Source organism: Loktanella sp. D2R18, from assembly GCF_003318235.1.
GTDB lineage: Bacteria > Pseudomonadota > Alphaproteobacteria > Rhodobacterales > Rhodobacteraceae > Yoonia.
On record NZ_QOCG01000022.1, the window covers coordinates 56470 to 225223 of the forward strand.

Consider the following 168754-nt stretch of genomic DNA (forward strand, 5'->3'; position numbering starts at 1 on the left):
GCTCGTTCAACCCATGTGCGGTTGCAGAAGCTCTCGAAGACTATGAATTCGATGGCTTGGGCAACGGCAAGACACTTTATCGTGGCGACGACCACCAGTGCTTCAAAGACGTGCTGGTCGTGAAGGGTAAAGAAAACCCTGAAAACGAATTCGATTTGCTCGAGATCGTTGAAGTCACCCCTGCGGATCAGGTCACATATGACCCGAACCACCCGCAGTTCCAAGGCGGCGCATTGGGTACATGTAACCCAGGCGCGTAAACCACCAAAAAATTTCAGGTCACCACATCACGTGGTGGCCTGTCACATCGACAGGAAACTGCGCCCTTAGGGGCAGCGGTATGTCTTTTGGTATCCCGCCAACATTTAACCGATCAGAGGTCACCTCATGGACCAGTTCATACTGCAAATCCTTAACGGGCTCGATAAAGGGTCAGCTTATGCACTTATTGCGCTCGGGCTTACGCTTATTTTTGGGACGCTTGGCGTTGTAAACTTCGCGCATGGCGCGCTCTTCATGCTCGGCTCATTTTGTGCCGTTACTCTTAGTAAATTCTTAAGCCTCAGCCACAAAGTTGTGGATGAGACGCGGACTGACTTTTTGGGGAACCCCCTGCAAGTCGACGTTCCCTACGTCCATGATTGGTTCGGTGTCGCCACAGGCGATGCGATCATTGACTGGGCTGTGCCGCTGTCGCTTCTCTTTGCCACACCTGTGATGATCGGTATCGGCTTCATCATGGAACGCGGGCTGATCAAGCACTTCTATAAGCGCCCACATGCGGACCAGATCCTTGTGACCTTTGGCCTTGCCATCGTGATCCAAGAGGTCGTCAAATATTACTACGGTGCGAACCCAATCCCAACACCTGCGCCAAGCGCCTTTAAGGGCAGCTATGACTTCGGGTTGTTGCTTGGATTTGACGCGAACGCGATCATCTATCCTTACTGGCGCCTCGTGTACTTCTTCTTCTCACTCGTGATCATCGGCGCTGTCTTTGCCTTCTTGCGGTTCACCACCTTCGGGATGGTTGTGCGTGCGGGCATGGCTGACCGTGAAACAGTTGGGCTGTTGGGCATCGACATCGATAAGCGGTTTACCATCATGTTTGGTATTGCGGCGGCCGTCGCAGGCCTCGCGGGGGTCATGTACGTACCGATTAACCCACCAAACTACCACATGGGCATGGACTTCCTCGTGCTGAGTTTCGTGGTTGTTGTTGTGGGCGGTATGGGGTCGCTCCCCGGTGCGGTCGCGGCTGGGTTCCTTTTGGGTATCCTCGAAAGCTTCGCCTCAACTGCTTGGGCGGTCAGCAACCTGCCAGGAATCAACCAGGTTATCATCTACCTGGTCGCAATTATCATTCTATTAACACGTCCGCGTGGCCTGATGGGTCGCAAAGGCGTGATGGAGGAATAAGCCAATGCTTGGTCTCGAAAAGAAAGACTTTCGGCTGCTTCTTATTGTCATTGGCCTGACACTATTTGCACCCATCATCCTGAACCCGTTCCCTGCGGGGTCAGAGATGGCCCAGTTTAACGCGGGCTATCCTGATCTGATGCAACGCTTTGTGATCTTTGGTATCTTTGCGATCGGGTTTAACATCCTGTTCGGCCTGACCGGATACCTCTCATTTGGGCACGCTGCTTTCTTGGGTGTGGGTTCATACTCTGCGGTCTGGATGTTCAAGCTTCTCAGCATGAACGTGCTTCCAGCGATCGTCCTTAGCGTCATCATCGCGGGCCTGTTTTCATTCGTCATCGGATATATCTCGCTACGTCGCTCTGGGATTTACTTCTCGATCCTGACGTTGGCCTTTGCGCAGATGTCATTTGCGTTGGCCTATTCGGTTCTGACACCAATCACCGGTGGTGAAACGGGTCTGCAACTGGCGCTTGATGATCCGCGGATCTTGGGTGCAGCACAAACGGCCAGCGGGAACATCCCAGTCCCAGCCTTGTTCGGACTTGAAATGCGCGCATCCTATGAGATGACAGTCGGTGCTTGGGCATTCACATTCAACGTTGGCTACTATCTTGCCGCTTTGATCCTCGTGTTGTCTTTCTACATGGCGATCCGGATCTTCCGGTCACCGTTTGGGCTAATGCTGCGCGCGATTAAGTCAAACCAAACCCGGATGAGCTATACCGGGCTGAACTCACGGCCCTATACGCTTGCTGCCTTCGTGATCTCTGGCATGTATGCTGGGCTTGCGGGTGGTCTGATGGCCTCTATGGATCCGCTGGCTGGTGCGGAACGGATGCAGTGGACCGCGTCTGGTGAGGTTGTTTTGATGACAATCCTTGGCGGTGCGGGCACGTTGATTGGTCCAGTTCTTGGCGCAGGTATGATCAAATACTTTGAAAACATCTTCTCAAAGATCAACAGCCAAGTGCTGCACGAATGGTTCGGTTTCTTGCCAGATGGGCTGGAAAACTTTGTGGTCACCATCATTTACCCATTCGTGGGCAAAGGCTGGCACCTGACCCTTGGGATCGTGTTCATGCTTGTTGTGATCTTCCTGCCTGGTGGGCTTGTCCAAGGTGGACAGAAAATCGCCGCTGCCTTGAAGCGCAAGAAAACCGATGACGCCAATCCTGGCGCCAGCAAACCTGCCGAATAAGGAGAAACGGATATGGGAATCCTTGAAGTCAAAGGCATCAACAAACGGTTTGGTGGCCTGCAAGCGCTGGGTGACGTGAACCTAAGCGTTGAAGAAAACACGGTGCACGCAATCATCGGGCCAAACGGGGCGGGCAAGTCAACCTTGCTGAACGTCTTGGTCGGCAAACTGATCCCCGACAGTGGGTCAGTGATGTTTGACGGGCAGTCAGTCTTGGGGCGCAAGCCACACGAGATTAACCAGATGGGGATAAGCCGGGTGTTCCAAACACCCGAAATCTTCACCGATCTGACCGTGTTTGAAAACGTGATGATCCCCTGCTTTGCCAAACGAGATGGCGCATTCCGGATGCACGCGGTGGAAAGCATTTTTGCGGAAAAAGGCATTCGTGCCCAAGCCGAAGAAATGTTGGCAGACGTGAACATGTTAGAAAAACGCGACATGGTTACGTCTAGCCTGTCGCGCGGCGACAAACGGCGTCTGGAAATGGCAATGTGTCTGGTTCAAGACCCCAAGCTGTTGCTTCTTGATGAGCCAACAGCCGGGATGGCGCGGGCTGACACGGAAAACACGATCGCTTTGCTCAAAGAAATCCGGGCGAAACGTGGGATCACCATGGCCATTATTGAACACGATATGAACGTTGTGTTCTCTTTGGCCGAACGGATCACTGTTTTGGCGCAGGGCACCCCCCTTGTCGAAGACACGCCTGAAAACATCAAAGGCCACCCAAAAGTGCGCGAAGCCTATCTTGGCGAAGCTCAGGTCTAATCCTTCATCCAGCGGCCAATTTCGTTCACCGGAATTGGCCACAGGCTTTCACGAAAGCTTGGCACCCCGGAGAATACCATGAACAAACCTTTCAATAAACATGCGAACAACGCCGCGACGCACCCAGCATTCCTCAGCGTTTGGGAAATCGAAGCTTACTACGGTGAAAGTTACATCGTACAAAACGTCAGCTTCAACATCCACGAGGGTGAAATCCTCGCGCTGCTGGGACGTAACGGAGCTGGCAAGACATCAACGCTGCGCACCATCGCGCGGCTTGATGACCCTGCCCTCACCCACGGCGAAATCTGGCTTGACCATCAGCCGCTGCACGAAATGAAAAGCCACCAAGCAGCGGCAGCAGGCATTTCGCTCGTACCCGAAGATCGTCGCATCATTCCCGGCCTGACCGTGGAAGAAAACCTGCAACTTGCGCAAATCGCACCCCCGCACGGCTGGTCGTTGGAACGTCTTTACGAATTGTTCCCGCGTCTTGGTGAACGCCGCAAGCAAGAAGGCGTGACGCTTTCTGGTGGTGAACAGCAAATGCTGGCAATCGCCCGCGCCCTTGCCCGCGACATTAAGGTGTTGTTGCTTGACGAGCCATACGAGGGTCTGGCCCCCGTCATCGTGCAAGAAATTGCCAAGACATTGGGCATCATTCGTGATCAGGGCATCACAACCGTGATTGTTGAACAAAACGCTGTTGCTGCCCTGAAGCTCGCGGACCGCGCGGTGATCTTGGACACCGGTACCGTTGTGTTTGACGGCTCTGCCGAAGAAGTTCTTGAGAACGACGAATTGCGGGCACAATACCTCGCAATCTAAGAAAATTCGTCAGATGTTTGAACCAGTTTTCAAACATCTGACGCGCCTTTGTTAAGGCTTTGGTAATCTCCAAGCGCGATTCTATGCGCAAGCCGTTTTGGCAAATGCGAGGTCACCACTATGGAAATTACCCCACTCACCACTCCAAAAGCTGTCGCGACAGTTGCCCCTGTCACACCCATCCCGCAGACTGTCGACACGAAGGTGCCAACGATAGCGGCGCTTGATCGGTCGGCCACTGCGCTCGCTCAGAAACCGTTTATCGCACCAATTGTGAATGCCAAGTTAGCGGGTACCAGTTTTTCAGAAAAAGACTCTTCTATGCAGGCGCCAGAACGGGTTCTACGCCCTTACAGTGTCCCGATGCTCCCTTACGATGACGACGATGCGCCGACAAAGCCCGCATCCGAATTATCATCTTTGGAGACTGCCGCCAACGACAGCCCACAGACAGTTGAGGGCCTACCAAAAACGGCATAACGCAGCATTTTCATATTGCTGCGCTTCCCCCTCCGGCTGGCTTGCCCTATAAGAACTCTTACGCATTGTGACGTTACGTCGCAAAACCCAGCGAATTCAGGGCAACGGCCGAGGATATAATGAGCAAACAAACCTCTCACGACAGCGATGTCAGCTTTATTCAGGCTCTTGCAGAGCTATTACGCGACAACGATTTGACCGAATTGCAGGTCAAACGCGATTACGGCGAAAACGATAGTTTGAATGTGCGCGTCAGCCGTCAAACGCAGACAGTTGTACAAGCCGCTGTCGCCGCTCCTGCGGTTCCCGCAGCAGTACCGATGGCCCCTGCCGCCGCCGCAGCGGCCCCAGAAGCATCATCAGATCCGGCGAGCCACCCCGGCGCAGTCACATCACCTATGGTGGGCACGGTCTATATGGCCGCCGAACCCGGTGCGACCCCATTCGTGGCTGTTGGCGCAACCGTCAACGAAGGCGACACATTGCTCATCATCGAGGCGATGAAAACAATGAATCACATTCCCGCGCCACGGTCTGGCACGATCAAACGCATCTTGGTCGAAGACGGCGGCGCCGTTGAATTTGGCGCCCCTCTTGTGATCATCGAATAGGGGCTGCCCATGTTCGACAAAATTCTTATTGCCAACCGCGGTGAAATTGCGCTGCGCGTCGTACGTGCATGCCGCGAAATGGGTGTCAAATCTGTTGCGGTGCATTCCACAGCCGATTCCGACGCGATGCATGTGCGCATGGCGGATGAGGCCATCTGCATCGGCCCCCCATCATCAGCACAAAGCTATCTATCGTTCCCAGCGATCATTTCCGCCTGTGAAATCACGGGCGCACAAGCGATTCACCCCGGGTACGGATTTTTATCGGAAAACGCAGGCTTTGTGCAGGCGCTTGAAGACCACGGGTTGACGTTCATCGGCCCCACAGCCGAACACATCCGCACCATGGGTGACAAAATCACCGCCAAGGACACTATGAAAGCCCTTGGCGTGCCTTGTGTCCCCGGGTCGGACGGCGGCGTGCCGACGTTGAAAGACGCGCAGCGTATCGGTGCTGAAATTGGCTACCCTGTCATCATCAAGGCGACAGCAGGTGGCGGCGGACGCGGCATGAAAGTGGCGCAAACAGCCGCTGATATGGAACAAGCGTTTCATTCGGCACGTGCCGAAGGCAAAGCCGCCTTTGGCAATGATGAAGTCTACATTGAAAAATACCTGACCACACCGCGCCACATCGAAATCCAAGTTTTTGGTGATGGCAAAGGCAACGCTGTACATCTTGGCGAACGCGATTGTTCACTGCAACGGCGTCACCAAAAGGTGCTCGAAGAGGCACCCGGCCCCTGCATCACCCAAGAGCTACGCGACCGTATCGGTAAGGTCTGTGCGGATGCGGTTGCAAAAATCAACTATATCGGCGCGGGTACCATCGAATTCCTGTTTGAGAACGATGAATTCTATTTCATCGAAATGAACACGCGTTTGCAAGTCGAACACCCGGTCACAGAAGCCATCTTTGGCGTCGATTTGGTGCGCGAACAGCTGCGTGTGGCATCCGGCATGCCAATGTCGTTCACGCAAGATGATTTGCAAATCGGTGGGCATTCCATCGAGGTGCGGATCAACGCAGAAAAACTACCCAACTTTGCGCCCTGCCCCGGCACCATCACGCAATACCATGCCCCCGGTGGGCTTGGTGTGCGGATGGATAGTGCGCTTTATGACGGCTACCGTATCCCGCCATATTACGACAGTTTGATCGGGAAGTTAATTGTTCATGGTCGTGATCGCCCCGAGGCATTGGCGCGCCTTGCCCGTGCGTTGGACGAGCTAATCGTGGACGGGGTCGATACGACGATTCCACTGTTCCACGCGCTGCTGAACGAGAATGCCGTGCAAACTGGCGAATACAACATTCACTGGCTAGAGCATTGGCTCGAAGAAAACCTGAACGGCTAGACTAGAAACGCGGTCCGAAATTTCGGACCGCGTTTTTCTTGGTGCAACTTTATGCAAGATTTATCCGCAGAATTACTGCTATCAGCCTACGCGCAAGGGGTGTTCCCCATGTCCGAAGGCCGTGACGACCCGGCGCTGTTTTGGGTCGACCCAAAGATGCGCGGCGTACTGCCGCTCGATGGGTTTCGTATTTCACGCAGCCTCGCAAAGACCTTACGCCGCGGGCATTTTAAAATCAGCTTTAACACCGCATTTACCAAGGTTGTCCAAGGCTGCGCTGACCGCGATGAAACATGGATCAACGGCACCATTTTCGACCTTTATGCGACCCTGCACGCGCGGGGCGACGCGCATTCGGTCGAAGTCTGGGAGGACCGTCGTCTTGTAGGCGGCGCATATGGCGTCGCTCTTGGGGCTGCATTTTTTGGCGAAAGCATGTTCAGTCAGGCAACGGATGCGTCCAAGGTTGCATTGGCCTACTTGGTGGATCGTTTGCATATCGGTGGGTTCACGCTTTGCGACACCCAATTCATCACGGATCATCTTGCGAGCCTTGGCGCGATTGAAGTCACGCGCGCGACTTATCACATGCTGCTTGCTGATGCTTTGAAACGCCCTGCATCGTTCAACCTGTCGGGTGATGCCGTTCCGTCCGCTCAGGACGTGATACAGCGCAACGCCCAGACGTCGTAGCGTTGATGGTCCATCGCGTTCAGCGCCGGCGATGATGCAATCATCCAGCCTGAGAAAACGGGTTCCGCGTCACTGCGGTAGCGAATGACAAGACTGATATAGGCATCACCCGATGGGTTATCGACAGGATAGCGGCATTCATTCAAGGTAACTTGCAAAAACCCCAGACCGCCCATTTCACCAGACTGCAGTGTCAGATCGACATGATCGCCTGTTAGCTTGTCCAGCACACGGACAACGCCTGCGCTAGCGGTCACGGCGACTTCGCTGTTTTGGGATTGTACGGAGTCAAACCCTTGCGTATCGGCATCGTCATCTTGCAACAGCCCCGATAGATCGAGCCCATCATCCTGCGCAAGCGCAGCGATTGGTGCGTAAAATGCTGCCAATAAAACGAATGAAAAAGGCTTCAACATCACACAGTCCGCCCTATTCCGGCGTCCATGCCTCGTAATCGCTGCGAACAGCGGGGGGCGCCTTGCGGATGGAACCGGCAGGCGCGTAAGCCGCAGCAGTCCCCGTCAGGTTCTCCTGATGCGGTTGTTCCCAAGGCTTGTGCACAATCGCCACCTCTGTCGGGGCATCATCCCACGTGTGGTGCAGCCAGCCATGCCATTCGGGACCGACGCGCGATGCTTCGTTTTCGCCGTTATAAATCACCCAGCGGCGGCTATCGTCTGCGTTGCGATAAAAAATATTGCCTTGTGCATCTTCGCCGACTTTCGTGCCGTTGCGGCTGGTCCAAAGCTGCGTCCCAAAGGACTGGCCATCCCACCAGGTAAAAATGCGTTTGATGTTATGACCCAGGCTCATGTCACGTCTCCGATTGTGTTACCACTGCATGCCTCAAATCGGCAGAAAGGTCTAGTCTGCTTTGAGCGCTGCGCGATATGCGGTCAGCTCAATCTCAATCTTGTATTTCGGATCGACAAGCGCGCATGAAATCATCATTGCGGCCGGCGGGTTTGCACCAAATGTTTGGGCCAACACTGGCCAGCAGGCTTCGAATTCAGCTGGGTTGGGCACCACATAATTGACCCGCACCGCATCTGCGAAACTTGCCCCTGCGTTGGCCAAGGCATCTTCGATCACAGCAAGCGCCGCACGGCACTGATCCACGATATCGGGAGATACATCATCACCCGGCGCCACGGTACCAGCGACATGCACCCACCCATCGGCCACAACCGCGCGGCAATATCCGACCTTATCTTCGAAAATGCCGCCCGATTTGATCCGCTTCATCTTAGCTTGCCGAAGCCGTTTCTTTGGCTTTCTTACCTTCGTCGTGGATCATCAGTGGGGCCACATCGGATGTGACAGCCTCTTCATTCACCACAACCTCGGTCACGGTATCCATGCCCGGCAGGTCAAACATCGTATCAAGCAAGATATCTTCCATGATCGACCGCAAACCACGTGCACCTGTTTTGCGTTCAATCGCACGTGCAGCGATGGCCGATAGCGCGTCATCTGTGAACGTCAGCTTTGTGTCTTCGAGTTCGAACAGGCGTTGGTATTGCTTAACCAATGCGTTCTTTGGCTGTGTCAGAATGATAATCAACGCATCCGCGTCAAGATCAGTCAACGTTGCAATCACAGGCAAACGGCCCACAAATTCAGGGATCAGACCAAACTTTAGCAGATCTTCAGGTTCGAGATCTTGGAATACTTCGCCCACGCCACGCACATCAACGTCTTGCACATCGGCGCCAAAGCCCATGCTGGTGCCTTTGCCGCGCTGTGCGATAATCTTGTCGAGTCCGGCAAATGCACCGCCACAGATGAACAGGATGTTGGTCGTGTCGACCTGCAAGAATTCCTGCTGCGGATGCTTGCGGCCACCTTGCGGCGGTACAGAGGCAACGGTGCCTTCCATAATCTTCAGCAGTGCCTGCTGAACGCCTTCGCCCGACACATCACGCGTGATCGATGGATTGTCTGACTTACGGGTGATTTTATCGACCTCGTCAATATAGACGATGCCACGCTGTGCGCGCTCAACGTTGTATTCAGACGCTTGCAACAGCTTTAGGATAATGTTTTCAACGTCTTCACCAACATAGCCTGCTTCGGTCAATGTGGTAGCGTCGGCCATTGTAAACGGCACGTCCAAAATCCGCGCCAAAGTCTGTGCAAGCAAAGTCTTACCACAGCCCGTTGGGCCGATCAGCATGATGTTGGATTTCGCCAGCTCAATATCGGATTTATCGGCATGGTTCAGGCGCTTGTAGTGGTTATGCACCGCCACCGACAGCACGCGCTTGGCATGCATCTGGCCGATGACATAATCATCAAGAACCGTACAAATCTCAGTTGGGGTTGGAACACCGTCGCCAGCCTTCAGGCCCGCGGTTTTTGTTTCCTCGCGGATGATGTCCATGCACAATTCAACGCATTCATCACAGATAAACACGGTTGGTCCCGCAATCAGCTTGCGCACCTCATGTTGGCTTTTGCCACAGAAGCTACAGTAAAGCGTGTTTTTGCTGTCGTTTCCGGTCGTAGTCGCCATCTCAAACCCCTTGGCCTATTGGCCCGTCAAACATAAAGTCGGGCTGCCCTATCGCAAGTTTAGGGCAGCCCGGCAAGGTCCACAATGTCAAAATGCCCCGGAAAGGGTCACGTTTTCATCGTACTTAATCTTCAGCTTTTTCGCGGTTCTCGACGATTTCATCAATCAAGCCCCAATCTTTCGCCTCTTCGGGCGACATAAAGTTGTCGCGTTCAAGCGCCGCTTCGACTTTTTTCAGCGTGTTTCCGGTGTGTTTGACGTAGATTTCGTTCAAACGTGTTTTCAGCTTTTGGGTTTCAGCCGCGTGGATCATGATGTCCGTTGCTTGGCCCTGATACCCGCCTGACGGCTGGTGAACCATCACACGGCTGTTAGGCAAAGAGAATCGCATGCCCTGATGCCCGGCCGTCAGCAAGAGCGAGCCCATCGACGCCGCCTGCCCGATCACCAGCGTGCTAACCTTGGGTTTGATGTATTGCATCGTGTCATAAATCGACAGACCAGAGGTCACAACGCCACCAGGGCTGTTGATGTACATGCTGATTTCTTTTTTCGGGTTTTCTGATTCGAGGTGCAGCAGCTGCGCCACGATCAATTGGCTCATGCCATCATGCACGGGGCCATTCACAAAAATGATCCGTTCTTTCAGCAGGCGCGAAAAAATATCATAGGCGCGTTCACCCCGGGCGGTCTGTTCAACGACCATTGGGACAAGGTTCATGTAGGTCTCGACGGGGTCTTGCATATGTAGTGCCTCACTCTGGGACAGCTCTGTCCTAATTCAAAAGTCCTGACAGAGTCTTAGTGACACCCGGCAGGGGCTTCAAGGGTGGCACGAAACGTTTGACGAATCGTAAGCCGTGACTTACGGTAAGCCATGACATACCAACATGCAATCACCGCCCTCGCTGACCCCACCCGCCGCGTCATTATCGACCGCCTGCGCGAGGGCCCAATGGCGGTCGGCGCCATCGCAAATGGCATGAACATCAGCCGCCCCGCCGTCAGCCAACACCTGCGCGTGCTATCAGATGCAGGGTTATTGACGGTCACACCATCGGGGAACCGCAGGCTTTATGCGATCGCCCCCGACGGCGTCGACGCATTGCGTAAATATCTGGATAGCCTGTGGGATGATGCGCTCAGCGCTTTTGCCCGCGCGGCCCATGAAAAAGCAAAAGGACAATAGATGAACGATCCAATCCACAAAATCGTCAACGTACCATTGAAACCCGATGAAGCCTTTGCCCTTTTCACCGATGGAATCGACAGCTGGTGGCCCGGCGGGACCCATTCCGTATCGGCCAGCGACGGCAAAACCCCGCGTCAAATCTACATTGAACAGCACAAAGGCGGCAGGATTATTGAAACCAAAAAAGATGGCGAAACCTGCATCTGGGGCGAAATCATCGCCTATGACCCCGGCGCGTATCTGTCGTTCACGTGGCATCCGGGCAAAACCGAAGCCGAAGCCACAGTGGTGTCGGTCAGTTTCAAAAGCACCAATGGCGGCACGAAAGTCGACCTCACCCACGGCGGCTTCGACATCCTAGGCCCGCTCGCAGATGCGGTCAGCACAAGCTATGTGACGAGTTGGGACATGGTTTTGGGATGCTACTGCGGGGCGGTGAAAGTGACCGCGTGAGCGATACCATCCTCGCGCATAAGTGTGGAAGGCCATCTTTGAAATAGGATTAGATACATTCACCAACAGGAACAGCGCTTCGCAGGACACGGTTTTGGGGCGATAGCCCGCCACCGGGTTTCAATGCGGTTCCCGGACCTGAAACTACAATACGGTACTGGCAACCGACTGTTAGCAGGTCATACAACTCTTCCCTATTAGGGCCGAACCAAGGAACCCAAGTAGTCTCAGGCAGTTCAAAACTGCCGTGATCAGAGACAACGAGGCCGCAATAGTCGAGCCATGAAGACCCTGCCGACGGCCCGCTGGATCTATGACGCCTTGGCCCCAGAAATCTTCGATCAGATCTGCATGATCGCGCAACATCATTAGATAAGACCGTTACCGTTTCGGTTTGCCGTATCACCACATTTGGCAAAATCATCACGCCTGCAAGAAGAAGACCAAGAATCGCAAGACTACGCACCAAACGTTTTTGCCGGGTCAATTGCTCTTCATTTGGGATCATTACCTACCAAACCTAAATTCTACCGACACAATTGTTGCTGCCCATTTCCAAATTTTGCTTGTCCTACCGAGGTAAGTAAAGGCCACAACTTTACGACAGAAACGCTAAAGATTACCCCACATGAAACAATGTCCCGAACAGTTTCGGGTCAAGGCTTTCGCTGGCAAATGTCTCGCCTTCGGTCAGCACAGATACCGCGTCGTGGCTGTGCAGGCTTTCTTGGTGGCTGGCGATTACCCGAAAATCTGTAATCCGCGCGTCCGCTTGCATACTTTCGGTAAACAGGCGCACCGCATCTTCGACAAATATCGGATTGGCGGCGTTGAGTTCAGCAAAGGCTTGTTCGTCCTCGCGCTTGACCATCACTTGGGTCTCTGTCGGGACGGCGGCGCGCGCCGCCTCGATCAGGTCCTCAAACCAGAGGCAGTCGCTACCCGGCGCGAGCAACACCGAAATCCGCGCAACGGATCGCTGCGAATGCGGCGTGGCAAGCTGCCCGCGGAACTGGCGCGCGTGCTCTGACAATTCAAGCGAACAAGGACATGTCGATGAATACACATAGTCCAGATGCATGACCTTTTTGCGCACACCGTCGGTTTCAACCAGTTCCAGCGCAATGTCGTAATATTGATAGCCAGACAGCCCAGACCGCAGGCTTTCCACCTGTATTGGAAAGGAAAACCGCATTTGGATACGCGCGTCAAAACTATCCAGATCAGCCTTATAGGCGTCTAATGCCCGTTCAATCACCTCGAAGCTAAAAGTTTCTTGGGCGTGTTTATAGAAAGTACGCATGATCCGGGACATGTTGATACCCTTCTTTTCCGCGTCTAGCGATACGGTCCCTGTGACCGACGTTTCCAACGTCAGATCACCACCGTCGCGGACTTGGAACCGGATCGGCAAGCGAAAATTCGAAATTCCAACATGTTGGATCTGCTGCTTGGCCCCTTTGATCAGGCTAGATGGGCCGTTTTGCAGGTCCGGCATTGTCGCACGGTAACTTTCATCCACCTCAAACGCATCCGGGTAGGCGCGCGCGAGGGCCGGATAGTTTGACACCTCTTGCCCCGGGATCAGACGCGATACCAACGGATCAAGCGTAGCAACCTCTTCGGCGGTCACATCCGCGGCCCAACGGCGCAACACTGCCAGTGCCGCTTCGGCATCGTGGCGGGTTGGCATCTCAGCCATATCAGGCAGATGTACATTCATTTCAGACTCTCCTTGTGCGGATACCGCGCCGGGACGTGCCGGTGCGGCCTCGCTCTTGTTGACCATCTCTTGAAAGATACGCAGCACATCTAAATTCGGATCAGTCATGGGTTCGCCCTATTCGCATATCGCGTGTTCAGCCCCGACCATAACACAGCATTCGTGTGACAACAGCAGCTGTTCGCTCTGGCATGGTTCACGCCATATGCCAGCAAAGGGGCGCGACGGTCGTCGTGCGCCCCTATCCTTGTCTGCGGTCTCTGGTCAGCCTGCAATCGCCGTGCGCAGGTCCGTCAACAGATCATCTGCGTCTTCAAGACCGATGCTCAACCGGATCAGGCCTGGTGTGATGCCCAGATCGGCTTTGACCTCATCTGTGAGCCGCTGATGCGTCGTGGTCGCCGGATGAGTGCTGATTGATTTGGCATCGCCAAGATTGTTTGAGATCGTGAATATCTCAAGCTTATTCAACAGCGCAAAAGCCGCGTCTTTGCTGCCTGCGTCAATGGAAAGCACCGTGCTGCCAGACCCCATTTGCGCATGCGCCAGCGCGTTTTGTGCGTGGCTGGCCAGACCGGGGTAGATCACATTGGTCAAATTGCCGTCAGCCTCAAGCGCGGTTGCGATCTTTAGTGCCGCATCCGCTTGTGCACGCACACGCAGCTCCAAGGTTTCCAGCCCCTTAACCATCAGCCACGCCGTAAACGGCGACATGGAGCCGCCTGTATGCTTCATATAGGGTTCAAGCGTGCCGCGAATAAACTCTTTGGTACTGAGGATCACACCACCCAAGGCACGCCCCTGCCCGTCGATGTGTTTGGTCGCCGAATAGACCACCACATCAGCGCCTTGGGCAATCGCATCAGAGAACACAGGCGTCGCAAAGACGTTATCGATAACGACCTTAGCGCCGACGGCATGGGCCAGCGCGACGACGGCTTTGATATCAACGACTTCGAGCGTCGGGTTGGATACGCTTTCAAAAAACACAGCCTTTGTATCCGGACGGATCGCGCTTTCCCAAGCGGACAAATCGCAGCCGTCAACAAATGTGACCTCAACCCCGTAGCGTGTCAAAATTTCTTCGAGAATATAAAGGCATGACCCGAACAGTGCCTTGGCAGACACCACATGGTCGCCCGCGCGCAGCATCGACATGAGCGCGCCATTCACAGCTGCCATGCCTGACGCAGTTGCAAAAGCGTCTTCAGCCCCTTCAAGCGCCGCGATCCGCTCTTCGAACATTGCTACCGTCGGATTGCCGTAGCGGGCATAGATAAATTCATCATCCCCCAAGGCAACAAAGCGCGCTTCGGCGTCTTCTGCGGTGTCATAAACAAAGCCTTGGGTCATGAAAATGGCTTCGCTTACCTCGCCATATTGGCTGCGTCTTGTGCCTGCGTGCACTGCTTTGGTCCGTTTGCTCCAGGTCGTCATCATCATATCCTCGCGCATTTGCGCATTAAAAAACCCCGACACCGGCAAAGGTATCGGGGGCATAAACCCGCAATCCCCTTTTAGCAGAATATTTAACGTGGCCCGCAATCCGGTAACAAATCGCCACAGCGACTGCATAGGCCCCACACCCGCACAGGTCAAGAAGAGGATCGTTACACAATCGTATTCGCGCCGTCATATAGCTGTAAAAATTATACAGCAAAGCTAGACCTATGTAACATATGGGTTTGGGTCGAATGCATTTCGCAGTGACACAGGATCAACGACCAACTGACATTGCGGTCAAATCCGCACTTGACCGCCTATCAAAACATGGCCCCGTCGTAATTATGCTGCATGGCTACAAATACGACCCCGATTTGCCGGAAGCTGATCCGCACCGCCTGCTCTTCTCCTTTGCGCCCCAATCAACCGGTAAACGTACAACGTCTTTGCCGCGTCAGCTTGGCCTCTGTCATGAAGGGACACTGGCAATCGGATTCGCATGGCGCGCGCGCGGGTCTATTTGGCGTGCGCATCGCAATGCCGCCCGTGCTGCACACGACCTCGCTGCGTTGATCCGCCAAATCAGACAGCTTGCGCCGACACGGCCAATCCATATTGTCGCCCACTCACTTGGGGCGCGCGTGGCACTTTGTGCGCTGGAACACCTAAACAAGGGCGATGTTGGTCGGGTGATCTTGATTACCCCCGCAGCCTTCGAGTGCGAGCTACGCAAATCCCAGCAGACCCCGGCAGGTCAAACCGCCGAGATCGTCAATGTACGCTCAAAGGCCAACTTTCTTTACGATCTGTTGCTCTGGCTCGCGCTGCCGCACTGGGGACGTACGATGTCCTTTGGACGGCTACGTTATCAAAATTTGCTCGATATGGTCATCGACCACGATGCAACATTGACAGGACTGGAAACCGCCGGTTTTGAAATGACGCGCCCAAATGTGCGTATCTGCCATTGGTCAGGTTACCTGCGTCACGACATCTGCGCCGTCTATCAAGCACTTTTGCAGCGCCCTAACACGACGCCGCTACCCTATTTGCAAGCATTGATTGACGCAAAGCCGCAACGTCTGGAGCGCGACCATTTGGGCGAGGCAACAATTCCTTAAGTACAATCGGCTAGACTGAGAGGGTCTCTCTGTCTTAGGTGCCTCAATGCAACATCGCGCTCATCGTTACCGCACTGAATTTCCAGTCGAAATGCGCACGCCAGTTGGCACCGTGCAAGGTAGGATCGCAGATGTAAACAATGATGGCGCGCGTATCGAACGTGCACGGCCGATGCACCGCGGCAGCAAGGTATCGTTTAGCGTGCTGGGGCGCCCGGTGAATGCGGTCGTTGTCTGGGCCACAAGCAACCAGATTGGGATCATCTTTCGCCCAAGACTGCACGACGATATCGTGGATACGATGCGCTATCGCCGCGATGGGCGGGTTGGTGCGCAGCGCGGCACTGTCGGCTTTGTGGCAATGCGTTAGTCTTGCACGTCTTCGGGTTCAACAATCAGGTATTTTTGCAGCCCGATGATTTGTACCCAGATGAACAAAAATAGCACGATGGGGAAGGCAAATGTTTCCAATTTCACCCAAAGGTCGGTGGATTGGGTCCGCCAAATGATTTCGTTTGCAACGGCAAGCGCGATGAACATGCCTGTCACGCGCTTGGTGAAAATCATCCAACCTTCGCGCTCCATCGGCAAGAATTCTTCCATGACGTATTGTAAATAACTTTGGCCACGCAGCAAACCGACACCCAAAATCCCAGCCATAAATCCGTAAACAATGGTCGTTTTCATCTTAAAGAAACGTTCATCATTGAAATAGGCAGTCAACCCGCCAAAGAAAATCACCATGAAAGCAGTAAACACCTGCATGCGGCTGAGTTTTCCAGTTTGGTGCCAAAGAAGGGCCATCGCCACCAAGAGAATCGGAATGAACACCAACGCGGCAACGATAAACCCAGAATATTCAGTCCCGCCAAAAAGATAGGTCTCGTCCTTGATCCTTACGTAGATCAAAAAAAACGCAAGCGTCGGTCCAAGCTCAAGCACTTGCTTTAAGATTGGATTAATCTGTTTTTCGGCCATTGGTGTCTCCCTTAGGCTCCCACTTCTACGATCACGGCGCCCAGTGCAACCAGTGCCATCAAAAACAAGCGGCGCGGTCCGACTTTTTCACCCAAGATAAACCATCCGATCAGTGCCGCGAAAACCGTTGATGTTTCGCGCAGAACTGCGGCTTCGCCAACCTTATCCAGTCGCGTCGCCATCATCACCCCGCCAAAGCTGACCCAAGCAATAACCGCCCCCGCAAACCCGCGCCACATCAAGGGCGCTATATCAATGCGGTCTGTCATCTTGCGATATCGCAAGAGGGCAAGCACTGGCATATCCAGCGATGTGACCAGAAAAAACCACGCCAAAAATGTAAACGGATCCGGTGACTGGCGAATGCCGTAGGCGTCATAGGTGGTGTAAACAGCCACCAAAACCCCACATAAAACCGCCCAAGCCAACCCGGATTTCAGTGCAGCTAAGTCGATAGTTTCTTCGGATAGGTTGCGCAGGGCCAGCAATAGAATACCGCCCGACAGGCACGCGACACCCACCCATTGCAGCGCATTAAAATGCTCGCCAAAAAACAGTGTCGCGGCAAAGACTGTAACCAACGGCCCGGTGCCGCGCACGACCGGGTAGACCACAGTGTATGCGGCCTTTTGATAGGCTTTGGCCATCGTGACCTTATAAGCGAAATGAACAATCACTGCGCCCACAAGGATAATCGCCGTTTTCATATTAGGCAGCGGCACAAGGAAAAACGCAACCGGCGCAGAAAGAACCGCCAACCAGCCATCAATCGCGCCGCGTGTTAGCCAAGGGTCAAACCGCCCTTTTTGCAACGCGCCAAATACCGCATGCGCAAGCGCCGAAACCAGCGCAAGGATCGTCGCTAAACGCGCGCCCTCGGGCGTGCCAGCGATCGCGACCAACCATTCGGATAAAGGGTTCAAATGTCGCCCTGTTTCCATACAAGCGCAATCGACACACCCGACATTGCAATGCCCAGCGCCGATGCAAGGTCAGCATCTCCTGAAATGTCTAAGAAAGGCACAACCGCCTGTATCCAGCCAAACCCGCGTTCAGATGTGATATCGACCTGCAGTTCACCTTCACGGTCCGAAACCATCCGCAAAAACGCCTGCCGGGTCGCCGTATCAACCTGAAACCGCGATACATCACGCATGGCTTCACCCAAGCTAACCCGGTTCACTTCGGACAGATCGACATCAAAATCATCCAAAAGGGATTGATTGACCGCTGCCTGCCCGTGCAGTTCAGTCATACGCAGCCCTGCAAGGCTTGTCTGTAAACCCGCAACATCGCTAAAATACGCGCCTTGCAACACATAGCTAACGGAAATGCCGCTTCCATCCGCATGGCGCAGGGTCACATCTTCGACCACCAGCATGCCCGATTCAGACAAATGACGTACATGCGCCTCAGCATCATAGCGCCGCGCACCTAGCACTAAGTCTTCAAGCCGCAGTGCGATTGCTTCGGGGATACCTGAACCCTCTAGATATGCCTCTGCCCCCTCAATCTGAAATCCGACCCTAGACACATCGGTGCTGTCCCAGCCGTCGTCAGAGGTATCAATCGTGCACCAGCCGCCAGGCCCAACGCGCACATCGCTTGGTAATGGGGCTTCGCCGTTGACCTCGAATGGGGCCATTGTGCCAACAAACATATCCCAGCTGTCTTGGCAGGCCTGTGTCGTCATACGGTCATATGCCAATACAGGCGACGCGGTTAAGCAAACTGCGGTAATCAGATATTTCATAGTTCGGTCCCTACCAATGCAGATGAGAATTCTTGCGGATCAAATGGCGCAAGATCATCGATCTGTTCGCCAACGCCAATCGCGTGAATAGGCAGGCCAAACTGATCAGCCAGTGCAACCAGCACACCGCCTTTGGCGGTCCCGTCTAGTTTCGTCATGACCAAGCCGGACACATCTGCCAATTGCTGAAAGACTTTGACCTGCTGTACGGCGTTTTGCCCAGTCGTCGCATCCAAGACCAAAAGCGTATTATGCGGCGCATCGGGGTCTTTTTTCCGGATGACCCGGACAATTTTAGCCAGTTCTTCCATCAGGTCAGCGCGGTTCTGCAAACGCCCAGCCGTATCGATCATCAACAGATCCGCGCCATCGGCTTCGGCTTGCGTCATCGCGTCAAAGGCAAGGCTTGCCGGATCGGATCCTTCAGGTGCAGTCAGCACAGGCACCCCCGCGCGGTCGCCCCAAACTTGCAATTGCTCGACCGCAGCGGCGCGGAACGTATCCCCCGCCGCAATCACAACCTTCTTGCCCGCCGCCTGAAACTGGCTGGCGAGTTTGCCAATCGTCGTGGTCTTTCCAGCCCCATTCACACCAACAACCAGCACCACTTGCGGTTTTTTGGCATAAAGCGGCATTGGGCGCGCGACGGGTTCCATAATGCGGGTAATCTCATCCGCCATCAATTGCTTGATCTCTGGCACCGATAGTTTCTTACCCAACCGCCCCTCGGCCATGTTCGCTGTTACCCGCAAGGCGGTATCAACACCCATATCCGCTGTGATCAACAGCTCTTCCAGCTGTTCGAGCATGTCATCATCAAGCGTGCGCCGCGCGATGGTTTCTTCGGCCCCGAACATACGGCCCAGAATACCAGCCTTTTTAGGCTCATCGGTGACGGGCTCAGGCGGCGGCGTGACTGGCGCAGTTATGGTCGGCTCTGGTGTTTGTGTAGTGGTGGCTTCACTACCCTCGCTCACGATGGCATCTAAGCCTTCGTCAATCTTTGACGATGAACCCGTCAGTCGGTTTTTGAGCTTTTTGAAGAACGACATACGCCCGCGCCTTTGGTAACCTATTGTTATGACCTAATCGCTTGGCGGCTGATTGAAAAGGCCCGGTCAGATTTCGTCGCTAAAATGCTGCATCACCAGTTTGATCGGATTCGGGGCCGCTTGCCCCAATCCGCAGATCGACGCATCTGCCATTGTCGTGCAAAGCTCACCTAGCAATGTCTGATCCCACTGGTCCGCCTGCATCAATTTGACCGCCTTTTCGCAGCCCGCCCGACACGGCGTACATTGGCCGCAGCTTTCATCCTCAAAGAATCGCAGCATGTTCAGCGCCGCATCGCGTGCACTATCTTGGTCTGACAACACAACAACTGCGGCTGATCCGATGAACGTCCCGTGTGGTTGCAAAGTGTCGAAATCAAGTGGCACGTCATTTAATGACGCGGGCAAAAGACCCGATGACGGCCCGCCCGGTTGATAGGCTTTAAAGACATGGCCCTCAAGCATCCCCCCAGCCGCTTCGATCACATCCGTGATCGTTGATCCGGCGGGCAAAAGATGCACCCCCGGCGAAACCACACGGCCCGACACAGAATAGGACCGCAGCCCAATGCGCCCATTCTTTGAAACTGTGTTGAGTATCTGCGGCCCTTCGCGGCAGATACGTGCCACCCAATGCAATGTTTCTATATTATGTACCAGCGTTGGCCGCCCAAAGACGCCAACCTGTGCAACAAATGGGGGACGGTGGCGTGGAATGCCGCGTTTACCTTCGATGCTTTCGATCATCGCGCTTTCTTCGCCGCAGATATAGGCCCCCGCCCCGCGACGCAGATCGATATAGCCGGGCTCTACGATGCCGGCTTGTTCCAACGCCGCAATCTCACGGCGCAGAATTTCAAGCACCGCCGGATATTCATCTCGCATATAGATAAAGCAGGTGTCAGCCTCGACGGCCCATGCGGCGATCAGCATCCCTTCAAGCATCAGGTGCGGGGTCCGTTCCAGATGATACCGGTCTTTGAGCGTCCCCGGCTCACCCTCGTCACCGTTCACCGCCAAATAGCGTGGTCCCGGATTCGCCCGTACAAAGCCCCATTTTTTGCCAGACGGGAAACCCGCGCCACCCAATCCGCGCAAGCCCGAGGTTAGCACCTTTTCTTGCACGTCTTCCCAGTTCCCATTCACGCGCAATGCTTTCAGCGTGTCATATCCCCCCACAGACACATAATCGGCGTAGGTTTCGTACACGGGCATGTGGGCGTGGGTATTATCATCCGCAATCGCTTGGGTCGCCTTAGCGACGGTGGCGTGATCAATATGGTGGTGACCGATTTCCAACACAGGCGCCGTATCGCAGCGCCCCATGCAAGGCGCGCGCACCACACGCACTTGGGCGGGGTCCATCCCTTCTGTCAGGGCAGTTTGTAATTGCTGCGCACCTGCCATTTCACACGATAGGCTATCGCAAACACGAATAGTCAACGCAGGCGGCGGCACCTCACCTTCTTTGACCAGATCAAAATGCGCGTAAAAACTAGCGACCTCATAGACTTCGGCCTGCGCGATCCGCAGATCTTCGGCCAAGGCACGCATATGCGCGGCAGATAAGTGGCCATAGGCATCTTGGATCAAATGCAAAAATTCGATCAGCAGATCACGGCGGCGCGGGCGATCGCCAAGCAGGTCTTGCACCTGCGTCCATGCCAGATCATCCAACTGTCGGCCCTTGGGGGTGTGGCGCCCCTTGCCCTTGCCTGATTTCCAAACGCCGCTTTGCGTGGTCTGTGTCATGTCACTGCCCCTGATAGATGTCGCGACCATATCGGGCAGGCGCGCAAACGACCATGCAAAAGCGACGTTTCGAGGACAATTTCAGAGCCAATAGTTTTCAGCGTGACGCAATTCGCTCTGCGTGCTACCGATTGAAAATGACCCCGCAAATGCGCCAATTCACGATCATTTCTTTACTTCCTGCGGCGCTTACTGGGATCGCGCTGAGTTTCGGTGGTTTCTGGATACTCATCGCCCTGATCTACCTGACCGGATTTGCGCGGTTGGTTGATGCCACGATAAAATCTGAACGGGTCGCCAGCGAATTTCCGGCGGGCACGGGGCTTACTGTTACCCTTGCGGGGCTACACTTTCTGCTCTTGGCGGCGACTGTTCTTGTTCTTGCGAATGGCCTGCATAGCACCCTCGAAAATATCGGGTTGTTTATGGCAACCGGCCTGTTCATGGGACAAATCAGTAACGCGAACGCACATGAGCTGATCCACCGTAGCAGCCGCGCCCTGCACCATTTGGGTATGTGGGTCTATATCTCTATGCTGTTTGGGCATCATACCTCGGCGCATGTCTTGCTACATCACCGCTATGTGGCGACGATGGATGATCCCAATACATCCCGCCTTGGCGAAGATTTTTACCGCTTTGCGCGACGCGCATGGGCCGGGTCATTTATGTTGGGATACAAGGCCGAAGCAGCCCGCCCGCGTCCTGCATGGCGCAATCCATATGTCACTTACGTGCTCGGTGCATTTGGGTTTATGATACTCGCGCTCGCGATCAGCCCCAAAGCGCTGCTGCTTTATATCGGGCTTTGCGCCTATGCGCAGATGCAGCTGCTGATGTCGGACTATGTACAACACTACGGATTGATGCGCGCCACCCAAAACAATGGCAAACCAGAGCCCGTCGGACCACAGCACAGTTGGAACAGCCCGCGTTGGTTTACCTCTGCGATGATGTTGAACGCGCCCCATCATTCGGACCACCATGCGCACCCATCACGCCATTTTCCCGCATTAACCGTGCCAAAGGACGCTCCGATGCTTCCTAAGCCCCTGCCCATTATGGGTGCAATTGCCTTGGTGCCGCCGCTTTGGCGACGTATGATGGACCCGTTGGTTGAAAGATATGCAAATGCTTAGATTATTTCTTTTGTGCTGCATTTTTGGCAATGCCGCACAGGCACAAAGCACCATGGATGCCGCCCGATTTGGCGCACATGTCACTGGGCGGACGATTACCTATCTTTATGTCCATGATGGCAGCACCGGGATCGAACGCTATCTGTCAGGACGCCGCGTGATGTGGTCATCGACAGCGGGCATTTGCCAGCACGGTGTCTGGTATGAAAGCAAAGGCGATATTTGTTTCCGCTATGACCACGACCCTGAACCCAAGTGCTGGACGGTCTATGATGAACCCGGAGGGATGCGTGGGGTCTATACGACGCGCGCACCCTTTACTGTGATCCGCGAAATGGAAGACCGCGATGATCCGTTGATCTGCAACGATCTGTCGTCATGATACCCGCACCTGCGGTCATGACCCGCTTTGGCTTATGCGATGCGGTTCTTGTCGATCAAAGCAAAATCGCAACCGTCTGAAAGGTGAAGCGCGCGGGCACCGGCGCAGTCGATATCCTTGATCATGCCGATGTACCATGCTCGACATGCTTTTGCGTGCACGTCTACTTTGCGATGGTGCTGACGCGGCCATCGGTGAATTCGATCTCTAAGGGGCCCTTGGCACCCGCAGCGCGTGTGACGAGCCCATCCGCCCCATGCACAACCGCATAGCCCCGTGCCAAGGTTGCCTTATAGCCCAGCGTCTCATGCATCCGGTCAAGCGTTGACAGACGTGCGGCACGTTCAGTTTGTTGACGCGTCGCGCGGTCCGACAGGCGCGTCATCGTTACAGCAAGCCGCTCGGATTGCCGCGTGATCCGATCTTCGAGCAACCCAGGCGTAAGCCTTGTGCAAAGCGTTGACAGGCGGCGGCGATCCTCTGCGATGCGGCGGTTCAAAATTCCCGGGCGCAGCGACGCCTCGGACAATTGCAGTCGTTTTTTGGCCGCCGCCGTTTTAAGCGCGGCAGGCAATCTGTCAGCAAGATGGTCCAACCGTTGTGTCGGCACGTTCAGCAAGCTGTCCTTGCGCGGCAGTGCGCGCCCCAAATCGCGGACGCGCTGCTGGCGTTGCGAAACGCCAGTGGTCAGTGCCCGGTTCAACCGCGCGGCTTGTTGATCGGCCCATGCTAACAGCTCCATCCGCACAGGCACCGCTAATTCCGCTGCGGCTGTTGGGGTGGGTGCGCGCATATCTGAGACAAAATCAATCAGTGTCGTGTCTGTTTCATGGCCAACTGCAGAAATCAACGGAATGTCAGACGCCGCCGCCGCACGCGCGACGATTTCTTCGTTAAAGCCCCATAGATCCTCAAGCGATCCACCACCGCGCGCGACAATCAGTAAATCCGGGCGTGGCAATGCGCCCCCCGGTGTCAATCGATTGAACCCTTCAATCGCCGCTGCAACATCGGGTGCGCAACGTTGCCCCTGCACAGCGACAGGCCAAACAAGCACCTTACGCGGAAATCTGTCGCGCAAACGATGAAGAATATCGCGAATAACTGCGCCGGACGGTGACGTAATCACGCCAATGATGCCCGGAAGGTATGGCAATGGCTGCTTGCGGTCAGGCGCGAACAAACCTTCGGCAGCCAAGGCTGCTTTGCGTTTTTCCAGCATCGCCATCAACGCACCTGCGCCCGCAGGCGCAATGTCTTCGATGATCATCTGGTATTTCGATTGGCCGGGAAATGTGGTCAGCTTACCAGTGGCGACAACTTCCATGCCCTCTTCGGGGCGATGCGCCAAGCCCTGCGCGCGGCCTTTCCAAATCACCCCGGAAAGCACAGACCGGTCATCTTTGAGATCAAGGTAAATATGCCCCGAACCGGGGCGCGACACGCGGCCCACCTCGCCGCGCACGCGCACATGCGAAAACCCGCCCTCAATTGCCTTTTTAACGGCACCCGAAAGTTCGGACACCGAAAATTCAGGCGTATTATCCGCCGGGCCATCATCAAACAGATCCATTAGTCATCCTTGGAGGTTGGTAATTGCACAGGCAGCGACGAATATTTCCATTGTAAAAACCCACTGATTGAAATGACCATCGCACCAAAAAACGCAAACACATAGGATGAAAATATCATCGCCATAGCAAAGGCCGCAAACCCAATCACCCACATCAAGAACTGCGAGAAGCGCATCATTCTATCATCGGGATCGGGCCAGTACTGCACCTGCGCGCGGCCAAATTCTTGGGCGTAATAGTCAAGCGTGCGTTCATACGCCGGATCATCTGCAAACGGCGGAAGATCCTCGGGGCGGTGGATCGTGCGACCGATGATCCGCGGACAGAAATCACGAAAATACGCTTTTTCATCAGCGATATGCAGCTGCCAGACCTGATCCACAATTGGCGAAGGTGTCAGATCTTCGCCCGTAGATCCAATCAGGTACATAAAGCGCCGATATTCCTCTACGACGGTGTAGCACACATCAACATCATAGCTGGTTGCATCGCGCAGCTGTTCAATGAGAGACCGCGTCAGTGGGCGTTCATGAAAACTATAGCCCTCAAGCCGATGCCAAAGCTTGCGATCACGTTTTTCTCTGTTCATGTGTCGCCTTTCGCACGCCCTGCCGTCAAAAATAACGCGGATCAACGCAAAAGGCCAAGCCCAATTCGCTGCGCACTTGTGATCGGTCGCATGCAGCCCTAAAACCAGCACAAACATGGCATATGGGGCAGCAAATGAATATTCTGATCTTGGGCAGCGGTGGGCGCGAACATAGTTTAGCTTGGGCCGTGAAGCAAAACCCCAAATGTGATCGGTTGATCGTCGCCCCGGGCAACGCTGGGATCGCACAGATCGCCGAATGCGCCGATATCAACATTCTTGACGGCGGCGCTGTCGCGACATTTGCCGAAGAAAACGCCATCAGCTTTGTGATCGTCGGTCCCGAGGCCCCACTTGCCGCGGGTGTTGCCGACCGTCTGCGCACAGCCGGGATATTGGTGTTTGGCCCAAGCCAAGCGGCCGCGCAGCTTGAGGCGTCAAAATCATTTACCAAAGCCATCTGCGACGCGGCGGGCGCCCCCACGGCCGCTTATGCGCATTTCACTGATGGTGACGCCGCCCGCGCCTATATCCGCGCCCAAGGCGCCCCAATCGTGGTAAAGGCCGATGGTCTGGCCGCGGGCAAAGGTGTGATCGTCGCGATGACAGAGGCCGAAGCCCTCGCCGCAATCGACGACATGTTTGATGGGAGCTTTGGCGAAGCTGGCGCAGAAGTGGTGATCGAAGAATTCATGGAAGGCGAAGAAGCATCCTTCTTTGTACTTTGTGATGGCACCACTATTTTGCCCGTCGGCACCGCCCAAGACCACAAACGCGCCTTTGATGGTGACACAGGCCCGAACACTGGTGGGATGGGGGCCTATTCCCCTGCCCCTGTGATGACCGATGCGGTCACACAAAAGGCGCTTGATGAAATCATTCAGCCCACGATGGATGAAATGGCCAAACGCGGCACCCCGTTTCAAGGCGTGCTATTTGTCGGACTGATGATCCAAGACGGACAACCCCGGCTGGTCGAATATAACGTGCGTTTTGGTGATCCTGAATGCCAATGCCTAATGATGCGGTTGGGCGGGCAGATCCTTGATCTGCTGGAAGCCTGCGCACAAGAGCGGCTTTCTGAGGTCACAGCAAACTGGGCCGACGATCACGCGCTATCCGTCGTAATGGCGGCCCAAGGATACCCGGGATCCTACGAAAAAGGGACCGTTATCAAAGGGTTGGAAACACTGCCCGAAGATAGTTTCAACATGGTTTTTCACGCAGGTACCGCCGAACAAGATGGGCAAATCACCGCGATTGGTGGCCGGGTCCTGAACATCACAGCTCGTGGTACGACCTTAGCCGAGGCCCATAAAAACGCCTATGCGATGGCGCAATCGATTGATTGGGATCAGGGATTCTATCGTTCAGATATCGGCTGGCGCGCGCTTTAGTCACGCTTGGCCCCCGGTCACTGGGGGCCAAAGCCAAATATCAAAAATGAAATGACGCGCGCAACATTGCTGTGTTGAAGTCAACGTCAATGCCGCTTCCATCCATGTCTTCGAAGCTGTGCAACAAGAATTCACCGCCAATAGAGATCTTTTGCGTCACCATCATATCGGCGCCAAGGCCATAAAACGGGGCTGTATCTGTCACATCAATGGGCGGTCCAATGGGTTCTATGTACATTTCAGCATAGGCGAGCCCGGCGGTGCCATAAATGAACACATTGCCAGCCATCGTGCCTGCGCGCAATTTCAGATGTGCCAACGTGTCCATCTCAATCACGACATCGGTCCCGCTATCCTCAAGATCAACCGTCGTCGTGTTATAGTCAATCTCAGCACCCAGTGTAATTGACCCAAACGAGCGCTGAACGCCCGCATGCACCCCATAAATCGGGCCCTCAAGGTCTGTGCCGGGAAGAACGGTTGTTTGCGTATCGGGCGTGATCTCACCGGACACAACGCCCGCCTGAAGCCCGACATACCAGTCAAGCGGCACAGCAACAGGTGGTGGTGGTGTGAGCGGCACAGGTACGACCGGATCAGATAGCCCGCCGGCAGAAAGCTGGGCCGCAACAATACTACTCGTCAATAATACAGGTTTGAAAATATTCATTCCGAATCCCCTCAGGTTGTATGATTGATCTACACATCCCATGTTGGCATATATATTGTTTCGCCATCAACGACTATTGGACTCAGACAGGCGCACTGTTGCCTATACTGCTAAGACATTCATAAACAAGAAAAAACCACGCCCTGATGCAGGCGTGGCTAAGGTCACCAAGTCATTGGGAGACTTAGAAGTGGTAGGAGGCGCGCACCATCGCTGTGTTGAACTCAACATCGTAACCGGTGTCATCCATGTCTTCAAAGCTGTGGATCAAATACTCAGCGCCGATTGAGATGCTTTCGGACACCATCATATCAGCCCCAACACCGTAAAACGGGGCTGTATCAGCCATGTCAGTGGTCAGGCCAAAGGCGGTAATGCTCATATCTGCATAGGCCAAGCCAGCGGTACCATAGACAAATGCATTGCCAATGTTTGCGCCGGCGCGCAGCTTAAGATGCGCCAATGTGGACAACTCAGTTTCGACAAATTCTTCGTCGTCAGCAATATCGCGGCCAGACGTGTTATAGTCAATTTCAGCACCAAGCGTCATGCCACCAAACGCGCGCTGCACGCCTGCATGCACCCCGTAAATCGGGCCATTTACATCAAAACTGGGCGTGTTTGTTGTCACAAACTCATTCGCCAAGTCCCCTGATAGGTTCCCGGCTTGCACACCCGCATACCAATCAAGAGGCACCACGACGGGCGGCGCCGGTGGGGCGACAGGAATAATTGGGTCGGATAGCCCACCTGCAAAGGCGCTCTGCGCAACGAGTGAACTTGCTAATAATACTGGTATAAAAATCTTCATATCGTATCTCCATAATAAAATGTTGGTGATACATAGACACTGACACGGAAATTGTTTCGCAATCAAGGTCTATGACACGAAGATAGGCGCACTGTTGCCGGCAGTCACAAGCTCCTCATAACAAAGAAAAAAGCCGCGCCCGTTATATGGGTGCGGCTTAAAATACCTTGAAGCGGGGTTTGCTTAGGCCGCGCGGCCAACCAAGACAGATGTAATTTCGTCACCGGCAACAGATTCTTCGCTACCTGCAACAACCGCAAATTCGCGTGTCAGACGTTCAAGTGCAGCTTCATAAAGCTGGCGCTCGGAATAGCTTTGCTCGCGTTGGTCGTCTTGGCGGTGCAAGTCGCGCACAACCTCTGCAATCGCGATCAAATCGCCTGAGTTGATCTTTTGCTCATATTCTTGCGCGCGGCGGGACCACATTGCTTTTTTGACTTTGGCTTTGCCTTTTAGCGTCTTGATCGCTTGGGCCACGACATCAGGTGTCGCGAGCGCACGCATGCCAACGTCAGTGGCTTTATGCGTTGGCACGCGCAGTGTCATTTTGTCTTTTTCAAACGCAATTACAAACATCTCTAGCTCAAAACCCGCAACTTCTTGGGTTTCGACAGACACAATTTTGCCAACGCCGTGCGCCGGATAAACAACAAATTGCTCTGGGCTAAATTCGCTTTTCTTCTTACTCATGGTTGTCCTTTCAAGACGATCCAAAAAACCTATAGACGACAAAAAATCCGGCGGCGACAAAGGTCACCGTCGGGCATTGCCTGTTTCACTTTGGATCAACGTGTTCTTAGCATTGAGCCCACTATATCACAAAAACGCCAACTCTAAAAGCGCCGCAATGCAGCATATATTTCGCTTTTAAAAACAGGGACGTCGCGGCGCAATCGCGCCGAATCAGCCACCCTCGCCCGGGGCTTCGGACAGCAGCTCAAGCTTGCCAGATTTGCCGTCCATATCATCGGCTTCCGGCAGCGGATCTTTCTTGGTGATAATCACTGGCCACAGTTCTGCATATTTGCGGTTTAGTTCAACCCATTTTTCCATGTCCGGCTCTGTGTCGGGCCGGATCGCGTCAGCTGGGCATTCGGGTTCGCAGACCCCACAGTCGATGCATTCGTCGGGGTGAATCACCAACATATTTTCACCCTCGTAGAAACAATCTACGGGGCAGACTTCGACACAGTCTGTGTATTTGCAGGCGATACAATTGTCGTTGACGATGTAGGTCATAGTGGCATCCGATTATCTAACAAAGGTCTTGCTAGAATAGACTGCACAGTCATTCAAGGTCGAAAGATGCATCGGTAGCACGATGCGTCATCATATCCCTGCGTTGCTTCTTTGTTGGGCGACCTTTTCTGTCGCCGCCCGGATTATAGGGACGGCGTTCTACGACGGGCGACATATCTTCGTATAATGCCTGCGCTTCGGGTGCAGGCCCCCGACGCGTTCCTAGCCCAAGGATTCGCACAACCTTCGTGGCATCCGCTTGTGTGAAGGTCAGCACATCCCCTGCCCCAACGCCACGCGCGGGCTTGCTCACGGGGTTGCCGTCGATACGCACTTTGCCAGATGTGACCACCCCGGCAGCAAGGCTGCGCGATTTGAAAAACCGCGCCTGCCAGAGCCATTTATCCAGCCGGATCGTTTGCCGGGGCGCTTCGGTCAATCCTTTTTGAACCCAGCCAATGCGGCGGCAAACGGGTTATCGGGATCAATCTGCTTTTCGCGCTTGGGCTTGGCCGCAAATGTTTGTGGCTTGTTGCCACCGCCTTGCGGTTTGCCTTTGCCCTTTGGCTTTCCTTTTGGTTTGCCGCGCGGCCGATCACCTTGCGGGCGCGCAACCCGTGCGGCACGGCCACCCCAAGTGAAGGTATAAAACACTTCCATTTCAGGCGCTGCTTCTTCGGCAGGGGCCGCTTCTGCATCGGCAACCGGCTTTGCCTCTGGGGTTTCTGCCGGCGTTGCGTCAACTTTTGGCGCGTCATCTGTGGCAACCGGTGCCGCTTTGACTTTTTCGCGCTCACCTTTTTCAGCCTTATAGCCAAGCCCAGCCATCAAATCCGCGAATTGTTCAAGCGTCATACCCGTAATCGACAGCATATCGGGGTTGGCTTCGAAACCACCACGGCTGTCTTTGTCGCGCAGCATATCTGCCAGCCGTTCCAGCATATCGATCCGAATCGCACGTTCACCCGCTGCGCGGTAACCCGACATCGCATAGAACCCCGGCACGGCGTCTTTGGCCGCAGGCACAGTGACCAGGCCCGGTGGTGGGGATTCGGGGAATTCCTGTAGGCCCTTGGACAGCGACCAAAGCACCAAACGCAAACGCGTTGCGGCAGGTTTTAACAAAAGCGGCTGAAAGATCGTGAACTGACCAAAACGCACACCGTGTTTGCGCAATGCGCCACGGGCGTCTTGATCAAGCGCTTTGACTTCTTCCGCGACTTCGCCACGCGTGATGATGCCAAAACCTTCGGCCATCCGGTAAGCGAACCCTTTGGCCGCACCTGTCAGCGTCTCGTCGTTTTTCAGCGCAAGCAGGCCTTCGAAGCCAGCCGCGATCTTGCGGTCAATGAAATGCTGCAAGCGGCGCTGCACCTTTGCGGCCACGTCTTCGCCAGCTTCATCATCAACGAAAGCTGCGACACCCGGCTTAAACGGATCAGACCCGGCAACCAATTTCCCAACGGCCTGATCGCCCCACATCAACCCACCTTGTTCGGTGAAATCAATCTCAGGATCGGGCGCGTTGTAAAACCGATCTGCCAGCAGGTGGAACTGCGGCACCAACGCCTGCACAGATGCCTGACGCAATGTCTTGGCCTCATCGGGGCTTCCGGCCTTGTCCATACGGAACTGGAAACCTTCTAACCGTCCGACGAATTCGCCTTCGACGGTTACTTCACCTTTGTCGTTTACGTCAGCCAAAAGGCTCTCCTTCTGTTTGAGCCGCCGAAGCAAAATGCTTGTCCGCCGGTCCACAAATCTTTGTGTGAGCGCACTATGCAGCGCGTCTGATAGTCGGTCTTCTACAGCGCGCGTCTCGTCGCGCCAATGGTTTTCGTCACGCAACCATCCATTGCGCTGCGCAACATAGGTCCAAGTCCGAATGTAGGCGAGTCGTTTTGACAAAGTATCGATGTCACCGTCCACACGGTCAATGCGGCGCACCTGCAACCCGAACCAATTGGCCGAGACATGCCCAAGTTGGTGCAGGTCATTGTAGATGTGGGTCAAAAGGTTGGCGTGTTCACCTGCCGAAATGCCGCGAAAGTCGGGAACGCGGCAGACCTCCCACAGCAGTTTAACTGACGGGCCATCACTGGCGCGTGCAGCGACTTCGGTATCCCCGCTGAGCGCCTTCAACGCCTTAAGGTCATCGCTTTCGCGCACGCGGGTCAGCCAGCGGTCGTCGGTGCGTTCTTCCAGTGTCGCGATCAGGCGCTTGACGGACCCAAACTGCAACCGACTGTTTCGCCAATGTAATTTATTTACCGGTGCGAATTGGTGTTCGGTGATCGCTTCGGCAACTTCTTCGTCTAATGGCGGGGCTTCGCCCGTCACCCCAAATGTGCCGTTTTCAATATGCCGCCCTGCCCGGCCCGCAATTTGCGCCAGTTCTTGTGGCTGCAAATGCCGCATCCGGTGCCCGTCAAATTTGATCAGCGACGAAAACGCGACGTGCGAAATATCAAGGTTCAGCCCCATCCCGATGGCATCTGTCGCCACAAGATAATCAACATCCCCATTTTGGTACATTTCGACCTGCGCATTGCGTGTGCGCGGACTAAGCGCGCCCATCACGACTGCCGCCCCGCCTTTGGTGCGGCGCAGCAATTCTGCAATCGCATAGACATTTTCAACTGAAAAACCAACGATTGCAGCGCGTGCAGGCATACGACTTATCTTTTTCGAACCCGTATAGGTCAACTGCGACATGCGATCGCGGTACATAAACTGCGCCTCTGGCACCATCGCAGAAATCGCGCCGCGCATTGTATCGGCACCTAAAAACAAGGTTTCATGCAATCCCCGTGCATGTAGCAATCGGTCTGTAAACACATGGCCGCGTTCAGGGTCGGCGCAAAGCTGGATTTCGTCGATGGCCAGAAAATCTGCGCCCATACCTTCGGGCATCGCTTCGACGGTACAGACCCAATAGGCGGCACGTGGCGGCACGATTCGTTCTTCACCCGTAATCAGCGCGACGACACCGGGGCCGCGCACGGCAACGATTCGGTCATAAACCTCGCGTGCAAGCAAACGCAACGGCAGCCCAATAACCCCTGTGCGATGCGATAGCATCCGCTGGATCGCGTAATGGGTTTTGCCGGTGTTCGTCGGGCCTAAAACAGCCGTGATACGCGCGCTTGTCATGAGGGTCCTTAAATCGTGCTGAGCGCCTTACAGCGCCTCACCTTCAAGTTGCAATTGCAAGCGCGCGACCGCATCCATGGTCGGAACCGACTGCGGATTGATCGCAAGAATCATCTGATACAGCTCTAACGCATCCTCGGGGCGCTGAAGATCCTCCATAATCACGGCCAAGCCATCAATTGCGCGGAATTGGCGCGGATCGATTTGCAAAACCCGCGCAATATCGTTCAACGCAGGCCCGGTAAGTCCCAATATGTAATAGGCAGACGCGCGTCCAAAATAGCCACCTGCAAAATGCGGCGCATGATCGATCAACGCGGTATAATGCTCAACCGCAGCCTCAGGGTTACCGTCCAAAAGCGAATCTGCCCCGCGCTGCAAAAGCAAATCCATCGCCGGTGAGCGGCTTTTGTCCCAGGTCGCGAATATTTCATCCTCAATCGCTGCATATGCGCCTGCATCCGCGGCGAGCAGGTCTTGATATAATTCGTCCAGCGTCGTTTCTTGGGCCAGCGCAGGTAAGGAAAACCCGACTGCCAATGAAAGTGCCGTAACGATACGTTTGATGCGATGTGTCAGCGTAACCATAAAGACCAATGTAACGCAGAACGCGGCCAACACCAGAGGGAGGCCGCCACATCAACCAAGAAGGACGAAAAATATGAGCGATGTTGTGACCGAGGCCGTAGCCGCCCTGAACGCAAAAATGGACGGCGCGGGCTTTGATGGCGCTGCAAAGTTTGTGATCGAAGGCGAAGGTGCGATTGTCATCGACGCTGATGGCGCACGCGCTAGCGACGACGATGCAGATGTGTCACTGACCGCAGACACCGAAACATTTAAAGCGATCCTTGATGGTGAACTGAACCCAACAACCGCCTTTATGACAGGCAAGCTGACGGTTGATGGCGACATGGGTCAAGCAATGAAGCTCGCGAGCGTATTAGGATAAACATGGAAACGGCACCCCTTTTTGACGACATTGCACATGGACCCGCAGGTGGTGCCGCCCATTGGTTGAAAACTTCTGACGGGCTGCGCATTCGCGTGGGCCATTGGAACAAATCAAATGCGCAAGGAACGGTTCTTATCTTTCCGGGGCGCACAGAATTTATCGAAAAATACGGCGCAACCGCCAAAGCGCTGCATGATCGTGGCTTTGCCTCTGTTGTTGTCGATTGGCGCGGGCAAGGTATATCGGACCGGATGACCCCGAACCGCGCAATTGGCCATGTTGGCAGTTTTCGCGACTTTCAGTATGATGTCGCGGCGGTCGTTGCCTATGCGAAGGCGCAAAACATGCCGAAACCCTATTTCTTGATCGGCCATTCGATGGGCGGCTGCATTGGGTTGCGCGCCTTGAATGAAGGGCTTGATATCAAAGCGGCGATGTTTTCTGCGCCGATGTGGGGCATTCAGATGTCTGTCGCGCTGCGCCCCATTGCTTGGGGGCTTTCGGCCGTCAGCCGCCAGCTTGGCTTTGACGAAACACTGGCGCCGGGCCAGTTTGAACAACCCTACGTGCTGCGCGCCGCCTTTGAAGGCAATGCGCTGACCAATGATCGGGCAATGTTTGAAACATTGGGCGATCAACTACGCAGCCATCCTGATCTGGCGCTTGGCGGGCCGTCACTGCGCTGGCTGAATACGTCGCTGCGTGAAATGCACCGCCTGAATCAGCTGCAATCACCGCAGAACATCCCCTGCCTGACGTTCCTTGGCAGTAACGAAGCCATCGTTGACCCAACCCGGATTCGCGAACGTATGGGGCGTTGGCCAAACGGAGAACTACGGCTTATCGCGGGGGGGCAACATGAAATGCTCATGGATCGTGCCGTTCAAACAGAAATGATTGACGCAGCCGCCGCACATTTTGAAGCGGCAATACGCGCCAAAGTGATCGCCTAAATCGATACGCGCTGGGGGCTTTCAACTGCCCCCCAGCACACCTATGTTATGCCCAAACAACGAGGTATGACATGAATTTCCCAACACCTGTATTTGACGCGAACGCCCAAGGTGGCAAAAGTTTCGGCGACCTGCCCGAATGGGACCTGACCGACCTTTACGCCAGCCCTGATGCACCGGAATTGATCCGTGATTTGGCCTGGCTGGATACGGAATGCGCGGCATTTGCGGCGGATTACGCGGGCAAGCTTGCGACGCTTGAAGCGGCAGGGCTGCTGCAAGCGGTCCAGCGCTATGAACAAATTGACGTGATCGCAGGGCGGATCATGTCCTTTGCGGGGCTGCGCTATTACCAGATCACCACTGATAGCGACCGCGCTAAATTCATGGCCGATTGCCAAGACCAGATCACCAACGCAACCACCCCGCTTGTATTTTATGGTTTGGAATTCAACCGGATAAACGACGATCATCTCGCAGGCCTATTGGCAGACAACGTGGATTTGGCACGTTATAAACCCGTGTTTGACCGCATGCGTGCGATGAAGCCACACCAACTGTCAGACGAGCTGGAACAGTTTTTACATGACCAGTCCACCGTTGGGGCCGCAGCTTGGAACCGTCTGTTTGATGAAACAATGGCCGGGCTCGAATTTGATGTGGATGGTGAAACGTTGAACCTTGAAGCCACGCTAAACCTCTTAACCGAACAAGACCGCGCAAAACGCGAAGCCGCAACCCATGCGCTGGCCGCCGTGTTCCAAGACAACATCAAAACCTTTGCCCGCGTCCATAACACGCTAGCCAAAGAGAAAGAGATCGAAGACCGCTGGCGCAAAATGCCAAGCCCACAGGCCGGTCGGCACCTATCGAACCACGTAGAACCCGAAGTGGTCGAGGCCCTACGCAATGCCGTTGTTGCCGCCTACCCCCGCCTGTCGCACCGCTATTATGCACTTAAGGCAAAATGGCTTGGGCTAGAGCGGATGCAAACATGGGACCGCAACGCGCCGCTGCCGATGGAAACCACGCGCACCGTCGATTGGGACGAAGCCCGCGAGACCGTAATGACCGCCTACGCCGATTTTGACCCCAAAATGGCTGAAATCGCACAGCCGTTCTTTGACAAAGGCTGGATTGACGCCGCCGTCAAACCCGGCAAAGCCCCCGGCGCATTTGCCCACCCAACCGTCACGCCTGTCCACCCCTATGTGATGCTCAACTATTTGGGCAAACCACGCGACGTGATGACATTGGCGCATGAATTGGGCCACGGTGTGCACCAGGTGCTTGCCGCTGAGCAGGGTGAACTGCTGTCATCTACTCCGTTGACATTGGCCGAAACGGCCTCTGTCTTTGGCGAGATGCTGACATTCCAAAAACTACTGGACGGGGCCAAAACCAAAGAAGAACGCAAAGTCCTGCTCGCCGGTAAGGTCGAGGATATGATCAACACGGTCGTGCGCCAGATCGCGTTTTATGACTTCGAATGTAAACTACACGCGGCCCGCGCCGAAGGCGAACTCACACCCGACGACATCAATGCGCTGTGGATGTCGGTGCAGGCGGAATCACTGGGCGAGGTGTTCGATTTTGCACCCGGCTATGAAACCTTCTGGTCCTACATCCCGCATTTTGTGCATTCGCCCTTCTACGTCTACGCCTATGCGTTCGGCGACGGGCTGGTGAACGCGCTTTACGCGGTCTACGCCGAAGGCGACCCAGACTTTCAAACCAAATATTTCGACATGCTGCGCGCAGGTGGGTCCAAACACCACAAAGACCTGCTGGCCCCCTTCGGGCTAGACGCGTCAGACCCGAAATTCTGGGACAAAGGCCTATCCATGATCGAAGGCTTCATTGATGAACTCGAAGCAATGGAAGACTAAGTGTTTAGGCGGCGCTTCAAACCGCGCCGCCCACTGATCAACACCGGACATTCGCGACAAGTTGATGGAATGCCTTCGTTGCGGACAAAGCGCCGTTTCGCTGCGGCTGCGCCAACGACCGTTTTTGACGTTGATTTTCAAACTAGATAATGACCTCCGATTTACGGGTAGTTCCCGTCGAAGCACAATGGCTTCCTAAAAATTCGCAAAGGAAATCCACCAGCCGCCTTTTTCAACGCTATCCGGACTTTCTGACCTTCGCGTCGATCAGCCGATTAGCTGCTTGCAGCGCATTGAGTGCAGCCGTTTCTAACGCTTAAGCGTTTGTGTGCTTCAGCTTCCATTATAGAGAATTGGCGGCATGGTGCGGTGCTGCACAAAATCTTAGTGGAACTCTTCGGCTGCCAATTTGTTGATCCGACGAAGTCAACCTGAACAGAAAGGATCACAAAATGACGATGCAATCCCTTGAAGACGTGTACCACGATCAGTTACGGGATCTGTGGAGTGCCAACAAGCAATCTCTTGAAATCGTGACTGAACTGGGACGTGCTGCACAGGACAAAAGCCTGTCCGAAGCGTTGATTGCCGGCACCAACGGCATCCAAGATGGCATAGAAAAGATTGCCGAAGTCTGCCAGAAGCATGGCATCAAACCCAATGGTGAGCATTGCATGGGCATGGCAGGTCTGGTGAAAGAAGCCAAAGCGCATGCACTCAATGAATCCTTTGGTGATGATGATACGCGCGATGCAGTGATTATCACGCAATATCAGCGCATGGTGCATTACGGTCTGGCGGGGTACGGTTGTCTCGTCGCATTTGCCAACCGGTTGGGTCACGATGGCGACGGTGCGGTATTGCAGGAGTGCCTCGACAAGACATATGACGGCGATCGCACTATGACCGAGATAGCATCCGGAGGTATAAACGCAGCAGCCGCGTAGAATTGAATTTCGTAGATGTTAGGGGCCGCCGCCTGTCGTAGCGGCGGCCCGTTTCGTTATGTTCCGTCTGGTAGATCTGCCTGTCCGCGGTGTGCTATAGATAGACAAACCAAGAGGCCAAGGATGCACAACGTCAATTTATAGATGCAATGTGTTTATCTTATGCCTATCTTGAAAATATTTTGGCTAGACACTGCGTCAGGGTTAATCATGCGAAATTGAACCGCGGGATTGTGAAATATCCACCTTTAATGGCCCCAAGAGCACGGCAATAGTGCGACCCACAAGCTGTCGCTAAAGGGAGAAATTGTCTTGGGAGGGCATTGTTTGCTTTCCCAAACCGGACTTTCGCTGCTAGGCAGAAAGCTGGTAAAATGGGCTCGAAGCAGGCTTTCGCTGCGTTTCATTTTAACGTCAGCTATACCAGTTTTCTCGTTCTGGCCCCGCACGCACGATGAAAGTCAAAATCGATTGACCTTCATTTCATTTCCTCTACCGCACCTTCAGCGTCGCCAGCCCGATCATCGCAAGGATCAGTGATATGATCCAGAAGCGGATCACGATTTGCGGTTCGGCCCAGCCTTTTTTCTCGTAGTGGTGGTGAATTGGTGCCATGAGGAACACGCGTTTTCCGGTGCGCTTGAAATACAGCACTTGGATAATCACGCTGAGCGCTTCGGCGACGAACAAACCGCCGACAATGGCCAGAACGATCTCGTGTTTGGTGGCTACCGCAATCGCGCCAAGTGCGCCGCCCAAGGCCAATGACCCTGTATCGCCCATAAACACGGCGGCTGGCGGGGCGTTGTACCACAAGAACCCAAGCCCGCCCCCGATCAGCCCCGCAGAAAACACGAGGATTTCGCCGGTTTGCGGCACATAGTGGACATCAAGATATTCGGTAAAATCGGTCCGGCCTACAGCATAGGCGATGATCCCAAATGTCGCCGCGGCGATCATCACAGGCATAATTGCAAGCCCATCTAGCCCATCAGTCAGGTTCACTGCATTCGCGGCACCCACAATCACGACCACACAAAATGGCACGAACAGAATGCCCAAATTAATCAACGTGTCTTTAAAGACGGGCAAGGCAAGCTGATTGGTCAAATCGTCAGGGTGATAGGCCGCCGCCCAGTAACCCGCGATGGCGGCAATCAGAATACCCAACAAAATCCGCACCTTACCTGAAACACCGGCCGTATTCTGTTTGGACACTTTGGCATAGTCATCCGCAAACCCAATCGCCGCAAACGACAGGGTCACAAAAAGCACCATCCAGACAAACGGATTATCCAGCCGCGCCCATAGCAGGGTCGAAAAGGTCAATGCCCCCACAATGAGTAGCCCGCCCATGGTTGGCGTGCCCGCTTTGACAAAATGCCCTTCGGGGCCGTCGTCACGGATCGGTTGGCCTTTGCCCTGTTTACGCCGCAACACATTGATCAGCGGCGGCCCAAAGATGAACCCAAACAGCAAGGCCGTCATAAACGCGCCACCCGCCCGGAATGTAATATAACGGAACAAATTGAAAAAATCGCCGCCATCTGACAGTGACGTAAGCCAATAAAGCATAAAATATCCTATTCTTCTTGCGGGCGGCGATGCCCGAGTTTGCGGATGGCGTCAACGACCAGCGTCGTTTTACTACTCGCTGTGCCTTTTACCAAGACAACATCGCCCGCATCGACCAGCTTTGACACTTGCGGGGCAAGGTCTGATGCCGTTTGCGCCCATTGGCCGCGTTGATGCTGCGGCAATGCACGCCAAAGCGGGTAGATCTGCGGACCAATGCAGTGAACCTGATCTAGTTTTTGTAAATATTCATTTGCCGCCAAGTTGCGGTGTAGCACCGCAGACTGCGTATTGACGCCGCCCATGTCGCCTAGAAACGCGACCCGCCGTCCTTTAACAATGCGCCCGACGTTATCGTTGGGTTTGCTTGTCGCAATGACTTCGAACGCGGTGTCCATCGTAGCAGGGTGTGCATTGGCCGCGTCGTTAATAAGGCGGAGCGTTTCACCGTCGCGGGCCGGATCAAGCACGATGTTTTCGATACTGCCGCGCCCGGCGGGCGGCGCCCATCGCGCCAGATCAAGCGTAGCAGTCACCGGATCGGCGCCAATGGCCGTCACCGCAGCCAAAGCCCCAAGCGCATAAAGTGCGAATTGCCGCCCCGGCACACCAAGTTTGAACAGGTAATCCTGTCCCATGCCTTTGGCCATCACAACCGTGACATCCGCCCCGAGCCGAACCTGCCGCAATGTCCAATCATTACCCGCCGCGCCAAACCTGATCACCTGCCTTTGTGCGATACTGGCATCCAGTTCTTTGGTAGGGGTATCTTCACCGTGAAATATCACAAAACCATCAACGCTAAGCCCGGTCGCAATCAAAGCTATCTCGGCGGCGGTCACATCCGCCCCCATAACCAGCGCGACCTGTGGCTGTAGCAGTCGCACAAGCTGTGCAGTCTCTTTTGCACGACCCGCGCAACATTTTATCACGGCAAAATCTGCCTCTTGCGGCAACGTTGCGAGAGCAAGTGCTACATTCTGCCCTAGCGCAAGCGGCGCATGGCAGCGCCCCTGCCCTGCCAACATCTCATGCAACATCCCAACCGTCGCAGTTTTGCCGGCAGATCCGCTAACGGCCACAATTTTCGCGCGGCTACGAAACCGGGCGGCGCGGGCCAGATCAGCAAGCGCGGCGCGCGGATCAGCGACCTTAAGCTGCGGCTGGGTAATGTCTTTATCGATGTCGCTGACAATTGCCGCAACCGCCCCGTTCGCAAAGGCTGTTTTGACCGCACCGTTCACCGCGACAAACAGATCACCCGGTTTGGTGGTATCAGCATCAGTGCTGATGCCAAACGCATTCCAATCATCTGACCCTTGGCTGCCGATCGCTGCGATCACATCTTCGCCGGCCCAAAGCGCTGTCATATCCGGCCATCCAAAACGGCGACAGCCATGCTTGCCTGTTCGACATCATCAAATGGCAGCACCGTATCACCAATGGTCTGGCCCGTTTCGTGCCCCTTGCCCGCGATAAGTAGCGCATCGCCGGGACGCAGCATATCAACAGCACGCAAGATCGCCTCGGCTCGGTCCCCAACTTCGGATACCTCCGCCGCATCCTCGGCAACGGCCCCTCCCAATACAGCGGCACGGATCGCGGCCGGATCTTCGGAGCGGGGGTTATCGTCAGAAACGATCACGATATCCGCGTGCTGCGCCGCCGCAGCCCCCATCAATGGTCGCTTGCCCGTATCCCGGTCCCCGCCAGCGCCCACAATCGCGATGATCCGCCCCATCACATGGGGGCGCATCGCGGTCAGGGCGGTTTTCACGGCGTCCGGCGTATGGGCGTAATCCACAAACACGGCAGCCTCGTTTTCGCGGGTCGCGGCAAGCTCCATCCGGCCATGTACGGTGCCCAAATGCGGCAGCGCATCAAACACGTCCTGAGGCTCCGCCCCCGCCGCGATGACAAGCCCAGCAGCCAGCAACACGTTATCCGCCTGAAACCCGCCAATCAGCGCAAGCCGCAGATGATGTGGCTTGCCTTGCCATTCAAACAACACGTCTTGGCCTGTCGCGTCAAAACGCTGCCCCATCAGACGCAAACGCGCGGCGTCAACACGGCCGACGCCAATGACTTCTTGGCCGCGCTCCGCGCAGATCTGCGCAACCAGCGTGCCTCTTGGGTCATCAAGATTGACTACCGCCACACCATCATCGGCCAAAACGCGGGTAAACAGACCCATTTTCGCATCAAAATACGCATCAAAGGTTTCGTGATAGTCTAGATGATCTTGGGTGAAATTTGTGAATCCGGCCGCCGCCAAGACCACGCCATCAAGACGGCGCTGATCCAAACCGTGGCTGGAAGCCTCCATCGCGACATGGGTCACGCCGTTTTGCGTGGCCTGCGCCATAACACGGTGCAAGGTGATCGGTTCAGGTGTGGTATGGCGCAGCGGATGGGTCCACGCCCCTTCAACGCCAGTGGTCCCGATATTCACACCGGCGAGGTCCATTTCCTCCCAGATTTGGCGGCAGAATGTCGAAACGGACGTTTTCCCGTTCGTCCCGGTCACCGCAACAACAGTTTGCGGATGCGGGCCAAACCAAAGTGACGCGGTTTGCGCCAGCGTCTGGCGTGGGTCTTGTGCGACAATGACAGCAACGCCAGCATCTATCAGCACGTCAGCGGCAATCTGCGCGCCTTTTGCATCAGTCAAAATCGCGGCTGCACCCATATCTACCGCTTTTGCGATGAAATTGCCACCATGCACAGTGGCGCCGGGCAAAGCTGCAAAAAGATCACCGGGGGATACGTTGCGGCTGTCCACGGTCAGCCCTTTGATCTGGGCCTCGCGACCGCCTTGCGCCGTCAGCCCCAGTTCCGCCAGTGTTTTCATTGTATGCCTCGATCAATTTGAGGTGAGTGTTACACCCACGGGCTGTGCGCTGTCCACATGCGGGCGCAGGCCCAAAAGCGGTGCGACACGGCGGATCATTTCAGCAGCAACGGGCACAGCGGTCCAACCAGCGGTGCGGCGGTCCTCGCCTAGTGTGTAGATTGTCGGCTCGTCCAAGGTCACAATCAATACATATTGCGGATCGCTTGCAGGGAACACGGATGCAAAGGTCGCGATAACCTTGTCATCGTAGTAGCCGCCGCCGTTTTCGCGCGCTTTATCAGCGGTTCCGGTTTTCCCCGCGACCTCATAGCCTGCGACCTCTCCGAACGACGCGGTACCGCGTACAACAACTTGGCGCAGCATATGAACGGCAGACTGCGCGACAGCATCCGACATAACACGTGGGCCCGGCTCTGGGTTATCGACGCGCAGCAATGTCGGTTCGACCCGCAACCCGCCGTTTGCAATGGACGCATAGGCCGTCGCCAAATGCAGCGGCGAAGTTGACAGCCCGTGCCCATAAGAAATCGTCATCGCAGAAAGCTCTGACCAATTGGCGGGCAGCAAAGGTTTGCCCGTGGGGGCTTCGATCATCTCGACTGGCGTTGGCTGCAAGAAACCCAGCGTATTTAGGAATGCGCGCTGACGATCTGCACCAATTTGCATGGCAATACGGGCGGTCCCGACGTTCGAGGATTCGACGATCACATCCGTGGTCGACAGTTCTGGCCCGTAGTCATGAAAATCACGGATTCGAAAACGGCCCCACGTGAGCGGCCCTTGGGTGTCGATCATCGTGTTAGCATTGACCAAACCCAGCTCCATCGCCTGGGCAACAGCAAAAATCTTAAACGTTGATCCCAACTCGTAGACACCTTGCACCGCACGGTTAAACAGCGGGCTGTCGGATTGGTCGCCCGTGGTCAGCACGCGCGGGCGATTATTGGGATCAAAGTCAGGCAGCGACACCATCGAAATAATCTCGCCCGTGTGGACATCCATCAAGATAGACGTCGCACCCTTTGCGCTCATGATCGACATGCCACCCGCAAGCACTTCTTCGGATGCAGCTTGCACCGTTAGATCAATCGACAATTCCAGCGGCGCGCCTTCGTTCGCTGGATCACGCAGGAAGCCATCAAACTGACGCTCTACGCCTGCGACACCAATGACCTCAGCGCTGGCGACACCTTCGCGGCCATAGCTGGCCCCACCCAAGATATGCGCCGCAATCGGCCCATTGGGATAAAGCCGCATTTCGCGTGGCCCAAAGAGCAGGCCGGGGCTGCCGATGTCATGCACGGCTTGCATCTGCTCTGGGCTGATCTGGCGCCTGATCCACAAGAAGCGGCGCTCGCCTGTGAAATCCTCTAGCAATTCATCCGCATCTAGTTCCGGGAAAATTGCGGCAAGCCCAGTGGCGGCATGTTCGGGATCAATCATATCGCGCGGATGAGCATAAAGCGAATGGGTCGCAAGGTTCGTCGCCAGCATCCGCCCATTGCGATCCACGATATCGGAACGTTGGCCAATAATCGGGTTGCCTACCGTTGCTGCACGGGGCTCCATCGGAACGGATGACGCAAGCGTCCCCATCCGCGCGCCGATGGTCACAAAGGCACAAAAAAACGCGAGCCCCAGCACCAACAGCCGCCCCTCAGCGCGTTGACGGGCTTTATCGTGCATCTCCGCGTGACGCTTGGCGCGAATCTCGGCCTCGATTATGTCAGGGTTTTCACCGGACGCGCGAGCTTTAAGGATCCGTGCAAGTGGGCGCAGCGGCGTACGGGTCATAGCGCATCATCCTCTGGCACAAAAGCACCACTTGAAAGCGTCACCGAATTCGTGATCGGCGCGATTGGCGGCAGCGGATAGATGATCTGATCGACGCGGCCAAAGGCCTCTGGCATTATGGGCAGCAGTCCCAGACGGTCAAAATTCAGCTCGGCCAAATCCGCAAGCCGGTCTGGGCGGTTCAGATAAGCCCATTCCGCACGCAACATGCCCAAGCGTTCATGTGCGGCCCCAATCTGTGCGTGCAGATCACGGGTTTCGCGCATGGTGGCCTGCGTTTTATAGTTTTCCTGATAGGCCCAAAACGCCAGCCCCATCACTGCGAAAGCTGCCATAATAAAAAGGAATCCGCGCATCTACCGCCCCCCTCTTTGCTTCTTCATCGGCATGCCCAAATCAGCCGGATCGATATCTTGCGCTGGCGCATCCGTGCGAATTGCCACGCGCAGTTTGGCCGACCGCGACCTTGGATTTTCTTCTAGCTCTTGTGCATCAGGGCCGATCGCCTTGCGCTTTTCAATACGGAACGCGGGCGTGATCTGGGCGGTTTCGGGCGCGTAACGGTTAGCATTGGCCGTATTGCCGGACCGCGCCTGCAAGAACCGCTTGACCATGCGGTCTTCGACAGAATGAAAGGTCACGACAGCCAACTGGCCACCGGGTTTCAACGCGCGTTCCGCTGCCATCAACCCTTCGGCCAATTCGCCGTATTCGTTATTCACGGCAATCCGCAGCGCTTGAAACGTGCGGGTGGCGGGATGGGACTGGTTCGGCTTTGCGCGCGGCAAACAACCTTCAACAACCTTGGCTAGCTGCAAAGTCGACGTTAGCGGGCGCGCAGCAACAATCGCGCGCGCAATGCGGCGCGATGCGCGTTCTTCGCCGTAAAGGTAAATGATATCAGCAAGTTCAGCTTCGTCCGCTGTGTTGCACAGATCAGCCGCTGAAGGCCCATCTTGCGACATGCGCATATCAAGCGGGCCGTCACGCATGAACGAAAACCCGCGTTCAGCCAAATCAAGCTGCATCGAGCTGACCCCAAGATCCAGCACAACACCGTCAAGATCGGATGCATATTCATCAAGCTTGGAAAATGTGCCCAGCTGCATTTTGATCCGATCGCCATAAGCGCCCGCCCAGTCAGCAGCCAATTCAAACGCAAGCGGGTCGCGATCCACACCGATCACCTGATCCGCACCAGCGGCCAGCAATTCGCGGGTATACCCCCCCGCCCCAAATGTGCCGTCTAGCCAGCCGCCAGAAACGGGCGAAACCGCTGCGATGAGCGGTCGAATAAGGACAGGAATGTGCGGCTTGCCGTTTGCGGGATCAGACATCATACATCCCTATTCATCCAGCAAGCTCAGCGGATCAAAACCGTCGCCCTGCGCATCAAGCCAATCAGTCATATCATCCGCAATTTCGGCTGCGTATGTTTCGGCTTTCCAGATTTCAAAGTGATCGCCAAGACCGCTGAATTTCAATTCGCCATCTGTCAGGCCCAGCTTTTGACGCTGCTTGATCGGCATGACTGTGCGGCCGTCTTTATCAACGTCCAACTTAATGGATTGCCCAATGATCAAACGGGACAGCTTTTTCTTATTCGCGGACCCGCGCGGCAACGCATTGATTTGATCCACCAAGGCTGTGAATTCGGCAACCGTGTAGCCGTGTAACTGATTTTTCAGGTGATCGCCGTACAAAAGATACATGCGGGGGAACAGGCCTGTGATCCATTCAGGGTCGCCAGCTTCAAGCACACGACGAAAATCAGCCGGGATCGACATGCGCCCCTTGCTGTCCACCTTTTGGGTGTGTTCGCCTGTGAAACTTAGACCCACTGTCCCTTGGTCCTTTTAACCTGTTACGCGCGCCGCGATCTGCGGCCTTGGATGTAGAAACGGCGGATCGTGCAACTGCCACTGCGCGATCCGCCGTCCTCCCCTCGTTGGGGGAAAAGTCCGACTGCGCGTGCCACCTGGGGGATGTCTGCTCGCTCACGCGCCGGATCTGTTTTCGAAAAAGACGAAGCCTGTATGAAACCTGCTTGTGCCGGTTGGGGTTCTTTTGCCCCGATTAATTATGTGTTCGCCGTTTCCGTACACCTGTTTTGACAGGTCATTGCAATCCGATCAACAGTTTTCTGGGATTTTATGGAACCTTATGGGGAATTCCTCCTAGCGCCACGCATCACCACGCGAGCACAGACCTCAATTTTACGGAATTTGTAGCAGAACACCAAAATTTACACGCTACATATGGTAAGCCACACCCGAGCGAGAGCGGCGAAACAATTTTGATATTTTTTTAAGATTTTGCACAAAATTCGGATATATCCGAAAATATTGCGCGAATTTCATCCCTACTGGCGCGAATCAAACTTAGATTCCAGACATTCCCACACACCCCTATGAAATGACCGCCACCCTGTGGCTAGCCCGCCACAAGGAGCTAGCCACTGCTGTTTAGCAGAGTGACTTATACATGATATGCGCATCCACCATGCCCGCCTGCGGATGTGCAAAAGCATCCGGGATCGTGCCAAGCGTGGCAAACCCCATATCGCGCCAAAGCTTGAGCGCGTAGGTATTACTATCAAGGACAAAATTAAACTGCATCGCAGTATAGCCCATATCGAGGGCCGCATCTTGGCTATGCGCACACATCTTGCGCGCAAGCCCTTGCCCCCGCGCAGCCGTGCCGACGATATAACCACAATTGCAGATGTGCGCGCCGCCGCCCGGTTGGTTCGTCTTTATATAGTAGGTGCCGACGACCCCATCTTCGGTCGCGGCGACATAGACTGCGGCAGCGCCCATCCAATAGCTGCGCGCGGCCTCTTTAGTGATTTTTGGATCGACAGCATATGTCATTCCCTCGCGAAATACATCGCGCAGCAAAGGCCAGATTGCGTCCCAATCACTGGCCGTCGCTGCACGTAGCGTGATCAAGCCATACCGCCATCAATAAAGCGGCGCGCGAGGGTCCGGTAAGCATCCGCCATCGGCGTATCGCCCGCCGCAATCGGCGTACCCGCATCGCCAGCCAGCCGGGTATCTAGATCAATGGGCAGCGCACCCAGCAACGGCACGCCCATTTTATCGGCTTCGGCAGCAACACCACCGTGCCCGAAGATATGCGATTCATGGCCGCAATTCGGGCAATAAAATGTAGACATGTTTTCGATCAGCCCCAGAACAGGTGTCTTCAACGTGTTGAACATGTCAATCGCCTTACGCGCATCGATCAAAGCCACATCCTGCGGCGTCGATACAACAACGGCCCCCGTCAGGTTGGTCTTCTGGCACAGCGTCAACTGCACATCCCCAGTGCCGGGCGGAAGATCGACAATAAGCACATCCAATTCGCCCCACTCAACCTGTCCTAGCATTTGCTGCAACGCCCCCATCAACATCGGCCCACGCCAGACAACCGCTTTGTCAGGATCAACCATTAGGCCAATCGACATGACGGTGACGCCATGCGCCTGCAAAGGAATGATGGTTTTACCATCGGGACTGGCGGGGCGCTTATTCACGCCCATCATACGTGGCTGGCTGGGACCATAGATATCCGCATCCAGCAGACCGACACGGCGCCCTTCACGGGCCAAGGCGACCGCGAGGTTTGATGATACCGTTGATTTGCCAACGCCCCCCTTACCTGACCCAATCGCAAGAATACGGCTCACGCCTGGCACGGACGCAGGGCCCGCCTGCGGGGTTGGGTGGCGGCCGACCTTTAGCGAAGGGGCCTCTGGCGCTTTGGGAGCCGGGCCATGCGCCGTTAAGATGACCGATACAGACTGCACCCCATCCAAGGAACGCACCAATTCCTCTGCCGCTTTGCGAATTGGCTCCATCTTGGCGGCATCTTCTGGCGTTTTGGCTTCGATCACAAAACGCACTGCACCCGATTCGACATTTAGTGCGCGGATCATGTCGCGCGACACAAGGTTTTCACCATCAGGCAAAACCAGCCGTGCCAATTCGCCTAAAATTTCATCATGCGTAATCGCCATATTCGCCCCCATCTTTTCAAACCGTCCACTTTATAACCAACTTCTGGCACGTTTTAAGCAAACCGCAAGCCCAAGCGAGCAGCGCCTTGAATATGTGACAGAAAAATGACGCTAGGTCAGCAATGCTTATGCATTTTCTGCATAGCGGCATTGCTCATTCGTCCATTGTGCAGTCGCAGCATAATCCTTCATAAAGAGGACAACAAAAGCGGCACGGGTCGCAATGACGCAAACAAGACAGACGAGACGAAGTAATGGCTTATCAAGTACAAACACAGTTCGCAGGCGCATCATTTGGCGCGCGTTTCAACGCATTCCGCAGCGAAATCGCGCAAAAAATCGCCGCCCACAAAGTTTACACATCTACAGTGAACGAACTGCAATCGCTTTCAAACCGTGACCTCGCAGACTTGGGTGTTAGCCGCTCAGACATCAAACGTATTGCTCTCGAAGCAGCATACGGCAACTAATTTACGGATCAGATCTGCCGCTTCCTCCCTGAAAAGGCAGATGTGTAAGACCCACGCTCTCTCCTCCTCCCTGAGTTTGGGTCAAATTTAAGGTGGCGACATTCACCTCCTCCCGGATGTCGCCACTTTACACCAGTTTCGGAACCGCCACCTCCTCCCGGCGGAACCGATCATACCGCAGGTCGCGCTCACCTCCTCCCGAGCAACACCCGCGAGGAAGCGCCTCGCTCTTCTCCTCCCAGAGTTAGCAGGCGCGGATCATAGAGACGGTCATGCCCACCTCCTCCCGGGCATGACCGTTTTTTTATGTCCGCGTCAAATTACGCAATTGCATGACGGCTCAAATGATCGCTAGGTATGGCTCATGAGCATGCCACCCCGGTTTCCCATTTCCGCAGAACAAATCACGCAGGTCGTTGTGGCGTTTTATGCAACCGTGCGTGCCGACCCCGATCTTGGCCCTGTGTTTGCTCAACACGTCACCGATTGGCCAAGCCACGAAGAAAAGATTGCACGCTTCTGGCGCAACGCGATTCTGTTTGAACGCAGCTATGACGGCAATCCAATGGCCGCGCACATGAAATCCGGCAACGTTCGCCCTGCGCATTTCGACATTTGGCTTGGGCATTTTGATGCAATCTTGATCCAAACCCTCCCCCCCGAGACCGCTGCCGCATGGTCGGCATTGGCGCATCGAATCGGCCGCGGGCTACGCTATGGGGTCATGCCAGCGGGCGGGCCGCCGAACCTGGCTTAAGCGCGCAAATCTTTTGGCGACCCCATCACCATGTAGCTCGTGATCGACCGTACATGCGGGACTGTACCCAAGATTTCCGTATGAAATGCCTTGTACGCGGGCAAATCGGCAACTTCGACTCGAAGCATATATTCAAACGCCCCTGCAACATTGTGGCATTCCGCTACCTGATCCGCACGCTCCATCGCGCGCTCGAACCCTACTTGCGCCGCTTTTGTGTGCTCAGCCAAACCAACGGCTACATAAACCACATAGGCGCGGCCAGTTTGCGCCGGATCAAGCCGCGCACGATAGCCTTGAATGACCCCGCGGCGTTCCAAATCTTGCACCCGGCGCAGACAGGCCGAAGGCGACAGCCCAACTTGATCGGCAAGCTGCAAATTACTGATACGCCCATCAGCGAAAAGTACACGCAATATTTTACTGCTCAGATGATCCATTGCCATCAATAATTGCATCCTTTGTTATTTTTACACATGAAAACAAATTTCATTGCGCGATTCTACGCGCATAATTGTGCGATGGAAATTGAATTACTAACAGCCCTTATCGGATTCGCCTTTGCGACATCCGTCACGCCCGGACCAAATAACCTGATGCTTATGGCATCGGGCGCAAATTACGGGTTGCGTCGTACATTGCCGCATATGTTCGGCATTTCACTCGGGCACGCGTTTATGGTTCTGGTTGTTGGGCTGATTCTACTCCAGCTTTTTGACAAGTTTCCGGTGCTAAACATCGCACTCAAAGTGCTTAGCGTCACCTATATGCTGTGGTTGGCATGGAAAATCGCGCATGCGGCCCCGCCGGACGAGAAAAAGACCGGCGGCAAACCGTTTACATTTTTGCAAGCGGCGGCGTTTCAATGGGTGAATCCCAAAGCCTGGTCGATGGCGATCACCGCGATCAGCGGCTATGCGCCGCAGGATAACGGGGTGCTTTATGGAACAGCAATCGTTGCTTGTGTTTTTGCGGCGGTGAACCTGCCGTCCGTGTCAATTTGGGCTTGGACTGGCGTACAGGTCCGACGCTGGCTAGGCAGCGCACAACGGCTACGGATTTTCAATGTGACCATGGCGCTGTTACTCGTCGCGTCGCTCTATCCGATTCTTCTGCACTAAAACGGGACGTCATCAGCCGCGTCAGCGCTGACGATAAACCGCGCAACGACATGTTTTGTGCCCGCTTTGTCAAAGGCGATGACCAGCTTATCCCCCTCAATCCCGTCAACATAGCCATAGCCGAACTTTTGATGAAACACCCGGTCCCCTTGGGTAAAGGCGCTTTCGGCGGTTGCATCAATCGTGACGTTTTGCGCACGCGGCGCGTTCGGTTTTTGCCCCCGCGCCTGCAATCGCTTCCAACCCGGTGAATTATAGACATCCGCAGAATGGGCTTTTTCATGCAGGTCAGAAGCAACCATCCCCGCCCCGCTGTTCAGCCCGGATGGCGTTAACACGTCTACATGTTTAGAGGGCAATTCATCGACAAAGCGCGACGGCAATTGCGATTGCCATTGGCCGTAAACCCGTCGGTTCGACGCAAATGAAATTGCGCAAATCTCCTCGGCCCGTGTGATACCCACATAGGCAAGCCGGCGCTCTTCCTCGAGCCCCTTCAGCCCGTTTTCATCCATCGACCGTTGCGACGGGAACAACCCCTCTTCCCAACCGGGTAAGAAAACAACAGGAAATTCAAGCCCCTTAGCCGCATGGAGCGTCATGATGCTGACCTTCTCGCCCTGCTCTTCGGTTTCATTTTCCATGATCAGGCTGACGTGTTCCAAGAACCCTTGCAGGTTGTCGAAATTTTCTAGCGCTTTGACCAGTTCCTTCAGGTTTTCAAGTCGACCAGGCGCTTCAGGCGTTTTGTCGTTTTGCCAATAACCCGTGTATCCGCTTTCATCCAAAATCATCTCGGCCAATGCGATGTGATCGTACACGGGTGCTGCCGTGACAAACCCGTCATCCAAAACGGCGTCATCATCAATTAGCGGCGGGGTCGCGGCATAGACGGTTTGCTGCCATCGATCCAAGCTTTGAACAAAACCTGTTAGCTCTTTCAGCCCCTTACCGCCCAGTAGCCGATTTTGGCAGACAATGCGCGCCCCTTCTACAAGCGACACGTTATTTTCGCGTGCGGTGCGTTGGATCGTCTGCACGGCCTTTTCGCCAAGCCCGCGTTTAGGCGTATTCACAACCCGTTCAAACGCCAGATCATCATCATGGCTCACGGCAAGCCGGAAATAAGCCATCGCATCCCTGATCTCCATCCGCTCGTAAAACCGCGGGCCACCGATCACGCGGTACGGCAGGCCGATTGACAAGAACCGATCCTCAAACGCGCGCATTTGATGCGAGGCACGCACAAGGATCGCCATGCCATCAAGGCCAACTGGCGCATTCCCACGCGTGCCGCGTTGCATCGCTTCGATCTCTTCACCGATACAGCGCGCTTCTTCGTCACCGTCCCAATACCCGGTCAGGCGCACCTTTTCGCCGTCGGTCCGTGACGTGAACAAGGTCTTGCCAAGCCGGTCCTTGTTCTCTGCAATCACGCTAGAGGCGGCGGCAAGAATATGTGGGGTGGAACGATAGTTTTCTTCAAGCCGCACAACATGCGCGCCAGGAAAATCGGTTTCAAACCGCAAAATATTGCCAACTTCGGCCCCACGCCAGCCATAGATCGACTGGTCATCATCGCCAACGCAGCAGATATTCTTATGCCCCTGCGCCAAAAGCCGCAGCCACAGATATTGGGCCACATTGGTATCTTGATATTCGTCCACCAAGATATAGCGGAACCAGCGCTGATATTGATGCAAAATATCCGGGTGGGTTTGAAAAATCGTGACCATATGCAACAGGATATCGCCAAAATCGACGGCATTCAGGTCGCGCAAACGTTTCTGATAGGCCGTGTAAAGCGGCACGCCTTGGTAATCAAACGCACCGCTGTCGCTAGCGGGCACCTTATCGGGTGTCCATGCCTTGTTCTTCCACGCATCAATAATCCCAGCCAACATACGCGGCGGCCAACGTTTGGCATCAATACCAGCAGCCTCAATCAGTTGCTTCATCAAACGAATTTGGTCGTCTGTATCCAAAATCGTAAAACCGGATTTCAGCCCCACCAATTCGGCGTGACGGCGTAATTGCTTAACGCAAACCGAATGGAACGTGCCAAGCCAGCGCATGCCTTCTTGGGCATCACCGATCAGCGCACCGATGCGCAGTTTCATTTCCCGCGCGGCCTTATTCGTAAAAGTCACCGCTAGAATTTCATGAGGTTGCGCGTTTCCAGTCGCCAATAAATAAGCGATGCGCGTCGTCAACGCCTTCGTTTTCCCGGTTCCCGCACCTGCCAGCATCAGCACAGGACCATTCACCGTCTCAACCGCCTCGCGCTGCGCGGGGTTTAACCCGTCCAGATCAAAATCGGGCATCGCTGGCCGCGCCATTGCGCGTTGGCTGAGCGGAACTGCGGCGGCCTCAAAGGCGTCTTCTTCGGAAAAATCATTCATTGTGTTTTCATATCGGGAAATGTCGCGCAGGAAAAGCCTTGTTCTTATAATGTTCCTGACTTCCCCTAGAGCAACGCATGTATTACGCAGGACTTATGTTGAACGTGATCTTACTAGCGGGCCTTGCGGGCGCAATGATCCCTTTAGGGGGATTGATTGCTGCGAATGAAAACATCCGGCGCGATTGGCTGCGCGCGGAACTGCGCCACAGTGTGATCGCATTTGGCGGCGGTGCTTTGCTGAGTGCCGTGATGTTTGTGCTGATCCCCGACGGTGAAGCTGCGTTGGGCAGCTTTGCCGTTGTCGGCTGGATCGCCACCGGGGCTTTGGTCATGGCGTTTGTCGATGCGCGCCTTGCCCGCGATGGATCACCCAAGGCGCAACTTGTTGCAATGCTTTCGGATTTCATCCCCGAAGCCATTGCACTAGGTGCCGTTGTTGCCAGCGGCAAAAGCAATGGTCTTTTACTTGCGTTGATGATCGGTCTGCAAAACTTGCCCGAGGGTTTTAACGCGTTTCGCGAACAACGCGACGCTGGCGCGCGCAAGGGACCAATCTTGGGCAGCTTTATTGGGCTAGCGATATTGGGGCCAATAGCGACCGCTTTGGGCTATCTGTTGTTGGCCAGTTTCACGCAAGTCACAGGTGGTTTGATGCTCGCCGCTTCGGGTGCGATCTTATATCTCATATTCCAGGACATCGCTCCACAAGCCAAGCTAGAAAACCGCCACGGTCCCGCATTGGGGGCTGTCGGCGGGTTCTTACTTGGCCTGATGGGGCATCTACTGATCGGGTAGTGACATAGCCTTGCCTTCCCGACAGAAAACCGCCGGCAAAACGCCATCTCTGTCTTTCAAGTCAGCAAATCATACGGTAGCCTATTCGCATGAGTTTACACACAAAATACCCGGCGATTTCTGATCTCAGGACACGCGCGCGCAAACGTATTCCGCATTTTGTGTGGGAATATTTGGACAGTGCCACCGGCGTTGAAGCGACCAAATTACGCAACCGCACGGCACTTGATCAGGTGTTGCTAAAACCATCGATTTTGCACGGGGAATTTGATCCTGATCTGAGTACCGATTTTTTGGGGCGCAACTATCCGCTGCCGATTGGTATTGCCCCCGTAGGCATGTCTGGGCTGGTGTGGCCCGGCGCAGAACAGATGCTTGCGCGCACCGCCGCTACGGCCCAAATCCCCTACACGCTATCAACTGTGGCCAGTCAGTTGCCCGAGGACGTCGGCCCCCATGCTGGTGATCAAGGCTGGTTTCAGCTTTACCCGCCGCGCGACCCTGAAATTCGCAAGGACATCCTTAATCGCGCAAAAGCATCCGGTTTTCATACACTTGTGCTCACGGTTGACGTGCCTGTCGCATCGCGGCGCGAACGGCAAACACGTGGCGGCATGACCAATCCGCCCAAACTGACCCCACGGCTTGCATGGCAGGCAGCGCAATGCCCCGCGTGGCTGAATGGTATCCGTAAAACCGGCATGCCCCGACTGCGGCTAATGGAAAGCTATTCCAACATCAAAACCGCCCTGCCCTCGACCCAGCATATTGGCTATCTTTTGCGCACCTCGCCCGATTGGGCCTATTTGACCTGGTTACGCGACCATTGGGATGGGGATTTGATCGTCAAAGGGGTCACAAACCCTGATGACGCCGCGCGGTTATCGGACGAAGGTGTTGATGCACTATGGGTCAGCAACCATGCTGGGCGCCAGTTTGACGGTTGCGCCGCGACGATTGACCTGCTGCCCAACATTCGCGCCGCGACCACCCTGCCGTTGATCTTTGACAGCGGCATCGAAGGTGGGCTGGATGTGCTGCGCGCCATCGCTTTGGGCGCCGATTTCGTCATGCTCGGACGGGCGTTTCATTACGGCTTGGCTGCACTTGGCGAAGCAGGTGCCGCCCATGTATTGGACATCTTGCGCCAAGACATGATCAGCAACATGGGCCAAATTGGTGCCCGCAACCTTGCCGAAGTACGCCAGACCGCGCTATAGGCTGCGGCGATTGCGCACATGCGGGCTGGACAATTCTGCACCGGCATCCGACAATGCTGCAACTGCGAGGGGAAGAGAAATGGCCGAGTTTAATAAGATTTTAATCGCAAACCGCGGTGAAATCGCGATCCGTATCATGCGGGCTGCAAATGAAATGGGCAAAAAGACCGTCGCGGTCTATGCCGAAGAAGATAAACTTGGTCTCCACCGTTTCAAAGCCGATGAGGCCTACCGGATCGGCGAGGGCATGGGCCCGGTCGCCGCCTACCTTTCCATCGACGAAATTATCCGTGTCGCCAAAATGTCAGGCGCAGACGCGATCCACCCCGGTTACGGGCTGCTGTCAGAAAATCCCGATTTTGTAGACGCCTGCACCAATAATGGCATCACATTCATTGGCCCCAAGGCGGAAACGATGCGCCAGCTTGGCGACAAAGCCAGCGCTCGCGACGTCGCGATTGAAGCTGGCGTGCCCGTCATCCCCGCCACAGAGGTGCTCGGCGATGATATGGACAAAATCAAGAAACAAGCCGCAAAGGTCGGCTACCCGCTGATGCTCAAGGCATCATGGGGTGGCGGTGGTCGCGGCATGCGCCCGATCATGAACGAAGGCGAGCTGGAAGAAAAGGTTCGTGAAGGTCGACGCGAAGCAGAGGCCGCATTTGGCAACGGCGAAGGTTATCTTGAAAAGATGATCATAAAGGCCCGCCACGTCGAAGTGCAGATCATGGGCGACAGCCATGGCCAAATTTATCACCTGTGGGAACGCGATTGTTCGGTGCAGCGCCGCAACCAAAAAGTGGTCGAACGTGCCCCTGCCCCGTATCTGTCAGGCACGCAGCGTGAACAACTGTGTAACTTGGGCAAGAAAATCTGCCAGCATGTGAATTACGAATGCGCAGGCACCGTCGAATTTTTGATGGATATGGATAACGGTGAATTCTACTTCATCGAGGTGAACCCCCGCGTGCAGGTCGAGCACACCGTCACCGAAGAAGTCACCGGCATCGATATTGTTCGTGCGCAAATCCTTGTCGCAGAAGGCAAATCACTGGTCGAGGCCACAGGTTGCGCGTCACAATACGACGTCAAATTGGATGGTCACGCATTGCAGTGCCGGGTCACGACTGAAGACCCGCAAAACAACTTTATCCCCGACTACGGCCGTATTCAGATGTACCGTTCGGCGACAGGCCCGGGCATCCGGCTTGACGGTGGGACAGCCTATTCTGGCGCTGTGATCACCCGCTACTATGACAGTCTACTGACCAAAGTGACCGCGCGCGCGCCCACCCCTGAAATGGCGATTGCCCGCATGGACCGTGCGCTGCGCGAATTCCGTATTCGCGGCGTATCCACGAACATCGCATTTGTTGAAAACCTGCTCAAGCACCCAACTTTCCTCAGCAATGAATACCACACGAAATTCATTGATGAGACGCCGGATCTGTTCAATTTTAGCAAACGGCGTGACCGGGCCACAAAAATCCTGACCTATATCGCGGATATCACCGTGAACGGGCATCCTGAAGCGGCCGGGCGTCCGCGTCCTGCAGCTGACGTGAAACCGCCAAAGCCCCCCGTAAAACCAACCAGTGACGTGACACCGGGCACCCGCAACATCCTTGACGATTTCGGCCCCGAAGCCGTTGCTGATTGGATGCGTGATCAAAAGCAACTGTTGATTACCGACACAACCATGCGCGACGGGCACCAATCCCTGCTTGCTACGCGGATGCGATCCATCGATATGATCAACGCAGCCCCTGCCTATGCTGCTAACATGAACCAATTGTTCAGTGTTGAATGCTGGGGCGGTGCGACGTTTGATGTGGCCTACCGGTTCTTGCAGGAATGCCCATGGCAGCGTCTGCGTGACATCCGTGCGGTGATGCCAAACATCATGACGCAAATGCTGCTGCGCGCATCCAACGGCGTTGGTTACACGAATTACCCTGACAACGTGGTGCAAAGCTTTGTCGCCCAAGCTGCCACATCCGGTGTCGATGTGTTCCGCGTGTTTGATAGCCTGAACTGGGTTGAAAACATGCGCGTTGCGATGGACGCTGTTGGCAAAGCAGGCAAAGTCATCGAAGGCACAATTTGTTATACAGGCGACGTGCGCGATCCGGATCGCGCCAAATACGACCTAAAATACTATGTCGGCATGGCGCGTGAACTTGAAGCTGCTGGTGCACATGTGCTGGGCCTGAAAGACATGGCGGGGTTGATGAAACCCGCCGCCGCAAAAACACTGATCACTGCGCTCAAGGAAGAAGTCGGCCTGCCGATCCATTTCCACACGCATGACACATCGGGCGCATCAATCGCGACGGTGCTGGCGGCAACTGCTGCTGGTGTTGATTGTGTTGATGCCGCGATGGATTCATTCTCTGGCAACACATCGCAACCAACCTTGGGCTCTATCGTCGAAGCCCTACGCGGTGACGCGCGTGATACTGGCCTTGATATCAAGGCGATCCGCGAAATCAGCAACTACTTTGAGCAGGTCCGTGAACACTACACCGCATTTGAATCAGGTCTTCAGGCCCCGGCCTCCGAAGTGTATTTGCACGAGATGCCCGGCGGTCAGTTCACCAACCTTAAGGCACAGGCGCGTAGCCTTGGCCTTGAAGAACGCTGGCATGAGGTTGCGCAAACCTATGCGGACGTGAACCAAATGTTCGGCGATATCGTGAAGGTAACCCCGTCGTCCAAAGTTGTGGGTGACATGGCCCTGATGATGGTTTCCCAAAACCTGACCCGTGCGCAGGTCGAAGACCCTAAAACTGACGTTGTCTTCCCCGATAGCGTTGTGGACATGATGCGCGGCAGTCTTGGGCAACCGCCCGGTGGCTGGCCAGAAGGTATCCAGAAAAAGGTACTGAAAGGCGAAAAGCCAATCACGGATCGTCCTGGCAAATCGTTGCCGCCCGTTGATCTGGCTGCAACCAAAGCAGAGCTGCAAGCAAAATTCGAAGATGTCATCATCGATGATGAGGATTTGAACGGCTATCTGATGTACCCAAAGGTGTTCACAGATTACACCACCCGGCACGAACTTTACGGCCCCGTGCGCACCCTGCCGACGCGCACATTCTTTTACGGGATGGAGCCGGGCGAAGAAATTTCCGCTGAAATTGACCCCGGCAAGACGCTTGAAATTCGCATGCAGGCCGTATCCGAGATGAACGAAGATGGCGAAGTCAAAGTGTTCTTTGAACTTAACGGACAGCCCCGTGCAATACGCGTCATGAACCACCTTGCCGCCGCCGATAAGGTCACACGCCCCAAAGCCGAAGCAGGTAACGCGAACCACATCGGCGCGCCAATGCCCGGCGTTGTGGCAACGGTCGCGGCGGTCGCTGGGAACGAAGTCAAAGAAGGCGACCTGCTGCTGACCATCGAAGCGATGAAAATGGAAACAGGCATCCACGCCGAACGCGACGCGGTGATTAAGGCCGTCAACGTGCAACCCGGCAGCCAAATCGATGCCAAGGACCTGCTGGTCGAATTCGAATAGCATCACAGCGTGCGTGTCACTGCCTTTGATACGCACGCTGTATCGCCATTTTTGATCGAACAATTCCGATTGAGAACACTGTGCCCCACGATTTAAAGAGCTTGTATGCACGCACTTTCGCTTCGGATGAGTACGTCAAGAAGGCACGCGTAATACGAATAAACATTGAGATCATTCCATGCCCCAACACCTAGCTTTCGTGTCATTGCTTGTGCCTGATTATGACGCCGGAATTGCGTTTTATGTCAGTAAGATGGGCTTCGTACTTTTAGAAGACACCGATATGGGCGATGGCAAACGCTGGGTACGTGTCGCGCCAAAAGGTGCTGAAACTGCATTCTTGCTTGCGCGTGCGGTTGGTGAAGAACAGGTTGCCGCAATCGGGAACCAAGGTGGCGGACGTGTTTGGTTATTCTTGCAAACCGACGATTTCAACCGCGACCATGCCGCGATGTCCGCCAACAGAGTTCACTTCGAAGAGCAGCCACGCGACGAACCCTATGGCCGCGTGGCTGTGTTTTGTGATCCCTTCGGCAACCGATGGGATTTGATTCAGTTTAGCCCAAAACCTGCGTAATCGCCATTTTGGTCGCATCAACGACCTTGTCGATTTCAGCTTCGGTGATGCAGAATGGCGGTGCAAACCCGATGATATCGCCTTGTGGCATCGCCCGGGCGATCACGCCTTGCTCTAACATCGCGGCCGCAATTTGTGGGCAGATTTTATCTGCAACATCAAACCCTTGCTTGGTATCTTGATCTTTGACCAGTTCAACAGCGCAAAGCAGACCTTCGCCGCGTACTTCACCCAGATTGGCATGTCCGCCAAGCGCATCTTGCATCGCGCCGTTCAAATAGGCGCCCATGCGTCCGGCATTTGTGACCAGATCCAAATCATCAATCAATTTGAGGTTCGCAACCCCAGCAGCCGCACAAATCGGATGTGCAGAATAGGTCCAACCGTGACCAATGGGTCCGTTTTCATCGGTGCCTTGCTCTAACACTTTCCACATTTTGTCGGACACGATCGACCCTGACAACGGCGCATAGGCTGATGTCAGCCCCTTAGCGATCGTGATTAAATCAGGTTTCATACCATAGTGCTCGGACCCGAACATCGTGCCCAAACGGCCAAAACCGGTGACGACCTCGTCAGCGACCAGTAGGATATCGTATTTATCTAAGACCGCCTGAATCGCGGCCCAATAACCAGCTGGCGGCGGAACAATACCGCCCGTGCCCAAAACGGGCTCTCCGATAAATGCCGCAATCGTATCTGCGCCTTCGCGCAAGATCTGTGCCTCTAATTGTGCCGCGCAATGGGCCGAAAACTGTTCTTCGGACATAGATTGGTCAGCCCGGCGGAAATAGTAAGGCGCGTCGGTGTGGATCACTTGCGAGAGCGGCAAATCGAATTTTTTGTGAAACAGCTCTAACCCCGTCAAAGAGCCGGTCATGAGGCCAGAACCATGATACCCACGCCAGCGCGAAATGATCTTCTTTTTCTCGGGGCGGCCAAGGATGTTGTTGTAATACCAGATTAATTTGATGTTTGTCTCATTGGCGTCCGACCCGGACTGACCAAAATAAACCTTTGACATATGATCCGGTGCGCGGTCCATGATCATCTTGGAAAGCGTGATTGACGCCTCTGTCCCGTGCCCAACATAAGAATGATAATAAGCCAATTCTTGCGCTTGTTTCGCAATCGCATCCGCGATTTCAGTGTGGCCATAGCCCACATTTACACAGTACAGCCCAGCAAAGGCGTCTAAAAACTGATTGCCGTCTCGGTCATGGATATGCACGCCTTTAGCGCCTGTGATCACCCGTGTTGGTGTTTCACCGCGCGCATGCATAGCCAGATGGGTCGAAGGGTGAAAGAAATTTTCGCGGTCCCACTGTTCAAGCGGATCGTTCTTTAGCATGTCGGTTCCTTTTAAGGTTATTCTGTAATTTCAATGGCCAAGACAGCAACGCAATCGCCGGGTAAAACCAATCCTGGGTGGTGGCGCGCTGTTAGGATACCATCCATTTGCGCTTTGATCGTGCGTGGGGGTAGCCCGGTATAATGCGCAGGCCAGATATGCGCGATATCGTCGCCTTTGTTCACGGCGTCGCCCAAAGTGATGCTAAATTCGATCAGCCCGCCTGTATCCGCAAAGTGAAAGCAATCATCGTCAGGCTGCGTCAAAATACGCGTCGGGGCGATGTCCATGTCGCCCTGCATAATCCCCGCATGAATCAATAGGTTGCGAAGCCCTTTGCGCGCGATGCCCACCGTTTCGGGCGTTGCGGTGCCGCCACCGCCCAATTCAGTCGTAACAAATGTTTTGCCCAGCGTTTCAGCCGCATCATCATACATGCCCAACCCGTCAATCTCGCGCATCTCAACGCTAAACGGCGCGTTAAACGCATCGCGCGCGGCGCGGCAGCGGGCCATTTGTTCTGCATCATCCAAGATATGTGAAGCAGCAAAGGGCAAGAAATCCAATGTCTTACCGCCAGAATGGAAATCCAACACGATATCGGCCATCGGCAATAACGTACGTTGAAAGTAGTCGGCAATCTTTGCCGTTGGTGTGCCGTCAGGGGCACCCGGAAACGCGCGGTTCAGGTTCACGTCATCAACTGGCGACACGCGTGTGCCGGCCAAAAACGCCGGATGGTTCATAAATGGCACAATGATCACGGTGCCGTTGATGTCTTTAGCGTGTAGCGTCTGCGCCAAGCCCAGCAAGGCAAGCGGCCCCTCGTATTCATCGCCGTGATTGCCGCCTGTCAACAGCGCGCAAGGCCCGGCACCGTTTTTGATCACGGTCACCGGGATTTGAATTGACCCCCATGCGCTTTCGTTGCGGCTATAGGGCAGTCGCAAAAATCCGTGCTGCACGCCGTCGGCATCAAAATCAACGGTTGGGGTAATGGGATTATCGCGCATGGATTAGCCTTTGATCACAAGTTCACGGGGCGTGGTGCACAGGCATTCTGCGCCGTTTTCGGTAACCAAGATCGTTTCAGTTGTCTCGAGCCCGCCATCATCAAGCCACAGCGCGGGCATAAAGTGGAACGTCATGCCGGGTTCAAGCGGGGTTTTATCGCCCGCTCGGAATGACATCGTGCGTTCGCCCCAATCGGGTGGATACGACAGACCAATCGGATAGCCACATCGGCTGTCTTTTGTATAACCAAGCGTCTTGAGCCGGTTATTAAACGCAAACGCGACATCCTCGCACAGCGCACCGGGGCGTGCAGCCTCGAGCCCGGCAGAGGTTGCATCAAGCACGGCCGCTTGGGCATCCAAGTACTTCTGTGGCACCTTGCCAAAGAACAGGGTCCGCGATTGCGGGCAGTGGTAGCGGCGATACGTGCCGGAAATTTCAAAAAACGTGCTTTCACCCGATTTGAGCGGGCTATTGTCCCATGTCAGATGGGGCGCAGTCGCATCCGCGCCTGATGGGGCCATCGGCACAATCGCCGGGTAATCGCCCCAGTAATCATCCACACCCGTAATCGCCGCATGATAAATATCGGCAATCAGGTCATTTTTGCGCATCCCCGGTTCAGCCTTATCACGAATGACCGCGTGCATGTTTTCAACGATGCGGGCAGCGGCGCGCATATAGCTGATTTCAGTGTCGGATTTCACCGCGCGTTGCCAATTTACAAGGGCCGTCGCATCGATCAACGTTGCTTGCGCTACCCCGGCTTGCAACGACAAAAATGCCGCTGCGGTGAAATAGTAATTGTCCATTTCGACGCCGATCCGCGCCGACGCCAACCCACGATCCGCGATCAGATTGGCCAAATTTTCCATTGGGTGTTTGACAGGGTTTTGCACATATGTGTCGTCGTAACCGATGATATCATCGTCCAGCATATATGTTGTACGCAGCGCACCGGCTGCGTCCATCGCGCGGCCCCACCAAATTGGGTCGCCATCTAAACGCAGTAAAACCCCCTGATGTACATAGAACGACCAACCGTCATATCCGGTTAACCACGCCATATTCGACGGGTCCGTGACAAAGAGCGCATCAAGCCCACGCGCCGCCATTTCGTGGCGTACCTTGTGCAACCGCGCGGCATATTCATCCGCACCAAAGGGCAATGTGTTCATTCAACTCTCCAGATTCGATAGGGCAATATTAGCTTCCTTAGATGCAGATTTTCTGCAATATCAATAAAATCTTGTGTGATTTAGGCGGCATTTTGAAAATGACTAAGAATTAATCTATGATTGACGATATTGATAAGAAAATACTGCAACACGTGCAACGCAACAATCAGCTAACCAGCTCGGAGCTATCAGAGCGGGTCGGGCTATCCCCCACCTCTGTGCAGCGCCGATTACACAAGATGCGTGATCAAAAGATTATCGAAAATGATATTGCCGTCGTATCCACAGCGGCAGTTGGCCGTCCGCTGACGATGCTTGTCTCTGTCGAGCTTGAACGCGAACGGTCTGATATTATTGACCGTTTCAAAAGGTCCGTGCGTGATTGCACTGCGGTGCAAAGCGCCTATTACGTCACGGGCGAAACTGATTTTGTCCTGATCGTCACAGCCAAGGATATGGAGGACTACGAAGCCTTCACTCGTGATTTTCTATACAACAACATGGATATTAAGGGATTTAAGACCACCGTTGTCATGGACAGGATCAAAGCTTCGTTTGAACTGCCGCTTGATTAACCAGAAGTCACCGTGGCAATTCACCAAAAATTCCGCGCCTGGTGTCTTTTTCCCTTGCGCCTTGACCGATTGCTTTATAGATCACGCCCACGAACGGAGCGCGGGCGTAGCTCAGGGGTAGAGCATAACCTTGCCAAGGTTAGGGTCGAGAGTTCGAATCTCTTCGCCCGCTCCAACAAAACAAGGCCTCTCGGCGACGAGGGGCCTTGTTTGTTTTTAACCCCTGCCCCTTGACGCAATCTGTGAAAGTTTTCTGCATTCAACCCTTGCGCCGCACGTAAACTGTTTGTAAATCACCCCTTACTAACGGATGCGGGCGTAGCTCAGGGGTAGAGCATAACCTTGCCAAGGTTAGGGTCGAGAGTTCGAATCTCTTCGCCCGCTCCAGTTGGTACAGACGTAAAGGGCCACCCAATCAGGTGGCCCTTCGTCGTTTGAGGTGACGAAGTATCGCTTGCTATTGCAAGCTCGTTGTCGGCGTTGGCCGCCCTTCCCCGATGATACTGACTTTTGCGATCTGCGCAGGGGGCTGCGCCAGTGGTTTAAACGGGCCGAAGAGTGGCGCGACATCCACAGCAAGATCATCTACACCATCCAAATCATCAAGATGCGCGTCAACATCATCCAGCGCCGGAGCCGTCGCGGCAATGTCAGCGAATGAGGGGATATTTGGGGTATCATCATCAAATGCGACGGGCGCTTGCTCGGTCACGTCAAACCCATCCCAATTCAGATCGACTGGTGCAGTTTCAGCCGCATCTTGCATTTCATTCTGTGCAACGCGCGCCGCAATTGCGTCTTTATTACTGACGGATGTGACAGCGAGTTGCCCAAGCAAGGATGCTGGCGTGCGCAGACCGACAAGCGCATGTAGGCAAGGAATCAAATCATACAGATCGTCTGTCTGCGACCCGATCCGGTCCGTCAACAAAATCGCGCTAAGATAAGGATTACGGCGTTCACCCGATAGCGCAAGCGAATGTGTCAGATGCCCATTGATAGTTTCATCCATGACCAAGAGGTTAATCGTATCGAGCCGTACCAACGCATAGGCAACTTTATGGCTTTCCACACAAAGAACTTGAAATCCTTTTTCGATCAATACACGGGCGGTGGCAACAGCGGCATCAGCGTCGCTGCGTAAGATTAAGGCCTTCATCGGATTCTCCTGATAAATGAATGATTGCACCCACTTTAGGAATCGATTTCTTAAATTTTGCTGAAAACCCGCAAGATTTCTGACACAGGCTTGGCCCCTGCGCCAGTTACCCCTATAGAATATACACCATCACATAAGGACGCGCAGCATGCGGACAGCCACAATCACACGCAAAACCGCCGAAACAGATATTTCAGTCACGGTGAATTTGGACGGGACCGGGGTCTATGACAATCAGACCGGCGTTGGCTTTTTTGACCATATGCTGGACCAACTGTCGCGCCATGCTTTGATTGACATGACAATCCGTGCGTCCGGTGATCTGCATATTGATGATCACCACACGGTCGAGGATGTGGGGATTGCCTTGGGTCAAGCGCTCTCGGACGCGTTGGGCGACAAGCGCGGAATTAACCGTTACGGCAGCTGCCATCTTGCGATGGATGATACCCAAGTGCGTTGCGCTCTGGACCTTTCGGCGCGCCCCTATCTGATTTGCAATTTGGATTTGCCCTTTGGCAAAATCGGGACTTTTGACACAGAACTGGTCCGCGAGTTCTTTCAAGCGCTATCGACACACGGCGGAATCACCTTGCACATCGACAAGCTGCACGGGTTCAACGCCCACCACATCGCCGAGGCAGCGTTCAAAGCCGTCGCCCGCGCCCTGCGCGAAGCCGTGGAAACCGACCCGCGCAAAACCGATGCGATCCCATCGACCAAAGGCGCACTATAAGTTTATGATACCGCGCGTTCGTGTGCGGTATCATCCAACAACCACCATTCGGCGACAATCAGGTTCGGCACCCAGCACGCCCAAGCGACGAGCTGGTAGACTTCGTCAAAATCCCCGCCAGTGGCAAACCCAATCCCTAAATAGAGCCGTAACGTCACCGCTGCAAAGGTCAGCGCGCCCGACCGGATCATCCAGCCGCGATGGCGCGCAATGTCACGTGCACGTGCGGTCAGATAGGCCTGCAGTGTTGCATAGACCCAGATGACCGCAAGCAATCCAAACCCAAAGGCAGCAACAAGCCCTGCCTGTGTTGCCGTCGCCAGCCACAAACCGCATATTCCCGCGATCACACAAGCAACCACATAAATGCGCCCCAGATAGCGATGCAACCATGGGCGCGATCCGCGTAGCTTGATGCTAAACTGAAACGGCATGACCAACAAAGCTGTGACCGCACACCCAATATGCCCGATCAACGCGATCGCGCGGTCATCATAATGGTAGGCGATATGCGGCGTTGCACCCGCAACCCCCGGCCAAAGCAATCGGGCTGAAATCAGTCCGATTGCCAAACAAAAGAACCAGAACATGCCAATCCCGGCCTTGGTAATGAAATTGGGCATATCATTTCCTATATCAAACTTGACACTGTCAATATCACATAACTTGACAGCGTCAAATTGCAAGTGCAAATAATCCCCATGAACCATTTCCCGGCAAAACCACACCACCATGGCGCCTTGCGCGCGGCGCTCATTCAGGCGGGGATCGACATTCTGCAATCCGACGGATTGCAAGGGCTGACCCTGCGCAAATGTGCGGCGCGCGCGGGTGTGTCACACGCGGCCCCAGCCCATCATTTCGACGGGCTGGTTGGGTTGAAAGGCGCGATCGCGCATCACGGCCTATTGCTGTTTCGCGATGCGATGCTTGCGGCGTCAGCGGGGGCCGCTGACGATCTTGCACAGCTGAAAGGCATCTGTCAGGGCTACCTTGATTTTGCGGCGGCTCAGCCCGCCCTGTTTCGACTGATGTTTGGCTTTGAAAAACACGAACACCGTAAAGTATCTGTCGAATTGGATGGTGATCTTGCCTATGAGGTTTTGCGCGAGGCGTGCGCCCCTTTTGTCCGCGACGACCTGCCCGCCCCAATCCTCGAGGCACAGGTTTGGTCATTAATCCATGGTTATGCGACGCTGTATCTCTCTGGTAACTTTCTGCGCGAACTGCACGCACTGCCGCAACAACAGGCCTTTGAACAGGTGATGGCGGCCCTTGACCGGATGGTAACGCGCTAAGTCTTGGCAATACGGGCAAAAGCCCCTACTCACGCAGGCAAAGATTGGTACAAAAAGGACCGGCCATGCTGACCGCATTGATAGATTATGACAGCGGAAACCTGCATTCAGCGGAAAAAGCGTTTGAACGCATGGCCCGCGAAGTCGATGGCGGCAAAATCACCGTCACCTCGGACCCCGATGTGGTGGCGCGTGCGGACCGCATCGTGCTGCCCGGCGACGGCGCATTCCCACATTGCCGCGAAGAGCTGTTTGCGCGCTCTGCTTTGGCCGAGGCGGTCATCGAAGCGGTCACCGTCAAAGCGCGGCCCTTTCTGGGGATCTGCGTAGGAATGCAGCTCATGGCCAGCACCGGGCACGAATACGAAGAAACGCCCGGCTTCGACTGGATCGCGGGTGACATTCGCAAAATCGCACCCAACGATCCGACACTGAAGGTCCCGCATATGGGCTGGAATGATCTGGTGATTGACACCCCGCACCCGGTGCTTGAGGGGATCGCGACAGGTGATCACGCCTATTTTGTGCATTCCTACGCAATGCAGGTGACAAACCCCGCTGAGCGGCTCGCCCATGTGGATTACGGAGGCGATGTCACTGCGATTATTGGGAAAGACAATGTGATCGGGATGCAATTCCACCCTGAAAAAAGCCAAGAGGCAGGTTTGCGTATGATCGGAAACTTCCTAACCTGGGCACCGTAACCGATTGGAGACAGTGATGCTGACACGCCGCACAATGATCATTGCAACCGCCAGTACATTGGCGGGCTGCGGACGCCGGAACCGCCGGGAAACGGCGCAAACATCCCGCGACATTCCACTGTATCCGAATGAAACGCCTGAACTGCGCGCCCTGATCAACAAATACGCCGACATCCACGATATTCCGGTCACGCTGCTTCACCGTGTAATCATCCGCGAAAGCACCCATAACCCCGCCGCCCGCAATGGGCCGTATTACGGGCTGATGCAAATCCTGCCGCAAACCGCGCGTACGATGGGGCACCGCGGATCACCCGAAAGCCTGCTAGATGCGGAAACCAACCTGATGTACGCGGGCAAATACCTGCGCGGGGCTTGGTTGCTGTCTTACGGCGATGAAGCCACAGCCGTCAGCTGGTACGCGCGCGGCTACTATTACGAAGCGCGCGATCGTGGTATGCTGGTCGAAACGGGCTTACGGGAAGGCTAAATTCACCGTCATTGCCGCGCAACAGATGCGAACGGACAAGCAAAAGATGAAATATAATCCGTTTTGGGGCGCAACATACGTTCTTTCTCTATGGGTTGGAATTCTTGCGCTTTTGGCTGTGTTGCGACACGCGCGTGTCATACTTGAATACGGTTTTGATGCTGACACGCCATCTACGCAGACTTTCATCGCCGGTTTGTTGCTTTTCGGTCTTGCCGCAGGGCTATTGTGGGCCTTCCACAACCATCGCTACACCGCCCTTCCGCTTTTTTGTGTGATGGCGGCAGGTGTTGTGGCGCCCGTTATATTTAATGGTAGTACGCAAGACCTTTTCGTTCTGAAGGGAAGCTATTACGGGGGAGTTCGCCGGATCGCCCCGGGGTGGGTACAGCTGGCTTGGGTGGCACTTGCGGTACTATCCAGCCTCGAACTCATCCACGCACGTATACAAGGTGCTTTTCGTCCAGCCAGCACGGTAGAGAATTCACAATCACCCCGCGAAATCTGGATGACCGCGCTCTATTGGCTCATCACCATCTGGTTCACGATCTTGGCGCTCAATCCGATAAGCGAGTTGGTTTTCGACCTCTTGCACCCGCTGGCAGCCCGAAGGGATGATCCTGTGCGGTTTCTCATGTCTGACATCAGAAACCTCGCGATGCCTGTCGCAATTGCACTCGCACTTTGGCTAAGGTCAAATACCGCGTTGTGGCTTGTGATTATCGCGTTTGTATCGTCCTACAGCTTTGCGCGTATCTTTGACTTAAATTCATACTGGCCCGCGGCAAACACATCCTTCTTTGACCAACCAAAGAACTTTTACCTGTCGCACCCTGTGATCAAGCTGCTTGAAATTGGGCTCGTTTATAGCGTCATGCGCGCCAAAATAATTGGACACCGCGCCTAAACCGGTTCGCCACCGGAAGAACGTTGTAGGTGTTCACTCACATGGAAAGGCCCCTGCGCAACGCAGGGGCCTATAGGTAGCACAAACGTGCTACTGCACGCGCACCCAGTTTTGGCTGGCACAGATCAACCCGCCGGCCACACATCCGCGCAAACGCAGCGCATCGCCAGAGACGTCCATTTTGCCGATGTAGATTTTGTTGTTTGAAGGGCGCCAGACTTGGCCCTCGTATTCGCCGCCCCCTTGCGGCACCATATCGATTACGATTTGGCGACCGATGTTTTCTGATTGATATTCACCGTCGCTATTAAACGTGCGGGCAATCGTGCCGCAAATAGCCGCCCCACATTCCGCAACTGTTACATAGGCAAACGCGCCATCGTCGACCTCTGTCTGCCAGGTACCAACGGCCGCATCTTGGGCATGTGCTTGCGCACCAAACGTCATCGCCGCGATAATCGCAATAATCCGAGCTTTCATGTTCATTCCTCCCTAGAACTGCCCAAACCATGCCTTTGATCTATGTTCCCAATCAAGCATGACGTTAGGTTGCCTGGCAGGGGACACAAGCAGCGTTTGGCGCGGCGGTTATATTTATCAAGTTCGCGCCCACAGAATGTAAAACTATCCGTCACTAGGTTATCTGCGTCGCATGCGACTCTTAATATTGCGGCTTTGCAAATGCAGGGCAATTCTCATCAACGCCTTGGTCAAATATAATAAACCTTAACCATGCGACATTTCTCGTAGAAAATCGATTGGCAAGCGAATGGCATCAGTCAAAGTCACGCTCACGCAAATTGTTGACTCTTCTTTTCCCGGGGTCGGAGCATTCGAATTTGCTGACGCTACAGGGAAGACGATTGTTGTCCACGAAAAACTACCGGTAGCAGGCGTCAACAAAGCCGAAATCGGTGTTGAAGCGGATTTAAGGTGCACGACAGTTACAGCAATGCAAACCAATATTTTGATAGACATCAGCAGGCCAGACGCAATGGAGGATGATCAAGGTCAAATCCATTTCTGGGTTAACGCAGATCTTGTGAACGAATAGAGGATTTCACCCCCTCTTTCCTCACATTGCATTTCCCCGACCGCCGTGCATAAACGCGCCAACAGATATGAAAGGCCGCTGTGATGATCCTCTACCCTGCTATTGACCTCAAAGATGGGAACGCTGTGCGGCTTGTGCATGGGGATATGGACCAAACCACGGTGTTTAATAATGATCCCGCGGCACAGGCGCGTGCGTTTGTTGAGGCAGGGTGTGAATGGTTGCATTTGGTTGATCTGAACGGCGCGTTCGCAGGCGAACCCGTCAACGCGGCCCCGGTTGAAGCGATCCTGAAGGCTTGCCCTGTGCCTGCCCAATTGGGCGGTGGTATCCGCGATATGGCCACGATTGAGCGTTGGCTGGACAAGGGCCTCGCGCGGGTCATCTTGGGCACGGTTGCGGTGGAAAATCCTGATCTCGTGCGCGAAGCGGCCAAAGCATTCCCCGGTAAGGTCGCCGTCGGTCTTGATGCGCGCAACGGACGTGTTGCGACGCGTGGCTGGGCCGAAGAAACCGATGTCATGGTGACCGATCTAGCCAAATCGTTCGAAGACGCAGGTATCGCCGCGATCATCTATACCGACATCATGCGCGATGGCGCGATGAAAGGGCCGAATATTGACGCGACAGCCGACCTTGCGCGTGCCGTGAATATCCCCGTGATCGCCTCGGGCGGCGTGTCCTCTATGGCTGATCTGACGGCACTGAAGGATACAGGCGTGATTTCTGGGGCGATTTCTGGGCGCGCACTGTATGATGGTGCACTCGACTTGAAAGAGGCCTTAGCCGCATTGGCGGATTAAGAGCCGTAAAATGCCTGCATAGCTTTCTTCGCAGGGCACCCCAATATCATCTTGCTAAAAATACTCAAAAAATCGCAGCGTCAGCTGCGGCATCACGTCCCTTTTGCCCAGACATAAGATGGTGTAGTCTCAGCCTAATCCAATGGAGGGCAGATTACCCAATGGCAAAGATCACCAAGACCGCGCTACCAAAAAACTCACAACTTTGGTCAAAAGTGCAAACGGATGATTTTCTGGATGGCTATGCCGTGCAAAGCCCGTTGTCCCCACAAGAGGCCGCCAAAGCTGGGCTCGCGATGCCGGGTTGGGCAGCTATGCTCATGCGGCTGCGCAACGCGATTGTGAAACCACTTGGGCTAAAGACAGAATCTGGCGATACCGGGGACCAAGCAATCTTTCCGGTCCATCTGGATACTGAAGACGAAATGATCATCGGCACTGACGATTATCATCTGAATTTTCGCATCGCAATTTTGCGCAAAGACGGAATGATCCATATGGCTACGTGGGTACATCGCAACAACCTACTGGGGCGGATTTATCTCGCTGTCGTGATGCCATTTCATATTCTAATCGTGCGGGGGGCTATGCGCCGGATTGCCTCTGCAACCAGCGCATAGTCATAAGTTTATTCGCCGCTCACGGCCTTGCCTGTCAGCATATTCAACGCGCCGTTCACACGGGTAACCACCTCTGCGTCTGCGGGGATATCGAGCCCCGCAAACAGATCCTCTGCGGGGGTCCACTGTAGCTGTGTCACCCCGTCAGCATCCGCGTATGCCAGCACACGCAAAGGTAAAACCGCGCCTGCGCGAATGTCTTGTTCCATTGCAAGCGTGCCCAAGGCTGGATTGCCAAAAATCAACAACTGCGCGTCGGGCAAAGATTTACCGACAGATTCGGCCCCCGCGGCATGATCAATACGCGCAAACACGGTGGCGCCAGCACCGTTTACAGCGGCCTCAAGCGCATCAATTGTTTCAGTGACAGTCAGCGGTGATGCTTTCATCATATCCTCGGCCATAGCAGATGTGGAAAGCCCGATCAGGGCAGCGGCAAGTATTTTCATCATTTTTCTTCTCCCAAAGGGTGGTTGCGGATCATACGACCTACGCTTTTGGTTGCTAACACGTCGCTCTTTTCATTTCTGCAAATTCCACCTAATGATCACAGCATGTTGAAAACACGGATCATCCCCTGCCTTGATGTCGCCGAAGGGCGCACTGTGAAAGGCGTGAATTTTGTAGACCTGATTGATGCGGGTGACCCTGTCGAACAGGCGATTGCCTATAATGCCGCTGGCGCGGATGAGCTGGTGTTCTTGGACATCAAAGCCACCCATGAAAACCGTGGCACGATGTTTGATCTGGCCACGCGCACGGCTGAACAATGCTTTATGCCGCTGACCATTGGTGGCGGGGTGCGCACGCATCATGACGTGCGCGATCTGCTGCTCGCAGGGGCGGATAAGGTTAGTTTTAACTCTGCCGCCGTGGCTGACCCTAATGTTGTGGCCGAGGCCGCAATGCGCTTTGGCAGCCAATGTATTGTCGTGGCGATTGACGCAAAAACCGTAGCCCCCGGGAAATGGGAAATCTTTACCCACGGTGGCCGCAAACCCACGGGCATTGATGCCGTTGAATTCGCACGCACTGTCGTCGAAAAAGGGGCGGGTGAAATCCTGCTCACCTCGATGGACCGCGATGGGACTAAAGCGGGCTTTAACCTGCCCCTGACCCGCGCGATCTCTGACGCGGTTGACGTGCCTGTCATCGCCTCTGGCGGGGTTGGCACGCTCGATCACCTCGTCGAGGGTGTGACACAAGGCGGCGCAAGCGCTGTGCTCGCGGCGTCGATCTTTCACTTTGGCACTTATACAATCGCCGAGGCCAAGGCCCATATGGCCGCAGCAGGGATTCCGGTACGCCCATGACCTTAGATGATCTTTACACGCTGATCGCATCGCGCAAAGGTGCTGACCCAGAAACCAGCTGGACCGCGAAACTTTTTGCCAAAGGCCCTGAAAAATGCGCCGAGAAATTTGGCGAAGAAGCGATTGAAGCTATCATCGAAGCCATCAAAGGCGACAAAGCAAAGCTGACATCAGAAGCCGCCGACGTGATCTATCACCTGTTGGTGATGCTTGCCGCAAATGATGTCAGCCTTGACGATGTGGTCGCAGAACTGGCCCGCCGCCAAGGCACCTCTGGGATCGCCGAAAAAGCGGCCCGTTAAAGGCCAAGCCGCGCGATTTCGATCTTTGGGCAGCGATCTTGGATCACATCAACGCCGCGCGCCTGCGCCTTTTGCGCAGCTGCGTCATGGGTAATTTCAAGTTGCATCCAGATTGTTTGTAAATCAGGCCAACGGGCAAGTGCAGCATCCACAATACCGGGCACCGCGTCGCTGTTGCGAAAGATATCAACCATATCAACTTCGTCCGGAATAGATGCCAGATCAGCATAGACCGTTTCGCCAAACAGCTTTTGTCCGGCAAGGCCGGGGTTCACACCAATCACCCGATAGCCTTTGGTCACAAGAAATTCACCGACACGATGACTTGGGCGTGCAGCATTTGCAGACGCCCCCACCAAAGCGATTACTTTTGAACGTGTGAGCACCGCGTGGATAAAATCGTCAGAATAGTCCATTATTTCTCTCTCTCGAAAAAAGCGCCCGGAAAAACCGGGCGCAAAGTTTGGAACGAGGGACAGTGATAAGGGGCACGCCTGTTCCATTGCGCGCCTTCACATATCAACATATGCCCCAAATCAGCATCAAAAAGGGCAGATCAGCAAAACGTGATCACAGGCCTTAATCAAATAACTCCTCAAAGGCGTCGTCAATCACATCCGCTAGCTCATCCCACATCTTTGCAAACATCTTCCGGCGGAACGACATGGCTCTTTTGGGTTTCTTCCGGCGTTTATCGGTCGCGACACGCTTGTCAGGGCGTGCAGACGTCGGCGCTGATGCGCTGAGCTGCTCACGCGGCAAATTCTTTAGCGCACGCAACGGCGCGCCACAGTTTGCGCAACTGAGTTCATGCCGATGCTTGCCTCGCAGCCGCAACACCGAACGGGTGCCACAATAGCAGCAGGTCGCGATCTTGTTTGCCGGCATCTTCCGACCTAGGCTTTCGCCGCATATAGCGCGACAGCCGCAGCATTTGACACGTTCAACGACCCAAATTCTGCTGCCGCATCAATACGCACCAACTGATCGCATGTTTCGCGTGTCTTTTCGCGCAAACCAGGGCCTTCGGCGCCCATCACCAGCGCAACAGCGCGGTCCCGTTTACCGTCAACCGCCGCCTCAACGGTCGTCTCAGCTTCGCCATCCAACCCCAGCACGAGATATCCCATGCCCTGCAAGGCCGTGATTGCATCGGCCAAATTGCGGACCCGCAAATAGGGCTGACGTTCGAGTGCGCCGCTTGCGGTCTTGGCCAAGGCACCCGTTTCTGGGGCCGCATGGCGCTGCATGGCGATGACGGCGCGCGCCCCAAATACTTCGGCAGACCGCAAAATCGCACCAACGTTATGTGGGTCAGTCACACGGTCCAAAAGAACAATACGCGGCGGCTGCGGACCGTCACCCAGCGCGATGTCCTCAAGCGATCCCCAATCCAGTGCTTTTACCTCGAGGGCGGCACCTTGGTGGACCGACTGTGGGTCCAGTGGGGCTGCGAATTTGCGGGGGTCCGAAATCTCCGGCTCCATGCCGCTTTTGCCAACAGAATCGCCCAAACGTTCCAAGGCGTTACGTGTGACGACAAGGCGCAGCTTCACGCGCTTGGGATTTTCAAGCGCATCGCGCACCGCATGCAGGCCAAAAAGCCAAACGGTTTCATTTGCGGCAGCGCGCTTGCCCTGCTCTTTCGCAATCACCCACTTTGGCTTTTTCATCTCGGTTTTCCTAATTCTGACTTGTTTCAAAGGGGCGATACCCGACAAAATGCACTCTGTGAAGGCTTCGTACAAAATCCGTCACTTTTGCGGTTGACGGGGCATAGGGGCGCAGGTAATCAGCCCCACAGTGGGCGACAGGCCGCAAGGTGTGGCAGGGGACTGTAACTCCCTCGAGGCGACTCACGCCTGGTTCGATTCCAGGGTCGCCCACCATTCTTCTACAGCGTTGATTTTGTGCAATATTCGCATTAAACTCAGCGCTGGGTAGAACTCAACTTATCAGTTGCGAACAATGCATTTGGGGATTTGACTGCCAAATTCCACCGCGCCCCCCTTGCAGCGACCAAACGTAAAGCGGGGCGTACAGTTTCGCGCGCGGCATAGAGGCCGGATGTTACAACGACACCCGTTTCACTTGTGTGCTCGCAGCAAAGTCGATGCGTGCGCCCACGCCTGAACAATGGCGTACATCTTGATAAGATGTAGGTCAGCGGTTCTTGACTGTGTAGAAAATTGGTCAATATCTTTAGAGACGTGCGGAAGGCGGGCCGCTCGCCCTAAATTTCATGCCTAAAGAGAATTGCTAGTTCCGGTACTATCTCTCAATCTTGTCTCTCAAAGCGTAGTAAGCCATTCCAACCGCAATCATCAAACTTCCAACTTTCCGGCCGACAGGCAAGTTCCAATGCCGGCAGTTCTCGAATACCTCAAACTCCGAACTGTTCTCGGTAATGCAATGCGCCGTCATTTCAGCGAGAATGTGGCTTAGGGCAATGCCATGCCCACTGTAGCCTTGGACATAGAATACGTTGGATCCGATGCGCCCAACCTGCGGAATACGGTTCAGCACGATTCCGTCCATCCCGGACCAACTATAGTCGATTTCGACGCCCTTAAGACGCGGGAAGGTACGTTCGAGCGCAGGGCGCAATTCGCGTGCGACGTCTTTGCTGTCGCGTCCCGAATAATTTGTGCCGCCACCGAACATAACCCGATTGTCGGCCGTTAAGCGGTAGTAATCCAATACGAAGCGCCCGTCATAAACCGCGAGGTTATGAGGGTTAATTGCGGCTGCATCTTCTTCAGAAAGCGGCGCTGTCGCCATGTTGGCCAAGGAGGCCGGGAATAATTTGCCACGCAGTTTCGGCTGTTCAAGTAAGTGATAAGCATTCCCGGCGAGCATGACTTTCTCTGCACGCACAGAGCCATGTTTGGTACGGACAATAGGATTTGTGCCATGTTCGATATTGGTGACTTCGCTGTTTTCAAACACCTTACCACCCAGTGAAACAAGCGCTTCCGCCTGCCCCAGACAAAAATTCAACGAATGCAGGTGCATATTTTTGCGGTTCAACAGCCCGCCAATATAAAGATCTGTCTCGAGGTATTCGGGCATGTTCGCTTCGGAAATCATCTCAAGATCATCAGACATCCCGCGATGACAGCCCGACGCATAGATACCTTCGAGTTCGGCCAATTGCCCCTTTGTCAGCGCGGTTTGCATTTGCCCAAAACGCAAGTCGCAATCAATATTGTACTTAGCGATACGTTTTCGGATAATATCGTGACCGCGCCAGCGCAGATCCCAAACGAAATCCGCAGCCTTATCGCCAAGCGTGCGGCGAAACTCGCGCTCCATCGCTTTGTCACCTGACAGGCTGCCGGTAATTTGTCCGCCATTGCGGCCTGTTGCGCCCCAGCCGATTTGATTTGCTTCGCACAACACCACACTTAACCCGCGCTCTGCCAGTTCAAGCGCCGTAGCAACACCCGTGAACCCACCACCAATGATGGCAACATCTGCGGTTATGTCAGAGGTCAGTTGCGGAAATTCTGTTTCGATGTTGGCGGTCGCCGCGTAGTAAGATGACGTGTGAGGCATAGAATATCTACTTTATGAACGTTTTTTCTTGAAGAAAGCTTCGATTTCATCTGCAAAACTGCCACGCGTGAGCGGGTCATTTTGTGCCGCGACCGCGCCATCCTTGATATGTTGCGGCAGTTGCCCACCGCGTGCTTGAAGCAAATCAGCCATAAAATCTGCCGTGAATTCGGGATGCGGCTGGATGCTCAGGGCTTGATCACCGTAAGCAAGGATTGCATTCTCGCAGAAATCTGACGACCCTACGACCGAGGCCATTTCGGGACGTCGCGTGACCTGATCTTGATGCCAAGCAATCATTTTCTGATCGCCAAACTGGCTGCTTTCATAAGCGGTGGGGCCAACGGACCAACCGCCGTCGAATTTTTCAACCTTGCCGCCGAGCGCCTGCGCCAAAATTTGGTGCCCAAAGCAGACCCCAAAAATTGGCACCTCTTGGGCAAAGGTTTCGCGCAGAAATTTTTCAAGCGGTGGAATCCATTCGTGATCTTCATACGCCCCAAAACGAGAGCCCGTGATAAGCCAGCCGTCCGCGCTTTGCGGCGACTTCGGGAATTTACCGTCAAGTACCGCGTAGGTTTCAAAATCGAACCCACGCCCATCAAGGTAGCGTTTGAAAAACGCGTCGTAGTCACCGTGTTTTTCGTTCAGGCTTTCAGGTGAACGGCCCGTTTGTAGGATCCCAATTTTCATCATGTACTTTCTATGTCCGTCCAACTTTAGCTGTTTTTGCGCCCGCTTTTTCAGCCAGAACGCACAACCAGTCATGCGCAAGATGGGCGGCAACCAAGGCTGTGATTTCAGACGTGTCGAACGGCGGTGATACCTCAACAACATCCATCCCGACCAGATTTAGATCGCCCAGACTACGAATAATTTCAAGACCTTGCCAGGATGCCAGGCCGCCCGCCACAGGCGTCCCTGTTCCGGGCGCAAATGCGGGATCAAGCCCGTCAATGTCAAAGCTGACATAGACGGGTGCATCGCCGGCACGTTCTTTGGCGACATCAATTGCCGCATGAATACCGTGGCGATGAATCCACGGGCTACTAAGAATTTCGAACCCATGGTCGCTATCGTTGTAGGTACGCAAACCAATTTGTGTGGATTTATCGGGGTCGATAATGCCGTCAACGGTGGCCCGCGCAAACATTGTACCATGATCAATCGCTACACCGTCATCTTCCCATGTGTCGCAATGGGCGTCGATCTGAATAAGCGCAATGGGTCCGTGCTTTTCTGCGTGGGCTTTGATGAGCGGATAGGCAATAGAATGATCCCCCCCCAACGTTAAAAGCTTAGCGCCGGTGGCAATAATCTGTGCTGCTTGGCTCCGAATTGCGGGCAGCACCGTTTCAGGGTGATGTGGGTCAAGCATCACATCACCGAAATCGACCACGTTAAGCGTGTCAAACGGATCAAACCCCCATGGGAACGCCTTAAGTTCTGCCAGTTGAACGGAGGCTGCGCGAATTGCACGCGGCCCCAATCGTGTACCCGGCCGGTAGGTAACTGCATTGTCAAAGGGGACACCCATGACCGCGACATCGACACCATCTAGATCACGACTGTAGCAACGGCGCAAAAAACTAACCGCCCCGCCATATGTCATTTCGTGCCAACGGCCCTTTAGGTCCGTTTTTAGAAACGCTTGATCACCACTACCTGACATTTTGCCCTCACAGTCCGAGTCTGTCTTTGATGTCGTAGTACCATGACCCAATCACTGAATAGGGCACGCGGAACATGCGACCACCGGGGAATGGGATATAAGGCACTTTTTCGAATACGTCGTAGCGGCTTGCGTCGCCAGAAATGGCTTCGGCTAAAATTCGACCAAATGTATGCGACCCTGTAACGCCATGACCTGAGTAACCATGTGCAAAATACGTGTTGTTATTCAGACGGCCCATTTGCGGCACGCGGCTAAATGACAGGGCGAAATTGCCGCTCCAAGCATGCTCAATTTTGACATGCGCAAGTTCTGGGAAAACCTTGCTCAAATTCTTACGCAGTTTGGCTTCGATATCGCGCGGATCAGCCCCGCCATAGACAGTCCCACCACCAAACAAGAGACGATTGTCAGCAGACAGACGGTAGTAGTCCAAAATATACCGAATATCTTCGACACATGTGTCCGTCGGAAGCAGACGTTTGACCACTTCATCGGAAAGTTGTTCAGTCGCCATAACTTGCGTGGACACGGGCATAACACGCGACGTCAATTTGGGCACAACTTTACCAAGGTAAGCGTTGCCACAAAGGACAACAGTCTTGCATGTAATCGTACCCGTTTCTGTTTTCACCGCAGGGCGCGCGGATTCGTAATCCACACCTGTCACGCGCGACATTTCAAAAATTGTGCCGCCGTTCTTTTCAAACGCGTCAGCTTCGCCCAATGCAAGGTTCAAAGGGTGCATATGGCCCCCGGAATGATCAATCATCCCCCCCGCGTACATATCTGATCCAACGTAGTCTTTGATCTGGTCTTTGGACACCATTTCTTGCGTATTCAGACCGTAGCCTTGCCACAGCGCCAAACGCTCCTCTAGCTCGCGCATATGCGCATCAGTGCAGGCGGCGAACAGGTTTGTTGGCTTGTAATCACATTGTATGTCGTAGGTTTTGATACGGTCACGAATGATGTCACCACCTTCCATGACCATGCCTGCGACGAAGTTTGCCGTGTCTTGGCCATAGCGACGCTTGATGGTCTGCAAGGATGCGTTCAAACCGTTGACGACCTGCCCGCCGTTACGGCCAGATGCCCCCCAGCCAATACGCGCGCCTTCGACAATTGCGACATTGTGGCCTTGTTCGGCTAGGTGCAAGGCCGTGGACAGGCCCGAATAACCCGCACCGACAACGCAAACATCAAATGTTTGATCGCCCTTAAGCGTGGGGCGCAATGTACGGGTATTTGCGGAAGCCGCATAATAGCTCGTTGTGTGGTCCCCATTGCCTGCGTAGGCATGCGCTGCAGTCATCAAACTGTCTCCAAGTAGGTGTGATATTCAGCATCGGGCACGATGCTGAGGAAGTGTTGCAATTCTTGTTGTTTTGCTTGCGCAAATAGCCGCACCATTTGCGGGCCAAGCACGTCAGCCATAATTTCACCCTGTGCGAATGCAGTAATTGCCGACATCCAGTCCATAGGGAGACTGGGCGCGTCTGCGTCGTAAGCGTTGCCCGTGACGGGTGCCGCCGGCTCCAGCTGCGCATCAATGCCATTCAAGGCACTTCCAAGGATTGTTGCAAGTACCAAATACGGGTTCGTGTCTGCGCCAGCGACACGGTGTTCGATGCGCCGCGCCGCATTTGGCCCACCTGGAATTCGGATCGCACATGTCCGGTTTTCATACCCCCACGCGGCACTGGTCGGTGCATGGGAATTGGGGCGCATCCGGCGATAGCTGTTTTGATGGGGGGCGAAAATCAACGTGCTTTCTTGCATCGCAGTTAACAAACCTGCCACTGCGAACCGCAAGGTATCAGACCCCATGCCGGTCCCATCGTCAAAGATGTTATTTCCGTCTGCATCGAGCATGGAAAAATGCACATGCATGCCGTTACCCGGCTGATCGCCGAATGGCTTCGCCATAAACGTGGCACAAAACCCGTGCTTGCGCGCCGTATCTTTCACAACATTCTTGAACAAAAGTGCGTCATCTGCGGCCTTCAGAGGGTCAGCGCTATGCAACAAATTGATCTCAAATTGACCCGCGCCACCTTCGGAAATCGCGGCATCTGCGGGAATATTCTGAACACGGCAAGCCGCGTACACATCATCCAAAAATGCATTCAGCGACGTCAATTCCGCGACCGAAAGTACATTCCCCTTTGTTGTTGGCGCATAGGCATTTGGCAGCGTCGGCGGCACCGCCGCACCATTCGTTACTGTGGTCAAATAGAATTCAAGCTCAGTCGCGACAACCGCAGTAAATCCCTTATCGCTCAAGCGCTTTACCACCTTGGCAAGCGCTTGGCGGGGGTCAGTTTCCATAGGCGTGCCATCTTCCAACGTCAGCATCACCTGAAACATTGCAGAGGCGTTTTTACCCTCGGATTGTCCGATAATGCCACGTTCAGTGACATTGCAAACCCCATCGCCATCGCCGCTTTCAAAGACAAGCTCGCTGGCTTCGATGTCATGTCCCCAAATATCAACGGTGCACGCCGATTGCGGCATGCGCATACCACCAGAAAGAAGCTTTTCAAGCTGCGAAAGCGGGACACGTTTACCGCGCAGAACACCATTGATATCGCAAAGCGCGATCGTGATCGCGTTGACATCAGGGTTCTTGCCCAACCAGTCTTGTGCGTTTTGGGATGTCACGATGTATATCCTTCTATGGAACGTGGAATGTCTGCGCTACGGCTCAGACATCTATTCAAATGCGGCATAGGAACCTCATAGTTTGTCGCGCATCGAAAACCACAGCATCGCAAGGACCAGCAGTGGTTGGCGCATAAGCGTGCCGCCGGGAAATTTCGGAGATGGGATTTGCGACATAATATCAAACCGTTCAGCTTGCCCTGCGATCGCTTCGGCAGCGATTTGGCCTGATAGGGTGCCAAGCGCGACGCCCTGACCGGAAAAGCCCGACATGCTTAGGACATTTCCCTCACCGTACCTTGCGTAATGCGGCAAGCGGTTCATGGTGATCCCCAATGTGCCCCCCCAAGCATAATCGATCTTCGCGTCTTTTAACTGTGGGAAGATATCGGTCATCGGTTTGCGCACTTGGGCTGCGATGTCTTTTGGGAACTTATAGCTATAGCTTTCCGTGCCACCAAACAGCATGCGGTTGTCATCACTAAAGCGGAAATAATTCACCACAAATTTTGTATCCGCCACAGCGATGTTTTTGGCTAAAACTTTGGCGCGATCAGCGTCGGACAAGGGTTCTGTTGCAACGATATAATTATTGATAGGCATCACGCGGCGGGTCACATCCGCGTCTAAATTACCGATATACCCGTTACAGGCCATAACGAGATATTTCGCAGAAATCCGCGCCGCATCTGTTTTCACGACAGCCATCGATCCATGCTGGATCGACTTTACATGGCTGTTTTCATGTAACACGACACCAGCCTTCTGCGCCATCCGTGCAAGACCAAGCGCAAATTGTAACGGATCGATATGGCCTGAACGGGTATCAAGGCTTCCGCCATGATATGCGCGCGATTGAACAAGGTCTTGCATCTCTTGCTTGTCCAAGAATGAGATATATTCGTACCCGTATTTCGTGTTCATCTTCTCGACGTAACTGCGGGAATGCGGGACATAGCGCGCGCGATGATCGGCGTGGGCAATGCCGGGATAAAAATCAGCATGAACCAAGTCAGATTTCGACAAATTTCGTACGCATTCAACTGCCTGCATACCGATTTCCCACAGCGCACGTGCGCGATCTTCGCCAAACATGTCTTCTAAATCATCTTGGTCGACACGTTGCCCCTGCCCGACTTGTCCGCCATTGCGGCCAGAGGCGCCAAACCCGATGCGTTGCGCCTCAAGCAAGCGTACAGAATAGCCTTTTTCAGCCAAATGCAGCGCGGTCGAAAGGCCTGTAAACCCTCCGCCGATGACACAGACATCACAGTCCAAATCGCCTTGTGCTGCATCACTGCCCGAAATGGCCGTGATATTGCTGGCGTAGAACGACGGGGGATAAGTGCCCGCTTTGTCGTTCACAGAAAGGAGATTCATTAGACGTTCAACAGCAGGTGCTGCCGCTCCCATGGTGAAATCTCGCGCTGGTACTCTTCGTTTTCAGCGCGCTTTAAGTCCAAGAACAATTGGCAAAACTCTGTTCCCAAGACGTCCCACAGTTCATCTGCATCTTCAAACAAGTTCAGTGCCGCGTTTAGGCCTGGCGGCAAAGCATCTTCGGTCTCCCACACTTCGTTCACGGCTTCGGGGCGCGGCAAAGTCTTGTTTTTCATGCCAAGATATCCGCAAGCCAAGGATGCTGCTATCGCAAGGTAAGGGTTACAATCCATGCCGATCACGCGGTTTTCTAGGCGGCGGGCGTCGGGTCCAGAATGCGGGACGCGCAGGCCCGTTGTCCGGTTATCGGCCGCCCATTCAAGATTGGCAGGGGCGCTTTGGCCATCCACCGTAATCCGGCGATACGAATTCACGTAGGGCGCCAGCAACGGTACAGCCTGCATCAAGTATTTTTGCGAACCACCGATGAAATGCGTGAATGCTTCTGTCGCATTCCCATCCGCATCAGAGAATATGTTTTTACCGGTTTTTGTGTCCAAAATAGACTGGTGAATATGCATCGCACTCCCCGGCTCATCCCGCATCGGCTTGGCCATAAAGGTAGCATAAATACCATTCTTTAATGCAGCTTCCCGAATGGTGCGCTTAAAAATGAACACCTGATCCGCTAAGGCAAGTGGATCGCCGTGCAGCAGATTGATCTCAATCTGTCCCGCTCCGCCCTCTTGAATCACCGTGTCAATCTCGAGCCCCTGTGCTTCGGCAAAGTCGTAAATCGTATCAATAACCGGCCCGTATTCATCAACGGCCGCCATCGAATAAACTTGGCTGCTGGAGCGTTTTCGGCCAGTGCGGCCAACCGGCGCCTCAATCGGCTCATTTGGATCGACATTTGGTGTGGTCAGGTAGAACTCTAATTCCGGGGCAACAACAGCGGTCAGGCCTTCCGCAGCATAGAAATCCAAAATCCGACGCAACACGTTGCGCGGCGCTATCGCAAGATTTTCGCCTTCGCGCGTCTTCATATCGCAAATGATTTGTATTGACGGATCGTCGCCCCACGGAATTGCCGTGGCCGCCCCCATATCCGGCACAAGCATGACATCTTTTTCAAGCCATTGATTTTCAATTTCCATATCAACGTATTCGCCTGAAATTGTTTGATAAAACAATGATATAGGCAGGAAAAACGGTTCATCAGGTTTGAACTTATGCGCGGGCATCGCCTTGCCGCGGGACGTCCCGGCAATATCGGGAATTATTATTTCCACCTCATCGATCCGGCGGTCTCCAAGGTACTCTTGAAAATGGTCTGGCAGCTCAGAAATCCATGATGCTGTAGCTGATTTCGTATCACGTCTACTCATTGATTCTCACCCAAATTTTGATCAAATTTATTTGCGAGAGGCTGACCCGCAAGCATAATGCCCTGCTTGAGGTCCTCTTGCATCGCGGCTGCAGCCGCATCCGGATTGCCATCCAAAAATGCTTGCAAAATTGCGTCGTGTTCATCGGGCAAGTTTGCCGTGCCGTACCGACCACAGACGACACGCAGACTGGGCCCAACCTGCAGCCAAAGCGACTGAGCAATGCGCGTCAGTATCGGTGAATTTGCATGGGCATAAATATTGAAATGGAAAGCCTTATTGCGCTCCAAGTACCCGTTTACATCGCCGACCTCAATCGCGAGATCCACCTCTCGGTCAATTGCATACAATTCTTTAACATATTGTTTTGTAATTGATTTTGCTGCCCTACGAGCCAGCTCTGGCTCGACTCTCAGCCGCATGAAATAAATATCGTCAAGCTGATCTTGCGTGAGGGTGGGGACAATAACGCGACGATTCCCCAAGGTCTCCAACGCGCTTTCAGACGTCAAACGTCGAATTGCTTCGCGAACAGGCGTCATTCCAACGCCAAGAACTTCGGCCAACCCTTGAATGGTCATAGGTTGCCCCGGTGCAAACTCCCCCAACAGGATTCTATCTCGCAACGTTTCGTAGACGGCTTGGTGCTCCGGCATTTTTTTGTCAATTTGCATAAATTTTAACCAATCGTCGATGTCGGGACTCAGTTTCCTCTCATCAATATTTGCAAAAAACTTGCTATTGTCAAACTTTTGATCAAAAGTTTTTTCAATCAACAAGGAGAATCCAATGAAACTGTTTACCACCCTTTCGACGATTGCGCTTTGCGCTGTCGCCCAATCGGCGCTCGCAGAAGAAGTGCGCATCTACAACTGGTCCGATTATATCGACGAAGACCTTTTGGATCAGTTCGAAGCGGAAACTGGTATCGAAGTCATCTATGATGTGTTCGACAGTAACGAAGTTCTTGAAACTAAAATGCTTGCAGGTAGCTCCGGCTATGACATCGTTGTGCCAACCGGTGACTTTCTGCAGCGTCAAATTCAGGCGGGCGCGTTTCAGCAGCTTGATCTGAACAAGTTGCCAAACCATAGCAACATATGGGATCTGATCGAAGCGCGCACTGCTCAGTACGACCCTGACAATGCCTATTCTATTAACTACATGTGGGGCACCACCGGCATTGGCGTGAACGTCAACAAGGTCGCCGAAGTTCTTGGTGATGACGCGCCGATCGGTTCACTGGATTTGATTTTCAATCCAGAAAACATGGAAAAGCTTGCCGAATGTGGCGTCTATTTCTTGGATGCGCCGACCGAAGTCATCCCAGCCGCATTGGCGTATTTGGGCGAAGCGCCTGACAGCCAAGACCCCGATGTTCTGGCGCTCGCCGAGCCGCTTTTGACAGCCGTCGCACCCTATGTCGCAAAGTACAACAGCTCTGAATATATCAATGCGCTTGCGAACGGCGACATCTGTGTGGCCTTCGGTTGGTCAGGCGACGTTCTTCAAGCGCGTGACCGCGCTGATGAGGCCGATAATGGCGTTGAGATCGCTTACAACGCCCCATCTGAAGGTGCCCTGATGTGGTTCGACCAAATGGCCATTCCCGTCGATGCCCCAAACCCTGACGCTGCGCACGCATTCCTAAACTTCATTTTGGATGCTGAAAACATGGCTGCCGCGTCTAACTATGTTTACTATGCAAACGGAAACCTTGCTTCTCAAGAATTCTTACTTGAAGACGTGATCGATGATCCTGCGATCTACCCAGATGAGGCGACGCTCGAAAACCTTTATACGGCGACTCCATATGAACCACGCGTTCAACGTACCGTGACGCGTATGTGGACCAAGGTTAAGTCCGGGACATAATTAGCCCATTTACCCCGTGCTGATGAAATTATCGCATGGAGGAAAACCTCCATGCGTATTCGACAGGATATTTCCGATGAACACTGACGCCCCCTTCGCCCCTTGGGAAGATGAGTCTGCGACGCCTCTCATCGCGTTTTCAAATGTGACGAAACAATATGGTACATTTACAGCCATCGATGAAGTCGATCTGAAAATCTATCCCAAAGAATTCTTTGCCCTGCTCGGTCCATCGGGCTGTGGCAAGACAACCCTGATGCGGATGCTCGGTGGATTTGAAACTGTTACCGAAGGACGTATTACGATTGATGGCGTCGATATGGACGGCATTCCACCGAACAAGCGCGCCGTGAATATGATGTTCCAGTCATATGCATTATTCCCGCACCTTACCGTTGCGCAAAACTTGGCCTTTGGATTGAAGCGATCCGACATGCCCAAGTCGGAAATTGATGGGCGCGTCGAAGAAATGCTGCGTCTTGTCCAGCTCAAGAAATTCGCAAGCCGCAAGCCGCATCAAATGTCTGGCGGGCAACGCCAACGTGTCGCGCTTGCACGTGCATTGGCCAAAGCACCCAAGTTATTGCTCTTGGATGAACCTCTCGGCGCGCTTGACAAGAAACTACGTCAAGAAACGCAATTCGAACTGATGGATATTCAAGAAAAGACCGGCACCACATTTGTGATCGTGACCCATGACCAAGAAGAAGCCATGACAGTGGCAAGCCGCATCGCCGTGATGGATCACGGAAAGCTGAAACAAATCGACACCCCCGACCGGATCTACGAAGCCCCAAATTCAGTCTATGTTGCGGACTTTATCGGTGACGTAAATATCATCGAAGGTCAGGTGACCAAGGCAGAAGGCGACGCGGCCGAATTGTCATGGGGCGAGGGAAAACCCGCCATCCGCGGCATGGCCGGTGCAGGCCTGCGCGCTGCAACCTCGGGCGCATTTGTTGTACGTCCCGAAAAAGTCGCGATCTTTTCCGAAGAACCAATGGATCGCCATAACCGCCTGAATGGGACTGTCGAGGACATCGCGTATCTTGGGAACATGTCGACGTACTACGTGCGGCTTGAGAATGGTGCTTTGATCAAATCTCAAGTTGCGAACAATCGCCGGATTGCGCGTCGCGCAATCACTTGGGGCGACAGGGTTTGGCTCTCATGGACAGATACCGCTGGTATCGTCCTCGCATCGTAGGGGCACCATGAATATAGCACGCCGCCTTCTCATCACGGTCCCATATGCATGGCTCGTAGCCTTGTTTTTGGTCCCCTTCTTAATCGTTCTCAAAATTTCATTGTCAGATTATGCGATCTCCATTCCGCCTTACGCCCCGACTCTAGAACTGGAAGAAGGTTGGTCGGGGTTTCGGGATTTCTGGGTGGGGCTCGACTTTGAAAACTTTGTCTTTCTGTCTGAAGATTCTCTGTACATCAAAGCCTATTGGTCTAGCCTCAAGATTGCCCTGCTCGCAACGTTTTTGACGCTGCTCATTGGTTTTCCATTTGCTTACGCGATTGCGAACGCACCACAAGAATGGCGCCCTAGTCTTTTACTGCTGATCATTCTGCCTTTCTGGACAAGCTTTTTGATCCGCATTTATGCGCTCATCGGCATCATTTCCAACGAAGGTTTCTTGAACCAGTTTCTGATATGGACGGGTATTACCTCTGAACCGCTGGTGATCATGAATACCAATACCGCTGTCTATATTGGCATCGTCTACACCTATCTGCCGTTTATGGTCTTGCCGATTTATTCCACGCTCGAAAAACTTGATGGCTCCCTGCTAGAAGCGGCACAGGATTTGGGCTGCACACGCACAAGCGCCTTTTGGTCGGTCACCATACATTTGGCCAAGCCGGGCATCATCGCGGGCTGTTTTCTCGTCTTCATCCCCGCGTTGGGCGAATTTGTGATCCCTTCTCTCTTGGGCGGTTCACACACCTTGATGATTGGTAAAGTCTTGTGGGAGGAATTCTTCTCCAACCGCGATTGGCCATTGGCCTCGGCGGTGGCGGTCATCCTGCTGCTTGTCCTGATCATCCCAATCATCTTGTTCCAGCGGAACGAACAAAAACAACGAGAACAAAACAAATGAGAAAACCTTCTTGGTTCAATGTTGTCTCGCTCACGCTTGGGTTTGCGTTCTTGTACATCCCTATCGTCATCTTGGTCATTTTCAGTTTCAACGAATCAAAACTTGTGTCAGTTTGGGGGGGCTTTTCTACCAAGTGGTATGGCGAGTTGATGCAAAACGAAGCATTTCTTGACGCGGCGTGGGTCACGTTGAAGGTCGGGGTTATCTCGTCTACCATCGCAACGGTCTTAGGCACGATGGCGGCCTTTGTGTTGGTACGCGCTGGTCGGTTCCGGGGACGCACGTTGTTTTCTGGCATGATCTACGCACCGCTTGTGATGCCCGAAGTCATCACAGGCCTGTCTTTGCTGCTGCTCTTCATCGCTGTTGGCATGGATCGTGGCGTCACGACGATTGTCTTGGCGCACGCAACGTTCTCAATGTGTTACGTATCCGTAGTTGTCTCGTCGCGCATGGCTACTTTTGACGAAAGCTTAGAGGAGGCAGCGCTTGATTTGGGTTGCACACCGTGGGACGCATTTAAATCCGTGACCTTGCCAATTATCGCGCCAGCTGTCGCGTCTGGCTGGCTCTTAGCTTTTACACTGTCGCTTGATGATCTCGTGATCGCATCATTCACGGCTGGGCCATCAGCCACGACGTTACCGATCAAGATTTATTCGTCTGTCAGGCTAGGTGTCAGCCCCGAAATTAACGCTTTGTCGACGTTGATCATCGGATTGGTCACGATCGGTGTGCTCGTGGCATCCGTCACCTCCAAGCGCGCGATTCAGAAGCAAAAGCGCGATGAACTGCTCGCAGAACACTAGGCTTCAACGGGCACGTGTTGACTAGGGATCGCCTGCGACGACTATTGCCCCTCCGACCACGCTAGAATGTTGGTGGCGTGCATGCGCTTATGATCACACTTTCAACAGGGCCAACTTGTCGAAACCGGTGTGGGCTTGTGCTTGGAAAAAAATATGCGTCACCTGGCCCTAAGATTTTTCGCATATCACCGACCGTAACTTCGACGCGCCCTGAAATGACGATGCCGCCCTCTTCGCCTACGTGTTCATACATGACCCGCCCTGTATCGGCATTCAGCGCATAGGTCTCTTTCAGTATTTGTAGGTTTCTACCAAGCGAGCTGGCGCCGATTTGTTTAAGTGACAGGGATTTTGTGCCAATCTCTGTTAATTCTTCAGCAGCATAAAAGACGCTAGTTTCAAGTTCTGGTTCAAAATCAAAAAACTCTGATAAGCCAATCGGGATACCTTCTAAGATGCGTTTTAGGGAACCCACTGATGGGCTCGTTTTTCCTGATTCCATCAAAGATATCGTCGCGCTTGCCACATTCGTTTTTTTCGCGAGCGCCCTTTGGGACAAGCCAGCACGAAGCCTAAGAGAACGCAGGCGTTGACCAAGCTGGACGTTTTCCGAGAACTCCGCGTTAGACATGATTAAAATCCCAATCATTTGCAATTTGCGATAATATATTTCAATAGCTTACGATAACAAAGATACAGTCTATTTAGCAAATAATAAACGACTTATTGTCCTTGCATCGACCAAGAAGCGGTAGCCATAGGAAGGTAAAAGAATGTTGAACGCAGACGTAAGTAAACGCAAAGATGGCGCAATCGCGCGTGGCGTTGGAATGATGACGCAAGTTTTTGCAGATCGTGCGGAAAATTCTGAAATCTGGGACATCGAAGGCACGCGCTACATCGACTTTGCCGCAGGCATTGCTGTCGTGAACACCGGGCACCGCCACCCAAAGGTCATAGAGGCCGTCAAAGCCCAGTTAGACCGTTTCACGCACACCTGTCATCAGGTCGTCCCTTATGAAAACTATGTCTCATTGGCCGAGCGTCTCAATGCGCTTGTTCCAGGTGATTTTGAAAAGAAAACCGTCTTTGTCACCACAGGCGCAGAGGCTGCCGAGAACGCAGTCAAAATCGCGCGTGCCGCAACGGGTCGCTCTGCTGTAATCGCGTTTTCTGGCGGTTTCCATGGCCGTACGTTCATGGGCATGGCGCTCACCGGCAAGGTCGTTCCTTACAAAAAAGGCTTCGGAAGCATGCCCGGCGATGTTTTTCACGCCCCCTTTCCAGTACCAATGCATGGTGTAACGGTTGAGGATTCAATCGCTGCCTTGGATAAGTTGTTTAAAGCCGATGTTGATCCTGATCGCGTCGCAGCAATTATCGTTGAGCCGGTCCAAGGAGAAGGCGGTTTTTACGATGCTCCACGCGAACTGATGGGGCATTTGCGCAAACTTTGTGACGAACACGGTATCCTGCTGATTGCCGACGAGGTCCAGACCGGGTTTGCACGGACGGGAAAAATGTTTGCGATGGAACATCACGATGTGGTCGCCGACCTGACAACGATGGCCAAAGGGCTTGGTGGCGGGTTCCCAATCGCGGCAGTAACAGGTCGCGCAACGGTTATGGACGGTGCGAACCCGGGCGGCCTTGGCGGGACTTATGGCGGCAGCCCTATGGGGATTGCTGCGGCACATGCGGTTCTCGACATCATTGAGGAAGAAAACCTATGCGATCGCGCAAACGCACTTGGTGCGCACTTAAAGCAACGCCTTGAAAGCTTGCGCGCCGATATTCCTGAAATTGCGGATATCCGCGGTCTAGGGTTTATGACAGCGGTAGAGTTTAACCTACCTGGCAGCGGTACACCCAATGCCGATTTTACGAATGCTGTAAAAGCACATGCATTGAAGCGAAACCTGATTTTGTTGACCTGCGGGGTATATGGCAATGTCGTTCGTTTCCTTGCGCCAATCACCATCCAAGATGACGTTTTCACAGAGGCACTTGATATCATCGAGGCCTCCATTCGTGCCGCACGTGCAGATGTGAGCATATAATATGATCTCTACAAAACTCGCAGGTATGTTGAAGAACCCAGCATTGCTCTTGGATGCAGGTTTTATTGACGGTGAATGGCTGGCGGTTGCCGAATGCGGCAAGGTCTTTGACGTTCTGAACCCATCAACAGGTGAGACGCTCGCGGCATTACCCGACATGGGGGTCACAGAAACCAAACGCGCGATTGATGCAGCTTATGTCGCGCAAGTTGCATGGGCAAAACGCACAGGCAAAGAACGCGGAAACATCTTGCGGCGCTTGTTTGATCTCATGGTTGCAAATGCTGATGACCTCGCAGTGATCCTCACGGCTGAAATGGGCAAGCCATTGGCGGAGGCGAAAGGCGAGATCCTATATGGCGCGAACTACGTCGAATGGTTCGCCGAAGAAGCAAAGCGCATCTACGGCGATATCATCCCGGGCCACCAACCTGACAAGCGGATTATGGTTTTGAAACAACCTGTTGGTGTCGTCGCATCGATCACACCATGGAATTTCCCGAATGCCATGATGACACGCAAGCTGGCACCCGCGCTTGCGGTGGGATGTTCATTCATCGCCAAGCCAGCTGAACTGACCCCGCTGTCCGCCCTTGCCATGGCCTACCTTGCGCAAGAGGCTGGTATCCCCGACGGATTATTCAATGTTATTACGACAACGCAAAGTGCGATTGTTGGTCAAGAATTCAGTACCAATCGCAAAGTACGTAAACTCACGTTCACCGGGTCCACAAATGTGGGTAAGATCTTGATGCGCCAATCTGCGGATCAAGTTCAAAAAACGTCGATGGAACTTGGCGGCAACGCCCCGTTTATCGTATTTGATGATGCTGATTTGGATGCCGCGGTCGAAGGCGCCATGATTTCTAAATACCGCAACAACGGGCAAACCTGCGTCTGCGCTAACCGCATTTATGTCCAATCCGGCGTCTACGATGCGTTTGCCGAAAAACTTGCGGCGGCTGTTCGTGCAGTAAAGGTTGGCGACGGGTTTGATGACGGCGTTGCAGCTGGCCCATTGATCAATTCGCAAGCTGTCTCGAAGGTCGAAGATCATATCGCGGACGCCAAAGCCAAAGGAGCGTCAGTGCTTGTCGGCGGCAAACGGCATGAACTTGGCGGAACTTTCTTTGAACCAACCATCCTAAGTGGGGTTCGCAAAGACATGACAATCGCTTCAGAAGAGACTTTCGGCCCCGTGGCCCCGCTTTTCAAATTTGATTCCGTCGACGATGTTATAGAACAGGCAAACGATACAGAATTTGGACTGGCGTCCTATTTCTATGCCAATGACATGTCGCGCGTCTGGAAGGTGGCAGAAGCATTAGAATATGGCATGGTCGGCGTGAACACGGGTTTGATTTCAACAGAGGTCGCCCCGTTCGGTGGCATCAAGCAATCTGGCCAAGGCCGAGAAGGGTCAAAATATGGCACAGAAGACTACCTAGAGCTAAAATACGTCTGTCTGGGCGGAATTTAGTAACCGTACCTATTTATCTAAGTTTGGCTTCGGAACAGCATTGTCCGGAAACGCCAGCAACAGTGCGTTTATACTGCGGCGCAATCGGATTGCGAAGATAACAGGACCGGCGCGGTAGCCTCTAGAACCGGTGATCAGGTGTCCGTGCCACCATGATATTTCCTTGGCTTCACAACCGTGTTCGCAGCATCGTTGATTGGAAATAGCAACAAATCCGCACCCCCAGCGCCCATGGCTTTTGGCTCAGAATAGGTTCTGAAAATCTGATTGAATTGCCTTGAACTCACATTCAACTCCGCCCCTGATCCTGGTGCCGTTGTGCGATGACGCTGAGCAGCGGATCGTACGACATTATTTCTGCAACGTCGCAAATTGGGATGCCTCCTGAAGTCCCGGTTATTTTTGTGCGGCGTCCATAGCGGCCATCCGGTGTTTGAAAAATCTGGGGTTCCGCAACACTGACGTCAATTTTGTGATCAAGTAGCAGCTGACCAAACAAGGTAAACGTCCCGCGAAGCTGGCTGACAAGCATTTCGGGGAGGTTTTCGAAAACAATGCTGAGTTCAGCACGCAGGATGATTTCCCCGCTCTCGACCGAGATCAATCGAGATTTGCGCGTTAGCCTTTGGTCGCGCTCCGTTATCGAAACTTTATCCGCCGTCATCGCACCAAACGCCGCCGTAAGGCGCGGCGTCATCAATCCGCGATGCGCGAGCAACCGTAAAGATAGGCTTTGCGCGCACTGCGCCTGAGTTGGCACAAATATCCCTTTGCTTTGGGTAGTTTCAGACATGCGCGGGGGCGTCGCTTTCTTCGGGTTTGGTCCAACATAACAATGTGTGGCGAAGATGCTAGGTTTACGCAGTCGCGGCAATAGCATCGTCGCTTATGTCGCAGCTTGTTTTGTTGGTAGCGACGCGATCGCCAACATGAACTGCCCTAGCGCGCCTCTCTGACAACCCCGGCCGCGTCAATCGTGCGCCCATAACAGGTCACCGCAGCATCGGTGTAGTTGAACCAGAATCGTTCTGTGCCAGTGTCGCGGATACGCACGCCGTCGGGCAAATCAAGCGTTGCGATCCCTGCGTCTTCGCAAAGCCCATCTAAAAACGCGTGGAGCGCTGCGCCGTCAAGCCAGCCTCCTAGATAGGTTTGTGCACCCGCCCGCATCGCGACCGGGTCGCCGGCAATTGCGGTTAACATAGGGGTGCCCCCCCCGATCAGCACATCGCGGTAATTGATCACATGCCCGCCTGTTGCTAGCGGAATCGGGCAATCAGGGCGCAGGCTCTCGATCGCAACAACGGTCACATCCAACATTGGAATTGCAGGCGGCAACGGGGTTGGAATGCCCATTTCGGCATTGCGCGCGCCCGTGCGGGGCCCGTAGACCACCTGCGCACTGCTTGCGCCCAATGCCGTTTTCAAATCATCGGCCATCGCCATCATGCCCGGCACCATGATCAATCCGTAACCGGCAAAATCGCGGGCGCTAGCCGGCAAAATATCAACGGATAACCCCAGACGGCGTAGCCCGCGATAGATATCCAAAATCAGCCCAAAATAGCTAAGCCCTGCGCCATGCGGCTGCACCGTCCACGCAAAATCAGCGTCGTAATCAAAGACAATCGCAACGGGGGCCTGCGCCGGGGCGACATCAGGCGCCTTGGCGATTTCCTCGGTGACCTGCTTCAATTCAGCCATAACGGCTGCATCGACACTGTCGGGGCGCAAAAGACCTGCATGCAGTTGTTCTTGTGCGACGGGGGCTTGGCGCCAACGGAAATAGCAGACGGCCTCGGCGCCGTGGGCAAATGCTTCCCATGACCACAGCCGCACCATACCGGGCAACGGTGTCGGATTATATGGTGCCCAATTCACCGGACCAGGCTGTTGTTCCATAACCCACCAGCGACCTTTGCCGACTGCGCGGTACAGATCGTGGTGAAGTGCCTGAAAATCCGGATCCCCTTGGCGCGCAAAATCGCGCTGACGGGCCGCGTCAGCGCCGACACGGTCTTCGAGAAAGCCAAGCGGGTAACTATCCCAGCTTGCAAAATCCAGATCATCGCCCACCGCGAAATGGTCGAAATCAGTGATCCGCCCCATATAGTTATGGGTGATCGGCGCATCCGTCTGGGCGCGGATCAGATCGACTTGCCGTCGATTAAATGCAACGACCTGATCAGAGCTAAACCGCCGGAACGCCAGACAATGGGCGGGGTTCGCTTCGGTCACGGTGAGGTTCGGCAGGTCCACGTCGGCAAAGCTGCCATAATCCATCGACCAAAACGTATTGCCCCAGTCTGCGTTCAACTGCGCAACAGAACCATAACGCAGGGCGAGCCAATCTTGAAACGCGGCCCGCGCGGCATCGCTATAAGAAATCGTCGTGTCGTGGCAGCCGTATTCATTGTCCGTCTGCCAAGCAGCCACATAAGGGTTGGCACCATAGCGCGCGGCCATCAGCCCAACAATTTTCGCGCATTCGGCCTGATAAAGTTCATGGCTAAAGCAATAATGACGCCGCGATCCAAATTTACGCGGGCGACCTTCGACATCCACAGCAAGCATATCGGGATGACGCGTCAGCATCCAACGCGGCGGCGTGGCTGTCGGCGTGCCAAGCACAACTTTCAGCCCTGCATCCCCAAGCGTCTGGATCGCTTGATCGAGCCACTCCCAGCAATAATTGCCCGGCGTTGGTTCAAGCTTTGCCCATGAAAATTCTCCGATCCGCACCCAAGTCAGCCCAGCGTCTACCATACGGCGCGCGTCGTCGGCCCAAATATCTGAAGGCCATTGTTCTGGGTAATAGCAGGTGCCAAGCGTACGTTTCATGGTGTCTCGCAAATCTTGTTTTTCAAACGACAGCTAGGTCATATGCCGCAACAATCGCCCGCGCGCGTTGGCGCACGTCTTCGGCTGTATAGCCAGGTTTATAGATCGCGCTTCCGATACCAAAGCCAGCGGCACCCGCTGCGATCCACTCCGCGAAATTATCAGGCCCTGCCCCGCCTACTGCATAAACAGGCATATCAGCGGGCAAAACAGCCTTATAGGCGGCAAGCCCCCCTGTGCCGATCAGCGAGGATGGAAAAATTTTCAGCCCATCAGCGCCAGCTTTGATCGCGGCAAAGCATTCGGTTGGGGTTAAGACACCGGGATAAGATTGCATCCCCGCAGCTTTGGTCGCGGCAATCACGTCAATATCCGCATTCGGAGAGACAATCAGCGTGCCCCCCGCCGCTTTGACATTCGCGACATCTTCAACCGTCAATACGGTGCCTGCCCCGATGGTCACATCACCGCCCACCGCAGCGGCCATCGCCGCGATTGATTTCAACGGTTGGGGCGAATTGAGCGGCACCTCAATATCTGTGATGCCTTCTTCGACCAATACGGTGCAAATTTCGACAGCTTCGGGCGGGGTGATGCCACGCAAAATGGCGATGATATTTCTGCTCATGAGACGCACCTTGATATGTTAATAACCCGCGTGGGTTTGGAAAATGATACAGCCATCAATGGCTTTCGCGTGTGACAGGGCGCGTGTCCTTGCCGACAAGGAAATCAAGATCAGCGCCCTTATCTGCCTGAAGAACCGTATCGACATACATCTTTGCGTAGCCACGCGTGTAATGCGGCGCGTCCGGTTCCCATGCGGCGCGGCGTTCAGCCAGAACCTCATCCGCGACCAACAAATCCAAAGCGCCAGCGCTAGCCGAAAGCCGCAGACGGTCACCAGTTTGCACCAGTGCAAGATTGCCACCCGCGTTGGCCTCGGGGCTAACATGCAAAACCACGGTGCCAAAAGCAGTGCCAGACATGCGGGCGTCCGAGACCCGCACCATATCGCGCACCCCCTCTTTTACCAGCTTGGCTGGGATCGGCATATTGCCGACCTCTGGCATCCCCGGATACCCTTTGGGACCGCATCCTTTGAGAACAAGGATTGTATCTGCTGTCACAGGCAAGTCTTCGCGGTCGATATTGGCTTTCATGTCTTCGATGCTTTCAAACACAAACGCTTCGCCTTCATGTTCGAGCAATCTTTCGGTCGCAGCGGATGGTTTCACAATGGCGCCATTCGGGGCCAAGTTGCCACGTAAAACCCGCAGGCCCGCCGCAGGTTTCAGCGGATTTTCAAACGAGCGAATAACATCGTCGTTGTAGCATTCAGCACCGTCGGCATAATCCATAATATCGCCACCCATCACGGTTTTTGCGGGGCGCAATTTATCCTTCAATTCTGATAATACGACGGGCATGCCACCCGCGTAGCAAAAATCTTCCATCAGGTATTTGCCCGAAGGCATGCAGTTCACAAGCAGCGGAATATCGGTGCCAATCTCAAAGTCGTCCAGCGACAGATCAATCCCCACACGGCCCGCAATCGCCAGCAGATGAATTACGGCATTGGTCGACCCGCCCACGGCGGCATTGGCCAAAATGGCGTTTTCAAACGCCGCGCGGGTCATGACCTGCGACAGCTTCAGGTCTTCTTCGACCATTTCAACGATGCGTTTTCCGGTCAGGTGCGACAGCGCCATGCGGCGCGCATCCACCGCCGGAAGGGCCGCATTTGTGGGCAATGACATGCCCATCGCCTCGACCACGCTTGCCATGGTCGACGCGGTGCCCATCGTCATGCAAACACCTTTGGAACGGCTCATGCCGGATTCCGCGTTCATGAAATCTTTGAGCGTCATATCGCCCGCGCGCACAGCCTCTGAGAATTTCCAGACATCCGTGCCGGAACCGATATCCTTGCCCTTGAATTTGCCGTTCAACATCGGGCCAGAGCTGACAACGATCGTCGGCAAATCAACCGAGGCCGCACCCATCAGCTGCCCCGGCGTGGTCTTGTCGCAGCCACCAAGCAACACAACGCCATCGATACCATAAGCCCGAATGCTTTCTTCGACATCCATTGCCAGCAAGTTACGAAACAGCATCGCCGTGGGCTTCATCTGGGTTTCCCCCAGCGACATCACAGGAAATTCCACCGGAAATCCGCCCGCCTCCCAAACACCGCGTTTAACGCCCTCGGCAAGGTCGCGCAAACCAGAGTTACAAGGTGTCAGTTCTGACCACGTGTTACAAATCCCGATGATCGGACGCCCATCAAACGCATGATCAGGAAACCCTTGGTTCTTCATCCAACTGCGGTGAATAAACCCATCTTTATCCTGTTTCCCATACCATGCGCGGTTGCGTTTTTCTTTGGTCATAGACGTGTTCCTTCGACGACCCACATGCGCTCTGGGAACGACCAAGGGAGCGTGATGCCATGGTGCATAAGATATGCGCCTGACAGCTCTAGGGTCTGATCCTTGAGGGCTGTTGTTCCACGCGAAAGGGTCGAAATTTCAGCGCGGTTTTTAAGAGAAATACGGTAGATCGCTGCAGGGTCAAGCGCGGTTAGTCGCAGGGGCCGCGGCGCGATCTGCTCTGAGGTCGCGGCTTTGCCCGCGAATACGACAAAGCGCCCGCCATCTACTGCCAATTGTTGTTCAGCGGTCACCGCCGGGTCCGCGCTATCTAGCCGCAAGATGTCTGCGAGCCGCATCCAATCGCGGTTGGTTTTCCACCAGCTTGTGACTTCAGACAGCACGGCAATTTCGCGCGCTTCCAATTCACGCGGGTCCATCTCAAAGCCCATATGTCGCTGTGCCGCAACCCACGCGCGGAAGGTGATATCAAGCGTACGCCCGGAAGTGTGGCAAACCCTTGGCCCTACATGGCTGCCAGTCACGGCGCTGGGCAAAAAGAGCGCCGCATCATGCTGAATGCGCAAGCGTTCAATCGCGTCATTACTGTCAGACAGCCAAACACGCTGGGTACGGCTGAGGATGCCAAAATCGATCCTCCCGCCGCCAGATGCGCAGCTTTCAATTTCCACCAGCGGGAAATCCGCACGCAGGCGCGCTAGCAGCGCATAGGTGCCGGTTGCTTGTGCCGCATCTGGCGCAGGCAAAACCCGATTATGATCCCATTTGATATAATCGATATCGTTGTCGCGCAAAATAGCGGTAATATGATCATACAGATAGGTGCGCACATCAGGCATCGCCAAGTTCAAGACATGTTGTTGGCGTCCTGCAATCTGATCCGCAGGGCCAAGAACCCATTCAGGATGAGCGCGGCAAAGATCGCTATCTTGGTTGATCATCTCGGGTTCAAACCAAATCCCGAAAGTCATCCCAAGCCCGTGCACATGATCAATCAACGGCGTGAGCCCATCCGGGAACTTGCGTGGATCAATCACCCAATCACCAAGGCTCGTCGTGTCGTCGTCGCGCTGACCAAACCAGCCATCATCAAGCACAAACCGTTCGGCCCCCAGCGCTGCGGCCCGGTCAGCGATATCGGTCAGAACCGGCAGGTCATGATCGAAATAGACGGCTTCCCAGCAGTTATAATGCACAGGGCGCGGCTGATCAGGTTTCGGCCAAGTCACAATTCGGTCGCGCACATGCCGCTGAAAACTGACAGCGCAACCGTTCATCCCGCTGTCGGAATAGGTTAGGTAAAGCGGTGCTGTTTGAAACTGCGTGCCGGGGGTGGTTTGCGTGCGGGCCGCGTGGCCAAATTGCACCTGACGACGGCCATCCTGTAGCTCTTCGGCAATCATCGTGTGACCGCCAGACCAGCCATAGTGAAACGCGTAGCATTCGCCGCTGGTATCTGTCGCGCCCGATATGGGTATCAAAAGACCCGGAAAATGCTCGTGGCCCGTGCGCCCGGTCCGGTTTTCGCGCATGTGAATGCCTGGTGCCCACGGGGTCCGGTTCAGCTGGAATTCGTCGCACCAACGCCCAGAGACATCAATCATATCGATAGATTGCTGTGGCGCGGGCATCACGGGTGCGGCAAGCCAATGCAGTTGCACCGGGATCCGCGTATCCAAGATCGTTTGACAGGTGATCACATGCGTTTGCGCATCAACCGCAAAATCAATGGTGAGCGTCAGGCCGTTAGCTGTATCCTTGCTAACCACTTTCAATCCAGCGCTTGCATCAACTTCGGTAGCGGTAAACTTTGGCAGAATGGGCGCGCCATCCCCGGCGCTTAAGATCAGCCCCGGTTGGCCTTGAAACGACCGCCCCGCTTCGGGGCAAATCGATAGATCGGGGTTCTCGTCCAACATGCCTCCTGCGATATCGATCACATGTGCGGCGCAAACCGCGTCCAGATCCTCGGACGCTGGCAAGGGCGCGCCCCAATAGACAACCTGCGGCAAACGGTCAGTTGCCACGGCTAAAACGAGCGTTTGTTGGCCATCATCAAGTCGATAAGCATCCACCATCTACTTCACCGCCCCAAGCGTGAGGCCCGCGATAAAGTGCTTTTGCATCAAAAAGAACATCGCGACGGGGGGCAAAGCCGCGACAATCGATCCTGCGCTCATCAGGTGATAGGCCGCGCGAAATTGCGAGTTAAATTCCGTGATCCCAGCGGTCACAGGCTGCGCGCTTGGACCTTGTGTCAGAACAACCGCCCAGAAATAATCATTCCAGATAAAGGTAAAGATCAGCACAGCCAACGCGGCAAGCGCGGGTTTCATCAGCGGCAGCACAACGTAGAAGAAAATACGCCATTCCGCGACGCCTTCGACACGGGCTGCCTCGATCAGCGGGAAAGGCAACGCACGGATAAAATTCCGCATGAATAGTGTGCAGAACCCCGTTTGGAACGCAATATGAAACAGCACAAGCCCTTGAATGCTATCATACATCCCCATGTTGATCGTCAGATCACGCACCGGAACCATCAAGATTTGGAACGGCACGAAATTGCCCGCGATGAACATAAAAAATATGAATAGATTGCCTTTGAACTTATAGATGCCCAGCGCAAATCCGGCCATGCTTGACAGTGCAACCGCGCCTAACACCGTTGGAATTGTGATGAACATAGAGTTCAGCAAATAGCGCGGCATGTTGGATTCAAGAAACACTTTGCCGTAATTTGTGAAGCCTTCAAAACTGGACGGCCAGCCCCAATAGTTGCCGTTGGCGAAATCCGCGGCAGGCTTGATCGAAAACATCGCCACAGCGATGAGTGGCAGCAGCCACAAGATCAAGGCAAAGGGCAGCACCGCCTGATAGGTCCGCTGATAGCCACGCGATTTTTTGGCAATAGGTGTCGGAAACATCAGCGTGCCCCTTTTTCGTCGCGCCACATGGCGTACAAAAAGTACCCAATAAAGCCGAGCATGATAAAGAATAGAACGACCGCAATCGCTGACCCATACCCCATGCGGAATCCAAATTCAGACAGGGATTCTTCGAACATATAGAACGACAGCACACGGGTTGATCCAAAGGGTCCGCCGTTGGTCATGACACTGATCAAATCAAACGACCGCAGCGCTCCGATAATGGTTACGACAAAGGCGATGAACGTCGCCGGTTTCAGCTGCGGCAAGATGATATACCACAGCATTTTGTAACCTTTGGCCCCATCCAAACGCGCCGCTTCGACCTGTTCGGGATCAACGGCGTTCAACCCGGTCAGATACAAGATCATGCAGTAAGCAGTCTGCGGCCAAAGACCCGCCGCGATAATCCCATAAGTGGCGAGGGTCGGATCGCCGAGGATGTTCACAGGCCCGGCCCCGAACACGCCTAAAATGGCATTCAACAGGCCTTCGCGCGGCAGGTAAAACCATGAAAACACTAGCCCAACAACAACCTGCGAGATCACGAATGGAAAGAAGAACAATGACTTATATAGTCGAATACCGCGCACAGTTTGGTTCAAAAACAGAGCGATGAATAACCCCGCAGGCACCGCCAGCAGGTACAGCGCCAGCCATTTGAGGTTGTTCCAAAACGATGTCTCAAACTTGCGATCAATATTCTGATCGCCGATGCCCAACAACCGTTCATAATTGGCCGTCCCGAGATAGGTTTTTTCGCCCAACCCGTCCCACTGGTGGAAACTGATCCAAAAGCTTTGGCCAATCGGAATGATCACATAGACCGCAAAAAACAGCATCGCCGGCAGTAAGAAAAGCCAAGGGGTCAGCGCGATTTCATTGCGCTTGTACCAGCTTCGCGATGTGGGGGTCACAGATGACATGTCATGGCCTTTGCGCAGATTAACACATGCGAAAACCTTGGCGCGGTTTGCGGATGAGTTAATGGATGGGTGCGCCCCCCGCATCGGCGGGAAGCGCGAGTTTCAAATTATTGGTAGATACGCTGACGCGCTTCTTCGAGACGCGCGAGGATGTCGTCCAGATTGTCGGGGAACACCATGAACTCTTGCAGGCCTTCCATGCCAACGCTGGCCATTTCCGCGGGAAAATCGCGGTCAAAGAACTGCGCGACGCCGCCTTGGGCCTTGGTTGACAGCATTGCAAAGCCCTGCTCAAGGAACTCATCCGCATCGACACCAGAAGCTGCGTTGATTGGCAGTTGGCCAAGCGCATCACCAGAGTTGATTTCAGTCTGTACATTTGCAGATGTCACATATTGCAGGAACGCACGTGCATTATCCTTGTTTTCCGCACCTGATGGGATGTGGAATGTATCGGTCGGTGCATCTTCACCTTGTGGATAATCGCCGATCAATGGGAATTGATAGAAATCAATCTGCTCATCCGTCAGACCTGCTTCGCGCATTGCGGCAACTGCAAAGTTCCCCATCAGGTAAGATGTCGCTTCGCCATCGATCATGAAGTTCAGGGCTTCTTGCCAAGAATACGACTGGTGATCAGCGATAAAGCCGCCCATGTCGATCAGCTTGCGCCAGTTCGCGAATGTTTCACGGACGCGCGGGTCTGTCCATTCAACTTCGCCACGTGCGAGCTGCATATGGAAATCAAAACCGTTCGTGCGCATGTTCATATAGTCGAACCAGCCGCCAGCGGTCCAAAGGAACTTTGTCCCGATTGCATAGCAAGCACGGCCTGAATCAACAATAACCTGACAGTTCGCGATTTCTTCGTCGAAGGTCACAGGCTCTGACAGGCCCAATTCGTTAAAGATGTCTTCGCGGTAGTATACGCCCCACTGATAGTAGGTGTACGGTACACCGTATTGCTTGCCATCAAGCGTCAGCGCCCCTTGGACCGCATCCAGCCCCGGCAGGTCGCCGTTCGCGTACATGTCCGAAATATCTTCGAACAGACCGGCGTCAACATATGGGCCCATGCGGTTAGCCGCGTACCAGTTCACAACATCAGGTGGGTTTGCGCCCAATGCGTTGCGGATCTGTGTTTTCCACGCTTCGCGGTCAACAACGGTCAATTCGATGTTCAGTTCTGGATGCATCTCTTGGAAGCCTGCAACCAGCCCTTCCATCACTGCGCGTGGCGCAGGGTTGGACATGTCAGATGTGATTTTCAGATCGCCAGATAATTGGTGGCCGTCCGCGAATGCCGCTGACGCTGCCATACCTAGCGCAGCCACCGCCGCGCACGAGGTTTTCAAAATGGAATGCATGGTTTCCTCCCTACTGCTTCCGTTGCAATATTTTGTCTCACTATATGAAACGTCGTTTTGCATATTGATACTAAACCGCGACTCGGTTACCGTTGTCAACAGTCAGCTGCGCGTTTACGCCAATGTCGAACGCGCGATTGGCAAAGGGAGACGCGACAAATAGGGAGGAAAACCATGGGCGTTGTGACCGGTGACGGCACAGTTGGCAAAGCACTGAGCGTGCTGGATCAGGTAGCGGGTATGGGCCGCCCTGTTCGCATGCGCGAATTGCTTGAGACTTCCGAATTCCCGAAACCCACGCTTTACCGTCTGCTGCAAACCCTGACCAATCAGGGTATGCTCACCTATGATACCGAGGCGCAAACCTATGCGCCCGGTATCCGCCTTGTCCGTTTAGCCCATGTGGCGTGGTCGCAGGCATCGCTTGCACCAATCGCCCGCCCGCATGTCGACGCGCTTGCCGCTAATCTGCGTGAGGCAGTACATGTCGCCCAAATCGATAGCGGCCAAGTTGTTTTTGTCGATAAGCGCCAAGCAAGCACAAAGTTTTCAACGCTCGCCCAAGCCGGGCAAGTCGCCCCCGCCTATTGCACAGGCGTTGGCAAAGCGATCCTCGCGTTTTTGCCAGAAGAAGATTTGGAACAAGCGTTGCTCCAACAAGCGTTCCACCGCTACACGCCTGCAACCCACACGAGCGCCGACACCCTGCGCGCAGAGCTTGAAACGATCCGCGCCGAAGGCATTGCCTTTGACCGTGAAGAACACGCGGCGGGCATCATCAGTATAGCCGCGCCCATATTGACACCAGCACGCCGCGTCGTCGGATCGATTTCCATCGCGACGGCCACCAACCGTCATTCGTTAGAGGGGCTAAAGGCATTCCGCCCTGCTTTGACAGAATGCGCCCACAAAATCGGGGCCGAAGCACAATCTTGGCAACCCCCAGCACTTCCCTAGTTGAAAGGAACGATCCATGTCAGGCGTAGTCATGAAAGATGTCATCAAACGATATGGTGAGGTCCAAGTCATCCATGGGATTGATCTTGAAATCGAGGACGGAGAATTTTGCGTCTTTGTCGGCCCATCCGGCTGTGGCAAATCCACGCTTTTGCGGATGGTCGCCGGTCTTGAAGAAACCACCCAAGGGGCCATGTCGATTGGCGCGCGCGATGTGACCCAAATGGACCCGGCAGAACGTGGCGTTGCGATGGTGTTCCAGACTTACGCGCTTTATCCGCATATGACGGTGCGCGACAACATGGGATTTGGCCTAAAAATGAACGGCCACCCCAAGGCTGAAATCGCTGAAAAAGTCGCCGAAGCCACGCGCATTCTCAAGCTCGAAGAATATCTCGACCGTAAACCAGCCGCCCTATCGGGCGGGCAGCGTCAACGCGTGTCAATTGGGCGCGCCATTGTGCGCGGCCCCGAAGTATTTTTGTTCGATGAACCGCTATCGAACCTTGATGCTGAATTACGCGTTGAAATGCGCGTTGAAATCGCCCGTCTGCACAAAGAAATCGGCGCTACGATGATCTATGTGACCCATGATCAAGTAGAGGCGATGACATTGGCCGATAAGATCGTAGTGCTGCGTGCTGGTCGGATCGAACAGGTTGGCGCACCGCTAGATCTCTACCGTGATCCAGACAACAAATTCGTGGCGGGCTTCATCGGCTCGCCTGCGATGAATTTTCTTGATGGCGTGTCCACAGGTGACGCTGTGACGCTCAATGATACCGCCGGCACCTTTTCCCTGCCTGTCATGATCCCGGCAGAGGGCACTGAGATCAGCGTTGGCATTCGTCCAGAACATGTCGAAGTTGACCCCAATGGTGACACCCACACAGTTGAATTGACCGAAGCCTTAGGCGGTGTGTCTTACGTACATTTGAAATCTGACACGGGCGCGAAAATCATTGTCGAAGAACGGGGTGACGAACGGTCGCGTGCAGGCATCCGCGTTGGTATCACCTTCGCGCTAGAGCGCGCGATGCTGTTCGACCGCAAGACAGAGCAGCGTATACGCTAGCAGCGGCACCCCACCGTTAAATCGGTGGGTCAACGCATTTCAGACCGACATCCGCACCAGAACTATCCGCAGGTTTAGGCGCGCCGCACCTAGCAATTTCAATTACACAAGCAACGCCTGCCGCTGTCATTTCAGGGCATACTTCACACGAAGCGACGCAACCGTTTCGACGGCCGCGCGCGCGTAAGCACAAAACTGCGCCTGTCGCCAACAAGTTTGTAAGGCTGTTTACGTCAAATTAAGAGGCAACCCGCCATAAGTCAGTCGAAGCCCAAAAGATGTGCCGATTGATGCAATGAATGGATCGCCTCTACGATGACAACTAATCCACCCCCATATCACCTCGCAGCGGTGATGACGCCAGAAGACTGCGAAAAGCTGCACGGCTACCTAAACGCAGCCTATGAATCTGCGATCATGATCAACTGTGGCGCCGTCACCCGGCTGCCGGGACTGGCAGCCCAGCTTTTAGTAATGGCGCATAAATCTTGGCAGCAACGTGGATTTGACTTTGCGCTGAGCGACATCAGTCCCGCATGTGCAGATAGCCTTGAAACATTAGGATTACAGCAATTGCTAGCGCAAAAAGGTGCCGCAGAATGAAAACACGTATTCTCGCAATTGACGATTCACCCACGATCCGCAGCTTGCTTACGATGGCGCTCGAAAAAGCCGGGTTCGACGTCACCACCGCCGTAGATGGCGTCGATGGCGTCCAGAAATTCCGCGATTCTGATGCGGACCTTGTCATCACTGATGTGAATATGCCCAACAAAGACGGGTTTGGCGTGATCGACGACATCCGCGGCGGTGAAAAAAACCGGGCAGTTCCTGTGCTCGTACTCACCACCGAAAGCGGTGCGGCACTTAAGGAACGCGCGCGCGCTGCTGGGGCGACGGGCTGGATTGTCAAACCGTTTGATGACGACGCATTGGTATCCGTCATTCGCCGCCTGACTGGAGCATAAGATGGCGAATGACCCTTCAATTCTGGACACATTTTTCGAAGAATGTGAGGATCTCATTGTCGCTTTGACAGAGGGTCTGACCGAAATGCGCGACGGCGCGGCGGACGATGAAACAGTCAACGCCGTCTTCCGTGCAGTGCATTCGATCAAAGGCGCAGCCGGGGCGTTCGCGCTTGATGAACTGGTGGGGTTTGCACATAAATTCGAAACCGTACTGGACGAGCTGCGATCAAACCGTCTGACAACGGACGAAAACTTACTGCGGGTCCTACAACGCGCGGGTGATGTACTGGCCGATTTGGTCGAAGCCGCGCGCGACAATATTCCCGCAAACCGCGATCAAGTCGATCCGGTGCTCAACGAACTACAAGCATTTTTGGGGGATGAAGACGACCAACCCGAAGAAGAGTTTGTGTTTGAGGCGATGACGCTTGATTTCGACAGTGCCGATGATCAAAGTGGCTACCAGGTTTCATTTAGGCCCGGTCCCGAATTTTACGCCTGCGGCCATGACCCTGAGCTTTTGATCAAAGCCCTCAACGAACTTGGGTCCGCAACAATAAGTGCCGATGATACTGCGTTGCCCGATGATTTTGCTGATTTCGACTGGGAAAGTGGCTATTTGACATGGACCATTGATATCCAAGACCTCGCAACTGACCTTGGCATTCTTGAGATTTTTCAATTTGTCGACGATCTGTGCGATCTTAAGATTTCGCCACGAGATACGCCACTTACCCCGGCGCAGCCCCAACCATCGAACCCGAAGATCTCCCAGATATTGCGCCAACCGCGCCGATTGAGGTCGCCCCAAAGGATGAGCACCCCTCAGTTGACACGCCGCCCGTAGAAGCACCTAGCCTTGGACCTAAAGCGGATGCCAAACCAGCCAAACGCAACGCAACCAGCCTGCGCGTTGACCCCGAAAGGGTCGACAGGCTGATCAACGCAGTGGGCGAACTTATCATCAATCAATCGGTTATCTCCCAACGTCTCGAAAAAGCTGCGATTCCGAATTCCTCCGATCTTTTTGCCGATTTGGATGATTACAAATTGCTCGCGCGCGAAATTCAAGAAGGCGTCATGGCCATCCGCGCCCAACCTGTAAAACCTCTTTTTCAACGCATGTTACGGATCGCCCGCGAGGCCGCTGATGGCACGGGCAAAGACGTGGCCATTGTGACACATGGCGAAAACACTGAAGTCGACAAAACCGTTGTTGAACGGCTTGCTGACCCGCTCACACATATGATCCGCAATGCAATTGACCATGGAATTGAAGCGCCCGAACAGCGCAAAGCCGCCGGGAAGCCTGAACAAGGGGTTCTTACACTCACCGCAAGCCAGCGTTCTGGTAGCATCGTCATTGAGATTGCCGATGACGGAGCTGGGCTAAACAGGACCCGCATTCGCGCGATCGCTGTTGAAAAAGGGCTAATTCCGGCTGATGCGACGCTCAGCGAACAAGAGATTGATCAACTCCTTTTTGCTCCCGGGTTTTCGACGGCAACTGAGATCACCAATTTGTCGGGCCGCGGCGTCGGGATGGACGTTGTTAAAACAGCGATCACGACGTTGGGTGGCCGGGTCGCGATCACCAGCGTGCCTGGCAAGGGCACAACGTTCTCAATCACACTGCCACTGACGTTGGCCGTCATGGACGGCATGATCATTAACGTCGGCGGGCAAACCATGGTCGTGCCGATTTCCAGCATCCTCGAATCAATTCGACCCAATACGTCGGACATCTCGCGGATCGGTTTGCACGGAGAGTTATTGCGTATCCGCGGGGAATATGTGCCCATCGTGGACTTGGCCGATCGGCTAGGGCATCCGCGCGATAAGCGCACGATGACGGAACGTGTGCTCCTCTTGATCCAGACTGAGGCCGTCCCTCAATGCGCGCTTGCGGTCGACGATATCTTTGACCAACGACAAGTCGTCGTCAAAAGCATGCAAGGCAACTATGGCGCGATTTCGGGCATTTCCGGCGCGACAATCCTGGGTGATGGCAAAATTGCTTTGATCATTGACCCCGACGCGATCGCGCTCAACGCAGCGCCACGCAATTTTGAAGAGGAGGCACTCCATGTCGCAGCAACCTGAAGCCCCACAAGCCAAGCAACTTGAATTTGTAACGCTTGTTGCTGGCGGTCAGAATTTTTGCGTTGAGATTACGCAAATTCGCGAGATTCGACGCTGGACCCCCGTAACGATCCTGCCTCACTCCCCCTTCCATGTCTTAGGGGTGATCAATCTGCGCGGCGCGGTCATTCCAATTATCGATCTCGCGGTCAAGCTCGGCTTTGAAAAAATTCAACCGACAGAACGCCATGTTATCATCATTACCGCAATAGAAGATCGCATCGTTGGGCTTCTGGTCGAATCCGTGTCTGAAATTCTTGGGGTGAGCGCGGATATGGTGCGCGAAACGCCCCGCGGCCCCGAAGACCCCGCAACACGTGCAATTCAGGGTATCATTCCCGTCGATGACGACATGACCAAAATCATTAACCTTAGTGCACTTATGCCAAGCCTAGACCCGGTGGCGGCATGACATCGACCGCTCAGCAAACGATGGCGCCCTTGCAGCCGGCAGAGTTCGCGTTTTCTGATGCAGACTTCAGTCAAATCGCAAGCTTGGCCTTGAAAAAGTATGGCCTGAACCTTCAATCTTCTAAAAAGGCACTGGTATATTCGCGTTTGGCCAAGCGGCTTCGCCAGCTTAAGATGAGCACGTTTGCCGATTACTATGCGCTACTTAACCAGCCGCAAGAACATGATGAACACTCACATTTTCTGTCAGCACTCACGACGAACGTGACCCATTTTTTTCGCGAGGAACATCATTTCACCTACCTGCAGAACATAGTAATGCCAAAATTGGTTACCAAGGCGCAGGCCGGAAGAAGCGTGCGCCTTTGGTCATCGGCCTGCTCATCTGGTCAAGAAGCATATTGTATGGCGGCAATCGTCAATGCAGTCTGCCCTGAATTTGCAAGCCTCGATATCAAAATTCTCGCCACAGATATTGACCCCAAGATCGTCGCACAAGCAAAACAAGGCACCTATCCAGATACGCAGCGAACCGCTATTCCAGCAGCGTTTCGCGATACGATGATTGCGGCAAATGCCACATCAGACGGGTCGATCACAATGCACCGAAAACTTAAAAGCCTCATTTCATTTGCCGAATTGAATTTGATTGGTGCCTGGCCAATGCGTAAAGAATTTGATGTCATTTTCTGCCGCAATGTCGCGATTTACTTTGATCCGGCCACTCAACATCGGCTTTGGACCCGTTTTCACGATTTACTGGCGCCGGACGGGCACATGATGATCGGGCACTCTGAACGTCTCGGTGGCCAGGCAGCCAAAAAATTTCACAACGTCGATATCACAACCTACCAAAAATCCATTGGGCACGCCCCGTTCTTGGACGAAAAGAAAGAATAAGACATGAGCCTCAAAGACTCGCTACGCGTTATGATCGTCGATGATATGGGGGTCAGTCGTGGACTGTTGGTCCAAGCCATTGAAGAGATGGGAATTTGGAAAAACCAAGCAGAAAACGACGGCCGCGCCGCGCTGGCAAAACTGATTGCGGATCCAGTGCACCTCGTCCTGTCCGACTATAACATGCCCGGCATGGATGGGTTGGAATTACTCAAAGCATTGCGTCAAAATCGTTCCACGGCGCGCGTCGGTTTCATACTTGTCACCGGCAACCCAACCGCAGATTTAGTGACCAAGGGAAAGGCTCTTGGGGTCAACAATATCATCAAAAAGCCGTTCACAACGGCAAGCATGAAACAATGTATCGAAAGCGTCGTTGGCCGCTTATGACAGAGCAGATTAAACAAATGGACCGCCACGATCTCAAGGCCGTTCTAAAAAACACGAGCGCTGCGATGCGCGAGTTGGGGCAAACATTGACCCAACTCGAAGAGGCGCTGCTTGACGATATGATGGCCGGAACCAGCATCGTACAAAATAAGCCAGCGATGCAGACCATCGATTTTTTGATGCAATCAATCGAGGAGCTTGCATTGATGTTTGACCGTATGGAGGCGCATGAACATGTCTCCGGTGAGGTGGATTATTTAGATGTAATCGCGCCAATCCGGTTGCAACGCATTCGCGAACACATCGCAGGTCGTCGAGCGCGATATGCGCAAATCAGTGAGCACCCAAGTTCCGATGGCATTTCAATGTTTTAATAGTTCGGCAAAGGGTCAAGCCCATCATGCAAACCAATGTCCAGACCGCCCTAGTTTTACGCCACAGGCACCACCTCGCAGTATCCGAATGGTTCCGCGCTAGGAGCAAGCAATGGAAACGATAAATGCGCCGTTCAACGGGCGTCCCGCGACTGAAAATATAGCGGCACGAAAATTTATTTTGTTGGGTTCATCGACCGGAGGCGTCGATGCGTTGATACAAATCCTACGCCATTTTGACTCGGATTGCCCACCGACGTTGATCGTGCAGCACACTGGTAGCCAGTTTGCGCAAAGTTTGATTAGGTTACTCGACGGTGCGACACGGGCCAAAGTTGTCGCGGCCCAAAATGGCGCAATGCTGGAACGCGGCATGGTCTATCTTTCGCCAAGCACTGAACAGCATCTTTGTCTTGCCGATAATCTGCCGCTGAGGATTGCGCTAAGCCAAAGTCCACCGCGAACAAGCCACCGCCCCTCCGTTGACGCATTGTTTGAATCTGCGGTTCCACATGCAGCAAATGCCACTGCAGCAATTCTCACAGGTATGGGAAAAGACGGGGCGCAGGGGCTTCTTGCGTTACGCCAAGCGGGCGCACAAACGGTTGGTCAGAACGAAGACACATCCATCGTTTATGCGATGCCGCGGGTCGCGCAAGCTTTGGGCGGTGTCGCACACGCATTGCCGATCACCGAAATAGGGCCCGCTCTGCTACGTGCGGCAACACAAAGGACCTAAAATGAATGTCACCCGCGCCCCTGATAAATCGCATCAAACCATCACGGTGATCCAAGGCGATTTCGCCGTCTCTGCGGATCCAAACATCGTGTTGTCCACCGTCTTGGGATCCTGCGTCGCAGTGTGCCTCTATGACGCTACGGCCAGCGTAGGCGGCATGAACCATTTTCTACTGGCCAGCAGTTCTGACGCTAGGTCGAAAGACCTACGCTATGGCGTCAATGCGATGGAGTTGCTTATTAACCGCGTTTTGCGCGCGGGCGGCGACCGCGGATCGCTGCAAGCTAAAATATTTGGAGGCGCCAAGATGACAACCCATGCAGGGGATATCGGGCGCAATAACGCCGATTTTGCGCTGGAATTTTTGACGCGCGAAGGCATCTCATGCGTGTCCCAAAGCCTTGGCGGCGATCAGGCCCGTCGCGTGCAGTTCACCCCGACAACGGGTGCTGCGCGTCAATTGCAAATCGCAGGACCAGAACCCGCGCTTAAACCTATGCGCCCCCCAGTAAGCGAAGCCCCCGATATCACGCTATTCTAGGGCTGTCCGTCGAGTGCTTGTAAACGCTTGAGCAACGATGATGTGTCCCAACGTCCGCCGCCCAGTTTTTGCACGTCCTTATAGAACTGATCTACCAAGGCGGTGACAGGGAGGCTCGCGCCGTTTTCATCTGCCGTGTCCAAGCAAATCCCGAGGTCCTTGCGCATCCAATCCACAGCGAACCCGTGGTCGAATTGATCGTCCAGCATGGTTTCAGAGCGGTTATCCATCTGCCAGCTTCCAGCTGCGCCTTGGCTGATGACTTCGACGACCGCGCGCCCATCTAATCCGGCTTTTTGTGCGAAATGCAGAGCTTCTGATAGGCCTTGAACAAGGCCGGCAATCGCAATTTGATTGCACATTTTTGTCATTTGACCGGCACCGCTGTCACCGATCCGACGGCAAATCCGGGCATAGGCGGCAAGCACGGGTTCCACGGTGTCAAAGCTGTCTTGCGCGCCACCGCACATCAACGAGAGAACGCCATTTTCAGCCCCCGCCTGCCCGCCCGAAACTGGCGCATCGACGAATGCGACGCCTAACGCAGCGGCCGCGTCGTGCAATTCGCGCGTTACCGCAGCCGAAACAGTGGTATGATCGACAAAGGTTGTCCCCGCTGCCATGCCCGCGAACGCACCATCCGCACCAAGGCAAACAGACCGCAGATCATCGTCATTGCCAACACATGACATCACAATGTCTGCGCCATCGGCTGCAGCGCGCGGCGTCGCGGCCATCTTGCCACCATGCGCTGCCACCCATTTTTCGGCCTTGGCCGCCGTTCGGTTATATACCGTGACGGCGTGCCCTGCTGCTTGCAGATGCCCCGCCATGGGAAATCCCATCACGCCAAGTCCTAAAAATGCGAGTTTAGCCATCGATCCACGTCCTTCTATTGCGGCGCGTTGGCGTTACTCGGCGATCTCCCATGCGATCGTGAAGGCGGCCAGCGCGTCTCCGATGACTTTTTCCTCTACATCCGCGGGTTTTGCAATACGCGCAATCAACCCACGTTTTTTGTGTTCAGTCACGATTTCAACAGTGGCACCTGTCTCGGCAAGGGCTTCGTTGTAAATCCGCGTGATCGCAAGTTTACGTAGGTCTGGCTTAAAGATTTTTCCGACCGCTGTTTTTGGCAGTTCATCCAAAATCTCAAGATGCTTGGGGAATGCCGCACGTTCGTGGATATGCTCTTTGGAAAAGGCGATCAGCTCGTCCGAGGTAATTTCAGCCCCATCAACCAATTCCACATAGGCGCATGGGATTTCACCCGCGTGTGCGTCCGGTTGACCAATCGCGCCAGCAAAGGCCACCGCTGGGTGCCCGGCAAGCGCCTCTTCGATTTCAGCGGGGTCGATGTTGTGACCACCGCGAATGATCAAATCTTTTGCCCGGCCCGTAATCCACATATAGCCATCTGGGTCGATCCGCCCTAAGTCACCCGTGCGCAAATACTGCGTTTCAGATTTATCACCGGGATAGTACAGGTTCTCGTTTTTGTCGGCCTCTGTGTAGGTTTCGCCCATCGAAACGCCTGGGCTGGATACGCAAATTTCGCCAATTTCGTCGGGTTCCACCTCTTGGCCCGTCGCAACCGAGATGATTTTGATATCCGTGTGCGGGAACGGTAGACCGGTAGAACCCACGCGTTTTTCGCCCTCAGGTGGGTTGATCGCGACCAAGCATGTGGCCTCGGTCAATCCGTAACCTTCACAAATTGTGATCCCGGCGGCTGCCTCGAACCGTTTGTATAGCTCAAGCGGCAAAGGCGCGGACCCACAAAACGCTAAGCGCAGTGATGAAATATCTGCATCAACCGAGCGCTGCATCAATGCAGACATCGCCGTAGGAACCGTTATCATAAAAGTAACTTTGTGCTTTTCGACCAGCTTCCAGAAATTATCGAAAACACCTTCGCCGCGGTAACCCTGCGGAGTCGGGAACACAACTTCGGCCCCTGAACCAAGCGACGCACCCAACGAGACGGTCGTCGCGAAAACATGGAAAAGCGGCAGCGGACAAATCTGCACATCTTGTTCGGTAAACAACAATCGCGCGCCCAGCCAAGCATTATAGATAATCCCCGAATAGCGGTGCTGTACGACCTTAGGCATCCCGGTTGTGCCGCCTGTGTGGAAATAGGCGGCAACACGGTCCCCTTCGCTATCCGCAAACGCGAGAGTTTTGGGCTGTTTCGCCATCTCAGTGTGGAAGTTCAGCACGCGCGCGTCGTGGTTCGTTGGGTTTTTCGGCCGGATTAGCGGCACGATAAATTTCTTAATCCCGGTCAGATAGCGGTGCAAATCCACTTCCAGAACGGTTTTGACATTAGGCGCAAAGCGCACGGCCTCAGCCGCCTTTTGGGCCACATCGGTTTTGGGAAAGGCTTTGAGCGTGACCAGCACCTTGGCGTTGGTTTCACGCAAAATTGCGGAAATCTGTTCGGCGTCAAGCAACGGGTTAATCGGGTTCACGATGCCTGCAACCTGTCCTCCCAAGATCGTCAGGATGGCTTCAGTGGCATTGGGCAGCAAGAATGCAACAACATCCGTTTCGCCCACGCCCAGCGACCGAAACAAGTTCGCAGCCTGCGCGGTTTGTTCGCGCAATTCGTTCCACGATAATGTTTCGCATTTTGAATCCGGGTCCGACAGCAGGCTATAGCTCACCGCGTTCCGTTCCCCAAATTTGTCAGCGGTCTGATTGAGCAGCGCAAACGTGGTCTTAGGCAGATCGCGATCTTCCCATGGCATTTCTTGTTCGATCGCATTGCGATCAGCGACATTTGCATAAGCCATGTCGGTTCTCCTCCCCTAAAAGTATTTTGCGGCCTAACCTCAAAGCCCGCGACGTCTGAAGAATAACGTGGGCAAATCCGCAGCATAGCGCAAGTCTGACGCTACGATATTTCCATATTATTCGGCTGCGCCACCTTCAGTGAACTGCAATTTTGCCAAACGCGCGTATAGCCCGCCTTGCGCGACAAGGCTATCGTGTGTGCCTTGGGCGACGATCTTGCCTTCTTCGAATACGATAATGCGGTCGGCTTTCTTCACCGTCGCCAGTCGGTGCGCGACAATCAATGTCGTGCGCGTCTTCGCCAATTCGTCGACCGCAACTTGCACCGCATGTTCGCTTTCGGCATCAAGCGCACTTGTCGCCTCGTCCAGCAGCAAGATCGGTGCGTCACGCAAAATCGCACGAGCAATCGCGATCCGCTGCTTTTGCCCGCCCGACAGCATCACGCCCCGTTCGCCAACATAGCTGTCATAGCCATCGGGCAAGGCGCTTAGAAAATCATGCGCAGCGGCGGCTTTAGCTGCTTCAACGACTTCGGCGTCCGTCGCATTTGGACGACCAAAACGGATGTTTTCTAACGCGGTATCTGCAAAAATCATCGGGTCTTGTGGGACCAAGGCGATATGTTGGCGGAACGCGGTGCGTTCCATATCGCGCAAATCCTGCCCATCGATACGCACCGCCCCGACCTGCGGGTCATAGAACCGCTGCACCATATGGATCATCGTACTTTTGCCCGCACCAGACGGGCCGACAAGTGCGACCGTTTCGCCAGGTTTGATATCAAGATCAACACCATGAAGCGCAGGAATATCGGCGCGCGAAGGATAGCTAAAGTGCACATTGTCGAACATCAATCCACCTTTGACGGGCGTCACCACGGCGTCTGGTTTCGCAGGATCCTGCACCGTATCCTCAATGGTTAGCAATTCGACTAAGCGTTCTGTTGCCCCTGCAGCGCGCTGCAATTCCCCCCAGACTTCGGATAGCGCTGCAACCGCGCCGCCAACCATGATCGTGTAGATCATGAATTGCACCAGACCGCCTTCAGTGGTTTCGCCAGCCCGTACATCTTGCGACCCCATGCGTAAGAACATGACAATTGCAGAAAAGACCATAAAGATCACAAGCGCTGTGAGCATAGCCCGGGTAAAAATCCGGCGCCGGGCCGACCGATAGCTTTGCTCGGTCACATCATCGAACTTGGCGCGGCTTAGGTCTTCGTGGGTAAAGGCCTGCACGGTTTGCGCTGCTAGCAATTGTTCTGACGCGCCGCCGCTTGATTCCGCGATCAAGTCTTGGTTTTCTTTGGATTGGCTGCGCACGCGCCGCCCCAAAATGACCATTGGGATCAAAACAACCGGGATCGGCCACAGCACCATGACGCTCATCTTGACCGATGTCAGCATCATCAGCACTACACCGCCAAGGAAAATCAATACGTTACGCAGTGCTATAGATGCAGAGCTACCGACCACCGACAAGATCAGCGTGGTATCGGTCGTGATCCGGCTCAGCACCTCACCAGTCATGACACGTTCGTAAAACGCAGGGCTCATCCCGATCATGCGGGCAAAAACCGCTTTGCGAATATCCGCAACGATCCGTTCACCAAGCCGCGTCACCAAAAAATAGCGGAGCGCCGTCCCGACCGCCAAAAGCCCGGCGAATGTCATCATCGTTCTGAAATGCCCGGCCAACATCGCGCCGTCATCTGCGCCAAAATTGTCAACGATCAGTCGCGCCGCGATTGGCAAGAACAATGAAATCGACGCGGTAAAAATGAGCGCGAGCCCCGCACTGATTACGTTCAACCGGTAAGGTTTCAAGAACGGCCACAACGCCTTGAGCGCGCTCACCTTCTTACCGGGGTCGCGGTCTAAACCAATTTTCGGGGGTCTGGCCATTTCTGTCTCAATCTATTGCTTGACGCAGACATAAAACCGCACCAGCCGTTTCACAAGGAGGCGATACGTATAAGCATCATACAAATTTGAAAAAATGTGGAACAAGCGACGGGAATCGAACTAGAATCACCAGCTGGGAAGGCCATGCTGCACATCCGAATTTCCGACGATAAAACAACTAATTAACGATACGCCAAAAGCGTCTTTGTAGGTTAACTGCCGGAAATGAATTATTGGAGCGGGTGGGGGGAATCGAACCCCCATCTCCAGTTTGGAAAGCTATGCTGCAGATTCGTATTTAAGACAATAAAACAAATGGTTAGAGATGCAACTAACGCATCTTTGTAGGTTAACTGTCGGAAATGAATTTGTGGAGCGGGCGGGGGGAATCGAACCCCCATCTTCAGTTTGGAAAACTGAGGTCTTAACCATTACACAACGCCCGCGACCAAACAGACCACTAAATCACCCACAATCGGAGGTCAAGAAGTAGATTTCGAGTTCTGGTTCGATACGGTCGGAGACCGTGATCTGGGGCGGGAGTCGGCTTTGTAACTGTGGGCGGATTGCGGACATTCGCTGCATTTTGCACCGACGGCTGCTTCGCGGACTTTGCGGTCGTTCGTTTTTCGTACTTCGCTGACGCAGCATCGCTTCGCACTTGAGGCATTCCTGTCGCCGCGTTGCAGCTCACGTCGCCAATGCGGCCATTCAGTTTGTCTATATTAATCAAATCTAAGCCGAACTTTCACTGCACAGTGTCAGATCAATCGAGACGCCGACAAACCAGCGTGTTGCGGACGCAGCGTTTGCTTGCGCAGACAACTTCGCGGTTGCCGCATGTCTATTGCTTCGCTGCAGCTCAATTCACCGAAACGATCATTGAACCCGGCCATAGGATACCAAACCGATACTGCCCTATCGCTGCGGGCGGTATTAACAATCGCGTCCTAGGACAAAGTTGGCGCGAGCGCGGCATAGCAATCTAAGCTGTAGAAAAGGGCCATCACAGCGAGCTATATGCTTCATGGTATACCATCTAAAATCGAAATTATGCCGGCAAAATTGCTAGAACTTCGCAACCAAATTCAAGAATGCGCCTTGATCATCTTGCACAAGGTCAGTCAGATCGTCCGAGAAACTACCGAAATTGTATCCCACACCTAATTTCACGTTGTTCCCAAAGTGCCTGTGTCCAGCAGCCAAAAGGCTGGTTTCAGACGTTCCGCCTTGCACCGTGGTGAAGTTACGCGCTTCAACCATGACGTCCCATTCGTGGACGAGATGATAGGTAACCGACCCTGCCAGTAAGTAAGCGTCATTTTGGACAAAATCGGAGGCGTCATCAGCCGCCGTCTCAGATGACCGGTAGCCAACTTTACCGCCAAGTGACCAATGTTCGTTGATGTCGTAAATACCATTCACGCTGACCACATGGCTGCGCTGGCGCGGACCGTTTTCGTCGTCGCCGTCGACGCGTTGACCGAACATGTCATGCAGGTACCGATAGCGCGCCAGCATATTGAACTTGTCGTCGAGGATCGGGCGGAACGCGTAACCTAAAACGACTTCCCCATATTCGCCGTCAAGCAGTGACCCTTGATCGGTGTCGGTCCGGGCATAGTCCAAACCCGCCACGATCCGTGCTTGGTTGCTAAATTTGTAAGTCAGATCAGACGCCAGCAGATAGGTATCTGACGCGACCTCGGTTCCATCCAATATCCCGTCATCTGCCCGATATTCGAACCGCCCAGACAGTGCCATGATCTCGGTCTCGTAAGATGCGCCGAGCGACAGCGCATAGCGTTCGAAATCGTAGTCCGCGCCATCATCAATCCGGCCCATTTCAAAGGCGGCTGAATATTGCGTTGCGTCTGTGCGATTGTACGCCAACCCGTAAGCGCTGGTCAGAGTGCGATGCCGTCCGAAAGCGTCATAGGTGTTTTCCCCAAACGCGCGCACGTTGTCACTGACCGCGCGCTGTGCACCAACGACAAATCGTCCTCGGTCCGTGCCGTCTTGTGTCACGCCGGCCAAATCTCGACCTGCTTCGAGTTCGTAGCCCGCATAATGCGTGTTACCCGCACCATCATCATAATTGGCAAGCAGACGCGCGGCTTGCCCTTGGTCCCCATCGGAAATGTCGGCCGTCAGCCCCCAGCCATTATCCCATGCGTAGGATGCTCCAACACCCACCCGGTCATTGCTTTCGATATCGCTGATATCAAAGCTTTTCTGTCCGTAGATGTAGACATCAGCCTGATCCGTGACGGCATAAGTCAGACGCCCACCCAGGTCGGTCCGCGTTCCCGTTTCGGTTGGATCATCAACGTCAATGCGATCAAGCAGTTCGACCCCTATTTCGGCCGTCAGCCGTTCGGTCACCTCGTAACCAATTTGCGCCCCCGCCCGGCGTTCAAGATCACCAACTGCGTTTTCATAGCTATCCAAAGAGACCCCGTAGCTCAGCCGTTCTGTTGCCTGTCCCGCGATCGCAAGTCCCCAGAGTTCTTCGTCACCAGTGGCTGTATCGACTGTGAAATCGAGATTGCTGAACCCTTCATCACGGGCTTCGGCGTAGCCTTTGATTTGGCCGGTGCCACCCCACCCAAGGTCCGCAAAATCGGCTTGTCCTTCGACTTGCACTGCTGTCCCCGAACCCGCGAAGGGGTTTTGTGTTTCAACGATCAAACCGCCATCCGCCGAAAACGTCGAGCCAAAGCCCGGGCCATCAGATTCCGCGTAATCCAATTGCACAAACGTGTTGTCATTGGCTTGCAGACGCAGATCGGCACCGACAAGTGTTTGTTCGTCGATGCCGTTGTCTTCGACCAATCCGGACGCGCCGATGCGAACCCCATTGCTGACCCAAACCTCAGTGCGCCCGCCGTAGGAAAACCCGTCGACATCCGTCGACGTCGGCGTATATTCATATTGGACCACCAGCTGCAAATCGGCGTCGCCGGTGATGTCAGTGATCAGGCCGCCATCCACGATACCTGATTGCAGCGGTTGCGCCAGTGTCACAATGCCTTGGATATAGTTGATGTCATAGTCGACGCCAGCTGTCAGCGTCGTAGCCCCAATCACCCGTCCGCTGATCGGATCGCGCAACTGCACAGCCACTGTTTCCGTTCCCACGCCGATATCCTGCCGTTCAAGGAAATAGACGGAGCCACCAGTGCCCAGGAACGCTTCGCGTTGTGGCAACTGGTCGGGTTGGGCTGCGTAAAGATCAACACTTGCGATGGCTTCGCCATTGGTGCGGGTGTCTTGGGCGGCGTAGTGGCCTTGCAGGCCATAAAGCGCGCGTTCGTTGCGCACATATTCACTGCCCCCAAGCTGGCTGTCGAAATTGCCCCACAGCGCAAAATTTCCTTGCTGTTCTAGGCGCAGATAGACCTTGCCGTCAGTGGGGGTGTTGTCGACGATTGTGCTGTCATCGCCATAAGTGGGGTAAAGGTCATTTGGATCGAGCCGGTTCAAAACCGATGCCGGGTCCTTTTCATCAAGATCGCGAAAAATCTCGTCCAGTGGGCCTTCGCCCGTGTCTAAAGACCCCGTTATCTGTAACCCGTTGTCGGTGCGCCCATCCACGTAGATCGCAAAACGACCCCGGTCGTAGGTGTCCCAACTATCCGTGTCTGGATCAAGTTGTGTACCATAGGTCAGATCAGCGATGCCCGCATAAAACCATTCTGATCGTGGCACATCCACACGCCGCGTTTCATTCAACGGACGCTGGCCCGCACCGTTCACGGCCACGTCGACATCATAGTCCCCGGCAGGCACGATCCGCTGGATGACGAAACCACCTGACGGATCAGGTTGCACAGTTTCACCCAAAGCGCGCACTGTCGCACCGGGTACGAGGTCACGCCCGGACACCGTGATGGCCCCGCCATACACAGGGATGCGACTGCGGGCCATTGTGTTGGCCCCATCCTCAACCCCGTCGACCCGAGGACGCGTGTCCGCCTGTGTCAACGGTACAGGATGTGTTTCATCGTAGCGCCCATTGGCGTCATAAACCCGGTGGACGACATAGATGTCATCACCTTCCGGCACGGTGACGCTGGTTTGACCATTGGGGTTGATGGGTGCGACGCCAATCGTGCGTGCCCCAACTGTCCCGCCCAAATCAACGATCCGTATTTCAGCGCGGACAATATAGGCGGGATAGTTCAACGCCGATTGCAGCGTGACCTGATCACCTGCCGCGTGACTGGTGGGTTCGCCGACCACTTCCAAGTCTAACCGTGGTGCTGCCCCCAGACCGTCAAAAACAACCAGCACATCTGCTTCTGCCAAGACCACATCCACGCGACGCGCGATATTTTCGACAGCGGCGTCTTCGACCACTTGACGGTCATTGATACGCACAGTGAACCCTGCAGCATTCGCAGGCAGGGCGAAAACCTCAGACGCTTGTTCACCAACGGGCATGGTCACAGCCAGACCTGCATTGCCCTGTTCACAGCCCGCAGGCAACACACCATTCACAAGCTCGCACTGCGTGGATTGGCCAAATGTCATTGTGGCGATCAAGCCGATTGCCGTGGCTCCCATAAGGCGCGCGGTTGAGCTGATACGGGGGGTACTGATAAAACGCGCCATGTTACTGTGTCCTCCGGACAATTCGCTCAATGGTCAGGCGATATCTGCCTTGCCCGTTCCAACGGTCGCGGATCAGGTCTTCAAGCGCGTCAAGCCGCGCGTTTGCTGTGCGCTGGCTCTCGGCGGCGCGGTAGTAAGTCAGTCGCACAACAGACGGCGTGGATTGGATGCGATCGATCAAACGGTCTGTATATTGTGCCAACGCTTGCGATGGGGCAGCACCGCCTTGGGCAAATGCTGGCGCCATCAGATCGATTTCGACCAAAGTGCCGAGGGTTGCGCCAAAGTTCAAACGGCTCATCGTGCCGGGTGTCATGCGTACGACCCGTGGGTTTTCAGTCGTTACAAAATAGCCTGTTGGCAGTGTCCGCGTGTCCAGCTTCAAGAAGAAATTCGATCCGATATCCGCAGGCAAGGCTGCACATGGAACCGAGTAGCGACCAAATTCATCAGTCGTAATCAACGTCCCGTTTGGCGTCGACAAGCGGACATTCGGTATGCCCGGTTCGCCGTCGGGTGTTACCTCTGACAATACGCCGAACTTGCCGCCCTCATAGGACTGGTCAGAAACCCCACGATCCTCGGTCAAGCCGTCTTGATAACCATTCATGTTCCGATCGTCGAAGACCTTGCCGATGATATCGGTACATTCGAATACGGCTTCAGGACGCCGGGTCACAATGGCCGAGGCGACGTTCGACAGAACTTGCCCATCTGGCCCAATGGCAATCGCCGTGTTGACGTATTCGCCCGGTGATCCGCCCACCATGCGCACCTGATAGGTTATTTCGACAACACCGGCAGGGTCCATATCAACCGGCCCCCACGTCAGTGTGTTTCCAGCAACGATGGGTTCGTTATCAGGACCGCCCGTGACCACAGCCGTATCAGGGGTATAGACCATGCCATCAGGCAAAGTATCTACAAAGCTGACTGCGGACTCGATTGTTGTCAGCCCATTTTCGAACCGCAGTGTGTAAGTGATCGTGTCACCCAATTGCGCATTGGCCGGACTTGCCGTCTTGGTTGCAAGAATGTCAGGATCGATGCTCGCCAATACGCCCGTGCTGGCCTCGGCCGCCAAGACAAGTTCGTCGGACACTGCCGATATTGTATTTTCGCCAGCTGGCGAACCTGCCGCCGCATCATAGCGCACTGTCAACAAGATCGTGCCAATGCTGTCGGGGGCAAGTTCTGCGCCATCAGCCACCAGTTGGATATTGCCTGTGCCGTCATAACCAGCATTCGCGATGCCAACATCAAAGCCCGACACAACAGGTGTATCCACACCTACCAACGTCGCAGGGGCGACAAAAGCGGTCAGATCATCCTCGATCACCAAATTCGTCAGGGTGACGTTTCCGGTGTTTTCTAGGGTCATTGTAAACGTGACCTCGAAAATATCAGCGCTCAGTCGGGTCGGAACGTCGGCCTCTTTCGTAGCAATGGCTTCGGGCGTTTGCACGATTGTCGCCACGGTTGGATCATCCGTCGTGTTGCCATCTGCATCGTCACCATTGTCCGAAACATCGGACACGGGCCCGCCAGTTGGTGAGACGCTGCTCACCGTCGCGGTGTTGGTGATCGCACCGCTATCAATATCGGCCTGCGTCATCTCATATGTGACGGTGTAAGTGACCGTCTCGGTTGGCGGCAGCAGGCCATCGACAAGGCCAGACACCACGATATCCAGCGGAGCAAGCGGCGTGCCATCTGCATTGGTCATTGTGTCTTCCAACGTGACATCTGACAGGGTGACGTTGCCGGTATTCTCCGCTGTGATGGTAAAGACAACGTTTTCGCCAGCCAGCGTTCCCACACTGGTGACGACCTTGGTGACATCAAGACCGGGTGTCGGGGGGAACGTCAGCGTTGTCGGATCATCGGTCGTATTGCCGTCACCGTCATCGCCGTTGTCTGATGTATCCTCAACCGGATTGCCATCTACGTCTTGGGTCGCAATCAGCGCAGTGTTTGAGATACCACCCGCATCGATATCATCCTGCGTCAACGTATAGGACACATCCCATGTCCAAACCTCGCCCGGATCAAGGGTCGTATCATTGTTGTCCAATGGGTTCGCTGTCCGGCCTGGCCCAGTGATATCGCCGCTAAGGTCCGTTCCGTCTGATCGCGTGAGCGCATCGCTGGGGACGACGTTAAACAAATCGACGTTGCCGCGGTTTGCTGCACGAATTTCAAAGATCACCGTTTCACCAACAGCCAACGCCGTTTGGGTGATCACCTTTTCAACATCCAAAACAGGAACCGTATCAATGACCACTTCGGTCGGATCGTCGGTTGTATTACCGTCCCCGTCATTGCCATCGTCGGACACGTCAAAGACATTTCCGCCGCCGGGTGGTTGAGAAAAAACGGTCGCTGTATTCGCAAAGCCGCCTGCGTTGATGTCGTCTTGGGTGATCTCGTATGTCGACTGGTAGGTCCAGATCTCGCCGGGATCCAACAACCCATCTGTATCCACATCGCCCGTGGCAAAGCCGCCTGTTTCCTGCAAGGTCACAGGGGTCGTCAGGTCAAGCGGCGTGCCATCATTCCGGCTGAGATCATCCGCTATATTGACGCCGCTCAATGACACATTGCCCGTATTTTCTGCTATGAACGTAAAGGTGACAAGGCTGCCCAACGTCGTTGCAGGCACCTCTGCCGTTTTGGTTAGCGCGATCCCGGGTTCTTGATCGGGCCCAGCTACGGTGACGGTATCATCAATCGTCACCGGAATATCGCCGGGCGCGATCCCATCGGCGGTGGCGGTGTTCACGATCTCGCCTGCGTCGATATCCTCTTGCGTCACAGTGACCGCGACGGAACAGGCATTGCTGATTTCACCCGGCAAAAGGGTTCCCACATCACAACTAAACGTGCCCGCCCCGTTTGTCAGGACATCCGTCACCGTGATGTCCGAGATCGTGTAGATGCTGGTGTTTGTCACTTGGAAGACAAAGGTTAGATCACTGTCCAGATCACCAAACGGATCAGGGTTCGCAATTTTCTCAAGATCAAGCGTTGGAGTAACAACCGGTCCGGTTGACGTCGCAGTGCCGTCCTGTGGCGCTATCGCGTTGCCATCAGGGGCCACACCCGTAGCCGTGGCCACATTGGTGATTGAACCATTGTCGATATCGCTTTGTTCAATGGTGTAGCTGCCGGAACAGATCAGTTCGCCACCCACAGGCAATGTGTCGATATCGCAAGCCAAAGTTGGGAACAACGGATCATCCACGACCACATTGGTCAGGGTCTGGTTGCCTGTGTTGGTGACAGCGATGTCATAGGTCAACGTATCTCCAACAGCCGCATAGGTCAGTGCATCAACTTCTTTCAGGATCGTCACACCGGGATCTTGGGTCGCTTCAACAGTGACATCGTCAGGTTCAGACAGAACGATAGTCGGGATGCTGCCAAATTCGGTGCGCGCAAAAGCTTCGTTCAGAACTTCGCCGGCATCGACGTCATCTTGGGTGACGACATAGGTCGCCTCGCAGGTCACGGATTCCATGCTTGCAAGCTCTGGGTCATCAACCGACGGCACGAAACAAGCAATCGGATCGGCAAACAGCGTGTCAAACACTTCGACATCGCGGGCAAAGGCAATATCGCCTGCATTGGTGATCTCGAACTGATAGACCAGCTGATCGCCTTCTTCGTCGAAGGTCAGTGTGCCGCTATCAGTGCCGTCGGGTTGGTTGGCTTGGAACAGCGTCTTTTCGATTTGCAGGGCAGGTTCGCCGTCATTGGGAATCGTCTCAGAGGCAACTTCGGAATCAATATCGCCGGAAGACGCCGTCGCATTGTTAACCACAACAGCCAGCGCCACGTCATCCGACGTGATCGCATAATCCGCGGTACAGATATACGTATCACCCGGTGCTAGCCCGTCAGCCGGAAACACAGGACAATTGTAATCTGCGGCATCAAAAAGCGCATCGTCGATGGTGATCGCATCGGTCAGCGTCGTGTTGCCCGTATTGGTCGACGTGAACGTGTACGTCACGACCAGCCCGGTCACGAAATCCACAGGTTCAACCGACGGGGCCTCTTTCACCAAGGCAAGTGCTGGCGTTTGGACGGCTGACACAGTCACGTCACCCGACACAGGTGCAGCATCGCCCACTGTTGCTGTTGCGGCATTGGTGAAACCGCCGTTATCGACATCTTCCTGTGTCGTCTCATAATCGCCCGTACAGATAATTGACGCGTCGGGCGCGATATCTGTCGCCGGGCAAGTGATCGTCCCACCCTGATCGGTGATCAGCGGGTCCGCGATGTCATAGGGCGGTGAAAGGGTGATGTTACCCGTGTTCGTGATCTCGAACTCAAAGGTAAGAACCTCTTCATCCGCGTCAAAAGACGGGCCAAACCCATCTGCCAAACGCTTGTCGAGCAAGATCGTGGGCACAGGTGCGATATCCAAGACGGTTGGGTCAGCCCCCGCGCCGTCATCATCAGACACATCCGTCACAGGCAGGCCAATCGGCGGGGTTCCGGTCGCAGTGGCGGTATTCGTGATACCGCCCGCGTCGATGTCGTCTTGGGTCAAAACGTAAGACGCGCTGTAGGTTGCCGTTTCGCCAACCTGCAATGTGCCTTCGCCAGACCCATCGTCAGCACCTGTAAATGTGAGACCAGTCAAGGTGAGAGGCGTCGCTGCAGCATCGTTGCGTGTCAGTTCATCACTGGCGATCGCAACATCTGACAAAGTGACATTGCCAGTGTTGGCCACAGTGATGTCAAACCGAACTGTGCCGCCCAATTCTGTGGTCGTCGAGGTGATCACCTTGACAGTTTCCAGTGATGGTTCCGCCGGGATCAAAACAGGTGTCGGGTCATCGCCGTCACCGGTGCCATTGTCGGAAACATCCGTGACCGAAGTGTCATCGGGGCTGTCCGCCTCAACCAAAACAGAGTTGGTGATGCCGCCTGCATCAATGTCATCTTGGGTTAGGGCATAGGTGACGGTATAAACCCAATCCTCTCCCACATCCAAAACGCCCGCGTCGCCATCATCGACCGTATCCCAAACAGGTGCGGGCACAGGGGTAATCGGGGTGCCGTCGGCACGGCGCAACGTATCCGTCAGTGTGACCGCATCCAGCGTCACGTTCCCAGTGTTTGCGACCACAATTTCAAAGACGATCTGGTCGCCTTCAGCGCTGCCAGTTTGGCTTTGGACCGTTTTTATTGCTTCGATGCCGGGCGCGCTGTCCGCGAGATCAACAACCGCATTATCACTGTCTGTCGGCGGGGTCGTGCCATCGGGACTTTCGGTCGTGACCGTGACCACATTGGTCAGGTCCGTACCCGCATCGATGTCCTCTTGTGTGACGATATAAGTCGCCGTCAACGTCACGATTTCGTCGGGCGCAAGGGTTGCGATAACACCAGCGTTTGGCGCGATGGTCAGCGCAGATGTACCTGTCGCCGAAGCGTGTTGGTCATCCAACGTCACATTTTCCAGCGTCACGTTGCCCGTATTTTCGACGTTGTAGGTATATGTCAGCTCAGTCCCAACAGTGACGTCGGTATCCTCGGAAACTAACTTTTCGATCTCGATCCCAGGTGTGCGATCCGCAAGATCAACCACCTCGTCATCAGTCGCTGTAGGTCCCGTTGTGCCTGCGGGTCCGGTCGAAGTCGCCGTGACGGTGTTCGTGAGATCGGCGCCTGCATCGATATCATCCTGCGTGACGGTATATGTCGCCGTGAGGGTCGCCATTTCGCCGGGCAGCAAGGTATCAACAACATTTCCACCGGGTGAAAAGTCCAGAAACGCAACGCCCGAGGCAGAGACATGTTCATCCACCAGTGTAATGTCTTCTAGCGTCACGTTGCCCATATTTGTGACGTCATAAGTGTAGGTCAGAATGGTGCCTTCAACGACATCCAAATCAGCTGACGCTGTCTTTTCGATTATCATACCAGGCGTGCGCGGGATGTCCGTAACCGTCGGGTCGTCATCCCCGGCACCATCGTTGGGGTCGGCACTGTCAGAGGTGTCCATAACGTCGTCACCGTTCGGATCGCTGCCTGTCGCCGCTGCAGTGTTTGTGACCGTGCCCAGATCGATGTCGTCCTGATCAAGCGTATAGGTTGCTGTCACCACGGCACTATCGCCGGGCGCAAGCGTATCGATGGTGCTGTTCCCATCGGCGTCATCGGCGGCGGCATAGGTCAGTGGTTCAACCACCTCATCTTCAACAACCGTATCTGTGATCGTAACGTTGCCTGTGTTTGTGACGGTAATTTCATAAGTGATGGTGTCGCCGACAGTGGCAATGCCATCGGCGCCAAGATCAAGCGTGCCCGCTTTGACGACCTCAAGCGACGGCGTTTGCAGCGGACCGGGTGAGGTAAAGTCATCCGTATTCTCGACAGGGTCCGCACCGGGATTTGCGGGTTGCCCTGTGACTATGCCGGTATTTAGGACTTCGCCCGCATCAATATCGGATTGTTCAACGACGTAATCGAAAAGACAGGTCAGGTCCTGATCGCCAGGGGCCAATGTGGCAATGTCGCAGGTGCCCGCAACAAGGCTGTCGGTCACTTCAATCGCGTTGATCGTCGTGTTGCCAGTGTTTGTCACCGTCATGCGGAAACGCAACACATCGCCCACATTCTCGTAAGCTGGATCAGCTGCAGGATCGGGGATCAACTCTTTCAGGATCGTCAATTCAGGTAATGCAGGATCAAGAGGATGATCAGCATCATCGCTGACGGGGTCCAATGCGACACCAAACGGGTCGTTGGCTGTAGCGGTCGCCGTGTTCGTGAAAACCGCTGTCATCGCGTCGCCAACTGTCTGGTCGTCGATATCATCCTGCGTAACCAGGTAACTGCCCGTGCAGGTCAGCGCCTCATCCGGGGCCAAAGTCACGGGTGCCGGTGTCGGTGCGCAGGTCAGCGCACCCAATTGCGGGTCCGTGATCGCCACGTTATTCAGCGTTTGCTCACCGGTATTTGTCGCCACGATTGTATAGGGAATGCTGGCGCCTTCTTCGGCAGGATCAGGTGCGCCTGCATCTACCGTTTTTTCCACTGTTAGCGCCGGGGTGATATCTGCGGTGACAGTCACACTATCGGGTGGCGAAATGACCGTGGCGGTGTCGCCGTCGCCGTTTGTGTAAGTGGAATTTGCTGTCGCCGTATTCGTCACACTTTCGGCATCCAAATCCTGTTGGGTGACAGTGTATTCCGCCTCACAGGTCACAGACGCCCCCACAGGCAAGGTATCACCGCCTGTAGCCGCAAAACATGTCAGCGGCGCATCAAGCCTGTCATCGTCAATGATAATCGGTTGCGTAATCTCAACCCCGGGGGTGCCGACTGGTTGTTGATTGGTCACGGTGTAGGTGTAGGTGATCGTATCGCCAAGTGCGGCAAAGCTCGCAACTGCCGGATCAGTCGCCTTGTCCAAAGCAAGCGCTGGTGCAGCATCAACCGGGAAAATCGCCTCGCTTTGATCCTCAACCGCTGCACCATCAAACGTGGCCGACACTGTTGCGACATTGACGATGCTGCCCACATCGACATCAGCCGTCGAAATAACATAAGACCCGCTGCAGGTTATCGAATTCGCTGTCGTCAAAGGGTCACCAGTCACCAACGGGGGCAGCCCCCCGGTTGGTACGGCACCACATGACACATTGGTCACCAAAGGATCAGTCACATCGATAGGTGCGGGCAACGTCACGTTCCCGGTGTTTGTGACAAAAAACGTGTAATTCAGCGTCTCACCCGACTGAAAGTTCGGCAACGTGCCAGTCAGTTCTTTTTCAATATTGATCGCCGGCGATTGTACGGCTGTTACTGTCGCTTGTTGTGCATCGGACGTTACGCCATCATCATCTTCTGCCGTAGCACTATTCGTGAATGACCCGGCATCCAGATCATCCTGTTCTGCGGTCCATGTGAACGTGCAAGTGGCGGTGGCCATCGGGGCCAAATCACCTGTTTGGCAAACCAACGGGTTCAAAGGATCAATATCCAGATCATTGATCAGAATTGATCCGGGGCGCGTGGTATTCCCGGTATTTTCAACAACAAAGGTGAAATCAATCGTATCGCCGACGGTTGAAAAGCTGGTCGGTTGTCCGGTCGCCACCGCTTTGGACAATCCAAGCGCATCGGTTTGAGTTATGGTCGTTTCGGCCGTATCAGTTTGCGCAGGCAGTTCATCGGGATCAAAGCTCGCGTTGTTGATGATCGGATTACCATCATCAATCTGCGCCTGTTCGACATCCAACGTGATGACATAAAGCCAGCTTTCGCCCACATCCAAGTCGCCGTCGCCATCTGTGTCACCAGTCAAAACAGGACCCGGTGCAATAGGCGTCAATGTCGCGCCACCTTGGGTAATCGTGTCGGTAAAGGTGATGCCCGTCATCGTGACGTTCCCGTCATTCACCACAGCAACTTCATAGCGCAACGTCCCCGTCGCAGACAGTTCGGCCTGATCTACGGTCTTAGCGAAGGTAAAGGACGGGTCTTGAGTAATCGTAGTGGTCGCAAAATCACTGTCATCGGGCAGTTCGTTGGTTTCCACGGTCACCGTGTTGACGATGTCATTGCCATCATCAATTTCGGCTTGGGTCGCGTCAAATGTTGCGGTGTAGGTCCAGACTTCATCCACGTCGATTTCAAGGTCGCCGTCCAAATCTCCGGACAGGTCCAACGCTGTGGTCAATGCCAATGTGCTAGCATCTTGGACCAAGTCATCGATAACATTGACGCCGGTCAGTGACACGTTGCCGTCATTGCTGATGGTGATCGTGTAAGCAATTGTACCCGGCGCGGACAGCGCGGCCTCATCCGCAACCTTCTCCACTGTCATCGCTGGGGCTGCATCTATTGTCGTTGTCGCAGTGGTTGTTCCGTCGCCAGCCTCGGTGGTTGTGAAATTTGCGGTGTTGACGATATCGCCGGTGTCGTCGATTTCGGCTTGGGTGGCATCAAATGTCGCGGCATAGGCCCAAACCTCGCCCACATCCAAATCGCCGTCTGTATCGGTATCGCCTGACAAGGTCGGACCACTGGTCAACGTCAGCGCGCCACCACTTTGTGCCAACGTATCGGTCAATGCGGCATCTGTCAGCGTCACGTTACCTGTGTTGGTGACGACAATTTCGTAGGTCAACAGACCGGGTTCGGACAAATCCAGATCATCGACCGTCTTGGTCAACGTATAGTCGATGGTTTGACTGACAGGGGTTGAAGCACTGTCGGTTTCTTCGGTCGCACCCGTTTCATCCGTCGTCCCGGTCACACTGTTTACAAGTGGGACACCCGCATCAATGTCATCCTGCGTGACGATGTAGTCATAGGAATAGGTCCATGTTTCACCAATATCCAACTGACCCGGCACTTCTGGTGTCGCACCTGCCTCAACCGGACCAGTCAACGTAACAACGGTACCGTCGGGGGCGGTATCTTCGACCGCGACATCCGTCAACGGAATGTCCCCCGTGTTCACAACATCGACCTCATAGGTCAGAACCTGACCAGCCGTCGTCGCCAGATTGGGAACCGAGGTTTGGGATTTAGCGAGAGAGAACGCGATCGTGCCTTCGATCGTGATCGTAACGGTCGCCTGCGCGGTCAGCCCCGTCTCATCCTCGATTTCATAGACAAACGTGTCGGTACCGATGAAATTCTCGTCGGGCGTATAAGTGAACGATCCGTCGGGATTCAGGACAACCGTGCCATTTGCAGGGTCAGTAACGGGCGTTGTGTTAAGCGTAACAGCGCCGCCTTCTGGGTCGTTATCGATGCCATTGTCATTGTTCGTAATAACGTTGTCGACGACGTCCACATTCACCGGCGTGGTATAGTCATCATCGAAGGCCAAAGGTGGAAGGTTTGGGAATGATGCCAGAGGACAGGAAAATCCATCGTTATTGCCCGACGCATCAGCCTGCGCCACAAATACGGCAGAGGGGCTGCCGGTATCATAGTCGAAAATTTCCCAAATCTCGCCGGTATTGTTGTTAAACGTAAATAGGCGACCATTCAGGTCAGTCCAAGTCGCCCCGAAACCGCCGCTAGGCAGGCCACCCGTAATGCTAATATTCTCTTTCGTTCCATCTGAAATATTGTAGCGATACATGGTGGTGCTTGAGAAACCGATCAGATAGCCACCGCCCCCATACTCAATATACGCGATGTCGGCTGGCCCGCCACCTAGACCCGTGAATGAAACAATTGTGACTACGCCAGTCGCCAGATCAATACGCCGGTAAGTGGTATTGTTGGTTCGCAGCCAATAATTGTTATCATAATCGACATCACCGGAATAACTACCCGAAACCCCGTTAAAGACGACTTCTGTAGACCCATCTGCCGCAATGCGGATGATATTCGACCCCTGCGACCCGTAGGCATAGTTATCTTGGATATTATAACCTGTCGCGTTGTAGGACCCCTGATTGGTCCCCACATTTTCATATGACGATGTGAGCGGATCAAATATGCGCAACTGACCAGATTGCACTTGATAAATCTCGGTCGACGGGCCGGAGCAGCTAAATGCGGGGCCCGATTGCGCAGAAGCTTCTTGCCCCCAGACGCTGACAAGCACCGCCAAAAGCAAGCTGGCAAACCAAGTGATTTCGGCTCTCATAAATTTCATATTGTTTTCCCAGCGTGCATAGCACGCATATTCAGCGAGTTGCGCCCACCAAGTGCGCATTGAAAGGTGCTAAATAATCGCTTGAAAACAACTAAAAGCATCGCCTCACCAGAAATACCAACTATAAATTTAATTTTATTTACCATATTCAATCTAAACATGTAAAAAATTTTCTATTTGACAAATGTGGCAGAAATTTGAGCAACCGATGAGTTCTTGGAGTAAACGAAACATTTTTTGAAGATTTTTGGACGGGAAGTTATCTAGCTTCGATCTCAGAATGGGCATTTTGTGACTATTTCTTGTTTTCGGGCGAACTAATCGGTCTCAGGTTTGGCACGGCTACCTACAAAAGACTTCCTCAATGAGGTTCGCGACAGCGAACCCGATAGACGTCTCTTTGGGGCGCCTATCTTGTCCGCAAGATGTCTGACGCCTCGCGCGCATTCTCCATTCTTGATACAAAGGCAATCACCTTGGGGAAGAGCATTCGCATCGCTTGTGGCAAATGGGATACGGCCTGGAATCGGGCTGCTACATCGCAATCCGCGAACCTTCAAAATTTGGTTGCCAACAGCAGCCTTGTCAGCAACCTGTGAATTTGCCGATCCGATTTCGCTGCAGAATGCTCGAATGACTGGTTATGCCGCTGCATGGCAGCACGAGAATTTTTTGCGAACCACAATTTTCGTGCTGCGTGCACGCGCGGCATACAAACCCAACTAACACAATGGGCTCAAACCTGCCGTTCTCTGCGCGATGCATGAAGGTCCGGATTGGGCCGTTCGCGTCGAATGACCTGAGCCCCTAAAACTCCTCCAGATTTGTGTAGAGTCCGCCCAACAAAAGGACGGACAAATGAAGGCATGATTTACGGACGAACAAATCATATCGATAATCAAGGAACAGGAAGCTGGTACGAAGACCGCTGATGTGTGTCGGCGGCACGGGATCAGCTCGGCAACGTTCTACAAATATAAATCGAAGTATGGCGGTATGGAGCCTTCTGATGCGAAGCGGTTGCGGGCATTGGAAGATGAGAACGGCAAGTTGAAGAAGCTGTTGGCCGAACAGATGTTGGACAACGCCAGCTAAAGGGTGAGAACGAGGAGATCGCTGATCTGCTGGTCGGATTGATAGACGTCCGCAAGACCTGAGGGTTCGGGCTGTGTTTGCTGCACCTGCGCAACGTGAAGGGGTGGCTTAAACGAGCACTTGGGGCGGCACGAAAGCGCGACAGGTCCAGACATTCCAACTAATCCAGAAAATTTACCACCTAGGACCTACGGATAAATCCACCCGCCTGTAGAGTCTCCCTGGACCCCGCCCACGAGATGTGCTACGAAAGCGCCAACCAACGGCTTGGTAGGGGAAACACAGATGTTACAATCGGTTACGGAGAATCTGCACCAGGAACCAGATGTACGTCAGGGCGAAACGAAACTGGCCAAGACGAACCTCTATACCATGGTCGATCTCTTCGCTGGGTGCGGCGGCTTGTCCATGGGTTTTGAGAACGCCCAGTTTACACCCGTATTTGTGAACGAGCTCGACAAGGATGCCATACAGACCTACCTCAATAATCGCCACCATGAGCTTGGTGGCGAGAGGTTTTCAGATAACGAAAACCTTCGGTGCAACGACGCCCACGAGCTACAAGGCCCCCGCTTGGAGCAGCTCCTATCTGACTTGTCCTCCATGCCTGAGGTCGACTTCCACCTTGATACCGCGACAGCAACGAACGGCGGTGGTAGTACGCTCGATGTTCTCGCCGGTGGTCCGCCTTGCCAAGGTTACTCTGGCATCGGCATCCGCCGCTCTTATGCGGTTGATCGCAAGGAAATCCCCTCGAACGTACTCTATGGCCGGATGGCACAGATCATCCGTCGTCTGCGCCCCCGGATCTTCCTCTTCGAGAACGTGAGGGGATTGTTAAACGCGAAGTGGACACGTGAGGGCGGCGATCACATTTGGCCGGACGTGAAAGCAGAGTTTCGGAAGATACCCGGCTACGAGGTAAGGTGGTCACTCGTGTACGCGAAAGACTACGGCGTACCGCAGAACCGCCCTCGTGTTTTGCTGGTTGGAATCCGCAAGGATATCCTTGATGCCTCCTCTTCCCTGAACCCAAGCGCCGACGAGGAAGATGCAGTGAAATGCGGCTTCCTGCCTGCCGGTCAGTCAAACACCTTTCCGCACCTGAAGGATCTGCTGGGCGACCTAGAGGACTCCGGCGTGACCGACATTTTGCGCTCTAGCCGGTTCTCTCCCGGCAAGTTCGAGACCAAGAGCTATCCCCGCCCTGCTCGCACGGCCATCCAGAAGCAGTTGCGTACCCCACCACCTTGGGAGCCTAATGGTCGCGTGCATCTAACGGAGCAGGAATATTCCAAGCACAAGTGGGAAGTAGTCGACAAGTTCGACCACATGCTCGCCAACAATGGCGAAATCCCGGATCATTACAAAACCCGGAAGTTCTCGCAGCGGGTGCTGCCGCCGCACTGGGGCAACAAGGAACCAAACATGACGGCGACGTCTTTACCCGATGATTACGTGCACTACTGCCAGCCCCGGATACTTACAGTACGCGAATGGGCCCGGCTCCAGCTTTTCCCGGACTGGTACCGGTTCGCAGGCAAGCGCACGACCGGCGGAATTCGTCGTGCGGGAAATCCCCTCGAAGGCAATTTCGATCGCGAAGTGCCGAAGTATACCCAGATCGGAAATGCCGTTCCCGTTGGACTGGCCCAGAAGGTAGGCGAGCATTTCCGAGGCATCTTGGACGAAGCCGTTGGTAAGCGGTAAGCCCGAACCATGCCACTTAGAACGCTTACAGAAATCGAGAGAAGCCGGATCAAGCGGCTCACGGCGGAATCTGTCGAAATCACCCTGATCCAGCCTACTAAAACCGGCCTTGAAAAGGCTATCCTTGATGCAACCGCCCCAGTCCGCAACTTTCTAAAAGATCACGACCTGCACGACTACGAGTTTCAGGGCCAAGGGGCTTCGGAACACGGCGTCAAGCTGGAGGCCGTCCTGTTGAACGAGCATGGATCAACACGTTCGACAGCCTCGCTGTATCGACCAAGGACGAAGTCCGGCGATCCACGCATCTGGTTCACCAAGTTACCGGCCTACGCCGATCCCGATGACATAATGGCAATCATGGTTCACGAGGGCCGCCTAGCCGTGCTTAACCTAACCAAAGTTAATATCGATCACGTTCTCGACGTCCAGCGTTCTGGCGCGTTGTGGGAGCTGCTGACCGAAATTGGTAGCGAGGCTACAGAGCTCGCGGACGAGCTGCTGGAAAAGCTCCGTGCAATTTCTCGAAACGGCCTTGTTGCATCCGTCATGGATGCACGGGCCGACACGGCTATCGGACGCACGTTGGAAACGGCTCTCGGCATTGCCATGAACTCGGCCAAGGAACCAGACTACAAGGGTATCGAGCTCAAGTCGTACCGCCGTCGCAAGGGATCACGGGAAAACCGGAAAACCCTCTTCGCGCAGGTACCAAACTGGGACATCAGCAAGTTCAAAAGCAGTCGCGAAATCCTAGATAATTTCGGGTACTGGCGAGAGGCTGACTTCAAGCTCTATTGTACGACCAGCACGAGAACTCGCAACTCCCAGGGTCTCTCCTTCGCTCTCGATGAGAAGGCTGGAACCTTGAACGAGTTGTCAGATCAACGCGAAATTGGTGCGTTTGCCTCATGGTACATGGCAGACCTTAGGGATGCCTTGCTAAAGAAACACAACGAGACATTCTGGATTGGCGCGGACGTAAGGGACGTCAGCGGCCACGATCATTTCAGATTCAGGGACGTGATACACACCCGCAAGCCAATTGCCTCGCAATTCGATATATTGGTCGAGCAAGGCGAGATCACGATGGACCACCTAATCAAGCGCAACGCCAAGGGGCGCGTGTCAGAGAAGGGGCCATTGTTCAAGATAAACAGCCCTTCGCTTGAGCTCTTGTTCCCACCGAGCAAGACCTATGCCCTCGCGTGACGGGTCGCCGCCCCTATCCTTGTTTTCCAGTACGGGCAAAACTGTCCCCTGCTCGACGTGAACATGGCACGAATAATTGAGCGCTGGGCATCAAACTTAATTTTACGTTTAGCAATACCGGTGCGAAACCTTAGCTCTCCACGATGTCCACAAAGTCAGGAAACTTTCTCGCCGCTTCAAGGACTTGTGCACCAAACCGTCCCTTGGGATCCGACAGCTGAATCACAAGTGTATCAATCGGGCGCGTCAGCGCGATAAGGCCCCACCGCCATGCCTCGCCAAGCGCTGCCTTTTCCAAGTCTACGAATCCCTCTTCTTCGTCGGGATCAAGGCCCTTCGCCAGCTTGCCCTCAAAGACTTCCTTTAGAAAACAATCAAACTCATCGAGGACAACCGTCCAACCCTCAAGACCCCGACAAGACGCGTATTGCACAATCCTTACTTGTGCTGTGCTGCGCGGAAAGTCTGATCTTGCCAAGGGGTCGACGCCGTCCCAGCTCGCTTGGCCCCTAGCCCCCAATTCTTGCCCAATTCGACTCGCACGGCGGCCGTCGCTCTCGACCACGCCCTCCGGTGGCACACAAAACAGCATGTCGACGCAATCGTTGCCATCAGACTTGAGGTCTGCAATCAACGATCCATGAATATCCTGACTACTCGTGTAAGGTTTACAAAGAACGATGATCCGGCCCCCTCCAGCAGAGGGGTTGGGTTCGACGTCCCAGGCGCTTCCTGTTTCTCGCGCAATCTCGGACACGAACAGCGACAGATTGCGCTTGAGACGGAGACATTTCGCAAGCGATAATGTGCTCCGCTTGTCACGTGCCAATCCTGTGCGCCAACTCGCTTGCGCTCCGCGAATAAGTTGATCAACGCCGTCGGCAACGCAAAGACAAGTAGGATCATACAAGGCTTTCAGTAGCGCGGTTTCACCACTTGGCCAATCCTGCCCCTCGTCGACGAAAACATGGTCGAAATCAAAAAAGTCAGGATCACTGTAAATAATTTCGTCGATTTCTGCGCGCGTTACAGCGCCGCCGTCTATGATCTCCAGTGCCTCCGCGCAAAGCTCCGGATAGTCTTCGAACGCAAGCGGGCCATCACCAAGAATTCCAAGCTTCGAAAACCAAGTGTAGAGAAACGACATCACTGTACCGACACGGATGCCGCCCGCCTCTACCGAAGACGGAATATTGGCCAGCGACATCAGACGGCGCATATCTGCTGCAAGGGCATGGTTGTAGGTCAAGACGAGCGTCCGCTTGCCTTCGGTACGAAATAGCTTCCAAGCTGACTGGAGTAGCAAGACCGTTTTGCCTGTACCAGCAAAGCCACGTAGAAATACAGTACCATCTCCGAGTGTTTCCAGGATGCCGTCTATGGCAGGGTTTTTCGCAGCCAAGCGATCCATGCGTTCGCGATCCAAACGCGTGGGAATCACCTGTTTAAAAATCGGTGCAACCAGTGCCTTTTCGATTGCGTCCTTATCGCCAGCAGCCAGCACCCCCTGCCCCCGGCGTTCCATGAGCTGTGATGAAGACGCGATCGCACTCATTAGCTGATGCCCGCTAAACCTTCCCGAGACAGCAGTTGGGGCTGAAATCGATCCAAGGCTCGGAAATACCATGCAACGGCGCGCGAACACATCGATATGCATGTCAGACAAATAGGCCTTCAGCGCATGCATTTGTTTGATGTTTTGGTCAGTTGCACTTTTCCATTGCACGGGCCCTCCACGCGAATATTTGACCTCTACTTGATCATCCAAAATGCGAACGCCGCGATCATCATGATCCTTGACCTCAATCGCGACCACAAAACTCTCGACAACGACAGGTCGCGCGTTAAGCTTATCCCCCGATTTTCCCCTCAGAACCCGCATAGGTCTAAACATTCGAGGCTTGGTGAGACGCCCGACCATCACGATGTCAATGTCCTGAACCTGATAGCCCGAAAGCTTCGTGCTGACTGCTATCCGGATATCGTCCAATTCCTGAGAGGTTTCCGTGATCCCAGGCCAAGTTGCCTCCAGAGCATTACGCACAAGCAGTGCGGCTTGGTACTCGCTCGATCCCTCTGCACCAGTGATTATGATCATTGTGCGTCCAGCATCTTCACGATGTAAGTCTGAGGGTGGTGCGCCAGATCCCGGATATCCACGAACTCAACCTTTAACGCAGAGCCATGATTGGCTTGCAAAACGAGTTTCGCGTTTCGCTGCGCGTCTTGCGCCAGACCCTCGCGCATGTGCCAAAGTGGATGGGACAAGACGAGCGATAGGCTACTCCCGCGGGTTATAGCGACCAACCCATCCGCTTCTTCGACATGTACTTTCCCGTCATACTGGTTGCAAAGATCTGCAAAGCGCGTGCCGATATGTTTGGCATTGCCAAGCCAGCGCGACACACCAAGAGGTTCTCCCAGTACCAGTTCTGCCACATCGAGCGCCAGTCGCCAGTCGAGCGAGGCATGTAGGAACCTATTGTTGTAGTTGCGCAAACAATCAGGACATGACCGGTCGCAATCCGCGTGGGCAGGGTCGTGCCAGTTTTTCTTCACATCCTCGTAATGGGTCTTGATCAAGTCACGCAGCCGTGTGGGATCACAGATGTGCCTGCTGTAGCCTGCGCCATTTTCCAACGCATCGGCAACATAGAGCTGCCGCGTCACGCAACGATCTAAGCGCCAATTCTGTGTCCCAACCCTGAGCTCGGCTGGGTCGACATCGAGCTCACGCGCGGCCGCAACCTTTAGAAATTCGCCAAAGGACGTTATCGCTGGGCCAGCCGCTTTTTGACCTTCAATGTCGAGCGCGCCATTGTAACCAACCTCAGGAAGCTTCTCGAGAAGCATCGTCATGATGTCGGTCTTGAATACCGCGCCTATTGCGCCTTCGCATTCAGGATCACCCTCAAGCTCAGGATAGGGTTGATGATCGCGGTAGAGGTGCTCGTCATTCACAATCATCCTGTTGTACTTACGCCTAAACTTAAAAAACTCGCCGCCATTGTCATTGACGAGCGCAATCGGTTCGTCAGAGGCGAGGGCAACTCGGGCCGGGCCGAGAGCGAACCCACTTGCGTAATCGGGCTTAAATGCAAGAACCGGGGGAGAAAGAGTCGGGCCGCGTTGGCGTTGACCGTCATAGTCGCGCGGCTGTCCCGGAGACGTGATGAAGCCTTTTGGTTGGTAAAGATCGAATTGCATAGCGAACTGCGTGCAGACCTCGCAAGTTTCCTGCACGCCTTGCATGATATGGGCGCAATCGGGGTCGCTGCATTTGGAGAACGTTAAGCTCGGTCCCAGCGGATCAGGATCACTTTCGACACGACCGCGAATCTCGCGGAGCAACTCAAATCCACATGCCGTATGGATCTGCTTATCTTTCGGGATTTCTGATCCCGGCGAAAATGCCCAGATTGCGTGATCAAGTGCCCGATCGCTCAGCACCATATCTTCAAGTTTTCCATCCTTCTTGAACTTGAAGAGGTTACGGCTCTGTGTCGGGAAACCAAACATCGGCAACACGCCTGCGGTCGCAAGGCGCTCACTTAACTCAACTTGAATGTATCGACCATCTGCGACTACTCCAGAAACCTGATCTGCAAGTTGGCTGCGACAATAATTCATGATTCGGTTCGGCTCGCCGTCAGCCAATGGTGCCAGGTAGCACAGCGATGCAACGACCAAGGAAACTCCGGGATCCGTCGCCAGCCATGCCGCAATATCAGGTTTGTACACCGTGTCCCATTCGGCGGCTTTGCCGAATGCTCCATGAGTACTTTTTGAGCCCACGGGCGGTTCATCAAGGCTGGCAAAGGCGCGCCTCAGGCACTCAGCGGCAGCAACCCGCATCACGATCTCGGGTCTTGAGAGATCGAGGTAAGGCTGCGGTGGGGTATCCCCCGTAATCCTTTCAGGATTAGTGTAATAAAAGTCATCATGCGATCCGCCGCGACATATCGTGAGCGCATAGGAAAAGCTCTGCCCCATGCGCCCGGCCCGACCGACCCTTTGTTGGTAGTTGAACCTTTGTGGCGGCATGTTCGCCATCATGACAAGCTCAAGCGAGCCAATGTCGACACCCACCTCCATCGTCGTTGTCACGCTTAGAGTATCGATGCCATGCACAGATTCCAGCTCGTCCTCCAGAAAGGCTTTTTTGAAAAGCCGTTGCCGACGTCGCTGTTCAGAAAGTGGTTTTGTTTGCCCCGTGAGCTCTTCCACGTTGAGCCGATGGGCTGGCTCTTCTGACAGCCAGCGATAGTAATCATCCTCCGGTTCGGAGATCGGATCAAACCCAGTTGTAGAGCAGTTCACAGATGTGCAAGCCTTAAGCGCTACGTTGGCCGACACCCGGGAACACTTTTTGCAACGATGAAGACCATCCTGAATAGACACCAGTTCCAGTTTCAAACTTGAGTAGCGGCCGACCTGAATGACCCAGTTTTCGTTAATAATGCCCTCGTCCCGCAACAAAACGCCAACGATTTCCCCGAGATCTGCTGCATCTCGATTTAGGCTTGGAGCAACCTTCTCCACATATCGGCGCACCCCAGTAGGCATGTTGGTCGACGATTGGCTGCTTCCGCCGCCTTGGTAGAGCCGGGCTTGCCCAAGAAGGCGCACGACATTTGCCAGTAGGTCTCTCGCTTGGATTTCGGACATTCCCAACTTCGTCGAGTGGTCCCCAAGAGGGCAGGCAAATGCGAGCCCAAGTGTTTCTAGGTCTCGTCCTCCAGCATCAAAAAGCGCGGCGGCGATCAGCGATGAAAGCGTTTCTCGCACCTGCTGGCGACCTTCAGATTCAACGTTCGGCTCAAGGCGAGCGACAGTGCTTGGCCGCGTTTGATCGAAATAGCGCCACCAAGATTCATTCGCGACTTTTTGCTTGGAGGCATCAGTCCCCGATGGGTTCTCACCCAGTGCCAAGAGATCGTTCATGACACCAGAAACAAGCACGCTCCAGGAAATTCCTTTGGCGCTCACAACGTCCCGTTCAAATACTTCAACCAAGCCATCTTGTTCTGGGTTCGACATGGACATGGATTGCATCAACAAGGCAGTCTGCAATTCGGCCCCCTGAGCCATGATTACCGAGCCGACCTCCTTCTCATCAGCGCTCAGAGTCTCCTTTTTTTGTAGTTTCGCAGCAACCTCTTGGGCCTGTTTAATCGAGAAACTGGCACCGGGTTTGAGCGCGCGGAACACGTGTTGGCGCAAAAGCGAGCGGAAATGGTTCAGCTCAAGTCCTGCAGCAACATCAGCTGCATCGTCACGACTGTCCGTAAAGGCGATCATTTGTGCCGTGCGTTCCGGCGTGCCCAGTTTGGTAGATGCACGATCGGCGATCACTTGAGTGGTGACATTCAAACCCGTTCGAAGTCCGCGGATAGGGCTGTTGACCCTGCTGCCGGCGAAGAAGGCTTTAAGAACCCGATGCTGGCTCTTTTTGGATTCGCAAGCAGGGCATTTCTCAGGCAGTGCCGGGGCGTTGACGTCGTTTGGACAGCTAAACATCGTACCAGTTGGCGTATCTCCATGCTGCGCTTTTTCCAAAAGCCCGTAGAGCGGATCGTAATTGGCTGACGCGTATCCAAATGTCTTTTGCTTTTTTGTGCTAGGATCACTGTGGCTCCAACTCGATGAAACATCCGCAGGGACCTGCTTGCCTGGCCAGTACCACCGAAACTTCGTGTGCGGTCGCTCATTCACGAGCCCCGGAACATTACTTGAAAGATCTGTAGGTCCGGACTCTAAGAAAACCTGCCCAGTCTCTGCCCCATCAACCCGCGGAGTCACATATCCACCGAGGTAGACTTCTCCGCAATCGTAACAGTAAAGCAACTCGAGAACCTGCCCGCCGCACCCACATTTGATCGCAGGGTGCTTGAAAATTTTTCCGATTTGACGGTCTGGGTCGCGATAAGCCTCTTCCACATGATCACATTCTGGATTGGAGCAAGCCCACATACCCTGTATCTGACGCAAGAACATGTGAGACCTAAACGAAGGATACGGCTCTTTGGCTGAGGGTGATTTCTTTTGATATCCTGCTGCATGCATCACCGCATTGAACACCAGATCGCTTCCTTCTCTGCCCAGCAAAGCGTGCTTGATCGCGCCCAAACGCGCGGGAACGATCGCGCCGTCATCTTCGCGCCTGCCCGCCACACGACACGCCGCACCAAGCGCTTCGCGCGGAGAAATAGACCCAATGATCTGGTCGAGTGCTTCAATGTCACCATCAATCGCTTGTTGCGCGATCGGCTCAATCACTGAACCATCGACTGGCAAACTGGCCATAGGGATGCGTGGCTCACCGGGAAATACCTCAAACGTGTCTCGTGCGACACCAAAGAACTGCTCAAGGTATTCCTTGCCTTCCTCGCCATCGAGAGAAGCACTTGTTCCCAAACACCGCAGTTGCGGTGAGCCGGGCTCAAGACCCAGACGCATGAGAAGGTTGCGAATTACGAGCGAAACTTCTGTTCCAGCAGTGCCCCGGTAGCCGTGCAATTCATCCACCACGAGTGAGAAATGATTGTCCTCTGAGGCAGCAAGCCAATCCCGCGTTTGCTCAAATAGTCGCGCTTCATGCTCTCGCATCAGCATGACATTGAGCATCGACACGTTGGTAATCAGGATATCAGGTGGTGCATCGATCATATCCCAACGGGTCAACATTTCCCCACAAGAAGGGTCTTGGAACTGACCGCGAATTTCTTCGTCACGGTCGGCTAGTCGTGCAGCCTCTGATACGATTTGTTTGATGTCTCTGGCCGCGTCCCGAACAATCCGCCTTCCTTTAGCATCCAAGTGACCTTCTGGGTAATATGTGCCTCCTGGCGTCGCACCGGTATATCGCCCGAAGTAGAACATCGGTGCCCCGTGAATCTCTTTTGCCCGTGTTGCCGCGCGCCTCAAGCGCGAGACCTGATCTTCGACCAAAGCGTTAGTTGGATATAGCAAAAGCGCACGAAGGGCTGGCTGCGGAGCGTTCTCAATGAGTGAGCGGCTGCTTTGCCAAGTATTGGCGCTGCCCCAGTTCTCGTCCCACCAGTTGTGCAGCCCGCCACTGCCAACGCCATTAATGCGTTCCTTAAGAAGGCGAGCAATTATGGGAACGAGAAAACTCTCCGTCTTTCCGGAACCAGTACCGGAGGTTACGACGACATTGCGTTTTGTTGCATCATTGGACGCAAGTGAGGTTTTTAAGGACTGCGCTTGATGCTTTCGAAGGTAAAAATCAGCCCCAAACACGACATGCCCCAGATGTTTTGCAACCTCTTTTGGCAAGCCTGCGGCCGCGCAAGCTTGATCAACAGGCACTTCAGAAGGATAGGCGAGCACTGCTTCGAGAAGGATCTCTTGCGCAGTTAAACCCGGCTCGTCCAGCAAATCACGACGTTCACGCATGAGATACTCATCACGCAACCAGAAGGCGCTGTCATAATACTTGTGGTAGGCTTCCTGAATATAATCGAGAACCTCTCCCGGTGTTGCATTACCCATTGCTCTCGTCCTTCATATACATCTTGTTCATTACCGTTGCTGCAACCTGTGGCTCCACATTCGCATAAACGAGACGGCCCCCTTCCCTTGTTGGGAGCATCCCGCTGGAGGAAACAATTGCCCGCGCAAAAAGCCCTGGGGGTTCGACACCGAGCGCCGCCGTGAATTGACCCGTCGCAGGATCAAACCTATGAAGCCGACGTCCTTCATCTCGGGCAGCAAGGATCTTCGCAATTTGATGGCCAACCTGGCGGGTCGTTCCTTGTGCGTCTCGATACACATAGCGTATTCCGTGCACGCCAACACGGTAGGCCCCACGTCCATCCAACCGGTCAACCCTCGTCCAACGCGCCCGCGAAGTGTCAAACTTAGCCAAGCCGTCTGATTGCTCGATATGCATCGGAATAGCATTGGCCCAAACCACGTCCAGCAGAGGCAGACATCCAGCAATTGCCGCACTCACGCCCCGTGCAACGCTTACTGGTCGTCCATGAGGGTCTTTGATACCTACAAGACTTGCCTCGAGATCGAGACCGGTTAACCCCGACCACCTTTGAAGGGTTAGATGGCCTGCCATCGTGACTGGCTCAGACTGCGCACCGTCTTCTGAAAGTGCCTCGTTCAATGCCTCAAGGAGACCAGCTGATTGAAAGCCCGCCAGATACCCGCTCCCATCCCCACCGACAACCAACACTGGGGGCGGGACGGACCAATCTGCCGCCAAGGATTGATAATTCCCAGACGCTTCCAAATGACCAAGAGAAAAAAGATCTCCCGCGAGGGAATGTGCAAACCAAGGCTCCGGCGATGCCGAGCTGGCAAGTCGTTGGAATGATGCCCATGACCCTTGCCCAAGATAGCAAAGACCGTCAAAGATCGTATCTGGCGAAACCCCCACAAGCGCCGACTCATCGTTCCCGGGGAGAGCAATGGCCGGTGCCATCGAGCGGCGGCTCGGAATGACCACCTCATTGTTCGCCATTTTTTTGGCATTGCCCTTCGCGACCTCACGTGTGCGAGACAGAGCGCGTACACGGCAGTTTCGACATTCGGCCATCTTAGCGTCAAATCGATCGTCATCTTTTTCGAATGGCTCGTAAACCCAGTGATGGTGTCCACGAATAACGCAGCTTTCACGCACAATTTCTGCAGCATCATGCGAATGGCACCAGTCAAGATCAGGCATAACCTCGGGGCTTCCCTCCGGAACTTCTACTTCCAATCGCGCATGACCAACGTCGGGATCTAGATGTCCACTCTTCGCTTGTCCTATTAGAAGGCACCCTTCTAACCCCGTAACATTTTTCCCGTGTGTTTGCTGTGTCTCGCTCGCAAACCTATTCTCAACAATCGGATGATAAATCCTCTTTGTTCCAAGCGGGCGGGGCATGCTTGCTGAGCGCAACGACAGCGAGGTTTCGGTCAGTTCAGAACTCTTGCTTTTGACCAAAGCACGCAAGTTCATACCTGCCGTTATGTTCGTTTTTGCAAGATCGGCCTCCATGACGTCACCGATCGCGTCGACCGAGACGAGCACCTCGTCCTTTTCGCCAAACCGTTCGCGGATGATTTCTAGTTTCGAGTCAGGTCTCTCAGAGGTTGCCTCGATCATCGGCGGCGCGGCTGCATGCCAGGTCCCGTGTCCAAGTTTCAAACCCTCGACACAGGCAATGGCCGCGGTACTTGCAATTGGACTCAGTGCATGAAAATTGTCGTGAGCGCTTTCTAGGAATCGAACGATTTCCACTCCGCGCAAAACGCACCACCCCTCTGGAATGCCCGGCATATCTTTGGCTCTTTGGACAACGTATCCAGATCTTGCGCATTTCAAGAGATGCCCTTCGACTCGTTCAAGCCAGACCTCATGACAGAGAATTGCGTGTTCTTCAAAAAGACTGACTCTGGAAACCTCGCTATAGGTTGTACCGTCGGGTGATCGTGCTAAAGGAATAATCGGTTTGGCGATGTATGCGTAATTTGTGCCGCTCTCTGATCCTTTGAACGATCGTGACTGAAGCAGGAGCATATCCAGATTGATCGCGCTAATCGGGCCAAGAAAGTGCTGCCCATGATTCAAGCCTGCTTCGAGAAAGAGCTCGTCTTGGACCGCTCTTGAAACGACCGTTTTTTCAAGTCTTTCTGCCTGCCCGCCACGCAAAACCGTCAATGAAAGTCGCGCCCGCTTTCTCGGAAAATCAGTAAAGCCAATCTGCCATTGCAAGCGCCGATTGCGAAGTCGTTGGTTGGAAACCCAGGTTGTCCTTTCCCATGCTTCGAATGCGTCAAGGGCCGCTGAAACAACCCTCGGCCGAAGATCGTTAGATTTCCAAAGCTTTCGTAACCAAATGGTTGGGCCTGATGGACCATGAGAGGTCATCCAATCATGCACAAGAAGCGCCATTTCCGCGTCGGGTACCGGCTCCCCCTGAACAAGGTCATACTTCTCAAAAAGACCGGCAAATCGGCTCCGATCAGCATCGCGAACGAGGGCTTGCGAAAGTCCAAAGCTGGCGTACTTCCAATGACCGATGACCGCCCTTGCGGTTGGCCGACCAAGTTGAAAATCTCTTTCTGAGAGCCACATGTTCAAAGCCCGCCAGAACTGACGCGTGGACTTAGCATATTGCCTAAGCTTTTGTTGGGCCCCCGGATCCCTGACACCGAGCAGTTCAAACTGTCTCTCCGAGTAGTTGTTCGGAGAAAAGTTTTCGTCCGCACCCATCCGTTCTGCGGCAATCGAGAGCGCGCAAAGCAAGGCCGTGAAAGGCGGCTCCTCGTGTCGACCCGCGGTACTCCAGTTACGCAACCAGGTTGTCTGATCCACGTAAGGGTCTGCCTTATCAAATCGGAGCGAGCGCGCCGCACATAATCCAATGAAATCGCCGAGTTCATCTTGGTCGATGTCCAGAGCAGCTGCCACTTCTGCTTCGGCCTCTCCTTCAAGGTCGAGGTAAACAGGCAGCATCTCAAAACGGCCCCGAAAGAAATAATCGTTTAAAGCCTCATTTACGGCCTGATATTCTTGGTCTCGCATACTTGCACTTTTTAAAAAGGTTTGGCCCACAATTCCGCAATTTTTAAGCGAGAAAATTCCCCACCTAGACAACCCTAAGGCTCGACCCAGAGCATTGTAAACCGTCTTCACAAACAAACCACGGGTATGCCACCAATACCACACTAGTCGTGTAAGTTCATTTGAAATGGTGCTGGTCAATTAGCGAAAGAGAAAAGGGAAATATGGCTCTGTTCGAAAAAGAACCGGGTAAGAACCTTCATTCTTTGAAAATTGAGCGAACTCTTTATTTAAGCGACCAGACATTCAGGACAGTAACGTTCGGGAGGCAATATGTTATTTGTCACCATCTACCTCTGACCGACGGCCCCGATAAATTTAGAGCTACCTTCTTGCCACTGTTTATTGTCATCTCAATCTTAGATCGCATCTTTCTTGGGCTCTTTGCAAACCACTGCGTACAGATCTCCACCAGGTCGTCATAAATGGGCTCCTCAACTAAATGCTTTAGGCGTGCCTCGGTAAGATGGTCTGTGGGGGCGAGAAAATAGTCCCCAGGATGCCGCAGGTCTTTGAAGTTCACCACCATGTCTGACTGACGTTGCTGGAACATCTTAGGATTTATTTGCAAACTTGGGCCCATTAGATTGGGAAATGCGGGCGCCATGAAATCGATCACCCAACCATCGGCTTCAATCCAGCAGTGAAATTTATCAAGGGCACCAGTACCACCATCGTCTGTCATCTCGCCAAAAAAAAGGATTTCATTCTTATCACAGACATAGAAGGCAGCAAGACCGCACCGGACCGTTGCGGCGACTTTATAATGACTGCGAAGGATGTGTGCACCAAAGAAACTGAACCACATGCATGAATGGGCAGGATCGTTACCGTGATGGCTTACGACAGACGAAATGATACGGTGTATTCGTTCATAATCTTTCAGCTTCACTAACATGAAGACACTCCTACATAGCCTGCTTAACAAGCTCATTCGAAATTCCACTCATCAGTTGCAGGAGCAACACCTGCCAGAACATCCGAGCCGCAGTGTTGGATTGAGGTCCAACTTCGCTATTTTAAATTACGTCGAATGAATTGTGGATCACCAAATTCAATAATTCGTTTTGAATCTCAATCCATTCCGCACCCAAGTCGATAGTCGCAGTCGTGACTGGCAGGCCTAGCATCTCGTAGCTTAGATGGACATACTCACCAACAACAGGATAAATCAGTATCCTGACAGTTTCTTCTTAGCTGTTTGGTCCGATGGTTTGATGGTTTGATGGTGCGATCCTTTCTCAGGAATGGAAGGAAGCATTGGGGGCAAGTTCGTCATAGGACCGCCACCACCACGTTCGCCGTCAGAACTGCAATAAAGCAATCGCAAACTTCAATTGCGGAGCTGAGCCGGGAGCTGGGTATCAACCCGAAGACGGTTCCCAAGTGGCAGAAAACCGCGACAGGATCCGATGACTGTCTGACGTCAGCACTCGTGGGGCATAATTGAGGATTTGATCACCGGGGGATTTCTAGTTCATCTTATCGATTAGGAGATCGAGATGATGAAGAAACCTGAGACTTCTAGGGACGCGGCTGACAAGCTTGTCAAGAGCATCCGCCGCAAGATGCGCCAGACCTATTCTGGGGAGGAAAAGATCCGCATTGTTTTGGAGGGGCTGCGAGGCGAAGAAAGCATTTCAGTGCTTTGCCGCGGCGAGGGCATCGTCGAGAGCCTTTATTACAGCTGGTTGAAGTAATAGCGGCGTGAAACTCTCTTATCTTCCCAATTCCTCCCATGGAAGCCCTTGAATAGCCTTCATTTCTCCCAATAGTTGTGCAAAGTAACCCTTGTTGGATGCAAGACTGGCGTAGATCGATGACCGAAACCTACCGTGAGGTCCCGCTTGGGGGCGATATTTTGGACACAGCCCTGCGCCGGGCTCGGTCCCTGCCTGTCTTCGAGGGCTCGCACAGGAAATTGCAGGCCAACATTGTCGGGAGTATCGGGGAAGTCGTTTTCGAAAGATTCTTGGAGCGGCAAGGTATTGCCTTTGAAGATCGACGGGAAAGTACTCGGCACGACTACGTCTTCCCCGGGGGTACAACGTTGGATCTCAAGACGAAGGATCGAACCGTTCGACCCAAGATCGACTACGATAACTCAGTGCCGCTCTACAACCACGAGCACCAACGACCAGACCTTTATTACTTCGTCTCATTGCTTCGAGAGCCGTCGGAGGACGAGGAAGACATCGCCCGGTTCAAGATGGCGTTCATGCTAGGTGGGATCGATATTGGGACCCTTGATCGTGACGGCACGAAGTGGGAGGCGGGGCAACCCAAAGCCGTCATTGGCGCAGCTACAGCGAAAGCTCACTAAGTCCCGCATTGCAGACCTTGAGGCTGACTGCGCCGAAGGTCTGCTCAAGGGCAAACCGAACAACGCTTTAATCGTCAGGCAAGCTTGTATCGCCACATCACTGTAAGCCTGTTGAGGTCCACTTTTGCCCCAAGGCTGCGCCTCTTTTGCCCCAAGGCTGCGCCTCTCTGACCATCTCACCAGATCGATAGTGAACCGCGTTGTTTTAGGGGTTGGCTGTAGTCAGACCAGTTCTTTTTCCTGTAAGTCGTTGGTATCCAGCTGCTCATGGCTGTCAGCTATCACGCTGGATTCACAACATGAATCTCCGAGACCAATTTGTGCGACATAGCCCAGAAGTATGCAAATTTGAGTTACCTTAGATATGGAAGAATATCCAAAATCCTTGAAGAGCTTCAGTTCTCCCCTCGAAAACAGTTTGTTAAAAACACGTGGAAAATTGACAAACTATGGTTTGCTGAGCGAATATGCCAAGCCGCCTTTCGTTCCCTGCTGCCAAAACCCCGGAAAGCGCGGCGGCCGGTTCACCTATATCTGACCACGCTAACATCATCAAAGTAGGTAATTTGGAATTGAAAATGAGGCACGGCGGTTTTATACCCGCCGCACCTCAATCGTTTTTAGCGGAACATTGGCGGGCGCGCGTCCAGCCATGATCCGTCTGCTTTACCACTTTCAGCCACAGCTTCAACGGCGGCCATTGACCGCAATCCGTCCTCTGCGCGGGGGTAGAGGTCGGCTGATGGGTCCATGGCGCGCCCCTCTTTGCGTGCCGTGATCGCTTCGGCCAGATCAGTGTAGATATTTGCGAAGGCGAGCGGCATACCTTCGGCGTGGCCAATGGTCACGCGGGTGGAGCGGTCTGCCTCGGGCGATAGGCTCGCTTCACCACGCTCAATAATCTGAAGGCGTTCGCCTAGCGGCATATAGAAAAGCTGGTTTGGTTGTTCTTGTGACCAGCGCAAACCGCCCGTTTCGCCAAATACTTGGATGCCTAGCCCGTGCTGACGCCCAATAGCGATAGAGCTGGTCCAAAGCCGGCCAACAGCGCCGCCATCCATGCGAAAGTTAACCATCGCGTCGTCTTCGAGTGTCCGCACAGGGATCGCAGAGATGATATCAGCGCTAAGTTTCGTGACCTCTTGCCCCGTGACAAATGACGCCATGTGCATCGCGTGAATGCCGCAATCCGCAAACTGCGCAGACACGCCAGCCAGCGCCGGATCATAACGCCAACGGACACGTGGGTTATCGGCATCTTCGGCGTCAGCGTGATGCCCATGGGCAAATTCTGCATTAACGACACGAACTTTGCCAATGTCACCACGGGCGATCATTACTTTCATATGACGGACCAGCGAATAGCCAGAATAGCCGTAGTTCACCGCGCAAATTTGGCCGGTCTTTTTAGCGATCTCAACAATGGTTTCGCCTTCTTCGACGGTCATAGTCATCGGCTTTTCGCACAGGACGTTAAAACCGCCCTCAAGGAAGGCTTTGGTGATTTCAAAGTGGCTGGCGTTTGGTGTCGCGACGGTGACAAGGTCAACACGGTCCTTGCGGGATTTTTCACCTGCCAGCATGTCTTGCCAACCTCCGTAGGCACGATCGCCAAGTCCCAAACGCTGACCATAATCGATGCCATGTTCGGGGCGGTGGTCAAGCGCACCTGCGGTGAATTCGAACAAGCCATCAAGACCGGACCCAAGACGGTGCGCAGGCCCGATTTGGCTGCCTTCGCCGCCGCCAATTAGGCCCCATTTAAGTTTTGTCATTTCTCAAGCCCTTCTTAAAAACCGATGGATTGCAGGTAGGTGCGGTTCAGTTTTGCGTCATCGATCGGCGATGTGTCGCCTTCGGGGTCGCAGTCTTGTTCCACTGTACACCAGCCGTCAAAATTGTTGTCGATCAGGATTTGACGGATTGCAGGAAAATCCACATCGCCATCGCCCAAGTTACAAAAGATGCCATCGCCGCAGGCCGTATAGAAATCGGTACGATTGGCAACGACAGAGGTTTTCACTTTGGGATCGATGTCCTTGAAGTGCATATAGCTGATGCGGTCAATGTGCTTGCGCACGAACGCCACCGGATCGAAACCTGCATAAGAATGGTGACCTGTGTCGAAACAAATTTTCAGGATGTTTTCGTCAACTTCGGCCAGCAAACGTTCAAGCTCTGGCTCAAAGTCCATGAACCCAGCAGCATGCGCATGGATACCAACGGTGAGCCCGTATTCTTCGGCACCTATTTTGGCAACGGTTGCGATGCGGTTACGAAACGCTGTCCATTCGGCATCGTCCATCTGCTCTGCTTCGTTGGCACGGCCCGCGGTTGGCGCGCGGCGCTCGGAAATACTGTCGATCAGCACAAGGTGCTGGGCACCGTGCGCTTTAAGCGCTTTACAGGTACGCACGGCAGCGTCCATGACGTCATCCCATGCTGCGGTGTCGTGGAATGGCCGAAAGACGACACCACCGACGAGTTCTTGGTTGAACTCCTCAAGTGCTTCACCAAGGATTGTAGGGTCCTCGGGCATAAAGCCTACAGGACCAAGTTCAATCCCTGTGAAACCTGCGGCTGCGTTTTCTTGTAAGACCTTGCGCCAAGCGGGGTTGCGCGGGTCATCTGCGAATTCCACACCCCATGAACATGGAGCGTTGCCAATTTTGATCATGTCGTTTTCCTTTAGTAATCCGCCACGTTGACCCAAGCACTTTTCGTGCTGGAATCATGAACGGCGGTGACAATGCGGTTCACCGCGAGGCCTTCTGCGAAGGTCGGCCAAACGGCGCGTTTTTCAGATATCGCGGTCAGGAAATCCTTGGCCTCGATGATGATTTGATCTTGATATCCTGTGCCATGGCCGGGGCCTTGGCAGAAGGACAGGTAATCGGGGTGTGCAGGGCCGGTCAGTATTTTACGAAAGCCGCGTTCGGCCTCTGGCCCCTCGGTGGTATAAAGCCAGATCGCGTTCTGATCTTCTTGGTCAAAACGGATATGGCCTTTGGTGCCGTGGATTTCGTAGGCGTAGCCCATTTTGCGTCCGACGGCGACGCGTGAAAAGAACATGTGCCCTTGCGCGCCATTTGCAAAACGGCACATCATTTGTGCCTGATCGTCGTTTGTGACCTGCGCCCCATCACGTATTTTGTGGACGGTTTCAACCGATGCGCAAAGGCTGTCGATTGGTCCTATCAACGCGTGAGCCGCATTAATCATATGCGGTGCCAGATCGCCCATTGTGCCGTTGGCTTGCCCTTGGGCGCGCCAGCCGCCGACGCTGGGGTCTGCAAAAAAGTCTTCGGTATTTTCACCACGAAAATAGACGATGTCGCCAATGCGCCCCTCGGCCAATAGCTGACGCGCATATTGGGACGCTGGCGTGCGGATGTAATTAAAGCCGACCATATTTGCGAGGCCGGACGCCTCGGCGGCGGTATGCATCGCAATCGAATCGTCAAGCGACGCACCAAGCGGCTTTTCACACAGTACGTGCTTGCCTTGGGCAAATGCCGCGAGCGCGATTTCGCGGTGCGTCGACTGAGGAGAGGCAATGACAATAGCTTCGATCTTTGGGTCATTTACAAGGACGCGCCAATCGTCGGTGCCACGGGCGAAGCCATACATTGCACGGTATTTCTCGGCGGTTTCGGGGGAAGACGCTGCAATCATCTCTAATCTCGGGCGCAGGTCTGTGTCGAATACTGATGCGACTGCGGCAAAAGCAACCGAATGTGCCTTGCCCATATAACCGCCGCCAACAATGCCAATGCCGATTTCCGCCATTTGTATTTCCTCCCTAAAAACCGATTGCAACCGGTTGCAAAATGCATATAGTTGTTTTGGGCAGTGGGTCAATATGCAATCCGCGCTGACATCAATTTCGTGTAGGGAGAGACGCGCATGGGACAAGCCAGTGAAACAATTACGCTGACGGTTGCGCAAGCGACGATCCGTTACCTTGCAGCGCAATTCATTGAAATTGACGGTGTAAAAACACGTGTATGCGGTGGTGGTTTTGGAATTTTTGGGCACGGCAACGTGACTTGCCTGGGCGAGGCCCTGTACGACCACAAAGATGTACTACCACTATATCGCGGCCAGAATGAGCAAGGCATGGGGTTTGCTGCTGCTGCCTATGCAAAGGCGCAATTGCGCCAGCGGTTTATGTTTTGCACAGCGTCCGCAGGCCCGGGCACCGCGAACTTATTAACTGCGGCGGCACTTGCACATGCAAACCGATTGCCGATGCTGATGCTTTGCGGTGATACGTTTCTGACGCGTCTGCCTGATCCAGTCTTGCAGCAGCTTGAGCATTTTGGAAATCCAACGTTGGGTGTGAATGACGCATTCAAGGCCGTGTCGCGTTTCTGGGACCGTATCACGCATCCTGCGCAAATTATGCAATCTTTGCCCGCCGCTTTGGCCACAATGCTTGACCCTGCCGATTGTGGTCCTGCATTCATTGGCCTGCCGCAAGATGTGCAAGGTTGGACCTTTGATTACCCCTTATCGTTTTTTGACGAACACGTGCATCGTATTCGCCGTCAATCACCTGACACAGCCGAAATCGCTGATGCAATTGCACTGTTGAAAACCGCGAAGCGTCCGATGATTATCGCAGGCGGTGGCGTGCAATATTCCGGAGCCGTGGCCGAACTGACAGCGTTCGCCGAAGCAACGGGCATTCCCGTGGTCGAGACGATTGCAGGCCGCGCGAACATGCTGAATACCCATCCGCTGAACATCGGGCCGCTAGGTGTAACAGGGTCGAATTCAGCGAATGCGATTGCTGAGAAAGCGGATGTGATCCTTGCCATCGGTACACGTTTGCAAGATTTTACGACAGGGTCTTGGACCGCATTCGCGTTGGACACGCAGATCATCGGTATCAATGTCGGCCGTCACGATGCGGCCAAGCACATGTCGCTGACTGTTGTCGGTGATGCGAAACTTGCGCTGACCGCACTGACGTCCGATTATACGTGCCCTGCGTCTTGGACCGAAGAAGCGCAAGCCGAGCGCGTAAAATGGAACGACTACGTCGCTGAAAATACCCGCATTGGGAACGGCCCTGCGTCCTATGCGCAAGCCATTGGTGCAGTGAATGATCTTTGTGATCCACGTGACCGCGTGGTTGCCGCTGCGGGCGGTTTGCCAGCCGAAGTCACTGCCAATTGGAAAACGCTTGATATCGGTACGGTCGATGTTGAATTCGGCTTTTCTTGCATGGGCTATGAGATCGCAGGTGGGTGGGGTGCGCGCATCGCGCAGTCAGAAGAAGAGCCCGAAAATGACACCATAGTTTTCACGGGTGACGGATCATACCTGCTGATGAATTCGGATGTTTATTCGTCGGTCCTTACGCAAAAGAAGCTGATCATCCTCGTGCTTGATAACGGTGGCTTTGCCGTCATCAACAAATTGCAGAACAACACCGGAAATGAGAGTTTCAACAATCTCATCTCGGACACGCCGACAGCAACGCATCAAGTCGGGGTCGATTTTGAAGCGCACGCACGCGCGATGGGGGCATTGGCCGAAACCGTCGCATCCCCCACTGATCTCGCCGATGCATTTGCCCGCGCCAAAGCCGCCGAGCGGACCTATGTGATTTGCATGAAAATCGATGCCTATGAAGGCTGGACCAAAGAAGGGCATACTTGGTGGGAAGTTGGCACGCCGCATGTGACCGACAACCCCAAGGTCGCCGCCGCGCATCAAGAGGTAGAATCCGCCCGTGTCCGTCAACGGAAGGGCATTTAATGAACCTGCTTGACGGTATTCGTACCAACAACTTTATCATCGTCGGACGCGCTGGCGTCGATCTGTTTCCCGACCCTCCCGGTACGGCGACCGAGGACGCTGAGGTTTTTCATGCTGACCTTGGCGGATCGTCCGCAAACATCGCTGTGGGTATCGTGAAATTGGGCGGTAAGGCTGCTTTGGTTACGCGCGTATCTGATGATAGCGCTGGACGGTTTTGCGTGAACAAGCTTGCACATTATGGCGTCGATAGCTCCTATGTCACCCCGGTTGGTGGCGAATATCGCAACTCACTCGCGCTTTATGAAAGCCGGCTTGAGGGGCATCAATCAGTGATCTACCGGAATGGGGCCGCTGACTTTCAGATGTGTTCAGATGATGTGAATGCCGTCGACTATAGCAAATTCGGCGCATTGATTACCGCAGGCACCGTCTTTGCCGCCGAACCATCGCGCAGCGCGACGTTTGAGGCATTTGATTTGGCAAAAACGGCAGGCCTGCCAATCATTTTTGACGTCGATTACCGTCCCTATTCGTGGCCTTCGCCGCAAGTCGCCGAAGAGGTTCTTTCGCGTGCGGCAGCCGAATGTGACATGATCGTCGCTAATGATGAAGAGTTCGGATTTATGGCAGGCAGCATCGACAAAGGCCTCGCCAAAGCCAAGCAGCTCGCCGAGACAACCGCGACAATCGTTGTTTACAAGATGGGCGAAAAAGGGGCCATCACCTTTGCAAATGGGACCGAAACGCCCACGGGTATCTTCCCTGTCAATGCGTTGAAACCCACAGGTGCGGGCGACAGCTTTATGGCAGGCCTTATAACCGGTCTTGCGGCGGATCTTCCATTGCACGACGCGATTTTGCGGGGCTCTGCCTGCGCATCTATTACGGTCTCAAAACCCGGTTGCGCGCCTGCGATGCCGACGACCGAAACGCTCACTAAATTCATGGCCGATCATCCCGGCCCCACGTCCGTCTAAAGGAAAAATCACATGCATATCGCCCCGTTTGACAATCAAAACAAGCCCATCGTGGATGTGGATGACCCGACTGTCCCGCTTAATTATTTTAATATCGTCAAACTAAAAAAGGGCGAAGCATTCGCCTATGAAGTCCCCGGCTACGAGACATGCATTGTCCCGGCGACGGGCACAATTGATGTTGATATCGAAGGTTTCAAAGCGACAAGCCTTGGTCACCGTGTTGAGGATGTTTGGGACGGCGAGCCCGAAGGCGTTTACGTGCCTGTCGCCGCCAAGGCCGAAATGGTTTGCATGTCTGACGAGGCCGAAGTGTTCATCTGCGGCGCACGCTACGACAAAGTGCTCGATGCGTTCGACGTGCGCGCAGATGTGTTGGACAAGGTGCAATACGGCTCGGACGAAACCAAGACGCACCGTAAGATCAAGCATATCCTCGGCACGAAATACCACGACAAAGTTGGACGTTTGCTTGTTTCAGAACTTTTTACCGTCGGCGAAGGTGGTTGGTCCGGTTTTCCATCCCACAAACACGACACGGATCGCTTGCCATTGGAAACGCGCCACGATGAAACCTATAATTTCCGCTTTAAACCGAACTACGGCTCCGGCGTCCAAATACTCCAACGCGAAGACGGCAAGGTAGGCGATGCATATCATCTTGTCGACGGCTCTACGATTTGCCTCGACAGCGGCTATCACCCTTGCGCTGTTTTGCCCGGCTACCAAATGTACTATTTCACCATCCTTGGTGGGCTTTCCCAACGGAGCCTTGTGCAATATTTTCAGCCTTCGCATGCAGCTCAACTTGAAACCATCCCTGGTATCAAAGACATGATCGCCAAATTCAAATAGGCGCCTCGCTGTCATCCATTTACGCTCGCCGTCATCCTATTCGGCTTTGATCAGGAACGTTCTCCTATGCCTCTCGTGACCCTCGCCGATGTCCTGCAACCTGCCTTGAAAAACGGTTATGCTGTGGGTGGCCTTGTCACCCTCGGATGGGAGGATATGGGTGCCTTCGTCGCGGCCGCTGAGGCCGAAAATTGTCCTGTGATCTTGCAGGCGGGGCCGGGTTGCCGTGACCATACGCCGTTGCCAATCTTAGGCAAAATGTTTAGGCATTTGGCTGAAAACGCATATGTACCTGTGGTCGCACACCTTGATCATGGCTACACGTTTGACGACTGCCAGCAGGCGCTTGATGCGGGTTTTACATCACTGATGTTTGACGGGTCGCGCAAGCCATTGGATGAAAACATCGCGCAGACCAAACGCGTGGTAGACCTTGCGCATAGCGCGGGGATTTCTTGCGAAGGCGAAATCGGGTTTGTTGGCTATGACAACGGCGAAGCATCCGCAGGAACCGACCCAGCTGAGTCGGCCCTATTTGCAAAAGAAACCGGTATCGACGCGATGGCGATTTCGGTCGGAAACGTACACCTACAACAAAACAAACAGGGCGGTCTGGACGAGGCGCGGATCGCGGCGATCCAAGCATTGACCGATGTGCCTTTGGTGATCCACGGCGGATCTGGCGTGCCAGTTGCGCAGCGTCGTCATTTGGCCAAGACCACAAACGTTTGTAAATTTAACATTGGGACGGAACTGCGCATGGCCTTTGGCGACGCGATGCGGGTAGCCGTCAATGCTGACCCGTCTCGCTTCGACCGGAATACAATTTTAAAAGAAACACACGACCCTGTCATGGCTGCGGCACAGCGGGTTTTGCAGGCAATGAAAGGCTGATTGCATGTTGAATATTGGTATACTTGGCGCGGGCCGCATTGGTCAGGTTCATGGTGCAACGCTGCGTGGCATGACATCTGCGCGTACCTATGCGGTGTCCGATTTTATCCCAGAAGCGGCGACCGCTTTGGCAAGTAAGCTTGGCGCGCAAGCCATGACGACGGACGAAATCATTGCGTCGCCTGAAATTGACGCGGTCGTCATCGGAACGCCCACCACCACACATTACGACATCATTCATCAGGCCGCGGCCGCTGGCAAAGCCATCTTTTGCGAAAAACCTGTCGATCTATCTGTTGACCGTATCCGCGAATGTCTGACCGCCGTCGAAAGCGCCGGTGTGCCATTTATGACCGCGTTTAATCGCCGCTTTGATCCTGGGTTTGCGCATCTTCAAAAGCAGATCGCGGATCAGGTCATCGGGAACGTCGAAATCGTGACAATTCTTTCGCGCGACCCATCACAGCCACCAATTGGTTACGTGAAAACCTCTGGCGGGATATTCCGCGACATGATGATCCACGATCTTGATATGGCGCGGTTCCTGCTGGGCGAAGACCCCGTTGAGATCAGCGCTGTTGGATCATGTCTTGTTGATCCGGCAATTGGTGAGGCTGGTGATTTTGACACGGCAGCCGTCACGTTGAAAACGGCGTCCGGTAAAATTTGCCAGATTTCAAATTCACGTCGTGCGACTTATGGGTATGATCAACGCGTCGAAGTCCATGGGGCAAGCGGCATGCTGCGCGCCCACAACGTGCCTGAACATAACGTTGAACTGACGACCGCTGCGGGCTTTACCACGGCCCCGACGCAGCCTTTCTTCCTTGAACGCTACTCTGCGGCTTACCGGGCTGAGATGGCGCATTTTGTGGCCTCGGTCGTTGACGGCGTCATGATGACTCCGTCGGGGCTTGATGGGCTCAAGGCGCAGATTTTGGCGGATGCGGCGGATGCAAGCGCGCGTGACGGTCAGCCACGGGCGCTGAGCTACTAAGGGAATGCGATTCATCCCGGCACGCCCTGGCAAGACTTCCTACAAAGATGTCGCGAATAGGAAGAAATGCCTTTGCAAATCAAAACCCGCTCTAGTGAAAGTCAAAATACGCAGCCAGGCGGATCCTTGGCTTTATGGTGTGGGACGCTCACCCATTGCTATTACAACTCGGTTTAATGCAGCCATTGGGAATATGAGTTCCTTAGAAATCTGAGGCTCCGGCTTCAATAAAATCAATAGATTATCGTTTCATTTGGTAAAAAACGGACCGGGGTGTCAATATGCAAATATGGAAATTCACACCATGTGACGTGACCGCTAGCTGGGCAACTCGATATCACTTGAGAGCGTTTTTTGTGACGCACGCTGGACAACAGCACAAAATGCAACCGGTTGCAAAATTGATCTGCAACATTTAGAGTGAAGTTGGAGATAGAGGGGGAGAAAGCGAATCGATGCCGAGATATGTCACCAAATTGTTGACCGTTCCGGCGACGTCAGCACTCCAGAGTTTGGGGTTCTGGAACAGCAATTGCCTGAATCGCATCATGGTGCGGCCCCTCATGAGAGAGGGTGTCATGCCCTCTACCGTTCACATGTTTGAAGACTTTGCCCAAAGGTTGGCTTGGTCACTTACTTTCTCTTCATCCTCGAAATCGCGAGACAAGAGGGTGCTGTCGAACCACCGCCTCATTTGAGGCCCCGGTATTCATAATGCGTGCGCCGGGCACGGTCCTTGGGAGGAAATCATGAACAAAGTACTATTGGCCGCTGGCCTCGCGACTACCCTGATGGGTTCAACAGCGTCTGCACAGCAAATTGGTGTATCTGTTGCGCGTTTCGACGACAACGGTTTGACTGTGATGCGCAACGGCATGACAGCACACGAAGAGACACTTGACGGTGTTTCGCTTCAGATTGAAGACGCGACCGATGATGTTGCTAAGCAGCTTGACCAGATCAACAATTTCATCGCGTCTGGCGTTGATGCGATTATCGTGAACGCCGTTGACACGAACGCAACCGAAGCCATGTCCAATGCTGCAGCTGCTGCAAGTGTTCCACTGGTTTACGTGAACCGTCAGCCGATTAACATGGACACCCTGCCCGCCGGTCAGGCCTTTGTTGCGTCCAACGAAATCGAATCCGGTACATTGGCGGCATTCCACATGTGCCAGCAACTTCGCGCTGAAGGCAAATCCGGTGGCGCAACAGCGTATATGCTGATGGGCCAGCTGTCGAACCAAGCCGCTGTTCAACGTTCGAAAGACTTCCATGACGTCATTGGCATGGACATGTGTAACTTCATCACACTGATCGACGAACAAACAGCAAACTGGTCACGCGACGAAGCCAATGATCTGATGACAAACTGGATTTCAAGCGGTGAGCCGTTCGATGCTGTGTTTGGCAACAATGACGAGATGGCGCTTGGTGCTATTCAGGCGATGAAAGCCGCCGGCATTTCCATGGACGACGTTGTTGTTGGTGGCGTTGATGCGACCTCTGACGCGTTGCTTTCCATGCAAGCTGGCGAAATGGACGTGACAGTTTTCCAAGACCTAGCGGGGCAAGGTGCTGGGTCTATTGATACTGCGATTGCGCTGATCAATGGCGAAGAAGTCGATAGCAAAGTGTTCATCCCGTTCAAGCTGGTGACACCCGAAAACATTGGTGAATTCGTGCAATAATTGCGGAAAATTCGCTAAATAGGGTGCGAGGCGGTCAGTTTGTGCCGCCCCGCATTTCTCAAAAACTCATGTCATTTCAGGAGAGCTGACCTATGTCAGATCAGAGCGACGGCACTGGCGGTCTTACCTTCGATAAATCTAAAAAGAACTGGCCAAATGAACTCAATGTCTTTGGCGCATTTGTCCTGATTATCGTCATCTTCGAAGTCCTTGGCGCCATTTACATGCAGCAAAGCCTGCTGTTCGACACGCGTGATCGTTTCGACAGTATCTTTAACGAAGCACGTTTGCGGATCATTATCATTCAAGTCGCCATCATTGGTATCATCGCGATTGGGGTAACCCAGGTGATTATCACCGCCGGTATCGACCTTTCATCGGGATCGGTAGTGGGGGCAACGGCCATGGTCGCGATGAGCTTTGCGCAAGTCGCCGAAGTCAACGGTGGTCCGAACCCAAAAGCGATCTTTGGCGAATGGGCGCTTGATCTGCCAGTCCTTGTGCCCGTCGTTGTCGGGTTAACTGTTGGCCTGCTGGCCGGCACCGTCAACGGTATTCTTGTGGCGTTCGCGCGCATCCCACCGTTCATTGCGACGCTTGGCATGATGCTATTTGCACGTGGCGTGGCACAATGGTGGTCCTTGGGTAACCCGGTATCGTTCCCGACCGAAGGGTATGCGAAAATCGGTGCAGGCATGATGCCCGTTGTCATCTTTTTATCGTTGGCGCTGCTGTTCCACTTCATCATGAACTATACAGTTTATGGCAAACACACTTATGCGATTGGTTCAAACGAGGCCGCAGCGCGGATGTCTGGGATCAACGTTCCGCGTCACTTGATGCTCGTCTACATGATCGCTGGGATGCTCGCGGGTCTTGCCGCTGTAATCTTGACCTCAAAGAACCTTACCGCGCAGTCAGGTATGGGGTTGTCATATGAACTTGAGGCGATTGCGATGGCTGTCATTGGCGGTGTGTCACTGTTTGGAGGGCGCGGATCAATCATCGGTACCGTAATCGGGGCGCTGATCATTGGCGTCATTACGTCCGGCTTTACCTTTTTGCGTCTTGGAGCATTCTATCAAGAAATGGTGCTGGGTTGTATCATCGTCGGAGCGGTTGCTTTGGACCAATACCAACAAAAACGCAGCGCAGCGCGGGCTTAAGGGAGGCATAGACATGTCAGATATTATTCTCGAAACCAAAGGCCTTACCAAACATTATGGTGGAGTTCATGCTTTGGAAGACGCCGACTTCCAGCTGAAACGTGGCGAACATATCGCCATAATGGGCGACAATGGTGCCGGAAAATCGACCTTTGTACGCCAAATCACGGGTGTGGAGCAAAGGACACGGGGCGACGTTATCTTTGATGGAGTACCCGTCAATTTTGCTGGCCCGCTTGATGCGCGCGAGGCAGGTATTGAAACGGTGTTCCAGACCTTGGCGTTGGCTGATGATTTGAACGTGCCAGACAACCTGTTCCTTGGCCGAGAGAAAACCAAATTCGATTGGCTGGGTCCATTCCGATTGCTCGACTACAAATCGATGCGCGAAGACACGATGGCAGGTCTTGTGAAAACGGGTGTGAAAATCCCGAATATTAAGAACACGATTGCAAACATGTCTGGCGGACAACGCCAATGTGTCGCCATTGCGCGCACCGCAACCTTTGCATCTAAGCTGACGATCATGGACGAGCCGACAGCGGCCCTAGGTGTGCAAGAAACGGCGCAGGTCGAAAACATCGTACGTACGCTCAAAGATCAAGGTGAAAGCCTGATCCTTGTGTCGCATAACATGCGTCAGGTATTTGATCTGGTTGACCGTATTATTGTGTTCCGCCGTGGCCGTATCGTTGCAAACCTTAACGTCGAAGACACGGATGGCAACGATGTGGTATCCTATATTACCGGTGCGAAAACCGGTGCTGAATACGAAGGCGCGGCATGAAACTTCTCGACCTTGAACATCCGTTTTTTACCCCAGTTGGGGTCCGTGTTGCGGTTGTCGTGGTTTGCGCCGTTTGGGGCTTGGTAGAGCTCGCGAACGGCGCAGTTTTTTGGACGATGTTCTTTTTGGGATTGGCGGCGATCTGTGGCTGGCGCTTTGCGACTATTGACTATGTCGCAGTGAATAAGGCACAGAACCGTGCGGAGAAAGAATAAGGGGACAAACGCATGGCAGTAACGCTGAAGGACGTGGCCGAATTGGCCGGTGTCTCGCGTTCGGCCGTGTCGCGGACCTATACCGAGGGCGCCTCGGTCTCTGCCAAAACACGTAAAAAAGTCCAAGAAGCGGCGGACACACTGGGCTATAGCCCAAATGCTTTGGCATCCTCGCTTACGACGGGCAGGACCAAAATGATTGGTCTCGTTTCCAACAACTTTCACAACCCGATTTTTCTAGAGGTGTTTGATCTCTTCACCAAGGGCTTGCAGGGTCGGGGTTTGCGGCCTTTGCTCGTGAACCTAACGGATGAGACTGACCCCGAGAAATCCGTGCGCATGCTGCAACAATATTCCGTTGATGGTGTGATCGTGGCGTCATCCACATTACCCGAAAGTTTCGCCGAAGCGTTTCGCGTTGCAGGTGTTCCCGTTGTCCATTCGTTTGGACGGCTGGTCGCGAACCCAACCGTCAATGTATTAGGTATCGACAACAAGCAAGCAGGCCGGTTGGCCGCAGAAACGCTTATCGCACGGGAATATACGCGGGTTGGTTTTTTAGGTGGCCCACAGGCCGCGACATCGACACAGGACCGTATGGCTGGCTTTCTTGATGCGTTGCGCGAACATCCAAACGTTAGCGTTACCACCTCATTTGCAAGTGCATATTCGTTCGAGGCTGGCCGCGCCGAAATGCTGCGTCTGATCGATGCGCCGTTGGCCGAGGCGTATTTTTGTGGTGATGATGTCTTGTCGATTGGCGTTTTGTCCGCGCTCCAATCCCACGGGCTATCGGTTCCGGACGACGTGGGCATTATCGGTTTGAATGACATGGAAATGGCCGGATGGGACAACATCAACCTGACCACAATCCATAACCCGATCACAGAAATTATCGCGTCGTCTGTCAACCTCGTGGCAGACATGGTGCAAGACAGCGCAATGACGCCGCAAGCACGCTTATTCGCGTGTCATGTGATCGAACGCGGAACGCTACGCGCGCTGAAAAGTTAAAGACGACCAGGACTTATGCCCTGCCCCGCTGGGGGACAAAGCTGCCCAACTGCCATAACCCATTATCCTTACTTCTGGGTCTCCGGCAAACAAGGGGCGCTTCGTCCAGCGAAGCAGCCGTCGGTGCAAAATGCAGTGAATGTCCGCAATCCGCCCTTTGTGAATGATGCCGCTTCCGGCCCAAAACGGACATCCACGACCAGCTTTGACGCTGCGGTGCAGCTTCTCGGAAACGGACGTAGGTCGACGGCGCGGCATTCTGGCCTCCCCACCCAACTATGCGGTTAAAGCCCACCTACTGATTACTACCTCCAATAACCATTTTCGCACGGTTAGACATCAGTCGTTTGACGCTCGACTTCAATCGCACTATCAAGCCCTCACCGGGGGCGCCGCAAGGCTGAGAAGTACCCTTTGAACCTGAACCAGATAATGCTGGCGGAGGGAGGGTATATGTTCGCGTTTCGCACGAACGTCGTCCGCTTTTCGTCAGAAAAAGGAGACACCGTGCAAGCTCAAGACCTGTTTACATACCTGCGTGACCAAAACCCGTTGGTGCAGTGCATCACGAACTTTGTCTCGATGAATGTCGCCGCCAACGTGGTCCTTGCGGCGGGTGCGTCTCCTGCGATGGTCCACGCCCACGAAGAAATCGCCGATTTCACCCCGATCTGTGGCGGGCTGGCGGTTAACATTGGTACGCTTTCACCGCCGTGGGTGGACAGCATGATGGCCGCAGCGCGGGTGGCCAATGACACAGGTGTCCCGTGGGTTCTGGACCCTGTCGCGCATTTCATTTCCGGCTATCGCAAAGACGCCGCCCAACGACTTATGGCGCTGCGGCCTACAATCTTGCGCGGCAATGCTTCTGAAATTCTGGCGATGGCAGGTGAAGCTGGCTCTGGCAAAGGGGCGGACAGCCGCGACAGTGTGGAGGCGGCGCAGGATGCGGCGGTCTCGCTTGCGCAGACATTCGGCAGCGTGGTCGCAGTCAGCGGCCCGACCGATTTCCTGACCGACGGTGTGCGATCCGTGATGGTCACCGGCGGGTCCGACCTTATGCCGAAAGTCACGGCGCTTGGGTGTTCGCAAAGTGCCCTGATGGGGGCCTATGCGGGCTGTGGCCCTGCGTTTGACGCAGCCCTTGCCACGCTGGCCCATTTCAAAGTGGCCGGCACAAAGGCGGCGGCGCGCGCCGATGGGCCAGGCAGTTTTCAGCCCCATTTCCTGGATGCACTCTACACAACGCAGGCCCACGAGCTGGCGGATGTGATCAAGGCATGAGTGCGCTTCATCACCAGTTGCGCCAGAAATTACGCCTGTATCTGGTCGCCGATACCACCCTGTGCGGGGTCGATGGGCTGGTCGACACGGTCACAAGGGCTGTGGCCGGCGGCGTCAGCTTCGTGCAATTGCGCGCCAAAGATGCCACGACGCCCGAGCGGGTAGAAATGGCGCGGGATTTGAAGGCTGCGTTGGCGGGCACAGGCGTTCCGCTGCTGATAAACGATGATGTCAGCGCCGCGATCGCGGCGGATGTCGACGGCGCGCATATCGGCCAAGGCGACGGTGCCCCTGCGAAAGCAAGGGCGCTGTTGGGACCGGAAAAGATACTCGGGCTGTCGTGCGAAACACCACAGACTGTGCGGGCCGCCGACCCTGATATCGTCGACTACCTTGGGCTGGGACCGGTGTTCAGCACCCCGACCAAAGCGGACCACAAAGCCCCGATCGGCTTTGACGGGTTGGCGCGGATGGTGCAGCTAACGGATTTGCCCTGCGTGGCGATTGGCGGGCTGAAGGCGGCGCATCAACCTCGCGTGTTTGCCGCGGGCGCAGACGGGCAAGCCGTCGTCTCGGCCATCTGCGGGCAAGACGATCCCAAGGCCGCCGCCGAGAGATTTCAACACCTTAAGGAGGTGCGGCCATGATCCCCAATGTCCTGAGTATCGCAGGCTCCGACCCTTCTGGCGGGGCGGGTATACAGGCCGATGTGAAGGCGATTTCGGCCAATGGCGCATTTGCCATGGCCGCGCTCACCGCCCTGACAGCGCAAAACACACAAGGCGTCAGCGACATTCACCTTGTGCCGCCTGCCTTTGTCACAGCCCAGATCGACACCGTGTTTGACGATATCCGCGTGGACGCCGTAAAGATTGGGATGATCGCAAACGCGCAGATCGCGCAGGCCGTCGCCACCGCGCTGCGCGAGCGCGATGTGCCGATCGTTCTTGATCCGGTGATGATCGCAAAAGGCGGCGCGCCTTTATTGCAGCCCGATGCGATTTCCGTGCTGCGCGACCAGCTGTTGCCCCGAGCGACGGTGCTGACCCCGAACCTTCCCGAAGCAGCGCACCTGCTGGGCGTCGCTCCGGCCACGTCGCGCCCCGAGATGGAACGCCAAGGCCACGCGCTCTGCGCTTTGGGGGCGCGTGCGGTTTTGATGAAAGGCGGACACCTGTGCGGTGCTGACAGTCCCGATTGCCTTGTCAGCGCGGATCAGGTGACGTGGTTTGAAAGCCCGCGCTCCGCGACGCGCAACACCCATGGCACGGGCTGCACCCTGTCGTCCGCCTTGGCCGCCCGGATCATGCAAACAGACGACATCGCGACCGCTGTCGCCGCGGCCAAATCCTATGTCGCCATGGCCATTGCCTGCGCCGATGACCTGTCCGTCGGCTCAGGTCACGGGCCGACACACCACTTTGCAACCTTGCTTCCCTTCGTTCAGGAAACCCGACCATGAAATCTGTCTTGCTCGCCTCAGCCCTGTCCTTTTGTGCCGCTCCGCTTTGGGCGCAGGACCAGATGACCCTTTTGCTGGACTGGTTCGTAAACCCCGACCACGGCCCCATCATCATCGCGCAGGAAAACGGCTATTTCGCCGAAGTGGATCTTGAGGTTGAGGTCATCGCGCCCGCCGACCCCTCCGATCCGCCCAAACTGGTCGCCGCGGGGCAGGCGGATCTGGCAATTTCGTATCAGCCGCAACTCCATTTGCAAATTCACGAAGGGCTTCCGCTGCAGCGGGTGGGCACGCTTGTCGCCACCCCATTGAACTGCCTGCTGGTGCTCGCGAACGGGCCGATTGCATCGCCTGCGGACCTGCGCGGTGGCAAGGTCGGGTTTTCCGTGGGCGGCGTTGAAGAGGCGGTGCTAGGCCATGTTCTGAACACCCACGGGCTGACGCTGGACGACGTCGAGCTGATCAACGTGAACTGGTCGTTGTCGCCGTCCTTGATGTCTGGTCAGGTGGATGCCGTGATCGGCGCCTTCCGGAACTTTGAACTGAACCAGATGGAGATCGAAGGCGTCGAGGGGCGGTGTTTCTACGTCGAGGAGGAAGGCCTGCCGTCCTATGACGAACTGATCTATGTCGCGAACCCCGACACGATGGACCCCGATATGATCCGCCGTTTTCTGACCGCGACCGAGAAAGCCACGCAATACATCATCAACCATCCCCAAGCATCGTGGGAGGTCTTTTCAGCCACCGCCCCCGAGCTGCAGGACGCGTTGAACGAACGCGCATGGGCCGACACGCTGCCGCGCTTTGCCCTGCGCCCCGCAGCGATGGATGTCGGGCGCTACGCCGCGTTTGAAACCTTTCTGCACCAGGCGGGGCTGATCCCGTCGATCCACCCGGTGTCGAAAATCGCCATCGATGTGACAGCCCCATGAGCGACCGCCCGTACGGAACCACCTTCGCAGCGTGGCGGTCCGGCTGCCCAGAGGCCTGGGCGACCTATACCGAACACGCCTTCGTGCAAGGATTGGGCGACGGCAGCTTGCCGCGTGCGGCGTTTTTACACTACCTGATCCAGGACTACGTGTTTCTGGTTCACTTCGCCCGCGCGTGGTCACTGGCCGTGGTCAAAGCCGAAACGCTGGACGAGATGAAAATCTGCGCAGCCACGGTAGATGCTTTGGTCAATCACGAAATGGCCTTGCACGTCAAAACCTGCGCGGCCGAGGGTATCGACGAACAGACATTGTTCGCAGCACCTGAAGCCTTCGAAAACCTTGCCTATACAAGATACGTCATGGACGCAGGGCTTCAGGGGGACTTCCTTGATCTGATGGCCGCACTCGCGCCCTGTTGTTTCGGCTATGGTGAAATCGGGATACGCCTTGGGCAATCGGCGACGGCGGACACCGGATACCGTGACTGGATCGAGACCTATGCCGACGTTGGCTATCAGGACGTCATGGGGAACGTCGGTCAGATGATCGATCGCGCCGTGGCCCGCCGGATCGGAGAGAGGCCCACCACGTCGCCCCGCTGGGCGAAGCTTCAAGCGCGTTTTACGACCGCTACCCAATTAGAGGCCGCATTCTGGAACATGGGGCTGCGCGGGGCGTGACCGATGCCCCCGCCCTTCACGTCAACGGTCATCACGACATGGCGGGCCGCCAGCTCTTTGCGCCGCTTGATCTGACCTTGCCCGCCGGTCAATGGACCTGTGTTCTGGGGCGGTCTGGCGTCGGGAAATCGACGCTGTTGCGCTTGATCGCCGGGCTGACCTGCGCGGGGGACTTCAACGGCCAGATCGAAGCTTCGGACAGCGCGCCCCTAGCCGGACGGATCAGTTTTATGGCGCAGTCTGACCTACTGTTGCCGTGGCTGAGCGTGTTCGAAAACGTTGTTCTGGGGGCACGGCTGCGCGGCGACACGCCCGACAAAGATTTGGCACACGATCTTCTGCAACGGGTCGGGCTTGCGGCCTTCCGCGACATGAAACCCGCTGCGCTGTCTGGGGGGATGCGCCAGCGCGCGGCCTTGGCGCGCACCTTGATGGAGGATCGCCCCGTCGCGCTGCTGGACGAGCCTTTCTCGGCGTTGGATGCCAGCACGCGCGCAGATATGCAGGAGCTTTCGGCGCAGATGTTGCAGGGCAAAACTGTTCTGATCGTCACCCATGATCCGGCCGAGGCCTTGCGCCTTGGCCACCAGATTGTGGTGTTAACGGCTGCGGGCGCCACCCTGTGGCCGCCGCTGGACACACCCCCTGTGCGCGATCAATACGCGCCCGAAACCATCGCGGATCAGGCCGCATTGCTGTCGCATCTGCGGGGCGCGCCATGAGCAAATGGGCCTATGCATTTGGCGCCACCGGCTTGGGCCTGATCTTGTGGTCCACCGTGGTCTGGGCCACAGGTGTGCCGCATTTCATTCTGCCCTCACCATGGCGAGTGGCGCAGGCGGGGTGGGACAGCAGCAGCCTGATCGGCGTGAATGCCTTGGTGACAGCCACTGAAGTTGTGACAGGTCTTGTGGTTGGTGCCGTTCTTGGGGTGATCTCGGCGATCCAGCTGGCCAATTCGGACCGGCTCTACCGGCTGGTCATGCCGCTGTTGATCTTTACCCAAGCGGTGCCGGTCTTCGCCCTCGCCCCGATCTTGACGCTGTGGTTCGGCTACGGGATGGCGTCGAAAGTCGTGATGGCCGTGCTGATTATCTACTTTCCGGTGACCAGCGCCTTTTACGACGGGTTGACCCGCGTGCCGCGCGACATTGTCGATATGGCGCGGGCGATGAACGGCACCAGATGGCAGATTATGCGACGGATCAAAATACCACATGCCCTGCCGTCCTTGGGCACGGGGTTGAAACTGGCCGCCGTCTACGCGCCCATCGGGGCGGTGATTGGCGAATGGGTCGGCGCGTCAAAGGGGCTGGGCTACCTCATGCTTTTGGCAAACGGGCGCGCGAAGACGGACCTAATGTTTGCAAGCCTGATCACATTGGCCGCCATGACGATTTGTTTGTACGTGTTGGTCGATAAGGTTGCTACACGGCTAAGGCCGGATTAACAGCGTTAACTGTGACGGCGGACATTTTTGCAAAGCATGTCATCGTTCCCAATGGCTCAAAGCCACCGTCCCCTGCGGGTGAAAGTGCAACGTGCTGCCGAAGGTCAGCTTTCGAATACGGCGAGCCTATACTTCGCAACTGCGGCGAAGGTCTGGTCTCCGCCCTGGGTGTCGAGCGGCGCGAACCGCCCATTTTACTGTGGTCGACTAACTATTTCAGAACATGATGCTTGAAACACTTGATACTTTCTTCTCAGGCAATTCGTTCTACCGTCTCACTTCTCAATACGGTCCAGAATTTCTTTGCATGCAACTTCCATCGAAGGGCGAAGCGCGTCCAAAGACGGTTGAACGTATCTTCGCCCGGTGATCGACAGCGGTGTGTGATTGAGTAGCCGCCCGACAATCTCTTCAAGCACACCAGCTTCCATCGCCACCGTTGCAAATGTGCGGCGATGCATATGCGGATTATACTTTAGCCGTTCCGGCCGTGTGATGTGTCCCGCCTCCGATTTTGGCGACGGAAACACCCAGTGCCTACTGAGGGGGCGAAGCGGTGCCAAGATCTCATGGTGTATTTGCAAGATCGGAAGGTCGAAGCTCCGGCCATTCTTTGTTATGGGTAGGTGAATCCGGTCTTCATGTATTTGCTCCCATTTCAAGGTAAGCATCTCGGTTTTGCGCAGACCAGTAAACAAAAGAAGCTCATAGAATACGCGGTGGATTGGGTTAGGCAGGTTATCAATCGTCTGGCGCCATGCTTTCAAATCCTGAATGATCCGCCCGTCCGGCCTATCTTCAAACCATTCGATCGCCATCGTTGGACATTCTGCCAAATCGCAAGTCCTGCGGGCATGGTTATAAATTGCCCGGAAGTTGCGAAGAACGTGATTGGCAGCCGACGGCGACCTGGCCATTTCTTGATGGCGGCGGACAACCATTGCTTTGCTGATCTCGTCGAGCGGTAGGCGCATCCAGTCTTTCAAATGGAATTCAATTTGCGCGCGCATTCCCACCTTATGGTTTTCTGAACGCAGCTTTGGACGCGCCAAATATACCTCCATCGCCGCTTCAAGCGTGGGCGCACCGATTTGAACCGCCTTCCCTGCCCCTCTGCCCATCTCCAAGGCAAACCCAAGCGCCGTTTGCCGCGCAGCCTGTGCTGAGATGATTGGGAACCGACCAATCAAAATGCGCTTGGTCTGACCACCAACGTCTTTCTGAAAGTACCAGGTCTTGGAACGCTTCCCCACAAAGAGCACCAGCCCTTTGATTTCTGCATCCCAATACTTGTCAGTACCGGCTTTCGCATTGGGAAGTCTGCTCGCAAATGTCTCAGATAGCTTTGGCATATTTTGTCGGCTTTTTGTCGGGATGAACTGAATAGTGGTGATACTCGGTGCAACCCAATGCAAGAAATAAGTCAACAAAAATAAACACTAAGGGACTCAGTGATACATCATGAAACTCAGATCACTTGTTTGGAAAACTGGGGTCTTAACCATTACACAACACCCGCGACCAAGACATCAACTATTTCACCTCAAATAGGAGGTCAAGAAGGTCTTTCTGACATCAACAGAATTTTCCACCGCCAGCATGGGTTTGGACCGTTCTCTGGGGCCTGCGCGGCGATGGTGTCAAAAGGATCGGAAAACCGTCAGAATCTAGTTCAGGGGCCATTCCTCAAAAAAACCTTCAGAGAAATGTAGGACGTTAAAATACTCTTCGACACCGTCGATCCCTTCAAACGCATCCACTAAAAATCGAATGCTTTGGCGCTTTATTGCCCCACACATTTGGTTGAATTCATAAAGGCTCATCTCTAGTTCAGCAGATCGGCCAGAGGCCACGTCTTGACCATTGACCAATAGCGTTTTGCGTGACGAGGATACGAGCTCAAACCACACCTTTTGCCCATCAAATTTATAGTTGATTTGCGCGTTGTTGTCCCCTGCATCCATACTAATGATCCCTTCAGTCCTAGGATTAAAATTCACTTTGAAGCATCGAATGAAGAGCATATTAGCTAGCAAAACAAGCTGGACCTGTCGCGGTTTGA

Annotated in this window: 149 protein-coding genes, 4 tRNA genes, 5 pseudogenes and 2 riboswitches (1 of these 160 cut by a window edge); of the genes and pseudogenes, 83 read left to right on the forward strand and 75 right to left on the reverse strand. The window is 54.4% G+C overall.

All coding sequences use genetic code 11. From position 1 onward, the window contains the following. The 10 genes and pseudogenes from DS901_RS11665 to aat all read left to right on the forward strand — a co-directional run. Window positions 1-260 carry the 3' portion of a substrate-binding protein gene (locus tag DS901_RS11665; RefSeq protein ID WP_113777126.1) on the forward strand. 1087 nt of this gene lie to the left of the window's left edge, so the window shows 260 of its 1347 coding nt (coding positions 1088-1347); its start codon lies beyond the left edge, outside the window; the stop codon is at window positions 258-260. 127 nt (window positions 261-387) lie between these two features. Further along, a complete protein-coding gene (locus DS901_RS11670; RefSeq protein WP_113777127.1) occupies window positions 388-1419 on the forward strand; it encodes a branched-chain amino acid ABC transporter permease in 1032 nt (343 codons plus the stop codon). A gap of 4 nt (window positions 1420-1423) precedes the next feature. Then, entirely contained in the window at window positions 1424-2623 is a 1200-nt protein-coding gene (locus DS901_RS11675; RefSeq protein ID WP_113777128.1) for a branched-chain amino acid ABC transporter permease, read from the forward strand. A gap of 12 nt (window positions 2624-2635) precedes the next feature. Continuing rightward, window positions 2636-3154 (forward strand): annotated as a pseudogene (locus tag DS901_RS11680) (ATP-binding cassette domain-containing protein); the annotation flags it as partial. A gap of 105 nt (window positions 3155-3259) precedes the next feature. Continuing rightward, window positions 3260-3394 carry a hypothetical protein gene (locus DS901_RS19150; protein ID WP_404932351.1) on the forward strand — a complete coding sequence of 45 codons (135 nt, stop codon included), beginning with the start codon at window positions 3260-3262 and terminating at the stop codon, window positions 3392-3394. Between the two features lie 78 nt (window positions 3395-3472). Continuing rightward, window positions 3473-4222, forward strand: coding sequence for an ABC transporter ATP-binding protein (locus DS901_RS11685; RefSeq protein ID WP_113777130.1), 750 nt, complete (start codon window positions 3473-3475; stop codon window positions 4220-4222). A gap of 120 nt (window positions 4223-4342) precedes the next feature. Then, on the forward strand, window positions 4343-4702 hold the full coding sequence (locus DS901_RS11690) for a hypothetical protein (RefSeq protein WP_113777131.1): 360 nt from the start codon (window positions 4343-4345) through the stop codon (window positions 4700-4702). Window positions 4703-4821: 119 nt separating this feature from the next. After that, a complete protein-coding gene (gene accB / locus DS901_RS11695; RefSeq protein WP_113777132.1) occupies window positions 4822-5313 on the forward strand; it encodes an acetyl-CoA carboxylase biotin carboxyl carrier protein in 492 nt (163 codons plus the stop codon). A gap of 9 nt (window positions 5314-5322) precedes the next feature. Beyond that, window positions 5323-6672: an acetyl-CoA carboxylase biotin carboxylase subunit gene (gene accC, locus DS901_RS11700; protein WP_113777133.1), complete on the forward strand. Its 1350-nt coding sequence runs from the start codon at window positions 5323-5325 to the stop codon at window positions 6670-6672. Between the two features lie 51 nt (window positions 6673-6723). Next, window positions 6724-7365, forward strand: a complete 642-nt coding sequence (aat, locus tag DS901_RS11705; protein WP_113777134.1) for a leucyl/phenylalanyl-tRNA--protein transferase — start codon at window positions 6724-6726, stop codon at window positions 7363-7365. On the opposite strand, the gene DS901_RS11710 is transcribed toward aat, so the two are convergent. From DS901_RS11710 to DS901_RS11730, 5 genes are all read right to left on the reverse strand, one after another. Continuing rightward, window positions 7329-7781, reverse strand: a complete 453-nt coding sequence (locus tag DS901_RS11710) for a DUF2155 domain-containing protein (RefSeq protein WP_113777135.1) — start codon at window positions 7779-7781, stop codon at window positions 7329-7331. The two genes, aat and DS901_RS11710, sit on opposite strands and share 37 nt — an antisense overlap. 13 nt (window positions 7782-7794) lie before the next feature. Next, window positions 7795-8178, reverse strand: coding sequence for an NADH:ubiquinone oxidoreductase subunit NDUFA12 (locus DS901_RS11715; RefSeq protein ID WP_113777136.1), 384 nt, complete (start codon window positions 8176-8178; stop codon window positions 7795-7797). 51 nt (window positions 8179-8229) lie between these two features. Then, window positions 8230-8610, reverse strand: coding sequence for a RidA family protein (locus DS901_RS11720; protein WP_113777137.1), 381 nt, complete (start codon window positions 8608-8610; stop codon window positions 8230-8232). A gap of 1 nt (window position 8611) precedes the next feature. Then, complete coding sequence (gene clpX / locus DS901_RS11725; RefSeq protein ID WP_113777138.1) at window positions 8612-9880, reverse strand: ATP-dependent Clp protease ATP-binding subunit ClpX; 1269 nt, start codon at window positions 9878-9880, stop codon at window positions 8612-8614. A 124-nt stretch (window positions 9881-10004) separates the two neighbouring features. Next, a complete protein-coding gene (locus tag DS901_RS11730) occupies window positions 10005-10625 on the reverse strand; it encodes an ATP-dependent Clp protease proteolytic subunit (RefSeq protein ID WP_113777139.1) in 621 nt (206 codons plus the stop codon). 132 nt (window positions 10626-10757) lie between these two features. Between DS901_RS11730 and DS901_RS11735 the strand changes: the two genes are divergently transcribed. Then, the gene (locus DS901_RS11735) at window positions 10758-11069 is read left to right on the forward strand and encodes an ArsR/SmtB family transcription factor (RefSeq protein WP_113777140.1); all 312 of its coding nucleotides are present in this window, start codon (window positions 10758-10760) and stop codon (window positions 11067-11069) included. Continuing rightward, a complete protein-coding gene (locus DS901_RS11740) occupies window positions 11070-11525 on the forward strand; it encodes an SRPBCC domain-containing protein (protein WP_113777141.1) in 456 nt (151 codons plus the stop codon). A gap of 619 nt (window positions 11526-12144) precedes the next feature. Here the strand turns inward: DS901_RS11740 and folE2 are convergent. Next, the gene (gene folE2 / locus DS901_RS11745; RefSeq protein ID WP_181820859.1) at window positions 12145-13248 is read right to left on the reverse strand and encodes a GTP cyclohydrolase FolE2; all 1104 of its coding nucleotides are present in this window, start codon (window positions 13246-13248) and stop codon (window positions 12145-12147) included. Between the two features lie 264 nt (window positions 13249-13512). Further along, complete coding sequence (metZ, locus tag DS901_RS11750; protein ID WP_113777254.1) at window positions 13513-14688, reverse strand: O-succinylhomoserine sulfhydrylase; 1176 nt, start codon at window positions 14686-14688, stop codon at window positions 13513-13515. Between the two features lie 56 nt (window positions 14689-14744). Continuing rightward, window positions 14745-14822, reverse strand: a riboswitch (SAM riboswitch). A 132-nt stretch (window positions 14823-14954) separates the two neighbouring features. On the opposite strand from metZ, the gene DS901_RS11755 reads away from it, so the two are divergent. Continuing rightward, a complete protein-coding gene (locus tag DS901_RS11755; protein WP_220150234.1) occupies window positions 14955-15812 on the forward strand; it encodes an alpha/beta fold hydrolase in 858 nt (285 codons plus the stop codon). A gap of 46 nt (window positions 15813-15858) precedes the next feature. Next, window positions 15859-16182 carry a PilZ domain-containing protein gene (locus DS901_RS11760; RefSeq protein ID WP_113777143.1) on the forward strand — a complete coding sequence of 108 codons (324 nt, stop codon included), beginning with the start codon at window positions 15859-15861 and terminating at the stop codon, window positions 16180-16182. On the opposite strand, the gene DS901_RS11765 is transcribed toward DS901_RS11760, so the two are convergent. The 5 genes from DS901_RS11765 to DS901_RS11785 form a co-directional block, all read right to left on the reverse strand. Further along, window positions 16179-16790 (reverse strand): inner membrane-spanning protein YciB, encoded by a 612-nt coding sequence (locus tag DS901_RS11765; RefSeq protein ID WP_113777144.1) that lies wholly within the window; start codon window positions 16788-16790, stop codon window positions 16179-16181. The two genes, DS901_RS11760 and DS901_RS11765, sit on opposite strands and share 4 nt — an antisense overlap. An 11-nt stretch (window positions 16791-16801) precedes the next feature. After that, window positions 16802-17713 carry a DMT family transporter gene (locus tag DS901_RS11770; RefSeq protein WP_113777255.1) on the reverse strand — a complete coding sequence of 304 codons (912 nt, stop codon included), beginning with the start codon at window positions 17711-17713 and terminating at the stop codon, window positions 16802-16804. Continuing rightward, complete coding sequence (locus tag DS901_RS11775) at window positions 17710-18543, reverse strand: hypothetical protein (RefSeq protein ID WP_113777145.1); 834 nt, start codon at window positions 18541-18543, stop codon at window positions 17710-17712. Before DS901_RS11775 ends, DS901_RS11770 begins: the two co-directional genes overlap by 4 nt. Next, the gene (gene ftsY / locus DS901_RS11780; RefSeq protein WP_113777146.1) at window positions 18540-19595 is read right to left on the reverse strand and encodes a signal recognition particle-docking protein FtsY; all 1056 of its coding nucleotides are present in this window, start codon (window positions 19593-19595) and stop codon (window positions 18540-18542) included. Before ftsY ends, DS901_RS11775 begins: the two co-directional genes overlap by 4 nt. A gap of 66 nt (window positions 19596-19661) precedes the next feature. Beyond that, a complete protein-coding gene (locus tag DS901_RS11785) occupies window positions 19662-21347 on the reverse strand; it encodes an NAD(P)H-dependent oxidoreductase subunit E (protein WP_113777147.1) in 1686 nt (561 codons plus the stop codon). A gap of 137 nt (window positions 21348-21484) precedes the next feature. Between DS901_RS11785 and DS901_RS11790 the strand changes: the two genes are divergently transcribed. Beyond that, window positions 21485-22486 carry an alkane 1-monooxygenase gene (locus DS901_RS11790; RefSeq protein ID WP_258546715.1) on the forward strand — a complete coding sequence of 334 codons (1002 nt, stop codon included), beginning with the start codon at window positions 21485-21487 and terminating at the stop codon, window positions 22484-22486. Further along, a complete protein-coding gene (locus tag DS901_RS11795; protein ID WP_147249914.1) occupies window positions 22479-22868 on the forward strand; it encodes a hypothetical protein in 390 nt (129 codons plus the stop codon). Before DS901_RS11790 ends, DS901_RS11795 begins: the two co-directional genes overlap by 8 nt. A 163-nt stretch (window positions 22869-23031) precedes the next feature. Here DS901_RS11795 and xseA read toward each other — a convergent pair whose 3' ends face one another. Further along, complete coding sequence (gene xseA, locus DS901_RS11800; protein ID WP_113777149.1) at window positions 23032-24441, reverse strand: exodeoxyribonuclease VII large subunit; 1410 nt, start codon at window positions 24439-24441, stop codon at window positions 23032-23034. Then, window positions 24441-25031, reverse strand: a complete 591-nt coding sequence (locus DS901_RS11805) for a hypothetical protein (RefSeq protein WP_147249915.1) — start codon at window positions 25029-25031, stop codon at window positions 24441-24443. The genes xseA and DS901_RS11805 overlap by 1 nt, the downstream gene beginning before the upstream one ends. A gap of 134 nt (window positions 25032-25165) precedes the next feature. On the opposite strand from DS901_RS11805, the gene purD reads away from it, so the two are divergent. After that, entirely contained in the window at window positions 25166-26428 is a 1263-nt protein-coding gene (gene purD, locus DS901_RS11810) for a phosphoribosylamine--glycine ligase (RefSeq protein ID WP_113777151.1), read from the forward strand. Window positions 26429-26468: 40 nt separating this feature from the next. Here the strand turns inward: purD and DS901_RS11815 are convergent, their stop codons facing one another. From DS901_RS11815 to DS901_RS11845, 7 genes are all read right to left on the reverse strand, one after another. After that, window positions 26469-27098, reverse strand: a complete 630-nt coding sequence (locus DS901_RS11815) for an outer membrane protein (RefSeq protein WP_181820849.1) — start codon at window positions 27096-27098, stop codon at window positions 26469-26471. A 184-nt stretch (window positions 27099-27282) separates the two neighbouring features. Further along, the gene (locus DS901_RS11820) at window positions 27283-27909 is read right to left on the reverse strand and encodes an outer membrane protein (protein WP_113777153.1); all 627 of its coding nucleotides are present in this window, start codon (window positions 27907-27909) and stop codon (window positions 27283-27285) included. A 183-nt stretch (window positions 27910-28092) separates the two neighbouring features. Next, window positions 28093-28599 carry a CarD family transcriptional regulator gene (locus DS901_RS11825; RefSeq protein ID WP_113777154.1) on the reverse strand — a complete coding sequence of 169 codons (507 nt, stop codon included), beginning with the start codon at window positions 28597-28599 and terminating at the stop codon, window positions 28093-28095. Between the two features lie 213 nt (window positions 28600-28812). Continuing rightward, window positions 28813-29148, reverse strand: a complete 336-nt coding sequence (gene fdxA, locus DS901_RS11830; protein ID WP_113777155.1) for a ferredoxin FdxA — start codon at window positions 29146-29148, stop codon at window positions 28813-28815. A 49-nt stretch (window positions 29149-29197) separates the two neighbouring features. Next, window positions 29198-29587 carry an RNA-binding S4 domain-containing protein gene (locus tag DS901_RS11835; protein ID WP_113777156.1) on the reverse strand — a complete coding sequence of 130 codons (390 nt, stop codon included), beginning with the start codon at window positions 29585-29587 and terminating at the stop codon, window positions 29198-29200. Then, the gene (locus DS901_RS11840) at window positions 29584-32301 is read right to left on the reverse strand and encodes a helicase-related protein (protein ID WP_113777157.1); all 2718 of its coding nucleotides are present in this window, start codon (window positions 32299-32301) and stop codon (window positions 29584-29586) included. Before DS901_RS11840 ends, DS901_RS11835 begins: the two co-directional genes overlap by 4 nt. Window positions 32302-32328: 27 nt before the next feature. Continuing rightward, complete coding sequence (locus DS901_RS11845) at window positions 32329-32922, reverse strand: hypothetical protein (protein ID WP_258546716.1); 594 nt, start codon at window positions 32920-32922, stop codon at window positions 32329-32331. A 40-nt stretch (window positions 32923-32962) separates the two neighbouring features. Between DS901_RS11845 and DS901_RS11850 the strand changes: the two genes are divergently transcribed. From DS901_RS11850 to DS901_RS11865, 4 genes are all read left to right on the forward strand, one after another. Continuing rightward, window positions 32963-33253, forward strand: a complete 291-nt coding sequence (locus tag DS901_RS11850; RefSeq protein ID WP_113777158.1) for an SCP2 sterol-binding domain-containing protein — start codon at window positions 32963-32965, stop codon at window positions 33251-33253. A 2-nt stretch (window positions 33254-33255) separates the two neighbouring features. Then, window positions 33256-34209, forward strand: a complete 954-nt coding sequence (locus DS901_RS11855; protein ID WP_113777159.1) for an alpha/beta hydrolase — start codon at window positions 33256-33258, stop codon at window positions 34207-34209. A 71-nt stretch (window positions 34210-34280) separates the two neighbouring features. Further along, entirely contained in the window at window positions 34281-36098 is a 1818-nt protein-coding gene (locus DS901_RS11860; protein ID WP_113777160.1) for a M3 family oligoendopeptidase, read from the forward strand. Window positions 36099-36550: 452 nt separating this feature from the next. Then, window positions 36551-37045 (forward strand): ferritin-like domain-containing protein, encoded by a 495-nt coding sequence (locus DS901_RS11865; RefSeq protein WP_113777161.1) that lies wholly within the window; start codon window positions 36551-36553, stop codon window positions 37043-37045. Window positions 37046-37537: 492 nt separating this feature from the next. Here DS901_RS11865 and mraY read toward each other — a convergent pair whose 3' ends face one another. The 9 genes from mraY to DS901_RS11910 all read right to left on the reverse strand — a co-directional run bounded on the left by mraY (window position 37538) and on the right by DS901_RS11910 (window position 47289). Next, entirely contained in the window at window positions 37538-38620 is a 1083-nt protein-coding gene (gene mraY, locus DS901_RS11870; RefSeq protein ID WP_113777162.1) for a phospho-N-acetylmuramoyl-pentapeptide-transferase, read from the reverse strand. Between the two features lie 8 nt (window positions 38621-38628). Further along, window positions 38629-39990: a Mur ligase family protein gene (locus tag DS901_RS11875; protein WP_113777163.1), complete on the reverse strand. Its 1362-nt coding sequence runs from the start codon at window positions 39988-39990 to the stop codon at window positions 38629-38631. Then, entirely contained in the window at window positions 39987-41471 is a 1485-nt protein-coding gene (locus DS901_RS11880; protein WP_113777164.1) for a UDP-N-acetylmuramoyl-L-alanyl-D-glutamate--2,6-diaminopimelate ligase, read from the reverse strand. The genes DS901_RS11875 and DS901_RS11880 overlap by 4 nt, the downstream gene beginning before the upstream one ends. A 12-nt stretch (window positions 41472-41483) precedes the next feature. Beyond that, entirely contained in the window at window positions 41484-43268 is a 1785-nt protein-coding gene (locus DS901_RS11885) for a peptidoglycan D,D-transpeptidase FtsI family protein (protein ID WP_113777165.1), read from the reverse strand. Further along, the gene (gene ftsL, locus DS901_RS11890) at window positions 43265-43624 is read right to left on the reverse strand and encodes a cell division protein FtsL (RefSeq protein ID WP_113777166.1); all 360 of its coding nucleotides are present in this window, start codon (window positions 43622-43624) and stop codon (window positions 43265-43267) included. The genes DS901_RS11885 and ftsL overlap by 4 nt, the downstream gene beginning before the upstream one ends. Then, window positions 43625-44608 (reverse strand): 16S rRNA (cytosine(1402)-N(4))-methyltransferase RsmH, encoded by a 984-nt coding sequence (gene rsmH / locus DS901_RS11895; protein ID WP_404932350.1) that lies wholly within the window; start codon window positions 44606-44608, stop codon window positions 43625-43627. A gap of 6 nt (window positions 44609-44614) precedes the next feature. Further along, window positions 44615-45109, reverse strand: a complete 495-nt coding sequence (locus DS901_RS11900) for a division/cell wall cluster transcriptional repressor MraZ (protein WP_113777167.1) — start codon at window positions 45107-45109, stop codon at window positions 44615-44617. A gap of 624 nt (window positions 45110-45733) precedes the next feature. After that, window positions 45734-46219 (reverse strand): GNAT family N-acetyltransferase, encoded by a 486-nt coding sequence (locus tag DS901_RS11905; protein ID WP_113777168.1) that lies wholly within the window; start codon window positions 46217-46219, stop codon window positions 45734-45736. Then, window positions 46216-47289: an Mrp/NBP35 family ATP-binding protein gene (locus tag DS901_RS11910; protein ID WP_113777169.1), complete on the reverse strand. Its 1074-nt coding sequence runs from the start codon at window positions 47287-47289 to the stop codon at window positions 46216-46218. Before DS901_RS11910 ends, DS901_RS11905 begins: the two co-directional genes overlap by 4 nt. A 254-nt stretch (window positions 47290-47543) precedes the next feature. Here DS901_RS11910 and DS901_RS11915 point away from each other — a divergent pair, with 254 nt between their 5' ends. Together DS901_RS11915 and DS901_RS11920 are read left to right on the forward strand one after the other, a co-directional pair. After that, window positions 47544-47759 (forward strand): DUF1127 domain-containing protein, encoded by a 216-nt coding sequence (locus DS901_RS11915; RefSeq protein ID WP_113777170.1) that lies wholly within the window; start codon window positions 47544-47546, stop codon window positions 47757-47759. A 364-nt stretch (window positions 47760-48123) separates the two neighbouring features. Then, window positions 48124-48516 carry a group III truncated hemoglobin gene (locus DS901_RS11920; protein WP_113777171.1) on the forward strand — a complete coding sequence of 131 codons (393 nt, stop codon included), beginning with the start codon at window positions 48124-48126 and terminating at the stop codon, window positions 48514-48516. On the opposite strand, the gene DS901_RS11925 is transcribed toward DS901_RS11920, so the two are convergent. Then, complete coding sequence (locus tag DS901_RS11925; RefSeq protein WP_181820850.1) at window positions 48513-48974, reverse strand: Lrp/AsnC family transcriptional regulator; 462 nt, start codon at window positions 48972-48974, stop codon at window positions 48513-48515. The genes DS901_RS11920 and DS901_RS11925 overlap by 4 nt on opposite strands. A 63-nt stretch (window positions 48975-49037) precedes the next feature. On the opposite strand from DS901_RS11925, the gene DS901_RS11930 reads away from it, so the two are divergent. Beyond that, window positions 49038-49637, forward strand: a complete 600-nt coding sequence (locus tag DS901_RS11930) for a LysE family translocator (RefSeq protein WP_113777260.1) — start codon at window positions 49038-49040, stop codon at window positions 49635-49637. Here the strand turns inward: DS901_RS11930 and DS901_RS11935 are convergent. Then, window positions 49634-52039: an ATP-dependent helicase gene (locus DS901_RS11935; RefSeq protein WP_113777172.1), complete on the reverse strand. Its 2406-nt coding sequence runs from the start codon at window positions 52037-52039 to the stop codon at window positions 49634-49636. The two genes, DS901_RS11930 and DS901_RS11935, sit on opposite strands and share 4 nt — an antisense overlap. Window positions 52040-52116: 77 nt before the next feature. Between DS901_RS11935 and DS901_RS11940 the strand changes: the two genes are divergently transcribed. The 4 genes from DS901_RS11940 (at window position 52117) to DS901_RS11955 (ending at window position 58156) form a co-directional block, all read left to right on the forward strand. Continuing rightward, window positions 52117-52836: a ZIP family metal transporter gene (locus DS901_RS11940; protein ID WP_258546717.1), complete on the forward strand. Its 720-nt coding sequence runs from the start codon at window positions 52117-52119 to the stop codon at window positions 52834-52836. Window positions 52837-52925: 89 nt separating this feature from the next. Then, on the forward strand, window positions 52926-54056 hold the full coding sequence (locus tag DS901_RS11945; RefSeq protein WP_181820851.1) for an alpha-hydroxy acid oxidase: 1131 nt from the start codon (window positions 52926-52928) through the stop codon (window positions 54054-54056). 79 nt (window positions 54057-54135) lie between these two features. Next, entirely contained in the window at window positions 54136-57579 is a 3444-nt protein-coding gene (gene pyc, locus DS901_RS11950; protein ID WP_113777174.1) for a pyruvate carboxylase, read from the forward strand. A gap of 178 nt (window positions 57580-57757) precedes the next feature. After that, window positions 57758-58156, forward strand: a complete 399-nt coding sequence (locus DS901_RS11955; protein WP_113777175.1) for a VOC family protein — start codon at window positions 57758-57760, stop codon at window positions 58154-58156. On the opposite strand, the gene DS901_RS11960 is transcribed toward DS901_RS11955, so the two are convergent. From DS901_RS11960 to doeA, 3 genes are read right to left on the reverse strand one after another with little or no spacing between them, the layout of a single operon-like run. After that, window positions 58137-59507 (reverse strand): aspartate aminotransferase family protein, encoded by a 1371-nt coding sequence (locus tag DS901_RS11960; RefSeq protein ID WP_113777176.1) that lies wholly within the window; start codon window positions 59505-59507, stop codon window positions 58137-58139. The genes DS901_RS11955 and DS901_RS11960 overlap by 20 nt on opposite strands. Before the next feature lie 17 nt (window positions 59508-59524). Further along, window positions 59525-60520: a N(2)-acetyl-L-2,4-diaminobutanoate deacetylase DoeB gene (gene doeB, locus DS901_RS18765; RefSeq protein WP_181820852.1), complete on the reverse strand. Its 996-nt coding sequence runs from the start codon at window positions 60518-60520 to the stop codon at window positions 59525-59527. A gap of 3 nt (window positions 60521-60523) precedes the next feature. Next, window positions 60524-61699, reverse strand: coding sequence for an ectoine hydrolase DoeA (gene doeA / locus DS901_RS18770; protein ID WP_181820853.1), 1176 nt, complete (start codon window positions 61697-61699; stop codon window positions 60524-60526). 116 nt (window positions 61700-61815) lie between these two features. Between doeA and DS901_RS11970 the strand changes: the two genes are divergently transcribed. From DS901_RS11970 to DS901_RS11980, 3 genes are all read left to right on the forward strand, one after another. Then, complete coding sequence (locus DS901_RS11970; RefSeq protein WP_113777177.1) at window positions 61816-62274, forward strand: Lrp/AsnC family transcriptional regulator; 459 nt, start codon at window positions 61816-61818, stop codon at window positions 62272-62274. A 100-nt stretch (window positions 62275-62374) separates the two neighbouring features. Continuing rightward, a tRNA-Gly gene (locus DS901_RS11975) sits at window positions 62375-62449 on the forward strand. A gap of 137 nt (window positions 62450-62586) precedes the next feature. Beyond that, window positions 62587-62661, forward strand: a tRNA-Gly gene (locus DS901_RS11980). A gap of 70 nt (window positions 62662-62731) precedes the next feature. On the opposite strand, the gene DS901_RS11985 is transcribed toward DS901_RS11980, so the two are convergent. Continuing rightward, window positions 62732-63433 (reverse strand): imidazoleglycerol-phosphate dehydratase, encoded by a 702-nt coding sequence (locus DS901_RS11985; protein WP_113777178.1) that lies wholly within the window; start codon window positions 63431-63433, stop codon window positions 62732-62734. Window positions 63434-63581: 148 nt separating this feature from the next. Here DS901_RS11985 and hisB point away from each other — a divergent pair, with 148 nt between their 5' ends. Further along, the gene (gene hisB, locus DS901_RS11990) at window positions 63582-64169 is read left to right on the forward strand and encodes an imidazoleglycerol-phosphate dehydratase HisB (RefSeq protein WP_113777179.1); all 588 of its coding nucleotides are present in this window, start codon (window positions 63582-63584) and stop codon (window positions 64167-64169) included. A gap of 2 nt (window positions 64170-64171) precedes the next feature. On the opposite strand, the gene DS901_RS11995 is transcribed toward hisB, so the two are convergent. After that, window positions 64172-64792, reverse strand: a complete 621-nt coding sequence (locus tag DS901_RS11995) for a DUF2306 domain-containing protein (RefSeq protein ID WP_220150235.1) — start codon at window positions 64790-64792, stop codon at window positions 64172-64174. 78 nt (window positions 64793-64870) lie between these two features. Here DS901_RS11995 and DS901_RS12000 point away from each other — a divergent pair, with 78 nt between their 5' ends. The 4 genes from DS901_RS12000 (at window position 64871) to DS901_RS12015 (ending at window position 67568) form a co-directional block, all read left to right on the forward strand. After that, window positions 64871-65467 carry a TetR/AcrR family transcriptional regulator gene (locus DS901_RS12000; RefSeq protein ID WP_113777180.1) on the forward strand — a complete coding sequence of 199 codons (597 nt, stop codon included), beginning with the start codon at window positions 64871-64873 and terminating at the stop codon, window positions 65465-65467. A 65-nt stretch (window positions 65468-65532) separates the two neighbouring features. Next, window positions 65533-66171 (forward strand): imidazole glycerol phosphate synthase subunit HisH, encoded by a 639-nt coding sequence (hisH, locus tag DS901_RS12005; protein ID WP_113777181.1) that lies wholly within the window; start codon window positions 65533-65535, stop codon window positions 66169-66171. Between the two features lie 16 nt (window positions 66172-66187). Beyond that, window positions 66188-66661 carry a lytic transglycosylase domain-containing protein gene (locus DS901_RS12010; protein WP_113777182.1) on the forward strand — a complete coding sequence of 158 codons (474 nt, stop codon included), beginning with the start codon at window positions 66188-66190 and terminating at the stop codon, window positions 66659-66661. Between the two features lie 46 nt (window positions 66662-66707). Further along, window positions 66708-67568 carry a hypothetical protein gene (locus DS901_RS12015; protein ID WP_147249916.1) on the forward strand — a complete coding sequence of 287 codons (861 nt, stop codon included), beginning with the start codon at window positions 66708-66710 and terminating at the stop codon, window positions 67566-67568. A 90-nt stretch (window positions 67569-67658) separates the two neighbouring features. On the opposite strand, the gene DS901_RS12020 is transcribed toward DS901_RS12015, so the two are convergent. Beyond that, window positions 67659-68048: a DUF2147 domain-containing protein gene (locus DS901_RS12020; RefSeq protein ID WP_113777263.1), complete on the reverse strand. Its 390-nt coding sequence runs from the start codon at window positions 68046-68048 to the stop codon at window positions 67659-67661. 289 nt (window positions 68049-68337) lie between these two features. Here DS901_RS12020 and DS901_RS12025 point away from each other — a divergent pair, with 289 nt between their 5' ends. The 3 genes from DS901_RS12025 to DS901_RS12035 all read left to right on the forward strand — a co-directional run bounded on the left by DS901_RS12025 (window position 68338) and on the right by DS901_RS12035 (window position 70045). Then, window positions 68338-68622 (forward strand): hypothetical protein, encoded by a 285-nt coding sequence (locus DS901_RS12025; RefSeq protein WP_113777184.1) that lies wholly within the window; start codon window positions 68338-68340, stop codon window positions 68620-68622. Between the two features lie 83 nt (window positions 68623-68705). After that, window positions 68706-69425: a 1-(5-phosphoribosyl)-5-[(5-phosphoribosylamino)methylideneamino]imidazole-4-carboxamide isomerase gene (gene hisA / locus DS901_RS12030; RefSeq protein WP_113777185.1), complete on the forward strand. Its 720-nt coding sequence runs from the start codon at window positions 68706-68708 to the stop codon at window positions 69423-69425. 161 nt (window positions 69426-69586) lie between these two features. After that, window positions 69587-70045: a DUF2867 domain-containing protein gene (locus DS901_RS12035; protein WP_113777186.1), complete on the forward strand. Its 459-nt coding sequence runs from the start codon at window positions 69587-69589 to the stop codon at window positions 70043-70045. 8 nt (window positions 70046-70053) lie between these two features. Here the strand turns inward: DS901_RS12035 and DS901_RS12040 are convergent, their stop codons facing one another. Continuing rightward, window positions 70054-70497: a DUF302 domain-containing protein gene (locus DS901_RS12040; protein ID WP_113777187.1), complete on the reverse strand. Its 444-nt coding sequence runs from the start codon at window positions 70495-70497 to the stop codon at window positions 70054-70056. Window positions 70498-70599: 102 nt separating this feature from the next. Between DS901_RS12040 and hisF the strand changes: the two genes are divergently transcribed. Continuing rightward, the gene (gene hisF, locus DS901_RS12045; RefSeq protein ID WP_113777188.1) at window positions 70600-71358 is read left to right on the forward strand and encodes an imidazole glycerol phosphate synthase subunit HisF; all 759 of its coding nucleotides are present in this window, start codon (window positions 70600-70602) and stop codon (window positions 71356-71358) included. Further along, entirely contained in the window at window positions 71355-71660 is a 306-nt protein-coding gene (locus DS901_RS12050) for a phosphoribosyl-ATP diphosphatase (protein WP_113777189.1), read from the forward strand. Before hisF ends, DS901_RS12050 begins: the two co-directional genes overlap by 4 nt. Here the strand turns inward: DS901_RS12050 and DS901_RS12055 are convergent. The 3 genes from DS901_RS12055 to rlmB all read right to left on the reverse strand — a co-directional run bounded on the left by DS901_RS12055 (window position 71657) and on the right by rlmB (window position 73333). Next, window positions 71657-72076 carry a CoA-binding protein gene (locus tag DS901_RS12055; protein ID WP_113777190.1) on the reverse strand — a complete coding sequence of 140 codons (420 nt, stop codon included), beginning with the start codon at window positions 72074-72076 and terminating at the stop codon, window positions 71657-71659. The genes DS901_RS12050 and DS901_RS12055 overlap by 4 nt on opposite strands. Window positions 72077-72239: 163 nt before the next feature. Next, entirely contained in the window at window positions 72240-72548 is a 309-nt protein-coding gene (locus tag DS901_RS12060; protein ID WP_113777191.1) for a hypothetical protein, read from the reverse strand. Between the two features lie 8 nt (window positions 72549-72556). Beyond that, complete coding sequence (gene rlmB / locus DS901_RS12065; RefSeq protein ID WP_113777192.1) at window positions 72557-73333, reverse strand: 23S rRNA (guanosine(2251)-2'-O)-methyltransferase RlmB; 777 nt, start codon at window positions 73331-73333, stop codon at window positions 72557-72559. Between the two features lie 132 nt (window positions 73334-73465). On the opposite strand from rlmB, the gene DS901_RS18775 reads away from it, so the two are divergent. After that, window positions 73466-73549: transfer RNA gene (locus DS901_RS18775), tRNA-Tyr, on the forward strand. 382 nt (window positions 73550-73931) lie between these two features. Here DS901_RS18775 and DS901_RS12070 read toward each other — a convergent pair. From DS901_RS12070 to DS901_RS12105, 8 genes are all read right to left on the reverse strand, one after another. Next, window positions 73932-75218, reverse strand: a complete 1287-nt coding sequence (locus DS901_RS12070) for an NAD(P)/FAD-dependent oxidoreductase (protein ID WP_113777193.1) — start codon at window positions 75216-75218, stop codon at window positions 73932-73934. Window positions 75219-75230: 12 nt separating this feature from the next. Next, on the reverse strand, window positions 75231-75911 hold the full coding sequence (locus DS901_RS12075; RefSeq protein WP_113777264.1) for a type 1 glutamine amidotransferase: 681 nt from the start codon (window positions 75909-75911) through the stop codon (window positions 75231-75233). A gap of 10 nt (window positions 75912-75921) precedes the next feature. After that, window positions 75922-76890: an agmatinase gene (speB, locus tag DS901_RS12080; RefSeq protein WP_113777194.1), complete on the reverse strand. Its 969-nt coding sequence runs from the start codon at window positions 76888-76890 to the stop codon at window positions 75922-75924. A 7-nt stretch (window positions 76891-76897) separates the two neighbouring features. After that, window positions 76898-78205 (reverse strand): NAD(P)/FAD-dependent oxidoreductase, encoded by a 1308-nt coding sequence (locus tag DS901_RS12085; RefSeq protein ID WP_113777195.1) that lies wholly within the window; start codon window positions 78203-78205, stop codon window positions 76898-76900. Next, window positions 78205-79554: a glutamine synthetase family protein gene (locus DS901_RS12090; protein ID WP_113777196.1), complete on the reverse strand. Its 1350-nt coding sequence runs from the start codon at window positions 79552-79554 to the stop codon at window positions 78205-78207. The genes DS901_RS12085 and DS901_RS12090 overlap by 1 nt, the downstream gene beginning before the upstream one ends. 75 nt (window positions 79555-79629) lie before the next feature. Continuing rightward, window positions 79630-80934, reverse strand: a complete 1305-nt coding sequence (locus DS901_RS12095; RefSeq protein WP_113777265.1) for an NAD(P)/FAD-dependent oxidoreductase — start codon at window positions 80932-80934, stop codon at window positions 79630-79632. Continuing rightward, entirely contained in the window at window positions 80934-82322 is a 1389-nt protein-coding gene (locus tag DS901_RS12100) for a glutamine synthetase family protein (protein WP_113777197.1), read from the reverse strand. The genes DS901_RS12095 and DS901_RS12100 overlap by 1 nt, the downstream gene beginning before the upstream one ends. Beyond that, entirely contained in the window at window positions 82319-83101 is a 783-nt protein-coding gene (locus DS901_RS12105; protein WP_258546719.1) for a GntR family transcriptional regulator, read from the reverse strand. Before DS901_RS12105 ends, DS901_RS12100 begins: the two co-directional genes overlap by 4 nt. A gap of 10 nt (window positions 83102-83111) precedes the next feature. Here DS901_RS12105 and DS901_RS12110 point away from each other — a divergent pair, with 10 nt between their 5' ends. The 4 genes from DS901_RS12110 (at window position 83112) to DS901_RS12125 (ending at window position 87117) form a co-directional block, all read left to right on the forward strand. After that, window positions 83112-84197 carry a polyamine ABC transporter substrate-binding protein gene (locus DS901_RS12110; RefSeq protein WP_113777198.1) on the forward strand — a complete coding sequence of 362 codons (1086 nt, stop codon included), beginning with the start codon at window positions 83112-83114 and terminating at the stop codon, window positions 84195-84197. 76 nt (window positions 84198-84273) lie between these two features. Beyond that, window positions 84274-85404 carry an ABC transporter ATP-binding protein gene (locus DS901_RS12115; RefSeq protein ID WP_113777199.1) on the forward strand — a complete coding sequence of 377 codons (1131 nt, stop codon included), beginning with the start codon at window positions 84274-84276 and terminating at the stop codon, window positions 85402-85404. A gap of 13 nt (window positions 85405-85417) precedes the next feature. After that, a complete protein-coding gene (locus DS901_RS12120) occupies window positions 85418-86308 on the forward strand; it encodes an ABC transporter permease subunit (RefSeq protein ID WP_113777267.1) in 891 nt (296 codons plus the stop codon). Further along, the gene (locus DS901_RS12125; protein ID WP_113777200.1) at window positions 86305-87117 is read left to right on the forward strand and encodes an ABC transporter permease; all 813 of its coding nucleotides are present in this window, start codon (window positions 86305-86307) and stop codon (window positions 87115-87117) included. Before DS901_RS12120 ends, DS901_RS12125 begins: the two co-directional genes overlap by 4 nt. 61 nt (window positions 87118-87178) lie before the next feature. Here DS901_RS12125 and DS901_RS12130 read toward each other — a convergent pair whose 3' ends face one another. After that, complete coding sequence (locus DS901_RS12130) at window positions 87179-87748, reverse strand: cupin domain-containing protein (RefSeq protein ID WP_113777268.1); 570 nt, start codon at window positions 87746-87748, stop codon at window positions 87179-87181. Window positions 87749-87890: 142 nt separating this feature from the next. Between DS901_RS12130 and DS901_RS12135 the strand changes: the two genes are divergently transcribed. Continuing rightward, window positions 87891-89177, forward strand: a complete 1287-nt coding sequence (locus DS901_RS12135) for a 4-aminobutyrate--2-oxoglutarate transaminase (protein WP_113777201.1) — start codon at window positions 87891-87893, stop codon at window positions 89175-89177. A 1-nt stretch (window position 89178) separates the two neighbouring features. Beyond that, window positions 89179-90657, forward strand: coding sequence for an NAD-dependent succinate-semialdehyde dehydrogenase (locus DS901_RS12140; protein WP_220150236.1), 1479 nt, complete (start codon window positions 89179-89181; stop codon window positions 90655-90657). A 289-nt stretch (window positions 90658-90946) separates the two neighbouring features. Here the strand turns inward: DS901_RS12140 and DS901_RS12145 are convergent, their stop codons facing one another. The 8 genes from DS901_RS12145 to DS901_RS12180 form a co-directional block, all read right to left on the reverse strand. Further along, on the reverse strand, window positions 90947-91450 hold the full coding sequence (locus tag DS901_RS12145) for a hypothetical protein (RefSeq protein WP_113777203.1): 504 nt from the start codon (window positions 91448-91450) through the stop codon (window positions 90947-90949). Window positions 91451-91596: 146 nt separating this feature from the next. Beyond that, the gene (locus DS901_RS12150) at window positions 91597-93498 is read right to left on the reverse strand and encodes a beta-galactosidase (RefSeq protein ID WP_113777204.1); all 1902 of its coding nucleotides are present in this window, start codon (window positions 93496-93498) and stop codon (window positions 91597-91599) included. A 22-nt stretch (window positions 93499-93520) separates the two neighbouring features. Then, complete coding sequence (locus DS901_RS12155; protein WP_113777205.1) at window positions 93521-94126, reverse strand: 2-dehydro-3-deoxy-6-phosphogalactonate aldolase; 606 nt, start codon at window positions 94124-94126, stop codon at window positions 93521-93523. A gap of 55 nt (window positions 94127-94181) precedes the next feature. Beyond that, on the reverse strand, window positions 94182-95891 hold the full coding sequence (locus DS901_RS12160; protein WP_113777206.1) for an IlvD/Edd family dehydratase: 1710 nt from the start codon (window positions 95889-95891) through the stop codon (window positions 94182-94184). Beyond that, window positions 95888-97969, reverse strand: a complete 2082-nt coding sequence (locus DS901_RS12165) for an alpha-galactosidase (protein WP_113777207.1) — start codon at window positions 97967-97969, stop codon at window positions 95888-95890. The genes DS901_RS12160 and DS901_RS12165 overlap by 4 nt, the downstream gene beginning before the upstream one ends. Next, window positions 97970-98818, reverse strand: coding sequence for a carbohydrate ABC transporter permease (locus DS901_RS12170; RefSeq protein WP_113777208.1), 849 nt, complete (start codon window positions 98816-98818; stop codon window positions 97970-97972). Continuing rightward, window positions 98818-99747 (reverse strand): carbohydrate ABC transporter permease, encoded by a 930-nt coding sequence (locus DS901_RS12175; protein WP_113777269.1) that lies wholly within the window; start codon window positions 99745-99747, stop codon window positions 98818-98820. The genes DS901_RS12170 and DS901_RS12175 overlap by 1 nt, the downstream gene beginning before the upstream one ends. A gap of 107 nt (window positions 99748-99854) precedes the next feature. Next, on the reverse strand, window positions 99855-101114 hold the full coding sequence (locus tag DS901_RS12180; protein ID WP_181820854.1) for an ABC transporter substrate-binding protein: 1260 nt from the start codon (window positions 101112-101114) through the stop codon (window positions 99855-99857). A 174-nt stretch (window positions 101115-101288) separates the two neighbouring features. Between DS901_RS12180 and DS901_RS12185 the strand changes: the two genes are divergently transcribed. From DS901_RS12185 to DS901_RS12240, 12 genes are all read left to right on the forward strand, one after another. Beyond that, window positions 101289-102071 carry an IclR family transcriptional regulator gene (locus tag DS901_RS12185; RefSeq protein ID WP_113777209.1) on the forward strand — a complete coding sequence of 261 codons (783 nt, stop codon included), beginning with the start codon at window positions 101289-101291 and terminating at the stop codon, window positions 102069-102071. Between the two features lie 16 nt (window positions 102072-102087). Beyond that, complete coding sequence (locus DS901_RS12190; RefSeq protein WP_113777210.1) at window positions 102088-103146, forward strand: ABC transporter ATP-binding protein; 1059 nt, start codon at window positions 102088-102090, stop codon at window positions 103144-103146. Between the two features lie 315 nt (window positions 103147-103461). Further along, window positions 103462-103749, forward strand: a complete 288-nt coding sequence (locus tag DS901_RS12195) for an STAS domain-containing protein (protein ID WP_113777211.1) — start codon at window positions 103462-103464, stop codon at window positions 103747-103749. Further along, entirely contained in the window at window positions 103746-104114 is a 369-nt protein-coding gene (locus DS901_RS12200; RefSeq protein WP_113777212.1) for a response regulator, read from the forward strand. The genes DS901_RS12195 and DS901_RS12200 overlap by 4 nt, the downstream gene beginning before the upstream one ends. A 1-nt stretch (window position 104115) precedes the next feature. Then, window positions 104116-104964, forward strand: a complete 849-nt coding sequence (locus DS901_RS18990) for an Hpt domain-containing protein (RefSeq protein ID WP_258546720.1) — start codon at window positions 104116-104118, stop codon at window positions 104962-104964. Window positions 104965-105065: 101 nt separating this feature from the next. Further along, complete coding sequence (locus DS901_RS18995) at window positions 105066-106220, forward strand: chemotaxis protein CheA (protein ID WP_258546721.1); 1155 nt, start codon at window positions 105066-105068, stop codon at window positions 106218-106220. After that, window positions 106204-106671, forward strand: coding sequence for a chemotaxis protein CheW (locus DS901_RS12215; RefSeq protein WP_113777213.1), 468 nt, complete (start codon window positions 106204-106206; stop codon window positions 106669-106671). Before DS901_RS18995 ends, DS901_RS12215 begins: the two co-directional genes overlap by 17 nt. After that, window positions 106668-107570 carry a CheR family methyltransferase gene (locus DS901_RS12220; RefSeq protein ID WP_113777214.1) on the forward strand — a complete coding sequence of 301 codons (903 nt, stop codon included), beginning with the start codon at window positions 106668-106670 and terminating at the stop codon, window positions 107568-107570. Before DS901_RS12215 ends, DS901_RS12220 begins: the two co-directional genes overlap by 4 nt. 3 nt (window positions 107571-107573) lie before the next feature. Next, window positions 107574-107960, forward strand: coding sequence for a response regulator (locus DS901_RS12225; protein WP_113777215.1), 387 nt, complete (start codon window positions 107574-107576; stop codon window positions 107958-107960). Beyond that, window positions 107957-108334, forward strand: a complete 378-nt coding sequence (locus DS901_RS12230) for a hypothetical protein (RefSeq protein WP_113777216.1) — start codon at window positions 107957-107959, stop codon at window positions 108332-108334. The genes DS901_RS12225 and DS901_RS12230 overlap by 4 nt, the downstream gene beginning before the upstream one ends. A 112-nt stretch (window positions 108335-108446) precedes the next feature. Continuing rightward, the gene (locus tag DS901_RS12235; RefSeq protein ID WP_113777217.1) at window positions 108447-109073 is read left to right on the forward strand and encodes a CheB methylesterase domain-containing protein; all 627 of its coding nucleotides are present in this window, start codon (window positions 108447-108449) and stop codon (window positions 109071-109073) included. 1 nt (window position 109074) lies between these two features. Then, window positions 109075-109614: a chemotaxis protein CheD gene (locus DS901_RS12240; protein WP_113777218.1), complete on the forward strand. Its 540-nt coding sequence runs from the start codon at window positions 109075-109077 to the stop codon at window positions 109612-109614. On the opposite strand, the gene DS901_RS12245 is transcribed toward DS901_RS12240, so the two are convergent. The 6 genes from DS901_RS12245 to DS901_RS12270 form a co-directional block, all read right to left on the reverse strand. Beyond that, window positions 109611-110492, reverse strand: a complete 882-nt coding sequence (locus tag DS901_RS12245) for an NAD(P)-dependent oxidoreductase (protein WP_113777219.1) — start codon at window positions 110490-110492, stop codon at window positions 109611-109613. The two genes, DS901_RS12240 and DS901_RS12245, sit on opposite strands and share 4 nt — an antisense overlap. Window positions 110493-110525: 33 nt before the next feature. Continuing rightward, entirely contained in the window at window positions 110526-112412 is a 1887-nt protein-coding gene (locus DS901_RS12250; RefSeq protein WP_113777220.1) for an acyl-CoA synthetase, read from the reverse strand. 117 nt (window positions 112413-112529) lie between these two features. Then, the gene (locus tag DS901_RS12255; RefSeq protein ID WP_113777221.1) at window positions 112530-114320 is read right to left on the reverse strand and encodes an ABC transporter transmembrane domain-containing protein; all 1791 of its coding nucleotides are present in this window, start codon (window positions 114318-114320) and stop codon (window positions 112530-112532) included. A 371-nt stretch (window positions 114321-114691) separates the two neighbouring features. Then, a tRNA-Gly gene (locus DS901_RS12260) sits at window positions 114692-114766 on the reverse strand. Window positions 114767-115388: 622 nt separating this feature from the next. Next, window positions 115389-118937: a hypothetical protein gene (locus DS901_RS12265; RefSeq protein WP_113777222.1), complete on the reverse strand. Its 3549-nt coding sequence runs from the start codon at window positions 118935-118937 to the stop codon at window positions 115389-115391. 1 nt (window position 118938) lies between these two features. Further along, window positions 118939-129582 carry a DUF7507 domain-containing protein gene (locus DS901_RS12270; RefSeq protein ID WP_181820855.1) on the reverse strand — a complete coding sequence of 3548 codons (10644 nt, stop codon included), beginning with the start codon at window positions 129580-129582 and terminating at the stop codon, window positions 118939-118941. An 870-nt stretch (window positions 129583-130452) separates the two neighbouring features. On the opposite strand from DS901_RS12270, the pseudogene DS901_RS12275 reads away from it, so the two are divergent. The 3 genes and pseudogenes from DS901_RS12275 to DS901_RS12285 all read left to right on the forward strand — a co-directional run. Beyond that, window positions 130453-130674, forward strand: a pseudogene (locus DS901_RS12275) (transposase); the annotation flags it as partial. Window positions 130675-130962: 288 nt separating this feature from the next. Continuing rightward, the gene (locus tag DS901_RS12280; RefSeq protein WP_113777224.1) at window positions 130963-132387 is read left to right on the forward strand and encodes a DNA cytosine methyltransferase; all 1425 of its coding nucleotides are present in this window, start codon (window positions 130963-130965) and stop codon (window positions 132385-132387) included. Window positions 132388-132396: 9 nt separating this feature from the next. After that, window positions 132397-133599 carry an MvaI/BcnI family restriction endonuclease gene (locus DS901_RS12285; RefSeq protein ID WP_113777225.1) on the forward strand — a complete coding sequence of 401 codons (1203 nt, stop codon included), beginning with the start codon at window positions 132397-132399 and terminating at the stop codon, window positions 133597-133599. A gap of 130 nt (window positions 133600-133729) precedes the next feature. Here DS901_RS12285 and DS901_RS12290 read toward each other — a convergent pair whose 3' ends face one another. The 4 genes from DS901_RS12290 to DS901_RS12305 all read right to left on the reverse strand — a co-directional run bounded on the left by DS901_RS12290 (window position 133730) and on the right by DS901_RS12305 (window position 145085). Continuing rightward, window positions 133730-135697 carry an AAA family ATPase gene (locus DS901_RS12290; protein ID WP_113777226.1) on the reverse strand — a complete coding sequence of 656 codons (1968 nt, stop codon included), beginning with the start codon at window positions 135695-135697 and terminating at the stop codon, window positions 133730-133732. Continuing rightward, window positions 135694-141114 (reverse strand): DEAD/DEAH box helicase, encoded by a 5421-nt coding sequence (locus DS901_RS12295; RefSeq protein ID WP_220150237.1) that lies wholly within the window; start codon window positions 141112-141114, stop codon window positions 135694-135696. Before DS901_RS12295 ends, DS901_RS12290 begins: the two co-directional genes overlap by 4 nt. Next, window positions 141107-144292: a hypothetical protein gene (locus DS901_RS12300; RefSeq protein WP_181820856.1), complete on the reverse strand. Its 3186-nt coding sequence runs from the start codon at window positions 144290-144292 to the stop codon at window positions 141107-141109. The genes DS901_RS12295 and DS901_RS12300 overlap by 8 nt, the downstream gene beginning before the upstream one ends. Window positions 144293-144470: 178 nt before the next feature. Further along, window positions 144471-145085: a DUF2026 family protein gene (locus DS901_RS12305; protein ID WP_181820857.1), complete on the reverse strand. Its 615-nt coding sequence runs from the start codon at window positions 145083-145085 to the stop codon at window positions 144471-144473. Window positions 145086-145412: 327 nt separating this feature from the next. On the opposite strand from DS901_RS12305, the pseudogene DS901_RS19200 reads away from it, so the two are divergent. The 3 genes and pseudogenes from DS901_RS19200 to DS901_RS18585 all read left to right on the forward strand — a co-directional run. Beyond that, window positions 145413-145601: pseudogene (locus DS901_RS19200) on the forward strand (hypothetical protein); the annotation flags it as partial. An 88-nt stretch (window positions 145602-145689) separates the two neighbouring features. Beyond that, window positions 145690-145884, forward strand: a pseudogene (locus tag DS901_RS12315) (transposase); the annotation flags it as partial. 122 nt (window positions 145885-146006) lie between these two features. Continuing rightward, window positions 146007-146510, forward strand: a complete 504-nt coding sequence (locus DS901_RS18585; protein WP_147249919.1) for a hypothetical protein — start codon at window positions 146007-146009, stop codon at window positions 146508-146510. A gap of 45 nt (window positions 146511-146555) precedes the next feature. On the opposite strand, the pseudogene DS901_RS19155 reads toward DS901_RS18585, so the two are convergent. The 4 genes and pseudogenes from DS901_RS19155 to DS901_RS12335 all read right to left on the reverse strand — a co-directional run. After that, window positions 146556-146779, reverse strand: a pseudogene (locus tag DS901_RS19155) (transposase); the annotation flags it as partial. Between the two features lie 351 nt (window positions 146780-147130). After that, complete coding sequence (locus DS901_RS12325; RefSeq protein WP_113777231.1) at window positions 147131-148285, reverse strand: Gfo/Idh/MocA family protein; 1155 nt, start codon at window positions 148283-148285, stop codon at window positions 147131-147133. 14 nt (window positions 148286-148299) lie between these two features. Next, a complete protein-coding gene (locus tag DS901_RS12330) occupies window positions 148300-149187 on the reverse strand; it encodes a TIM barrel protein (protein WP_113777232.1) in 888 nt (295 codons plus the stop codon). 11 nt (window positions 149188-149198) lie between these two features. Beyond that, complete coding sequence (locus tag DS901_RS12335; RefSeq protein WP_113777233.1) at window positions 149199-150299, reverse strand: Gfo/Idh/MocA family protein; 1101 nt, start codon at window positions 150297-150299, stop codon at window positions 149199-149201. Between the two features lie 117 nt (window positions 150300-150416). Between DS901_RS12335 and iolD the strand changes: the two genes are divergently transcribed. From iolD to DS901_RS12420, 17 genes are all read left to right on the forward strand, one after another. Next, window positions 150417-152279, forward strand: a complete 1863-nt coding sequence (iolD, locus tag DS901_RS12340) for a 3D-(3,5/4)-trihydroxycyclohexane-1,2-dione acylhydrolase (decyclizing) (RefSeq protein WP_113777234.1) — start codon at window positions 150417-150419, stop codon at window positions 152277-152279. Then, window positions 152279-153259: a 5-dehydro-2-deoxygluconokinase gene (gene iolC, locus DS901_RS12345; protein WP_113777235.1), complete on the forward strand. Its 981-nt coding sequence runs from the start codon at window positions 152279-152281 to the stop codon at window positions 153257-153259. Before iolD ends, iolC begins: the two co-directional genes overlap by 1 nt. A gap of 12 nt (window positions 153260-153271) precedes the next feature. Then, complete coding sequence (locus tag DS901_RS12350; RefSeq protein WP_113777236.1) at window positions 153272-154114, forward strand: 5-deoxy-glucuronate isomerase; 843 nt, start codon at window positions 153272-153274, stop codon at window positions 154112-154114. A 66-nt stretch (window positions 154115-154180) separates the two neighbouring features. Next, window positions 154181-155008 (forward strand): class II fructose-bisphosphate aldolase, encoded by an 828-nt coding sequence (locus tag DS901_RS12355; protein ID WP_113777237.1) that lies wholly within the window; start codon window positions 154181-154183, stop codon window positions 155006-155008. Window positions 155009-155012: 4 nt separating this feature from the next. After that, window positions 155013-156005: an inositol 2-dehydrogenase gene (gene iolG, locus DS901_RS12360; RefSeq protein ID WP_113777238.1), complete on the forward strand. Its 993-nt coding sequence runs from the start codon at window positions 155013-155015 to the stop codon at window positions 156003-156005. Between the two features lie 749 nt (window positions 156006-156754). Further along, entirely contained in the window at window positions 156755-157696 is a 942-nt protein-coding gene (locus DS901_RS12365; RefSeq protein ID WP_113777239.1) for a substrate-binding domain-containing protein, read from the forward strand. Between the two features lie 92 nt (window positions 157697-157788). After that, the gene (locus DS901_RS12370; RefSeq protein WP_113777240.1) at window positions 157789-158862 is read left to right on the forward strand and encodes an ABC transporter permease; all 1074 of its coding nucleotides are present in this window, start codon (window positions 157789-157791) and stop codon (window positions 158860-158862) included. A gap of 13 nt (window positions 158863-158875) precedes the next feature. Then, window positions 158876-159649, forward strand: coding sequence for an ATP-binding cassette domain-containing protein (locus DS901_RS12375; protein ID WP_113777241.1), 774 nt, complete (start codon window positions 158876-158878; stop codon window positions 159647-159649). Beyond that, window positions 159646-159864 carry a hypothetical protein gene (locus DS901_RS12380; protein ID WP_113777242.1) on the forward strand — a complete coding sequence of 73 codons (219 nt, stop codon included), beginning with the start codon at window positions 159646-159648 and terminating at the stop codon, window positions 159862-159864. The genes DS901_RS12375 and DS901_RS12380 overlap by 4 nt, the downstream gene beginning before the upstream one ends. A 12-nt stretch (window positions 159865-159876) precedes the next feature. Continuing rightward, window positions 159877-160878: a LacI family DNA-binding transcriptional regulator gene (locus DS901_RS12385; RefSeq protein WP_113777243.1), complete on the forward strand. Its 1002-nt coding sequence runs from the start codon at window positions 159877-159879 to the stop codon at window positions 160876-160878. A gap of 375 nt (window positions 160879-161253) precedes the next feature. Further along, a riboswitch (TPP riboswitch) is annotated at window positions 161254-161342 on the forward strand. Further along, window positions 161332-162162, forward strand: a complete 831-nt coding sequence (gene thiM, locus DS901_RS12390; protein ID WP_220150238.1) for a hydroxyethylthiazole kinase — start codon at window positions 161332-161334, stop codon at window positions 162160-162162. (Overlaps the previous riboswitch by 11 nt.) Further along, window positions 162159-162809: a thiamine phosphate synthase gene (gene thiE / locus DS901_RS12395; RefSeq protein WP_113777244.1), complete on the forward strand. Its 651-nt coding sequence runs from the start codon at window positions 162159-162161 to the stop codon at window positions 162807-162809. The genes thiM and thiE overlap by 4 nt, the downstream gene beginning before the upstream one ends. Continuing rightward, window positions 162806-163624 (forward strand): bifunctional hydroxymethylpyrimidine kinase/phosphomethylpyrimidine kinase, encoded by an 819-nt coding sequence (gene thiD, locus DS901_RS12400; RefSeq protein WP_113777245.1) that lies wholly within the window; start codon window positions 162806-162808, stop codon window positions 163622-163624. The genes thiE and thiD overlap by 4 nt, the downstream gene beginning before the upstream one ends. Beyond that, window positions 163621-164559 (forward strand): ABC transporter substrate-binding protein, encoded by a 939-nt coding sequence (locus tag DS901_RS12405; protein WP_113777246.1) that lies wholly within the window; start codon window positions 163621-163623, stop codon window positions 164557-164559. The genes thiD and DS901_RS12405 overlap by 4 nt, the downstream gene beginning before the upstream one ends. After that, a complete protein-coding gene (gene tenA, locus DS901_RS12410) occupies window positions 164556-165242 on the forward strand; it encodes a thiaminase II (protein ID WP_113777247.1) in 687 nt (228 codons plus the stop codon). Before DS901_RS12405 ends, tenA begins: the two co-directional genes overlap by 4 nt. Further along, window positions 165239-165964 carry an ABC transporter ATP-binding protein gene (locus DS901_RS12415; protein WP_258546722.1) on the forward strand — a complete coding sequence of 242 codons (726 nt, stop codon included), beginning with the start codon at window positions 165239-165241 and terminating at the stop codon, window positions 165962-165964. Before tenA ends, DS901_RS12415 begins: the two co-directional genes overlap by 4 nt. After that, a complete protein-coding gene (locus DS901_RS12420; protein ID WP_113777248.1) occupies window positions 165961-166692 on the forward strand; it encodes an ABC transporter permease in 732 nt (243 codons plus the stop codon). The genes DS901_RS12415 and DS901_RS12420 overlap by 4 nt, the downstream gene beginning before the upstream one ends. A 275-nt stretch (window positions 166693-166967) precedes the next feature. Here DS901_RS12420 and DS901_RS12425 read toward each other — a convergent pair whose 3' ends face one another. Then, a complete protein-coding gene (locus tag DS901_RS12425; protein WP_113777249.1) occupies window positions 166968-168044 on the reverse strand; it encodes a tyrosine-type recombinase/integrase in 1077 nt (358 codons plus the stop codon). Window positions 168045-168359: 315 nt separating this feature from the next. Beyond that, window positions 168360-168754, reverse strand: a 395-nt coding sequence (locus tag DS901_RS12430; RefSeq protein WP_220150239.1) for a hypothetical protein, incomplete at its 5' end; no start/stop codon positions are given.

Bases quoted from the DNA above. Each gene is read 5' to 3' on its own strand.
- rlmB (WP_113777192.1), bottom strand. From the start codon at position 73,333: ATGAAAAAGCCAAAGTGGGTGATTGCGAAAGAGCAGGGCAAGCGCGCT.
- DS901_RS12375 (WP_113777241.1), top strand. From the start codon at position 158,876: ATGTCAGATATTATTCTCGAAACCAAAGGCCTTACCAAACATTATGGT.
- DS901_RS12095 (WP_113777265.1), bottom strand. From the start codon at position 80,934: ATGAATCTCCTTTCTGTGAACGACAAAGCGGGCACTTATCCCCCGTCG.
- DS901_RS11730 (WP_113777139.1), bottom strand. From the start codon at position 10,625: ATGCAAGACCCCGTCGAGACCTACATGAACCTTGTCCCAATGGTCGTT.
- DS901_RS12190 (WP_113777210.1), top strand. From the start codon at position 102,088: ATGTCAGGCGTAGTCATGAAAGATGTCATCAAACGATATGGTGAGGTC.
- DS901_RS12405 (WP_113777246.1), top strand. From the start codon at position 163,621: ATGAAATCTGTCTTGCTCGCCTCAGCCCTGTCCTTTTGTGCCGCTCCG.
- iolD (WP_113777234.1), top strand. From the start codon at position 150,417: ATGGGACAAGCCAGTGAAACAATTACGCTGACGGTTGCGCAAGCGACG.
- DS901_RS12180 (WP_181820854.1), bottom strand. From the start codon at position 101,114: ATGCATTCCATTTTGAAAACCTCGTGCGCGGCGGTGGCTGCGCTAGGT.
- DS901_RS12370 (WP_113777240.1), top strand. From the start codon at position 157,789: ATGTCAGATCAGAGCGACGGCACTGGCGGTCTTACCTTCGATAAATCT.
- DS901_RS11735 (WP_113777140.1), top strand. From the start codon at position 10,758: ATGACATACCAACATGCAATCACCGCCCTCGCTGACCCCACCCGCCGC.
- DS901_RS12425 (WP_113777249.1), bottom strand. From the start codon at position 168,044: ATGCCAAAGCTATCTGAGACATTTGCGAGCAGACTTCCCAATGCGAAA.
- DS901_RS11685 (WP_113777130.1), top strand. From the start codon at position 3,473: ATGAACAAACCTTTCAATAAACATGCGAACAACGCCGCGACGCACCCA.
- DS901_RS12110 (WP_113777198.1), top strand. From the start codon at position 83,112: ATGAAACTGTTTACCACCCTTTCGACGATTGCGCTTTGCGCTGTCGCC.
- DS901_RS12000 (WP_113777180.1), top strand. From the start codon at position 64,871: ATGAACCATTTCCCGGCAAAACCACACCACCATGGCGCCTTGCGCGCG.
- DS901_RS12365 (WP_113777239.1), top strand. From the start codon at position 156,755: ATGAACAAAGTACTATTGGCCGCTGGCCTCGCGACTACCCTGATGGGT.
- DS901_RS12295 (WP_220150237.1), bottom strand. From the start codon at position 141,114: ATGGGTAATGCAACACCGGGAGAGGTTCTCGATTATATTCAGGAAGCC.
- pyc (WP_113777174.1), top strand. From the start codon at position 54,136: ATGGCCGAGTTTAATAAGATTTTAATCGCAAACCGCGGTGAAATCGCG.
- tenA (WP_113777247.1), top strand. From the start codon at position 164,556: ATGAGCGACCGCCCGTACGGAACCACCTTCGCAGCGTGGCGGTCCGGC.
- DS901_RS11960 (WP_113777176.1), bottom strand. From the start codon at position 59,507: ATGCTAAAGAACGATCCGCTTGAACAGTGGGACCGCGAAAATTTCTTT.
- purD (WP_113777151.1), top strand. From the start codon at position 25,166: ATGAATATTCTGATCTTGGGCAGCGGTGGGCGCGAACATAGTTTAGCT.
- metZ (WP_113777254.1), bottom strand. From the start codon at position 14,688: ATGATGACGACCTGGAGCAAACGGACCAAAGCAGTGCACGCAGGCACA.
- DS901_RS12160 (WP_113777206.1), bottom strand. From the start codon at position 95,891: ATGACCAAAGAAAAACGCAACCGCGCATGGTATGGGAAACAGGATAAA.
- DS901_RS11855 (WP_113777159.1), top strand. From the start codon at position 33,256: ATGGAAACGGCACCCCTTTTTGACGACATTGCACATGGACCCGCAGGT.
- DS901_RS12290 (WP_113777226.1), bottom strand. From the start codon at position 135,697: ATGATCATAATCACTGGTGCAGAGGGATCGAGCGAGTACCAAGCCGCA.
- DS901_RS11885 (WP_113777165.1), bottom strand. From the start codon at position 43,268: ATGACCCGTACGCCGCTGCGCCCACTTGCACGGATCCTTAAAGCTCGC.
- DS901_RS12420 (WP_113777248.1), top strand. From the start codon at position 165,961: ATGAGCAAATGGGCCTATGCATTTGGCGCCACCGGCTTGGGCCTGATC.
- DS901_RS11910 (WP_113777169.1), bottom strand. From the start codon at position 47,289: ATGGCGATTACGCATGATGAAATTTTAGGCGAATTGGCACGGCTGGTT.
- DS901_RS11925 (WP_181820850.1), bottom strand. From the start codon at position 48,974: ATGCAATTATTGATGGCAATGGATCATCTGAGCAGTAAAATATTGCGT.
- DS901_RS19150 (WP_404932351.1), top strand. From the start codon at position 3,260: ATGAACGTTGTGTTCTCTTTGGCCGAACGGATCACTGTTTTGGCGCAG.
- thiM (WP_220150238.1), top strand. From the start codon at position 161,332: ATGTTCGCGTTTCGCACGAACGTCGTCCGCTTTTCGTCAGAAAAAGGA.
- DS901_RS12135 (WP_113777201.1), top strand. From the start codon at position 87,891: ATGTTGAACGCAGACGTAAGTAAACGCAAAGATGGCGCAATCGCGCGT.
- DS901_RS12200 (WP_113777212.1), top strand. From the start codon at position 103,746: ATGAAAACACGTATTCTCGCAATTGACGATTCACCCACGATCCGCAGC.
- DS901_RS11690 (WP_113777131.1), top strand. From the start codon at position 4,343: ATGGAAATTACCCCACTCACCACTCCAAAAGCTGTCGCGACAGTTGCC.
- DS901_RS12125 (WP_113777200.1), top strand. From the start codon at position 86,305: ATGAGAAAACCTTCTTGGTTCAATGTTGTCTCGCTCACGCTTGGGTTT.
- rsmH (WP_404932350.1), bottom strand. From the start codon at position 44,608: ATGATGTCTGATCCCGCAAACGGCAAGCCGCACATTCCTGTCCTTATT.
- DS901_RS11760 (WP_113777143.1), top strand. From the start codon at position 15,859: ATGCAACATCGCGCTCATCGTTACCGCACTGAATTTCCAGTCGAAATG.
- DS901_RS11920 (WP_113777171.1), top strand. From the start codon at position 48,124: ATGAGCATGCCACCCCGGTTTCCCATTTCCGCAGAACAAATCACGCAG.
- hisA (WP_113777185.1), top strand. From the start codon at position 68,706: ATGATCCTCTACCCTGCTATTGACCTCAAAGATGGGAACGCTGTGCGG.
- DS901_RS12020 (WP_113777263.1), bottom strand. From the start codon at position 68,048: ATGAAAGCTCGGATTATTGCGATTATCGCGGCGATGACGTTTGGTGCG.
- DS901_RS11765 (WP_113777144.1), bottom strand. From the start codon at position 16,790: ATGGCCGAAAAACAGATTAATCCAATCTTAAAGCAAGTGCTTGAGCTT.
- DS901_RS12250 (WP_113777220.1), bottom strand. From the start codon at position 112,412: ATGGCTTATGCAAATGTCGCTGATCGCAATGCGATCGAACAAGAAATG.
- DS901_RS12235 (WP_113777217.1), top strand. From the start codon at position 108,447: ATGGAAACGATAAATGCGCCGTTCAACGGGCGTCCCGCGACTGAAAAT.
- DS901_RS12285 (WP_113777225.1), top strand. From the start codon at position 132,397: ATGCCACTTAGAACGCTTACAGAAATCGAGAGAAGCCGGATCAAGCGG.
- DS901_RS11935 (WP_113777172.1), bottom strand. From the start codon at position 52,039: ATGAATGATTTTTCCGAAGAAGACGCCTTTGAGGCCGCCGCAGTTCCG.
- DS901_RS12380 (WP_113777242.1), top strand. From the start codon at position 159,646: ATGAAACTTCTCGACCTTGAACATCCGTTTTTTACCCCAGTTGGGGTC.
- DS901_RS12240 (WP_113777218.1), top strand. From the start codon at position 109,075: ATGAATGTCACCCGCGCCCCTGATAAATCGCATCAAACCATCACGGTG.
- DS901_RS12175 (WP_113777269.1), bottom strand. From the start codon at position 99,747: ATGTCATCTGTGACCCCCACATCGCGAAGCTGGTACAAGCGCAATGAA.
- DS901_RS11710 (WP_113777135.1), bottom strand. From the start codon at position 7,781: ATGTTGAAGCCTTTTTCATTCGTTTTATTGGCAGCATTTTACGCACCA.
- DS901_RS11875 (WP_113777163.1), bottom strand. From the start codon at position 39,990: ATGACAGCGCTTTGGGCCGGCGAAGATGTGATCGCAGCGATCGGCAGC.
- iolC (WP_113777235.1), top strand. From the start codon at position 152,279: ATGAACCTGCTTGACGGTATTCGTACCAACAACTTTATCATCGTCGGA.
- DS901_RS11825 (WP_113777154.1), bottom strand. From the start codon at position 28,599: ATGAGTAAGAAGAAAAGCGAATTTAGCCCAGAGCAATTTGTTGTTTAT.
- DS901_RS12170 (WP_113777208.1), bottom strand. From the start codon at position 98,818: ATGTTTCCGACACCTATTGCCAAAAAATCGCGTGGCTATCAGCGGACC.
- DS901_RS11930 (WP_113777260.1), top strand. From the start codon at position 49,038: ATGGAAATTGAATTACTAACAGCCCTTATCGGATTCGCCTTTGCGACA.
- DS901_RS12195 (WP_113777211.1), top strand. From the start codon at position 103,462: ATGACAACTAATCCACCCCCATATCACCTCGCAGCGGTGATGACGCCA.
- DS901_RS12385 (WP_113777243.1), top strand. From the start codon at position 159,877: ATGGCAGTAACGCTGAAGGACGTGGCCGAATTGGCCGGTGTCTCGCGT.
- ftsL (WP_113777166.1), bottom strand. From the start codon at position 43,624: ATGCGCGGATTCCTTTTTATTATGGCAGCTTTCGCAGTGATGGGGCTG.
- DS901_RS11970 (WP_113777177.1), top strand. From the start codon at position 61,816: ATGATTGACGATATTGATAAGAAAATACTGCAACACGTGCAACGCAAC.
- DS901_RS12165 (WP_113777207.1), bottom strand. From the start codon at position 97,969: ATGGTGGATGCTTATCGACTTGATGATGGCCAACAAACGCTCGTTTTA.
- DS901_RS12070 (WP_113777193.1), bottom strand. From the start codon at position 75,218: ATGCCTCACACGTCATCTTACTACGCGGCGACCGCCAACATCGAAACA.
- DS901_RS12215 (WP_113777213.1), top strand. From the start codon at position 106,204: ATGTCGCAGCAACCTGAAGCCCCACAAGCCAAGCAACTTGAATTTGTA.
- DS901_RS12100 (WP_113777197.1), bottom strand. From the start codon at position 82,322: ATGAGTAGACGTGATACGAAATCAGCTACAGCATCATGGATTTCTGAG.
- DS901_RS12335 (WP_113777233.1), bottom strand. From the start codon at position 150,299: ATGGCGGAAATCGGCATTGGCATTGTTGGCGGCGGTTATATGGGCAAG.
- DS901_RS12350 (WP_113777236.1), top strand. From the start codon at position 153,272: ATGCATATCGCCCCGTTTGACAATCAAAACAAGCCCATCGTGGATGTG.
- DS901_RS11775 (WP_113777145.1), bottom strand. From the start codon at position 18,543: ATGAAATATCTGATTACCGCAGTTTGCTTAACCGCGTCGCCTGTATTG.
- DS901_RS12085 (WP_113777195.1), bottom strand. From the start codon at position 78,205: ATGACTGCAGCGCATGCCTACGCAGGCAATGGGGACCACACAACGAGC.
- aat (WP_113777134.1), top strand. From the start codon at position 6,724: ATGCAAGATTTATCCGCAGAATTACTGCTATCAGCCTACGCGCAAGGG.
- folE2 (WP_181820859.1), bottom strand. From the start codon at position 13,248: ATGAATGTACATCTGCCTGATATGGCTGAGATGCCAACCCGCCACGAT.
- ftsY (WP_113777146.1), bottom strand. From the start codon at position 19,595: ATGTCGTTCTTCAAAAAGCTCAAAAACCGACTGACGGGTTCATCGTCA.
- DS901_RS12225 (WP_113777215.1), top strand. From the start codon at position 107,574: ATGAGCCTCAAAGACTCGCTACGCGTTATGATCGTCGATGATATGGGG.
- DS901_RS12050 (WP_113777189.1), top strand. From the start codon at position 71,355: ATGACCTTAGATGATCTTTACACGCTGATCGCATCGCGCAAAGGTGCT.
- DS901_RS11995 (WP_220150235.1), bottom strand. From the start codon at position 64,792: ATGCCCAATTTCATTACCAAGGCCGGGATTGGCATGTTCTGGTTCTTT.
- DS901_RS11795 (WP_147249914.1), top strand. From the start codon at position 22,479: ATGCTTAGATTATTTCTTTTGTGCTGCATTTTTGGCAATGCCGCACAG.
- DS901_RS12355 (WP_113777237.1), top strand. From the start codon at position 154,181: ATGCCTCTCGTGACCCTCGCCGATGTCCTGCAACCTGCCTTGAAAAAC.
- DS901_RS12025 (WP_113777184.1), top strand. From the start codon at position 68,338: ATGGCATCAGTCAAAGTCACGCTCACGCAAATTGTTGACTCTTCTTTT.
- DS901_RS11720 (WP_113777137.1), bottom strand. From the start codon at position 8,610: ATGAAGCGGATCAAATCGGGCGGCATTTTCGAAGATAAGGTCGGATAT.
- DS901_RS12150 (WP_113777204.1), bottom strand. From the start codon at position 93,498: ATGAAACGTACGCTTGGCACCTGCTATTACCCAGAACAATGGCCTTCA.
- DS901_RS12130 (WP_113777268.1), bottom strand. From the start codon at position 87,748: ATGTCTAACGCGGAGTTCTCGGAAAACGTCCAGCTTGGTCAACGCCTG.
- DS901_RS12245 (WP_113777219.1), bottom strand. From the start codon at position 110,492: ATGGCTAAACTCGCATTTTTAGGACTTGGCGTGATGGGATTTCCCATG.
- accC (WP_113777133.1), top strand. From the start codon at position 5,323: ATGTTCGACAAAATTCTTATTGCCAACCGCGGTGAAATTGCGCTGCGC.
- DS901_RS11790 (WP_258546715.1), top strand. From the start codon at position 21,485: ATGACCCCGCAAATGCGCCAATTCACGATCATTTCTTTACTTCCTGCG.
- DS901_RS12140 (WP_220150236.1), top strand. From the start codon at position 89,179: ATGATCTCTACAAAACTCGCAGGTATGTTGAAGAACCCAGCATTGCTC.
- DS901_RS11860 (WP_113777160.1), top strand. From the start codon at position 34,281: ATGAATTTCCCAACACCTGTATTTGACGCGAACGCCCAAGGTGGCAAA.
- DS901_RS12040 (WP_113777187.1), bottom strand. From the start codon at position 70,497: ATGATGAAAATACTTGCCGCTGCCCTGATCGGGCTTTCCACATCTGCT.
- accB (WP_113777132.1), top strand. From the start codon at position 4,822: ATGAGCAAACAAACCTCTCACGACAGCGATGTCAGCTTTATTCAGGCT.
- DS901_RS12255 (WP_113777221.1), bottom strand. From the start codon at position 114,320: ATGGCCAGACCCCCGAAAATTGGTTTAGACCGCGACCCCGGTAAGAAG.
- hisH (WP_113777181.1), top strand. From the start codon at position 65,533: ATGCTGACCGCATTGATAGATTATGACAGCGGAAACCTGCATTCAGCG.
- DS901_RS12115 (WP_113777199.1), top strand. From the start codon at position 84,274: ATGAACACTGACGCCCCCTTCGCCCCTTGGGAAGATGAGTCTGCGACG.
- DS901_RS18990 (WP_258546720.1), top strand. From the start codon at position 104,116: ATGGCGAATGACCCTTCAATTCTGGACACATTTTTCGAAGAATGTGAG.
- DS901_RS11915 (WP_113777170.1), top strand. From the start codon at position 47,544: ATGGCTTATCAAGTACAAACACAGTTCGCAGGCGCATCATTTGGCGCG.
- DS901_RS12060 (WP_113777191.1), bottom strand. From the start codon at position 72,548: ATGCCGGCAAACAAGATCGCGACCTGCTGCTATTGTGGCACCCGTTCG.
- DS901_RS11985 (WP_113777178.1), bottom strand. From the start codon at position 63,433: ATGAAGGCCTTAATCTTACGCAGCGACGCTGATGCCGCTGTTGCCACC.
- doeA (WP_181820853.1), bottom strand. From the start codon at position 61,699: ATGAACACATTGCCCTTTGGTGCGGATGAATATGCCGCGCGGTTGCAC.
- DS901_RS11815 (WP_181820849.1), bottom strand. From the start codon at position 27,098: ATGAATATTTTCAAACCTGTATTATTGACGAGTAGTATTGTTGCGGCC.
- DS901_RS11785 (WP_113777147.1), bottom strand. From the start codon at position 21,347: ATGACACAGACCACGCAAAGCGGCGTTTGGAAATCAGGCAAGGGCAAG.
- DS901_RS11940 (WP_258546717.1), top strand. From the start codon at position 52,117: ATGTATTACGCAGGACTTATGTTGAACGTGATCTTACTAGCGGGCCTT.
- xseA (WP_113777149.1), bottom strand. From the start codon at position 24,441: ATGGATCTGTTTGATGATGGCCCGGCGGATAATACGCCTGAATTTTCG.
- DS901_RS18585 (WP_147249919.1), top strand. From the start codon at position 146,007: ATGACCGAAACCTACCGTGAGGTCCCGCTTGGGGGCGATATTTTGGAC.
- DS901_RS11865 (WP_113777161.1), top strand. From the start codon at position 36,551: ATGACGATGCAATCCCTTGAAGACGTGTACCACGATCAGTTACGGGAT.
- DS901_RS12305 (WP_181820857.1), bottom strand. From the start codon at position 145,085: ATGTTAGTGAAGCTGAAAGATTATGAACGAATACACCGTATCATTTCG.
- DS901_RS12055 (WP_113777190.1), bottom strand. From the start codon at position 72,076: ATGGACTATTCTGACGATTTTATCCACGCGGTGCTCACACGTTCAAAA.
- DS901_RS11880 (WP_113777164.1), bottom strand. From the start codon at position 41,471: ATGAAAACACTGGCGGAACTGGGGCTGACGGCGCAAGGCGGTCGCGAG.
- DS901_RS12270 (WP_181820855.1), bottom strand. From the start codon at position 129,582: ATGAAATTTATGAGAGCCGAAATCACTTGGTTTGCCAGCTTGCTTTTG.
- DS901_RS12230 (WP_113777216.1), top strand. From the start codon at position 107,957: ATGACAGAGCAGATTAAACAAATGGACCGCCACGATCTCAAGGCCGTT.
- DS901_RS12145 (WP_113777203.1), bottom strand. From the start codon at position 91,450: ATGTCTGAAACTACCCAAAGCAAAGGGATATTTGTGCCAACTCAGGCG.
- mraY (WP_113777162.1), bottom strand. From the start codon at position 38,620: ATGCTTTATTGGCTTACGTCACTGTCAGATGGCGGCGATTTTTTCAAT.
- DS901_RS12185 (WP_113777209.1), top strand. From the start codon at position 101,289: ATGGGCGTTGTGACCGGTGACGGCACAGTTGGCAAAGCACTGAGCGTG.
- DS901_RS12075 (WP_113777264.1), bottom strand. From the start codon at position 75,911: ATGAAAATTGGGATCCTACAAACGGGCCGTTCACCTGAAAGCCTGAAC.
- clpX (WP_113777138.1), bottom strand. From the start codon at position 9,880: ATGGCGACTACGACCGGAAACGACAGCAAAAACACGCTTTACTGTAGC.
- hisB (WP_113777179.1), top strand. From the start codon at position 63,582: ATGCGGACAGCCACAATCACACGCAAAACCGCCGAAACAGATATTTCA.
- DS901_RS12155 (WP_113777205.1), bottom strand. From the start codon at position 94,126: ATGAGCAGAAATATCATCGCCATTTTGCGTGGCATCACCCCGCCCGAA.
- fdxA (WP_113777155.1), bottom strand. From the start codon at position 29,148: ATGACCTACATCGTCAACGACAATTGTATCGCCTGCAAATACACAGAC.
- DS901_RS12015 (WP_147249916.1), top strand. From the start codon at position 66,708: ATGAAATATAATCCGTTTTGGGGCGCAACATACGTTCTTTCTCTATGG.
- DS901_RS11675 (WP_113777128.1), top strand. From the start codon at position 1,424: ATGCTTGGTCTCGAAAAGAAAGACTTTCGGCTGCTTCTTATTGTCATT.
- DS901_RS11955 (WP_113777175.1), top strand. From the start codon at position 57,758: ATGCCCCAACACCTAGCTTTCGTGTCATTGCTTGTGCCTGATTATGAC.
- DS901_RS12325 (WP_113777231.1), bottom strand. From the start codon at position 148,285: ATGACAAAACTTAAATGGGGCCTAATTGGCGGCGGCGAAGGCAGCCAA.
- hisF (WP_113777188.1), top strand. From the start codon at position 70,600: ATGTTGAAAACACGGATCATCCCCTGCCTTGATGTCGCCGAAGGGCGC.
- DS901_RS12280 (WP_113777224.1), top strand. From the start codon at position 130,963: ATGTTACAATCGGTTACGGAGAATCTGCACCAGGAACCAGATGTACGT.
- DS901_RS11840 (WP_113777157.1), bottom strand. From the start codon at position 32,301: ATGACAAGCGCGCGTATCACGGCTGTTTTAGGCCCGACGAACACCGGC.
- DS901_RS12265 (WP_113777222.1), bottom strand. From the start codon at position 118,937: ATGGCGCGTTTTATCAGTACCCCCCGTATCAGCTCAACCGCGCGCCTT.
- DS901_RS11715 (WP_113777136.1), bottom strand. From the start codon at position 8,178: ATGAGCCTGGGTCATAACATCAAACGCATTTTTACCTGGTGGGATGGC.
- DS901_RS11670 (WP_113777127.1), top strand. From the start codon at position 388: ATGGACCAGTTCATACTGCAAATCCTTAACGGGCTCGATAAAGGGTCA.
- DS901_RS12035 (WP_113777186.1), top strand. From the start codon at position 69,587: ATGGCAAAGATCACCAAGACCGCGCTACCAAAAAACTCACAACTTTGG.
- DS901_RS11945 (WP_181820851.1), top strand. From the start codon at position 52,926: ATGAGTTTACACACAAAATACCCGGCGATTTCTGATCTCAGGACACGC.
- DS901_RS11740 (WP_113777141.1), top strand. From the start codon at position 11,070: ATGAACGATCCAATCCACAAAATCGTCAACGTACCATTGAAACCCGAT.
- DS901_RS12220 (WP_113777214.1), top strand. From the start codon at position 106,668: ATGACATCGACCGCTCAGCAAACGATGGCGCCCTTGCAGCCGGCAGAG.
- doeB (WP_181820852.1), bottom strand. From the start codon at position 60,520: ATGCGCGATAATCCCATTACCCCAACCGTTGATTTTGATGCCGACGGC.
- iolG (WP_113777238.1), top strand. From the start codon at position 155,013: ATGTTGAATATTGGTATACTTGGCGCGGGCCGCATTGGTCAGGTTCAT.
- DS901_RS11820 (WP_113777153.1), bottom strand. From the start codon at position 27,909: ATGAAGATTTTTATACCAGTATTATTAGCAAGTTCACTCGTTGCGCAG.
- DS901_RS12330 (WP_113777232.1), bottom strand. From the start codon at position 149,187: ATGATCAAAATTGGCAACGCTCCATGTTCATGGGGTGTGGAATTCGCA.
- DS901_RS11850 (WP_113777158.1), top strand. From the start codon at position 32,963: ATGAGCGATGTTGTGACCGAGGCCGTAGCCGCCCTGAACGCAAAAATG.
- DS901_RS12010 (WP_113777182.1), top strand. From the start codon at position 66,188: ATGCTGACACGCCGCACAATGATCATTGCAACCGCCAGTACATTGGCG.
- thiE (WP_113777244.1), top strand. From the start codon at position 162,159: ATGAGTGCGCTTCATCACCAGTTGCGCCAGAAATTACGCCTGTATCTG.
- DS901_RS11805 (WP_147249915.1), bottom strand. From the start codon at position 25,031: ATGAACAGAGAAAAACGTGATCGCAAGCTTTGGCATCGGCTTGAGGGC.
- thiD (WP_113777245.1), top strand. From the start codon at position 162,806: ATGATCCCCAATGTCCTGAGTATCGCAGGCTCCGACCCTTCTGGCGGG.
- speB (WP_113777194.1), bottom strand. From the start codon at position 76,890: ATGTCAGGTAGTGGTGATCAAGCGTTTCTAAAAACGGACCTAAAGGGC.